The sequence below is a fragment of the Halomonas denitrificans genome, assembly GCA_019800895.1.
GTDB lineage: Bacteria > Pseudomonadota > Gammaproteobacteria > Xanthomonadales > Wenzhouxiangellaceae.
The window spans coordinates 57672-288357 of sequence record JAHVKF010000001.1 but is presented as its reverse complement, the minus strand read 5'-3'; the positions used below and the strand labels follow the sequence as shown (position 1 = coordinate 288357).

Here is a 230686-nt window from a genome sequence, read left to right as displayed (position 1 = left end):
CCAGGAGCTCCAGGCCGATTGCTACGCCGGCGTCTGGGGCCACCGGGCGCAGGAGCGGCACCGGTGGCTCGAGCCGGGCGATATCGAAGAGGCGCTGAACACGGCCTCGGCGATCGGCGACGATCGGCTGCAGCGCCAGGGGCGAGGCACGGTGGTGCCCGATTCCTTCACCCACGGGACCGCCGAGCAGCGGGTGCGCTGGTTCCGGCGCGGGTTCGAGAGCGGGGACCCGGCTCGCTGCGATACCTTTGCGGCCGCGCGGCTCTAGTCAATCGCCGGATCGCTCCGCGGCGTTCATGTCGGAGCGTCGAGGTGAATTCGAACGGGCGCCCGGCGCCCGCCGGGGCAGTCACTCGGCCAGTTCGGGCCGCGGCTCGCGCGTCCCGTGACGGACCAGGCGCAGGAAGTCCGGGCGATCGAGCAGGCGAAGATTGAATTGCTCCAGGTGGGGATTCCACAGCTGGCAGTCGCAGAACAGGAAGCCGGCGTCCTGCAGCCGGTTCATCAGCTCGATCAACGCCACTTTCGACGCGTCGCGCTCGTGGTGGAACTTCGATTCGGCGAAGAACACGCGTCCGACCGCGACGCCGTAGACCCCACCGACCAGCCGACCGTCGAGCCGGACCTCGAGGCTGTAGGCATCGCCGTGCTCGTGCAGGTCGATGTAGGCCGCCTTCATCTCGTCGGTGATCCACGTGCCTTCGGCGAAGCGCCGGGTCTCGGCGCAGGCCTCGATCACCGCGGCGAAGTCTCGGTTCAGAGTCACCTCGAAGCGCTGCTGGCGGAGCGTGCGCCGAAGCCGCCGCGGCACGTGAACGGCCTCGGGAATCAGCACTGCGCGCGGGTCGGGCGACCACCAGAGGATCGGCCCCCCGGGCTCGTACCACGGGAAGATGCCCTGGCGGTAGCCGGCCAGCAGGCGCTCGCGCGACAGGTCCCCGCCGACGGCGATCAGACCGTCGGGATGGCGGCCGGCCCCGGGGTCCGGGAACACCGGTGCATCGCCGAGGACCGGAACCGCAAAGGGGATGCCGCTCATGGCCGGACCTCCCGGAAGGGCACCAGTTCGTCGAGTCGTTCTCGCAGGCCCTCGAGGGCCTCGGCCTCCATGGCCAGCCAGCGGCGGATTCCGTCGCGCAGCCCCGGGTGGGCGATCCAGTGCCAGGACCGCGTCTTCACCGGCACGAAGCCGCGCCGGATCTTGTGCTCGCCCTGTGCACCGGGTTCGAAGGCCTGCAGGCCGTGCTCGATGCAGTAGTCGATGCCCCGGTAGTAGCAGGCCTCGAAATGGACGTCGCGGGTTTCTTCCAGCGCACCCCAGTAGCGACCGTAGAGCGTCGTCGGCGACTTCCAGAACACGCTGCAGGCGCGGTCCTCACCGTCGCGCGCGGCCATGCAGACGAGAAAGTCCTCGCCGAATTCCCGGGCGGCGGCGCGAAAGAACGCCTCGTTGAGGCTGGGCCGGTTGCCGTAGAGCCGATGGGTGGTGCGGTAGCAGTCCGCGACCGTGGACAGTTCCTCGTCGGCGATCGTGGCGCCGTCCAGCCAGCGGTAGGTCCAGCCACGATTCGCGCGGCGCCGTTCCTGGCGAATGTTCTTGCGCGGCTTGGCGCGCAGGGCGGCGAGAAAATCATCGAAGTCGGACCAGTCGCGGTTGTGCCAGTGATACTGCCAGCCGAAGCGCCGCAGCCAGCTCGATCGATCCAGGACCTCGGCATCGGCCGCGTCCCCGAAGTTGATCGATGCCGCGGGCAGGCCGTCGTCTGCGAGCCGGGCTTCGATCCGCTCGAGCGTCTCGAAGCGCGCGTCGGCGTCCGTGCCGAACAGGCGCGGGCCGGTCACCGGCGTGAACGGTGCGGCGACCAGCAGCTTCGGGTACCAGGCCAGCCCGTTGCGCTGGGCAGCATCGGCCCAGGCGAAATCGAATACGAACTCGCCGTGCGAATGCAGCTTGATCCAGGCCGGCAGGTCCATGTCCGCCCAGTGCCACCCGGTTGCACCTTCACTGCAGCCGGCGTCGCGGACGGCATTCAGGAAGCGGGCGTCGGTGAACGGGTTGCGGCCGCGGTTCAGGGCGTTCCAGCGGGCAACGTCGAGCCCGGCGGCGTTGGCCACGGCCGCGTCCCGGTCAGGGCTGGTCGAGAAATTTCTCGGCATCGAGCGCGGCCATGCAGCCGAAGCCCGCCGACGTGATCGCCTGGCGGTAGACATGGTCGGCGACATCGCCGGCGGCGAAGACCCCCGGCACGCTGGTCGACGTGGCCATGCCTTCGAGGCCGCTCTTGATCGTGATGTAGCCGCCCTCCATGTCGAGTTGCCCGGCGAAGATGCCGGTGTTCGGGTCGTGGCCGATCGCCACGAACATCGCGTCGGCCGGGACGTCGGTGGTGTCGCCGGTGTCGACGTGCCGGATGCGCACGCCGGTCACGCCGTCGTCGTCGCCGAGCACTTCGTCGACCACGTGGTCCCAGGCGAACTCGATCCGGCCTTCCTTCTCGCGCTCGAACAGCCGGTCCTGCAGGATCTTCTCCGCACGCAGCGCGTCGCGCCGATGGACGAGCGTGACCTTGCTGCAGATGTTGGACAGGTACAGGGCTTCTTCGGCCGCGGTGTTGCCGCCGCCGATCACTGCGACCGGCTTGTCGCGATAGAAGAAGCCGTCGCAGGTCGCGCAGGCGGAAACGCCTCGGCCCTTGAACTGCTCCTCCGAGTCGAGACCGAGGTACCGCGCCGAGGCACCGGTGGCGATGATGAGCGCGTCGCAGGTGTAGACGCCGGCATCGCCCTCGAGGCGGAACGGGCGCTCCGACAGGTCCGCGGTATGGATGTGGTCGAACACCACTTCGGTGTCGAAGCGTTCGGCGTGGGCGAGCATGTCCTGCATCAGCTGCGGACCCTGCAGATCGGCCACGCCGCCGGGCCAGTTCTCGACCTCGGTGGTCGTCATCAGCTGTCCACCCTGCTGGATTCCGGTGACGATGGCCGGGTTCAGGTTGGCGCGTGCGGCATAGACGGCAGCGGTGTATCCGGCCGGTCCGGAACCGAGGATCAGCAGCCGGAAATGGCGTGAATCGCCCATGTATACTTCTCCGAATGGGTGGTCAGGATGGTTGAAGAGGTCGCGAGGCTCCTTATCTGCGGTCGCCGACGGCCGAGACAAGCGAGACAACCCGAAGAGTAACGCAACCCCCGTCCCACGATGTGCAGCCGTGCCGTGAGGCTGCCGGGCCCGCGCGAAGCGTGGACAATAAAAACATCTTCTGGAATCATGCGTTAGACGCAACTCCTGAGAGGACTTCCCGCTTGCCCCCAGCCGCACGAAAATCCGCTCGCCCGTCCCGAAAGTCCTCGGCCCGGGGCACCAGGGCCGCGACCGCCGACCGCGGGGCGCTCGAACGCAGGCTGTTCGAGGCGCTGTTCCTGCTGGTGCTGGTCGTGGCCTGCTATCTCCTTCTCGCACTGGTGACGCACGACGCCCAGGACCCGGGCTTTTCGCGCAGCGGCGGCGACGTGGTCGCCAATCTCGGCGGCCGCTTCGGCGCCTGGATTTCCGATTTCTTCCTGGTCCTGATGGGCTACATGGCCTGGTTCCTGCCGTTCCTGATGGGCGCGGCCGCGTTCCGTCTGCTGACCGAACGCGCCGAGCCCGTCGGCTGGCCCGAGTGGGGCGTGCGCCTCGGCGGCCTGGTCCTGATCCTGCTGGCCGGCTGCATCCTGTTCGAAATGCAGCCTCGCGGCTCGCTCGCGCATACCGGGGGCATCATCGGCGACCTGCTGTCCGGGCCGATGATCCGGGCCATGGGCTTCACGGGCACGGCGCTGATCAACCTGGCCGTGCTGCTGGCCGGGATCACCCTGTTCACCGGGCTGTCCTGGGTCACGGTGATCGATCGCACGGGTGCCCTGGCGATCGCGAGCTTTGCCTGGACCGTCGAGAAGGTCGGCGAGGCGCGCGACTGGATGGCCGGCCGACGCGCGCGGGCCGAGCGCGAGGAGGTCCGCAAGCGCGACACGGTCAAGCGCAAGAAGCGCCCCGAAGTGAGAATCGAGCCGCGGGTCGAGGCCAAGCCGACGGAGAAGGCCAAGGCCAAGCTGGCCCAGAGATCGCTGTTCAAGAACCTGCCGGCGGGCAGCCTGCCGCCGCTGGACCTGCTCGACGAGCCGCCGAAGCAGGAGGCGGGCTATTCGACCGATACGCTGAAGGCGATGAGCCGCCAGGTCGAACTGAAGCTCTCGGACTTCGGTATCGAGGTCGAGGTGGTCGCGGTCCATCCCGGGCCGGTGATCACCCGCTTCGAGCTCCAGCCCGCCCCGGGGGTCAAGGGGGCGCAGATCGCCAACCTGGCCAAGGACCTGGCCCGCGGCCTGAGCGTGATCTCCGTGCGCGTGGTCGACGTGATCCCGGGCAAGAGCGTGATCGGCCTGGAGATCCCCAACAGCAAGCGAGAGATCGTCTACCTGCGCGAGATCCTTGCCTCGGAAGCCTACGAGAAGTCGTCCTCGGCGCTGACCCTGGGCCTGGGCAAGAGCATCTCGGGCAAGCCGATGGTCGCCGACATCGCGCGCATGCCCCACCTGCTCGTTGCCGGCACCACCGGCTCGGGCAAGTCGGTGGCGGTCAACTCGATGATCCTCAGCCTGATCTACAAGGCCACCCCCGACCAGGTGCGGATGATCATGGTCGACCCGAAGATGCTCGAGCTGTCGGTCTACGAAGGGATTCCGCACCTGCTCGCACCGGTGGTCACGGACATGAAGGAGGCGGCCAACGCCCTGCGCTGGTGCGTTGCGGAAATGGAGCGGCGCTACCGCCTGATGTCGAACCTGGGCGTGCGCAACCTGGCCGGCTACAACCGCAAGATCGCCGACGCCGAGGAGAAGGGCGAGCCGATCCCGGACCCGCTGGTCGATCCCAGCACGCTGGCCGAGGGCGAAGACAAGCCGACGCTGGACAAGCTGCCGTTCATCGTGGTCGTGGTCGACGAGTTCGCCGACATGATGATGATTGTCGGCAAGAAGGTCGAGGAACTGATCGCCCGCCTGGCCCAGAAGGCTCGGGCGTCCGGCATCCACCTCGTACTGGCCACCCAGCGGCCATCGGTCGACGTGATCACCGGCCTGATCAAGGCCAACATCCCGACCCGGATGGCGTTCCAGGTGTCGTCGCGGGTCGATTCGCGCACCATCCTCGATCAGCAGGGCGCCGAGAACCTCCTCGGCCACGGCGACATGCTCTACCTGCCGCCGGGCAGCGGTCTGCCCGAGCGCATCCACGGCGCCTTCGTCGACGATCACGAGGTCCACCAGGTGGTCGAATGGCTCCAGGCCCAGGGCGAGCCCGACTACCTCGAGGACGTGCTGTCGGATACGCAGACCACCGCCGACGGCCAGACCATCGGCGAGACCGGGCTGCCCGAAGCCTCGAGCGGCGACGAGTCGGACGAGCTCTACGACAAGGCCGTGGCCTACGTGCTGGAGAGCCGGCGCGCGTCGATCTCCGGCGTCCAGCGCCAGCTGCGCATCGGCTACAACCGGGCCGCGCGCCTGATCGAGGAAATGGAAGGACAGGGGATCGTGTCGCCGCCGGAGCATAACGGGCAGCGGGAAGTCCTCGCCCCTTCACCTCCACCACGCGACTAGGGAGCTACTGCGCGGGCCGCTGACGGCGCTCGGCGGTGCTCGCGATCCTCACGCACATGCACGTGCGCTCCGGTCGCTGCGCTCCGGCGATCACCGCCAGCGGCCCGCTCGTGACGCTCCGGACAAAGTTGACCGAAGCTGCCTTCGCTCGTCAAGAGCCACACGCCAGCCGCGATCGTCGCTCGGCGGTGCTCGGAATCCTCATGCACCCATCAAGTGCACTGCGGTTCCTGCGCTCCGGCGGTCACCGGTCACGAACCGCTCGCGACGCCCCAGCGCCAATCCCATCCTGCCAGGCATCGCTGCGCGAACGGCGCCCGGCAGTGCTCGCGATCCCCACGCACATGCGCGTGCGCTCCGGTCGCTGCGCGGAGCCTGCCCCGGATCGGATCCGGGGGGGCGGCCACCGGGGGACGCCCGGTCCACTCCGCAATCAGTGGTCCGGTGATGCAGGGCGTCGTGCTGGAAGCCGATGTTCGCTCGCGAGCTCACTCCCACAGTCGAGGGCTCCGAGCTGCCGGATCGATCTCCGCACTGCAATACGCTGGCTGGCCGGCCCTGCCGGGCGAAGGGGAGACTTCAGCCACCGTTCAGGGCGGGGCGGTCATAATCCCACCATGATTTCGAACCGGGGTACCGCCGTGAGACTACCGATGCTGTTTGCCGGATCGTTGCTGCTGGCCGCCGCGCCGGCGCTGGCGCAGGACGACGCGCGCACGCTGCTCGACGCGTTCGCGGCGGACCTGGACAGCCTGACCGCCGAGTTCACCCAGATCACCGTCGACGGCCGCGACGAGGTGGTCGAGCAGAGTTCCGGTCGGATGGCCTTCCAGGCCCCGGACCGCATCCGCTGGGACTACCTCGAGCCGTTCCCGCAGGCCCTGGTCGCCGACGGCGAGCAGCTGTGGCACTACGACGAGGCGCTGGAACAGGTCACGGTCCGGCCGCAGCCGGCGCCGGAGGATTCGCCGATGCTGGTGCTGACCCGCCCGGACCTGCTCGAGACCTTCTATCGCGTGCTGCCGTCGAGCGAACCGAACGTGCTGCGCTTCGAACCGCTGGCCGAGGACGCAGGCATCGAGATGGCGCGCCTGACCTTCGTCGACGCGATGCCCTACGCGCTGGACCTGTTCGACCCCTTCGGCCAGTCGACGCGGCTGACGCTCGAGAACATCGAGCGCAACGCGGCGATCGAACCCGGCACCTTCGAGTTCCAGGTCCCCGAAGGTGCGGACGTGCTGGAGGGGCTGTGAGGCCCGACGCGTGAACGCCCTCTGACCGACGGCGATGGCGGCCTACGGCACCATCCTCCTGCTGATCGCCCTCGGGCGGCTGTTCGCGGCCGCCCGGGTGCTGCCGGTGAACGCCGCCGACACGCTCAACCGGGTCGTGATCGTGCTTTGCCTGCCGGCGCTGATCTTCATCCATGTGCCCACGCTGGAAGCCTCCTGGGCGCTCCTGCCGCTGATCGTCGTGCCCTGGCTGCTGCTGGTCCTGACGATCGGGCTCGTCCTGCTCGGCGCACGCCTGTTCGGGTTCTCCCGGCCGGTGACCGCGGTGCTGCTGGTGCTGATCCCGCTCGGCAACACGTCGTTCCTGGGTTTTCCGCTGGTCGAGGCGCTACTCGGCGCCGAGTTCGTCCGCTATGCGGTGGTCTACGACCAGTTCGGCTCGTTCCTGATCGTCTGCACCCACGTCCTGTTCGTGCTGGCCTGGTTCGGCGAGGGCGACGCGCCCGCGTTCGGCGCCATCGTTCGACGCGTGGTGACCTTTCCACCGTTCGTCGCGCTGGTCGCGGCGCTGCTGCTCGGCAACGCATGGTTTCCGGACTGGCTCTCGGCCCTGGCCGGGACGCTGGCGGACATGCTGCTGCCGCTGGTCACGCTGGCGGTCGGGTTGCAGCTGAAACTTCGCCTCGTGGCCGAGTACCGATGGCCGCTGGTCTTCGGGCTCGCAGGAAAGCTGCTGGTCCTGCCTGCGGCCGCGCTCGGACTTGCGCTGGTGCTGGGCACGGACTCGCCGATTCGCGACGTGGTGGTGCTGGAGTCCGCGATGCCGCCGATGATCACGGCCGCCGCACTCGCCTCCAGCGCCCGGCTGGCGCCGGAGCTGGCCTCGGCGATGGTGGCCTGGGGTGTGCTGTTTTCCGCCGCGACCGTGCCCCTCTGGCAGTGGCTGGTCGGGTCGACCTAGCGCAGCGCCGGGTTCAGGTCAGCAGCCAGGCCGTGTAGGCGACGAAGACCGCGAGAAGGACACCGCCTTCGATCCGGTTGATCCGGCCCGGGCCGCGGACGCCGATCGCCATCACCAGCAGCAGAAGGGTGACCCCGCCCAGCACGGGGAGGTCGCGGGTGAGCAGCTTGTCGCCGACCGGCAGCGGGCGGGTCAGCCCGGCCGCGCCGATCACCATCAGCGTATTGAACAGGTTCGAGCCGACGATGTTGCCGACCGCCAGGTCGTGTTCTCCGCGGCGGGCGGCGACCAGCGACGAGGCCAGCTCTGGAAGCGACGTGCCGACCGCGACGATGGTCAGGCCGATGACCAGGTCGCTCATGCCCAGCGCCTGCGCCACCTCGACCGCGCCCCAGACCAGCAGCCGGGAGCTCGCGATCAGCACGACCAGGCCGACGACCAGCCAGGCCAGGCTGCGCCGGGGCGATGCGTCGGGTCGCACCTCCAGTTCCTGCGCGACGTCCCGTCCGAGTTCGTCGGCCGGTTGCCGCCGGGCCTCGAGAAGGCTCCAGCCGAGCAGGGCGGCGAACACCGCCAGCAACACCCCGGCGTCCAGCCGCGAAACTTCCCCGTCGAGGAGCTGCCACGCGGCCAGCGCGGTGACGCCGAGCAGCGCCGGAAGTTCGCGGCGGATGACGCTGGACTGCACCGCGATCGGACTGATCACCGCCGTCAGGCCGAGGATCAGCGCGATGTTGGTGATATTGGACCCGTAGGCATTGCCGAGCGCGATGCCGGGGTTGCCGCCCGCGGAGGCGAGCACGGACACGGTCAGCTCCGGCGCCGAGGTGCCGAAGCCGACGACGATCATGCCGATCAGCAATGGCGACATGCCGAGCCGGGAGGCGAGTTCCGAGGCCGAAACGACGAAGCGTTCCGCGCTCCACAAGAGCAGGACGAGCCCGCAGACGATCGAGAGAACGGCAAAGGTCATGGGTTCATCCTAACGAATCGGGAAGGTCGGGATCGAGCGGGTCGGTCCCGGTAGAATGCACGAAATCCTGCCCGGAAGTTCGACGTGGCCACCGATCGACTCGTCATGACCCGACCCGACGACTGGCACCTGCACGTGCGTGACGGTGAAGCACTGTCCGACGTGCTCGGCGCCACCGGACGGTGCTTCGCGCGGGCGATCGTGATGCCCAATCTCAAGCCACCGGTGACCACGGTGGCGCGAGCCGCAGCCTACCGCGATCGCATCCTCGCGGCGATGCCCGCCGAGGCTGCCTTCGAGCCGCTGATGACCCTCTACCTGACCGACAACACAACGCCGGACGAGATCCGTCGGGCGGCGGAATGCGAGTTCGTTCATGCGGTCAAGTACTACCCGGCCGGTGCGACCACCAACTCCGACAGCGGCGTGACCGACCTGGCGCGCGCCATGCCGGCGCTCGAGGCGATGCAGGAGGTCGATCTCCCGCTGCTGCTGCACGGTGAAGTCACGGACGGCGAGATCGACGTGTTCGATCGCGAGGCGGTGTTCATCGAACGGCATCTCGATCGGCTGGTGCGCGATCTTCCCGAGCTCCGCATGGTGCTCGAGCACGTGACCACGTCGGATGCGGTCGACTTCGTGTCCGCGGCCCCGGACCGGGTCGCGGCGACCGTGACCGTCCACCACCTGATGCTGAACCGCAACGCCTTGTTCGACGGCGGCCTGCGTCCGCATCACTACTGCCTGCCGCTGATCAAGCGCGAGCGCCATCGCCGGGCGCTGGTCGAGGCCGCCACCTCGGGCAGCCCGAAATTCTTCCTCGGCACCGATTCGGCGCCGCACCCGAAGGGCGCGAAGGAATCCGACTGCGGTTGCGCCGGCGTGTTCAGCGCGCCGAACGCGATCGAACTGTATGCCGAAGTGTTCGAGGCGACCGGCAGGCTGGACCGCCTGGAAGGCTTCGCCAGCCATCACGGTCCGGACTTCTATCGGCTGCCGCGCAATCGCGGCACGATCACGCTGACGCGCTCGCCCTGGTCCGTTCCCGAAGAGCTCCCGTTCGCCGATTCGACCATCGTTCCCCTGCGCGCCGGTGGCCGCGTCGCCTGGCGGTTGGAGGACTGACCGCATGGACCCGATCCTGCTGTTCTTCCTCTTCGGCCTGGCCGCCGGACTGCTGCGCGCCGAGCTGCGCCTGCCCTCGGCGATCTACGACTTCGTTTCCATGCTGCTGCTGCTTTCGATCGGCCTGAAGGGCGGCGTCGAACTCGCCGAGCAGCCGTTCCTCTCGGTGTTGCCCGACGTCGTCGTCGCGATCGTGATGGGCATCGCGCTGCCATTGCTGATCTATCCGGTGCTGCTGCACGTCGGCCGCTTCAAGCGGGCCGACGCCGCGTCGATCGCCGCGCACTACGGCTCGGTCAGCGTCGGGACCTTTGCCGTCGCCGTGGCCTGGCTGGTGACGCGCGAGATCGACTACGAAGCCCACCTGCCGCTGCTGCTCGTGGTGCTGGAAATGCCCGCGATCCTGGTCGGCATCGTGCTGGCGCGCGGACTCCGCGCGAAGATGGACTGGAAGAGCATCGGTCACGAAGTGTTTCTCGGCAAGGGCGTGGTGCTGTTGATCGGCGGTCTCTTGATCGGGTGGATCGCCGGGCCCGAAGGCCTGACGTCGATCGAACCGTTGTTCTTCGACCTGTTCAAGGGCATCCTCGCGGTATTCCTGCTCGAGATGGGGCTGATCGCGGCCGCCCAGGCGGGCAGCCTCAAGCGCTACGGGCTCTTCCTGCTTCCCTTCGGTACCGTGGTCCCGGTCGTGTTCGGCGCCATCGGTACGGGCCTGGCCCTGCTGATGGGCATGAGCCCGGGTGGGACGATGCTGTTCGCGGTACTGGCCGCCAGTTCGTCGTACATCGCCGTACCGGCGGCCATGCGCATCTCGGTGCCCCAGGCCAATCCGACGCTGTCGCTGACCGCGTCGCTGGGCATCACCTTCCCGTTCAACGTGCTGGTCGGCATTCCCCTGTACTGGACCTTTGCCGAATGGGCCCACGCGGCCGGCTGAGGGCGCTGCCGGGTTTCGATGGAGTCGTCGATGGAATCGAATCGCAACAACATACGCAAGCTGCTGACCGTGATCACCGAAGCGGTGCTGGAGTCGGCGCTGACCCGCGACCTCGAGAAGCTCGGAGCGCACGGCTACACGATCGTGAACGCGCGCGGCAAGGGCCATCGCGGCGTTCGCGACGCCGGGTGGGAGGCCAGCGGCAACATCCGGGTCGAAGTGGTCTGCGACGAGCCCACCGCGCGCCGGATCGCCGAGCACCTGCAGAAGGTCTACTACGACGACTACGCCATGATCCTGCTGCTCGGCGAGGTCGAAGTCCTGCGCCCGGAAAAGTTCTGAGACCGGGACGATCGCGCCGATGATTCGACTGGGGATCGATGCCTCCGACCTCGAGCGCGCCGCCGGCTGGCTGCGCGAGGGGCGGCTGGTGGCCATTCCCACCGAGACTGTCTACGGGCTGGCGGCCGACGCCGCCAATCCCGACGCGGTGCGGCGCGTGTTCGCCGCCAAGGGACGCCCGGCCGACCACCCGGTCATCGTGCATCTGCCCGACGCCGGGTCTCTGGACGGCTGGGCGGCCGATGTGCCCGCCGCCGCACGCCGCCTGGCCGCGGCCTTCTGGCCCGGGCCCCTGACGTTGATCCTGAAGCGCGGCCCTCGGGTCGACGACGTGATCACCGGCGGCCAGTCCACCGTCGGCCTGCGGGTCCCCGCCCATCCGATCGCGCAGGCCCTCCTCAAGCGCTTCGGCGGCGCACTGGCCGCGCCGTCCGCCAACCGCTTCGGCCACGTCAGCCCGACCACCGCGGCGCACGTGATCGACGAGTTCGACGACGAGGTGGTGGCGGTGCTGGATGGCGGCGCCTGCGACGTGGGCCTCGAGTCCACCATCGTCGACCTGAGCGGCGATGCGCCGCGCCTGCTTCGTCCGGGCATGATTGCCGCCGCCGACCTCGAGGAGGTGATCGGGATGCCCCTGGCCGAGGCCCCGGAGAACGAAGGCCCTCGCGCTTCGGGGCGACTGCCGTCGCACTACGCGCCGGAAGCGCCGCTGAGACTGGTCGCGCCCGAGGCGCTCGACGCCACCGTCGCCGAGGCTCTGGAAACCGGCAGCGTCGCCGTACTCGCACGACGTGGACCCGATGCGTTGCACGACCAATGCCGCTGGTTCCGTATCGCCGACCGGGCCGAGGACTACGCCCGCGAGCTCTATGCGACCCTGCGCCGCGCCGACGCCCGCGGGCCGGCGGTCATCCTGGTCGAAGCGGTGCCCGAAGGGCCCGATTGGCAGGCCATCCGCGACCGGCTGCGCCGCGCAGCCGCCGACCGCGACGACTGAAACGGGCTGCGGCCGGGCGGCTCAGACCCGGCTGCCCTTGACCAGCCCCATCACTTCGCCCATGTCCAGGGTCTGCGCCTTCTGCTCGATCTGCGGGACGTATTCGCCCTGCATCTGCTTCGCCGAGCCCAGGACCTCCTCGAAGGTCCGCTTGAGCAGGTCGGTGCTCATCCGCCGCCCGCCGGCGTAGTAGCGCTTCGCCACCTGGCCAAGGGCGTAGGTCGTTGCGAAGGAGAAGGCCATGCTCGTTGCGCTGCGGCCGAGGCGTCCGACGCCGCGCCCGGCGGCGGCGCGGAACAGGCCGCCGATCAGCTTTCGGCCGAACTGCTCGACGTACTGGGAGGTCATGCCGACGCCCAGCGTGGCGAGGAATTCCTTGATATGGCCGCGGTCGAGCTCGACGCCATAGTCCTTGCCGATGCCATAGACCATCCGGATCTGCAGCGGAATGATCGCCATCGACGCCCAGGACTGGGGAAGGAGCTCCAGCGCACCGTTGAGGATCGAGTACTTCAGGATGCGCTTGTCCATCGCGGCCTCGTCGACCTGCGGCATGGCCGCCGGCCCCGGGTCCGGCTTGGCCGAGACGGGCAGGGTGGCCGGCGCGGCTGCCTCGGTCATCTCGACCACCTGCTCGGCTTCGCGTTCGATGTCGTCGGTCTCATCGGCCTCCAGACCCAGCTGGGCCTTCAACGTATCCAGGAACGACCGTTCGGCGTCGGTCATCCGGCCGTCCGCGTCGCAGACCCCGACCGCGATCTCGTAGGCCAGGTGCTTCTCGCCGTCTTCCTCGAGGACCGCGGTTGCCTCGGCCAGCGTGGTGCGGTTCAGCAGCACGTCCTGGTACAGCGCGCGCAGGTCAGGCGCGCCGTCGCCCGACAGCGAATCGGCGACGCGGCGGATCTCTTCGCGTTCGTGTTCGTGCTTGGCGCCGTCCGAAAAGGCGGCAAACAGGGCGATGGTGAGAAGGGCGGAATCGCGTGCAGTGGTTTCGGACATGAATGAAGACTCGGTGGGGGGGATTCAGTGATCGGGTCCGGTGCCGCGGAGTTCAATCCGGCTGGCCGTCCCCGGTGGGTGGACCGCCGGCCGCCGATGCCGGTACTGGAACGGCAAGCCGATCGGCCAACCCCATGCCGGCCAGCATCGAGAGTACGAACAGGCCGGCCTGCCAGTCGAGGTACGCCAGCGCTGCGACCGCCGGCCCGGGACAGTAGCCGTAGAGGCCCCACCCGATGCCGAACAGCGCCGCGCCGGAGAGAAGGCGCGGATCGGTTTCGGTCGCCGTCGGCAGGTCGAAGCGCTCGGCCATTCGTGGCGCGGATGCGGAGAGGACCCAGCGAAATCCGATCAGCGTGACCAGCAGGGCACCGCCCATCACGAAGGCCAGGTCCGGATCCCAGGCGCCGAAGACGTCGAGAAAGCCCAGCACCTTGGACGTGTCGGTCATGCCTGAAACGGCGAGGCCACCGCCGAACAGCAGGCCGGCGCCGAGGCTCGCCCAGGCCCTCACGCCAGACCCCCGAAGCCGTGGCGGACCAGCGTGACGGTCAGCACGCCGAGGGCCATGAACACCAGCGTGGCGACGATCGATCGCGGCGAAAGACGAGCGATCCCGCAGACCCCGTGGCCGCTGGTGCAGCCGCTTCCGAGGCGTGTTCCGAACCCGACCAGCAGGCCGGCCACGACGACCCAGGGCCACCCCGCGGGATTCGGGGCCGGGGCGGGCAGGCCGGTGGCGCCGTGCAGCAGGGCAGCACCGGTAACGATGCCGCCGACGAACCACCACCGCCAGGCGGAATCGCGAGGATGGCGCACCGCGTTCCAGATGATGCCGCTGACGCCGAGAATGCGGCCGAGAAGTGCCAGGAGCATCAGTGCCGCCAGGCCGATCAGAAGGCCGCCGATCAGGGGCTGATTCGAGGACAGCGAGATCATCGAAGAAGTGTAGATCACCTTCGAGCGGCAGGTTACGCACGTTCAATGCCGTGATGTTGGCGGTCCGTGTTCGCGGTAAAGCAGAAAGCGTTCGCGCGCAAGCGTCCTCCAACAGACCGTAGCGTCGGTTCGGCGGCGCCAAAGGCGCCAGACTGCGAGGCGTAGCCTCGGATATAAACAAGGCGGGTTCGACTCCCGCCCGAACCGGCCATAAAAAAAGGGACCGGCGCAATGGCTGGTCCCTTCCGGGGATCTGGTGGAGGCGGCGGGGCGTTGCGTGTGGGTGTACACGCAATCGGATCGTCGCGTAGCGACGCATGGGTCGATGCGCCGCCAGGCGCAAGACGCGGGCCGCAGGCCCGGGTACAAACCAAGCGGGTTCGACTTCCGCCGGACTTGGTTCAGGCAGACACGAAAAAGCCGGCGCAATGGCCGGCTCTCTCTCCGGGGATCTGGTGGAGGCGGCGGGAGTCGAACCCGCGTCCGCGAACCATCTGATCCTGGTTCTACATGCTTAGCCCGTTCTATTGTTTCTCGTCATTCCACCGCCCGAAGGGCAGGGCATGTGGAACGACCAGTCGCGGTTTGGTTTAACTCCAGGCCCCGAGACTCGACCTGAAGCGATCCTGCTAAATGATCTCCCGTCGAAAGCGCAGGCTCAAACGGGGGAGAGCAGGCCGGTTTTTAGGCGGCCAGTGCGTAGTTGTCGTCGTTGGCAACTAACAATTTGCAGCCAGGTTTTACGAGGATTGCTGCCTCCTCGGCATGCCCCAGGGTACGTCCGATCCACGTCGAAGCCAGTACGCCCCCGGTGGTACGGGAACTACGACCGCGACTGCGCGGACGAGTTCCGTCTCGACACTATACATGGCTGCGGACGCGGTCGTCTTCAAGCGTGGGCCTCGACCAGGAAATCGACCAGCGCGCGGAGCCGGGACGGCATGTGCCGGTGGGCGGGATAGACCGCGTGGACGCCGAGCTCGCCGGCGCTGTAGCCCGGCAGCAGTTCGGTCAGCTGCCCCCGGTCGAGCTCGCGCGCGACGAGAAAGGTCGGCTGCAGGACGATGCCCCGGCCGGCCACGGCCGCCGCGACGAGGGTGTCCCCGCTGTTGGAGCGGAACACTGGAGATACCTTCACCTCTTCGCTGCCGTTCGGGCCGTCGAATCGCCAGCGGTCGCCGGCGGAGAACAGGCTGTAGGCGAGCACGGCGTGCCTTGCCAGGTCGGCCGGCGATTCCGGCGCGCCGTGACGCTCGATGTAGTCGGGCGCCGCGCACAGGACCAGTCGGGTCGTGGCGAGGCGGCGGGCCACCAGGCTGGAGCTGGGCAGGCGGCCGATCCGGACGGCCAGGTCGTAGCCTTCCTCGACCAGGTCGACGAGGCGGTCGGACAGCGTGACGTCGAGCCGGACGAGGGGAAACCTGGCCATGAATTCGGGCCAGTGGCCGGCCAGACGGAGCAGGCCGTAGGAGACCGGGACATTGATCCGCAGGCGACCCCGTGGCTCGGCGGCGCCGGCCAGCTCGGCCTCGGCCTCGGCCAGTTCGCCGAGCAGTGCCGAGGCCCGGCCGTGGAACCGTTCACCATCGCCGGTCAAGGACAGCGACCGGGTCGTCCGGTTCAGCAGCCGGACCCCGAGCCGCTGCTCCAGCGCCGCGACATGGCGGGAAACGGCGGCTCGCGACAGATCCAGACGATCCGCCGCTGCGGTAAAGCTGCCGGCATCGACGACGGCGACGAAGACCTGCATTTCGGTGAATCGATCCATTGTTGCGGAAATCGAAAAGGCATTTCAATTATATAGCTGTTTATCTTCCTGCGTGGAAAAAATACGCTGTGTTCCGTCGGGATCTCGACCGCGGCAGGACCTGGCCGGCGACCGAACCGAACACCGAACCGAACACCGACCCATCACTGGAGGAGAACCACCGATGAATGCACCGACCCCTGTACAACGCCTGGTTTCGACGACCGATTCGCTCGCGCCGCTGGCGCTCCGCCTGAGTGCCGGCATCATCTTCATCGCCCACGGTGCGCAGAAGCTGTTCGGCAGCTTCGGCGGCTACGGCCTGGAGGGCACCGGCCAGTGGATGGCCTCGATCGGGCTGGAGCCGGGCTGGCTGATGGCCCTCCTCGCCGGCAGCGCCGAGTTCTTCGGAGGCATCGCGCTGCTGATCGGACTCCTGGTCCGGCCCGCCGCGGCCATTCTGGCCATCACCATGCTGGTCGCGATCCTGGCGGTCCACATCGGAAACGGCCTGTTCATGGCGAACAACGGCTACGAGTTCGCCTTGTCGCTGCTCGCGATCTCGATCTCGCTGGCCTTCAGTGGTGCAGGGCGCTGGTCCGTCGATCGCGCGATCACCGGCGCGATCACCGGCGCGATCACCGATCGGAAGGCGCACGGCTGAGATGCTGCCCAGCCTTTTCGTATCGCACGGCGCGCCGACCTTCGCGCTGGACCCCGGCGCGATCGGCCACCGGCTGACGATGCTGGGCCGGCAGTTGGCACGCCCCCGGGCAGTCGTGGTCGTCTCGGCGCATTGGCAGACCGATGACCTGCGCGTCACCGGTCACCCGGCGCCGCCGACGATCCACGACTTCCGGGGTTTCGACCCCGCGCTACGGGAGATCGTCTACCCGGCACCGGGTGATCCGGCGCTGGCCGCCCTGGCCGTGGACCTGGTGAGCGCCGCGGGCCGGACCGCGCGGCTCGACCCGAGTCGCGGGCTCGACCACGGCGCCTGGGTGCCGCTGCTGCATCTCTTCCCCGACGCCGATGTTCCGGTCGTACAGGTGTCGCTGCCGAGAACCCTCGACGGCCTTTCGGCGTGGCAACTGGGTCGCGCCCTTGCGCCGCTGCGGGAACTGGACGTACTGGTCGTCGGCTCCGGCAGCCTGACGCACGGCCTGCAGGACCTGTTCGACGACGGCCAGCGAGGTCGACGGGAGGCGCGGGCTTTCCGGTCGTGGCTGATCGAGGCGATCTCCGACGGGGATGCCGAAAGGCTGTGTTCGGGTTGGAATGACGCTCCGGGGGCGGCGCGCGCGCATCCGACGTCGGAGCATTACCTGCCCCTGGTGGTCGCGGCCGCAGCCGGCGGGCTGGACGAGGTCGAAGTGATCGATGGCGGCTGGCTGGGCGGCGTGATCGCGATGGACGCCATCGTGTTCGGCCGGGCCGACCGCGCTCGGCTCAGCGCTGCTTGAGGATCCGGCCCTTCTCGCGCTCCCAGTCGCGTTCCTTCTGCGCCCGGCGCTTGTCGTGCTGCTTCTTGCCCTTGGCCAGCGCGATCTCGACCTTGACCTTGCCTTTCTTCCAGTACATCGCGGTGGGAATCAGCGCGTAGCCCTTGCGCTCGACCGAGCCGATCAGGGTGTCGAGTTCGTGCTTGTGCAGCAGCAGGCGCCGGGTTCGCATGGGGTCGGTGTCGACGTGGGTCGACGCCGAAGTCATCGGCTGGATCACGCAGCCGAACAGGAACGCCTCGCCGCCGCGAAGCAGCACGTGGCTTTCGCCGAACTGCACGTTGCCGGCGCGCAGCGACTTGACTTCCCAGCCCAGCAGCGAAATGCCGCACTCGGTCCGGTCCTCGAGCTGGTACTCGAAGCGGGCGCGCTTGTTCAGGGCGATGGTGGAGGACGACGAAGAGGGCGACGAGGAGCTCATGGTCGAAAGGCCGTGGTCTGGGTCGGGGTGCGAAAACGGTTCGAGCCGCTTCGCGGCAGTCTACTGGATCGGCGGCAGTGCGGCTGTGCCGCCGCAGGGCCGGGGATCGCTCGCGTCGCCCGCTTCGCGATGGGTTGGGTATCATGCCGGCCATGCCTGAAGTCAACCGATCCGCACTGGTCACCCATTCACCGGAGCAGATGTACGAGCTGGTCTGCGACGTCGAGCACTACCCGAGCTTTCTCGGCTGGGTGCGTTCGGCCGAAGTCCACGAGCAGGACGAGCATCACCAGCTGGCGTCGCTGGAGGTCAGCGTCGCCGGAGTGACCCGCAAGTTCACGACCCGCAACGAACTGGAGCCGGGCGAGCGTCTGACGATGAACCTCGACGAGGGCCCGTTCCGACGCTTCGGCGGAGAATGGCGGTTCGGCGACCTCGGGATCGGCTGCAAGGTCGAATTGATGCTGAGTTTCGATTTCGACAGCCCCGTACTCGCCGCCGCATTCAACCGGGGCTTCGTCTCGGTCGCCAATCGCATGGTCGACGATTTCTGCCGGCGTGCCGACGCGCTATACGGCTGAAATGGCCGTGCCGGACGAGGGCGAACGAGTGCGGGTGGAAGTCGCCGCGGCGTGGCCGGAGCGACAGGCGGTGGTTCCCCTCCAATTGCCCGCCGGCAGCACCGTGGCCGACGCGATCCGGGCCTCCGGGCTCGAGCAGCGGTTCCCGGACCTGGACGTTCGCGACGACCATGTCGGCATCTTCGGTGTGCTGTGTCGGCCGGACCGGGTGCTGGCCGACGGCGATCGGGTCGAGTTGTATCGGCCGCTGAAGCTGGACCCGAAGGAAGTGCGCCGGCTCAATGCCGAGCGCCGAAACGGCTGAGGGCCCGGCGGCTCCCGTTCAGCGCGGCGGTTCGGCCGGCGGAATCACGTCGTCGTCGTCGCGATCGCGCCGGGGCAGGATCGGCTGGTTGCTCTCCGGGTCGATGATTTCCAGCTCCTCCGGGTCGACGCCGGCAATGCCCGCATCGTCGAGGTAGTTGCCGTGGAAATCGACCACCCGGTCGTTCTCGAACAGGACGGTCAAGGTGCGGCGCTCGGCCTTGTCGCCGCTGCGGGCGAAGGAATTCACGTAGTCCCAGCGGTCGGCGTGAAACGGGCTCTGCACGGCGGGCGACCCGAGCAGCACCAGGACCTGGCGCTTGGTCAGCCCCACGCTCAGTTGCTCCATGTCGTCCTCGTCGAGCACGTTGCCCTGCGGGATGTTCTGCTTGTAGATGACGTTGCAGCCGCCGGCGAGGAGGGCGAGCGCGAGCAGGAAGAGTCGGATCATGGGCAGGAAGTACCGCGTCGAAAACGACCCGAATGATACAATACGGCTCCGCTTATCCGGTGGTCCCCGAATGTCCGAAGAAACCCGCGAACTGCGCAAGGCCGGGCTCAAGGTCACGCTGCCGAGGCTGCGCATCCTGCAGTTGCTCGACGGCGCCGACCAGAAGCACGTCACCGCCGACGACGTTCACCGGCTGCTGATCGACCAGGGCGAAGACATCGGCCTGGCCACCGTCTACCGCGTGCTGAACCAGTTCGAAACCGCCGGCCTGGTGCGCAAGCACATGTTCGACGACGGCTCCGGCCGTGCGCCGCAAGCCTGCTACGAGCTGGACGAGGGCGGCCACCACGATCACATGGTCGACCTCGATACGGGCGAAGTGGTGGAGTTCTTCGACGCCGACATCGAGCGCCTGCAGGACGAGATCGCGAGCAAGCACGGCTTCGAGATCGTCGACCACTCGCTGGTGCTCTACGTGCAGAAGAAGGGCAGTCGCAAGCGGGGCTGAGCCCGCGGCGCAGGGGCCCGGACTTCGTGCCGGGCGTCAGGCCTCGCGCCCCTCGAGCAATGCTTCGGCGTGACGCCGGCTCGTTTCCCCGGTGGTCGAGCCCAGCATCCGCGCCAGTTCGGCGACCCTCGCCTCCGAATCCAGCGCGTCCACCCGAACCCGCGTCCGGCCGTCGGCGGATTGCTTGACGACCCGGTACTGCCGGTCCGCACGGGCCGCCACCTGGGCGAGGTGAGTGACGCAGAACGCCTGGCCGTCGGCGCCGGCACGATGCAGGAACTCGCCGACCCGGTGGGCCGTCTCGCCGCCGACGCCGGCGTCGATCTCGTCGAAGATCCGGACCACGCCCCGGGCGGGCTCCGCCGACGCGACGATCATCGCCAGGCTCAGGCGCGACAGTTCCCCGCCGGACGCGACCCGCTTCAGGGCACGCGGCGGCTGGCCGGGGTTGGCGCTGAACAGGAAATCGACCCGGTCGGCACCGTGGTCTGCAACCGCAGCACCCTCGTCGAAGTCGATCTCGAACTCGATGCGGGCCGTGTCCATGCCCAGGGCGCTCAGCGCGTCGGCGACGTCTTCGCCGATCGAGTTCGCGGCGGACTGCCGGGCCTCGTGGAGCGCGCGTGACGCGTCCAGCCACTCCGCTCTCCGCTGCCGCAGCGTCTGCTCGGCCCGTTCGCGCGCCTCGGCCGCATTGTCGATCCGCTCGAGACGATCGCGGAGCTCGCCGCGCAAGGCGGGGAGCGCTTCGGGCTCGCAGCGGTGCTTGCGCGCCAGTTCCATGATCCGGCCCAGCCGGCGATCGACCGCGTCGAGGCGCTCGGGATCGGCTTCCAGCGTTTCGGCCAGGCGGGTCAGGGTCCGGCCCGATTCCTCGAGGTGGACCCGGGCCGTGGCGAGCATTTCCCGTGCCTCCGCGAACGCCGGGTCCCGGTCGGTCACGCCGTCGATCGCGCGGATTCCGCGGACGGTCAGCGCGACCGCTCCGGCATCGCTGCCGTCGGCGTCGCCGTCCAGGGCGGCGATCGCGGCGGCGGCGGCGCGCTGCAGGTCCTCGACCGACGCGAGGCGGCGCTGTTCGGCCTCCAGGTCCGCCAGTTCGGTGTCGCCGAGGTCCAGCGCGTCGAGTTCGTCGAGCTGGAATCGCAGGAGCTCCGGATCGGCGTCCGTGTCTTCGTCCAGTGCGGCGAGTTCGCGACGCGCATCGGCGTGCGAACGGGCGGCGTCGCGAACCGCGCGGCGCAGCTCCACGGGTACCCCCCGGTCCAGCCAGCGTCGCTGATGGACCGGGTCGGCCAGGCGCTGGTGTTCGTGCTGGCCGTGGATCTCGACCAGCAGGGTGCCCAGGTCCTTCATCTGTCCGACCGTGGCCGGATGGCCGTTGATCCAGCCGCGCGAGGCGCCGTCGGCCGGCACCGATCGGCGCAGCAGCAGTTCATCGCCGTCGTCCATCGCCTGTTCGGCGAGCCAGGCCCTGGCCGGGTGATCCGGATCGAGCTGGAACAGGGCGTTGAGCTCGGCGCGATCCGCATCGGTCGCGACCACCGCGGAGTCGGCGCGGTCGCCCAGCAGCAGGCCGAGGGCGTCGATCAGGATCGACTTGCCGGCCCCGGTCTCGCCGGTGATCGCGCCGAAGCCGGCGCCGAACTCGAGCTCGAGCCGGTCGATGATCGTGAAGTCCCGGATGGCAAGCGAACGCAGCATGGAGTCCTGGGTCGGTCCGGCCCGGCCGGTCGGCAGAAGAAGTGTCTCGCTATTGTATCGGTTGGATTCGCTTCGACCGGGCCCCATGTTGCGCCCCGTCGACACATTCAATCGAATGTCGGCGCCGCCGGCCGAGGCGCGCCGACCAGCCCAAGGAGCCGTTGCCCATGAGCGAGCAGGACCGTTCGCAGGACACATCCCCGGAATCCACGACCGCAGCGCAGGACGAACAGCGCCCGGACGCGCGGAACGATGGCGAGCGCAAGGAAGACGCGCGCCGCGCCGGCGCGGATCGCTCCGGCGATGCCGAGTCGTCGGATGCGCGGCCCGAATCTCCCGAAGCGGACGCCGCCGACCAGGAGAGTGCAGACGCCGGATCCGGACGGGCAGAGGCCGCGGACGGAGCGCAAGCCGACCTCGGCGCGCGGGTCGAACGCCTGACCGAGGCGCTGGCCCGCAGCCAGGCCGAGATGGTCAACCAGGAGCGCCGCCTCGAGCGCGAGATGGACAAGGCGCGCAAGTTCGCGCTGGAGCGCGTGATGCGCGACTTCGTCCCGGTGCTCGACTCGCTGGACCAGGCCATGGAGTCGGTCGGCGACGGCGACGGGTCGAGCGCGGTCGAGGGCCTGGCGCTGACTCGCAAGCTGGCCCTGAAGGTGCTCGAAGCGCACGGCCTGGAAACCATCGATCCGGCGGGCAAGCCGTTCGATCCGAGCTGGCACGAGGCTATGACCGCGGTGCCGAGCGAAGACGCCGAACCCGACAGCGTGATCGAGGTCCTGCAGAAGGGGTACGCGCTGAACGGCCGCCTTCTGCGCCCGGCGCGCGTGGTGGTCGCAAAGGCGCCCTGAGGCCCTTGCCCGGTCGGGGCGGTCGGGCGCGTCGGAAGGGTTTGAAAACGGGGCCGGCCAGCCCCATTCACCGAAGTAGCCGGCGAGGTCGAGGCCTCGCGTCATCCATGTCACCCGAAGTGACATCGAGAATCAGATTCGAACCAACGGGATGCTGAAGCCATGAGCAAGATCATCGGAATCGACCTGGGAACCACGAATTCGTGCGTTGCCGTGATGGAAGGCGGCAAGACGCGTGTGATCGAGAACGCCGAAGGCGATCGGACCACGCCGTCGATCGTCGCCTTCACCAAGGACGACGAGGTGCTGGTCGGCCAGCCCGCGAAGCGGCAGGCCGTGACCAACCCCGACCGCACGCTGTACGCGGTCAAGCGCCTGATCGGACGCAAGTACAACGAAAAGGTCGTGCAGAAGGACCGCGACCTGGTCAGCTACAAGATCGTCGAAGCCGACAACGGGGATGCCTGGGTCGAGGTCGACGGCAAGAAGATGGCGCCGCCGGAGATTTCCGCGCGCGTGCTCATGAAGATGAAGAAGACCGCCGAGGACTACCTGGGCGAGAAGGTCGAGGAAGCCGTGATCACCGTGCCGGCCTACTTCAACGACTCCCAGCGCCAGGCCACCAAGGACGCCGGCAAGATCGCCGGTCTCAACGTCCGCCGGATCATCAACGAACCGACCGCTGCCGCGCTGGCCTACGGGCTGGACAAGCAGGGCAAGGATCGCAAGGTCGCGGTCTACGACCTCGGCGGCGGCACCTTCGATGTGTCCATCATCGAAATCGCCGATGTCGACGGCGAGAAGCAGTTCGAGGTGCTGGCGACCAACGGTGACACCTTCCTCGGGGGCGAGGACTTCGACACTCGCCTGCTCGACTACCTGATCGCCGAGTTCAAGAAGGACCAGGGTGTGGACCTGAAGAAGGATCCGCTCGCGCTGCAGCGCCTCAAGGAAGCCGCCGAGCGGGCCAAGATCGAACTCTCGTCCAGCCAGCAGACCGAGGTCAATCTGCCGTACATCACGGCCGACGCATCGGGCCCGAAGCACCTGAACATCAAGGTGACCCGGGCGAAGCTGGAATCGCTGGTCGAAGAACTGGTCAAGCGCTCGATCGAGCCGTGCCGCACGGCGTTGAACGATGCCGGACTGAAGATCGCCGAGATCGACGAAGTCATCCTGGTCGGCGGCCAGACGCGCATGCCGATGGTCCAGAAGGCGGTCCAGGAATTCTTCGGCCGCGAGCCGCGCAAGGACGTCAATCCCGACGAAGCGGTCGCGGTCGGTGCGGCGATCCAGGGCGGCGTGCTGCAGGGCGATGTCAAGGACGTGCTGCTGCTGGACGTGACCCCGCTGTCGCTCGGCATCGAGACCCTGGGCGGCGTGTTCACGAAGCTCATCGAGAAGAACACGACGATCCCGACCAAGGCCTCCCAGGTGTTCTCCACCGCCGAGGACAACCAGAGCGCGGTCACCGTTCACGTGCTCCAGGGCGAGCGCGAGCAGGCCGCTGCCAACAAGTCCCTGGCGCGCTTCGACCTGGCCGGCATCCCGCCGAAGCCGCGCGGCATGCCGCAGATCGAGGTGACCTTCGACATCGACGCCAACGGCATCCTGCACGTGTCGGCCAAGGACAAGGAAACCGGCAAGGAACAGCGGATCGAGATCAAGGCCGGTTCGGGCCTCAGCGAAGAGGAGATCGAGAAGATGGTCTCCGACGCCGAAGCGCACCGCGAAGAAGACAAGCGCTTCCACGAGCTGGTCACGACGCGAAACAACGCCGATGCGATGGTCCACTCCACGCGCTCGATGCTCGACGAACAGGGCGAGCAGCTGCCCGACGATGCGAAGAAGGCCATCGAGGACGGCATCGCCAAGGTCGAGGAGTCGCTGAAGGGTGACGACAAGGAGGCGATCGAGTCGGCCGTCAACGAACTGCAGGAAGCCGCCGCGGCGCTGTACCAGGCCGCCGCGCAGGCCCAGCAGGGCGCCGGGGGCGAGTCGGCCGACGCCGACGGCAGCGACGACGGCGAGGACGTGGTCGACGCGGAGTTCACCGAGGTCGACGACGACAAGAAGTGATCGGACGCGGATCGTCGGTCCGTTCGGGCCGTGATCCGTCGACGGTCGAACGCGCTGCGGTCGGTTCCTGGAAGGATTTCGCGAACGACCGAACAGCGCATGGAAGCGCACGCCGCCGGCCCGATCCGGCGGCGTGTGCCGAATGGAACACTGGGGCCGAACGACGATGAGCCAACGCGATCTCTACGAAGTGCTGGGCGTCAAGCGCGACGCCGGCGACGACGAACTGAAGAAGGCCTATCGCCGTCTTGCGATGAAGTACCACCCGGATCGCAATCCCGATGACGATACGGCGCAGGACAAGTTCAAGGAAGCCAAGCTCGCCTACGAGGTCCTGAAGGATCCGCAGAAGCGCGCGGCCTACGATCGCTACGGCCACGATGCGATCAACGGCCAGGGTCCGGGCGGGTTCGGCGGTGCCGGGGCCGGCGGTGCCGGCTTCGGCGACATCAACGACATCTTCGGCGATATCTTCGGCGACATCTTCGGTGGCGGCCGTCGTCGCGGCGGCGCCGGCCAGGCGCGCTCGCGGCGCGGCCATGACCTGCGCTACACGCTGGAACTGGACCTCGAAGAGGCGGTGAAGGGCGTCGAACGCGAGATCCGGGTGCCCGGCATCGGCAAGTGTTCGGACTGCAGCGGCTCGGGCTCGACCAGCGGCAAGATGAACGTCTGTTCGACCTGCAACGGCGCCGGCCAGGTGCGGATGCAGCAGGGCATCTTCTCGGTCCAGCAGACCTGCCCGAACTGCGGCGGGAGCGGACGCGAAGTGAGCGATCCGTGCACCAGTTGCGACGGGACCGGCCAGGTTCGCGAAACCCGCACGCTGCAGGTCAAGGTGCCGCCTGGCGTTGACGAGGGCGACCGCATCCGCCTGTCGGGCGAGGGTGGGGCCGGCCTGCAGGGCGGAACCGCCGGCGACCTGTACGTGGACATCCACGTGCGCCCCCACAAGCTGTTCACGCGTGACGGCGACCAGCTGTTCGCGGAAATCCCGATTCCCGTGACGACCGCGATGCTCGGCGGCCAGATCAAGGTGCCGACCCTCGATGGCTCGGTCATGCTGAAGATTCCCGCCGAAACCCAGACCGGCAAGACCTTCCGTCTGAAGGGCAAGGGCGTCAAGTCGGTCCGCAGTTCCCGGTCCGGCGACCTGATGGTGCGGGTGCTGGTCGAAACGCCGGTCAATCTTAGCCGCGAGCAGAAGGACCTGCTGAAGAAGTTCGAAGACAGCCTCGGCGCCGATCAGAGCGTCGACCACAGCCCGAAGTCGCGTGGCTGGACCGACAGCGTGCGCGATTTCTTCGATCGAATGGGCTTCTGAACCCGTCCGGATTCCCCGGGCGGCACGGCTATACTGGCCCCGGACGGTTCGACCGGAGACCCGCTTGAACATTCTTCTGAACGGCGCGAGCGGCCGGATCGGCCGACTGATCGAATCGCTGGCGGAAGCGGATTCGACGCTCACGATCGTCGGCCGGGGACGCTCCGGCGACCCGCTGCAGGGCCGTGACGATGCCGAGGTCGTGATCGACTTTTCCAGTCCCGGGTCCGCGCTGCATGCGCTCTCGATCGCCGAGGACTTCGGACTGCCGTTCGTCAGCGGTACCACGGGGCTCGATGAAGCCCAGCGCGCCGCGCTGGACACCGCCGCCGAGCGGATCGCGATCTGCCACGAGGCCAATTTCTCGATCGGGGTCCACGTCCTCGACGCGCTGGTCCGCGAAGCGGCGCGGCGCCTGGGCGACGACTTCGACATCGAAATCCTCGAGACCCACCACCGGCACAAGGTCGATGCTCCGTCGGGCACCGCGCTGGCTCTCGCCGCGTCGGCTGCCGCCGGGCGCGGCCTCGAGGCTGGTTCGTCCTTCGACCACGGCGATCGCGGCGGCCGGCGGCGCCCGGGCCGGATCGGCATCCAGGCGCTGCGCGGCGGCGACGTGGTCGGGGAGCACGAGATCCACTTCCTGGGGGCCGGTGAACGCCTGACCCTTGCCCACCGGGCTGCGGACCGCAGCCTGTTCGCGCGCGGCGCGCTGCGGGCGGCCCGCTGGATGGTGGGCCGGTCGCCGGGCCGCTACGGCCTGTCCGACCTGCTCGCCGACGGGGACGCCGAGCCCGCACGCGACTGACTGCTCCACGGATTCCGGAGCGGCGCCGACGCCGGGCGCTGCGGTCCGGCCGACCGGGTCGCCGATCGATTCCGGCCCACTCCCGGTGGCCCCCTGCGCGGCCACCGGCCCGCCGATGTGGCGTAGAATGCTCTCTCGAACCGGTCGCAACGCGACCCTTCGACGAGCGGCGTTCCCGGGGCCTCGATCTCACCGAGCTTCCCGAACGCCGCTTCGCGAATCGGGAGGCACGATTTGTCCAATCTCAAGGCAGTTCTGGCGCTGGAAGACGGTTCGCTGTTTTCCGGGTTCGGCTTTGGTGCGCCCGGAAAGGCGGTCGGCGAGGTGGTGTTCAACACCGCGATGACCGGCTACCAGGAGATCCTGACCGATCCCAGCTACGCCGGCCAGCTGGTCACCCTGACCATGCCGCACATCGGCAACACCGGCACCAACCCCGAGGACAACGAGTCGGACCGCGCCCGCGCGGCCGGCCTGATCGTCCGCGACTGCCCGCGGCGAGCGAGTTCCTGGCGGTCGACGTTGCCCCTGCCGGAGTGGCTCGTCGAGCAGGGCGTGGTCGCGATCGGCGGCATCGACACGCGTGCGCTGACCGCGCTCTTGCGGGAGAACGGTGCCCAGAACGGTTGCATCCTGGTCGATCACGAGGTCGATCCCGCCGAAGCGCTGGAAGCCGCCCGGGCCTGCCCGCCGATGACCGGCCGGGACCTGGCCCGCGAGAACACCTGCGCGGAGCGCCACGAATGGTCGGAGGGCTCGCCGGCGATCGAGTCCCGCACGCCGACGCCGGTCGAGCCGGCGCCGCACGTGGTCTGCTACGACTACGGGGTCAAGCACAACATCCTGCGGCTGCTGGTCGACGCTGGCTGCCGCGTCACCGTGGTGCCCGCGACGACGCCGGCCGACGAGGTGCTGGCGCTCGCGCCCGATGGCGTCATGCTGTCGAACGGCCCCGGCGACCCGGAACCCTGCGACTACGCGATCCAGGCGATCGGCACGCTGCTGGATCGTGCCGTTCCGACCTTCGGCATCTGCCTGGGCCACCAGTTGCTGGCCCTGGCCGCAGGCGCCCGGACGGTCAAGATGAAGTTCGGCCACCACGGCGCGAACCACCCGGTCCAGGACCTGGCCACCGGTCGGGTCATGATCACGTCCCAGAACCACGGCTTCGCGGTCGACGAAGCCAGCCTGCCCGAGCGCGTCGAGGCCACCCACCGCTCGCTGTTCGACGGCAGCCTGCAGGGCATCCGTATCACCGACGCCCCCGCCATGGGCTTCCAGGGCCACCCCGAAGCCAGCCCCGGCCCCCACGACCTCCGGCCACTGTTCCAGGCGTTCGTTGAAATGATGCGTGAAGAACGCGGGTCGAGGGACTAGGGGTCAGGGACTAGTGATGCAGCTTCGAAGCTATCGAGAACTCAAGGTGTGGCAGCGCTCGATGGACGTTGTCGAGGAAGTATATGCGCTGACCGAATGCTTTCCCGACAGCGAACGATTCGCGTTGACCCAGCAGATCCGAAGAACAGCGGTCTCCGTCCCGTCCAACATCGCAGAAGGAAACGCACGAAGGTCGACGAAGGATTACGCTCGCTTCGTGTCGATCGCGATCGGCTCCCTGGCGGAGCTCGAGACTCAGATCGAGATCGCTTACAGGGTCCGCTACCTGGACGACGAACGAGCGGCTGGTATTCACTCCGAACTCATGGAAATCGGCCGTATGTTGCGAGCGATCGAGTCCAAGTTGCGTGGCTATGTTCGCGATCCGTCCGAAGGTGAAACCGTGGTTTCACTAGCCCCTAGTCCCTGACCCCTGACCACTGACGCCATGCCGAAACGTACAGACATCCAATCCATCCTGATCATCGGCGCCGGGCCGATCGTGATCGGGCAGGCCTGCGAGTTCGATTACTCGGGCGTGCAGGCGGTCAAGGCGCTGCGGAGCGAGGGGTACCGGGTGATCCTGGTCAACTCCAACCCGGCCACGATCATGACCGACCCGGAGATCGCCGACGCGGTCTACATCGAGCCCGTGAAGTGGGAGTACGTACGCGAGGTGATCCGGCGCGAGCGGCCCGATGCGCTGCTGCCCACGATGGGCGGCCAGACCGCGCTGAACTGCGCGCTGGACCTGGTTCGCGAGGGCGTGCTCGAGGAGTTCGGCGTCGAGTTGATCGGTGCGTCGCGCGACGCCATCGACATGGCCGAGGACCGCGACCGGTTCAAGACCGCGATGGCCGAGATCGGCCTGGAATCGTGCACCGCCGAAGTCGCCCATTCGATGGACGAGGCGATGGAGATCCAGAAGCGGATCGGCTTCCCGACGATCATCCGACCGTCCTTCACGCTGGGCGGATCCGGCGGCGGCATCGCCTACAACACCGAGGAGTTCGTCGAGATCGTCGCCCACGGCCTGGAGCTGTCGCCGACCAACGAAGTGCTGCTCGAGGAATCGGTGCTGGGCTGGAAGGAGTTCGAGATGGAAGTGGTCCGCGACAAGGCGGACAACTGCATCATCATCTGCTCGATCGAGAACTTCGATCCGATGGGCATCCACACGGGGGATTCGATCACCGTGGCCCCGGCCCAGACCCTGACCGATCGCGAGTACCAGCGGATGCGCGACGCGTCGATCGCGGTGCTGCGCAAGATCGGCGTCGAGACCGGCGGATCGAACGTGCAGTTCGCGATCAATCCGGAGGACGGCCGCATGGTCGTCATCGAAATGAACCCGCGCGTGTCGCGCTCCTCGGCGCTGGCATCGAAGGCGACCGGCTTCCCGATCGCCAAGGTCGCCGCCAAGCTCGCGGTCGGCTACACGCTCGACGAGCTGGAGAACGAGATCACCGGCGGCGCCACGCCGGCCTCCTTCGAGCCGACGATCGACTACATCGTGACCAAGATCCCGCGCTTCGCGTTCGAGAAGTTCCCGGCCGCGAGCAAGCGCCTGACCACGCAGATGAAGTCCGTCGGCGAGGCGATGGCGATCGGCCGCACGTTCAAGGAGTCGGTGCAGAAGGCGCTGCGCAGTCTCGAGATCGGCCTGGACGGCTTCAACGAGATGCCGCTGGACGAGCACCCCGACCTGGATGCGGACACGCTGCTGCGGCGCGAGCTTCGCGAAGCGGGGCCCGAGCGGATCCTCTACGTGGCCGAGGCGTTCCGCCGCGGGCTCGACTTCGATACGGTCCAGCGCCTGACCCGGATCGACCCCTGGTTCCTCGACCAGTTGCTGGAGCTGGTCGAGATCGAGGCCCAGGTGCGCCGCACGGGCTTCGAATCGCTGGGCGCGGATCGCCTCCACGAGCTCAAGCGCCACGGCTTTTCCGACGCGCGCCTGGCGACCCTGCTCGGGGCCTCCGAGCGCGCCGTGCGCCACCTGCGCCAGACCCTGGACGTGCGCCGGGTCTACAAGCGGGTCGACACCTGCGCGGCGGAGTTCGCGACGACGACCGCGTACATGTACGGCACCTGGGAAGGGGAGAGCGAAGCGCGTCCCACCGATCGCCGCAAGATCATGGTGCTCGGCGGGGGCCCGAACCGGATCGGCCAGGGCATCGAGTTCGATTACTGCTGCGTTCACGCGGCGATGGCCATGCGCGATCTCGGCTTCGAGACCCTGATGGTCAACTGCAACCCCGAGACCGTGTCGACCGACTACGACACCTCGGACCGCCTGTACTTCGAGCCGCTGACCCTCGAGGACGTGCTGGCGATCATCGACGTCGAGAAGCCCGAGGGCGTGATCGTCCAGTTCGGCGGCCAGACGCCGCTGAAGCTGGCGCGCGACCTGGAGGCGGCCGGCGTGCCGATCATCGGCACCACGCCGGACTCGATCGACCTGGCCGAGGACCGCGAGCGCTTCCAGGACCTGCTCAACCGCTTGGGGCTCAAGCAGCCGCCGAACCGCACCGCGCGGACGCCGGACGAGGCCATCGTGCTGGCCGCCGAGGTCGGCTTTCCGCTGGTCGTGCGGCCGTCCTACGTACTCGGCGGCCGGGCCATGGACATCGTCCACGGCGTCGACGAGCTCAAGCGCTACATGCGCGAAGCCGTCAGCGTCTCGAACGACTCGCCGGTGCTGCTCGACCGGTTCCTCGACCACGCGATCGAGGTCGACGTGGACGCGGTGTGTGACGGCGAACGGGTGGTGATCGGCGGCATCATGGAACACATCGAGCAGGCCGGCGTGCACTCAGGTGATTCCTCCTGCAGCCTGCCGCCGTTCTCCCTCGCGCCGGAGATCATCGCCGAGATCGCCGACCAGACCCGCCGGATGGCACTGGCGCTGAAGGTGGTCGGCCTGATGAACGTCCAGTTCGCGGTCCGCGGGGACGACATCTTCGTGCTCGAAGTCAATCCCCGGGCGTCGCGCACGGTGCCGTTCGTCTCGAAGGCCACGGGCGTGCCCCTGGCCAAGATCGCGGCCCACTGCATGGTGGGTGAAACGCTGGAAAAACAGGGGATTACGGAAGATCTCGAAACCCGGTTCTATTCGATCAAGGAGCCGGTCTTCCCGTTCATCAAGTTCCCCGGCGTGGATCCGATCCTCGGACCCGAGATGCGCTCGACGGGCGAGTGCATGGGCGTGGGCCAGACCTTCGGGGCGGCGGTCGCCCGCGGCCAGCAGGGCGTGGGCATCCAGGCCGCCCACTCCGGGCGGGCCTTCCTGTCCGTGCGCGACGCCGACAAGCAGGCCCTGCTGCCGGTCGCGCGCGAACTGGTCGAGCGGGGCTTCGAGCTGGTCGCCACGGAGGGCACCTGGAAGTTCCTGGTTGAAAACGACGTGCCCTGCGACTACATCAACAAGGTGATCCAGGGTCGACCGCACATCGTCGACCTGATCAAGAACCGCGAGATCGACTACATCGTCAACACCACCGAGGGTCGCCAGGCGATCACCGATTCGTTCTCGATCCGGCGCGAAGCGCTGCAGAGAAAGGTCAACTACTCCACCACGATCGCCGGCGCTCGCGCCACGCTGCGCGCCCTCGAGCACTGGCAGGAGCGGGAAGTCGTACCGCTCGCGGAACTCCATTCAACAGACTGAGGCAACCATGTCGCAGCAGACACCGCTGACCAAGCAGGGCGCCGAGCGCCTGCGCGAAGAACTCAAGCGCCTGAAGAAGGAAGAACGACCCAAGATCATCGAGGCGATCGCCGAGGCGCGCGCCCACGGTGACCTGAAGGAGAACGCCGAATACCACGCGGCGCGCGAACAGCAGGGCTTCATCGAGGGCCGGATCCAGGAACTCGAGAGCTCCCTGTCGCACGCGCGGATCATCGACGTCGCCGAGCTCGACGTCCAGGGCAAGGTCGTGTTCGGCGCGCACGTCACGCTGCTGGAAGACGTGGAGGGCGCCGAGGAAGTCCACTGGCAGATCGTCGGCGACCTCGAGTCCAGCGTGGAGGAGCGCCGCCTGGCCGTCTCGGCCCCGCTGGCCCGTGCGCTGATCGGCCGCGAGGAGGGCGAGACGGTGGACGTCAAGACACCGAACGGCAATCGCGTCTACGAGATCGTCGAGGTCCGCTACGACGAGAAGGGCTGAGCCGTGACCGCGCAGCTCCTGGTCGCGCTGCCGGTGCTCGACGACGTCCTCGACGGGCGGCTGGAGGCGCCTCCGGGTCTGGCCAGGCTGCTCGGCTTCGGCCGCATCGAACGCGGCGGAGGCGACGCGGCGCTGGCCGCGGCGCTCGGGCAGGAGCGGATCCCGGCCGCCGGCCCGCGCGCGACGCTGGCGGCGGGTGAGACGGACACCGCGGGCTCGGCCTGGCTGCGCGTCGAACCGGTCCACCTGCAGCCCGACCTGACCGCGGTCTGGCTCCGCCAGGCCGCCGCGCTGGACTGGTCGGCCCCGTCGATGGCGCCGCTCCACGACGCACTCCATGAATTGTTCGACCGGCCCGGACTGGCCTGGTACCCGCCGACGAACGGCGTGCCGGGACGGATCCGCGTCGCCGAAGCGCCGCAGGCCGCCTTCGTGCCGCTGCACGCCGCGGTCGGGCGCCGCCTGGACGAGACCCTTCCGCGCGGCCCCGACGCCGCTCGCTGGCACGCGCTGATCAACGAATCCCAGATGATCTTCCACCAGTTCCGGGCCCTCGATGACCCGCGCTCGGCCGGCCTGGGCCTCTGGTTCTGGGGCGCGGGGTCCGTGCCGGCGCGGCCCGATCCGTCGCCGGTCGCCCGCGTGATCGTGGCCGGCGACCGGACCGAGGGCGAGGGGCTGGCCCGCTGGCTGGACGTGGATGCGGATTTCTTGAGCGAGCAGGAGCCGGACCGCGCGTCCAATAATGATCACGAGTACGGGCCCGAGGGACGGCTCCACCCGACCGGCACCACGCTGGTCGAGGCCACGCTGGGCGCCGATGCGCCGGATCGCCTGGTCGGGCTGGATCGCTGCGTGTTCGAGCCGGCCTGGCGTGCCCTCCGGTCCGGACGGCTCGGCGCGGTGCGCCTGATCGGCTCGGAGCGAACGGTCGGGCTCCGGCGCTGGAGTCCCTTCGCGTTCTGGCGCCGGCCGTTTTCTGCGGAGGCCGTGCGATGATCCGCCGGGTCCGCGTCCACCGGCGCAGCGTACCCGCGCCGATCGCCGGCCTGCACCCGGTGGCCGGTCGCGTGCTCGCCGCACGCGGCTGCACCGAACCGCCGGCGCTGGACCTGGCCACCATGCTGCCGCCGACCCTGGCCGACCTGGACGCTGCCGCGTCGCTGCTGGCCGACGCCATCGAGCAGGGACGGCGAATCCTGGTCGTCGGCGACTTCGATGCCGATGGCGCGACCGGCACCGCAGTCGCGGTTCGCGGCCTGCGGGGGCTTGGCGCCGGCGACGTCCGATGGCGGATGCCGGATCGCATGAAGCACGGCTACGGCTTGAGCACGAAGCTTGCCGAGGAATGCCTGGCCATGAACCCGGACGTGCTGGTGACCGTCGACCACGGGATCAGTTCGATCGCCGGCGTCGACCGGGTCCGCGAGGCGGGGGTAAGGGTCGTGGTCACCGACCACCACCTGCCCGGACCGGAGCTCCCGGCCGCCGACGTGATCGTCAACCCCAATCGGCCGGACTGCGATTTTCCGTCGCCGAACCTGGCCGGGGTGGGGGTGCTGTTCTACGTGTTGATCGGCGTGCGCGCCGAACTGCGCAAGCGCGGACACGGCGCCTCGTTCCGTCTCGACGGTCTCCTCGACCTGGTGGCCCTCGGCACGGTGGCCGACCTGGTCCGGCTCGACGAGAACAACCGGAGACTGGTCCGCCAGGGCCTGGAGCGGATTCGGCGCCGCCATTGCGCCCCCGGCGTCGCCGCGCTGCTCGAGGTCGCGGGCCGCAACCTCACCCACGTGACCGCCGCCGATCTCGGCTTCATTGCCGGCCCGCGCCTGAACGCCGCCGGACGGCTCGACGACATCTCGATCGGCATCCGCTGCCTGCTGACCGACGACGCCGACGAGGCCATGGCGCTGGCCGGCGAGCTCGACCGCTTCAATCGCGACCGGCAGCAGCTGCAGAGCGACATGGTCGAGACAGCCCAGCGCCTCGCCGCCGAACTGACCGCCGACCTGGACGGCGACTGCGGCGGCCTGTGCCTGTACGACCCGGACTGGCATCCCGGCGTCGTCGGCCTCGTGGCCTCGCGCATCTGCGAGCAGCTCCAGCGGCCCGTGATCGCGTTCGCCCCGGCCGAGCCGGGGTCCGGGGAGCTGAAGGGCTCGTGCCGCTCGCCGGCCAGCGTGCACATGCGCGACCTGCTCGCCGATCTCGATGCACGCCATTCGGGCCTGATCGACCGCTTCGGCGGCCACGCCCGGGCGGCGGGCCTGAGCCTGGAGGCCGCGGACCTGGACGCGTTCCGCGCCGCCTTCGACGACCACGTGCGGGCGCTCGACTTCCCGCCCGACGCGGTCCGCACCGACGGCCCGCTCGCCGGCAGCGAACTGACCATCGAGACGGCCGAGGCGCTGGCCGACGCCGGCCCCTGGGGCCAGGGCTGGGAGGAACCGCTGTTCGACGACCGGTTCCGGGTGCTGGAGCGGCGCGTGGTCGGCAGCGATCACCTGAAGATGCTCCTCGAACCGATCTCCGGCGGACCGGCGCTCGACGCGATCGCCTTCCGGGCCGGCGACTGGTGCCATCGCGACCTGCCGGATCCGTTGCACGTCACCTACCGGCTCGAGGTCAACCGCTGGCGGGGCCGGGTCACGCCGCAGCTCAACATCCAGCACTGGGTCGAGGGCGAGGATTGAACCGCCGCGGGTGCGCCGCGGTGATTCCGCTTCGGGCTCGAACCGGTACAATGCCCGGCTTTGATTCCCGAGGCCCTGCTGCTCCATGGAACAGACCGCGCTGAAGAACCTTCTCGACGACCTCTCCCGACGAGCCGAGTCGCTCAGGAGGTACCTTTGACTACGATGGCAAGGTAGAAAAACTCGAAGAAGTCGATCGCGAGCTCGAGGACCCGTCGGTCTGGGACGACGCCGAGCGGGCCCAGAGCCTGAACAAGGACCGGGCCGCACTCGACAAGTCGGTCACGATGCAGCGCGAAGTCTTCGAAGGCATCCGCGATACGGGCGAGCTGCTGGAGATGGCGATCGAGGAAGACGATCCCGACACCCTGGCCAGCGTCGAGGCCGACCTGAAGTCGCTGCGCAGCCGGATCGAGGCGCTGGAGTTCCAGCGCATGTTCTCCGGCGAAATGGACGACCGGCCGTGCTTCATCGACATCCAGGCCGGCTCCGGCGGCACGGAGGCCCAGGACTGGGCGGAGATGCTGCTGCGCATGTACCTGCGCTGGGCCGAGTCGCGCGACTGGAGCGCCGAGCTGGTCGAGGTCTCCGACGGCGACGTGGCCGGCATCAAGAGCGCCACGATCCGGGTCGAGGGCGACTTCGCCTACGGCTGGTGCCGGACCGAGACCGGTGTGCACCGCCTCGTGCGCAAGTCGCCGTACGACTCCGGCAACCGTCGCCATACCTCGTTCGCCTCGGTGTTCGTGTCGCCGGAAGTCGACGACAACATCGAGATCGAGATCGACCCGAGCGACCTGCGGATCGATGTCTACCGCGCCTCCGGTGCCGGCGGTCAGCACGTCAACCGGACCGAATCGGCCGTGCGGATCACCCACGAGCCGAGCGGAATCGTGGTCCAGTGCCAGACCGATCGCTCCCAGCACAAGAACAAGGACCGCGCGATGGGCCAGCTGCGGGCCAAGCTCTACGAGCTGGAAATGCAGAAGCAGCGCGAGAAGGCCCAGGCCGCCGAGGACGAGAAGGCCGACATCGGCTGGGGCAGCCAGATCCGCAACTACGTCCTCGACCAGTCGCGGATCAAGGACCTCCGCACCGGCGTCGAGCGCACGGACACGCAGAAGGTCCTCGACGGCGACCTCGACGAATTCGTCGCCGCATCGCTGAAGGCGGGGTTGGAATAGGGGAAAGGGACTAGGAAAGGGACTAGGGAGTAGGGACTAGGGACTAGAGTTCCGCCCGATTCCGGAGTTTTACTAGTCCCTGACCCCTGACCCCTGGCCCCTGATCTCGGCCCCTGACATCCGAACAGCAACGAACCCGGTAGCACTAGCCATGACCGACCAGAACAGCACCGAAGAGCACGTCGACGAGAATCGCCTGATCGCCGAGCGGCGGGCGAAGCTGGATGCCCTGCGCGAGCAGGGGCAGGCGTTTCCGAACACGTTCCGTCCCGAGCACCGCGCCGATGCGCTCCTTGCCGAATACGGCGATGGTGAGGCGTTTCCGCAGGAGCGGCTGGAGGCCGATCGGATTCCGGCTTCGGTGGCGGGCCGGATGGTTTCGCGCCGGGTCATGGGCAAGGCCGCCTTCGTCCACATCCAGGACGGTTCGGGCCAGCGCATCCAGCTCTATCTGCGTCGCGACGACCTGCCGGAGGGCGTCTACCAGGCCTTCAAGCAGTGGGACATCGGCGACATCGTCGGTGCGTCGGGCGTGCTGATGCGGACCAAGACCGGCGAACTGAGCGTGCACGCGGACCGGCTGGAACTGCTGGTCAAGTCGCTTCGGCCGCTGCCGGAGAAGTGGCACGGCCTGTCCGACCAGGAAACCCGTTATCGCCAGCGCTACGTCGACCTGATCGCCAACCCCGACGTGCGCCGTACCTTCGAGACTCGCGCCAGACTGGTCGCCGGGATCCGGGCCTTCTTCGAGGAACGCGGGTTCCTCGAGGTCGAAACGCCGATGATGCACCACCTGCCGGGCGGCGCCACCGCGCGGCCGTTCAAGACCCATCACAATGCGCTGGACATCGACCTGTACCTGCGCGTCGCGCCCGAGCTGCACCTCAAGCGCCTCGTCGTCGGCGGCTTCGAGCGGGTCTACGAAATCAACCGCAACTTCCGCAACGAGGGGGTGTCGACGCGGCACAACCCCGAGTTCACGATGCTCGAGTTCTACTGGGCCTATGCGGACTACAACGACCTCATGGACCTGACCGAGACCTTGCTGCGGCAGCTGGCCGAGGACCTGGGGCACGACGGGGCCAAGCTCGACTACCAGGGCGAGGACATCGATTTCGGTCCGGCCTTCCGCCGCCTGACCGTAGCCGGCGCGGTGCGCGAGTACTATCCCGATCTCGAGGACGCCGACCTGCGCGATCGCGAGGTCCTGGCGAAGGCCTGCGAAGACCTCGGCATCCACATCGAGACCGACTGGGGCTGGGGCAAGCTGCTGCTGGAGATCTTCGAGAAGACCGCCGAGGAGAACCTGGTCCAGCCGACCTTCATCACCGAGTACCCGACCGAGGTCTCGCCCCTGTCGCGCCGCAATGACCAGGATCCAGAGGTCACCGACCGCTTCGAGCTCTTCATCGCCGGCCGCGAGATCGCCAACGGCTTCTCCGAGCTCAACGACCCCGAAGACCAGGCGGAGCGCTTCCGCGCCCAGGTCGCGGCCAAGGACGCCGGCGACGCCGAGGCGATGCACTTCGACGCCGACTACATCCGCGCCCTGGAATACGGCATGCCGCCGACGGCCGGCGAAGGGATCGGCATCGACCGTCTGGTGATGCTGTTCACCGATTCCGCGTCCATTCGTGACGTGCTCCTGTTCCCGTACCTGCGGCCCGAGGTCTGAGGGCCCGGACGTGATTGCCCCGCGACGGGGCCGGGTGTATCGTCGAGGCTGGCCACGACCGGAGGACGCCCATGAACACTCGGTTTTCGATCGGCATCAGCGCGCTGCTGGTGCTGCTTTCGACGGGTCTTGCCGCCGAGACGCTTGTCTACGAACGCGAGTACACGCTGATCGGTGAAGCCGACAACACGTTGCGGATCGAACTGTCCCCCGACGACCGGATGATCATCCACCGGCCCGCGTTCATGACGTATCCGGGCAACCACCGGATCGACGTGACGTCCGGAACCTATCGGAAATTCCGCGCGGCCTTCGAGGCGGCCCGAACCGACTCCGTCGAGCTCCAGCGCGCCGTGCAGGCGCGCGCCGCCGGGTCGATGGCCGTCGTGACCGACCCGGAATTCTCCCGCTTCGCGCTGGTCGATGCGCAGCGCGGACCGCTGGAGACGGTGACCGTGGTCTCGCTGGAAGCGTGGGCGCAGCGGATCGACGACGTCCGCCTCCAGCGGCTCGACCGCCTGGAACGCGACTGGTTCTCGCTGATGAATTCCGAACTGCAGGAGGCAGCGCGATGATTACCCGGACCGCAACGACGACGATCGGGCTCGCGGGCATGCTCCTGCTGTCTTCGCAGGCGCTGGCCGGAGCGTTTCTATTCTCCCTCGACCAGAACGGCAACGCGTTCCCGGAGCGGATCACGCATCCGAGCGGCTATACCGGTGCGGGCGGCACGCTGCAGGTCTCGGTCTGCATCTCGCCGTCGAGCGAGTCGATCGCCGAAATGGAAACGTCCGTGGAAAACTCGATCTTCACCTGGAACCAGTTGACCGCCGCCAGCCCCAACCTGTTCTTCGGCGGCGCCAACGACATCCCGCCGGGTTCGATCGACTACGAGTCGACGCTGGTCCACGAGATCGGCCACTGCATCGGGCTGGCGCATCCGAATGCGGCCACCGAATCCGGGCTTCCGCAAGGCAGCCGCAATTGGACCAAGGCCGGCAACGGCCTGAATGGCACGCTGGATGTCGATGCAGGCGCCGACGGGCTTCAGGGGTCGGCCGACGACGTGCGCGGCGACGACATCAACGTCCACTGGTTCAATCCGAACAACAACCCGTTCGAACTGTTCGAGCCGGTCGATACGTCCAACTACAGCAACGACCTGTCCGACCTGCCCGGCGGTGACCTGTTCGCGGCCAACGCCGATCGCGATGTCGGCGCAGCACTCGGCTTCGCGAACAGCGAAGCGGTGATGCAGCAGGGCGCGTTCTTCGACGAGGACCAGCGCCAGCTCGGCGTCGATGACGTGGCGATGATCCGGCTCGGCCAATCCGGTCTCGACGAGACCCAGGGCACCGGCGACGATTACCAGCTGGAGCTGGTCTACGGCGGGGTGCAGTCCGGTTGCGACATCACGGTGCAGATCACCGGGTCGTCCTTCGCGTTCTGCAATGTAGGCGGTGCCTTTGTCAGTCCGAATCACTTTCGGGTTAATGGTGCCACCGTGCAGATGGCGTCGACCAGCAACACCAGCTGGTACTTCAACCAGACCCCGCTCGGCGAACAGGTGATCTTCGCGGACGGTTTCGAATCCTGACCGCGGGAACGACCGGAGGAAGGACAAACAAAAAGCCCCGCAGCGAACTGCGGGGCTTTGTCGAATTTGGCTCCCCGGGTCGGATTCGAACCAACGACCTAGTGATTAACAGTCACCCGCTCTAACCAGCTGAGCTACCGGGGAATGGAAGCCGCGTATTTTCCTACGCGCGGCGGCGTTCGTCAACCCGGGCGGCGTTTTTTTTGCCGATTCTCCCTCCGCGTCCGGGTCACGGCAGGCGCGGGCAGGCCAGGTGGCCGGGGAGGTCGCCGACGCGGGGCCGCCCGGGGTTGGAGACGATGACCGCTCGGGCGTTGTCCGGCGCAAGCGGGTTGCAGAGCTTGATCGTCAGGTTGGTGCCGCCGGCGGTGCCATCGGGCTGGTAGCGGACCCGGGTCCGGCCGGCCGAGTCGATGATCAGGCCCTCGACGCCGTTGCCGACGCGCAGCAGGTCGTCGCCGGTATCCACCTGCCGGTTCCGGTCCGGGTCCCGGAACACGATCCAGCCGTCCTCCCAGCGATTCTCGCCGGAGCAGCTGATCCGGTCCCGGGAGGGGCAGACCAGGGTCACTTCGCGCCGGGTGATCGCATGCAGCCGGGCCAGGTTCAGGTGGGCGACCAGCGTATTCGCGGTGCTGCCGACGCGCTGCGCCTGCAGGATTCCGGTCATCGCCGGGAGCGCCAGGCCGGCAAGGATGGCGAACAGCGCCAGGGCGGCCAGCAGTTCGATCAGCGTGAAGCCCTGAAACGAACGTCGGGGGAAACGGGGCATGGGCGATCTCCGTACGAGTGGGAGGCCCATGATCGGGTTCGGGGTCGGCTGCGGTCGTCCGAAAGTCGCCGTGCTGCGGGGTAGGAAATCGGCGCGGAGATGCGTCGGAAATCGACCTGCGAGGAGGCCTGCGCAACGGCGTGTACATCAAGCCCGGTCCGGGTCGGAGTGGATCGGTGTCGCGGGGAGCGGGGCTTGCGCGGACGCCGAACTCCTTCGGCGGCACCGATGGATACGTCGCGCGCAAGCGCGCTCCCACAGGCAAGAGAGTGGATCAGGGGTGTGCGGGTGGCAGGTCAGCCGGCCGGCAGCGCCTCGCCGATACGCGACACCGCGTCCTTCAGCGTATCCAGGCTGCAGGCGAAGGAAATCCGGACGTGGCCCGGGGCGCCGAAGGCCGAGCCCGGTACCAGGGCGACGCCGGCTTTCTCGAGGAGGTGCTCGCAGAATTCGCCGTCGCCGTCGGCACCCATGCGCTCGATCGCCTCCGAGGCGTCGATGAACACGTAGAACGCGCCTTCGCCGGCACTGCAGGTCAGGCCCGGGAGCTCGTTCAGCGCAGGAACGAGCCAGTCGTGGCGTTTCCTGAACTCGGTGCACATCTTCTCGACGCACAGCTGGCTGTCGGACAGCGCGGCGACCGCCGCGGCCTGGCTGATCGAACAGGGGTTGGACGTGCTCTGGCCCTGGATCTTGCGCATCTGCTTGATCAGCTCGGCGTCGCCGGCAGCGTAGCCGATCCGCCAGCCGGTCATCGCGTAGGCCTTGCTGACTCCGTTGATCACGACCGTCCGCGGGGCGAGCGACGGGCAGACCTGGGCCAGGGTGGAGAACGGCTCGTCGGCCCACCAGATGTGCTCGTAGATGTCGTCGGAGACGACGACGACCCGAGGGTGCTCCTCGAGCACTTCGCCGAGCGCCTCGAGCTCGGCCCGCGTGTAGGCCCGCCCGGTCGGATTGCCGGGCGAGTTGAGGATCAGAAGGCGGGTCTGCTCGGTGATCGCCGAGTTCAGCTGGGCCGGGGTGATCTTGAAGTCGCAGTCCATCGTCGTGTGCAGCGTCACCGGCGCGCCGCCGGCCAGGCGGACCATGTCCGGGTACGACACCCAGTAGGGGGCCGGGATCAGGACCTCGTCGCCCGGATCGATCATCGCCTGGAGCAGGTTGTAGATCGACTGCTTTGCGCCGGTCGAGACCAGGATCTGGTCGCGCTCGTAGTCCAGCCCGTTGTCGCGCTGGAACTTGGCGATGACGGCGTCCTTCAGCGCCGGGGTGCCGTCGACGGCCGTGTAGCGGGTCTGGCCGTCGCGGATCGCCTCGATCGCGGCCTGCTGGATGTGGTCGGGGGTCTCGAAATCGGGTTCACCCATGCTCAGCGACAGGATGTCGCGCCCCTGGGCCTTGAGTTCCGCGGCCTTCATCGACATCGCGATGGTGGCCGAGGGTTTGACCTGGGCGACGCGCTGGGCGGTTCGGATGGGCATGGCGATGAGTTCCCCGTGGCGGTGGATGTCCCTAGCCGGTCGACATTGCATTGCCCGGCGCTCGCCCACAATTATAGAAGCTGACCGACGAGCGGGGTTCACGATGGCGAAAGCCGCGAACAAGCGGAAATTCCGGATGGCGTCGAGCTATCGGCCGGCGGGGGACCAGCCGGCGGCGATCGATGCGCTGGTCGCCTCGATCGGCCGCGGCGACCGGCACCAGACGCTGCTCGGCGTGACCGGCTCGGGCAAGACCTTCACGATGGCCAACGTCATCGAGCGGGTCCAGCGGCCGACGTTGATCATGGCGCCGAACAAGACGCTTGCGGCGCAACTCTACGGTGAGTTCAAGGCCTTCTTCCCGGACAACGCGGTCGAGTACTTCGTCAGCTACTACGACTACTACCAGCCCGAGGCCTACGTGCCGGCCTCCGATACGTTCATCGAGAAGGACGCCTCGATCAACGAGCACATCGAGCAGATGCGCCTGTCGGCGACCAAGGCGCTGCTCGAACGGCGCGACTCGCTGATCGTGGGGACCGTGTCGGCGATCTACGGCCTCGGTGATCCGTCGAGCTTCCTGAAGATGACGCTCCGGCTGGAGAAGGGCGCGGAAATGGACCAGCGCCATATCCTCCGCAGGCTGGCCGAAATGCAGTACTCGCGCAACGATTTCGAACTTCGCCGCGGAACCTACCGGGTCCGCGGCGAGTTGATCGACATCTTTCCGGGCGATTCGGACGAGGAAGCCGTGCGCGTCGAGCTCTTCGACGACGAGATCGAGCGGATCAGCCGCTTCGACCCGCTGACCGGGGAACTCCGCGAGAGCCTGGACGAACTCACGATCTTCCCGAAGACCCATTACGTCACGCCCCGCCAGGTGGTGCTGGACGCGGCCGAGGCGATCAAGGCCGAGCTGGCCGAGCGGCTCGAGCAGCTCAAGGGTGCCGGCAAGCTGCTGGAAGTCCAGCGGCTCGAGCAGCGCACCCGCTTCGACCTCGAAATGATGATGGAGCTGGGCTACTGCCAGGGCATCGAGAACTACTCGCGCCACCTGACCGGCCGCCAGCCCGGCGAGCCGCCGCCGACCCTGTTCGACTACCTGCCCGAGGACGCGCTGCTGATCCTCGACGAGTCGCACGTGACCGTGCCGCAGATCGGCGGCATGTACCGCGGCGACCGGGCCCGCAAGGAGACCCTGGTCGAGTACGGCTTCCGCTTGCCGTCGGCGCTGGACAACCGGCCGCTGAAATTCGAGGAGTGGGAAGCGCGCGCGCCGCAGGCGATCCACGTCTCCGCCACGCCCCGGCAGTGGGAGCTGGAGCGGTCGGAGACGGTGGCCGAGCAGGTCGTTCGCCCGACCGGGCTGGTCGACCCCGAGACCGAGATCCGGCCCGTGGACAGCCAGGTCGACGACCTGCTGTCGGAAATCAACGAACGGGTCGCGCTCGGCGACCGGGTGCTCGTGACCACGCTGACCAAGCGCATGGCCGAGAACCTGACCGAGTACCTGGCCGAGCACGACGTCCGCGTGCGCTACCTGCATTCGGACATCGACACGGTCGAGCGGGTCGAGATCATCCGCGACCTGCGGCTCGGTGCGTTCGACGTACTCGTCGGCATCAACCTGCTGCGCGAGGGCCTGGACCTGCCGGAGGTTTCCCTGGTCGCGATCCTCGACGCCGACAAGGAGGGCTTCCTGCGCTCCGAGGGCTCGCTGATCCAGACCATCGGCCGTGCGGCGCGAAACGTGCGCGGCAAGGCGATCCTCTACGCCGACAAGATCACCGACTCGATGAAGCGCGCGCTGGACGAGACCGATCGCCGCCGCAGCCGCCAGCTGGCGTTCAACGCGGAGCACGGCATCACCCCGCGCACGATCGAGAAGAACATCGCCGACATCATGGCCGACGCCCACGACGCGCCGGGCGCGAAGGGCAAGGGGCGGAAGAAGAAGGGCAAGGAGGACCGGCGCCAGCGCGCCGCCGAGGACGCCGCGGCCTACGAGCAGGAGCCCCTGTCGGCTGCCGAGGCCGCCAAGCGCATCGCCGAACTGGAAAAGGCCATGTTCAAGGCGGCCGAGAACCTGGAGTTCGAAGAAGCCGCGTCCATCCGCGACCGCATCCACAGGATCAAGGCCCAGGGGTTCGCGGCTTGACGGACACTCCGAAAAGCAAGAGAAACCGCAGATGGACGCAGATGAACGCGGATGGGATGCGCGCTGAGCCCGACAGCGCCAAGCGTGGAATCTCTCGAAGAAGATGTTCTGGTAACCACGGGGTTCAGGGCCGTAGTCTCCGACCCGTACGAAATCCGCTTTCCATTCTTCCCCGCCTGTGAATCAACACATCTGTCCGGGTTGAACCGTGTTCATCCGTGGACACTCCGCTTTTCGATTCTCTCTGCGTCCATCTGCGTAATCTGCGGTAAAGGTCTTTCGCTTATCGGCACGACTCCTGCCCTCAGGTCACCTCGGGCAGTCGCGAGGACAGCCAGGCGCCGGTGAGGCCCATGATCGCGAGCACGACGATGACCCCGCTGATCGAAATGACGTTGGCCAGGGCGCCGACGCTGCCGGTGATCAGCAGCACCACGCCGATGACCGTGTTGCTGACCGCGACGTAATCGGTGCGCTTGTTGCCGCCGGCCAGGTCGACCACGTAGGTCTTGCGGCCCATCCGGACGCCGGAGTGGGCGATCGCCAGCAGGAAGAAGAACAGCGGGTAGAGCCAGGCGGCGCCGGCCAGGCCGGTGAACTCGACGACCGCCACGAGCAGCAGGCCCACCAGCGCCGAGGCGGCGCCGGCCACGACCATGGCCCAGCGGCTGGACTTGTCGGCGAAGCGGCCCCAGAACGGCGCCGACACCAGGTTGGCGACCCCGTCGGCGATCACGAACAGGCCGAGCACGAGCAGCGCGCCCTCGGTGTTCTCGTGGGCCAGCATGATGAAGAAGGGGGCGCTGAGGGCCGAACAGAGCAGCAGGGAACGGGCGATCACGAAGCGGCGGAACGGCGCGTCGTCGCGCAGCAAGGCCAGGCGCTTGACCGCTTCGGTCAGGGCGTTGCCGCCGCCCTCGGTCGCCCCGGGCTCTTCCTTGATCGCCGCATAGGTGGCGGCGCCGACCAGCCACAGGCCTCCGGCGATCGCCAGCAGGATCACCCAGGTGCCCGCCGAGGTCTCCGAGCGGTCGCCGCTGCCGTCTCCGCTGAGCAGCAGGAACACGCCGATCCCGATCGTGACCAGGCCGGCCAGGGTCTCGGACCAGCCGCTGACGCGGCCGCGCCGGGTCTTGGGCACGGTCTTGCCGAGGACGTCCTTGGAGGCGACCGAGCAAAGCCCGCGCGACAGGCTGAAGGCGATCAACGCGCCGAGCAGGCCGAAGCCCGCCGCGGTGCCGGTCAGCGTGGCCGCGACCAGCGCCATGCCGAACACCGAGACGGCCTGCAGCACCGAGCCCAGCACGAACACCCACTTGCGTACCGGAATTCGACGCACGTAGCTGGCGATGATCAGCTGCGGCAGCAAGGATCCGGATTCGCGCACGGGCACCAGGAACGCGGTGAAGATCGTCGGGGCGGACAGGGCCGCGAGCAGCCAGGCCAGGACCGTCTTGGGATTCGCGATCGCGTCGCCGAGCTTGGTGAAGAACTGTGTCGTGATCTGCAGCAGGAAGTTTCCCGGCACGACCTTGCACGCGCTTTCGGAAATGTCGCGGCACACGCGCGCGTCTTCTTCGTTGACCAGCTGCTGGTAGAGGCGATCCAGGCGCTGGCTCTCGAACGGCGAGGGGATGTCGGGCATCGTGGCGTCTCGGAGTCTCGGGGTCGTGGAATGCTGAAGTGTAGCCACACGGCGATGAACGTCGCTCGATGCCGATTCGGCACGAATATGCATCGATGCATATTGACAAAAATGGAATACGGTGCGATTCTGCGCACATCGGCCCACCGCCACGGCCGCGCGTTCGAGGGAAGACGCGGCACGAAATCAGGGGGAGCGCATCCGGCGATGCACGTTCACGACCCAGGCAATTCCGCAAGCAACGGCGCGACCGAGGCGGCCAGCCCGTCGCGGCGCACGGCGCTGGCCGTCGAGCGGCTGCTCCGACCGCTGGTCCGGCTGCTGGTCGGTCGGGTGGCGTGCATCTACCTCGTCGATCGATTGCGGCGCCTCTACGTTGCCGAGTCGAGAGCGTGGCTCGAACGCACCCACCCGGGGCAGCGCATCACGCGGTCCCGCCTGGCCATGCTGACCGGCCTCGACACGCGGACGATCGCTTCGATCGAGGCGGCACAGGGCGGGCCGGACACCGAGCTGCCGGCGACCGAGCTCTGCGCCGGTTCCATGGTCATCGAACGCTGGCTGACCGATCCGGCCTTCCACGACGAGCGGGGTGCGCCGGCGCGCCTGGCGCTGATGGGGCCCAATCGCTCGTTCCAGGCCCTGACCACCCGTGCGATCGGCCGCAACATCACGCCGCACACCGTGCTCGACGAGCTGGTCGAGTCGGGCAACGCCGCCGTCGACGAGGACGAGCGCATCCGCCTGGTCGACCCGGTGTACCGGCCGGTACGACCGTCGGAGGAAACGGCGCTGGACCTGGGGTCGCATTCGATCGCGCGCCTGGTCGAGACGGTGCGCGGCAACGCGGACGATTCGAGTCACGGGGCCTGCCGACTGCAGCAGGATCGGCTCAGCACCCGGATTCCGGTCGGGCGTCGCGACGAACTCGACGCCCGCGCGCGCGACCTGCTGCGGCGCCAGATCGAGGAGATGGAGTGCCTGCTGCGCGAATACGAGGTCGCCGACCAGGATGCGGAAGGTCGCGGTGCGGAAATGGCCCGCTTCGGGGTGGGCTGGTATGTGTTCGATTGACGACGCGGCGGTCCGGGCATCTGGTGCCGCGACGTCCGGCTCGAGCGGCGGGATTGTTCGGCGGAATCGGTCGCTCGCTGAAGCTTTGTTGGACCCGGCGTGCATGGGAGCCTTGAGGCCGGGTTGATGTGGCGGCCATCGACGTCCACCGGTTCCGACCCCTTGAACCGGTGAAACGTCCTGGCAGTCGGGGACGGCGCTGCCCTCGCGGCAGCGCCTTTTTTTATCGTTCTTCTATCGGCGGGACGTCCTGACCGGAAGTCGGCGACCGTCGGCAAGCCCGGCGCCCGTCAGAACGGCGCGCTGCCCGGCGTGCGGGGGTAGGGGATCACGTCGCGGATGTTGCTCATGCCGGTAATGTAGGCCAGGAGCCGCTCGAAGCCGAGGCCGAAGCCGGCATGCGGCACCGTACCGTAGCGTCGCAGATCGAGGAACCAGTCGTAGGCGCCCGATTCCAGCTGCTCGGGCTCCATCCGGCTCTTCAGGACGTCCAGGCGCTCCTCGCGCTGGCTGCCGCCGATGATCTCGCCGATGCCCGGGGCGAGCACGTCCATCGCCGCCACGGTGCGCTTGTCGTCGTTCAGGCGCATGTAGAACGCCTTGATCTCGGTCGGGTAGTTGACCACGATGACCGGCGCCTGGCAGTGCTTCTCGGTCAGGTAGCGTTCGTGCTCGGTCTGCAGGTCGAGCCCCCACTCGGGCGTGTACTCGAAGCGCTCGCCGCTGGCCTCGAGGATGCGGATCGCCTCGGCGTAGTCCATCCGGACGAAGGGGCTGTCGATCAGGGTCTCCAGCCGCTCGATCGCCGTCGGCTCGATCCGCTCGGCGAAGAACGCCATGTCCTCGCCGCAGCGATCGAGGACGTCGCGGAACACCGATTTCAGGAAGTCTTCGGCCAGGACCGCCAGTTCATCGAGCCCCGCGAAGGCGATTTCCGGCTCGATCATCCAGAATTCGGCCAGGTGCCGCGCGGTATTCGAATTCTCTGCCCGAAACGTCGGCCCGAAGGTGTAGACCTTGCTCAGGGCCAGGCAGTAGGCCTCGACGTTCAGCTGGCCGGAGACGGTCAGGAAGGTCTCCCTCCCGAAGAAGTCCTTGCGGAAGTCCACCCGGCCCTTGTCGTCCGTGGGCAGGTTGGCCAGGTCCAGCGTGCTGACCCGGAACAGCTCGCCGGCGCCCTCGGCGTCGGAGGCGGTGATGATCGGTGTGTTGACCCACTGGAAGCCCTGGGCGTCGAAATAATCGTGAATGGCACGCGCCGCCGCGTGGCGGACCCGGGTGATCGCGCCGAAGGTGTTGGTGCGCGGCCGCAGGTGGGCGACCGAGCGCAGGAACTCGAAGCTGTGCTGCTTGGGCTGCACGGGATAGGTGTCCGGGTCGTCGACCCAGCCCAGGACCTCGATCTCCTCGGCCTGGATCTCGACGCTCTGGCCGCGCCCCTTCGACTCGACCAGCGTGCCGAGGCAGCGAACCGAACAGCCGGTGGTCAGGTGTCGGATCTCGTCGCTGTAATTCGGCAGGTCCTGGTTGGCGACCACCTGCAGATTGCCGAAGCAGCTGCCATCGTTGACGTGCAGGAAGGAAAACCCGGCCTTGGAGTCGCGTCGGGTGCGGATCCAGCCTTCGATGGTCAGCGGCGTGCCGACCTCGTGTTCGCCGGCCAGAACGGCCTTGATGCTCGCGTTTGCCATGTCGATTCGGGGGTCCGGAAGGTAAGGAGGATTTGAAAAATCGGGCTCGGGCGCAAGATAATAGTGCAAGCCGTGACCGAAAACCCGCCCGCGAGGTGCCCCATGTCCGAATCGACCATCACGCTGACCGAATCGGCCGCTCACCGGGTTGCCGAGTTCCTCGCCGCCGAGGGCGGGGTGGGCCTGCGTCTCGGCGTGCGGCGCACCGGCTGCTCCGGCTGGGCCTACGAGGTCGGGCTGGCCGATGAGGTCGGCGCCGACGACACCGTGTTCGAGGACCGCGGCATCCGGATCCTGGTCGATGCCGACGCCCTCCCGCTGGTGTCCGGGACCCGGGTCGATTTCGTCGAGCAGGGGTTGAACCGGCATTTCGAGTTCGACAACCCCAACGTCACCGACGAGTGCGGCTGCGGCGAGAGTTTCACGGTGGCGGCAGCGGCCGACTGACCGCTGGTCGGCCGCGTCGGCCGTTCCTTCCCGATCCACTGAGCGCTCGCCCCCGGGCGGATTTTTGCCGCGTCGGGCTTGACTTGGGCTGCGAGTTGCCCGACAATTGCGGGCTTCGTCCGATGGCGATGGAAATCCGGAGCAGGGAGCGGCTCGCACAGCGCGTTCCCACATCGATCGGAGGGGTACTCAAGCGGTCAACGAGGGCAGACTGTAAATCTGCTGGCTATGCCTTCGCAGGTTCGAATCCTGCCCCCTCCACCACTTCGGAATCCAGCGGAAGCGACACAGGCTAGGCGGGTGTAGTTCAACGGTAGAACCTCAGCCTTCCAAGCTGATGATGTCGGTTCGATTCCGATCACCCGCTCCAGTGTTGCTCGGACGAAGATGAAGGTGCAAGGCGAAAAAACGCCCGCGTAGCTCAGGTGGTAGAGCACTCCCTTGGTAAGGGAGAGGTCACTGGTTCGAGTCCAGTCGTGGGCACCAGAATCGAACTCGGCCGTCGGGAGGGTCCCTACGGTCGCGTTCTGCCGGCAGCGACCGGCACCGAGACCGGCATTCATATCGAAAACGGAGTTTTCCAGGCATGTCCAAGGCTAAATTCGAACGTACGAAGCCGCACGTCAACGTGGGCACGATCGGTCACGTCGACCACGGCAAGACCACGCTGACGGCGGCCCTGACCAAGGTCTGCGCGGAAGCGCGTGGCGGTGAGTTCAAGGCGTACGACCAGATCGACAACGCGCCGGAAGAGCGGGCTCGTGGGATCACGATCGCGACCGCGCACGTCGAGTACGAGTCGGACGCGCGTCACTACGCGCACGTCGACTGCCCGGGGCACGCCGACTACGTGAAGAACATGATCACCGGTGCGGCGCAGATGGACGGCGCGATCCTGGTGGTTTCGGCCGCGGACGGTCCGATGCCGCAGACGCGCGAGCACATCCTGCTGGCGCGCCAGGTGGGCGTTCCGCAGATCCTGGTCTACCTGAACAAGGCGGACATGGTCGATGACGAGGAGCTGCTGGAGCTGGTCGAGATGGAAGTGCGCGAGCTGCTGTCGAGCTACGACTTCCCGGGCGACGACACCCCGATCGTGACCGGTTCGGCGCTGAAGGCGCTGGAAGGCGACGACTCGGACATCGGCGTTCCGTCGATCCTGAAGCTGGTCTCGGCGCTGGACGAGTACATTCCGACGCCGGAGCGCGACACGGACAAGCCGTTCCTGATGCCGATCGAGGACGTGTTCTCGATTTCCGGCCGCGGTACGGTGGTGACGGGCCGCGTCGAGCGCGGGATCGTGACCGTGGGCGACGAGCTGGAAATCGTCGGCATCAAGGACACCACGAAGACCACCTGCACGGGTGTGGAGATGTTCCGCAAGCTGCTGGACCAGGGCGAGGCGGGCGACAACGTGGGCGTTCTGCTGCGCGGCACGAAGCGTGACGACGTCGAGCGCGGCCAGGTTCTGGCCAAGCCGGGCACGATCACGCCGCACACGCACTTCGAAGCCGAGGTGTACGTGCTGAGCAAGGAAGAGGGCGGCCGTCACACGCCGTTCTTCAAGGGCTACCGTCCGCAGTTCTACTTCCGCACGACCGACGTGACGGGTGCGGTGGAGCTGCCGGAAGGAACCGAGATGGTGATGCCGGGCGACAACGTGAAGATCCAGGTCGAGCTGATCGCCCCGATTGCCATGGAAGAAGGTCTGCGTTTCGCCATCCGCGAGGGTGGCCGGACCGTGGGTGCCGGCGTGGTGGCGAAGATCCACAAGTGATCGTGATCGGATAGTCGTTCACGCATCATCGCGTCGTAGCGGGCCGGACCGCCGAAGGCGGGCCGGACCGTGAAGGTCGATACAACAGGCGAGTAGCTCAACTGGCAGAGCAGCGGTCTCCAAAACCGCAGGTTGGGGGTTCGAGTCCCTCCTCGCCTGCCACTAGAACCACCAGGCATCCCTATGGCAGCTGAAAAGAATGCAACGCGCGATATCCCGCTCTGGATCGTCGCTGTACTGATCCTCGCCGGCGGCATCTACGGGTTCGCGTATCTCGAGGGGCAGGTCATGGACCTGGTCCGGATCGTGGGTCTGCTGGCCGTGATCGCGATCGCGGTGGTGGTTGCATCGCGCACCCGGAAGGGCGGCGAGTTCTTCAGCTACGTCCGCGAGGTCGACGTCGAGCGCCGGAAGGTCGTCTGGCCGACCCGCCAGGAAACGCTTCAGACCACGCTGATCGTACTGGTCATCACCGTGATCGTCGGGCTGATCCTGTTCCTGATGGACACGCTGTTCGGCTTCGCGGTGCGTCGCCTGATCGGTCTCGGCGGAGAGCTCTGATGGCCAAGCGCTGGTACGTGGTTCATGCCTACTCGGGGTTCGAGAAGCAGGTCCAGCGTTCGCTGAAGGACCGGATCGAACGCGCCGAGATGGAAGATCAGTTCGGCGAAATCCTGGTTCCGACCGAAGAAGTGGTCGAGATGAAGAAGGGCGTCAAGCGCAAGAGCGAGCGCAAGTTCTTCCCAGGCTACGTGCTGGTCGAGATGGAAATGAACGAAGACACCTGGCATCTGGTCAAGGACGTGCCGAAGGTGATGGGTTTCATCGGTGGCCGCCAGGATCAGCCCGCGCCGATCAGCCAGGCCGAGGCCGATGCGATCCTCAATCGCGTCAAGGAAGGCGTCGACAAGCCGCGGCCGAAGGTGTTGTTCGAGCCGGGCGAAATGGTCCGGGTGATCGACGGGCCGTTCAACGATTTCAACGGCACGGTCGAGGAAATCAACTACGAGAAGAGCCGCCTGCGCGTGGCCGTCTCGATCTTCGGGCGCTCGACACCCGTGGAGCTCGACTTCCAGCAGGTCGAGAAACTGTAATTCGCGCGGCCGGCGAACGCCGGCGGCGAACCCGGTTCGCGCCGTACGCGGGCCGGCAGATGGTAACGACAACGATGGGGAGCCGGATCGCTGAGTCGATCGGCGCTTGTACCCGAAGGAGAAACGACGATGGCTAAGAAGATCTCGGCCTACATCAAGCTGCAGGTTCCTGCAGGTCAGGCCAATCCGAGTCCGCCCGTGGGCCCCGCGCTGGGTCAGCACGGCGTGAACATCATGGAATTCTGCAAGGCGTTCAACGCGGCGACCCAGAGCATCGAGCCGGGTCTGCCCACGCCGGTGGTGATCACGGTCTACAACGACCGCAGCTTCACGTTCATCACCAAGACGCCCCCGGCCGCCGTGCTGCTGCGCAAGGCCGCCAAGATCCAGAAGGGCAGTGGCGAGCCGAACACCAAGAAGGTCGGCACGGTGACCCGTGCCCAGCTCGAGGAAATCGCGAAGATGAAGGAGCCGGATCTGACCGCTGCGGACATGGATGCCGCAGTGCGCACGATCGCCGGCAGCGCCCGCAGCATGGGCCTGAACGTGGAGGGTGTCGAATAATGGCTGCCAATACCAAGCGTCGTCGCGCAATCCGCGACCAGATCGAACCCGGCAAGCTGTACGGCATCGACGAAGCGCTCGGCCTGCTCAAGGACATGAGCAAGGTCAAGTTCACCGAGAGCGTCGACGTGGCCGTTCGCCTGGGCATCGACCCGCGCAAATCCGACCAGGTGGTGCGCGGCGCGACCGTGCTTCCGCACGGCACCGGCAAGAGCGTCCGGGTCGCGGTGTTCGCGCAGGGCGAGAACGCAGAGAAGGCCGAGGCTGCCGGCGCCGACATCGTCGGCATGGACGACCTGGCCGAGACCATCAAGGGCGGCACGATCGATTTCGACGTCTGCATCGCAACCCCGGACGCCATGCGCGTCGTCGGCCGGTTGGGCCAGGTCCTGGGCCCGCGCGGCCTGATGCCGAACCCGAAGGTCGGAACGGTGACGACCGACGTCGAAACCGCCGTCAAGAACGCCAAGGCCGGCCAGGTGCAGTTCCGGACCGACAAGGGCGGAATCGTGCACACCACGATCGGCAAGGCGGACTTCGAGGTCGAGGCGCTGAAGAACAACCTGAAGGCGCTGATCCAGGAACTGGTCAAGGCCAAGCCGGCCGCGTCCAAGGGTCAGTATCTTCGCAAGATCGCGGTGTCGACCACGATGGGCCCCGGCCTGGTCGTCGACAACGCAACGCTGGAACTGTAGTTCCGGCAGAGGATTCGTGCCGGGCTTTCGGGCCCGGCCGATGTGCGGGCGTATCGCGGAGACCGTTTCCGCGCCCGTCCAAGACCGCAGGTCCCCGAACCGCTCGCGCGTGGCAGGGGCTAAAGGAAGCGATTCCGCCTGCGCAGATGGTGTCGCCCGATTACCGACGATTTCCGGATCGAAGGGAAACGGCCACCAACAAGGTGCCGGATTCATGCGAATCCGGTGTGGCTGGAAGGTCGGAGCGATCCGGCCATCCGACTTGACGGAGGTAGCAGATGGCGCTCACTCTCGAGCAGAAGAAGGCGGTCGTGGCGGAAGTGGCCAGTGTGGCCCAGTCCGCGCACTCAGCCGTAGCTGCCGAATATCGTGGCATTACCGTCGAGAAGATGACCGAGATGCGTGCGAAGGCGCGCAACGAAGGTGTCTATCTCAAGGTCGCCAAGAACACGCTGGTCAAGCGTGCCGTCGAGGGTACCGAGTTCGAATGCATGGCCGAGGAACTGACCGGCCCGCTGTTGTTCGCGTTCTCCATCGAGGACCCGGGTGCTGCAGCGCGGCTGATCAAGGACTTCGCGAAGGACGAGGACAAGCTCGTCGTTCGGCTGGTTGCCATGGGCGCGACGCTCTACCAGGCCTCGGAAATCGAGCGCCTGGCCAAGATGCCGACCCGCGACCAGGCGATCGCCATGCTGATGGGTGTCATGAAGGCACCGATCGAGAAATTCGTTCGCACCCTCGCCGAGCCGCACACCAAGCTGGTTCGTACCGTTGCCGCGGTTCGCGACAGCAAGCAGGCTGCCTGATCCTTTTCGTTTTTAACGCTTGAAATCTGGAGTATTGAACAATGGCCGTTTCCAAAGAAGACATTCTTGAAACCATTTCCAACATGACCGTCGTGGAGGTCGTCGACCTCATCGAAGCGATGGAAGAGAAGTTCGGTGTTTCCGCTGCCGCTCCGGTGGCCGCTGCTGCCGCTCCGGCTGCCGGTGGCGACGCAGGTGCTGCGGAAGAGAAGACCGAATTCGACGTCGTCCTGGCAGGCTTCGGCGACAAGAAGGTCCAGGTCATCAAGGCCGTCCGTGGCATCACGGGCCTGGGTCTGAAGGAAGCCAAGGACATGGTCGAGGGCGCTCCGTCCCCGGTCAAGGAAGGCGTCAGCAAGGAAGAAGCAGAAGACATCAAGAAGCAGCTGGAAGAAGCTGGCGCGACCGTCGAGGTCAAGTAATCTCCTCGATTCCGCATTGATGTCAGGCATGGGCTGGGCGTCCGAGGGCGCCCGGCCCGTTCCTGTTTGCAGCGTTCTGCCAGCGCAAGAACGATCGCCAGGGCCCGTTCCGGGTGTCCTGGCGGTTCAGTCTGTTTGAAGTGTCCCGGATCAACTGCACCAGCACGCGGGTGAAATGCCGATGAACTACTCGTTTACCGAAAAGAAGCGAATCCGGAAGGAATTTGGAAAGCACGTGCAGGTTATTGACCCACCGTTCCTGTTGTCAACCCAGGTGGAGTCGTACAAGGAATTCCTGCAGGACCAGATTCCCGAAAGCGATCGCGATCCCAAGGGCCTCCATGGCGCCCTGTCCTCGGTATTCCCGATTTCCAGCTACTCGGGCAACGCCGCGCTGGAGTACGTGAACTACGAGCTCGGCAAGCCCGAGTTCGACGTCGTGGAGTGCAAGCTCCGCGGCATGACCTATGCCGCGCCGCTGCGCGTGACCGTGCGCCTGGTCATCTACGACAAGGACAGCCCGGCACGCAACAAGAAGGTCAAGGAAGTCAAGGAACAGGACGTCTACATGGGCGACCTGCCGCTGATGACCGAGACCGGCACGTTCATCATCAACGGCACCGAGCGCGTCATCGTCAACCAGATGCATCGCTCGCCGGGCGTGTTCTACGATCACGACCGGGGCAAGACCCATTCGTCCGGCAAGCTGCTGTACAACGCCCGCGTCATCCCGTACCGCGGCAGCTGGCTCGACTTCGAGTTCGATCCGAAGGACGCGATGTTCACGCGAATTGACCGCCGCCGGAAACTTCCGGTGACGATCCTGCTTCGCGCGCTGGGCATGGAAGACGAGGAAATCCTCGACACGTTCTTCGAGAAGTCCAAGATCACGCTGCGCAAGAGCGACGCCAAGATCGACCTGGTGCCGAAGCGTCTTCGCGGCGAGACCGCGCTGGCCGACATCGCCGACAAGGACGGCAACGTCATCGTCGCAAAGGACCGTCGAATCACGGCGCGCCACGTCAAGCAGATGGAAGAAGCCGGCGTCAAGACGCTGGACGTCAGCGACGAGTACATGATCGGCCGCATCCTGGCCCACAACATCGTCGACACCGAGTCCGGTGAGCTGATCGCGGCCTGCAACGACGAGATCACCGCCGAGCTGCTCGAAACGATGCGCGAAGCGAAGGTCAAGTCCTTCGAGATCCTGTACGTCAACGATCTCGACCAGGGCCCCTACATTTCCAACACGCTGCGCATCGACCCCACGTCGAGCGAGCTCGAGGCGCTGTGGGAAATCTACAAGATGATGCGTCCGGGTGAGCCGCCGACCAAGGAAGCGGCCCAGAACCTGTTCAAGAACCTGTTCTTTACCGACGAGCGCTACGACCTGTCGCCGGTGGGTCGAATGAAGTTCAATCGCCGCGTCGGTCGCGACGAACTCGAAGGTCCGGGCACGCTGGATCGCGAAGACATTCTCGCCGTCCTGAAGGTGCTGATCGACATCCGTAACGGAAACGGCACCGTCGACGACATCGACCACCTCGGCAACCGCCGGGTCCGCTCGGTCGGCGAAATGGCCGAGAACCAGTTCCGCATCGGCCTGGTGCGCGTCGAGCGTGCCGTGCGAGAGCGCCTGAGCATGGCCGAGAGCGAAGGCCTGGGTCCGCAGGACCTGATCAACGCCAAGCCGGTGGCTGCCGCGATCAAGGAATTCTTCGGTTCGTCGCAGCTGTCGCAGTTCATGGATCAGAACAACCCGCTGTCGGAAGTCACCCACAAGCGCCGCGTTTCCGCACTCGGCCCGGGTGGCCTGACGCGAGAGCGGGCGGGCTTCGAAGTCCGCGACGTGCACCCGACCCACTACGGTCGGTTGTGCCCGATCGAAACGCCGGAAGGTCCGAACATCGGCCTGATCAACTCTCTGGCGGTCTACTCCCGGACCAACAGCTACGGGTTCCTGGAAACGCCGTACTGCAAGGTGGTCGACGGCAAGGTCACCGACGAGGTGTCGTACCTGTCGGCGATCGAGGAGGGGGACTACGTGATCGCCCAGGCCAACGCCGAGCTCGACAGCAATCGCAAGTTCGTCGAAGAGTTGATTCCCTGCCGTCACCAGGGCGAGTTCACGCTGAAGAAGACCAGCGAAGTCGACTTCATCGACGTCTCGCCGCGCCAGATCGTTTCCGTGGCCGCGGCGATGGTGCCGTTCCTGGAGCACGATGACGCCAACCGCGCACTGATGGGCTCGAACATGCAGCGCCAAGCAGTTCCGACGCTGCGCGTCGACAAGCCGCTGGTCGGTACGGGTCTGGAGCGCGTGGTCGCCACGGACTCCGGCGTGACCACCGTGGCCCTGCGCGGCGGCATCGTCGACCAGGTCGACGCCGGCCGTATCGTCGTGCGTGCCAACGAGGACGAAGTGGGCGAGGACGATCCGGGGGTCGACATCTACAACCTGGTCAAGTACCAGCGGTCGAACCAGAACACCTGCATGAACCAGCGTCCGCTGGTCAAGGTGGGCGACACGGTCCGTGCCCGCGACGTGCTTGCCGACGGTCCGTCGACCGACCTGGGCGAGCTCGCTCTGGGTCAGAACATGCGCGTGGCCTTCATGCCGTGGAACGGCTACAACTTCGAGGATTCGATCCTGATCTCGGAGCGCGTGGTGCAGGAGGACCGGTTCACCTCGATCCACATCGAGGAACTGACCTGCGTGGCCCGCGACACAAAGCTGGGCTCGGAAGAGATCACCAGCGACATTCCGAACGTCGGTGAATACACGCTGAGCAAGCTGGACGACGCCGGCATCGTGTACATCGGTGCGGAAGTTCGTGCCGGTGACATCCTGGTCGGCAAGGTCACGCCGAAGGGCGAGACCCAGCTGACTCCGGAAGAGAAGCTGCTGCGCGCGATCTTCGGTGAAAAGGCGTCCGACGTGAAGGACACCTCCCTGCGCGTGCCCTCGGGCATGGACGGCACCGTGATCGACGTCCAGGTCTTCACCCGCGAGGGCGTGGACAAGGACTCGCGCGCCGTGTCGATCGAGAAGGAGCAGATCGCCCAGGTCCGGAAGGATCTCGACGACCAGCTGCGGATCATGGAAGACGCCATCTTCAACCGCCTGGAGTCGCTGCTGCTGAACAAGGTGGTCGACAAGGGTCCGGGCCTGAAGAAGGGCGCCAAGGTCACCTCGGCGTACCTGGAAGAACTCAAGCGCGACCAGTGGTTCAAGCTGCGCATGCGGTCCGACGACGCCCAGGAGGTGCTCGAGCGCGCTCAGCGCCAGATCGAGAAGCAGCGCAAGCTGGCCGACGAGAAGTTCCAGGAGAAGAAGGGCAAGATCACCCGCGGCGACGACCTCGCCCCGGGCGTCCTGAAGATGGTCAAGGTTTACCTGGCCGTCAAGCGCCGGATGCAGCCGGGCGACAAGATGGCCGGCCGCCACGGAAACAAGGGTGTCATCTCGACCATCGTCCCGGTCGAGGACATGCCCTACGACGAGTCCGGCACGCCCGTCGACATCGTTCTCAACCCGCTGGGCGTGCCGTCGCGCATGAACATCGGTCAGGTGCTCGAAACCCACCTGGGCCTCGCCGCCCATGGCCTGGGCAAGAAGATCGAAGCCATGATCGAGGCCCAGGAAAAGCCGGCGAAGGTCAAGAAGTTCCTCGAAGAGGTCTACAACTCGGACCGCAAGGGCCGGGTCTCGCTGAAGGACTTCTCCGACGACGACGTGATGGAGCTGGCGGGGAACCTGACCAAGGGCGTCCCGATGGCCACGCCGGTCTTCGACGGTGCCGACGAGGAAGAGATCAAGAAGCTGCTGAAGATGGCCGACCTGCCCGAGAGCGGCCAGATGACGCTGTACGACGGCCGCACCGGCGATTCGTTCGATCGTCCGGTCACCGTCGGCTACATGTACATGCTGAAGCTGAACCACCTGGTCGATGACAAGATGCACGCGCGTTCGACCGGTCCGTACAGCCTCGTCACCCAGCAGCCGCTGGGCGGCAAGGCCCAGTTCGGTGGCCAGCGATTCGGCGAGATGGAAGTCTGGGCACTGGAAGCCTACGGCGCGGCCTACACGCTGCAGGAAATGCTGACGGTCAAGTCCGATGACGTCCAGGGCCGCAACCAGATGTACAAGTCCATCGTCGACGGCAACCACCGCATGGTGGCCGGGATGCCGGAGTCCTTCAACGTGCTCGTGAAGGAAATCCGGTCCCTGGGCATCAATATTGAACTCGAAGAGTCCTGATCGAGGAGGATCACGATATGCGCGATCTGCTGAATTTCTACAAGCGCCAGCATCAGATTACCGATTTTGATGCGATTCGCATTGGTCTGGCCCAGCCGGACATGATCCGCTCCTGGTCGTTCGGAGAGGTCAAGAAGCCGGAAACCATCAACTATCGGACCTTCAAGCCGGAGCGCGAGGGCCTGTTCTGCGCCGCGATCTTCGGACCGGTCAAGGACTACGAGTGCCTGTGCGGCAAGTACAAGCGCATGAAGCACCGCGGCGTGAAGTGCGAAAAGTGCGGTACCGAGGTCACGCTGACCAAGGTCCGCCGCGAGCGCATGGGCCACATCGACCTGGCCAGCCCCGTGGCGCACATCTGGTTCCTGAAGTCGCTGCCGTCCCGGATCGGCCTGATGCTGGACATGACGCTGCGGGACATCGAGCGCATCCTGTACTTCGAGTCCTACCTGGTTCTCGATCCGGGCATGACGCCGATGGAACGCGGCCAGCTGCTGACCGATGAGCAGTATCTCGACGCCATGGAAACCTACGGCGACGAATTCGATGCCAAGATGGGTGCCGAGGCGATCTACGACATGCTCAAGAACGTCGACCTGGCGTCCGAGCTGTCGCAGCTGCGCGAGGACATCGCGGCGACCAATTCCGAGACCAAGATCAAGCGTCTGACCAAGCGGATCAAGCTGGTCGAGGCGTTCCTCGAATCCGGGAACCGTCCCGAGTTCATGATCCTTACGGTGCTGCCCGTGCTGCCGCCGGACCTGCGTCCGTTGGTGCCGCTCGACGGTGGCCGCTTCGCGACGTCGGACCTCAACGACCTGTATCGCCGGGTCATCAACCGCAACAACCGGCTGAAGCGCCTCCTCGAGCTGAATGCGCCCGACATCATCGTGCGCAACGAGAAGCGCATGCTGCAGGAAGCGGTCGACGCGCTGCTCGACAACGGTCGCCGCGGTCGTGCCATCACCGGCACCAACAAGCGCCCGCTGAAGTCGCTGGCCGACATGATCAAGGGCAAGCAGGGCCGCTTCCGCCAGAACCTGCTCGGCAAGCGCGTCGACTATTCGGGCCGTTCGGTCATCGTGGTCGGCCCGACCCTGAAGCTGCACGAGTGCGGCCTGCCGAAGAAGATGGCGCTTGAGCTGTTCAAGCCGTTCATCTTCTCGAAGCTGCAGCGTCGCGGCATGGCGCCGACGATCAAGGCCGCCAAGAAGCTGGTCGAGAAGGAAGAGGGCGAAGTCTGGGATATTCTCGAAGAGGTGATCCGAGAGCATCCGGTGCTGCTCAACCGCGCACCGACGCTGCATCGCCTGGGCATCCAGGCCTTCGAGCCGGTCCTGATCGAAGGCAAGGCCATCCAGCTGCATCCGCTGGTCTGCACCGCCTTCAACGCCGACTTCGACGGTGACCAGATGGCCGTTCACGTTCCCCTGAGCCTCGAGGCCCAGCTGGAAGCGCGCGCCCTGATGATGTCGTCGAACAACATCCTGTCGCCGGCCAATGGCGAGCCGATCATCGTGCCGACCCAGGACGTGGTCCTCGGCCTGTACTACATGACCCGCGAACTGGCCGGCGCCAAGGGCGAAGGCATGGTGTTCACGGACACGGCCGAAGTCCATCGCGCCTATCTGAACAAGCAGATCGAGCTGCAGGCGCCGATTTCGGTTCGCATCACCGAGTACAGCAAGGACGAGAACGGAGAACTGCAGGCACATTCGTCGCGGCAGGAAACCACCGCCGGCCGAGCTCTGCTGTTCGAGATCGCGCCGAAAGGCATGCCGTTCTCGATGTTCAACCAGACGCTGAAGAAGAAGCAGATCTCGAAGCTCATCGACGAGTGCTACCGCGATCTGGGCCTGAAGCACACGGTGGTCTTCGCCGACCAGCTGATGTACACCGGCTTCGCGAATTCCACCCGCGCCGGGGTCTCGATCGGCCTCGACGACCTGCAGATTCCGCCGGAGAAGAAGGACATTCTCGAGCGCGCCGAGCAGGAAGTGCTGGACATCCAGAACCAGTACTCCTCGGGTGTGGTCACGGCCGGCGAGCGTTACAACAAGGTCGTCGACATCTGGTCGCGCTGCAACGAGGAAGTGGCACGAGCGATGATGCGCCGGATCGGCAAGGAAATCCGCGTCGACAAGGACGGCAACAAGGTCGAGCAGGACTCGATGAACTCGATCTTCATCATGGCCGATTCCGGGGCCCGTGGTTCCGCAGCGCAGATCCGCCAGCTGGCCGGCATGCGTGGCCTGATGGCCAAGCCGGACGGCTCGATCATCGAGACGCCCATTACCGCGAACTTCCGCGAAGGTCTGAACGTACTCCAGTACTTCATCTCGACCCACGGTGCGCGCAAGGGCCTGGCCGATACGGCCCTGAAGACCGCCAACTCCGGGTACCTGACCCGTCGCCTGGTCGACGTGTCCCAGGACCTGGTGGTCATCGAGGAGGACTGCGGTACCGAGGACGGCCTCGAGATGCTGCCGATCGTCGAAGGCGGTGACGTCGTTGAACCGCTCGGCGAGCGAATCCTCGGTCGAGTGCTGGCCGAGGACATCTATCCGGCCGACAGCGACGAAGTCCTGGTCGAGCGCGGAACGCTGCTCGACGAGAAGTGGGTCGCCACGCTGGAAGAGAACGCGATCGACCGGGTGCTGGTCCGTTCGCCGATCACCTGTGCAACGCGCTACGGCATCTGCGCCACCTGCTACGGTCGCGACCTGGCGCGCGGCTCCGAGGTCAACATCGGCGAAGCCGTCGGCGTGATCGCGGCCCAGTCGATCGGCGAGCCGGGCACGCAGCTGACGATGCGGACCTTCCACATCGGGGGTGCCGCGTCGCGGGCCGTGGCCATCGACCAGATCGAGGTCAAGTCGGCCGGTTCGATCCGCCTGCATAACCTCAAATCGGTGGTCAACAAGGACGACCGGCTCGTCGCCGTGTCGCGTTCCGGCGAGCTGTCGCTGATCGACAGCCACGGCCGCGAGCGCGAGCGCTACAAGATCCCCTACGGGGCGGTGCTGAGCGTTCGCGAGGGCGACAAGGTCGAAGCCGGCCAGGTCGTTGCCAACTGGGACCCGCATACGCACCCGGTCGTGGCCGAGGTGGCCGGCAAGACGTCGTTCCAGGACTTCATCGACGGCGTGACCGTCACCGAACAGACCGACGACGTCACCGGCCTGAGCAGCATCGTGGTCACGGACCCGAAGAAGCGTGGCTCGGAAGGCAAGGACCTGCGTCCTACCATCCGTCTCGTCGACAAGAAGGGCAAGCCGTTGATGCTGCCGGGCACCAATCAGCCGGCGCAGAACTATCTGCCCTCCGGCGCGGTGATCAACTGCCGCGACGGCGACGATGTGCAGGTCGGCGACATCCTCGCGCGCATTCCGCAGGAATCGTCCAAGACCCGCGACATCACCGGGGGTCTGCCGCGAGTGGCGGACCTGTTCGAAGCCCGCAAGCCGAAGGAGCCGGCGATCCTCGCCGAAGCCTCGGGCACGGTCAGCTACGGAAAGGAAACCAAGGGCAAGCAGCGCCTGGTGATCACCGACGAAGCCGGCGATACGCACGAGGAGCTGATTCCGAAGTGGCGCCAGATCCTGGTCTTCGAAGGCGAGCACGTGGAGAAGGGCGAAACGGTCGTCGACGGCGAACCGAACCCGCACGACATCCTGCGCCTGCTCGGCGTGGAAGCGCTTGCGAACTACCTGGTGCAGGAAATCCAGGACGTCTACCGCCTCCAGGGCGTGAAGATCAACGACAAGCACATCGAGGTGATCATCCGCCAGATGCTGCGCAAGGTCGAAGTACTGGAGTCCGGCGACAGCAAGTTCCTCCCCGGCGAGCAGCTCGATGCGGTTCGCGTCCGGGAAGAGAACCAGCGCCTCGAGAAGGACGGACTGCGGCCGGCCAAGCTGCAATCGGTGCTGCTCGGGATCACCAAGGCGTCGCTGGCGACCGAGTCGTTCATTTCGGCGGCCTCGTTCCAGGAGACCACACGCGTTCTCACCGATGCGGCCGTTCGCGGCACCGTCGACAACCTGCGCGGTCTCAAGGAAAACGTGATCGTCGGCCGCCTGATTCCGGCCGGCACCGGGCGCGTGGCGCGCGAGCGTCGACGTGAGGATGCCGAGGTCGTGGGCGATACGGAAGCCGAACTGGCCGCGTTGCTCCGAGCCAACGAAGCCGAATCCGCCGAGACGGCGGATGCCGGTGGCGCCGGCGAAGAGGGTGCAGCCGAGTAAGCAGTACGAAGGGCCCGGACGGTCGTCCGTCCGGGCCCGATCAACGTGGAATGCGGGTACAATCCCGCGTCCTTTCGAACACAAGCGAACCGGCCGGGGATGATCGTCCGGTCGATGGAGCAGGAGACAGCATGGTCAAGATCCGACTGGCACGTGGTGGTGCCAAGAAACAGCCGTTCTACCACATCGTGGTGACCGATAGCCGTAACCGCCGCGACGGCCGTTACATCGAGCGCATCGGGTTCTTCAACCCGGTGGCCCGCGGCCAGGCGGAGCGCCTGCGCGTGGACCTCGAGCGTATCGATCACTGGAAGGAGCAGGGTGCGCAGATCTCCGAGCGAGTCAGCCACCTGGTCGACGAATCGCGCAAGGCCGCTTCGGCAGACGCCTGAGCCCGGACACATGACCGCTCCGGGCCCGGACGAGCCCAGTGAAGCCACGCTTCGCATCGGCCGCTTGAACGGTGCCTGGGGCGTGTCCGGTTGGGTGAAGGTGTTTTCCTTCACCGACCCGCCCGAGAACATCTTCGATTACCAGCCCTGGCAGGCCGACGGCTCGCCGGGGCTTCTGCACGTACGCGAGTGGCGTCGCCAGGGTCCCCGCCTGGTCGCTCGCGTGGAGGAAATCGATTCCCGGGAACAGGCCGAGCGGCTGGCCGGAACCGAACTGAGGATTCCGACCGACGCACTGCCCGAATCCGGTCCCGACCGCTACTACTGGAAGGACCTGCTGAACCTGCAGGTGATCAACCTGGATTCGGTCGAACTGGGCCGGGTCCACGGCCTGCTCGACGCCGGCGTCCACGACATTCTGGTGATCCGGCGAAGCGACGGCGGGCGCGACCACCTCGTGCCGTTCGTGCTCGATCGCTATGTCCGAGAGGTCGACCTCGATGCGGGCACCGTGGTGGTCGACTGGCAGCCGGAGTGGACCGATGCTGACTGAAATCCACGTCGTCACCCTGTTCCCGGACTGGTTCGATTCGTTGCACGAGCTCGGCCTGACGGGCAGGGCGCTGGCCGAGGAGCGGGTCCGGCTCCGGACCTTCGATCCGCGCACGCACGCCGAAGGGGTGCACCGGAGCGTCGACGATCGACCCTACGGCGGCGGGCCCGGCATGGTGATGCGCCCCGAGCCGCTGGCGCGGGCCATCGAAGAGGCCCGGCAGGGTTCGGACGCGCCGGTCGCCGCGTTGACGCCGCAGGGCCGGCGTGTGGACCAGGAGGCCGTGGAGCGGCTGGCGGGCCGGGAACGCCTGATCCTGGTGTGCGGTCGCTACGAGGGGATGGACGAACGGGTCCACGAGGAACTGGTGGACGAGGAGTGGTCGCTCGGCGATTTCGTCCTTTCCGGCGGCGAGCTCGCGGCCGCGGCCCTGATCGATGCGGTGCTCCGCCTCCAGCCCGGTGTGCTTGGCCACGAGGAGTCGGCGGCCCAGGATTCCTTCTCCAGCGGACTGCTCGACTGCCCGCACTACACCCGACCCGAGATCTGGCGGGAGCGAGCGGTTCCGGACGTCCTGCGCTCCGGCGATCACGCGGCGATCGCCCGCTGGCGGCGGCGCGAGGCGCTGCAGCGAACGCGCGACCGGCGGCCGGACCTGATCGACGCCCTGAAGAGCGAAGGCCGTCTCGACGAGGACGAACTGGCGTTCCTCGAATCGCCGCGCGACGCCTGATCCGCAGCGGCATTTCCTCTTTCGCTGCGGCGAATCTTGCGCTATACTTGCGCGCTTGACTTGGCGGGTGCAGCCAACGGCTGCGCCCGCACCGAAATCATCGAGCGGACGGAATTCGCACCATGAACATCATCGACCAGATCAACGCCGAGCAGACCCAGAAGGAACTCCCGGACTTCGCCCCGGGGGACACCGTCGTCGTCAACCTGTGGGTTCGCGAGGGCGAGCGCCAGCGTCTGCAGGCTTTCGAAGGCGTCGTCATCGCGCGCCGCAATCGGGGATTGCACTCGGCCTTCACCGTGCGCAAGATTTCGCACGGCACGGGCGTGGAGCGCGTGTTCCAGAGCTACAGCCCGTTGATCGAGTCGATCGAGGTCAAGCGCAAGGGCCGCGTCCGTCGCGCCAAGCTGTTCTACCTGCGCAACCTCGAAGGCAAGGCGGCGCGAATCCGCGAAAAGCTCACGGGTCGGGCACGCGCCTCTTCCTGAGCGCACCCATCGCGCAAGACTCCGGGGTGCGGCTCGATCGCGACCCTGCTTCGACGGCCCGGCGCCCACGCTCCGGGCCGTTTTCGTTCCGAACGTCGTCCGGATTGCAGCCAGGGCCGCCGTCGACGCTTGCGGCAGCCCGTCGACCGGGCAGGGCGTCAACGGCGGGAAACCGCCTGCGTCGGGCAGGCCGCGATCCGGGCGGAGCCCACCCGATCCGTCTGCGGGGTAGCGAATGAAACCCGGACTCTTCCGACGCCTGATGAGCCTCTGGCCGCCGTTTCTCGGGGCGGGGATTCGCGTGCGCGAGATTTCCGAGGATTGGCGCTACGTCCGGGTCGAACTCCTCTCCGGACGGCTCAATCGCAATTACGTCGGAACCCATTTCGGCGGCAGCCTGTTCGCGATGACCGACCCGTTCCTGATGCTGATGTACCTCGAGGCGCTGGGTTCGGAGTGCGTCGTCTGGGATCACTCGGCCGCGATCCGGTTCGTCAAGCCCGGGCGCGGCACGGTCGCAGCGGAATTCCGGCTCGCCGAATCCGACCTCGACGACGTCCGGCGCGCGGTGGCTGGCGGAGATCGCTACCTGAAGGAGCACGAGGTCCAGGTATTCGACGCGGAGGGCGAATGCGTGGCGACGGTTCGGAGAACCCTGTATTTCCGCCTCAAGGAACGGTACCGTCCGCCGGAGGGAAGGGGGGCGCGCCCGCCGTCCGGCTCAGGCCGGTGAGGATTCCCGGTCGGGTTCGCTGTCTTGCCCGATCGTCGAACGGCTGCTCTCGCGTTTCGCCTCGCCGTCCCTGGCGGACGACTCCGACGCCTTTTCGCGTAGCTCGCTGGCCCCGTTGAATCGCCCGCCCGGTTCGATCACGAGGTCGACCACGCTGATGGTGCCTTCGACCGATCCCCCGGCCACGATTTCCAGCCGCTCGGCTTCGATCCGCCCGTTCAGCGAGCCGCTGACCAGCACCCGGCGTGAACGGATCTCGCCGTCGACCCGGCCGGTTTCACCGATCGTGACGTCGGCCTCCGACCGGATGTTGCCGTCGAGCCGTCCGTCGACGTGCAGGCTGTCGTTCAGGGTGAGATCGCCGACCAGCTCGGTGCCGGATCCGAGGATCGTGGATCCAGTACCCGCACCTTGCTGCGGACGGTTTCTGCCAAGGATTCCCATTGCACGCGTTCCTCTTCGTCGAATACCAGGTCGTACCGGTCGAGCGACCAGTCCAGGAACGGCCGCGGATCGAGTCGGCGGCCGAGGTAGCGCACCTCGTAGTGCAGATGCGGGGCTGCCGATAGACCGGTGTTTCCCGAGCGGCCGATCGGCTGGCCTTCACGCACGTATTCGCCGACGCGAACGTCGACCTGGTCCAGGTGTGCGTAGTAGGTGGTGAAGCCGTAATTGTGGACCAGCTTGATCATCGTGCCCATGCCCGACCCCGGGTTGGGACCGGCCCATTCGACCACGCCGTCGGCCGTTGCCAGCACCGTCGTGCCGCGGGAGGCACGCAGATCGACCCCGCCGTGCAGCCTCGTTCCCTCATCGACCGGGTGATCGCGCATGCCGTAGGCCGATGTAACCCGGGTCTCGGCGAGGGGGTAGCCGCTCGGGATGGACGTGAGCAGCAGCCGCCGCTCCAGCGCGGTGTGGCTGGCCACGGAGATTCGTTCGGCCACGGGGAGGCTCTGCGGGGCGTCGACGCCGATCAGAGACTCGAGCTGTTCGAGATCGTCGGTCAGGGCAATCAGCTCGCGAGCCCTGGCGTCGATTCGCCGATTCAGTTCGGCCTGGTGGGCAAGCAGCTCGTCGTTTCGCTGTTCGGCCTCGAGGTTCCGTGCACGGAGATCCTCGATATCGCCGTTGAGGCGGTCGATCCGCCCGGACATCAGCTGGATCACCAGGAGGCTGCCCAGGAACACCGTGGCGATGACGCCGGCCCCGGACAGCGCCACCCGCCACATCAGCTGCGAAAGCGTGTAGTGCTTCGCGGCGCGAAAGTCGGTGATGGTGATCCGATAGTGATGACGCATGCGGCGGCGGATTCCGGGCCCGGGGCCAGAACTGGGGACATGCATTATCCGGGCGGGCCCGGCTCGATGCAACTCGCCTGCCGGACGGACGGACGCGCGCTTGAAATCCGGGCCGGGACGGCCCATCTCTGCCGGCAACGCAAGAATCGAACCTCCCGGACCGAAAGTCATGAACGACGTCACGAACGACCGACCCCAGGACCCGTCGAGCGAGCCGAACGAATCGAGGGAATCGGCCGCCGGCGCGACCGGCGCCGCCAACGAGGCCCCGAACCGGGACGCAGCCCGGGAAGCAGGCGACCGCGCCGACCCGTCGCCCGGCGCGGCGAGCGAGACGCGCCCTTTCGATACGGAAGTCCACCAGCTGCTCAAGCTGATGATCAACGCGCTGTACTCGAACCGGGAGATCTTCCTGCGCGAACTCGTATCCAACGCGTCCGACGCGCTCGACAAGCTTCGCTTCGAGGCCCTGACCGACGAGTCGCTGGCCTCCTCCGCCGGTGAGGCGCGCATCGACGTCCGCTACGACCGCGAGGCCGGCCTGCTCGAAATCGAGGACAACGGCATCGGTATGGACCGGGCAGAGGTGATCGAGAATCTCGGCACCATCGCGCGCTCCGGGACCGCCCGGTTCCTCGAGCGACTCAGCGGTGACCGCAAGGCCGATGCCCAGCTGATCGGGCAGTTCGGGGTCGGATTCTATTCCGCATTCATCGTGGCCGAGCAGGTCTGCGTCGAAACCCGCCGCGCCGGTGCGCCGGCCGCCGAGGGGGTGCGCTGGCGATCGGACGGCCAGGGCGAATACACGGTCGAGACCATCGACCGTGATCGTCCGGGAACCCGCGTGCTGCTCACGCTCGGCAAGGATCACCGGGACCTGCTCGACGGCGACCGGCTGCGCGGCATCCTGAAGCACTACTCCAACCACATCGCGTTCCCGATCCGCCTGGAGGCGACGGACGAGAGCGAAGACGACGCATCGAGCGAGATCGTCAACGATGCCAAGGCCCTGTGGGCACGGCCGAAGAACGAGCTGGAAGAGTCCGATTACCACGAGTTCTACGAGGGGCTGACGGGCGACGACCAGCCGCCGGCGACGCTGGCCCACCACCACGTGGAAGGTACACAGCGCTATTCGCTGCTGCTGTTCGTGCCCGGTCGCGCGCCCTTCGACCTGGCCTGGAACCGCGACGATCTGCACGGCGTGAAGCTCTACATCCAGCGCGTGTTCATCATGGATGCCGCCGAGCATCTGGTTCCGCGTTACCTGAGATTCCTGCGCGGTGTCGTCGATTCGGCCGACCTGCCGCTGAACGTGTCGCGCGAAATCCTTCAGGACAGTCCGCTGCTGAAGAAGATCCGAGCGACGGTCGTCAAGCGTGCGCTGGACATGATCGAACGACTTGCAGAGTCCGGCGGCGAGCCCTGGGAATCGTTCCAGCGCGACTTCGGCGCGATCCTCAAGGAAGGCCTGATCGAGGACCCGGAACAGCGCGAGCGGATTGCCCGCCTGGTGCGCTTTTCCAGCACCGCGTCGCAGACGCCGCATTCGGTCGGTCTGGCCGACTACCTCGAGCGGGCCGGTGAATCGGCCGATACGATCTGGTACCTGACCGCCGATTCCGTGCGCCAGGCGCTCGACAGCCCGCATCTCGAGGCGTTCCGGGCGAAGGGCACCGAGGTCCTGCTGCTGACCGACCCGATCGATGCCTGGGTGGTCAACCACCTGTTCGAATTCGACGGCAAGCCCCTGCGTTCGGCCGCTGACGGCCCGCCGTCGACCGACGGCGAAGAAGGCGACGCGGCGAGCGATGCGTCGGACGAAGCCGCGGGTGGCGCCGTGGGCCGGATCCGCGCGTCCCTGGGCGAGCGCGTCGCCGACGTCCGGGTCAGCCGCCGGTTGACCGACTCGGCCAGCTGCGTGGTCGACCCGGGCGGCCTGGATCCGCGGATGCGTAGGATGCTCGAACAGGCCGGCCAGCCGGTGCCGGAACGTACGCCCCGGCTCGAAGTCAACCCGAACCATCCGCTGGTGCGCGCGGTCGCCGGGCTCGCGGAGGGAGACGAACGGATCGGAGAGCTGTCGGCCCTCCTGCTGGAACAGGCCCTGCTGGTCGAAGGCGGCGATCTCGCCGACCCCGCCGGCTTCGTGCGGCGCGTGAATCGCCTGCTCGGCGACACCCTGGCCGGAAGCGTCCGGGACGAGTGAGCGCAAGCGGGATCGGACGATTCCGCGGCGCGGTCTTGTCCGTTTCGGGTGAATCGGGCTTGCGTTGAATTTCGTCTTCGGATATCATTGTTTGCTCGATTGCGGGGTGGAGCAGTCTGGCAGCTCGTCGGGCTCATAACCCGAAGGTCGCAGGTTCGAATCCTGCCCCCGCTACCAGGTCATCGGTGCAAGAAAGCCCCTGGTCTTCAGGGGCTTTTTTGTTATAGGCCCCGGCAACGCACGGCGGGCCGGGCATCGAACGACGCAGTGCATGCAGCCGGACTGCGTCGGGCACCGGAGCGACTGCGGAAAACGCGCTGCACGAAACTCGAGGAGGACGGTCGATGGCGGTCCAGGACGAACTGAAGGCACTGTTGAAGCCGGCGATCGAATCGCTGGGCTTCGAGTTCGTCGGCCTGGAGTACCTGTCCAACCCGAAGAACCGGTTGATCCGCATCTACATCGACCGCGAGCCGGATGGCGTCACCGTCGATCACTGCGCCGAGGTCAGTCGGGAGGTGTCCGCGCTGCTCGATGTCGAGGATCCGGTGTCGGGCCAGTACAGCCTGGAAGTCTCGTCGCCGGGCGTGGAGCGTCCGCTGTTCGAGCCGGAGCAGTTCGCGGCCTTTGCCGGCGAGCAGGCGGTGTTGCAGTTGTTCGCGCCGATCGGCGGCCGCAGAAAACTGGTCGGCACGCTGAAGGGTGCCGATGCCGATCGCGTCGAGATCGACGTCGACGGACAGATTCATGAAGTGCCGCTGGATGCGATCCGGCGGGCCAACCTGAAGCCGGACTGGGATGCACTGATGGCCGGCGAACGAACCCCGGGTGCGGCGGACTGAACGCCGCGCGTCCATTCAAGGTAACGACTCGGAAGCAATCGAATGAAGAAGGGCAAGGAAATCCTGCAGGTCGCCGAAGCGGTCTCGAACGAGAAGGGCCTGTCGCAGGACATCATCTTCGATGCGATCGAAGCCGCGCTGGCTTCGGCCGCCCGCCGTCGTCACCCCGACGACATCGACACCCGTGTCGCGATCGATCGCGAAACCGGTGATTACGAAGCGTTCCGTCGCTGGGAAGTGATTTCCGACGACGAGGAAGAGGCCGAGCTGGAATCGGAAGACCGGCAGATCCGCCTCACGGAGGCGAAGAAGCTGGATGACGGACTCGAAGTCGGAGACTTCATCGAGGAACCGATGGAAGCGCCCGAGTTCGGCCGGATCGCCGCCCAGGCCGCCAAGCAGGTGATCGTGCAGAAGGTTCGCCAGGCCGAGCGCGCCCAGGTCGTCGAAGCCTACGAAGGACGGGTCGGTGAACTGGTCAGCGGCGTGGTCAAGCGCCTCGAGCGCGGCGGAATCTACCTCGACCTCGGCGACAACGCCGAGGCGTTCGTGCCGTCGCGTCACACGATCCCGGGCGAGAACGTGCGAATCAACGATCGCCTGCGCGGATACCTCTACGAGGTCCGCGCCGAGCAGCGCGGTCCGCAGCTGTTCGTCAGCCGGACCATGCCGGAACTCCTGATCGAACTGTTCAAGATCGAAGTGCCGGAGATCGGACAGAACCTGCTCGAGCTCAAGGGCGCGGCCCGCGACCCCGGCCGCCGCGCCAAGATCGCGGTCCACGCGCTGGATTCGCGGACCGACCCGATCGGCGCCTGCGTCGGCATGCGCGGCTCGCGCGTCCAGGCGGTGTCCAACGAGCTCGGCGGAGAACGGATCGACATCATCCTCTGGGACGAGAACGCGGCCCAGTTCGTCATCAACGCGATGGCGCCGGCGGAAGTCGCCTCGATCGTCGTCGACGAGGACGCCAAGAGCATGGACGTGGCCGTCGAGGAAGACAATCTCTCGCAGGCGATCGGTCGCGGCGGCCAGAACGTCCGCCTGGCGTCCGAACTGTCCGGCTGGGAGCTCAACGTCATGACCATCGAGGACGCGGAGGCCAAGAGCGAGGAAGAGTCGCGCTCGGTGCTGCAGATGTTCGTCGACAAGCTCGACGTCGACGAAGAGCTGGCCGGCATTCTCGTCCAGGAAGGCTTCTCCAATGTGGAGGAGGTCGCCTACGTGCCGGAATCGGAGCTGATGGCGATCGAGGAATTCGACGAGGACATCGTGGCCGAGCTCCGTCGCCGCGCCCGCGACGCGCTGCTGACCCAGATGATCGCCTCGGAGGAGCAGCTGGAGGAGAACCGTCCGGCCGAAGACCTGCTGGCGCTGAAGGGCATGACCGAGACGATCGCTTTCCGCCTGGCCGAGCAGGGCATCCGCACCCGCGACGACCTGGCCGAATGCGCCGTCGACGAGCTCGAGGACGTCAAGGACCTGGACGCCGAAACGGCCGCAGAACTGATCATGGAAGCGCGCGCTCACTGGTTTGCCGAAGAAGGCTGATCCGAGCCGCACGCACGCAGTCCACGAACCCATCGAAGTAGCAAGGAGTCTTAATGTCGCAGGTCACCGTTTCGCAATTGGCAGAGGTGCTCGGTGTCACGCCGGACCGACTGCTGGCCCAGTTCAAGGAGGCCGGTATCGAGGTCGAGGCTGCCGACGCGCCCGTGACCAACGACGACAAGAAGAAGTTGCTGGCCTACCTTCGAACGTCGCACGGCAAGACCGAAACCCGCGACGATGGCGATTCGCCGAAAAAGGTCACGCTGCGCCGCAAGACGGTCAGTGAACTGAAGGTTCCGGCCGGTGGGGCGGGACGTACGCGGACCCGCGGTGCGGCGCCGTCGCGCACGGTGAACGTCGAAGTGCGCAAGAAGCGCACCTACGTCAAGCGTGGATCGATCGCCGAGGCCGAGCAGACCGACGCCGAGCGCGAGGAAGCGTTGAAGGCCCTCGAGGAATCGCGCCGGCAGCGCGAGGAAGCGGAGCGTGCCGAACGCGAACTCGAGGAGAAGCGCCGTGCCGAGGCCGAGGAAAAGGCCAAGGCCGAGGAAGAGGCGCGCGAAGTCGAGCAGGCCGAGAAGGAGCGGCGCCAGGCCGAGGAAGAGAAGATGCGCGAGGCCGAACAGCAGGCTCGCGAACAGGCCGAGGCCCGGGCCCGCGCCGAGGCCGAGGCCGCGCGGCTGGAAAGCGAGCGCGAAGCGCGCCGCAAGCGCGAGGAAGAGAAGGAGGCCAAGCGCAAGGGCGCGAAAGGACCGAAGACGCGCTACGGACGCGAGGAACTGCACGTCGCAGCGAAGAGCAAGCGACGGAAGCCGAAGCGTCGCGGAAAGTCGACCAGCGTCGGCGGCGAGCACGGCTTCCAGATGCCGACCCAGCCGGTCAAGCGCGAGCTCGAGATTCCCGAATCGATCACCGTCGGTGAGCTGGCCAAGCTGATGGCCGTCAAGGCCGGCGACCTGATCAAGGCGCTGATGAACATGGGGTCGATGGTCACCATCAACCAGGCGCTCGATCAGGAAACCGCGATCCTGGTGGCCGAGGAAATGGGCCACGAGGCGAGCCCGGCGCAGGAACAGGACATCGAGAGCGAACTGGCAGTCGACGACGAGGGCGGCGAAGAAACCACGCGTCCGCCGGTGGTCACCGTGATGGGTCACGTCGACCACGGCAAGACCTCGCTGCTCGACTACATCCGCCGCGCCAAGGTCGCTGACGGCGAGAGCGGCGGCATCACCCAGCATATCGGGGCCTATCACGTCACCACGGACAACGGCGTGGTGACCTTCCTCGACACGCCGGGCCACGCCGCGTTCACTTCGATGCGCGCTCGCGGCGCACAGGCCACTGACATCGTCATCCTGGTGGTTGCCGCCGACGACGGTGTGATGCCGCAGACCAAGGAAGCGATCCAGCATGCCCGGGCTGCCGGCGTGCCGCTGATCGTGGCGGTCAACAAGATCGACAAGCCGGAAGCCGACCTGAACCGGGTCAAGAACGAACTGTCGGCCGAGGAAGTGGTGCCCGAGGACTACGGCGGCGAGGAAATCTTCGTTCCGGTCTCGGCGATCACCGGCGAGGGCGTCGATGCGTTGCTCGAAGCGATCCTGCTCCAGGCCGAGGTGCTCGAACTCAAGGCCGTGCGCGATCGCCGCTGCCGCGGCGTGGTCGTCGAGAGTTCCCTGGACAAGGGCCGCGGTCCCGTCGCGACCGTGCTGGTCCAGGACGGAACGCTGAAGAAGGGCGACATGGTGCTGGCCGGCGAGGAGTTCGGCCGCGTTCGCGCCATGTTCAACGAGGCGGGCGATCCGATCGAGGAAGCCGGCCCGTCCATTCCGGCGGAAATTCTCGGCCTTTCCGGAGTGCCCAATGCCGGCGACGAAGTGCTGGTGGTCGCCGACGAGCGCAAGGCGCGCGAAGCGGCCGACCAGCGCAAGTCCTCGGCCCGCGAAGGCCGGCTGGCCGAGCGCCAGGCCGCCAAGCTGCAGAACCTGTTCGACCAGATGGGCGAAGGTGCGGTCGGCGACCAGCAGGCCGTCAACCTGGTCATCAAGGCCGATGTGCAGGGTTCGGCGGAAGCGCTGCGCGATGCCCTGACCAAGCTGTCCAACGACGAGGTCAAGGTCAACGTGGTCTCGTCCGGCGTCGGCGGCATCACCGAATCGGACGCATCGCTGGCCCAGGCCTCGAACGCGATCATCATCGGCTTCAACGTTCGAGCCGATGCCTCGGCGCGCAAGGTCATCAGCGAAGCCGGCCTCGACCTGAACTACTACTCGATCATCTACGAGGCGATCGACGATGTGAAGAAGGCCATTTCGGGTCTCCTGGGCACGGAGACGAAGGAAGAGATCATCGGCCTGGCCGAGGTCAAGGACGTGTTCCGTTCTTCCAAGCTGGGTGCGATCGCCGGCTGCCTCGTGGTCGAGGGCACGGTGAAGCGGACCAACCCGATCCGCGTGCTCCGCGACAATGTCGTGGTCTTCCAGGGCGAGCTCGAGTCCCTGCGCCGCTTCAAGGACGACGTCAAGGAAGTGCAGGCCGGGACCGAATGCGGCATCGGCGTGAAGCAGTACAACGACGTCAAGCCGGGCGACCAGATCGAGTGCTACGAGCGCTACGAAGTCGCGCGCACGCTGGACGATTGAGATGAGCGGTCGCGCCGATCGCGTAGCGGGGCTGTTGCGGCGTGAGCTGGCCGACATTATCCGTCGGGAGTTCGAGCACGACCTTCCGTCGCTGACCAGCGTGACCGATGTCGAGGTCTCGCGCGACCTGGCCCATGCCCGGGTGTTCGTGTCGGTCCTCGAGATCGACAAGGCGGCCGATGCGATTTCGGTGCTGGCCGAGGCCGCACCGCAGATCCGCCACGAACTTGCCGGTCGCGTCCGACTGCGCATCGTGCCGGCGCTGCGCTTCGTTCACGACACCTCGACCGAGTCCGGCCAGCGCATCGAACAGCTGCTGGCCGCTGCGCGCAAGCCGCGCGACGACTGAACCCGCGAGCCGCCTGTCGGGCGGCTCGCACGCCGTTTGTCCTGCCATGCCCCGTTCCGGAATCCTGCTCCTCGACAAGCCGCCCGGGCTGACATCCAACCAGGCGCTGGGCCGGGCAAAGTACCTGCTGGGCCTGCGCAAGGCCGGCCACACGGGCGCGCTGGACCCGATGGCCACGGGCCTCCTGCCGCTGTGCTTCGGCGAGGCGACTAAGGTCTCCGCCTTTCTGCTCGACGCCGACAAGGGCTACCTGGCCGAGGCCCGCCTCGGGATCGCCACGGACTCGGGCGATGCCGATGGTGAGGTGGTGGCCCGCCAGGACGTTCCGGCCCTCGACCGGGGGCGCGTCGAGCAGGCGCTGGACGCGTTCCGCGGCCCGATCGACCAGGTGCCGCCGATGTATTCGGCGCTGAAGCACAAGGGCAAGCGCCTTCATGAGCTCGCGCGGGCGGGCATCGAAGTCGATCGTCCGCCGCGCCGGGTCACGATCTCCCGCCTCGACCTGCTCGATCTCGAAGGCGACCGCCTGGCCCTCCGCGTGCACTGCAGCAAGGGGACCTACATCCGTTCGCTGGCGATGGACCTGGGCGATCGCCTGGGCTGCGGCGCTCACCTGACGGCGCTGCGCCGCGAGCGTTCCGGGCCCTTCGATCTGCGTGACGCGGTCACGATGGAGCAGCTCGAGGCCCTGGATTCCGAGGCGGAACGGCGAGCGCTGTTGCGGGCGCCGGAGACCGCCTTGAGCGACCTTCCGCAGGTCCGCATCGACGCAGAGGGCGAGCGCGCGATCCGCCACGGCCAGTCGGTCGCGCTGGGCGTCGAGCCCGCCGATCCGGTACGCATCCGTCATGGCGAGGTGTTCGTCGGCCTCGGGCGTATCGACGAGGACGGACGCCTGCGGCCCCGCCGCCTGTTCAACCCGGAAGACTGACGCCTGCCGGCGGGCTTCGTCGCGCGGTCCCGTCGGGGAGCCGGCGTCCGGCGCGGCGTCGACCCCGGGCGCGCTAAAATAGGGGATTGACCGTCCGTTACCGAGGTCCCCGAATGAACCAGACCGCCGAATCCCTTTCCGACCAGTCCGCACCGGGCTCCGACACGCCGCTGCGCTTCGTGACCGCGGCCAGCCTGTTCGACGGCCACGATGCCGCGATCAACCTGATGAGACGCCTGATCCAGGCCGAGGGGTGCGAAGTCGTGCACCTGGGCCACAATCGCTCGGTCGCCGAGATCGTCCGGGCGGCGATCTGCGAGGACGCCGACGGCATTGCGATCAGCTCCTACCAGGGCGGCCACAACGAGTTCTTCAAGTACATGGTCGACATGCTCGAAGAGCAGGGTGCCTCGCATATCCAGGTGTTCGGCGGCGGGGGCGGGACGATCACCCCGGGCGAAATCCGCGAGTTGGAGGCGGCCGGCGTCAACCGGATCTACCACCCGGACGACGGCATGAAGATGGGCCTGGCCGACATGATCGGCGACCTGGTCGAGCGGACCGAGAAGGCCCGCCGATCGCGCCAGCGCCCTGCGCCGCGCCTGCCGGGCAGCGACGATCCGCTGGATGCCGGGGCGGTCGCCGCGACCCTGTCGGCGATCGAGACCGGAACCCTGTCCGAACACCAGCAGGCGCAGCTCGCCAAGCCGGCCGATGGCGCGATTCCGGTGATCGGATTGACGGGCACCGGGGGCGCCGGCAAGTCGTCGGTCACCGACGAACTGATCAACCGCTTCCTGCAGCACTTTCCCGAGATGAAGATCGCGGTGCTCGCGGTCGATCCGACCCGCCGGCGTACGGGCGGTGCGCTGCTCGGCGACCGGATCCGCATGAACACGCTTCGCTCGGACCGTGTGTTCATGCGCTCGATGGCGACGCGCCGGGCGCACCTGGCCACCTCCGAGGTCGTTCGCGACAGCCTGGAATTCCTTCGCCGCTGCGATTTCGACCTGGTCCTGCTCGAAACGGCCGGGATCGGCCAGTCCGATTCCGAAGTCGTCGATCTCGTCGACCTGCCGGTCTACGTGATGACGTCCGAATACGGCGCGGCCAGCCAGCTCGAGAAGATCGACATGCTGGACTTCGCCGAGCTCGTGGTGCTGAACAAGTACGACCGGCAGGGCAGCCAGGACGCGCTGCGGGACGTTCGCAAGCAGTGGAAGCGCAATCGTCTGAAGTTCGACCTCGCCGACGATCAGGTTCCGGTGTATCCCACGATCGCCAGCCAGTTCAACGACCCGGGTGTGACCTGGATGTTCGCCAATCTGTGCCGCCTGATCCGCGATCTCGGCCGGCGCGGCCCGCGCTGCGACTTCGAGCCGGGCTCCGAGGCCGAGGCGGCCGAGCCGAAGGGCTCGGTCCTGATCCCGGGCCAACGCGTACGCTACCTCGCCGAGATCGCCGAACAGGGCCGCGGGCTGAACGCGTCCATCGCGCGCTGGGCCGAAGAAGCACGTCGCGCCCAGCACTACTACGAGGTGATGCGCGAACTGGAAACCGACGATCTGCCGGACCCGTTACGCACGTTCGACGCGCTGCCGTCGACCGGCGACCGCAAGCTGCTGGCCGAGCGCTACAACGAGGCCCTGAAGGCGATCCCCGAGGAGGCCCGCGATCGCCTGCGCGACTGGCCGGCGTTGAAGGCGTCGGTCGAGGCCGACGAGTACAGCTACGAGGTCCGCGGCCGCGAGATCTCGGGCTCGAACTACCGTGAGTCGTTGTCGAAGCTGCGGATTCCGAAGATCGCCGCACCGCAGACATCGGACTGGGGCGATCTGCTGGTGTTCCTGCACAAGGAGAACCTGCCGGGGCACTATCCCTACACCGGGGGCGTCTACCCCTACCGACGGACCAACGAGGACCCGATCCGGATGTTCGCCGGCGAGGGCACGCCGGAGCGCACCAACCGCCGCTTCCACTACCTGTCCGAGGGTCAGCCGGCGCGCCGGCTGTCGACCGCGTTCGATTCGGTGACGCTGTACGGCGAAGACCCGGCCGAGCGGCCGGACATCTACGGCAAGGTGGGCAATTCGGGCGTCTCCATCGCGACGCTGGACGACATGAAGAAGCTCTATTCGGGCTTCGACCTGAGCGACCCCGCGACCTCCGTGTCGATGACCATCAACGGTCCGGCACCGATGATCCTGGCCATGTTCATGAACACCGCGATCGACCAGCAGGTCGAAAAGCACCTGAAGGAATCGGGCCAGTGGGAAGCGGCGCAGAAGAAGCGCGCCGAACTGCTGGGCGACGATCTGCCCGAGTATGCGGGCGATCTTCCGAAGACCAACGACGGGCTGGGCCTCGGCCTGCTCGGGGTGACCGGCGACCAGCTCCTCGATGCCGACACCTACGCGAAGATCAAGGCCGACACGCTCAAGGTGGTCCGCGGTACCGTCCAGGCCGACATCCTGAAGGAAGACCAGGCGCAGAACACCTGCATCTTCTCGACCGAGTTCGCCCTGCACATGATGGGCGATATCCAGCAGTACTTCATCGACCACGGCGTGCGCAACTTCTACTCCGTGTCGATTTCCGGCTATCACATCGCCGAGGCCGGGGCGAATCCGATCTCCCAGCTGGCCTTCACCCTGTCCAACGGCTTCACCATCGTCGAGTACTACCTGGCCCGGGGCATGGACATCGACGCCTTCGCCCCGAACCTGTCGTTCTTCTTCTCCAACGGCATGGACCCGGAGTACTCGGTGATCGGCCGGGTCGCGCGCAGGATCTGGGCGCGGGCGATGCGCGAGCGTTACGGTGCCAACAAGCGATCGCAGATGATGAAGTACCACATCCAGACCTCGGGCCGCTCGCTGCACGCCCAGGAGATCCAGTTCAACGACATCCGCACGACGCTCCAGGCCCTGTACGCGATCTTCGACAACTGCAACAGCCTGCATACGAACGCCTACGACGAGGCGATCACGACGCCGACGGAAGAATCGGTCCGGCGCGCGGTGGCGATCCAGATGATCATCAACAAGGAACTGGGGTTGAACTACAACGAGAACCCCTTCCAGGGCAGCTTCGTCATCGATCAGCTCACGGATCTGGTCGAGGATGCGGTCTACGCCGAATTCGATCGCATTTCCGAACGCGGCGGCGTGCTCGGCGCGATGGACACGATGTACCAGCGCGGCAAGATCCAGGAAGAGTCGCTGTACTACGAGCACAAGAAGCACGACGGTTCCCTGCCGCTGGTCGGCGTCAACACCTTCCGTCCGCCCGAGGGGTCGGCGCAGGAAGGCGGCGAGATCGAGCTGATGCGGTCGAGCACGGAAGAAAAGGACCAGCAGGTCGTCAACGTCCGGGCGTTCCAGCGGCGCAACGAGGCCGCGGCGAGCGAGCGCCTGGCTCGGCTCAGGGACGTGGCCCGGGCGCGCGGCAACACCTTCGAGGCGCTGATCGAGGCGGTCAAGCGCTGCTCGCTGGGCCAGATCAGCCACGCGCTGTACGAGGTCGGAGGGGAGTACCGCCGCAACATGTAGGCCGACCCACGGCCGGTGCTGGCGCAGAGGTGGCGCGGATCGCGTATCGAGGGATACGCCCATTCGCGAAGGGAGCCGGGCATGACGGCCTCGCTACGACTGGCCGCCGCGATGCTGGCGATCGCAGGCTGCAGCGCCGAGGCGCCGGACAGCGACGGAGTCGAGCACCTGTCCGGGCCGGATTCGACGCAGGATCCGCGATCGGTAGCGGCCTTCGGACCTCAGCGGCGATTCTCCGTGGCGGACTCGCTGGGCGGGGGGTTCGACAGTGAATCGACGGGCGCGAGGATCGGCTGGGCCTACGCTTCGATGGTCGATCTGCGCGCCGAGGGCGTGCGGATCAGCGTCGACGGCCGCGGGCTGCCGGACGCCGGCGCGGCCTCGACCGTAACGCTGGGTTTCAACAACACCACCTACAGTCGTGTCGTCCGGTTCGACGGCCCGGCTCGATCGGTGATCTGCAAGCCGGGCGACCCCGTCGAAGGCGTGTTCGAACGCACTCGACTCGAGGACGGCCGAATCAGCGGTCGCTTCGAGGTGGTGTTCGAGCGCTGCAGCGACGGCACGACCGGACAGCCCGTCCCATTACCCGGCCTGCCGCTGACGGTGAGCGGTTCGTTCGAGGATCTGCCGCTCAGCGGCTGATCGGAATTCACGAACCCGTCTCACGAGGCCCGTACCCGATCGGATGGTCCGACTCGACCGGTAGGGCGACGACCTCGACCGGACCGCCCGGGCCTACCGGTCAGCCTCTCCGACGCAGCCAGATCCGGGCCGCATCGCGAGTCACGGTGAGGACCTGCAGGTTCGAATCGGAGCCGCCGAAATCGCCGGCAACGCCCTGGCTGTTCTCGTAGCCGGTCCAGGCTCCGTTGTCCCAGTCCGCCGCAGTGGACGGATCCGTGTCGAGAAGCTGGCCGGTCATGTCGCTGGCGCTGATCACCAGGCCGTGCAAGCCCAGTTCCGCGTCCTCCGGGTCCATCGTCGGCGGAAGTTCGAAGGTCACTTCGAAGGTATCGGTGGCATAGCGGTCCGCCTCCGCGATCAACCAGCGACCGGCGTCCGTGTCGATCGCGAACTCGGACGCGGTCGGCGTGCCGAACCAGATCAGCGGATTCAGGGCGAGCGACTGGCCCGGCGTTTCGCGGACGGACCCGTCGCCGTCGATATCCAGCCAGCGCATCGGCTTGTCGAAGGTCACGCGGAGTCGATACTGCAGGCCGACCAGCAGCGGTTCCCAGATGCGCGCGTCGAGCGTACGACTGCCGTCGGCGGCGGGAACCCAGTTTGCCGTCAGCGCCGGGAAGCCGTCGGTGGTGCGGATCTCGACCGATCGGATCGACGGCGGGCCGGCCATCTGGTACGCCAGGACCGCGTGGGTGATCGCCATGTCGTCGCGCAGGCGTGCGACCTCGGATTCGGGAAGGATGAACCCGTCGTGGTTGGCGCCGAAGCCGCCGTAGTCCTCGCCGCCGTTGTCCGGCTCGATCTCCAGCGTCCACGCCGGGATGTCGTAGGTGTAGGCGAAGTATTCGGGCGTAACGCCGATCCCGGTGTCGATCGGGTCGGGCTGGTCGATGTAGAGGCGGCCCGTACCGTGACGTTCCAGCGACAGCGCATCGTGAAAGCGGGAAAAGGTCGACAGGAGCCGGGCCTGGATGGCGTTGCGCCGGGTGTTCGACGTGCGTTTCGAGAAGAACAGCTGGGTGAACGAGTGCGTGTCCTGGTACCAGCGCAGGCGATCGCCGTCGGCGTAGACGCCGGCGGCCACCAGTGCCTGGGTTTCCGGTTCGCTGTGGGCGAACGGTCCGTGCCAGGTCAGGTCGGTTTCGACATCGGTCCAGCCGCCCGGGTCGAAGAAGGGCGGATTGTTGCGGTTCAGGTCGACGCCGTTGAGGTGATCCCCGAAGGTGTCGAGGTTCTCGTCGGCGTCGCGCAGGTTCTTGCGTCGCATGCGGCCGTCGCGCGGCCAGTCGTCGGGAAAGCGCGGGTCCTGGCCGACCAGCACCTCGGTCGGATACCGCTGGGTCTGCAGGAAGCCGTCGATGTTGTTCACCGGCAGCACGACAAAGCGAACGTGATCGAGCAGGTAGTCGTACAGCCAGCCGTCGCCCGCGTTGTCCGCGTAGCCCTCGATCAGGCCGGTGGTCAGTTCGGGCGTGCCCCACTCGCGGGCATGGATGCCGCCGTTGATGAGCACCGACGACTTCGGCCGCCCGTCGGGCATGGCCGGGTCCGGTGAAGTCAGCGCGTAGGCCCAGATGTCGCGGCCGAGCCGTGTCTGCCCGACGATCTCGCCGTCGATGAAGTCGTTCATCATCATCAGGTCCTGGTGACGCGCGTGCAGCGCCTGCCAGGTCCGGAAGCCGTCGAAGGGCAGCGCCGTCGCCTCGGGGATCGGCGGCGGATAGCCGAGGGCGAAGGTGTTGCCACCGGACGGTGCTTCGACGTAGGTGAACCGTTGCTGCGCGTCGGCGCCGGGGACCAGGCCCAGGGTCAGCGTCATCAGCAAGGCGGCCTGCAGTCGGCTCATCGTTCGATCTCCCGTTCGGAACGCTTCGCGCGCGACCCGTCGGTCGCGTCGGAACTCGTCGTCAAGCGGGCCAGCAGCGCCCGGCTGGCCGGGGTGTCGCGAAGCTGCAGCGCGAGCTGCATGCGAAGCCGCTCGCGGGGGGAGGCCGTCGGAAAGCGCTCCTCGATGCTCGTTTCGAGCGCGGGCGCACTCCGGGCCAGCGCCAGGGCGGCGTCGCCGCCGAGGCGGGGGTCATCGAGGACGGACCAGGGTGCCGCGGCCAGTTCGGGCTCGGGACTGGCGGCCGCCCGGGCCAGGGCGAGGCCGGCGAGGGCGGGCCGTGCCAGCGCAGCCTGCACCGCCGAGGCCCGCAGCGTCGGGTCGTCGGTCCGGTCCGTGCGGCGCAGCGCCCTTGCGGCGACGGAGGCGTCCGCATGTCGGACCAGATCCAGCAGCACCCCGTCGTCGGACAGCGCGCCGAGCTCGTGCAGTCGGAGTAGCGCCGAACCTGCGGACGTCGCTCGATCGGCCCCGGCCGCGTTCAGCCGCGACCGCAGCGCATCGACGAGCGGGGTTCTCTGGTCGATGGGGCGTTCGGCCAATGCGGTGACGGCCGCCTCGAAGGCCACCGGAGTCGACGACACGGACAGCTGTGCCGATTTGGACCCGACCAGCAGCGCGTCCAGTTCCTGAGGTCGGCGCAGCAGTTCCTCGGCCCGGTCGCGCACGGCAAGGCGGTGCAGTCGATTGCGCGCCTGGCCCGCGACATTGAACGCGGGAACGGAACGACCGGGGTGCTCGTGGTGGCGGACGTGCACGACCGGCTCGAACCGGGTCAGTGATTCGATCCGGTCCAGTGTCGCGGCATCGGCCGAGGGACCGGTCCGCCGCTCCGGCGCCCAGTCGCGCAGCCAGCGCTCGAGCAGCGCCTCGCGCCGCTGCGGGTCGGGTTCCGCGTCGGCGCGCGCCAGCGTCGCGGCAGCCGCCAGCGCGGCACGGCGCTTCGGCTGCGCGGCGCTGTCGACGCGGGCGGCGACGGCGGCCAGCTCGCGCTCCGCGCCGACCCGCAGCTGGTGAACGTCGGAGGGCGTCAGGGTGGGGCCGGGATCGGTCGAGGAGAGCGCCGCGGTCGACGCCAGGAGGAGGAGCAGCGAAAGCAGGTTTCGAAGTCGGTTCATGGCCCAAGATTAAACCAGATCAATGGTTTGGACAATTTCCCGCCCTGGCGGTTCGCGAGCGGTTCGAGGACGGCTGGTCGAGGCGTTCGCGCTAGACTGTAGGACGGTTCGACCCGAGGATCGTCAAGCCATGGCCGGAGGATGGGCCCGAGACGGGGCCGTGCAGGATCAGATCGACGCCAGCGTCGAGGACGAGGTGCGCAGGGCGCGAAGCCGGATGGGGAAGGGCGAGAGCCTGCGCGAATGCGAGGAGTGCGGGGAAGTGATTCCCGAGGCCCGTCGGCGCGCCGTGCCCGGGGTGCGCCTGTGCATCGAATGCCAGGCCGAAGCCGATTCCGCTGCGGATCGAGGCGGGGTGAATCGTCGCGGCAGCAAGGACAGCCAGCTGCGGTGAACCCCGAAATGGCGCCTCGGTTCGAGGCGCCTTCCGATTCGGGAACGCGGGCGGTCAGCCGCCGCCGTTGCCGTTTCCATTCCCGCTGTTGCTGCCCGGTCCGTTGCCCTGGCCGGGGAACGCGCCGTCGCCTTCGGTGAACACGGGAATGTAGAAGGACTGTGTCGACGAGCCGACGGACGTGCAGTCTCCGTCCTCGTTCCACGCGAAGGTGATGAACGAGAAATCGTTGACGTTCTTGATCTTGTCGAGCAGGAACGGGTCCTCGGTAAAGCAGGTGAACTGTTCCTCGTCGGCGTCCCCGGCCTGACAGAAGCCGAACTGGAACTCGCTTCCCGGTACGGTCGGATCGGAGAAATTGCGGGTGCCGCAACCGATGAACGTGACTTCGTCGTCGGCGAAGCGGGCGGTGACCATGTCGCCCGAAGCCCGGTTGTTGTCGAGGTCCACATCGACCGGCGCGGGCTGGACAAAGCCCGCGTGCGCCGAAGCGCAGGCGAGCAGAAGAGCAAGAGCAAGCGGTGTACGTTTCATGAGTCGACTCCTTCCATTGGGTTGTGGTCTGGCAATCGGCGGGCTCAGAGCCTGCCGTCGAGTTCGCCCGAGTTGATCGCGGCCACAAGGCGGCGCATCGCCTCGATGCGCTGGGACGGGGAAAGTCGTGCAATCTCGCCCTGGAGCACGGCCATCTCCGCGTTCGAGATTTCGCCGTGGTCGAGGTAGAGATCGATTTCCTGGTGGACGAGCTCGAACTGCAGGTCGAGCTCGGCGGTCCGTTCAGGCGATGAAAGGGTCTGCGAGTCGTTCCAGGGCTGAGCAGCGGGCGCCCCGTTCGCTGCGCCACGCGTTCGACTCGAGCGGTCGCCGGCATCGTGCGAAGCGGTCCAACGCGCGTCGAAGTCGCGCAGCTCTTCCCGGATCAGCCTGCGCAGCGCGGGTCCATCGGCGACGCATTCCCCCGAGGCCGCATCGGCGACCTGTCCGCGGCCAGGCAGATCGAAGCGCTCCTCCGGCGTCTCGGCATTCCGGACCGCCGCGCGCAGGTCCCGGAGCTCCCCGCGCAGGTCGATGGCCGCGAGCAGTAGCACGCCCAGCAAGGCCAGGAGCAGAAGCTGATAGCCGATCCGCATGATCCGATCTCCCCGCTCGAACCCGGGCTGCTGCCGCGAGCCTGATGGCCCGGAGCGTGATGCAGCTCACAGAAAGAAACCAAAGGAGCGTAGTGGACCACATGCGGACCGGCAATTCAAGCCGATTCCGTCCCCAGTGCATTCATCGTGGTTTCGATACGAATGCCGGTTGCGATACGACGCGTGGATGCCGAACGCTGGCGCTCGTCCTGCCAACGCCTCGGGTGGTCGATGCGACGCGCAGTACGGGTCGTCGTCGGCTGCACGCGGCTCGCCGATGACGGCCCCGGGGGCGGCGCTGCGGCCGGTCGGCGCCGGACCGCTTCAGCAGGTCATGTCCGGTCGGGCCTCGATCGCCGGGGGCGGTCGCGAACCCGACCGATTCCGGATCTCGTGAAGCGGCGCGGCGCGCGCAACGGGGATCGCGACGCGCCAGGTGTCCGGCACGCTCGCCTGGAGCAGACCGAGGGGGTCGAGGCGATGCGGCGCCGCGGGTCCGGAGGGCGGGCGCTCGTTGGCCATCGCGGGACTCGATCGAGTCGAGGCCAGCCACGGATTTCCGCCCGGTGCGCGGTCGATCGGCTCGGCGGCGGAGACTCGATCGGCAGATCCGGTTCGTGCAGAGGAACGGTCGGAATCATCGAGCGGAACGTGGACGATGGCGATCACCGCAAGCAGGGTCAGGAGTTCGAGTGCGTGTTCTCGGTTCATGCTCATGGCGCGTTCCTTCGTAGGGGCCGGCGGTCGGGTCTCCCTGTGGGGTAGACGCGCGAATCGTCCGAAAGGTTTCATCGGATCGTTCCATCCTTCGGGCTCCCGGGCGCAGCGCTCGCTCGCCTGCCCCACGGTATGACCGGACGGTCGGCACGCGCCATCGCCGCGTCATTCAGTCCGGGTATGCTCGGTCGTCCCGATCGACGAGGAGAATTCACCATGCCGTTTCGAACCGTTCTGCTCTGCTGCGTGCTGTGGCTGGCCGGTGCGCTGGGTCAATCCGCGGCGGCGCAGCAGGTCGTGGCCGGACCGATGCCGGGCCATTCGGCGATGCGCGCCGTACAGGTCTGGCTGCAGACCGACCGGTCGGCGGAGGCGAGGCTGGCATTCCGCCCGGTCGGTAGCGACGACGAATACCGGGTGACCGAGCCGGTCCGGACCGACGCCGGGACCGCATTCACCGCCGAGATCGACGTCACGGGCCTGGAGCCGGGCACCGAGTACGAGTACCGGGTGCTGCTCGACGGCACGGCCCAGGAGAGCGAGTTGGCGCTTCGCTTCCAGACCCAGCCGCTCTGGCAGTGGCGCGAAAGCCCGCCGGACTTCAGCTTCGCGCTCGGCTCCTGTTCCTACGTCAACCAGCCCGAGTACGACCGGCCGGGCCGCCCCTACGGCGGCGACTACCAGATCTACGACGCGATCGCCGAAGCCGAGCCGGACTTCATGCTGTGGATGGGCGACAACTTCTACTACCGCGAGGTCGACTGGGACTCGCGCTGGGGCATGTACCAGCGCGTCAGCCATTCGAGGCAGCTGCCGGAAATGCAGCGATTGCTGACCGGCATGCACCATTTCGGCACCTGGGACGACCACGATTTCGGCCCGAACAACTCGGATCGAAGCTACGCGCTGCGCGACACGGCGAAGGAAGTCTTCGACGCGTTCTTCCCGAATCCACCCTTCAGCGGGGCGGGAGGCGGCGGCGTGATGTCCTATTTCGAGTGGCACGACGCGGGCTTCTTCCTCCTCGACAACCGCTACTTCCGCTCGGCCAACGACCGGGTCACGGGCGAGCGCACGGTGCTCGGCCGGGCGCAGGCCGAATGGTTGATCGACGCACTGCAGAAGAGCAACGCGACGTTCAAGTTCGTGGTCATGGGCGGCCAGTTCATCAACAGCGCGGAGCTGTTCGAGAACTACGCGCACCTGGCCCCCGGAGAACGCCGTGAAATCCTCGACCGGATCGCGGCGGAGGACATTCCCGGCGTGGTGTTCCTGACCGGCGACCGGCATCACTCGGTGCTGCTCAAGATGGACCGGCGCGGTGAGTACCCGCTGTACGACTGGACCGTCTCCCCCCTGACGGCCGGTCCCGGAACGCCGCATGACGGCGAAGGCCAGTACCGCGTCGAGGGAAGTCTGTTCACCGAACGCAACTTCGGCCGGGTCGAGGTCACGGGGCCGCGCGACGACCGCGTCGCGACCCTGATCCTGCACGACAGCAACGGTGTCGAGCGCTTCCGCTACGAGATCCGGGCGAACGATCTCCGGGCCGGATCGTGAGCTGGTCGGACTGTCCCGACGCCCGGGTGCAGGACGATGCGCCGCGGCCGGCGGGTGTCGACCAGGTGATCGTGCCGAGGTCCAGCGACATCGGTGGCTTCGAAGTGGCCAGGGCCCTGCCGAGCCGCCAGCGCCGATCGATCGGGCCCTTCGTGTTCCTCGACCAGATGGGACGCGGGCACTTCGCGGCCGGCTCGGGGCTGGATGTCCGCCCGCATCCCCATATCGGCCTGTCCACCCTGACCTGGCTCTTCGAGGGTGCCCTGGTGCACCGCGACAGCCTGGGCTGCGAGCAGAGGATCGAGCCCGGAGCGGTCAACCTGATGACCGCGGGCCGGGGCGTAGTGCATTCGGAGCGCAGTCCCGACGATCTCCGCGAGGCCGGAACGGTGCTCGCCGGCATGCAGGCGTGGCTGGCCTTGCCGCAAGCGCTGGAGGACTGCGAACCGGAGTTCCGCCACCATTCCGCGGCAGAGGTCCCGGAGGCCGAAGATGCCGGCTGGACGGCGTCCGTGGTGGTCGGCGAGGCGTTCGGCGTGCGCTCGCCGGTCGTGACGCCGACCCAGACGGTCTACGTGGACCTGCGCCTGGAGACCGGCGGCCGGATCCTGATCGAGCCCGTGACCGAGGAACGCGCGCTCTACGTCTATCAGGGAGCGCTGCGCGTCGACGGCCGGCCGGGGCCCGCGGGCCGTCTGCTGGTGCTGGCGCCCGGCGCCCGGGTCGAGCTCGAGGCCGATCGGGCCGCACGGGTCCTCTTGCTCGGCGGCGAGCCCCTGGACGGTCCACGGTACCTCTGGTGGAACTTCGTTTCCTCGTCCAGGGACCGGATCCGCGCCGCCCAGGCCGACTGGACGGAAGGCCGGTTCCCGCCGGTGCCCGGCGACCCGGAGCGGATTCCGCTGCCGGACCTGCCGGGGCCGTGAGCGATCAGGCCGCCAGCGCGAGGCCGAGGAGGCCGTAGACGACCAGGAGCGCGAGGACGCGTCGTGCGTTGAAGCGGGGATCGGGGTCTCGGCCGGGTTCTCTGTCGGGAATGAGCATCGCAAGTCTCCGTGGCGGTATCGCGCCGGTGGTTCGAAGCCGTCCGGACGCCGCGTGGCGTGGCCGGAAAAGTGAGTTGCAAAGGGCAACCTAGATGCAGTCTAGCAGAAAAGTTGCAAATTGCAACTCAATTCGGCAGACTATGTCCATGAGCAGAAAACCGGCTTCCATCGAACACTGTCCGATCGCCCGGGTGACCGAGCTTCTCGGCGACCACTGGGCGTTGATGATCCTGCGCGAGGCCTTCCTCGGAACGGTGCATTTCGGGCAGTTCGAGACGCACCTGGGCATCGCCCGGAACATCCTGTCCGGACGCCTGAAGCGCCTGGTCGATGCGGGCCTGCTCGATCGGGTGCCGTGCCCGGACGATCGCCGGGTGCACGAATACCGCCTGTCGCCGTCCGGCCGGGCGCTGCATCCGGTGCTGATCGCCCTGGCCCAATGGTCGCAGCGCTGGCTGGGCGATGCCTGCGAGGCGCTGCAGATCGTCGAGCGCTCGAGCGGCGAGGCGGTCCGCCCGGTCGTGGTCCAGGCCGCCGACGGACGCACGCTGGACCTGCGGGAGATCGCGATGGTCCCGGGACCCGATGCAGCGCCGGAAATGGCCGAGCGCTATCGCATGGCGATGCGCGCATCGAAGCGTGCTTCATCGAAAGGCGCCGGGGGCGACGGCTGAACGCCATTCGGGCGTTTCGGTGATTCCGGTTCCGAAACGCCGGCGTCAGCGGAGGTATCGGTGGGGGATCGCGAACCAGGCGACCAGAAGAACGACCAGCGAAAGCAGGCCGAGGCGGAAACGCGTTCTCCAGCCGTTGTGCATCGAAGCGAGAATCTGCGCGTGTTCGACATGAACCGTCTCGCAGGCGCCGTTGCCGCGATCGCTTCGCGTGGTGCTGGTCCCGCGCATCGGTCCGCCCGGCTGGCCGTATTCCGCCAGATGGCCGCTCAGGTAGACGATGTCGCCGACTCGCAGTTCGTCGATGACGGCCTGGACGGCCGGGTCGGTGGTCAGCAGGTGATTGTTGGCCAGCGCGTCCTGGTCGAAGCGGTTCCAGGTGGCCAGGTCGTCGGTCTGGACCATGCAGGTGAACTCCAGGTTCCAGAAGTCGAACTCGTTGAGATCGAGCTGGCTGGCGTTGTCGCCCCAGACCACGCACAGGTCGGCCACGTTGATGTAGTCGTTCCAGCGCTCGTGGATGCCAATCCCCGGCTTGAAGCGCTTGAAGGAGACCACGAGGCCGGTGAGTTCGTAGCGGTACAGGGGCTGGACGAGGTAATCCACCCCGTTCGCGCGGGTGACGAAGGCATCTCGCTGGACGGCGACCTGGCGCGGCGGCTCGTCCAGCGCCGGATCCCAGGGCAGGGGATCGCTGAAGGCATCCCGGTTCGACCACGACACGACCGTCAGGCCCAGCGCGCCGAGCATCAGGCCGGCCATCAGGTGTTTGAGTTTCAGCATCGCAGCGCCATTCCATGCCGGCGCGGCGAGCTCGCTCGCGCCATCGGTCCACCTTACCCCACTTGACCCGCAGCGGAAATTCCGTGACGCTTGGTGCGGGAGCCCATCGGGAGAGTCGTCATGGTGCAGCACATCCTGTTCGAAGACATCAACTGGCTCGGCGCGCTGGTCGCCGCGGTCGTCGCGTTCGTGCTCGGCGCGATCTGGTATTCGCCGCTACTGTTCGCCCGCCCGTGGCAGCGCGCCCTGGGCCTCACGGACGAGGAAATCCGCTCGGGACACGTCGGGAAAATCTTCGTGTCGGCGTTCATCGCGATGGTTGTGGCCGCCGCCGGGTTCTCGCTGGTCCTCGGCCAGGGTGCCGGGATCGCGGCGGGTGTCCACTGGGGGCTCGGGATCGGTCTGCTGTTCGTCGCCACCTCGCTGGCCATCCACAACGCCTTCGAGCGCCGGCCGCTGTACTACTGGGCCATCAATTCCGGATTCAACCTGGTCCAGTTCCTGGTCTACGGGCTGATTCTCGGCGCCTGGCCGGACTGAGCAGCGGGCGCTGCCTGCGCCGCACGGACGGCGCTTTGCTATAGTCCGGCGCCCCGTGCCGGCTGAACCGCCGGCCCGCGATTCAGGGGTCGTCGCGGCCCCGTCGTTGCGGAATCCGTTGCAAACCAGGAGTCTTGCCCATGTGGAACCCGATTCGTTTCGCCGCCGCGGCGATGACATTGTTCGCGCTCTGTGCTTCCGCGGCCCGAGCCGATGGAATGACGCTGGAACAGATCGCCGACCTCGATCAGGTCGGCCAGGTCGTGCTCAGCCCCGATGGACGCTACGCGGCCTACACGGTCAACGTGCAGCGGCGCCCCGGCGTGGACGAGGACGGTCCGGCGTGGAACGAGCTGCACGTGCTGGACGCGGACGGTCGAAGCCGTTCGTTCATCGGAGGCGAGGCGGACGTCGGCGCGATCGGCTGGACGCCGGACGGCCAGCGCATCACGTTTCTCGCCCAGCGCGACGATGACGAGACCCGCAGGCTCTACGCGCTTCCGGTGGACGGCGGCGAGGCAGAAGTCCTGGTCGCGCTGGAGACGGACATTTCGGCCTACAGCTTCGCTCCCGACGGAGAGCGGGTCGCCGTGCTGGCCTTCGAGCCGGTCGACGACGAGATCGAGCGGCTCGAGGAATTGGGCTTCGACGCCGTGGTGGTCGAGGAGGGCGAGCGCCCGCGCCGGATCTGGATCGTCCGTCCCGGCGACGAATCCGAGCCGGCACCGCTGGCGGTCGAAGGGTCGGTCCAGGACGTGGCCTGGTCGCCGGCCGGGGACCGGTTGGCGATCAAGGTCGCACCCCACGAGCGGGTCGACGACACGCTGATCTTCACGCGCATCCGCATCGTTTCGCCGGACGGCGAGGTGATCGGCCGCGTCGACAACCCCGGCAAGCTCGGCGATATGGCCTGGTCGCCCGACGGGCGTCATCTCGCGTTCATCGGCACCAACATCGTCAACGACCCGCGGGAGGGTCGGTTGCTGATCGTCCGGGCCGGAGGCGGGTCGTTCACCGACCTCCTGCCGGGGCTTGCCGGACACGTGCTGCGACTGGCCTGGTTGGGCCCGGAACGGCTGGCCTACGTCGCGGCCGAAGGCGTGCGCACCCGGCTCGGATCGCTGGCGCCCGACGGCAGCAACCCGGTGGACCTGGCCGAACCGGGTCCGATCCTCACCGGCCTGTCGATCGCCGACGAGCGTGTGGTGGTCACTGCCAACTCGCCGGCCCACCCGGACGAGCTGTTCGAACTGTCCGATGACGGATGGCAGCGGCGGACCGAAACCAACCCGTGGCTGGCCGACGTGGACCTGGCCCGCCAGGAAGTCGTGACCTACGAGGCCCGCGACGGCCTGTCCATCGAGGGCATCCTGGTCTACCCGCTCGACTACCGCAGCGGCCAGCGCTACCCCTTGATCCTTCACGTTCACGGAGGCCCAGAGGCGCATTACTCGAACGGATGGCTGACCGGCTACAGCTCCCCTGCGCAGCATGCCTCGGCCGAGGGCTTCTTCACGTTCTTCCCCAACTACCGGGGCTCGACCGGGCGCGGCGTGGACTTCTCGTTGACCAGCCAGGGGCGGCCGGCCATGGAGGAGTTCGACGACCTGGTCGACGGCGTCGATCACCTGATCGACCGGGGGCTGGTCGATGCCGACCGGGTCGGCATCACCGGCGGATCCTACGGCGGCTATGCCACGGCATGGGGCGCCACGGTGCAGTCGGAGCGCTTCGCCGCGGCGGTCATGAACGTGGGCCTGAGCAACCAGATCGCCGCGTTCGGAACGTCCGACATTCCCTGGGAGTTCAATCTGGTCCACCTTCGCAAGTGGCCCTGGGAAGACTGGGACCTGTTCCAGCAGGCCTCGCCGCTCTATCACGTGACCGAGGCGGCCACGCCGATCCTGATCCTCCACGGTGATGCCGACCCCAGGGTCGATCCGACCCAGTCGCGGATGTTCTACCGGTTCCTGACGCTGCAGGACGATCCGCCGCCGGTCCGGCTGGTGCTGTATCCGGGCGAAGGGCACGGCAACCGCCGAGCGGCCAGCCGCTGGGACTACTCGCTGCGCTTGATGCGATGGATGAAGCACTATCTGATCGACGACGGCGGCGATCCGCCCCCGTATCGCGTCGACTACCGCCTTCCCGAGCCGGAATCGCCCGAGAGCGACCGATAGCAGACTGTGGTGGAATCGTTGACAATTCAGTTGCTTGAGCGTAACTTCTGCAAACGAGTATCAGGCACGTCGCGCGCCTGCGGTGTATTCTTCGCATTCACCGTGGGGTCGATGGGCTCCGCAGGGACTTCGACCGGGACAGCAATCGCATGGCATCGACCGTTGAAACCGTAAGCGCATCACGCCTTCCGACCACCGGCCGTCGGCTGATCGACGAAGGGTTGATCGACGAGGAACAGGCGCTTTCCGCGCTGGCCGACGCGGCCGAGAAGGGGCGCACGTTCACCAGCCACCTCGTTCGCGAGAACCTGGTCGACCCGGCCGGCTTCGCGCACGTCGCGGCCGAGGAGTTCGGGCTGCCGCTGATCGACCTGAACGCGCTGGACATCCGCCACGCGCCGTCGGACAAGATCAAGGAAGACCTGATGCGCAAGCACCTGGTCTGCCCGATCATGCTTCGCGGCAAGCGTCTGTTCGTCGCCATTGCCGATCCCACCAACCAGTCCGCGCTCGACGAGGTCGCGTTCACGACCGGCATGAACGTCGAGGCCGTGCTCGCGCCGTCCGATGCGATCACTCAGGCGATGGACCGGATCATCTCCGGATCATCGCAGGCCTTCGAGGAGCTGACCGAGGGCGACGAGGATCTCGAGTCGCTGACCTTCGACCAGACGCAGGAGCAGGAGCAGCAGGACGACGGCTCCGACGACGCGCCGATCGTACGGTTCGTCAACAAGGTGCTGGTCGACGCCATCCGCAAGGACGCGTCCGACATCCATTTCGAGCCCTATGAGGACACGTACCGAATCCGGTTCCGGATGGACGGCGTGCTGAAGACCCAGATGCGGCCGCCGACCAAGATGGCCAGCCGCCTGGCTGCGCGCCTGAAGGTCATGTCGAACCTCGACATCGCCGAACGCCGCGTCCCCCAGGACGGCCGCATCAAGCTCAACATCTCCAAGGGCCGCGCCTTCGACTTCCGTGTTTCCACCTGTCCGACGCTGTGGGGCGAGAAGGTCGTGCTGCGTATCCTGGATTCCTCGGGCGCCTACCTCGGCCCCGAGAAGCTCGGCTTCGAGCCCGAGCAGAAGGATGTCTACATGGATGCGATCAGCAAGCCTTACGGCATGGTGCTGGTCACCGGCCCGACCGGTTCCGGTAAGACGGTGTCGCTGTACACCGCGCTGGGGCTGCTGAACCAGGAAGGCGTCAACATCTCGACCGTCGAGGATCCGGTCGAAATCCGCATGGCCGGCGTCAACCAGGTCCAGCAGAACCAGAAGCAGGGCCTGACCTTCGCCGCTGCGCTGCGTTCGTTCCTGCGCCAGGATCCGGACATCATCATGGTCGGGGAAATCCGCGACCTCGAAACCGCGGAAATCGCGATCAAGGCGGCCCAGACCGGTCACCTCGTGCTCTCGACGCTGCATACCAACGATGCCCCCCAGTCGATCACCCGACTGGCCAACATGGGCGTGCCGCCCTACAACATCGTCTCCGCCGTCCACATGGTCATGGCCCAGCGCCTGGCCCGGACCCTGCACAAGTGCAAGGTGCCCGAAGAGGACCTCCCGCCCGAGGCCCTGCGCAAGATCGGGTTCACCGAGCAGGAGATCGAGGAAGGCCTCGAGATCTACACCAACAAGGGCTGCAACCTCTGCAACGATGGCTACAAGGGCCGTTCCGGCGTCTTCCAGGTCATGCCGATCACCGAGGAGATCGAGCAGGTCATCCTGTCCGGCGGCACCGCGCTGGAAATCGAGCGGCAGAGCAAGAAGGAAGGCGTCAACGACCTCCGCCGCTCGGCGCTGAACAAGGTGAAGGACGGGTTGATCAGTCTGGTGGAAATGAACCGAGTCACCAAAGACTAGAAAATCGCCGCCAGGCTTCCCGAGGCAGCGCACAGCGGCGTCCGGCGGTGCTCCCACTCCTCATGTACTCGCACGTACACTGCGGGTGGTCCGCTCCGGCGGCCGCCGCTGTGCGCTGCCTCGGAAACCCTGACGACGATTTTCTCGTAGTGACCGAGTGCTTCGGCGGTGCTCGGATTCCTCATGTATCGGCATGTACAGTGCGGAGCCTCCGCGGAGCCTGCCCCGGACTCCGATCCGGGGACGGTCACCGCCAGGCAGGCGCTCAGCAGCAATCTGATCGATTTTCATCGCTGAGTGAGGATCGGCGCTGCTCGAGATCCTCATGTACCCCTATGTACACTGCGGATTCTGCGCTCCGGCGGCCACCCGAGAAGCGCCCCACAGCGACACCCTGAACGATTTTTGACCGTAGAAACGGGGGCTTACGGCGGTGCTCGGAATCCTCAAGTACCGGCATGTACGCTGCGGTTCCTGCGCTCCGGCGGTCACCGCCAGGCAGGCGCTCAGCAGCGATCTGATCGATTTTCATTGCTGAGTGAGGATCGGCGGTGCTCGGATTCCTCGTGTACCCGTATGTACACTGCGGAGCCTGCCCCGGACCCCGATCCGGTGGCGGCAACGCTCACGCGCTGGCTCGACAGTACTCTCAGCGATTTTTCCCGCAGACGCGGGGCGTCCGGCGGTGGGCATTTTGGCGGATGTTGGGCAAAGTTTGCCCAGTTCCCCAATTTCGACCCGCCCGGGGTTTTCACCGGGCCCGGAATTCGCTTAAAATACCCGGCTTGCCGCAATGGCAGCCCGCAACACCGTGCCGGTGTAGCTCAGGTGGTAGAGCAACGCATTCGTAATGCGTGGGTCGGCGGTTCGAATCCGTCCACCGGCACCATTTCCCAGTTTCAGCAATTTCGCTTCCGATCCGCCAGGGTCGCTACGACGTTTTCGAACCGCCGACCAATCAACAATCGGTTCGAACCGAGCGGGCGCAGCCCGCGAGCTCGCTGGCGCGCAGCGCCAGCCATCCGTCCACCGGCACCATTTTCCAGGACCGAACGATTTCCTCTCCGATCCACCGTGGTCGCTTTCGCCACGATTCGAACCGCCGACCATAACAATCGGTTCGAACCGAGCGGCGCAGCCGCGAGCTCGCTGGCGCGCAGCGCCAGCCATCCGTCCACCGGCACCATATTTCCCGGAATCACTCCGCTGCGTCCCCGGTCCGCCGTCGGCGCTAATTGAACGATTCGAACCGCCGACCAATCGACAATCGGTTCGAACCGAGCGGCGCAGCCGCGAGCTCGCTGGCGCGCAGCGACAGCCATCCGTCCACCAGCACCATAAAATTCAAGGGCTTACGCAATTCGCGGGCCCTTTTTTCTTGCCCTAATCGCCCCTGCGTAACAATTGCGTAACAAATTTCGTACGTTTTGAAGCCGAGTTAGTCGAAAGGTAGGTAAAGTTTAGGCTCGGTTGGCAGGTAGATCGGGTAGCAAAATGCTTGATTGGGCAAGTGGTCAGGGTTTGAAGGGGGTCTCCGAGTCAGCGTTCTTGGACGGCATCGACTCCGCTTTGGTTGCAGCATTCGTCGCGCTCTTATTGGGGATCGGAAATTGGCTGTACGATTCTTGGAGAAGAGGAAGAGAAGTCAAGCGGCAACGGGAATCGTGCGAGATCTATCTGCTTTCCAGAATGATCCCCATTGAGGCTCGGTACATGATTGCGACTGAGAAGTTCGATGAGGAATTTGGCAGCGACCGCATGAGCCGTCAGCTGGCTAGCCACTCAACCAACCTCTTTCACGATGAACAGTTCAATTTCATTTTTGACAGTATATTTCCGGCTGAGAAGGCGTTTCAGTTGGCTCCATTGATGAAGCCTGAAACCGTCCGACTGATCAGTAGCTTAGAGACCGTCATCATCGCTTGGAATAGAGCGATCCAACTCTACGGGCAATCGCGCCCCGCATATCTGTCCCCCGAGCGGCAACTACATTTGTTCACCACTCTTCAAACTCTGAAGGATGTGCTCGACTCGGCTGTCGGAGAGCTTGAGAGAAATACTGGGAGCACCCTTGCTGATGTCTCGACGATTGATGAAAGCTCCATGGAGAGAAGCCCGGTAACAGCGTTCCCGCAGACTTCAGGGACCAGCAGCAAAACTCCCCAACCTTAACCTCCAGGGATTTCCTACGGATATATGAGCAACTTTCCGTCTGACGGGATGGGTGGTGACTTTCAAAATTTCTAGGTCGCGAAGTCAGGGTGCAGCCGTTGGCTTAGTGAACCCTATGCAGCGACTGGGGCCGCCTTCGGGCGGCCTATTTCGTTTTTTTTTGTCTTTGTTAATCTCGTTCTCAAACATTGAAGCGATTCCGCTGAGGCTGCCATGCTTGCTGCTCGTACACTTATCGTTGTTGCCTTTCTGTCGCTCAGCTTTGCGTCACCAGCGGCAGCCAGAACTTCGCAGTACGTGCTAAATGAGTGCACCATTGATGAGAGTGATGAACTCTACTTTCAAACAATGGGGTTTTGCTACGGCTTCATCGCTGGAGCATGGGACTCTCTTAACGTCCTTGAAGCGGTATTCGGTAGATATGCGCCGGACGCACCAGAAGACATGGCATTAAGGAGCGCCGACTGCATCCCAAGTGGCGCGAATTTGGAACAGTTGAGAGCCGTGTTGGTAAAGTACCTAGAGGACAACCCTCAGGTTCTACACCTTCCGGCCGTCAACGGCTTTATTAGAGCTATGCATGAGGCTTTCTGCTAGATGGCGGCCACGGGCTGGCAAGACCCTGTGATTCGCCCCGCTTTTTCCTGACAGGTCCAAGCCATTCTTTTGCGGCCCCCGGCGCCCGATCCCGAGCTGGCCTTTCTCAGTCAGATTCTAGGTTTTTGGTCTCGTCCTTCCTCCGCTGCTCGCCTGCCGCGGCGAGCGCGCGTCCGACGTCGCGCACGTCGTGACCCGTCGGCGATTGGTGCAGGCGGAGGCCGAAGGCCGGCAGGACGGAGTAGACGTGGTCGAAGATGTCGGCCTGCACGGTCTCGTAGGGGATCCAGCTGGTCTCGGTGCAGAAGCCGTAGAGTTCGAGCGGGATGCCGTCGTCGCCGGCCTGCAGCTGGCGCACCATGTAGGTGAGATCGGACCGGATGCTGTCGTGGGCGCCGAGGTACTGGGTGAGGTAGGCGCGCAGCAGTCCGATGTTGGTCAGGCGGCGCGCGTCCGTGATGGACTCGGGGTCCACGCCGCGCTCTTCGTTGTCGCGGTCGAGTTCCTCGATCTTCTCCTCGATATAGTCGGCCAGCAGTTCGGCCTTGCGCAGGCGTTGCAGGTCCTCATCGGTCGCGAAGCCGACGCAGCTGGCGTCGAGCCGGATCGAGCGCTTGATCCGCCGGCCGCCGACGATGTCGATGTTGCGCCAGTTCTTGAACGAGTCGGAGATCAATGCGTAGTTCGGGATCGAGGTGATGGTCTGGTCCCAGTTGCGCACCTTGACGGTGGTCAGGCTGATGTCGATCACGTCGCCGTCGGCGCCGTAGTCGTCCATCTGCAGCCAGTCGCCGACCGACAGCATGTCGTTGGCCGAAAGCTGGATGCCGGCGACCAGGCCGAGGATCGGGTCGCGGAAGACCAGCAGGACCACCGCGGTCATCGCGCCGAGGCCGCTGAACAGGATCAGCGGCGATTTTCCGATCAGGAACGCGATCGCGATGATCACGCCGAGGATCGCCGCGACCAGCTTGACCCCCTGGAACAGGCCACGAAGCGGAACACGGCGGCTGGCTTCGGTGCGCTGGCCGAGCCGCTCGAAGCCGTCGAGCAGGGAGAACAGGGCGAGCACGCCGAACAGCACGATCCACAGGTTGGTCAGCGTCTCGACAAGTTCCAGGACCCAGCTGTCCGCGTCGAGGAACGCGCGTGCCAACACGTAGACGATGACGCCCTGGGCGGCCAGCGCGAGGCGGGCGGCCAGGCGGCGATCGAACAGCGTGGCGGCGCCCCGGGGGCGGGACGGCGAGAAGCGGGCCAGGAAGCGCAGCAGGCCGCGGTGCAGGACCAGGTGGATCACCAGGCTGACCAGGGCGATCAAGCCGATCACCGACAGGGTGTAGACCAGCTCGACGTTCTCGACGCCGAGTTCGCTCAGCAGCTCGTTCAGACGCTCCTTCATGGACGCCTCGTCATCAAGGACAGCCGACCACCGTACCAAACGCGGGCCGCGACTTCAGCAAGGTCTTGTCGTGCAGCCGGGTGACCGCGTTCGCGGACGCGGTCAGGACCGGAACTCGGTCCAGATCGTTCGCAGGTCGTCGAGGGCGGCTCGATAGAAGCGCTCGCCGTGTTCCGGGGTGGCGAGGGTCGGGTCGGAGCCGCAGCGGCCGTCGGGAAAGCGCCGTCGGAAGTCCGCGGCGTCGCGGATCGGTCCGTCGGGTGCCAGGCGGGGGTTGAGCGTCGCGTCGCGACGGGCGTCCGGGTAGGCGAACCAGGTCAGCGCGACTTCCGACGGGGTGGCATGACTGCCCTCGGCGTCGCCGTAGAGCTCCCGCGAGAGCCGGCGCACCGAGGGCAGCATGAACCAGTTGACCAGCTTCAACGACAGCGGCGAGGAGGTGGCTTCGAGGCTGGCTCGGGACCAGATCTCGGAAAACGCCGCCTGCATCGTGGCGATGTTGCCCCCGTGGCCGTTGAGGAACATCACCCGGCGGAAACCGGTGGCCTGCAGCGATCGGACCACGTCCTCGACCACGGCCATCAGCGTGGACGGGCGCAGCGCGATGCTGCCCGGGAAGCCGAGATGGTGCTGGGCCATCCCGATGCTGATCGTCGGCGCGACCAGCGCGCCTTCCTCGGCCAGTCCGGCGGCGATCCGCTCGGGGCAGATCGCGTCGGTGCCGATCAATCCGGTCGGGCCGTGCTGCTCGGTGGAGCCGATCGGGACGAGGATCGCATCGCAGGACTCGAGATAGGTCTCGATATCGGGCCAGGTCGCGAGTTGAAGGCGCATTTCGGTAAACCTCGGTTCGGTGATGGCGGTGCAAGCGTTCCGTGCGGCGTCAGTCGATGGTGCGGGCGCGGCGGAACACGGGTTCGCCGGCGGCCAGGCGAGCACGGGTCGCCTCCGGTTCGTCCAGCGCCTCGGCCAGCGCCGAGGCCAGCTCGTACTGGCGCGCGTCCAGGCCGTGGCTGGCCAGGGCGTCGATCAACCCGGCCTGCGCTCCGCCGTGGACGCGGGCCAGCGGCGCCAGCTGGGGATGGCCTCGATGCAGGTCCTCGGGGTGGTCGAAGGACTCGCGGCAGGCCTCGACCGATAGCGAGTGATAGGCGCGGCAGTTCAGTGGACGGCCCGCGTAGCCGCTGCAGCGTCCGTCGACGAGCGCCGGGCAGGGCAGGTTCACGGCCAGCAGCCGCTCTGCCGGCAGCGCCGACAAGCGGGCCGCCGTGCTCCGCGCGCGTTCCCCGAGCGCCCCGAACTCGGCAGCCGAGAGCGTGTCGCGCAGGTAGTCGAGGAAGGCGAAGACTTCGACCGCCGTGGCCATGACCCGGAGGTGGCAGCAGAAGGCGCAGCCCGGCGCACAGGCGACGGGACCGCGGTCGTCGCGCGGAAGCTCGCGGATTCGAAGTTCGAGTGCGCGCTGGACCTGGCGCAGGGCCTGGTCGGGTCGGGCCGGCAGCCGGTCGGCGGCCTGCTGGCGGGTCGAGGCGGAGGCGCGAGCGCGCAGGGCATCCAGGCGGTTCATGCGAATTGGCTCATCGAGACGGGGGTCATCGGGACGGGGGGTCATCGAGACGGGCCGGTGATGGACCGGGCCAGCGTACCCGAAAAGAGAGAGCCCCGGCGGGGCCGGGGCTCTCGGTGCTACCTGGACTTCCGCGATCCCTTACGGGCGATCGAGGTAGAAGTCGTAGCTGCCGCTACCGGAGTAGGACCGGATCCGCCAGTAGTAGTACCCGGCCGAGCCGTTGTAGCTGATGTCCTCGTTGGAATCGGCGCTCGCGCTGTTGGCGACGCGCGACCAGCGACGGCCGCTCCAGCGATACAGCTCCAGGTCGAAGTCGGCGTTGCTCGGGCCACGGAGGTAGCCGTTGTGCGTGCCGGAACCGGAGTAGTAGTAGGTGCCGTTGGGCTGGACGTCGGAGTCGCCGGAGCCGCTCAGCGAGCCCGTGTAGAGATCGCAGTTGCTGCACGGGGCGCCGCCGCCACCGCCGCCACCGCCCGGCTCGGTGAAGCTGCCAGTCAGCGAAACGCCGGAGTAGGACGAATAGCCGCGGATCATAACGTGCCACGTCCCTGCCGCCGGGCTGGCGAAATCGCAGCTCTCGGTGTTGCCGCCGATGTACGGACGGCAGTCGTAGGACGAGGTCGTCGGAGCCGCGCCGAAGCGCACGTAGAGGTCCGCGTCACCCGAACCGCCGGCCATGTCGAAGGCCAGGTCGCTGGCGCCCGCCGGCACGTCGAGGGTGAAGAAGATCTCCGAACCCTGGCCGCCGGACAGGTTGGACTCGGGCACGCCGTTGGTCAGCTCGGTGGGGCCACCGCCGCCGCCACCGCCGCCGCCACCACCGCCACCGCCGTCGAACAGCGAGTAGGCCATGAGGTTGGGCGAGCCGCTACCGACGCCGGTCAGCGTGTTCGAGATGCCGGCGGAATAGATCGCGTTCTCGACGGTCGCCGGGCTGGCCGACGGGTTGGCGGCGAGGTACAGGGCGGCGATGCCGGCCACGTGCGGCGAGGCCATCGACGTGCCGCTGATCGTGTTGGTCGACGAGTTGCTGGTGTACCAGGCCGAGGTGATCGACGAACCCGGTGCGAAGATGTCGACGCAGGAGCCGTAGTTCGAGAAGCTCGAACGCGAGTCGCTGCTGGTCGTCGAACCGACCGTGATGGCCGCCGCGGAGCGTGCCGGCGACACGTTGCACGCGTTCTGGTTCTCGTTGCCCGCGGCCACGACCACGGTCACGCCGGCGTTGCGCATGTTGGCCACGGCGTTGTCGGTCGAGGTCGAGGCGCCACCGCCCAGGCTCATGTTGGCCACGGCCGGCAGCTGCGCATTGGCGGCGACCCAGTCCATGCCGGCAATGACGCCGGAGTTGGTGCCCGAGCCGTTGCAGCCCAGCACGCGGACCGGAACGATGAGTGCCTGCTTGGCCACGCCCCAGGTCGAACCGGCAACCGTGCCGGCGACGTGCGTGCCGTGGCCGTTGCAGTCGTTCGAGCCGCGGCCGTCGTTGATGGCCGTGTAGCCGCTGAGCACCCGCCCGCCGAAGTCGTTGTGCGACGACAGCACGCCGGTGTCGACGATGTAGGTCCGCACGTTCGACGCGGTGGTGTTGTAGGTGTAGCTGCCGTCGAGGGGCAGGTCGGTCTGGTCGATCCGGTCGAGACCCCAGGTCGCGCCGTTTTGCGTGGCGTTGATCGAGACCACGCCGTCTTCCTCGACGTAGGCCACGCGCGGATCGGCCAGCAGGTCGGCCAGGCCCTTCTCGTCGACCTTGTTTGCGACGAAGCCCTTCAGCACGTGCGAGTAGGAGCGCGCGACGCTGAGGTTGTGGCGCGCGGCCAGGTCGCTTGCAACCCGCGCGACCTCGGGGGCCGAAGAGCGCTCGCCGGCCAGCCGGGCCGCATCGTCCTTCAGGACGACGATGTACTGCCCTTCGATCGGCTGCTTGGCGATGCGGTACGCGGCGTTGTGATCGGAGCCCGAGACCAGCTCGGACGCGAACACCGGCGCGCCGACCGAGGCGGCCAGCAGGCCGACGGTGGCGGTGCATACGGATAGTTTCTTCCAGATCATCTAGTTGTCTCCCATGTGTACTGCTTGAGTCCCCTTGGAACGAACTCCCCTTGTGCACGAAGAGGCCGAATTCGGGAATTCGGTGGGATTTCCGGATTCGACACGCTCTTTCCTGCCCGCAGTTCCCACGCTGCGGCGGTTTCGAGCTGGAATTGTTGCCGGTTGTGTCGTTTACCGGATCCCTACATGCACCGCTTGGTTATACGGGAAGCCGGAGGTGAAAATCCAGTGAATTTCCGATCCGATTCTCGGAAATGTGACGGCCATCACGCAAAAAGTGACAAAAATTGTCACATTGGCTCGGCGGGAAGGATCGGAATCGCCGGAATCGATGGGTCCCTGCGGGGTGTTTCGGTACCCGACGCGCGTCGCGAAGCGGAAAACCGGTCCGGTGGGACGCGAAGAACGACGGCGCCGTGCGTCGTCGACCGGATGAGGACAGTGCAGGGTGCGAGCGGGCAGAAGGCCGTGCCCCACGGAATTCAAACTCGACCACCCGTCCCTGCGCGGTACGAACCGGTGCAAGGACGGGGCTCTGCCGGCAGCGCGCGACGCGGTCCGGTGCCGGAGTGGGTCGGGCGCCTGCGGCGGCGTCAATCGTCGAGGATCGGGCGGAGGTAGCGTTCGGCCTGCTCGATCGGGATGCCCTTGCGCTCCGCGTAGTCCTCGAGCTGGTCGCGGCCGATCTTGCCGACGACGAAATACTTCGATTCGGGGTGGCCGAAGTAGTAGCCGCTGACCGCGGCCGCCGGACGCATCGCGAAGGAGTCGGTGAGCTCCAGTCCGATGTTGCCGGGCGCGTCGAGCAGGTCGAACAGCTTGATCTTCTCGCTGTGGTCCGGGCAGGCCGGATAGCCGGGCGCCGGCCGGATCCCGCGGTACTTCTCCTTGATGAGTTCTTCGTTCGACAGCTCCTCGTCGGCGGCGTAGCCCCAGAGTTCGCGGCGAACCCGCGCGTGCAGGGCCTCGGCCAGCGCCTCGGCGAGGCGATCGGCCAGCGCCTGGAGAAGGATGCCCGCGTAGTCGTCGTTGTCCGGCAGCCGTTTCTTCGCCTCCTCGAGCCCGTGGCCGGTGGTTACGGCGAACAGACCGGTCCAGTCCTCGACGCCGGAATCCTTCGGCGCGACGAAGTCGGCCAGGCACAGGTTGGCAGAGGGTTTGTCGGCTTGCTGGCGCAGGCAGACCATGCGTTCGAGCACTTCGTCGCGCGCCTCGTCCTTGTAGAGCAGGATGTCGTCGCCGTCGCGCGCCGCGGGCAGCAGCGCGCAGACCGCCTTCGGCTGCAGCCACTTCTCCTCGACGATCCGCTGCAGCATCTCCTGGGCGTCGTTGAACAGACTCGTGGCCGCTTCGCCGACGGTCTCGTCTTCGAGAATGTCCGGGTAGCGGCCGGCCAGCTCCCAGGTCTGGAAGAACGGCGTCCAGTCGATGACCTCGACGAGGTCCTCGAGCGGCCAGTCGTCGATGACGTGGATGCCGGGCTTCAGGGGCCTGTCCGGTCCACAGTCGCTCCAGTCGATTTCAAGAGCCCGCTTGCGTGCGTCCTCGATCGGGATCAGCGGCTTGCGCTGCTTGCGGTTGGCGTGGCGGTCGCGGAAAGCGTCGTAGTCCTCGGCAACGTCGGCCGCGTAGGCGTCCCGGTGGGTGGAGCTGGCCAGCTTGCGAACGACGTCGACGGAGCGCGACGCGTCCTTGACCCAGACCACGGGGCCCTCGTAGGCCGGATCGATCTTCAGGGCGCTATGGGCCCGCGAGGTTGTCGCGCCGCCGATCAGGAGCGGGAGCTCCATGCCGCGCTTCTGCATCGCCTCGGCGACGGTGACCATTTCGTCCAGCGAAGGCGTGATCAGGCCCGACAGGCCGATCATGTCGACGTCGTGCTTCTCGGCTTCGTCGAGGATCCTGTCGGCCGGAACCATCACGCCCAGGTCGTGGACCTCGAAGCCGTTGCAGGCGAGCACGACGCCGACGATGTTCTTGCCGATGTCGTGGACGTCGCCCTTGACCGTCGCAAGCAGCACGCTGCCTTTCTTCTCGCCGGTCTTCTTTTCCTTCTCGAGGTAGGGCACGAGGTGGGCGACGGCCTTCTTCATCACCCGTGCCGACTTGACGACCTGGGGCAGGAACATCCTGCCGTCGCCGAACAGGTCCCCGACGTGGTTCATGCCGTCCATCAAGGGGCCTTCGATGACCTCGAGTGCGGTGTCGTGCTGTTGCCGCGCTTCTTCCGTGTCGTCGATGACGTGCTTGTCGATTCCCTTGACGAGGGCGTACTTCAGGCGTTCGGCGACCGGCTTCTCGCGCCAGGCCTCGTCCTTCTCCTGCTTCTGGCCTTCGCCCTTGTACCTGTCGGCGGCGTCGAGCAGCCGCTCGGTGGCGTCGTCGCGTCGATTCAGGACGACGTCCTCGACCAGTTCGCGCAGCTCGGGGTCGATGTCGTCGTAGACGGCCAGCTGCCCGGCATTGACGATGCCCATGTCCATGCCGGCGCGGGTGGCGTGGTACAGGAACACCGAATGCATGGCTTCCCGGACCGGGTTGTTGCCGCGGAACGAGAACGACATGTTCGACACGCCGCCGGAGACGTGGCAGGCGGGAAAGCGTTTCTTCAGCTCCTTCGTCGCCTCGATGAACTCCATGGAATAGTTGTTGTGCTCGTCCATGCCGGTCGCGACCGGAAAGATGTTCGGGTCGAAGATGATGTCCTCGGGCGGAAAGCCGACCTCCTCGACCAGCAGGTCGTGGGCCCGGGACAGGCACTCGACCATCCGATCGGCCGAGTCCGCCTGGCCGGTTTCGTCGAACGCCATCACGATGACGGCAGCGCCGTAGCGGCGAATCCTGCGGGCCTGCTCGAGGAACTGTTCTTCGCCTTCCTTCAGGCTGATGGAATTGACGATTCCCTTGCCCTGCAGGCACTTCAGGCCCGCTTCGATCACGGTCCATTTCGAGGAGTCGACCATGATCGGAACGCGTGCGATGTCCGGTTCGGCCATGATCAGGTTGAGGAAATCGGTCATCGCCCGTTCGGAGTCGAGCAGGCCCTCGTCCATGTTGACGTCGATGACCTGGGCGCCGTTCTCGACCTGCTGCAGCGCGACCTCGACGGCTTCGTCGTACTTCTCTTCGGCGATCAGGCGCTTGAAACGCGCCGAGCCGGTGACGTTGGTCCGCTCACCGACGTTGACGAAGCCGAGATCGGGGGTGATGACGAGCGGTTCGAGCCCGCTCAGACGAGTATGCGGTCTGTTCGATCGGGTGGAAGTCATGCCGCCTGCTTGGTTCGAAGGGTCCGCGGCCGGAAGGCCTCGATCGCGCCGGCGATGGCCGCCAGGTGCGCCGGGGTGGTTCCGCAGCAGCCGCCGATGATGTTGACCAGCCCGTCTTCGGCGTAGGACCGGACGATCGACGCCATTTCCTCCGGGGACTGGTCGTATTCGCCGAATTCGTTCGGCAGGCCGGCGTTGGGGTGCGCGGTCACGAGGCACTCGGCGACGCGGGCCAGGTCCTCGACGTGCTTCCTGAGCTGGTCCGCGCCGAGGGCGCAGTTGAAGCCGACGCCCGTGGGGGAGGCATGGCGCACCGAATAATAGAACGCCTCGGCGGTCTGCCCCGACAGCGTGCGGCCGCTGGCATCGGTGATCGTGCCGGAAATCAGCACCGGCCAGCGCTCGCCCCGACGGTCGAACTCCTCCTCGATGGCGAAGATCGCCGCCTTGGCGTTCAGGGTGTCGAAGATGGTCTCGATCATCAGCAGGTCGGCGCCGCCGTCGAGGAGGCCCTTCACCGCCTCGGCGTAGGCCGCCACCAGGTCGTCGAAGGTGATGTTGCGGTAGCCCGGACTGGATACGTCCGGCGAGATCGACGCGGTCCGGTTGGTCGGACCCAACGTGCCGACCACGAAGCAGCTTCGGCCGGTTTCGCGCTCGACCTCGTCGCAGGCTTCCCGGGCCAGCTCCGCCGATACCCGGTTGAGTTCGGCGGACAGGTCTCCGAGTGCATAGTCGGCCTGGCTGATCCGGTTGGCGTTGAAGGTATTGGTCTCGACCAGGTCGCAACCGACTTCGAGAAAGGCCTTGTGGATGCGTTTGACCACGTCGGGTCGGGTCAGGGACAGCAGGTCGTTGTTGCCCTTCAGGTCCTCGGGGTGATCGACGAAGCGTTCGCCGCGGAAATCGTCCTCGTCGAGCTTCTCGGACTGGATCATCGTGCCCATCGCGCCGTCGAGCAGCAGGATGCGCTGGTCGAGGGCGTCGAACAGGGCGCCGACGCGTTGTTCGTCGTGCCAGGCCCGCTCGCGCCGGTCGGCGGTCGGTTCGGTTCGACTCATGGTTTCGTGGCCAGTAGCGTGATGATTTCGAAGTTGGGCGGCTTCTTTTCCACCGACGTGACGTCGCAGAAGGTCACGTCGAGTCCGCAGGCATCGAACAGCGCGGACAGTTCGTCGGCTTCGAAGCCGTCGTTGACGTGACCGAAGGCTTCGACCTGCGTGGTGTGGCGGTGGGCCTTGAGCGTCGCCGCGACCAGGCTGCCGCCCGGGCAGAGCACGCGAGCGGCTTCCCGCGCGGCGTCGGCGGGCCGCTCGCTGTAGGTCAGCGCGTGAAGCAGGAGCACGGTGTCGAAGGCGCTGTCGTCGAACGGCAGCGCGTGCATGTCGCCCTGGTGGAAACGAACGTTGGCGAGCGATTCGAGCCGGGCCTGGCCGGCCTCGACCACGCGCGGCGACACGTCGACACAATCGATGGAGTCGGCGCGGCGGCCGAGCAGTTCGCCCATGACGCCGTCGCCGGAGGCGATGTCGAGCACTCGGCCGGGCTGGATGAGCTGGACCACGGCCCGCGCGGTGGCTTCCCAGCTGCGTCCCGGCGAGTAGTGACGCTCCATGTCGCCGGCCACGCTGTCGGGCCAGTTGCGGCCGCGGGCGCGCTGGGCCAGGACCTCCGGCAGCCGCTCGGCGTCGGCGGCGACCTGCGGATCGTCGAGGCGCTCGCGCAGGAGATTCCAGAGTTGGCAGAGGGCGCAGTCCTCGTTCGAGGTCATCGACCGGTAATAGACCGAGACGCCTTCGCGCCGGTCCGCGACCAGCCCGGCGGAACGCAGCTTGGCCAGGTGCGTGGACACGCGGGGCTGGGCCAGGCGCATGGTCTGCGCCAGCTCGGCGACGGTCAACTCTTCGAGATCGAGCAGCGCCAGCAGCCTCAGGCGGGTGGGATCGCCCAGCAGGGAGCAGTGACGCCCGACGCGTTCCAGTTCGATGACCTTATCCTTGTATCGGGATCAAAAGATACACCAAAGGATACGGGGTCTGGCGTGCCTTCGCAACCGCCCGGATGCGACGCCGGGACGGGCCGGGCCGGCCTCGGGCTCAGCCGGCGTCCTTCCATGCGCGCAGCACGCCGAACACCGATGCGGGCTGGCCGGAGCAATCCGGATCGCGCCGGCGCGCGGCGTCGATGACGGCCGGCTTGCGCGTCCGCAGGAACGGGTTGCACTGTTTCTCGGTGCCGAGCGTCGACGGCAGGGTGATGCGATCGGCGTCCCGTAGGCGGTCGACGTGCTCGGCCAGGCGGCGAAGCTCCGCGTTTCCGGGCTCGACCGACAGCGCGAACTCGCAGTTCGCGCGGGTGTACTCGTGACCGCAGTGGACCGCCGTGTCCTCGGGTAACCCGGCGAGCTTGTCGAAGGAGGCCTGCATCTGCTCCGGCGTGCCTTCGAACAGCTTGCCGCAGCCGATCGAGAACAGCGTGTCGCCGCTGAACAGCCTGCGGTGACCGTAGAAGGCGATGTGCGTGCGGGTATGGCCCGGGGTCTCCAGCACCCGGAATTTCAGGTCCGGCGCATCGATGGAGATCCGGTCGCCGTCCCGGCACGGCGTGGAGACCTGGGGGATGCGCGGGTCGGGCGGGCCGAACACGGGAACCTCCGCGGTCTCCAGGAGTCGATCGACGCCGCCGACGTGATCGTGGTGGTGGTGGGTGAGCAGGATCGCGCCCAGGCTCAGCCCGTGCCGGTCCAGATGGCGAAGCGCGGGCTCGGCCTGGCCGGGGTCGACCAGGGCGGCATGGCGGCCGTCGTGCAGGACCCAGATGTAGTTGTCGTCGAAGGCGGGAACGGCGTCGACCTGGAGCGTCATGGACTGTCCCTTCTGCTATGCTTCGAGCCTTTCTGGATTCTAACGACCCGTCGTCATGTCCGCCGGATTCGCGTCGCTTCAGCAGGCCGAGAACGCCCTGGTTCCCCGCGTGCTGCACGGCGCCGGGGTCGACTGGGTGCTCGAGCTGTCGCCGGCCAGCAGCCCCTCGCCGGCCATCGACGTGCCCCGCCATCGGATGCTGCTCGACGCGACCGGTTGGATCTGGCCGGTGCGGTCGACTGCCGCGTTGCTGCCGTTCGCCGACGAGAGCGTGCCGGCGATGCTGGTCCGTCACCTGTTCTGGGACTTCGACGCGCGCGCTCGCTTCGACGAAGTGCTGCGGGTCCTCGCTCCGGGCGGCCTGGTGGTCTCCGTGTCGGCCAACCCGTGGCACCGGGCGAGCTGGCGGGAGCTCGGACGCGACGCCCTGAAGCTACCGGTCTGGCCGCGCTTCGTGTACCAGCATGCCAGCCACGATCTCGAACTCCAGATTCCGCGCCGCCGCCACTGGGCCAGCGTCCTGCCGGGCGTTTCTCCGCTGCTGCTCGTGGTCGGTCGCAAGCCGCCGCGGGCAGCGACGGTCCGCCGCCTGGAGTTGCGTCGCGGCTTCGTCGGCGCCGGTGGAGCGTACGGTGCGGCCCAGGGCACGAGTTGCCGCGCCGCATGAGGAAGCCTGCAGCATGAGCGATCACGTGGAAATCTGGACCGACGGCGCCTGCAGCGGCAATCCCGGGCCCGGCGGGTGGGGCGCACTGCTTCGCTATCGCGACTCGGAGAAGGAACTGTCCGGTGGGGAGCGCGACACCACGAACAACCGGATGGAGCTCATGGCCGCGATCCGCGCGCTGGAGTCGCTGAAGCGTTCCTGTCGCGTGCACCTGACGACCGACTCCAACTACGTGCGCCAGGGCATCACCGAATGGCTGCCGCGTTGGCAGCGCAACGGCTGGAAGACCGCTTCGAAGAAGCCGGTGAAGAACGCCGATCTTTGGCAGCGCCTGCAGGAAGCCGCGTCGCGCCACGAGGTGGAGTGGTCCTGGGTTAAGGGACACTCGGGTCATCCCGAGAACGAGCGCGCCGACCGCCTGGCCACCGAGGCGATCGGCCGCAGGGGCTGATCCGCCGCCTCCTGCCCGCACCGGATTTCGAACGAGGAACCACCATGCGCCAGATCGTGCTGGATACGGAAACCACCGGCCTGGAACCCCAGGAGGGCCATCGGATCATCGAGATCGGCGCGCTGGAACTGATCGATCGGTCGCTCACCGGCCGTCAGTTCCACAAGTACATCAATCCCGAGCGCTCGGTCGAGGACGGCGCGCTGGAGGTCCACGGCCTCAGCGATGATTTCCTCGAGGACAAGCCGGTGTTCGCCGAGATCGCCGACGAGTTCATTGGTTTCATCCGCGACGCCGAGCTGATCATCCATAACGCGGCCTTCGACGTCGGCTTCCTCGATGCCGAACTGGCCCGGCTGCCTGACGCACCGCGCATTGCCGACCTGGCCCAGGTGCTGGACACGCTCGAACTCGCCCGGGAATTGCATCCCGGGCAGCGGAACAGTCTCGACGCCCTGTGCCGGCGCTACGAGGTCGACAACTCGAATCGAACGTTGCACGGAGCGCTGCTCGATTCGGAGCTGCTCGCCGACGTCTACCTGCTGATGACCGGCGGCCAGGTCGACCTCGGGCTCGACCTGTCGACCGCCTCGTCCGTCGAGCACGCGCAGACGCCCCTGGACATCGATTCGAGCCGGCTGAAGGTCCGCCGCGCCGAGCCGTGCGAGCGTGCCGCCCACGAGCAGCGCCTGGACGCGATCGAGGCGGCGGCCGGCGACGCGGGTTGCCTGTGGCGGACGCTCGAGCGCTGACGCAGGACGCCGACCGGCTCTCGCCCTGCGTGGTCCTGGCCGGCCCGACCGCGGCCGGCAAGACCGCGCTGGCCATGGCGCTGGCCGAGGCCTTCCCCTGTCGCTTGATCAGCGTCGATTCGGCCCAGGTCTACCGCGGCATGGACATCGGCACGGCCAAGCCGACCGCGGACGAGCTGGCCCGGTTTCCGCACGACCTGATCGACATTCGTGATCCGGAGCACCCCTATTCGGCCGCGGACTTCGTGTGCGATGCACGGCGGTGCATGGAGGCGGCGCACGCGGCCGGCCGGCTGCCGGTGCTGGTCGGGGGAACGACCATGTATCTCAAAGCGCTGCGCTACGGCCTGGACGCGCTTCCCGCCGCCGATGCCGCGGTGCGAGCGAGGCTGGAGAGCGAGGCCGGAGAGGCTGGCTGGGCCGCGCTTCACGCCCGGCTCCTCTCGATCGATCCGATCGCCGGCCGCCGGATCCGGCCCACCGATCCACAGCGGATCGTCCGGGCGCTGGAGATCCATGAGCTCACGGGGCGAGCGCCGTCGTCGCTGTGGACCGGCCGGGGCGCCGACCGGATGCGCGAGAGCCTGATGATCGTCCTCACGCCGGCCGATCGATCGCGACTGCACGAACGCATCGACCGTCGGTGGTCGAGCATTCTCGCGGCCGGCTTACTGCGCGAAGTCGAAGCGCTGCTGCGTCGGCCGGGCCTGGACCCGGACGGGCCGGTCCTGCGCGCGGTGGGCTACCGCCAGGCGGTGCAGCGGCTGAGGGGCGAGTTCGACGACGAAGGGCTGGTGCGGCGGGGTGCCGGAGCGACCCGTCGGCTGGCCAAGCGACAGCTCACCGCGTTGCGCCAGTGGACCGGCGCCCGATGGTACGACCCGTTGAACCCTGCAACGATCGACCGCATAATCCGAAGAACAGGACGTTTCGCAGCCTCGCTCGGTATGCAATGAGGCAGCGCCGGACGTCGCAGACAGTCGGGGGTGAGGCTGCGGCGGCGAGCGCGGAGGGACGAACGAGCCGCGACGCGTCCATCACGGGTTCGAAGCAGACTTTCCGTGACCGGAAATCGATCCGAAATCACGATAAAACAATAAGGAGACTTCCAATGTCCGGCAAGGGTCAATCGCTCCAGGATCCATTCCTGAATGCGCTCCGCAAGGAGCGGGTTCCGGTCTCGATCTTCCTCGTCAACGGAATCAAGCTCCAGGGCCAGATCGAGTCCTTCGACAATTTCGTGGTGCTGTTGAAGAACTCCGTCAGCCAGATGATCTACAAGCACGCGATTTCGACCGTCGTGCCGGCGCGCAACGTGCGCCTGGCGCCGAGCGGGGAGACGGACGACGATTGATCGGCTCCGAACCCGTTGATCGTCCCGCTGCGCACCGGCAGCGAGCGGTCCTGCTCCACCCGACCTTCGGTGCGCCGCTGTCCGAGCGAGCCATGGAAGAATTCCGCCTGCTGGCCGAATCGGCAGGCTGCAAGGTCGTGGCTGCGCTCGGCGCCCGGCGCGACCAACCCGATGCGCGGACCCTCGTCGGCTCCGGGAAGGTCGAGGAGATCAAGGCGGCGGTCGCCGCGCACGAGGCCGGCCTGGTCCTGGTCGATCACCGTCTCAGTCCGATCCAGGAGCGGAACCTGTCGCGCGACGTCGGCGTCGCCGTCCTCGATCGGACGACGCTGATTCTCGACATCTTCGCCCAGCGTGCACGCTCCCACGAAGGCAAGCTGCAGGTCGAACTGGCCCAGCTCGAGCACCTGGCCACCCGCCTGGTGCGCGGGTGGACGCACCTCGAGCGACAGCGCGGCGGGATCGGCATGCGGGGTCCGGGGGAAACCCAGCTGGAAACCGACCGGCGCTTGCTGGCCGGGCGAATCCGCCAGCTGCGGCGCCGCCTGGAGCGGGTCGCCCAGCGACGGGCGCAGGGCCGGCGGGCCCGGGAGCGCAGCGCGCTGCCGCTGGCGGCCCTGGTGGGCTACACCAACGCCGGCAAGTCGACGCTGTTCAATCGGCTCACGCAGTCCGAGGTGGTCGAGCGCGACCAGCTGTTTGCGACGCTGGATCCCACGGTCCGTCGGATCGACTCGATCGACGGCGGTGCGATCCTCGCCAGCGACACGGTGGGGTTCATCCAGGATCTCCCGCACGAGCTCGTTGCCGCGTTCCACGGCACGCTGGAAGAAACGCTTTCGGCATCGTTGCTGGTCCACGTGATCGATGCCTCGGATCCGGAGCGCGATGCGCAGATCGCCACGGTCGACGAGGTCCTCGACGAGATCGGCGCCGGTGAGCTTCCGCGCCTGCGCGTCTACAACAAGATCGACCGCAGCGACGAAGCGGCCGGGGTCGAGCACGGGCCGGATGGTCGGCCGGTCCAGGTGCGGGTTTCGGCGATGACCGGCGAGGGCCTGGACCTGCTGCGCACGGCCCTGGTCGACGCGGTGGGCGGGGGCAGGATCCACGCCGACGTGACGCTGCCGGCCGGTCTGCAGCGGCTGCGGTCGCGCCTGTTCGCGCTCGGCGCGATCGAGGACGAAAAAGTCAACGACGACGGGTCCAGCCGCCTGACCGTGGACCTGGCCCGGCGTGATGCGCGCGAACTCCAGCGACTCGGCGGTCGGGATGGATCGTGGGTCGACGAACACCTGTTAAAATCCTGACCTGGATTCCGGCGTTGGTTCGCGCGGCCCGAACGGGGTTGCGCGTACCAGTGCCCGGTCGCACGATCGGTCGATCCGATCGCGAAACGAACCCACGAACCGCTGCCTCGGAGCGGTTCATCAATCGGAGAACGGAATGCCCTGGAACGAACCGGGCCGCGGCGGCGGCAACGGACAGGATCCCTGGAAGGGTGGCGACGGGCAACGCCCGCCGGACCTCGACGAAGTCTTCGCGAATGTGCAGAAGCGGCTGAAGAAGATTCTCGGCGGCGACGGCGGCGGCGAGCCCTCGTCCAGTGGCTCCGAGGGCGGCCCCGGATTCGGCGGCATCCTCATGCTGCTGGTCGTGCTCGCAGGCATCTGGGTCGTCTGGAACTCGATCCACATCATCGACGAATCGGAGCGGGGCGTCGTGCTGCGCTTCGGTGACTACACCCGCACGCTGATGCCGGGCTTCAACCTGACTCTGCCCGCGCCGGTCGAAACGGTGCGCAAGGTCAATGTCGAGCAGGTCCGCTCGATCGAGAATCGATCCCGGATGTTGACCGGCGACGAGAACCTGATCGATCTGGGCTACGCGGTCCAGTACCGGGTCGTCGAGCCGGAGAAATTCCTGTTCCAGGTCCAGGAACCGGAACGCTCGCTGCGCGAGGCGACGGACAGCGCGATCCGCGAAGTCGTCGGCACCAACAACATGGACTTCATTCTCGAGGTCGGGCGTGGCCTGATCGCGACCTCGGCCGGCGAACTGCTGCAGCAGATCGTCGATCGCTACGATTCGGGGATCGAGATCACCCAGTTCAACCTCCAGGAAGTGCAGCCGCCGAACCAGGTCCAGGATTCCTTCGACGACGTGGTTCGTGCCCGCGAGGACCAGATCCGCTTCGCCAACCAGGCCCAGGCGTACGCCAACCAGGTCGTGCCCGAGGCCCGAGGGCGGGCTGCGCGGATTCGCGAGGAGGCGCAGGGCTACCGGGAGTCGCTGATCGCCCAGGCCGAGGGTGAAGCCGATCGCTTCATCGCGCTCTACGAAGAGTACGCCCAGGCACCCGAAGTCACCCGGCAGCGCCTGTACCTCCAGTCGCTCCAGAACCTCTACTCGACCGTGCCCAAGGTGCTGCTGGACGTCGAGGACGGCAACAACATGCTGTACCTGCCGCTCGACGGGCTGATCGGAGGCGAGCGCGCCTCGTCGGCCCGTTCGGTTCCGCCGCCGCCGCTGATGTCCAGCGAAGAACAGAGCCGTTCGAATTCACCCACTCCTACGCGCGGCCGCACGGGCCGCGAGGGGCGCTGATCCATGAGAATCCTGATTCCCATCCTGGTCGTCATCGCCCTCGTGGTCGGCCTGCAGAGCGTGTTCATCGTCGATGAAACCGAGTCGGCGCTGAAATTCCGCCTTGGGGAGATCATCCGCGACGACTATTCGCCCGGGCTGCATTTCAAGACGCCGTTCATCAACAACGTGGTCAAGTTCGACCGCCGCCTGATCACCCTCGACATGCCGCCGGAGCGAATGAACACCGCCGAGCAGAAGTTCGTCGAGGTCGATTACTACGTCAAGTGGCGGATCGTCGATCCGTCGCGTTTCTACACGTCGACGTCCGGCGGCGATCTGGCGATCGCCCGCTCGCGTCTGGCGCAGCTGTTCCGCAACGACCTCCGCGACGAGTTTGCACAGCGGACGCTGTCGGAGGTCGTGTCGGAGCAGCGTCGCGACATGATGAGCACGATCCAGGCGCGCGCCAACGAGCGGGTCGGCGACTTCGGCATCGAAGTCAACGATGTCCGGATCAAGAAGATCGAGCTGACCGAGGAAGTGCTCGACTCGGTGTTCGATCGGATGGAAACGCAGCGGACCGAGTTCGCCAACGAGCTGCGGTCGCTGGGTCGCGAACGGGCCGAAGAAATCCAGGCCGAGGCCGATCGCCAGGTGCGGGTCCTGCTCGCCGAAGCCGAGCGTGATGCGGCGCGAATTCGTGGTGAGGGCGATGCACGGGCGACCGAAATCTACGCCAATGCCTACCAGCGCGACCCGGAGTTCTATGCGTTCCTGCGCAGTCTCGAGGCCTACGAGGCCAGCTTCGGCGGCCAGCGTGACGTCATGCTGCTCGATACGGGCTCGGACTTCTTCCGGTATCTCGACCAGCAGCGATAGCGCGCGATGTGGAATGACCTGCTGCTGGCGCTGGGCCTGGCGATGATCATCGAAGGGCTGATGCCGGCGCTGAACCCGCGCGGATGGCGCGGCCTCGTCGAGCAGCTCGGCGAGCTGCCCGACAGCTCCTTGCGCAGTTTCGGTATCGGCCTGATCGTGGTCGGTGCCGTGATCTTCCACCTCGCACGCTGAACCGAACCACCGCGACGGCGGCCGGATAGGGCCGCGAACAGCGCTAACGAAACAGATTCATGGAGTCGATCAGATGAGTCGATCCGTAGTGATCCTCGGAACCCAGTGGGGCGACGAGGGCAAGGGCAAGATCGTGGACCTGCTGGCGCATGACGCCGATGCAGTGGTCCGCTTCCAGGGCGGCCACAACGCCGGTCACACGCTGGTGGTTGACGGCAAGAAGACCGTCCTGCACCTGATTCCCTCGGGCATTCTTACCGACCGCGCTCGCTGCCTCGTCGGCAACGGCGTCGTCGTCGCACCGCATGCCCTGATGAAGGAAATCGAAGGCTTGGAGGCGGCCGGCATCGAGGTCCGCGGCCGCCTGGGCCTGTCGAGCGCCTGTCCCGCCATCCTGGCCTGCCACGAGGCGCTGGACCGTGCGCGGGAGAAGGCGCGCGGCAAGAAGGCCATCGGCACGACCGGTCGCGGCATCGGCCCGGTCTACGAAGACAAGGCGTCGCGCCACGGCATCCGCCTTGCCGACCTGGCCGATCCGGCCCGCCTGGAGGACAAGCTTGGTGGCGTGCTCGACTACCACAACTTCCTGCTCGAGCATTACTACAAGGCCGAACCGCTGGACGTGGCCCAGGTCGCCGACGACGCGGCGCGCTACGGCGAACTGCTCAAGCCGATGCTGTGCGACGTCACCGATGAACTGCACACGCTTCGACGCGAAGGCAAGGCGTTGCTGTTCGAGGGTGCCCAGGGTGCGCTGCTGGATATCGATCACGGCACCTACCCGTTCGTCACGTCCTCGAACACCACGATCGGCGGCGTGATGACCGGTGCAGGCGTCGGTCCGGGCGACATCGACTACGTGCTCGGCATCACCAAGGCCTATACGACCCGGGTCGGTTCGGGGCCGTTCCCGACCGAGCTCGACGAAGAGTACGGACGAAGGATGGCCGAGCGCGGCGTCGAGTTCGGCGCGACCACCGGTCGGCCGAGGCGCTGCGGCTGGCTGGACGCGGTGGCGCTGCGCCGGATGGTCCGCGTCAACGGCGTCAGCGGCCTGTGCCTGACCAAGCTGGACGTCCTCGACGGATTCGATGAAGTGAAGGTCTGCGTCGCCTACGAAGGCGTCGATGCGTTCCCGCTCGGTGCGGAGGAGTGGGCCAGGGCGCGGCCGGTGTACGAAACGATCCCGGGCTGGGAGGGCGACACGCGGGGGATTACCGACGAGGGTCGACTGCCGTCCGGTGCTCGAGCCTACCTCGACCGCATCGAGGCTCTCGTCGAGGCGCCGATCCACATGCTCTCGACGGGGCCCGAGCGCGAAGCCAACGTGATCTTCCGCCACCCGTACCAATGACGCGCGGTCCCGAGGCCCGGGCCAGGGACCGCCATTCGACGATCCAGAAGGACATCGACCATGCTTGATCCTCAACTGTTGCGCAACGACCTCGAAGGCGTTGCGGCCGGCCTGGCCCGTCGGGGCTACCCGCTGGACCGCGAGCACTTCGCCGCCCTGGAAACGCGACGCAAGTCGCTGCAGACCCGCCAGCAGGAGCTGCAGAACCAGCGCAACTCGCGATCGAAGTCGATCGGCCAGGCGAAGCAACGCGGAGAGGACATCGAGCCGTTGAAGGCCGAGGTCGCGCGGATCGGCGAGGAACTGAAGGACGTCGCCGCCGAACTCGACAAGGTCCGCGCCGCGCTGGATCACCTGTTGCTCGACATGCCGAACCTGCCGGCCGACGATGTGCCGGACGGTCGCGACGAGTCCGACAACGTCGAACTGCGGCGGAGCGGCGAGCCTCCGGAGCTGGGCTTCGAGGCGCGCGACCACGTCGAGATCGGCGAGGCCCTGGGCGGACTCGATTTCGAACGCGCCGCGAAGATGGCCGGGAGCCGTTTCGCCGTGCTGTCCGGCCCGCTCGCCCGTCTGCACCGCGCGCTCGCGCAGTTCATGGTCGATCTGCACGTCGGCCGCCACGGCTATCGCGAAGTCTACGTGCCGTACCTGGTGGGTGCCGAGGCGATGCAGGGCACCGGCCAGCTGCCGAAGTTCGAGGACGACGCGTTCCGGATCGACGACGATCCACCGCGCTACCTGATTCCGACCGCGGAAGTGCCCGTGACCAACCTGGTCGCCGACGAAATCCTGGATGCCGGCGAGCTGCCGCTGAAGTTCGTCGCGCACACCCCCTGTTTCCGGCGCGAAGCCGGCTCCTACGGTAAGGACACGCGGGGCATGATCCGGCAGCATCAGTTCGACAAGGTCGAGCTGGTGCGCATATCGACGCCCGCGGAGGCCGAGCAGGCCCTCGACGAGCTGACCGCCGACGCCGAAGCGGTGCTCGAGGCCCTCGGCCTGCCGTTCCGTACCATGCTGCTGTGCGCTGGCGACATGGGGTTCGCGGCGCGCAGGACCCACGATCTCGAAGTCTGGATGCCCGGGCAGCAGGCGTGGCGCGAGATTTCCTCGTGCAGTCACTTCGGCGAATTCCAGGCGCGCAGGATGCAGGCGCGCTGGCGCAACCCGGAAACCGGCAAACCCGAGCTCGTGCACACGCTCAACGGATCGGGCCTTGCGGTCGGCCGGACCCTGGTCGCCGTGCTGGAGAACTACCAGCAGCGGGACGGTTCGGTGATCGTGCCCGAAGCGCTGCGGCGCTACCTGGGCGACGAGGAACGGCTGGTCCCGGTCGCCTGAGTCCGACTCAGGTCGTGAACCGCGCCGATTCGAGGACCAGCCGGGCGACGGTCACGACGCGGTTCCGTCCGGCGTCCTTGGCGTCGTAGAGCGCCTGATCGGCGCGCGCGTACAGTGCATCGAGATCGCGCTCGCGGCCTCGCTCCGCAACCCCGAAGCTCAGGGTGATCGACGGTTCGTTCTCGGCGCGCGATTCGTTGATCACGGCACGCAGGTGCTCGATGCGCGCGACCGCCGCGTCGGTGTCCTCACCCGGCAGCGCGATACCGAACTCTTCGCCCCCGAGCCGGCCGATCAACGCATCGTCGCCGAAGGCCTCGCGCAGGCAGGTGCCGGTCCGCTGCAGGATCGCGTCGCCGAGCAGGTGACCGTGCTCATCGTTGATCTGCTTGAACAGGTCGATATCGGCCACGACGATGACGAAGGGCCGCTCCTGCTGCCGGCAGCGCTGGTAGGCCTGGTGGGCCAGCTGGAAGAATCGTGTGTGGTTGAGCAGGCCGGTCAGCCCGTCGCGCTGGGACATCCGCTGGAAGCGCTTGCGGTCGCTGCCGGTCTTGAACAGCAGGACGATCACCAGAATGGCAGCCACCAGCGCTCCGCTGCCGCCGTAGATCAGGCCGAGGTCGGCCTGCTGCCGTCGCTCGTGCTCGAGCTCCAGCGCCCGGTTCCGGTCGCGCAGCATCGTCAGTTCCTGGGAGCGCGCCGCGGTGTCCTGTTCATTGATCAGCAGCGCGATCCGCATCGTGCGCTGTCGCTCCGAGCGTTCCTGCCGTAGCGTCATCGCGCGGCGAAACGCGTCCAGAGCGGCATAGCGATCGCCGAGGCGTTCGGCCAGCTCCGCACGCAGGTGCCATGCCCGGGCGCGGACGTCCAGTTCGCCGGGGCGGTCGAGCTGCGGTTCGATCTCCGCAAGCAATTCTTCCAGCCGCTCCAGGTCGCCGTCCGCCAGCGCCCACTCGGCGCGCGTCACGCGCAGTTCCAGGAGGCCCTCGGGGAACTCGGCCCGGGCGAAGGTGGTCGCGGCCTGCTCGATCAGCGCCGACGCCTGCTCCGGCTCGCCCAGTTCGTGACGCGCAATCGCCAGGCCGAGTTCGGCCTGGCCCTTGAACACGCTTTCGCCGGCTCGCTCGCAGGTGGTGATGGCCGAGTTCATCCGTGCAGCGGCCTCCACCAGGCCCCGGCTGTGCAGCAGGGCCCGGGCCCCTCGCTCCAGCGCGATGCAGGCCTGGCGGTCCAGCCCGTGCTGACGGGCCAGGGCCAGCGCCTGATCGGCATACGACACCGCGGTCGCGGTTTCGCCGATCCGGTCGTAGAACTCGGCCGCAACGCTGTAGGTGTCAGCACGCATCTGCGGGTCGGCGACCGCGGGCGCGTGATCGAGCGCCCGCCGGAAGTAGCGGAAGCCCTCGTCGAAGCGGCCGTCGACGACCAGGACGTTGGTGGCGAGGTTCAGCGCGCGCTGGGCCAGGTCCGGATCCATGGCCCCGAGCGATTCGACCAGGCGGCTTGAGCGCTCGGCCGCCTCGTCGAGCCGCCCGCTTCGGGCCAGGATGCGGATCCGCAGCAGTTCGAAGCGGTGCTGTTGACGGGGCGTGGCGTCGTCGATCCGGGTCTCGAGTGCTTCGAGTTGTCGCTCGACGTCGACCGAGGACGAGCGATAGGTCGCCCGTTCGATGTCGTCGAGCAGGCGATCCAGGGACCCTTCGTTGGTGGTGTCGTGCGCGTTCGGCTGGGCCGTGGCCAGCGAGAGCGTCGCAAGCAGGATCAGCGACGATAGAAGGCGGAGGCGCGGCATGAGGGGCGGGGTCCGGACGGCGTGGCGAGGCTGGTCGGCCAGCATAGCCGCTGGCGCCGGCCTTGAAAAGCCGCCTCGGCGGCCGGTCGACGTCCCGCCTCGCCGTTCGATTCGTCCGGAACGCGCCGATGCCGTGAGCGGGGCCGGGCCTGCGCGTGGCGCGCTTGCGCTATCATTTCGGCCATGTCGATGCCCTCCTCGATGCGCGCATTCCTGCGTCGCCGCTCGTGCCGCGTCTCGCGCCGATGATCGATTCCAGTGACAAGCCGCTGGTGGTCGCGATTTCCTCGCGCGCCTTGTTCGACCTGGATTCCACCCACCAGATCTACGAGGAGCGAGGCCTCCAGGCCTACATGGATTACCAGCGCGAGCGAGAGGATGAAGTGCTGCAGCCGGGCGTGGCGTTCCCCCTGGTCACCAAGCTGCTCGCGCTGAACGACGACGAGATGGATCACCCCGGGGTGGAGGTACTGCTGCTCTCCCGCAACAGCGCGGACACGGGGCTGCGAATCTTCAACTCGATCGAGCACCACGGGCTGAAGATCGAGCGTGCGGTGTTCACGAACGGGGCCAGCCCGGCCAATTACATCGAGCCGGTCGGCGCCGACCTGTTCCTCTCGGCCAATGCCGAAGACGTTCGAAAGGTGCTCATGGCCGGCTACGCAGCGGCGACCATTCTTCCCCAGGCGACCCGCGAGAATCGTTCCGGGCAGCTGCGGATCGCCTTCGACGGGGACGCGGTGATCTTCAGCGACGAGGCCGAGCGGGTCTACAAGACCCAGGGCCTGGAAGCGTTCTCGTCCAGCGAACGCGAGGCGGCAATGACGCCGCTGCGTGCCGGACCGTTCAAGGCGGTGCTGGAAGCGATCCACCGCATCCAGTCGGCGTACCCTGCCGACGAGACGCCGGTCCGCACCGCCCTGGTCACGGCGCGCTCGGCGCCGGCGCACAAGCGGGTGATCATGACCCTGCGCGCGTGGGGCATCCGCATCGACGAATCGATGTTCCTCGGCGGTCGCGACAAGGCCACGTTCCTGCGGGCATTCGGAGCGGACATCTTCTTCGACGACCAGGCGCTGCATTGCGAGAGCGCCAGCCAGGTCATCGCCACCGGTCACGTCCCGCACGGCGTGGCCAACGAACCGGCGTCCTCCGGCCCGGACGAAGCGTCGGCCGACGAGGCCGGTGACGACGGACGGGACGACGGCAACGACGACGGAGCCGGCACGCCATCCTGACCGACCCACGGCATTCGCCCAGCGCTCGGCCTTACTTCAAGTCATGGAATAGATATGTTTCACAAGATTCTGATTGCATTGTTTTTTATCGCGTTTTTCGTTCCGCCGGCGCTGGCCCAGGAGCCGCCCGTCGAGGTCGAGACGCCGGGCGGTTGCGAAACGCCGGCCGACAGCGACGGTTGCATCGACGCCGAGGGCAGCGAGACCTGGGACGTGCAGGACCCGCCCGACGAATGGGTGGAGGTCGACATCGACACCGACGAAGTGACCTGGTCGACGGTGACCGTCAGCCCGGACGGCCGGACCGTGGTGTTCGATCTCCTCGGCGACCTCTACCGGGTCGACGTCGGCGGCGGTGATGCCCGACCGCTGACTTCGGGCATCGCCTGGGACTTCCAGCCGACCTTCAGCCCCGACGGTCGCCGGATCGCGTTCATCAGCGACCGGGGCGGTGCCGAGAACATCTGGACCATGTCGGCCGATGGCGAGGACCTGGAGCAGGTGACCGACGAGCAGGCCCAGCTGCTGCACAATCCGGCCTGGACGCCCGACGGAGAGTTCATCGCGGCGCGCAAGGGCTACGTCTCGGCGCGCTCGATCCCGGCCGGCTCGATCTGGATGTACCACCGCTCGGGCGGCGGGGGCGTGGAACTGGTCGAACGGCTGCACGGCGAGCAGTCGCAGAAGAACATCGCCGAGCCTGCATTCTCGCCCGACGGCCGCTACCTGTATTTCAGCCAGGATGTGACCTCCGGTACGGTCTGGCAGTACAACAAGGATGCCAACGCCGGCGTGTTCGCGATCCGGCGCCTCGATCGCGAGACCGGCGAGACCGAAACCGTGGTTTCGGGGCCCGGCGGCGCGGTGCGCCCGGTGCCTTCCCCGGACGGCGGCTACCTCGCGTTCGTCCGGCGCAACCCGACCGAACTCTCCAGCCGCCTGATGATCAAGGACCTGGAGTCGGGCGTCGAGACGACCCTGTTCGACGGCCTGTCGCGCGACATGCAGGAGACCAGCGGAGATCGCGGCAACTATCCGGGCTTCGCCTGGCTGCCCGACGGCGAGGGCCTGGTCCTCTGGAGCAACGGAGGGCTGCATCGCGTGAACCTGGACGGCGAGCGCTCCGCGATCTCCTTCCGGGTCCGCGATACGCGCCGCGTCCAGCCGGCGCTGCGCCTCGAAACGCCGGTCGCGCCGGAGACCGTCGACCTGCGCATGCTGCGCTGGAACCAGCATTCGCCGGACGGCGAACGGGCGCTGTACCAGGCGCTGGGTCATGTCTGGGTCCACGATCTCGATTCGGATCGCCGGCGCCGGCTGACCGACCAGGACGAGCACTGGGAATTCCACCCGCGGTTCTCGCCCGACGGCGAATCGGTGGTCTACACCACCTTCGACGACGAAGCGTTGGGCAGCGTCCGGGTCCGTCGCATCGGGCGTGGTGGCGAGCGGGTGCTCACGGACGAGCCCGGGCACTACGTCGAACCGGCATTCTCGCCGGACGGTCGGCAGGTGGTGTTCCGCAAGACCACGGGCGGCTACCTGACCTCGCCGACCTGGTCCGAGCGACCGGGCATCTACCGTGTCCCGGTCGACGGCGGCGAGCCCGTCCGGGTCGTCGAAGGCGGCAGCAATCCGCAGTTCTCGGCCGACGGCGAACGCATCCTGTACACGGAGCGGACGGATACGACCACGCTCGCGCTCAAGAGCGTGGATCTCGACGGCAACGACGAACGTACGCACCTCAACGGCGACTGGGTGACCGAGTACAGCGTTTCACCCGACGGCCGCTGGGTTGCCTTCACCCAGGACTACAACGCCTACGTCGCCCCGTTCTTCGCCGCGGGCAAGCCGGTCTCGATCAGTTCATCGACGTCGGCGTATCCGGTGCGCCAGGTCTCGGCGCGAGCCGGGGAGGTGCTGCACTGGCTGGACGACGGCTCGACCCTGGGCTGGTCCTACGGCTCGACGCTGTACCGGCGACCGCTGAACGATGCGTTCGCGTTTCTCGAAGGCGCGCCCGACGAACTCCCGGAGCCGGTCACGGAAGGCCGGGACCTCGCCTTCGAGGTCGATGCCGATGTACCGGACGGCCGGATCGCGCTGACCGGCGGCCGCGTGGTCACGATGCGCGACGCCTACGAACGGGAGGAAATCATCGAGAACGGCGTCGTGCTGGTCCGCGGGAACACCATCGAAGCGGTGGGCGCGGCCGACGACGTCGAGATCCCGGACGGATACCGCGTCGTCGATGTGTCCGGCCACACGGTGATTCCGGGCCTGGTCGATGCCCATGCCCACGGCGCGATGAGCAACGAGCAACTGCAGCCGAAACAGAACTGGATGCAGTACGCCAACCTCGCATTCGGCGTGACCACCGTTCACGATCCGTCGAACGACAACTGGGGCATCTTCTCGATGGCCGAGCTGCAGCGCACCGGCCGCTCGCTGGCCCCGCGCATCTTCTCGACCGGCCGGATTCTCTATGCGGGCCTGTTCCCCGGAGCGACCGCCCGGATCGACGACTACGAGGACGCCCTGTTCCACGTGCGGCGACAGCAGCAGCAGGGAGCGATCTCGGTCAAGAGCTACAACTATCTCCGTCGGGATCAGCGTCAGCAGGTGCTCCGCGCCGGTCGCGAGCTCGGCATGCTCGTCGTTCCCGAGGGTGGCATGCGCCTGGAACAGAACCTGACCCAGATCGTCGACGGCCACACAGGCATCGAGCACAGCCTGTCGGTGCAGCGCATCCGGTCCGACATCGACCAGCTCTGGAGCCAGACCGAGGTCGTGTATTCGCCGACCTTCGTGGTGGCCTACGGCGGCCTCATGGGCGAGGAGTACTGGTACGACCGGACCGAGGTCTGGAAGAACGACCGGCTGATGGCCTTCACGCCCAGGTCGATCGTCTATCCGCGCTCGATCCGTCGCCCGACCGCGCCGGACGAGCACTACAACCACATCGCCGTGGCCGAAGAGGCCTTGGAGCTCAACGAGCTCGGGGTGCCGGTGGTCATCGGGGCGCACGGTCAGCTCGCCGGTCTCGGAGCGCACTGGGAATTCTGGATGATGGAGCAGGGCGGCTTCACGCCGTTCCAGGCCCTCCGCGGTGCGACCATCGATGGGGCGGCCTACTTCGGCATGGACGGCGAAATCGGTTCGATCGAGGAAGGCAAGCTGGCCGACCTCGTGGTCATCGACGGCAACCCGCTCGAGAACATCCGCGAAAGCCAGAACGTCGCCTACACGATGCTCAACGGCCGACTCTACGACGCCGCCACGATGGACCAGGTGGCCCCGGTCTCCGAGCCGCGCGAACCGTTCTTCTTCGAGCGCCCGGGTGGCGATGCCTGGCAGGAAGCCACCCACCAGCGCTTCGAGGCGATGGCGCGGGCGCTGGGCTGGACGCACGACGACCACTGATCGCACGATCACGCGCACTATCCTGTTGCAGGACGCCGGGGTCGCCCCGGCGTCTTCGTTTCCGCCGACCGGGCCGTTCCGCCGCCGAGGTCGGCTATCCTCGATGCTGACGTGAACCCGGAACGCGGATGAACTGGATCGTCCACAAGTTCGGCGGCAGCAGCCTCGCGGATGCCCGAGCGTTCGAGCACGTGGTCGGCCTGATGACGGCCGAGAGCGGCGCTCGGCGCCAGGCCGTTGTGGTCTCGGCGATGCAGGGAACCACCGATGCCCTGATCGACCTGGCCGAGCGCGCCGCAGGTGACGCCGCCGACTGGCCGGAGGCCTTCGAAGCCCTCCGGTCGCGCCACCTCGAATGCGCCACGATGCTCGGTCTGGAGCCCGAGGCGATCGAGCCGATGGCCGTGTCCTTCCGCCGCCTTCGACACCTGCTCGAAAGCTTCGGCCTGCTGGGCTCGGTGCCGGAGGAGGCCCTGGAACTCGTTTCGGCCCTGGGCGAACAGTGGTCGGCGCGCCTGCTCGACGGTGCGTTCCGGGCTCGCGGCCAGGCCAGTCGCTTCGTCGATGCGCGCGAGGTGATCCGGATCCGCCGCGGCGAGCTCGGCCCGATCGCGCTGCTCGACGACAGCCGGAAACGGTTGGCGGCGATCACGAACGACGCGCCCGATCGCCTGGTCGTGACCGGCTTCTGCTGTCGCGACGAGCAGGGCAGGATCGCGACGCTGGGGCGCGACGGCAGCGACTTCACTGCGACGATCCTGGCGGCCCTGCTGGACGCCGGTGAAGTGCAGATCTGGACGGACGTCGACGGCGTCCTGAATGCCGATCCGGGCCGGGTTCCGAATGCGCAGGTCATCGAGCGCCTTTCCTATCGAGAAGCGTTCGAGCTGGCCTATTTCGGTGCGCGCGTGCTCCATCCCCAGACGCTGTCGCCGCTTCTGCAGCGCGACGTGCCGGTCCGCATTCGGTCGACGCGCCATCCCGATCGGCCGGGCACGCTCATCGACCGGGCGGGCTCGGGCACACCGCCGGTCAAGGGAATGACGGCGATCCGCGATCTCGCGCTGGTCAACATCGAGGGCGCCGGCATGCTCGGCGTGCCGGGGACCGCCGAGCGGGTGTTCGCCACCCTGCACCGCGGCGCGATCTCGGTGACGATGATTTCCCAGGGCAGCTCCGAGCATTCGATCTGCTGCGTGGTCCCGGCCGTCGATGCGGACCGGGCCCGACAATTGCTGTCCGAGGCCTTTGCCCGTGAAATCGACGCCGGCCAGCTCCAGGCCGTGCGCCAGGAAGACCGGATCGAGGTCCTGGCGGCGGTCGGCGACGGCATGGCCGGTGCGCCGGGCGTGGCCGGCCGGCTGTTCGGTGCGCTCGGGCGGGCGGGGGTGAATGTCCGCGCGATCGCACAGGGGAGTTCCGAGCGCAACATCTCGATCGCGGTGACCCGCGACCAGTCCGAGCGTGCGCTCCGCGCACTGCACGCCGCGTTCTACCTGTCGCGCCACAGCCTGTCGATCGGAGTGATCGGCCCCGGCCAGGTCGGGCGGGCGCTTCTCGGTCAACTCCGGGATGCCGCGCCGCGCCTGGCCGAAACCGCCGGGCTGGACCTGCAGATTCGCGCGGTCGCCAATTCCCGCGCAATGGTCCTGGACGATGCGCAGGTCTCCGACGTTGCCATGGCCGGCGACCTGTCGGCTGGTGAACCCCTCGACTACGAGCGCCTGGCGGCCCACGTCCGCGCCGAGCGGCTGCCGCACGCGGTATTGATCGACTGCACCGCGAGCGACGTCCCGCCGACCCGCTACGTCGAGTGGCTCGAAGCGGGCATTCACGTGATCACTCCGAACAAGCAGGCCGGGGCGGGCGACCTGGAACGCTACCGCAAGCTGCGCCGGCTGGACGCGGACGGTCCGGCGCGGTGGCGCTACGAGGCAACGGTCGGGGCCGGGCTGCCGGTGGTCCAGACGCTCCGCGACCTGGTCGACAGCGGCGACCGGGTGGATTCGATCGAAGGCATCTTCTCGGGCACGCTGGCGTGGCTGTTCAACCGGTTCGAGCCCGGCATGACCTTCTCGGGCCTGGTGCGCGAAGCCCACGACGCCGGTTACACGGAGCCCGATCCGGCCGACGACCTTTCCGGCATGGACGTGGCGCGAAAGCTCGTGATCCTCGGGCGCGAGCTCGGTCTTCCGCTGACCCTGGACGCCATCGAAATCGATCCACTGCTGCCCACCGCCGACCTGTCGGGTGCCGAGGCGGTATTCGACGCGCTGCCGGAGATGGACGAGGCGATGAGCCGACGGCTCGAGGCCGCGCGTGCTGCGGGTGGGTGCCTGCGATACACCGCGCGCCTGGCATCCGACGGCAGCGCCCGGGTCGGCCTGGAGCAGCTGCCCGGCGACCATCCCTTCGCCCACCTGGCCCTGACCGACAACGTGGTCGCGTTCCGGACCCGCCGCTACTGCGACAACCCGCTGATCGTGCAGGGCCCGGGGGCGGGGCCCGACGTCACCGCCGCCGGGGTGTTCTCCGACCTGCTCCGGATCGCCCAGTCGCTGGGCTGAGGTCGTCGCGCTTCAGCCGCAATGCCAGCAGGCTTCGCCGCGCATCGGCGCGGTGCCGACACCGCCGTTCCAACCGCCGCTTGCGCTTCCGATCGGACTGCCCGGCGGCACGGCCGGGCCGGGCGGTGCCGGGTCCATGGGTGGCGCCGGTCGGTCGAGGTGGCCGCGGACCTGGCCTTGGAGCCACGCCGCGAAGGCGGGATCCGTACGCCGCGGTAGGGCCTCGAGCAGCGATTCCAGGGCGGCCCGGCTCGACGCGCGCACCTCGGGCGACGCGCTCGGCGCATCGAGGTGGATCAGGGCCGCGGCGAAGCGGCCCGCGACCCGCTGGGCGATCAGCCCGCCGCGAGCGCCATCGCGGTCGGCCAGCGCGCCGACGACACGGCGTTCGATCGCGTCCAGCACGTGTTCCAGGCCCGGTAATTCGTTGTCCAGCGCATGCTGGCGGACCAGGCGCTCGGCACGCCTCGGTGCCAGCAGTGCGGCGAGCGTGAGGTCGGCGGCCGTCTCGGCGGCGGTGAACGGATCGAAGGCGGGCTCGGTTCGAGCGGCCAGCGTCTCGGCGGGCGCATCCTCGAAGCCGAACCCGCGGGTACCCGGCGGCAGCCGGGCCAGCAAGTCGTCGGGCAGGTCGAGGAGGTCCGGCGCCAGCGTCTCGAGGAGCGCGTCGAGCGCGCGCTGCTGGGCGGCTCCGTCGACCGGTTCCACGACGTCGTTCCGGCGTTCACGGACCGGGTCGCGCTCGGCGTAGCGGAACGCAACGCCGCCGATCAGCTTGGCCGCCGCGTCGACCTGGTAGCGGTGGTAGAGATAGATCGGCACGAGGACCTCGCGGAGTTCCGCCAGCGGTCGACCGGGCGCGATCCGGTCGGGACCGAATCGCTGGAGTGCATGGTGGCGCACCGCGATCGTGCGCCGCAGTTCCTCGACCGGGTCGCTGCCGTTGTCCCAGACCGACGCGTGGGGGTGCGCCTCCGCGACATCGCGCCCGTGTTCGTCGGCGACGTAGCGCAGTCCGCGCGCAAACGCGTCTTCCAGGACGGCGTCGAGCGCTTCCGCTTCGTCGACCCCGGCCGGAAACTCGCCGTACAGCCACCGGGCCGTGACCCGGTCCCAGTCGCCGATTCCCCGACCGTAGGCCCGGCTGAAGTCCAGCTCGCCGTCGCGGAGGTCGACCCAGGGCGCGGGGTAGTCCATGACCGAAGCCCGGTCGTTGCTCGAGGCGGCGAAATTGTGGCCGAAGCCCAGCGCATGGCCGACCTCGTGGGCGGCCAGCTGGCGGATCCGGTCCAGCGAGAGCTCGACCGGGTCGTCCTCGCGGCCCGTCCCCGTGGCCTCGACGCCGGCCAGGCCTTCGAAGATCATGCGGTCCTGCCGGACCCGCTGGGAACCGAGGATGACGTGGCCCTTGATCATCTCGCCGGTCCGCGGATCGATCACCCCGCCGCCGTAGGACCAACCGCGGGTCTGGCGATGCACCCACTGGACCACGTTGTAGCGGATGTCGAGTGGATGGGCATCCTCGGGCAGCAGTTCGACCCGGTAGCCGTCCGGGAATCCCGCGGCTTCGAAGGCGTCCGCCCACCAGGAGGCGCCGTCGACCAGGGCATCGCGGATCCGCTTCGGTGCGCCGGGGTCGATATGGAACACGATTGGTTCGACGATGCCGGAAGCGGGGTCGCCGGGTTCCGCGTACTGCAGGCGATGACGCACCGCGTAGCGGCGCACGATCGGGGCATCGAGCGGCGCGGCGTAGTCGCGAAACGCCAGCTCGAAGCTGCCGCTGCGGGGATCGGCCGCGCGGACGCGGTAGCCGTCATCGGGCAGGCGCACGAAGCTGTGGTGCTGGACCAGCGTGACGCTGTGCGGGTCTGCAGCCGTGGCGCGCACCTGCGGGCCGGGGTCGTCGCCGGCGAACGTGATCCAAGCATCGATCTCGACGTTGTCCGGAAATACCAGCAGCGATCCGGGGTCGGGCATCGAGCGATCGTCCGCGAGCTTGAAGCTGCCGCCGTCCGCGCCGAGGCGTCGGGCCAGCCCGAGTCCGTCACGGACGAGCCAACCGGAGAGATCGACCAGCACCCGGCCGGAATCGTCTTCGGCCAGGACCTCGGTGCTCCAGAGGAACGAGCGGGCGAAGGATTCGGCCACCGCGGACCGTTCCCGTTCGGCAGCGCCCTCGGCCCGGTAGTCAAGGTTCTCGGCTTCGACCAGGACCCGTTCGCCCACCCTGCGGAAGCGCAGGATGCGGCCGGCGTCGCCCCAGCCGCGATCCAGGCCGAGGGGGTTCGAGCCGAGTCCGCGCGTGAGCCGCAGCGCGTGCAGGAATCGCAGCAGCGTACCGTCGGCCGACGGCGCGGGCAGGGCGGCCAGGACACGGCCGCGGTCGCGGTCCAGATAGACCTCGAACAGCCCTTCGAGCCGGTCGAGTTCCGCCGTGGCCTGCTCGAAGCCGACCGGCTCCGGAGCGGGAGGGGTGCCGCCGGACGGGGCGGCCATGCCCGGGCCGGCCAGGAGCAACACGATTGCGGCCGCGATGCACGACGCGCGAAAAAAGAGAACGGGGTCGGGAGTTATCGGATTCATCGATGCTCGGACGGGACAGCAGCGTCCGAGTATGCACGAGCCGGCGATGGGTCACGATGCCGGTCGGGCCGCGTCGTGATGGAGCGCGTCGACCCGTGTGGCGTGGATCGATGACGAATTGCGTTCATTGACGGGACGGGGTACTTTTCCTGTCGTTATCCAGTCCAATACGATGCCGGAGCCTTGCCATGATTCGCATGTCGACCCCCCTCGTTCTTGCCGGCGCACTCGCGGCCGTTCTTCTTTTCGCGCTACCCGCTGCCCGGCTGGACGCGGGCCCGGGAATCTGGACGTCGAACGGGCCGGACGGCGGATGGGTGCTCGGACTGGCGGCCTCGCCCTTCGTCGCCAACGAGGTCTACGCCGTGTCGCGGGGCGGAGTCTTCAAGTCGGTCGACGGCGGCGTGACCTGGACCGACCGCAGTGCCGGAATCAACCGTCAGGTCTTCGATATCGCTCATAGCCAGACGGGAATCGGCCGCCTGATGGTCAGCGGCTCGACCAAGCTGTTCTTCAGCGACGACGGAGCGACGACCTGGCAGGACCGGACGCCGCCGGCGGCACTGCTTTCCGGCGCGTTTCTCGGGCGCCTCGAGGTGTCGCCGACGCTCGCGGGCACCTACTATGTCGTGCTGGACGACGGCCGTGTGCTGTGGACCTCGGACTCGGGCCTGAGCTGGAGCGCCTCGCCCGTCGTACCCCAACCGGGCGACTTCTTCATTACCGCGATCGCGGCCGACCCGGCCGCGCCCGGCGAAGTGCTCATCGCGACCGAAGGCGACTTCGCGAGCAACGATCATCGCGTGTTCCGCGGCGACCTGACGCTTCCGGCACCGCCCACGGTCTGGACCGAAGTGGCCTGCGCACCCGGCTGTCCGTGGGATTCCCAATCGTTCCGCGCGATGGAGTTCGGCTCGGCGGGCCGGGTTTGGGCCGTCGGCGGCCAGGGCGTGGCACGAAGCGATGACGGAGGGGCCACCTGGACGGCGACGCCGGCCAGTCCGAGCACGTTCAACGACTCCATCGCGATCAAGCCCGGCGACAACACCGAGATCTACCTGGCCGGGGGGGAAGGAATCCAGTACACGACCGACGACGGGGCGACCTGGACCCACGTCGTGGCCGGATTCGCCGGCAACGACCTGCTCCAGGCCGCAACCAGCACGGTGGTCGTCTACAAGCCCTTCGATACCGCCCGGCAGCTGGTCGGCACGATCAGCAACGGCGTCTATCGGCGGAATGCCCTGCCGCCGACCGACAGTTTCGTACCCGGGGTGACCGGCTTCAACGCCCAGAATATCCGCGCCGTGGCCTCGAACGTGGGCAACAAGGTGCATGCCGGCGTCGGTGATGCCTTCGGCGCTACCTTCGTCAGTTTCCGTTCGACGAACAACGGCTTGACCTGGCCGACCGCAAACAGCGGATTGGCCGCAGACCAGTTCCGGGCCCTGGTGGTCGATCCCAACGACAGCGACACGATCTACGCCGGCGGTCTGTTCCGGCCCAAATCGGACGGCATGGGCGGGACCGACCCGGGCAACGGTGGCATCTACAAGAGCGTCGACGGCGGATTGACTTGGTCGACGATCGACAACGGCATCCCCCAGACGCCCCCGCCGTTCCAGTTTTCCCTGTTCGGCACGGTCCGCGATATCGCGGTCGACCCCTTCAGCGCCGGACCGATGGGGGATTCCCAGGTGCTCTATGCGGTCGGCTCGGGACGGTATACGGACGACGGCATGGGCGGCTTCACCCAGGAGGCCGCGCGGGTCTACAAGAGCGTCGACGCAGGTGCCACGTGGGTGGCGTCCGACACCGGGATCGGCGGAGGGGAGACCGGTGCCTCGGGGCGAGTCATGTACGCGTCCGGCGTGCAGATCGTGGTCGATACGGCCGACCTGACCGGAAACACGCTGTACATGGCCACCTTCATCGGCCGTGGCGACGGCGATGTGCCGATGGCGATCGACAACGGGGTGTTCAAGTCGACCGATGGTGGCGCGACCTGGTCGAACGTGACCAACGGGTTGCCGCGGGCGAACGGGATGCCCGGCGCAGCGGCTGCGGACGTGCTGTCGCTGGCCTACGACCCGACCGACCCGACCGGGCAGACCCTCTATGCGTCGACCAACGACCTGTCCAATTCGGTGCTCGGGACCGTGTACAAGACCGTCGACGGGGGCTTGAACTGGACCTTCTCCGGGGCCGGACTGGCCAATCGCGACGTCCGGGACCTGATCGTCGATCCCCTGACCGGCGACGTCTATGCGGGCATCGCGGACCCCCTCGGCAACGGGGACGGAGGCGTGTTCGTGAGCGACGACGGCGGTGCGACGTGGTCGTCGATCAGCACCGGGTTTCCGGGCGCGGCGGTTGCGCTCAAGCTCGAACTCGACAATACGGGTTCGAACCTGTTGATCCATGCGGGAACGACGCGCAGCGTCCAGAGCTTCGAGGTCATTCCCGACGGCGACACCGACGGTGCGACCAATCCGGTCGAGGAAGGGGCGCCCAACGCCGGGGACGGCAACGGGGACGGGGTGCCCGACCGGGACCAGGCCGTGGTCGCATCGCCCCAGGTGCTCGACCCGTTCCGCGGCACCAGCAGCTACATCACCGCCGAACTGGTCGGTCTCGTCGGGACCTGTCCTGGCCTGGAGAACAGCTTCGGGCTCGACCTGCTCGACGACGTTCCGATCGAGTCGGCCATGGAAGCCACCTACAGCGGCCTCCACCTGCGAATTCCGGACTGCGAAGAAGCGCAGATCGCGCTGACCTATCACGACCCGGACGCCGAGTTCTCCGACCCGTCCTATCGCGTGCGAGCCTACGGGCTGGCCTTCCCGGACGAAGACACGACGAGCTGGTTCGACCTGGCGGGCAGCAGCGTGGTCGGGACGACCTGGACGTTCACGCTGGTCGACGGGGCCCTTGGCGACGCCACGCCCGACGACGGCGTGATCGTCTTCCAGGGCGCGGCGAAGCGCCTGCGTGAAGCCTTCTTCGCCGATTCGATGGAAGCCGAGTAGGGCGCCGGCCCGGATCGCCGACCCGGGCGGTCCGCTTCATCGAGGTTCAGGCCGGTTGGGCAGCGGGATCGATCTCGACCCGGTCCCGGCCGGCCGTCTTGGCCCGGTACAGCGCGGCGTCCGCGCGGCGAGCCGCGTCGTCCAGCGCTTCGTCCCGGCCAAGGAGCGCCACGCCGATGCTGACCGACGGACGAATCACTTCCGACCCGGTGTGAACTTCCAGCCTCGAGCAGGCGTCGCGAAGCGACTCGGCGCAGCGGTTCGCGCGGCCGATGTCGGTGTCCGGCAGCAGCACCTGGAACTCCTCGCCGCCGACGCGTGCGACCACGGCCTCCGGCCCGGCGCGCCGGGTCAGTTCCCAGGCGATCATGCGGAGCACGCGATCACCCGCCGCGTGGCCGTGGCGATCGTTGACCGCCTTGAACCGGTCGATGTCGAGCGCGAGCACCGCCGAGGTGCTCGTGGCCGCCCGCCGGGCGCGCATCTCGTCGGCCGCCTGGGCGAGGCCGCGGCGGTTCAGCAGTCCGGTGAGCCAGTCGGTGCGGGCCTGGTCGGCGTGGCCGCAGGCCAGCTGCGCGTACTGGAGGGCCAGGGCGCCGACGGCCAGTGCCAGCAGGAACAGCATCGAACCGACGCTGAACAGCACGCCGTGGTACCCGGGCGGGACCCGTGCGGCGTTCGGCAGAAGCTCCACGAGGCTGCCGTAGGCCCAGAACAGCAGCAGGGCATAGGCGACCGTGCAGGCGCGCAGCACGCGGTAGATACCGGCCATTTCCCGGCGCGGCGCGGACGCCAGCACGGCCTGCAGGACCGCCAGGAAGATCAGCTGGCTCGACGCGGTGAGCAGAATTCGCCAGCGCGCGATCGGCATCCACCATTCCCACACCAGCAGGCTGACGGCCGGGATCGCGACGATCAGGGCAACGAGGCCATACCGCACGGGCCGGTGACCGAAGCGCCAGAAGCCCACCAGGAAGCAGGCCGAGCTCACGCCGAGCGTGAGGTGATTGGCCGCGGTGATCAGACTGTCCAGGGGCGCGTAGCGGACCAGGTAGAACAGCAGGCTGATGCCGTGCAGTGCGAGACCGGCGGCCCACCAGTGCGTGCCCGCCCGCTGCTCCTGGCGGCTGCCGGTCCAGATGATCAGGCCGGCGAGCGTCAACTGGATGATTGCCCGGGCCAGCGCCAGGGTGGACGTGTCGATGGCCGGAAACACCGCCCCGTTCATCGCCGGGCCGCCCGGGGCTGCGGTTCGACGAGCGCCGGCGACCCGCCGACCAGGCGGGGTTCGGGCTCGAGTCGGATTCCGAAGCGCTCTTCGACCGCGCCGACGATCCGGTCGATGAGTCGAAGGAGATCCTCGGCGTGCGCGTTGCCGTGGTTGACCAGAACCAGCGCGTGATTGGCGTAGACGCCGGCGTCGTTGATCCGCTCGCCGCGGAACCCGAGCCGGTCGATCATCCAGCCGGCGGCCAGTTTGACCGCGCCGCCGGACAGGGTCCAGTGCGGCAGCTCGGGCTCGTCGTCGAGCAGGTCGCGGGCCACGGCCGGGTCGACGATCGGGTTCTTGAAGAAGCTTCCGGCGTTGGCCAGGCGCGCCGGATCGGGCAGGCGGTGGCGACGCAGCCGCAGAATGGTCGCGACCAGCTGGCGGGCATCGGGTCGCGCGATACCGCCGCGGTCCAGGGCGCCGCGCAGGCTTGCGTAGGAGAGGTCCGGATCGAAACTGCGCGAAAGCCGGAGCACGACCTCGGTGATCAGGTACCGGTCGGGTTCGCCGGACTTGAAGCGACTGTCGCGGTAGCGAAAGCCGCAGTCGTCGCGGCCGAAGCGCAGCCAGCGACACCGCTCGCGATCCCAGGCCGTGAGCCCCTCGAAGACCCGGTCCAGCTCGATCCCGTAGGCGCCGATGTTCTGGATCGGCGCGGCGCCGACACTGCCGGGGATGAGGGCGAGATTCTCGATGCCGTGCAGCCCTTCGTCCAGGCAGCGCCGGACCAGTCCGTGCCAGGACTCCCCGGCCGCGGCGAAGACGCGCACCGCATCGCCGCCGGCGGATTCGAAGCGGAGGCCGCGGATCCGGTTCAACAGCACGCGCCCGGGCCAGTCGGCGAGGAACACGGTGTTCGAGCCGCCGCCGAGGATCAGGTCGGAGCCGGACGTCGGATCCGGAAGGGCGGGAATCTGCTCCGGGTGCTCGAGAACGACCAGTTCGTGGGCGGCCGCCGGGAGGCGGAAGGTCGACAGCGCGCCGAGGCGCTCCGGGCCGGGCGCTTCAGGCACCGGTCGAGGCCTGCGTCCACGCGTCGATGCATTCGCGGATCAGTGCCGGGCCGCGATAGATGAAGCCGGTGTAGACCTGCACCAGGTCGGCACCCGCCGCGCGCTTCGCGGCGGCGTGCGCGCCTCGCGTGATGCCGCCGAGGCCGATGATCGGGCGATCGCCGCCGAGGACGTCGCGCGCGGTCTCCAGCACGCGGTTCGCGGGTTCGAGCAGCGGTGCGCCGCTCAGTCCGCCCGCCTCATCCGCATGGCGATCGCCAGCCACCGCGTCGCGGGACAGGGTGGTGTTGGTCGCGATCAGCCCGTCGACGGTCGACCCGGCGATGACCTCCAGCGACGGGACCAGGGCGTCGGCGGCCCAGTCCGGAGCGATCTTGACCAGGATCGGCCGCGACGAACCGTGCTCGGCATCGAGCGCGTCGCGGGCGGCGGTCAGTTCATCGAGCAGCTCGCGCAGCGGGCCGGTGTCCTGCAGCGCACGGAGGTTCGCGGTATTCGGCGACGAGATGTTGATCGTGACGTAGTCGCAGTGCGGGTAGACCCGTTCGAGGCAGAAGCGGTAGTCGCCCGCCGCTTCGTCGACGGGCGTGTCCTTCTGCTTGCCGATGTTCGCACCGACCGGGCCGCGAAAACGGCGCGCCCGGAGCCGTTCGACCAGGTGGTCGACCCCCTTGTTGTTGAACCCGAGCCGATTGATCAGGGCCTCGTGGTCGGTCAGGCGGAACATCCGCGGCTTCGGGTTGCCGGGCTGCGGCTTCGGCGTGACCGTGCCGACCTCGATGAATCCGAAACCGAGCTGACCCAGGGCGTCGATGTAGTCGCCGTTCTTGTCCAGGCCTGCGGCGAGTCCGACCGGGTTCGGAAAGCGCAGGCCGAGCAGATCCACCGGGGCGTCGACGGGACAGCCGGCCACGAGACGAGGCAGGCCGACCGCTCGGCCGATCCGGAGCGCATTCAGGGCAACGTCGTGCGCGGTTTCCGGAGGAAGCGCGAACAGGCCGTTTCGAAGCCAGGCGTACACGGAATCAGAGACCGACGCCGCCGACGAAGAACATCGCCAGCAGGCCGAGCAGGCCCGCGGCCAGCGCCACGCCGAGCACGACCAGCACCACGATCGCCAGTCCGCCGAGCGCGCCCGCCAGCAGGGCCAGGCCGATCCAGAACGCCGCCACGATCACGATCAGGCCGATCTGCAGCCAGCCGAGGATCAGGCCGGCTCGAGCCAGGTTGGTGCCCGACGGCTGCGCGGCAGATCTGCGGATCTGGCCCAGCGCGGCATGGCCGGCCACGATCGCGACCAGGGAACCGAGAATCGGAAAGGCGACCCAGGCCAGGACGCCGCAAATCAGGCTGAGCAGCGCCAGCGGGTGCGTGTCGTTCGAGGATGGCGTCGAGTGGTCGGTCACGATCGGCCTCGCGGGAGGGAATCGACCCGGCCGCGCGGCGCGGCCGGGTGCTCCGGATTGTAACGTCCCCGATCCGGATTCCGATCCGGATTCCGATCCCGGTCCCGGCGATGCCGGTCCCGGGTCGGGGGACCGACATTACAGGTCGAACTTGATGCCCTGGGCCAGCGGCAGCTCGGTCGAGTGGTTGATGGTGTTGGTCTGGCGGCGCATGTAGGCCTGCCAGGCATCGGAGCCCGATTCGCGCCCGCCGCCGGTTTCCTTCTCGCCACCGAAGGCTCCACCGATCTCGGCGCCCGAGGTGCCGATGTTGACGTTGGCAATCCCGCAGTCCGAGCCGAGGTGTCCGAGGAAGTACTCGGCGTTGCGGAGGTCGGTGGTGAAGATCGCCGACGAGAGGCCCTGGCGCACGTCGTTGTGCATGGCCATGGCGTCCTCGAGCTTGCTGTAGGTCATGACGTAGAGGATCGGTGCGAAGGTTTCTTCCTGCACGATGTCCCAGTGGTTCTCGGCGCGCACGATGGCCGGTTCGACGAAGAAGCCGTCCCGGTCGAGCTGCTTGCCGCCGGTCAGGACTTCGCCGCCGGCCGCCTTCGCGGCCTCCAGCGCGTCCAGGTACCGATCGACGGCGGCCTGGTCCGTCAGGGGCCCCATCAGCGTGCCTTCGTCGAGCGGATCGCCGATCGGCACCTGCTTGTAGGCGTCGACCAGCGTTGCGATGACGTCGTCGGCGATCGACTCGTGCAGGAACAGGCGTCGCGTCGACGTGCACCGCTGGCCGGCCGTGCCGACGGCGCCGAACACGATGGCCGGCACGGCCAGCTTCAGATCGGCGGTCTCGTCGACGATCATCGCGTTGTTGCCGCCGAGTTCGAGCAGGCTCTTGCCCATGCGCGCGGCCACGCGTTCGCCGACCATCCGTCCGACCTGGCTGGAGCCGGTGAACGACATCAGGTCGACCCGCTTGTCGTCGATGAACTTCTGCGACAGCTCGTGGCCGTTCTCCATGAAGCTGGTGAAGATCGGCGGGAAGTCCGTGCCCTCCAGCGCTTCGTTGGCGATGTTCTGGACCGCCGCGCAGCAGAGCACGCCCTTCGGCGACGGCTTCCATACGGTGGCGTTGCCGCAGACCGCCGAGAGCAGCGCGTTCCAGGCCCAGACCGCGACCGGGAAGTTGAACGCCGTGGCAACGCCGACGACGCCCAGCGGATGCCACTGCTCGTACATCCGGTGGCCGGGACGTTCCGAGTGCATGGTCTTGCCGTACAGCATCCGCGACTGGCCGACCGCGAAGTCGCCGATATCGATCATTTCCTGCACTTCACCATCGCCCTCGGGCTTGATCTTGCCCATCTCCATCGAGACGAGGCTGCCCAGCGGGTCCTTGTACTTGCGCAGGGCTTCGGTCACCAGGCGCACGGCTTCGCCGCGCTGGGGGGCCGGAACCTGGCGCCAGGCCTTCGCGGTTTCCACGGCCTGGTCCATGACGCGCTCGTAGTCGGCCTCCGACGCGGCGTGAACGCGCGCGATCACCTCACCGGTCGACGGGTTGATCGATTCGATCGTGCCGGCATCGGTAGTGGTCGACCACTGGCCGGGTCCGAAACAGGCTCCCGGGTTTTCGGCCTTCAGGCCAAGAGCTTCGAGGATCGTGCTGGCGCGCTGGTTCATGCGGGCTCCTTTGCAAGTCGTGAATGAGTCGGTTGAATTCGGTTCGTGGTCCGGCTCGCCGGCGCTCGACGTTGCGAGTCCTGCGTGCGCTCCGCCTTCCAGCCGCGGCGACCGGCGAGAATCGGCGGTCGGACACGCGGCGTGCCGTCCGGACCCGGAATTGCGGGCGCGCGTCGGCGGCCGCGTCAGCCGGCCATTATCGCATCAACGGGACGCGCCTGCTCCGGCGCCGGCGGTCAGTGTTCCGCGAGCCAGTCGCCGGTGCGCCGGGCCAGCAGCTCGAGAACCGCCTGGGTCCCACGGACCACCTCGGCCACCGACGCCGAGTCGATCGCTTCGGCGTGGTCGAAGGACAGCCGGCCCACCCGGTCGGCGGAGGCACTCTCGTACAGGCGTGCATCGGCCTGGGCTGCGACGGCGAGCGATCCGGAGGCGTCGCGGGCGATCTCGAAGCGGCGCAGATCGATGACCAGCGTCCGGTCGGAGCCGCTGGCGCTGGCGCCGACCTGGGCCAGCACCTCGGCGTCGCGGAGATAGCGGACCAGTGCGGTCCGGACCAGCTCCGGGGCCGGCGCGACCCAGCGTGCGGTGGGGTGGACCTGGAGTTGTCCGTCGGGGGTGCGAACGAGAACGCGTGCGGAATCTCGGACCGGGTCCGTCTCCGGTCGGGCGATGTTCAGCGTCCAGGGGCGGGACGCCCCGTGCCGGCCGGGTTCGACCTCCAGCCGCGGGTCGACCAGGTGGACCGGCTCGTTTTCGGGCAGGATCGAGCAGCCGCCCAGGCCGAGGATCGCGCCGAGAAGCAGGGCCAGGGACAGGGACGGTATCGCTCGCGCCCCGCCTATCGGGAACCGTCCGGCGAAGCGGGCCGCGTCGCGAACATGCATCGAAGGGGTCATTGGATCGGGAACTCCTCGGGTTGCTCGCCGCCGAGCAGGAAGCGGGCGGGGTCCTGTTCGATCTGCCGGACGAGGTCCGACAAGCGTCGGACCAGCTGGCGGATATCTTCCAGTCCGCCGCCGAGCTGGCGCATGCCGACACCCCCGATGCGACTGAGCTCGTCCTGGTTGCTGGCCACGATCCGGTCGAGGCGGCCGGTCAAGGACTCGAGATTGGCGAGGGTGCGTTCGAGCTGGCCCCGAAGCTCCGGAAGCCCTTCGACCAGCCCGCGATCGATCTGCGCCACCGCGCCATCGACGCGCGCGATGGTCGCGTCGAGCCGATCGATCAGCTCGGGCAGGACCTGTCCGGCTTCGGCGGCGCCGGCCAGCAGCCGGTTCAGGTCGCTTTGCGGATCGTTCAGCGTCGCGCTGAAGCGTTCGACCTGGACCAGGGTCTCGCGGACCCGGTCCAGGTTGGACTCGTCGAACAGTTCGCCAAGCTGGTTCATGATGCGGTTGGCGGTGACCACGATGCCTTCGGAGGATTCGACCAGCCGGTTCAGCGGTGAGACCCGCGATTCGATCCGCGGCAGACCCCGTCGCTGCGCCTCGAGCAAGGGCGCATCGGGCGAGCCCCCGGTGAGCTGGATGACGGCGGTCCCCGTCAGGCCCGTCAGGCGCAGGGTGGCGACCGTGTCGCGGTGGATGGGTACCGCGCCCTCGATCTCGACCACGACCCGGACCTGGCGCACGTCGCCGGGGTAGAGCTCGATATCGGCGACCCGGCCGACGTTGACTCCGTTGTAGACCACCGAGCTGCCCTCGGACAGCCCCATCACCGAGTCCTCGAACAGGATCTCGTAGCGGTCCCAGGCCTTGTCGGTCGCGAAGCGCGCCGTGAACAGGCCGAACACCACCGCGGCCAACGCGACCACGACGGTGAATGCTCCGATGATGACGAAATTGGCTCGCGTTTCCATCCGGGACCTTCTAGTGACGGCCGTGCTGTGCGGCGCGCGCACGCGCACCGTGGAAGTATGCCTCGATCCACGGGTGGTCAAGACCTTCGATCTCCTCCAGTGGTGCGGCGGCCAGGACGCGGTGATCGGCCAGGACCGCCACCCGGTCGGTGATCGCGTACAGCGTATCGAGATCGTGGGTGATCAGGAAGACGGTGAGCTCCAGCGCCTGCTGGAGCGTGCGCAGCAGGCGGTCGAACTCGGCCGCGCCGATCGGGTCCAGGCCGGCGGTCGGTTCGTCGAGGAACAGGAGCTCCGGCTCCAGGGCCAGCGCACGGGCGAGGGCGACCCGTTTCCGCATGCCGCCGGACAGTTCGGACGGCATCTTGGCGCAGGTCGATTCCGGCAGTCCGGCGAGCTGGATCTTCGACCGGGCCAGGTCGCGTCGAAGCTGGAGGGGTAGATCGGGCTGGTGCGTCTGCAGCGGAAGCTCGACGTTTTCCTGCACGGTCAGGGACGAAAACAGCGCGCCGTCCTGGAACAGTACGCCGGCCCGCCGGGCAAGCTGCTGCTGCGCCGCATCGGAACCGTCCATGGGCGCGCCGAAGACCTCGATGCGACCGGCGGTCGGCTTGCGAAGCCCGAGGATGCACCGCATGAGGACCGACTTCCCGGTCCCCGAGCCGCCAACGACGCCGAGGATCTCGCCGGGGCGGACGTCGAGGTCGAGCCCGCGATGCACGACATCGTCGCCGAAGCGATTGTCCAGGCCGCGAACGCGGACGAGCGGGTCGGGCGCGTCGCTCACCACCCCATCTCCATGAACCAGACCGCGGCGAACGCATCGAGCACGATCACCATGGTCAGGCTGCGGACGACGGCCGTCGTGGTGTGCTCGCCGACCGATTGCGCGGTACCGCTCACCCGCAGGCCTTCGAGGCAGCCAATGAGGGCGATGACGAAGGCGAACAGCGGCGCCTTGATCATCCCGACCAGGTAGTGCTGCAGCGTTAGCGTCTGCTGGACGCGCTCGATGTAGAGGGCGAGATTGATGTCCAGCGAAACCACCGACACCACGAGTCCGCCGAACAGGCCGGCCAGCGTGGCGAGAAAGGTCAGCAAGGGCAGCGCGATCAGCAGCGCGACCAGGCGCGGCAGGACCAGCACGTCGACCGTATCGAGGCCGAGGGTGCGGATCGCATCGATCTCCTCGCGCGACTTCATCATGCCGATCTGGGCGCAGAACGCGCTCGCGGTGCGTCCCGCGAGCAGGATCGCGGTCAGCAGAACGCCGAACTCGCGGGCGAACGCGAAGGCGACCAGGTCGACGACGAACAGTTCGGCACCGAAGTCGCGCAGGACCGTGGCACCGAGGAAGGCGATCACCGCGCCGATCAGCGAGGCCAGCAGGACCAGCAGCGGGGCGGCGTCGAGGCCGGTCTGTTCGACGTGGTAGACCACCGAGGTCAGTCGCAGGCGGGCCGGACGCAGCGCGGTCCTGGCCAACCGGTGCATGACCAGGCCGAGGAACCCGAGCAGCTCGCGGGTGGCCTGCAGGATGCCCGCCACCGCGCGGCCGATGCGCTCGAGGACCTGGCGCCACTGGGCGTCCACGTCCGGGGCGGCCGCCGGCCGGTCGTCGCAGGCCGAGTCCACGGATTCGAACACCCGCTGCCAGCGCTCGGGCAGGCCGGCGCGGGCACCTCCGTGCTCGCAGCGCAGCGTCAGCCGTTCCAGCAGCAGCGCACCGGATGCATCGAGACGAGTGATCCCGCTGAAGTCCAGGCGCGCCGCCCGGCGAGCGGCCCGTTCGACCGGTTCGACCAGGTCGGTCGCATGGGGCAGGGTCCAGTCCCCGATCGCGCGCAGCACGGTCGAGCCGTCGTCGTCCTCGATCCGCAGTTCCGGTGCGCCGGACGAGCGAGCCTCATCCACCATCGGCGACCTCCAGCAGGTCCTCGTCCTGGTAGTGGGGGTTGTTGACGCGGGTCGTGACCGGGTGGGCGCGCAGCGAACCGTCCGGCGGTGGCCGCACGACCGCCTGTGCGTCGTCCTCGCTTCCCTCGAGCCAGGCCCCGATCGACGGGCCGTCGAGCAGCACCGGCGCGCGATGGTGGCCGATGTCGCGAAGCAGGGCGTTCGGACTCGTGGTGACAATGGTGCAGCTTTCCATCGTCTCGTCGTTGCCGGTCGGACTACGGTCCCACAGGCCGGCCAGGGCAAGGATCGGCGCGTCGGTCGGCAGCACCCGCCAGGGCTGCCGCGGCCGCGTTCGCTGGTCCCATTCGTAGAACCAGCTGAGCAGGATCACGCATCGCTGGCCGCGCTTCCAGGCCGTGCGGAAGGTCGGCTTGCCGGTCACGGTCTCGGCAAACGGCGTATCGGGCTCGCTCCGGCAATTGGCGGTCGAGAACTTGGGCAGGTCGCCCTTGAGCCAGTAGGGCACGAGGGGCCAGACCAGCGAATCGACCCGGCGTTCTCCCTCGGCGCTGCGAACGGCCGGCAGCGTCCGCCAGTCGACGCCGTCGCGGCTCCGCGTGCTCGGTGCGATGTTGAGGCGGCGCTCGCCGCCGTCCGGGGGGGCACCGGCAAGCGACAGGTAGCGCCACACGGTGCGCCAGTCGAAGTCCAGTCCTCCCCGGCCGCACATGGTCGGTCTCCCGCGCTCGATCCTGGCCGTGATTGTAGCGAAGGCGCCGCGCCGGGCCTCGCCGTTGAATCGTGCTGTGGGCATCGACACGCGGCGGTTTCAGGGGGTATAATTGAGGGCTTGCTGTACCAAACAAGCCGGACTGCAGCTCGTGGGCACGGAAAGCGTGGCCCGGGTTCGAGGGTCGCCAGACCCGTCGACCGAGCCGCCGCTGCAGCGAAGGCATCGATGAAAACTGCGACCTGATTCACGAGGAGTTGCACATGCCCAAGATGAAATCCAACCGGGGCGCTGCGAAGCGGTTCCGCAAGACCGGCAGCGGGCGCATCAAGCGCAAGCACGCCTTCCACAGCCACATCCTGACCAAGAAGGACACCAAGCGCAAGCGTCGCCTGCGCTCGACGTCGTTGGTCGCGAAGGCCGATGAAAAGGCCATTCGCAAGATGCTTCCCAAGCTCTAAGGAGAACGAGACATGGCACGAGTAAAACGTGGAGTGGTTGCACGCCGTCGTCACCGCAAGGTCCTGAGTCGCGCCAAGGGCTATTACGGCGCACGCCGCAAGGTCTTTCGCGTCGCCAAGCAGGCGGTCATCAAGGCCGGTCAGTACGCCTACCGCGATCGCCGTCAGCGCAAGCGCGATTTCCGTTCGCTGTGGATCCAGCGCATCAACGCTGCGGCCCGCGAGCACGGCCTGTCCTACAGCCGGTTCATCAACGGGCTGAAGCGGGCCGAGATCGAGATCGATCGCAAGATGCTGGCCGAGCTGGCTGTCAACGACAAGGTCGCGTTCAAGACCCTGGCCGAGAAAGCACAGGCTCAGCTGTCCTGATCGGGCGGCCTTGCAGCCGTGGCCGCACCCGATCTTGATTCCATGCGCAGCTCCGCCCTGGCCGACGTGGCCGGGGCGGAGTCTTCGCGTGCGCTCGACGACGTCCGGGTCGCCTGGCTCGGAAAGAAGGGGCGGCTGACCGCCGAGCTCAAGGCGCTGGGCGGCCTGCCGGCCGACCAGCGGCGCGAGGTCGGCCAGGCCGTCAACGCGCTGAAGCAGGACCTCGCCCAGGCCATCGAGGCGCGCAAGGCCGACCTCGATCGCGCCGCCCTGGACGCTCGCCTTGCCGAGGAAACGCTGGACGTGACGCTGCCCGGACGGGCGGTCGATCCCGGCGGGCCGCATCCGGTCTCGCGGGCGATGTCCCGAATCCTCGAGATCTTCCGCGGACTGGGCTTCGCGGTCGCCGATGGGCCGGAAGTCGAGGACGACTACCACAATTTCGAGGCCCTGAACTTTCCGGAGCATCACCCGGCCCGGGCGATGCACGACACGTTCTACCTGCCCGATGGGCGTCTGCTTCGCACGCACACGTCGCCGGTCCAGGTCCGGGTGATGAAGGAGCAGGCGCCGCCGGTCCGGATCGTCGCGCCGGGGCGCGTGTTCCGGAGCGATTCGGACCAGACCCACACCCCGCAGTTCCACCAGGTCGAAGGCCTGCTGGTCGACGAGGACGTCACCTTCGCCGACCTGAAGGGCCTGCTGGCCGCGTTCGTCAACGAGTTCTTCGAAGACGACCTCGAGATGCGGCTCCGTCCGTCGTATTTCCCGTTCACCGAGCCGTCGGCCGAGGTCGACATCCGTTGGCGCAACGCCGACGGAAGCGCTGGGCGCTGGCTCGAGGTCCTGGGCTGCGGCATGGTCCACCCGAACGTCCTGACCCACTGTGGCGTCGATGCCGAGCGCTACACCGGCTACGCGTTCGGGCTGGGGGTGGAACGGTTCGCCATGCTTCGCTACCGGGTCGACGACCTTCGCCTGTTCTTCGACAACGACGTGCGATTCCTGGCCCAGTTCCGCTGAGCGGGCCGGGCACGCACTCCGAATCCTGGAGACGTTTCCATGCGTTTCAGCTATGAATGGCTCAGCGACTGGGTCCGGAGCGGCCGGACGGCCGAGCAGGCCGCCGAGCGGCTGACCGCGGCCGGCCTCGAGGTCGACGACCTGGTCCGGCTCGGTGATGGGCTCGACGGAGTCGTCGTCGGCCGGATCGCGGCCTGCGAGCCGCACCCGGACGCCGATCGCCTGCGGGTCTGCACCGTCGATGTCGGTGCCGACGAGCCGTTGGGCATCGTCTGCGGAGCGCCGAATGCGCGCGAGGGCCTGGTCGCGCCGGTCGCCACGATCGGGAGCCGGCTGCCCAACGGCATGAAGATCAAGGCTGCCAAGCTGCGCGGCGTGGCCTCGGCGGGCATGTTGTGCTCGGCGCCCGAGCTGGGTCTCGGCGAGGGTGCCTCGGGCCTGCTCGAGCTCGCCGGCGACCTGCAGCCCGGGCGACCGCTCGCCGACGCCCTGGGCTTGCCGGACCACGTCATCGAACTGGATCTAACGCCGAACCGGGCCGACTGCCTGTCGATTCGCGGCATCGCGCACGAGCTGGCGGCCCTCGAAGGGGCCGAGCTCACGCCGCCCGCGCTGGGAGCAGTCGATGCGGTCGGTGACCGCGAACTGCCGATCGAGCTGGGCGACCCTGCGGGCTGCCCGCGCTACGTCGGACGGGTCATCGAGGGGGTCGATCCGACCGCGCAGACGCCGCCGTGGATGGTCCAGCGCCTGGAGCGCTGCGGAATCCGCAGCCTCGGTCCGATCGTCGATGTGACCAACTACGTCCTGCTCGAACTCGGCCAGCCGATGCACGCGTTCGATCTGGATTGCCTCGAGGGCGGAATCCGTGTGCGCCGCGCCGAAGCTGGCGAGACGCTGGAGCTGCTCAACGAACAGCGCATCGAGCTCGACGACGAATTGCTGGTCATCGCCGACCACACCGGTCCGGTCGCCCTGGCCGGCATCATGGGTGGTCAGCCCAGCGCCGTGACCGATTCGACCCGCGATATCCTGCTCGAATCGGCCTGGTTCGCGCCGGCGGTGATCACCGGCAAGGCGCGCCGCTTCGGCCTCGCCACCGACTCCTCGCACCGCTTCGAGCGCGGCGTGGACCCGGAGCTGCAGGCTGTCGCGCTCGAGCGCGCGACCGCGCTGATCCTCGACATTGCAGGTGGAACGCCCGGTCCGACGATCGATGTCCGATCGGACGCCCATCGGCCTGTGCAGCCGGCCATCGAGCTTCGCCCCGATCGCGTGAATCGCCTGCTCGGGACGGACCTGGTGCGTGAGGACATGCTCGACGTCCTGCGCCGTCTCGGCATGCAGATCGACGAGGGTTCCGACGATGAGCGTGTCACGGTTCGCCCGCCGTCGCGGCGGCGAGACCTGGAAATCGAGGTCGACCTGATCGAAGAGATCGCCCGCGTGGTGGGCTACGACCGGCTGCCGACCCGGGCGCCCGGCGGCCGGCTCCGTGCCGCGGCGCCCAGCGAGCGCTCGACCCCGCTGTCCGTGATCGACCATTCTCTCCAGGCGCGCGGATTCCGGGAAATCATCAGCTGGAGCTTCGTTCCGCGCGAGTCGCTGGAGCGACTGGGCCTGGACGAGCGCGCCCAACCGCTGGCCAATCCCTTGAGTCGCGACATGGCGGTGCTGCGCACCAGCCTGCTTCCCGGGCTCATCGCGACCGCGTCGTCCAACCTGCGCCACCAGCTCCGCCGCCTGCGCCTGTACGAGACCGGTCACGTGTTCGAAGCGGGCCGGGACGGCGACTCCTTCGTGGAGACCCGCCGCCTGGGCCTGGCGATGGCCGGGGACGCGGTCCCCGAGGCGTGGCACGTCGAGCGCCGCGCGGTGGATTTCTTCGACCTCAAGGGCGAAGTCGAACAGTTGTTCGCGCTGGCCGGTCAGGCACCGGAATCGCTCGAAGTCGGTCCGGACCATCGCCCGTGGCTCCACCCGGGCCAGGGCGCGTCGATCGCGATCGATGGACGGTCGGCGGGCTGGATGGGGCAGCTCCATCCCGCGCTGGCCGATGCGTTCGAACTGGACCTTCCGCTGTTCGTTGCCGAGATCGATCTCGAACCCCTCCAGCGCCGCGAGCTGCCGGAATACGCCGGACTGGCGCGCTTTCCGTCGGTCCGGCGCGATCTGGCGCTGGCCGTTCCGGACGAGCTGTCGGCTGCCGATCTCGTCGCTGCGGTCCGTTCGGCCGCCGGTCCGCTGCTGGCCGAATGCAGGATATTCGACACGTACCGCGGAAAGGGGATAGAATCGGGCTTCAAAGGGATCGCTATAGGCTTGATTCTTCGCGATGTTTCGCGCACCCTTACCGATGGCGACGCCGATGGGGTCGTCGACGGGGTGATCAAGACCCTGAAGGAAGCGCACGGAGTGATGCTGAGAGGGTAAGCAATGGCATTGACCAAGGCCGACCTGGCCAACAGTCTGTTCGAGGAAGTGGGGCTGAACAAGCGCGAGGCAAAGGAGTTCGTCGATGCCTGGTTCGAAGCCATCCGTGACGCACTCGAGGCCGGCGACAACGTCAAGTTGTCGGGCTTCGGCAATTTCCAGTTGCGCGACAAGCGCCAGCGACCCGGGCGAAATCCGAAGACCGGCGAGGAGATTCCGATCTCCGCACGACGCGTCGTGACGTTCAAGCCGGGACAGAAACTGCGCGGAAGGGTGGAGGCCTATGCTGGATCCGGGGAGTAATCAGGAACTGCCGCCGATTCCGGCGAAGCGGTACTTCACCATCGGCGAGGTCAGCGAGCTCTGCGCGGTCAAGCCGCACGTTCTGCGTTACTGGGAGCAGGAGTTTCCGCAGCTCAAGCCGGTCAAGCGGCGTGGAAACCGTCGCTACTACCAGCGTCATGACGTGATCATGATCCGCCAGATCCGCAGCCTGCTCCACGAGCAGGGGTTCACCATTCTCGGCGCGCGCCAGCGCCTGGAAGGCGAGGCGGCCCAGTCCGACGTCTCGCGCAGCCAGCAGCTGGTGCGGCAGGTTCGAAGCGAACTGGAAGACATTCTCCAGGTGCTTCGCCGCTGACGCGGTGCCTGTCCAGCCGGTATAATCCACGCCCGGTACGACGATACGGATCGTCGCAGAAGTTCGACCCCGCAGTTTCCGGTCGGAGCGTAGCGCAGCCTGGTAGCGCACCACAATGGGGTTGTGGGGGTCGCGAGTTCGAATCTCGCCGCTCCGACCACTTTTCACTCGCGCCGGCCGCCCCCGGGCCGCGCGCCGGGACGGGTTGAAATTCCCTGTCCGAAGGCTCACCTGACGTTGATCGGGCGTCGCCATACTCGCAGCTCAACGGCGACCGGCCGTGCCCTTGGATCACCCAGGATCGCAGACATGAAGAGCAAGTCACAGGTCGTATCGATGCCCGACATCGCTTCGCAGCCGAACACGCAGGCTGCGGGCGCACTGGACTGGGTCGGGATGAACGAGATCGAGATCCCGATCCGTCTGGCGGCCGGGGGCGCAGGCGACATTCGTTGTCCGGCCCGGGTCAGTGCCTTCGTGAACCTGGCCCGTCCCGAAGTGCGAGGCATCCACATGTCGCGCCTCTACCTGCATCTCGACCGGACACTGGCCGAGCACAGCGTCACCCCGATGTCGCTGCATCATCTCCTGCGGGACTTTCTCGAATCCCATGCGGATTTGAGCACGCGTGCCATGGTCCGGATCGACTTCGAGTACCAGGTCCGCCGTCCCGCACTGGCCAGCGACAACGCCGGCTGGCGTTCGTACCCGTTCAGCATCATCGCGACGCTGGATGGGCGCCAGTTCGATGTCGAAGTGGCCTTCGAGGTGACCTATTCCAGTACCTGCCCCTGCTCGGCGGCGCTTGCCCGCCAGCTGATCCAGCAGCAGTTCGAGAAGGATTTCGATGCCGACCGCCCGCTGGACCGCGCCGACGTGCTGGAATGGCTGGGCAGCGAGAACGGCATCATGGCCACGCCGCACAGCCAGCGCTCGATCGCCGATGTCCGGGTCCGCTTCGCACCGGGCTTCCAGGCGTTCCCGTTCGACGAGTTGATCGACACGCTGGAGAACGCGTTGAAGACGCCGGTGCAGACCGCGGTCAAGCGCGAGGACGAGCAGGAGTTCGCCCGCTTGAATGGCCAGAACCTGATGTTCTGCGAAGACGCCGGGCGTCGTGTACAGGGCGCCCTCGACGCTCACGACCGGATCGTCGATTTCTGGGCCCGTTGCCGTCACTTCGAGAGCCTGCATCCGCACAACGCCGTCGCGATCGTCACCAAGGGCGTCGACGGCGGCTACAAGCCGATCGACGGTTACCCCGAAGGCTGGGATTGATGCGATGACGGTGCCGCGGCGTCAGTGCCGCGGCATTTCGACCAGTTCGATCGATCCATTCGTCACCTCGATCACGCTCCCGTGGTCGAACCAGTCGCCGAGCACCATTCGCTGGACGTGCCGTCCACCGATCCGGGCGTCGTGCACGCCGGGCCGATGCGTGTGACCGTGGATGATCCTATCGACCCCGGAGCGTTCGAACAGGTCGATGACGGCCCGGTCGTTCACGTCCATGATCGCGGGGTCCGCGCGCCGGGTCTTCAGCCCGCTCACCCATCGATAAGTCCTTGCCAGCCCGCGCCGTAGCCAGGCCGGCCGCGCCAGCTGTCTTCGCTGCCATTCCGGATCGCGGACCCGGGCCCGGAACCGCTGGTAGGCGGTGTCGTCGGTACACAGTACGTCGCCGTGGAGGAGCAGGCAGGACGCCCCGGCGAGTTCGATGCGGACCGGCTCGACGAGTCGAGCCATGCCCGCCGATCGACAGTAGTCGTCGCCAAGCAGGAAGTCCCGATTTCCGGCCAGGAAGCCGATGTCCACGCCGGCGGCTGCGGTGTCTGCAAGGGCGGAAGCGATCCGTTGCTCGAAGGGGCCCGCCGCATCGTCGCCCACCCAGACCTCGAACAGGTCGCCGAGGATCAGCAGGCGCTGCGCGAAGCGCGCCCGCCGACGCAGGAAGTCGAGGAACTGCTCGGTGATGTCGGGTCGACCGACCTGCAGGTGCAGGTCGGAAATGATCAGGGTGTGCGGCGACGTGGCGCTCAACGCGTCGTTCCGCGGTTCCCGGTCACTCGATCTCGACGCGTTCGATGACCACGGGCTCGACCGGCACGTCGGAGTAGGGCGGACGGCTGGTCGTCTCGACCGCGCGGATGGCGTCGACCACGTCCATGCCGTCGGTGACCTGGCCGAACACCGCGTAGCCCCAGGTGCGCCCCGACTGGGTGCCGCGATGGTCCAGGGAGGGGTTGTCGACCGTGTTGATGAAGAACTGCGCGGTGGCCGAGTGCGGCATGCCGGTGCGCGCCATCGCGACCGAGCCCCGCTTGTTGGTCAGGCCGTTGTCCGCTTCGTTGGTGATCGGGTCGCGGGTGGACTTCTGATTGAACTCGGGATCGAAGCCGCCGCCCTGGATCATGAAATTGCGGATGACCCGGTGAAAGATCGTCCCGTCGTAATGGCCCGACCTGGCGTACTCGAGGAAGTTCTCGACGGATATCGGCGCCTCCTCTTCGTAGAGTTCGATGGTGATCGGGCCCATGGACGTGTGCAGGACCACGGTGGGGCGCTGTTTCATGAACGGATTTTCCGACGCATCGTCCTGCGCCGCGACGAACGGAGCAAAGGCGGCAAGGGCAAGAAAGACGGCGGCAAGGGGTTTCTGGATTGCATTCATCCGGTGGTAGTCCTCGATCGAAGTCGACCGCGGAATGATACCCGATCCGTACCCCTTCGCCGCCGGCGCGGTCCGCCCGGCGAGCCCCCGGCGCCGGCGCGCGGCGATACACTGCCGCCATGAGTGCTGCACGCGTCGAATCCATTCGCTTCGCCGACGACCGTCTCGACCTGCTGGACCAGAGACGCCTGCCCGCGGAAGAGCGGTGGCTGCCGATCGAGTCGGCGGCCGACGCGACCGCGGCCATCCGCGACCTGGTGGTACGGGGGGCACCGGCGATCGGCATCACCGCCGCCTATGCCTGCGTCCTGGCGGCCCGGCACCGGGGCGACGACCGAGCGGCGTGGGATGCGGACCTCGATGCGCTGGTCGCTGCACGTCCGACCGCGGTGAACCTTCGCTGGGCGGTCGAACGGATGCGTCGCGCGGTCGAAGGCTCGCCCGGTGCCGCGCTGGAAGCGCTTCGCGCGGAGGCGCGCCGACTGCACCGGGAGGACCGATCGGCCAACGAAGCGATGGCGCAGCACGGTGCAGGGCGGATCGAAGCGGGGTCGACGGTACTGACCCACTGCAACACCGGTTCGCTGGCCACGGGCGGAACCGGCACGGCGCTGGGCGTGATCGTGCGCGCCTGGCGCGAACAGCGGCTGAAGCGCGTGCTGGCCTGCGAGACCCGGCCCTGGTTGCAGGGCCTGCGGCTGACGGCCTGGGAGCTGGCACGCGAAGGCGTTCCCGCCGAAGTCCTCGTCGAAGGCGCCGCCGCCGGCCTGATGCAGCGCGAGCGTGTCGACTGGGTGATCACCGGCGCGGACCGGATCACCGCCAACGGCGATGTCGCCAACAAGGTCGGCACGCTGATGCTGGCGGTGCTGGCAAGGCGGTTCGGTGCGCGGATGATGGTCGTGGCACCGCTGTCGACGCTGGATCCGCAGACGCCGGACGGCGCCGGGATCGAGATCGAGCAGCGCGAGGCGAGCGAGATCTGGCGTGCGGCGGGGGTCGAGGCGCCGCCGCCGGGAGTCGACGCCTGGAACCCGGTCTTCGACGTGACGCCGGCCGAACTGATCGATTGCATCGTGACCGAAAAGGGGGTGATCGAGCCACCCTTCGACGGCCGGATCCGGGGGCTGTTCGACGGCGCATGAGCAGGGTGCGTCGGGACCCCTCGGCGTGGTAGAATTCAAGGGTTGTTGCAGGTCGGATTCCTGGCCGGTTCCCGGCTCGGGAGGCATGCTGGTTTGACCTGATAAAAACGAACAAGAACAACGAATTGAACGCAGTTTCTCCGGCCCATTCCAGATTGCGATCGCATGGCTGAACTCGCCCAGGAAATCCTCCCGGTCAATCTCGAAGACGAAATGCGTCAGTCCTACCTGGACTACGCGATGAGCGTCATCGTCGGACGCGCGCTTCCCGACGTGCGCGACGGGCTCAAACCGGTCCATCGCCGCGTGCTCTACGCCATGCACGTGCTGGGCAACGACTACAACAAGCCGTACAAGAAATCCGCTCGCGTCGTCGGTGACGTCATCGGTAAGTACCACCCGCACGGCGACACCGCGGTCTACGACACCATCGTGCGCATGGCGCAGCCGTTCTCGCTGCGCTACATGCTGGTCGACGGCCAGGGAAACTTCGGCTCCGTCGACGGCGATTCGCCGGCCGCGATGCGGTACACGGAAGTCCGGATGGCCCGGCTCGCGCACGAAATGCTCGCCGACATCGACAAGGACACGGTCAACTGGCTGCCGAACTACGACGAGTCGGAATATGAGCCGGCCGTGTTGCCGACGCGCGTGCCGAACCTTCTGGTCAACGGCGCATCGGGCATCGCGGTGGGCATGGCGACGAACATCCCGCCGCACAACCTCAACGAGGTGACCGCGGCACTGCTCGCTTTGATCGACGACCCGATGCTCGACATCGACGGCATCATGGAGCACCTGCCGGGGCCGGACTTCCCGACCGCGGGCATCATCAACGGTGCGGCCGGAATCGGCGAAGCCTATCGCACCGGCCGCGGCCGGATCTACATGCGCGCGCGCTGCCACTTCGAGGACGAGGAGACCGGGAAGACCAAGATCGTGGTCACCGAGCTTCCTTACCAGGTCAACAAGGCGCGCCTGCTCGAGAAGATCGCCGAACTGGTCAAGGCGAAGAAGCTCGAGGGCATCTCGGAGCTGCGCGACGAGTCCGACAAGGACGGGATGCGGATGGTCGTCGAGCTCAAGCGCGGCGAGGTCGGCGAAGTCGTGCTCAACAACCTGTACCAGAACACGCAGATGCAGTGCGTGTTCGGCATCAACATGGTGGCGCTGGTCGACAACCAGCCCAAGCTGCTCAACATTCGCGAGGTGCTGCAGGCGTTCCTGATGCACCGGCGCGACGTGGTGACCCGCCGGACCCTGTTCGAACTGCGCAAGTCGCGCGATCGCGCCCACATCCTCGAAGGGCTCACCGTCGCGCTCGCCAACCTCGACCCGATCATCGAGCTGATCAAGGCGTCGCCCACGCCTGCCGAAGCGCGTGAGGGCCTCCAGGCCCGGCGCTGGGAGCCGGGACCGGTCGCGGCGCTGCTCGGCGAAGCCGGCGCCGATCTCTCGCGGCCGGAAGACCTGCTGCCCGAGTTCGGCCTCGGGGACGGCGGCTACCAGCTGTCGCCGGCCCAGGCGCAGGCCATTCTCGACTTGCGCTTGCAGAAGCTGACCGGCCTCGAGCAGGAGAAGCTCTCCGACGAATACAAGGAAATCCTGGGCACGATCCGCGAGCTGATCCGGATCCTGTCCGACCCCGATGCGCTGATGCAGGTCATCCGGGACGAGCTGACCGAGATCCGCGACCTCTACGGCGACGAGCGCCGCACGGAGATCGTGGCCGACCAGCTGGACCTGACCATGGAGGACCTGATCACGCCCGAGGACGTGGTCGTCACCCTGTCCCACGCCGGCTACGCCAAGTACCAGCCGCTGGATCGCTACCGCAGCCAGAAACGCGGGGGGCGCGGTCGCAGTGCGGCGAAGACCAAGGACGAGGATTTCGTCGAGCGCTTCTGGGTCACCAACACGCACGACACGCTGCTGGTGTTCACCAGCGCCGGGAAGGTCTACAAGACCAAGGTCTACGAATTGCCGCAGGCGGGTCACAGCTCGCGCGGACGACCGATGGTCAATCTGTTGCCGCTGGATCCCGACGAGCGGATCAACGCCGTGTTGCCGACCCGCGAGTTCCCGGACGACTGGTTCGTGTTCTTCGCAACGCGGTCCGGCCGGGTCAAGAAGACGCCGCTGTCGGATTTCGCCAACATCCGGTCCAACGGCATCTGGGCGATCGAGCTCGAGGGCGGGGACGAACTGGTCGACGTGGCCTTCACGGAAGGCTCGCGGGACATCCTCCTGCTGTCTTCCGCGGGCAAGGCGATCCGCTTCCACGAAGACAAGGTCCGACCGATGGGCCGCCAGACCCGCGGCGTGATCGGTATCCGCCTGCAGGACGACCAGGAGGTCGTGTCGATGCTGGTCGTCGGCGACGGAGCGGACGGCGGCGAGGACGTGCTGGTCGCCACCGCGAACGGCTACGGGAAGCGGACCTCGCTCGACGAATTCCCGGTCTACAACCGGGGCGGACAGGGCGTGATCGGTATCCAGACCACGGGCCGGAACGGTCCCCTGGTCGCCGCGCTGGGCGTGACCGACGAGGACGACGTGATGCTGACGTCCAACAGCGGCACGCTCGTCCGCACCTCGGTCGCCGAGATCTCCAGGCTCGGTCGCAACACCCAGGGCGTGACGCTCATGCGCCTGGGCAAGGACGAGCAGCTGATCGGATTGGCCCGGGTCGCCGTGACCGAGGACGAGGCGCTGGACGAGGACGCGGACGTTGCCGTCGACACGGCCGCCGCCGACGCAGCCGAATCCGGTGTCGATTCCGGAGCCGACGGCGAGGCGTAGGCCATACCGCCTCCGAGCGCTTGCCGTTCGGCGGGCCTTCGGGTACTTTCAACGGGCCGCGTAGCGCGGCCCGATTTCGTACTGGGAGTTCCCCGATGAGTTCAAGCCGTCCGGCGCGGTCGCCGCGTCTTTCCATCCCCCCGTCCATCGCACTGTCGATTCTCCTGCTCGCCGCGGCCGTGACCGGTCCGCTGTCGGCGGCCGAAACCGCCTGGCGCATCGATGCGGAGCAGACCGTGTCCCGGTCGGCCCTGGAGCAGGCCACCTGGACGCGCGACTACGGTGCCTATCGCTGGCTGGTGTTCGACAACGAAACCGGTCGTTTGCCGGACGACGTGAACGGCGAACGCGTCGATTCGCCGTACCGCGTCGGACTGCACGGGGCGCGCTTCGACCCCACCGACCTCGCTCCGGGTTCCGGGTCGAGAACGGCGGCCGGGCAGGGGCTGACGATCGTGCAGCTGCGGGGTCCGGCGCTGCCTTCGGATCTCGAGGAACTCGATCGTGCAGGCCTGGACATCTTCCAGCCGCTACCGGGCCTGGCCTATCTCGCCTGGGCAACGCCGGCCGGCCGCCAGGCTGCCGACCAGCTGCCGTTCGTGCGTGCGGCGGTCGACCTGCCGACCACGCTGAAGACCCAGCCTTCGCTGAAAGCGCGCGGAGAATGGGTCCGCAACGTCAATGTGCATTTCTACAATTCCGGCGCGATTTCGCGTGTGCTCGACGAACTCGGCCGGCAGGCCGGGGTGCGCGTGCTCGACGCGTGGCCGGCGCAGCCGGATCGACGGCTCTACAACGCCGTGATCGAAGCGCCCGCCGCCACCCTCGCGGCCCTGGCCGCCATCCCCGAGGTCGTCGCCCTGAGCTACCTGAGCCCCGAGCCCGAGCTCGAAGACGAGAGCGCGGCCCAGGTGCTCGCCGACAACCTCGATGCCAGCAACATCCCGTTTCCCGGCTACCCGGCCTGGCTCGGGTCGGTCGGCCTCGACGGCAGCGGCGTGACCTGGGCGACCACCGATACGGGGGTCTGGTACGCCCACGGCGACTACAACAGCCGAATCGTCGGCGGCATCAACTACCCGGGCTGCAGCGAGGCCAATCCGGGCGACGACCCGACTTCGGGCGGCCACGGCACGCACGTGACCGGCATCTGGGCGGGTGACGGCACGGCGGGCTTCGTCGACGGCGACGGATTCCTGTATGGCCACGGCATGGCGCCGGGCGCGAGCATCTTCGCCCAGAACCCGATCTGCGGTTCGCAGAACAGCTGGCCGCCGGCCGGCGGTTGGCAGGTCATGAGCCGTGATGCGCTGCTCGGTGGCGCGGTCGGTTCGAACAATTCCTGGACCTCCGGCGAGGGCACCCAGCACGGCTACCAGGCGACCGAGCGCACCTATGACCTGATGGTGCTGGACGGCAACTTCGACACGCCCTCGGTGCTGGAACCGTTCATGGTGGTGTTCTCGGCCGGCAACTCCGGCGGCTCCGGCGTCACCGCGCCGAAGGAAGCCAAGAACGTGGTGGTGACCGGGGGCACCCAGACCTTCCGCGTGTCCGGCGACGTGGACGCCATCTACGGCTCCTCGAGCCGGGGGCCGGCCGTCGACAATCGCTGGCTGCCGACGATCGCGGCGCCGGGCCAGTCGGTGAGTTCGACGCGCCGGGCCAATGCTTCCCAGTGCGCCACGGCGATCGCCAACACCAATGGTGAGTACTCCTTCTGCACCGGAACGTCGATGGCAGCCCCGCACGCCTCCGGCGCCCTCGTGCTGCTGACCGAGTGGTGGCGCAACCAGTTCGCCGTGGACCCGAGTCCGGCCATGGGCAAGGCGCTGCTGATCAATTCCGCGGTGCCGGTCGGACCGACGCCGCCGCCGAACAACGACTCCGGCTGGGGTCGTATCGACCTGTCGACGCTGGTCGATGACGGCCTGAGCTTCGAGTTCTGGGACCAGACCCAGGTGTTCTCCGCCTCGGGTGAGTCGTTCGTCCGGACCGTGGGCGTGGTCGATCCGGGCCGACCGGTGAAGATCACGCTGGTCTGGTCCGATGCGCCGGGCGCGGTCGGGGCCAATCCGGCGATGGTCAACGACCTCGACCTGACCGTGGTCAGCGGCGGTCAGACCTACCTCGGCAACAATTTCTCGGGCGGCTTCTCCCAGCCCGGCGGCTCGGCCGATCGGCTCAACAACATCGAGCAGGTCACGTTGGCCGCGCCGGGCGGCTCGGCAACGATCACGGTGGATGCATTCAATATCGCCGGCAGCGTGCTTCTCGATCAGCCCGGCGTGACCACCGCACAGCACTTCGCGCTGGTCTGCCAGAACTGTCTCGAGCAGCCGGACTTCACCATGGCGCTGGATCCCGCGGAACTCACCGCCTGCGTGCCGGACAGCCAGGACGTGGTCGTGACCATCGACGGCCTGCTGGGCTTCGACGATCCGGTGACCTTGAATACAAGCGGTCTGCCCGGCGGCGTGACCGGAAGTTTCGATACCAATCCGGTGGTTCCGTCCGGTGTTTCGACACTGACGGTCGCCTTCGGTGGGGGCTCCGCCCCCGGCACCACGACCGCTGCCGTCGAAGGGACGTCGACGACCGGGACCAAGTCGCTGCCGCTCGTGCTCAACACCTTCGATGCGGTGCCGGCAGCACCGGGCCTCGTCTCGCCCGGCGATGGCGCGGTGAACACGCTTCCGGTCCAGACCTTCGAATGGACGGCGGTCGCGCAGGGGCTCGACTACCGACTGGAGGTGGCAACCGATCCCGGCTTCTCGAACGTGGTCCACGACGTGACCACGCGCGACACTTCGGTCGAACTGGCGCTGGATTCATCGACCTTCTATTACTGGCGAGTGACCGTCGACAACGCCTGCGGAAGCGCCGTGTCGACGACCTACAGCTTCAACACGCAGCCGGAGCCGGGTGACTGCCCGATCGGCTCGGCCACGCTGGAGGTCTGGTCCGACGACATGGAGTCGGGCGCCAACGGCTGGACGATGGGGTCGGGGTCGATCCAGAACACCTGGCAGCAGTCGGGCGCGAACGTTCACGGCGGTGCCTTCGCCTGGAACGCCGAGAACCTGGCCACGATCAGCGACCAGCGTCTGGTCTCGCCGCCGATCGCGCTGCCCGGCTCCGATCGCTTGCCGCTCACGCTGCGCTTCTGGAACCACCAGGAGCTCGAGGACGCGAGCGGCGCCTGCTGGGATGCGGCGGTTCTCGAGATCTCGACCGACGGCGGCGCGAGCTGGACGGACCTGAACGGCTCGGCGATCCTGCACCGCGCGCACGACGGAACGGTCAACGACTTCTCCGGCGGACCCAATCCGCTGGCCGGCATGGACGCCTGGTGCGGGGATCCGCGCGCCTGGGACGATTACGTGATCGACCTGTCGGCCTACGCCGACGAGACGATCCAGCTTCGTTTCCGGGTCGGAACCGACGGCACCGTCGGCGGTCGTGCCGGCTGGACCATCGATGATCTTCGCGTGGAGGCCTGCGAGGTCGTGACCGAGGAAATCTTCATCGACGGCTTCGAGACCCCGTAGCGCTCCGGTCGAACGGTCCTCGACCGGGCCACGGGCCCAGGACGAACGAATCGCCGGGGGCGGACAGCCGCCCCCGGTCGGCCCTCGGGCGACCCACATCCACCAGGTCGAGCTCGCAAGGGGCTCAGTCGTCGTTCAACTCGAGTTCGCCGAGGTCGACGTTGCCTTCGGCGACCTGTCGCATCAGGCGCGTCTCGTACTCGACGATGGTGTCGAAGTTCCACTTGTCGGGATCGTAGAACTCGTCGGCATCGCGCGGGAAGCCGGTGCGGTCGATGATCGTGAGCATGCCCGTGAACGCCCGCGATCCGGTCCGCGTCCCGGTCGCATCGCGCATCCGGAACCGCATCTCACGGGCGGTTCGCTCGCGGGTCTGCGCATCGCCGTAGACCGGCAGCAGTTCGCGGTCGAGAATCTGCCGGGCCCGCCGCCGTTCGGACGGATTGAACAGCGCCCAGAGCGAATCGGCGGCGTCCTCGAACTGGGGGTAGCCGCGCTCGGCCGACAGCTCCAGCCACGCCCATCCGCGCAGCGGATCGTACTCGGTGCCTTCGCCGCGCAGGTGCAGGATGCCCACGTTGTATTGGGCGAACTTGTCGGCCCAGTAGGCGGCCGCCTTGTAGTGGGTGAGCGCACCCTCGTGCATGCCGGCCTTATAGGCGCGCTGCGCCAGGATCATGTAGCGCTGACTGGGCGTGTGCTCGTCGTAGGCGTAGAAGCGCTCGCCCGGACGTTCGAGCGCCAGCGTGTCTTCGGCGCAGGCGACCGTCGGCAGCTGGAGGGCGAGGGCGAACAGAATCGGCGTGAATCGGGTCATGGCGGTGCTCCGTCGTTGCGACCATTTCATCTTGCCATGGTCGGGCGCAGGCGGCGTCTACGGGACTTCCGGCACCCGGCGCCGCGATCGGGGAGCGCTACACTGGAGGGCGATCTTCGAATCCGGTCCGCGCGCGGCCCCCAGAAGGAGTCCTTCCAGTGAAACGAACCCTCTTCCTGCTCCTGCCGTTCCTGGCCTCGCTGGCCGCGCCCGCTGCGCTGCCTGCCCAGGACGAGACCCTCCTGCTTCGCTATCCCGATATCCACGGCGACCGCGTGGTGTTCACCCACGGCGGCGACCTGTGGCTGGCGTCCGATCGCGGCGGCACGGCACGGCGGCTGACCAGTCACCCGGGTCTCGAACTGTTCGCCCATTTCTCCCCCGACGGCGACTGGATCTCGTTCACCGGGCAATACGGCGGCGACGAACAGGTCTACGTGATGCCGGCTGCAGGCGGTGAACCGCGCCAGCTGACCTGGTACCCGGCGTCCGGCCCGCTACCTCCGCGCTGGGGCTACGACCACCAGGTCCATGGCTGGACGCCGGATGGCACGGGCGTGGTGTTCCGCTCACTGCGTGACGCGCGCGACTCGTCGGAAGGTCGGCTGTACGTTGTCCCGGTGGAAGGCGGGCTGCCCGAAGTCCTGCCGATGCCGCAGGCCGGGTCGGGCGTGTACGCCGGTGACTCCTCGATGCTCTACACGCCGCTGGCCCGTGATTTCAGGACCTGGAAGCGCTACGAGGGCGGCTGGGCCCAGGACCTGTGGTGGTTCGATCTCGAGCGGGGGGAGGCGCGAGCGCTGACCGACCACCCGGGGACCGATCGCGACCCGATGTGGATCGGCGGGGCAGGGTATTTCGTTTCCGACCGCGGGGACCGGGGCGTGCTGAATCTCTACCGCGTCGATCCGGACAGCGGCGAGGTCGACGCACTGACCGACCATGCCGACTGGGACGTGCGGTGGCCGGGCGATGACGGCCAGGGCCGGATCGTCTACACGCTGGGTGGTGCGCTGCACGTGCTCGACGTGGCCAACGGCGAGGACCGCCGGCTGCGGATCCGGGTGCCGGACGACGGCGTCAACCGTCGCACCCGAGCCGAATCCGTGGCCGACCAGGTGGGCGACGCGGTCCTCAGCCCGACCGGCGAGCGGGTCCTGTTCTATGCCCGCGGCGACCTGTTCAACGCTCCGGTGGATGGCGGCGTGACCCGGGCCGTGACCCGATCGTCCGACGCCCATGACCGCGAACCGGCGTGGTCGCCGGACGGATCCACCATTGCATGGGTGTCCGATGCCGGCGGCGAGGAGGCGATCTGGATCGGGGCCGCGGACGGTGGCGAAGGGCGACGAAGGCTCGATGGCCCGGAGCGGGCCCGGCTCTACGCGCCGAGCTTCTCGCCGCGCGGAGAACACCTGGCCTACTCCGATCACCTGGGCCGAATCTGGGTCCAGCCGGTCGACGGTGGGCGCGCGGTCGAGGTCGGGCGCGACCCCGCCTGGCGCAACCGCGATTACGAGTGGTCGCCCTCCGGGCGCTATCTCGCGTTCAGCCTGACCCGGTCCAACCAGCTGCGCGCGGTCCACGTCCACGATGTCGAGAGTGGGCGAACCCGCCAGGTGACCGAGGGGCTCTTCTCGGAGTACCACCCGGTGTTTTCCAGCGACGGACAGCACCTCTTCGTGCTCGCCGACCGCGAGTTCGCGCCGCAGATCTCCGGCCGGGAATGGAACTTCGCGACCAACAGGGTGACCGGAGTACTGGCCTACGGGCTGACCGACGAGGCCCCGAATCCCTTCGCGCCGGAGGATGCGTCCGACGACGGCATCCTCGACGGCGACGAGGAAGACACGGACGGTGACGACAGGGGGCAGGACAAGAACGAGGCAACGAACGGCGACGTGGAGATCGACTTCGATGGGCTGGCCGAGCGGGTGGTTCGCGTTCCGGTCGAGGCGTCGAACTACGCCGATCTCTGGGCCGTCGACGGTGCGCTGCTGCTGGCCGAAACCGACCCGTTCTACTACGGGCGGGGCTGGTCCACGGCGCCTCGCCTGAAGCGCTACGACCTGGAGGAGGAAAAGACCACGACCTTCATCGAGGACCTCGCCGGCGCCGACCTCAGCGCGGATCGCCGGACGATCATGACCCGCCACGGCAGCGACTGGAAGGTGCGGCCGGTGAAGAACGGCCGCGACGCGACCACGGTCGATCGCTCCGGCCTGGTCGCCGAGATCGATCCGGTCGCCGAATGGCGCACCGCCTTCGACGAGACCTGGCGCCGGTTCCGCGATTTCTTCTACGTCGAGAACATGCACGGCTACGATTGGGAAGCGCTGGGCCGCCGCTACCGTATGCTGCTGCCGCATGTCGCGCACCGGGTGGACCTCAACGACCTGCTCGGCGAGATGATCGCCGAGCTCAACGTGTCGCACGCCTACGTCGCCGGCGGCGATCTCGGATTGCCGGACCGTCCCACGGTCGCGCTGCTGGGCGCTCGCCTCGAACTCGACGAACGCTCGCGCCGCTACCGGGTCTCCGAAATCCTGGCCGGTCAGAACGACGAGGCGCGCTACCGCTCGCCGTTGACGGAGCCGGGCAGCGTCGTCGATCCGGGAGCGTATCTGCTTGCGATCAACGGTCGTCCGTTGACCGAAGGCGAGAACCCCTATCGCCTGCTGACCGGCCTCGGCAACGGCCCGCTGGCCCTGACGGTGGCCGACCGTCCCGATGGCGACGACGCCCGCGAGGTGGTGATCCGGCCGATCGACGACGAACAGCCGCTGCACTACCTGGCCTGGGTCCGGGCCAACAAGGCCGCGGTGGAAGCCGCCAGTGATGGCCGCCTGGGCTACCTGCACCTTCCCGACATGGGCGCCGACGGCATCCGCGAGTTCATCAAGTGGTACTACGGGCAGATCGATCGAGAGGGTCTGGTCGTCGACGTCCGCGGCAACGGCGGCGGCAACGTGTCGCAGATGGTCATCGAGCGGCTGGCGCGCAAGCCCCTTTCGCTGGGCTACTCGCGCACCATGCCGGAGCCGACGAACTATCCCTACCAGGCCTTCCGCGGCCACCTCGTGGCTCTGCTCAACGAGAACTCGGCCTCCGATGGCGACATCTTCCCGTACCAGTTCAGGAATGCCGGCCTGGGGCCGCTGATCGGCAAGCGTTCCTGGGGCGGCGTGGTCGGCATCACCAACCACGGGCCGCTGATCGACGGGGGCTCGGTGAACGTCCCGGAATTCGGGTTCCTGAATACCGACGGCGAGTACGTGATCGAGGGCGAGGGCGTGTCCCCGGACATCGAGGTCGACAACGATCCGGCCAGCGTGATCGCCGGAAGGGACCGTCAGCTCGAGACGGCGATCGAGTACCTGCTCGAGCGCGTGGCCATGGATCCGCCGGGCGCGCCGGAGCGGCCGGCGCCGCCGGTCAAGACGCCGTAAGGTTCCTGCGCAACCGCCCGGTCGGCCGGGCGGCTGCTATGCTTCGCGCCGGATCCTCCCGGAACCTGTCCGATGCGAGCTGCACGCCTCCCGACGCTCTTGCTGGTCCTGCTGGCCCCGTTGACGACGACGCTGCCGGCTGCCGCAGCCGACGCCTGGTTGATGACCTACGGCACCGCGGACCGCATCGAGGAACGCTTCGGCCACAACGCGCTGTGGATCCGCGATCCCGAACGCGGGATCGACACGGTCTACAACTTCGGCTTCTTCGATTTCGATACGCCCGGGTTCGTGTTCGACTACCTCCAGGGCGATCTCGTGTACTACGCGGTCGCTCGCGACCCGGTGGAGGAGCTGGCCTACTACCAGTGGCGGGACCGCTCGGTCCGCGCCCAGCTGCTGGATCTCGACGACGCTACGATTCGCAGGCTGAGCGACTGGCTCGAGCAGCGGGTCCAGCCCGACACCCGCGATTTCGCCTACGATTACTACTTCAACAACTGCTCGACACGCATCCGCGACGCGCTGGATTTCGCGCTGGACGGGGCCCTGCGCGAGGCGACCGGGTCGAGGCCGGCGGTGCTGGACCTCCGCCAGCACACGCGACGGCTCGTACGACCGGATCCGGCCCTGTACCTGGGCATCCAGGCTGCGTTGGGCCGTCGCGTCGACCGGCCCCGGACCGCCTGGGAAGAGATGTTCCTGCCCGAGGTGGTGGCGCGCGAGATCGGCGACCTGCGGGTCGATGACGGCCAGGGTGGGACCCGCCCCCTGGTCATCGACGACCGCATGCTCCACGAATCGGCGCGGCCGGATCCGGCGCCGACACCCTCGTTTCCGTGGGGGGCGACCCTGGGCCTGCTCTGCTGTGCGCTGGGCCTGCTGGCGCTTCCGCTCGCGGTATTCCGGCGCCGGGCCGTGCGGCTTGCCGGCTGGCGCGCCTGGCTGGCGTTCAATGCGCTCGGCGGCAGCCTCTTGCTGTACCTGTGGCTGGCGACATCGCATGCGGTGACCGCGGCCAACGAAAACCTCCTGCTGCTCAATCCGCTACTCGGACTGCTCTGGCGCGCCCGCGGCGGCCGCACCGAGCGCGTCGCTGCCGGCCTCATCGCTGCCGGCCTGCTGCTCGCTGTGCTGCTGAAGCTCGTGCCCGGCAACCAGTGGAACCTGGACCTGCTCCTCGCCCTGGTGCCGGCGCAGCTTCTGGCCCTGTGGATCTGGCGGCGCGCGGGCAGCGCTCCGGGCCGCACGGGCGCCTCCTGAAACGAAACCGGCCCCGCGTGGCGGGGCCGGTCGGGTCGAGCGCGCGGGCGGGTCAGGTCCTGCCCGTGGGCACGTCCTGCTCGAACGCGCCGGGTTCGTCTTCGCGCGTGTGCGACTCGACCTTGTCGAGCGCCGCCATCTTCTTCAGGAACGGTGTGGCGACGAGGAAGGCGAGGAAAACCACACCGCAGAAGATCACGATCTGGCGATAGAGCGCCGGGAACTCGGACACCGAGTCGCCGTTGAACTCTCCGGCCAGCAGGCCCGCGATCAGGTTGCCGAGGGCGGCGCCGAAGAACCACATGCCCATCAGCTGGCTGTAGTACTTGCGGGGCGCGAGCTTCGAGGTGGCCGACAGGCCGATCGGGCTGAGGCAGAGCTCCCCGGTGGTGTGGAACAGGTAGGTCAGCAGCAGCCAGGTCGGCAGGACCTGGTCGCCGTCCTGGATCAGCGATGCCGCGATCCACATGAAGGCGAAGCCGAGACCCAGCTGGAGGAAGCCCAGGGCGAACTTCAACGGGATCGACGGATCGAGATTGCGACGTCCGAGGTTGATCCACAGGGCCGAGAAGAACGGCGCGAAGATCAGGATGTAGAGCGGATTCAGCGACTGGAAGACCTCGGCCGGGATCACCAGGCCGAGCATCTCGCGTGCCGTGTAGCGTTCCGCGAACAGGTTCAGCGACGAGCCGGCCTGCTCGAAGCCGGACCAGAACAGGGCCGCGCCGATGAACAGGGCGACCAGCACGATGGTGCGGTTGCGTTCCAGCGTGGTCAGCGAGGGGTCGAAGAGGACCCGGCCGAAGAACAGGGCGGCGACGCCGACGATGGCGTAGACGGTGTACTGCGACAGCGAGACCGCGTCGATCGTGAACACGCCCTCGAGCGCGAGCACGGCGATCAGGAACAGCAGGGCCGTACCCCCGTAGGTGGCCCATTTCATTGCCGCCGTCTGGCCTTCCTTGCCGGGCGGAGTGGGGTGGGGATCCCGGCCGAAGTCACCGAGGTGCCGTTCGGTCCACTTGTAGACGACCAGGCCGGCGATCATGCCCACCGCAGCGGCCGCGAAGCCCCAGTGCCAGCCCATGTTCACGCGCAGGAAGCCGCAGACCAGCGGGCCGAGGAACGCGCCGAGGTTGATGCCCATGTAATAGAGCACGTAGCCGGAATCGCGACGGGATCCACCCTCCGGATAGAGCTCGCCGACGCAGCTCGAGATGTTCGGCTTGAGCAGGCCGGTGCCGATCACGATGAGGATCAGGCCGATGAAGAAGCCGTAGTGCTCGCCGACGAGGCCGAAGCCGGGCAGCGACAGCACCAGGTGGCCGGCGGCAATGATGATGCCGCCGTACCAGATCGCGTCACGCTGGCCGAACACGCGGTCGGCGAGCCAGCCACCGGGCAACGCGGCGAGGTAGACGCCGGCCGTGTACAGGCCGTAGATCGCCGTGGCCGTTGCGTCGTCGAAGCCCAGGCCGCCTTCAGCCAGGGTGGCGACCATGAAGAGCACGAGGAGTGCGCGCATCCCGTAGTAGCTGAAACGCTCCCAGAGCTCCGTGAAGAACAGCGTGCCGAGTCCGGCGGGATGACCGAAGAAGGTCTTGCCCGGCGTGCCGGCAGCGGGTGTCGGTTGATTCATGAAGGTTCCCCGATGAAAGGTTCGTTATGTAGTGTTCGGCCGCCCGTAGTGCGACGACCCCGAGGTCGGCAGGGGTCGGACGGGGCGCCGATCAAGTCCGACAACTTGCCCGAAAAGCCGGGTCCAAGTCAACCGGCGACCGTGATCGACAGGGTCCGTGCGTGCGGACGCGTTCGGTGCTCCCAGAGGAAGATTCCCTGCCAGGTGCCGAGCTCGAGCCGACCGTCTCGAACCGGCACGGTCAACGACGTGCCGGTCAGCGCCGATCGGACGTGCGCCGACATGTCGTCAGGCCCCTCGGCCGTATGGCGATAGCGAGGGTCGCCGTCCGGCGCGAGGCCGGCAAACACGGTCTCGAGGTCATGGAGGACGTCGGGATCGGCGTTCTCGGTGATCAGGAGCGAGGCCGAGGTGTGCAGGATGAACACGTGACACAGGCCGAGCCGAATGCCGCTTTCCCGCACCACCGAGGCCACCTGCCGCGTGACGTCGACCAGCCCCCGGCCCGGCGTATCGATCGAGACCCTCGTCCCGTGCATCAGCCGACCTCGCAGCGCTCGGTCCGCGCCATCGCGTCGCAGGCGATGGCGGCGGCGATTCGCGCAAGCCGATGGGACAGGTCCGGTCGGATCGGGGTCGGCTGCATCGCGGCGTCCGGTGTGGTCGTTTCCAGCCTGCACCCGGGCGGATTCACCCGGGCGTACGGCGTGCGGGCGGGCGGAGCTCGCCCGGGCCGTTCAGGCCAGCTCGACGGCGATCGCGGTGGCTTCGCCGCCGCCGATGCACAGGGAGGCGACCCCGCGCTTGCCGCCGCGCGCCTTCAGTGCGTGGATCAGGGTCACGAGAATCCGTGCACCGCTGGCGCCGATCGGGTGTCCGAGGGCGCAGGCGCCGCCGTGGACGTTGACCTTCTCGTGCGGCAGGTCCAGTTCCTTCATGGCGGCCATGGTCACGGTGGCGAAGGCTTCGTTGATCTCGAACAGGTCGACGTCCGCGGCGTTCCAGCCGGCCTTGTCGAGCACCTTCTTCAGCGCGCCGACGGGGGCGGTGGTGAACCATTCGGGCTCCTGCGAGTGCGTCGCATGGACGACGATCCGGGCAAGCGGCTTCGCGCCGCGCGCACCCGCATCGACTTCGCGCATCAACACCAGGGCGGCGGCACCGTCGGAAATCTTGGACGAACTCGCCGCGGTGATCGTGCCGTCCTTGGCGAAGGCCGGGCGCAGTTTCTCGATCTTGTCGAGGTCGATCCGCCCCGGTTCCTCGTCGACGCCGATCTCGAGCTCGCCCTTGCGGGTGCGGACCGTGACCGGCGCGATTTCGGCGGCGAAGTCACCGGACTCGATGGCGGCCTGCGCGCGTTCGGCCGAGGCGCGCGAGAACGCGTCCTGCTGCTCGCGGGTGAAGTCGTACTTCGACGCGCACTGCTCGCCGAACTGGCCCATCATCTGGCCGTCATAGGGGTTCTGGAGGCCGTCGAAGAACATGTGATCGAGCAGCTGGTCGTGGCCCATCCGCAGCCCTCGCTTGACCAGGTACGGCGCGTTCGTCATCGATTCCATACCGCCGGCAACGACGACATCCGACGAACCGGCGACCAGGGCGTCGTGGCCCTGCATCACGGCCTTCATGCCGGATCCGCAGACCTTGTTCAGGGTCGTGCAGGCGACCGAGATCGGCAGGTCGGCGCCGAGCGCCGCCTGGCGGGCCGGTGCCTGGCCGACCCCGGCCGGAAGGACGCAACCCATCAGCACTTCGGACACCTCCGGGCCTTCGATACCGGCGTCGGCGACGGCGGCTCGGATCGCGGCGCTACCGAGCTGGGGCGCGGAGACGGGAGAGAACTGGCCCTGGAACGAGCCGATGGCGGTGCGGCGCGCGGCCACGATGACGATGGAGTCGGTCATGGATGCTGAATCCGTTGCGAAAAGCCAGTCGGGCATTATCGCAGGTTCGACTCCGCGTCGGGTCGGGCCGGGGCGCGGTCAGGTCAGCTGCAGCGGCCAGAACCAGGTCACCGCGTAGCTGGTCACGATCATCAGGATCACGTTCAGCGGGGCGCCGACCTTGGGAAAGTCGGAAAAGCGCAGCACGCCGGTACCGAAGATCATCGTGTTGGTCTGGTAGCCGACCGGGGTCAGGAAGCTGTTCGAGGCCGCGAACATCACGGCGATGGTCAGCGGAATCGGGTTGAGCTCGAGCATCTCTCCCAGGGCGATCGCGACCGGCACCAGGATGACGACCGAGGCATTGTTGCTGAGAATGCTGGTCAGCAGCGTCGTGACCGCGTAGAGGGCCATGACCACGAAGATCGGGTCCCAGCCGGCGGCGTAGCCGGCCAGCAGCGAACTGACCCAGTCCGCGGCGCCGGACTTGGTCATCGCGATGCCGAGCGGGATGATGCCTGCCAGCAGGAAGATCACGTCCCAGGACACGTCGTCGTACATGTCCTGCTTGGCGATCGTGCCGGTCGCCACCATCGCGATCACGCCGCCGATCGCGGTGAGAACGATCGGCAGCGGCGTCAGCGCGGCGAGCAGGATGACGGCGGCGACGATGCCGCCGGCGATCAGCATCTTGCGGGTGTCGAAGTCGTCCTCGTACTCGTCGAGGACGACCACGTCGGAATTCCTCACCAGCCGGGCCAGCGCGGTCTTGGAAATCTCGAGCAGCGCGATCTCGCCGACGTGCAGTTTTTCCTGGGCCATCCGGCGGGATCGGATCGATCTCGTGTCCAGGCCGATCAGTCGTCCCTGGTAGCGCTTCCAGAAATCCACTGCGCGCGCGGTACGGCCGTTGAACAGTCCGCGATTGCGCAGCAGGATCGGGACCAGCTGCCCGTCCGGTCGCGCCTTGCGCGTGTCTCCGAAGTCCGACAGGACGTCGACCATGTCCTCCTTGATCAGGTCCATGATCTGGCGCACGGTGGCCCGGGCCAGGACGATGTCGCCCGCGCTCACGGCGGTGGAGCGGGCGCGCTTGATCCAGGTCTTTTCCTCGCGGGTGAGTTTCATCACCTCGACGCCGGTCGCGGTCTCGAATTTCGCCTCTTCGAGCGTCTTGTCGATCAGCGGGCTGCCGCTCGGCACCCCCAGTTCGATGACGAAGGTTTCTTCGTCCTGTTCGTTGACCGGTCGCGCATCGCGATTCGGCAGCAGCCAGCGGCCGAGGGTCAGGAAATAGATCAGCCCGGTGACGAGGACGATCAGGCCGACGTGGGTGAACTCGAACATGCCCAGCTGACGTTCCACGCCCGGTTCCTCGGCGAGGATCGCCGAGGCCAGGATGTTGGTCGAAGTGCCGATCAGGGTCAGGGTGCCGCCGAGCATGCCGAAGAAGCTGACCGGGATCAGCACCCGCGAGGCCCGCAGGTTGGAGCGCTTGGCCATGTCGAGCACCAGCGGGATCGCGATCGCGACGGCGGCCGTGTTGTTGATGAAGCCGGAGACCACGCCGACCAGCACGCCGATCACGATCATCTGCCGGATCTCCGAGGTGCCGACCATGGGGAACAGCTTGCGGCCGAGCAGGTGGACCAGGCCGGAGCGCTGGATGCCGCCGGACAGGATGAACATGCAGAGCACGGTGACCGTGGCCGTGCTGGACAGGCCGGACAGGCTCTCGGAAACGGTCGGGAACGCCGCCTCGAGGTCGACGCCGCGCGCCACCAGCCATTCGGAATGGAACAGCACCGGGATCGCCATGACCGTGACCAGGATCGCCAGCGCCGTGACGTCCACCGGAAGCTTCTCGGTGGCGAACAGGTACAGCGCGCAGCCGATGATCACGAACACCAATGCGATTTCGAAGGTCATGCAGGAACCCCGGATTGAGGAGGGCGTAGCGTACCCCAGAACACGAAAGGTTCCGAGGGGTGGGCCGACCGCGCGTGGGCGGCCCCGCGATGCGGCGTCAGCCGCGCTCCTCGACCAGTTCGCGTCCGATCAGCATCCGTCGGATCTCGTTGGTGCCGGCGCCGATGTCGTAGAGCTTGGCGTCGCGCAGCAGGCGGCCGGTGGGATACTCGTTGATGTAGCCGTTCCCGCCGAGGGCCTGGATCGCTTCCAGCGCCACCTCGACGGCACTGCGCGAGGCATGGAGCAGACAGCTTGCCGCGTCGATGCGCGAACGCTCGCCGGCGTCGTAGGCCGCGCCGAGCTGGTAGGCGAAGCCGCGCGAGGACTGCAGCGCGGTGTACATGTCGCCGATCTTGGCCTGCATCAGGCCGAAATCGCCGAGCCGACGTTCGAACTGCTTCCGTTCCCGCACGTAGGGCAGGACATTGTCCATGCAGGCCTGCATGATGCCGATCGGGCCGCCGGAAAGCACGAGCCGCTCCGAATTCAGTCCGGACATCAGGATCTTCACGCCCTCGTGGACGTCCCCGAGGACGTTCGCGGCCGGGATCTCGCAGTTCTCGAAGACCAGCTCGCAGGTGTTCGATCCGCGCATGCCGAGCTTGTCGAGTTTCTGAGCCTTGCGGAATCCCGGCATGTCCTTCTCGACCAGGAAGGCCGTCATGCAGCGCGAGCCGGCGTCCTTGCCGGCGGTGCGCATGTAGACGAGAACCACGTCCGCCTCCGGCCCGTTGGTGATCCACATCTTGGAGCCGTTGGCGATCCAGACGTCGCCGCGCTGCTCGGCTCGACAGGCCATCGAGCCGACCACGTCGGAGCCTGCACCGGGTTCGGACATCGCCAGCGCACCCTTGAACTCACCGCTGACCAGCTTCGGAACGAACTTCCGGCGCTGCTCCTCGTTGCCGTTGCGGTACAGGTTGTCAAGGCACAGGTTGGAGTGCGCGCCGTAGGACAGCCCGACCGAGGCCGAAGCGCGGGAAATCTCTTCCATGGCGACCAGGTGCGCGAGGTAGCCCATGTCCGAGCCGCCCAGCGATTCCGGCACCGTGATCCCGAGCAGGCCCATTTTCCCGAGCGCGGTCCACAGGTCCTGCGGGAACTCGTTGGATTCGTCGATCTCGGCGGCGCGCGGCGCGATCGTGTCCTCGGCGAAGCGCCGGACGGATTCACGCAGGAGTTCGAGGTCTTCGGACAGCTTCATGGCTGGAGTCTCCGGAGTCTGGCGGACCGCAAGCTCTCACGCGGTCGGATAGAAAGAGGGTCGACCGGCCTCCGGGGCGCTTGCACCGGGGCTGGCGGGGAGAGCGCCGCGGAGGGCCGCGGCGCCGTCGCCCCGATCAGTGATTGCCGCGCTCGCGGCCCGGGAAGCGATGCGCCCGGCCCATGAACGGCAGCTTCAGCTTGCCGATGGTCGCGACCCGCTCCTCGGCCATGCGGTCGGCCGCCTTCCAGGTCGGGATTCCGTCGCGGTCGGCGATCTGGAAGATCTTCGAGACGTTGTAGTAGATGGTGCGCATCATGCGCTTGGCGCGCTCGCGGTTGTAGCCCTCGAACTCGATCGAGACGTTCATCAGGCCGCCTGCGTTGACGGCATAGTCCGGTGCGTACAGGATGCCGCGGCTGGCCAGTTCGTTTCCGCATTCGTCGGTGGCCAGCTGGTTGTTGGCTGCGCCGCAGACGATCTTGAACTTGAAGCGCGGGATGGTCTGCTCGTTGACGATCGCGCCCAGCGCGGTCGGGCAGAACACGTCGGCGTCGACATCGTAGATTTCGTCGAGTCCCACGGCTTCGCAGCCGAGATCGACGCAGGCCTGGACGGCTTCGTCGTTGATGTCGGTCACGAAGACCTTGGCGCCTTCGTTGCGCAGCAGCTTGACCAGTTCGAAGCCGACGTGGCCGACACCCTGCACGGCGTAGGAGTAATTGCCGACCTCTTCGTTGCCGAACTTGTGCTGCAGGCTGGCACGGATACCCTGCAGCGTGCCGAACGCGGTGAACGGGGACGGATCGCCGGATCCGCCGTGGACCTGGTGGACGCCGACGCAGTTGTCGGTTTCCTGGAACACGTACTCCATGTCGTTGACATCGATGCCGACGTCCTCGGCCGTGATGTAGCGGCCGTTCAGCGAATCGATGAAGCGGCCGAAGGCGCGGAACAACGCTTCGGACTTGTCCGTGCGCGGGTCGCCGATCAGCACGGACTTGCCGCCGCCGAGGTTCAGGCCGGCCACTGCGGCCTTGTAGGTCATGCCGCGAGAAAGGCGCAACACGTCGTCGAGCGCTTCCTGCTCGGTGGCATAGGGCCACATCCGCAGACCGCCGAGGGCGGGGCCGAGCGTGGTGTTGTGGATCGCGATGATGCCCTTCAGGCCGGCATCCTTGTTGTGGCAGAACACGACCTGTTCGTGCTGGGTCGTATGGATGGTTTCGAAAAGATTCATTCAATCCTCCAGGCTTCGCGCTTCTTTCGGCGCGAATCGACGGCGACAACACCGGCCCCCGAGACCGGTGGAGATGAGCGAGCCGAACTCGGTCCGGACGGGTCCGCACCGGGCTCGATTCAGCCGACTATTTTAGCCGATCCGGGAAGCCCGCGGTTCCGTCCGCCGGTCCGCGTGGAACCTGCCGTTCCTTGTCCTCGCGATGACGCCGGAATGCTACTGTTGGCAGGTGCTCGGGGGGGGGCGGCAGCGCTTCGAAGCCCACGATCGCAGCCGCTTCCGCGACCGCGCTGCACCGTAACCAAAGTTACAATGTAACAGCTCGTTGTCGGAGAACATCGATGGAGCTCGACCCGGTCTTCCTTTCGCGAATCCAGTTCGCGTTCGTCGTTTCCTTTCACGCCATCTTTCCGGTCTTCACGATCGGACTGGCCGCGTGGATCGCGCTCCTCGAGGCGCTGAACTACCGGCGTCCGGATCCGGTGAGGGAAAAGCTTTCCCGCTTCTGGATCAAGATCTTCGCGGTGGTGTTCGGCATGGGTGTCGTGTCGGGAATCGTGATGGCGTTCCAGTTCGGTACCAATTGGTCGCAGTTCTCGCTGTCCGCGTCGAATTTCCTCGGCCCCGCGCTCAGCTACGAAGTGGTCACCGCGTTCTTCCTCGAGGCAACCTTCCTCGGCGTCCTGCTGTTCGGCCGCGATCGGGTACCGCCGGGACTGCACCTGCTGGCCGCCTGCATGGTCGCGCTGGGGACGTTCATTTCCTCGTTCTGGATCCTGTCGACCAACAGCTGGTTCCATACCCCGGCCGGTGTCGAGCTGATCGATGGCCGTTTCCAGGTCACCTCGTGGATCGAGGCGATCTTCAATCCTTCGCTGCCGTATCGCTTCGCGCACATGGCGCTGGCCTCGTTCATCACGGGCGGCCTGGTCGTGGCTGCGGTCAGTGCCTGGTACCTCGTGCGCGGCCGCAACCCGAGATCGGGTCGAATGGCGCTGAGGATGACCGTGGTCATGCTCGCCGTGGCCACGCCGCTGCAGATGTTCATCGGCGATCTGCACGGGCTGAACACGTTCGAATACCAGCCGATGAAGGTGGCGGCCATGGAGGGGCACTGGGAAACGCAGCGAGGGGCCCCGCTGATCCTGTTCGCGATCCCGGACGCCGACGCCGAGGAGAACCTTTTCGAGGTCGCGATCCCGAAGCTCGGCAGCCTGATCCTGACCCACTCGTTGGACGGGGAGGTGCGGGGTCTGAAGTCGGTACCGGCCGAGGATCGTCCGCCGGTCGGGCCGGTGTTCTGGAGTTTCCGCGTCATGGTCGGGCTCGGCGTACTGTTCATCCTCCTGTCCTGGGTTGCCGCGGTCCAGCTGATGCGGGGGTGCCTGTTCGACTCGCCGCGCCTGCTCAAGGTACTGTCCTGGGTCGGTCCTCTACCGTTCGTGGCCGTTCTCGCGGGTTGGTTCACCACCGAGATCGGCCGTCAGCCCTGGGTGGTCTACGGAATGATGCGGGTGGACGAGGCGATCACGCCGTCGCTGACCGGCGGGATGGCCCTGGCCACGCTGATCGGCTACATCGCGGTCTACGCGGTGGTCTTCGGCGCCGGGCTCTACTACCTGCGGCGCGTGGTCATGGCCGGACCCGATCCGATCGAACACCTCGAGGATGACGAATCCGCGCGCCCCAAGCGCCCGCTGTCGGCGAATCCGCTGACGATGACCGGCGCCGTGCCGAAGGAGGCCTGAGCGTGGAAACCATCGACCTGACCCTGATCTGGGTCGTGATCATCGGCATCGGCATCTTCATGTACGTATTGATGGACGGTTTCGATCTCGGCGTCGGCATCCTGTTCCCGTTCGCACCCGACGACCTGTCCCGCGACCGCATGATGAATTCGGTCGCGCCGATCTGGGACGGCAACGAGACCTGGCTGATCCTCGGCGGCGCCGGACTGCTCGCCGCGTTTCCGCTGGTCTATGCGGTGTTTCTGCCGGCGCTGTACATCGGCATCTTCCTGCTGGTCGCCGGCCTGATCTTCCGCGGCATCGCCTTCGAGTTCCGGTTCAAATCCAGCGATCGGTCGCGTCGCTGGTGGGATCGTTCCTTCAGCATCGGCTCGACGGTGGCCTCCTTCGCCCAGGGCGCGGTCGTGGGCGCGTATCTCCAGGGGTTCGAAGTCGTCGACTTCCAGTACGCGGGCGGGCCCTTCGACTGGCTGACGCCGTTCACGGTCATGACCGGCCTGGGCGTCGTCACCGGCTATGCGCTGCTCGGAGCCACCTGGACGGTGCTTAAAACCGAGGGCCATACGCAGGAGTGGGCGTTCAAGGCGAGCGAGCGGCTGCTGATCGCCGTTTTCGCGTTCTTCCTGCTGGTCAGCCTGTGGACGCCGCTGAGCAAGGATTTCGTCCAGCAGCGCTGGCTGGACGGCATGGCCTGGCTCTGGATCTTTCCGGTCGCGACGCTTGCCGCGTTGCTGTGGGTCTGGCGGGCGATCCGCGAGCGTCGCGACGTCGTTCCCTTCGTCGGGTCCATGGTGCTGTTCGGCCTGTTCTATCTCGGGCTGCTGATCTCCATGTGGCCCTACGCCGTGCCGCCGGACTACACGTTCTGGGACGCGGCATCGGCGCCGGGCAGTCAACTGTTCCTGCTCCTGGGCATGCTGTTCCTGATTCCGATCATCCTGCTCTACACCGTCTTCAACTACTGGGTGTTCCGAGGCAAGGTCAAGGACGGTGCCGGCGGTCACTGATCGTTCGACCGGCGCCTGGCTGGGCCGGCAGGCGCCCGGCTGGCTTCGTCCCGCGATGGCCGGCCTGGCCGTGATCGAAGCCGGGCTGATCCTCGCCCAGGCCGGCGCGATCGCTGCGCTGGTCCGCCAGGTGGTCGTCGAGTCCCGAACGCCGGCCATGGCGCTTGCTGCCGGTCTGCTGGCCGCGCTGCTGCTGCGGGCCGTCGTGCTCGGTGCGCGGTCGGCGCTGGCCTCGGGCGCGTCCGCCGGCATCCGGGTCGATCTTCGTCGACGCATGCTCGACGCCCTTCGGAACGCCGGACCGGCGGTCGCGCCGCCGACCGGGCGGGTCCTGGCCGCCTTCGACGACCAGATCGAGAAGCTCGATGCCTACTACGCGCGGTTCCTGCCGCAGCAGTTCGCGGCCGCGATCGTGCCGGCCATGGTGCTCGCGGTGGTTTTCGTCGTCGACTGGGTGGCCGGTGCCTTCCTGCTGTTGAGCGCACCGCTGATTCCCCTGTTCATGGTCCTCGTGGGCTGGGGCGCCGAGGCGCGCGCGCGGGCCCAGGTCGACGCGCTGGGGCGCCTCGGTGGCTGGTTTCTCGATCGCCTGCGCGGCGCCGCGACGTTGAAGCGATTCGGCGCCGAAGGAGAGACCGACGGCCAGGTGCTCGAGCGGACCGACGCGCTGCGCCGGGCGTCGATGAGGGTCCTGCAGCTCGCGTTCCTGTCGTCCGCCGTGCTGGAGTTCTTCGCGTCGGTCGCGATCGCGGCGGTCGCGATCTACGTCGGCATGGGCCTGCTCGGTTTCCTCTCGTTTGGTCCGGCCGCCGACCTGACGCTGGCCGGCGGGCTGTTCGTGCTGCTGCTCGCGCCGGAGTTCTTCGCGCCGCTGCGTGCGATGGCGCAGGGCTGGCACGACCGGGCCGATGCGCGTGCCGCGGTCGCGGAAGTCGCGACCGTTCTCGGGCCCGCGGACCCGGGGGCCGAACCCGCCAGCAGGGCAGGGCGTCAAGCGGCATCCGGCTCGTCGGACGGGCCGGGCGTCTCCCGAACCGGGTCGGCAGCGAGCGCGCCGGCCGGCGCTTGCTCGGTCGTGACGGCCGCGCCGGTTCGAATCCGTGGCCTGTGCTTCGCCTACCCGGATCGTCCCGTGCTGTTCGACGGACTGGACCTGGCCTTCGAACGCGGGGAGCGGGTGGTGCTCAGCGGGCCGAGCGGCGGCGGCAAGAGCACGCTGATCGACCTGCTGGCCGGGTTCCTCCACCCGGCGGCCGGCCGTATCGAGATCGGCGGCGAAGACGCCGCGCCATGGTCCGAGACCGAGCGGGCCGCCCGCGTCGCCTGGTTGGGCCAGAGGCCGACGCTGTTTCCGGGCACGCTCTACGAGAACATCGCGCTCGGATGGGCCGAGGCAACGACCGAGGAGGTCGAGGCGATCGCCGAGTCCGCCGGAGTGATGGACTTCGCGCATCGTCTGGACCGGGGCCTCGACAGCGCGGTGGGCGAGCGTGGGGAACGCCTGTCGGGCGGGCAGATCCAGCGGGTGGCGTTGGCCCGTGCACTCCTCAGGCCGAGGCCGGTGCTGCTGCTCGATGAACCCACCGCGCATCTCGATCGACGGGGCGAGCGGCGGGTGCTGGACGCGCTGTCATCGCTGCTCGAGAGCCGCGACGTCACGGTCGTCGCAGCCAGTCACCGGCCGGAAATGATCGAGCGTGCCGACCGCGTCGTGCGCATCGATGCGGGGCGCGTGGCAGAGCTGAGCGTGCGATGAGCGCGCTGCGCCGCATCGCACGGAGCGCTGGCCGGGTCCGCGGCCGGATCGTCCTGGCGGCCGCGCTGGCGGTGCTGGGAACCGGGTTCGCGGCGGCCCTCCTGGCGATTTCCGGCTGGCTGATCACGGCGGCGGGACTGGTCGGGCTATCGATGATCCCCATGATCGACATCTTCGCGCCCGGCGCGGCGATCCGGGCCGCGGCGGTGGGCCGCACCGTGACTCGCTACGGCGAGCGACTGGCCGGTCACGACGCCATGCTCCGACATCTCTCGGCGCTTCGGCGACGCGCCTTCCGGCGGCTGATGACGCGGCCCGTACGCTGGCTCGGCGCGGTGGCCGAGGGCGACCTGCTGACGCGCCTGACCCGCGATATCGACACGCTGGAGCTGCTGGTCCCGCGCTGGCTGCTGCCCGGCGTGGCCGCGCTCGGCGGGTTCGCGATCGCGATCTGTGCAACGCTGCTGCTGGCACCCGAGCTCCTGCCGATCGTGATCGTTCTTCCGCTGGCCACGGTGCCGGTGCTGTCGCTCCTGCAGAGAGCCGGCGCCGCGCCGGGGCGCCGTATCGTGCGCGACAACGCGCGGATGCGCGCGGACCTGACCAGCTGGGTCGACGGACTGGCCGAGCTCGTCAGCGTGGGTCGCGCCGCCGAGCGGGCCGAGTGCGTCGTCAACCGCGCCGTTCTACAGGTCCGTGCGCAGCACCGGCAGCGCCGGCTCGAGGCGCTGGGCCAGGCCAGCACCAGCGCGTTGGGCTACGTCGCGTTCTGGGCCGTGCTGATCGGCGGCCTGCTGATGGTCGACGCGGGGCGGCTCACGGGGCCCGCTGCTGCGGGTCTGTCGCTGCTGATGCTCGGGTTGGTCGAGGCGCTGCAGGCCTTGCCGGGCGGCTGGATACTGCGGGCGAACTGCGAAGCGGCCGCGCGCAGGATCGAACAGCTCGGAGGGGCACCCCCGGCAGATGCGCGCCGACGATCGACGCACGGCGCGCCAGGATCTTCGGGTGCCGGTCGGTCGCCCGCACCGCGGCTGGAGCTCGACGACGTCGGGTTTCGCTGGAGCCGGGTCCAGGCGCCGGTACTCGACGGGCTCGACCTGTCGTTGGCGCCGCGGGAACGGGTCGTCATCGGTGGCGACAGCGGTTGCGGCAAGTCCACCCTGGGCCGGATCATCGCCGGCGAGCTGGATCCTGGTCGGGGCTCGGTGCGGATCGACGGCGCGGACGCGTTCGCGATCGACGAAGCCGTGCGCCTGGCGCGGTCCGGGATTCTCGAACAGGCCCCGACGCTGTTCAGCGATACGCTGGAGGCCAACCTGCGTCTCGGCGATCCCGAGGCATCGACCGCGCGCCTCGACGCCGTGCTCGATGCGGTGGACCTCGCCGGTTGGGCCCGCGATCTGCCCCGCGGTCTCTCGACCTGGCTGGGTGAGCGGGGGGCCGGACTGTCGGGTGGCCAGGCGCGGCGCCTGGCGCTGGCTCGCCTGCTGCTGACGCGACGCGGCCTGCTGGTTCTCGATGAACCGTTCGCCGGCCTCGACGAGGCGACCGCATCGCGGGTCGCGGAGGGCATCGAGCCCTGGCTGGCCGATCGCACCGTGGTCGTTCTGTCGCACGACGCGGCCGGGAGCCTGCGTCCCGACCGTGAACTCGTGCTCGAGCGCGGCCGGCTGGTGGCCGGGGGCGCCGCCTGACGCTGCGAAAGCCCTATGCGGGAAGGACGCTCGACCGCTCGATCAGGCCGGGGCGTCGGACGAATCCGCGCCGCGCGTGCGGGCGATCAGCGACTCGGTCAGGTGCGGTTCGATCGCCTTGCGCAGGGGCGTGATCAACTTGAACGGCGCCGCCAGGACATGGCCCGACTGGAGCCAGCGATCGCCGCCGGCGATGTCCATGACGACCCCGCCGGCTTCCTGGACCAACAGTGCGCCGGCGGCGATGTCCCAGGGCTTGAGCGCGAGTTCCCAATAGCCGTCGAGGCGGCCGCAGGCGACGTAGGCCAGGTCCAGCGATGCGGCACCGGCGCGCCGGACATCCTCGGCTTCCTCGAACAGCGCTTCGAACATGCCCATGTAGGCCGGCATGAGGCGGCGCGAGCGGAACGGGAAGGCGGCACCGAGCACCGCCCCGGACAGGGCGTTGCGACCGGATACGCGAATCCGGCGGTTGTTCAGGGTCGCGCCCTGGCCGCGGCTGGCGGCGAACAGCTCGTCGCGGGCGGGATCGTAGACCACGCCGTGCTCGACGCGCCCCTTGACGACCTGGGCGATCGAGATCGCGTAGTGCGGAATGCCCCGCAGGTAGTTGCTGGTGCCGTCGATCGGGTCGACCAGCCAGACATGCTCGCTGTCGCCGGACTTGCCGTCTTCCTCGCCGACGACCGCGTGGTCCGGGTAGCGGCGCTTGAGTTCGGTCCGGATCAGCGCTTCGCAGGCGCGATCGATCTCGCTGGCATAGTCGCCGCGCGCCTTGCGCTCGACCGGGATGGAATCGACCCGGTCGCGGTACTTCATCAACAGGTCGCCGCCCTTGTGGGCAGCTTCGATGGCGGTGTTCAGGAACGGGTTCGTCACCGGGTCTCGTTCTCGATCCAGGGCAAGCCGGCAAGGATAGCAGACCGAAGCCGGCCGACGAACCATCGGGCAGTCTCCGTACGCCCTGCGCATCGCCCCGGCCGCGAACGGCTAGACTGCGCGGATGGACCGCCTCGCACCCATCCGCTTCGTTCTCGAGCGCACCTCGCACCCGGGCAACATCGGCTCGGCGGCGCGGGCGATGAAGGTCATGGGGCTGTCCGACCTGCGCCTGGTGTCGCCCGCGACCTTCCCCAGCGCCGAGGCCACCGCGCTCGCGGCCGGCGCCGACGATCTCCTCGCCCGGGCCGGCGTCCACGGCTCGCTGGGCGAGGCGCTCGAGGATTGTGTCTGGGTCGTCGGGACGAGCCACCGCGCCCGCGACGTGGCCCAGCCCCTGCTCGAGCCACGGGAATCGGCTCACCAGGCGCTGCAGCAGCCCGGGCCGGTCGCGGTGCTGTTCGGCTGCGAGCGTTCGGGCCTCGACAATTCGGCGATGGACCGGTGCAACGCGCTGGTCCAGATTCCCACGGGTCCCGACTACACCTCGTTGAACCTTGCGCAGGCCGTCCAGGTCCTGGCCTACGAGTTCCACCTGGCCGGGCGCGAGGCGCCGACCCGCCCGGCTCGGCCCGCGGCCCCGCCGGCGTCCGCCGAGCGCCTCGAGGTGTTCTTCCAGCGTCTGGAGGAAACGCTTCGGGTCATCCGATTCAGCACGCCCGGCCAGGACGAGACGCTGCATCGCCGGCTGCGCAGGGTGTTCCTGCGGGCGCGCCCCGATGACGACGAGCTGAACATGCTCAATGGTATGCTCTCGCGCACCCTCAGCGCAGCACGTGCACGTGGCTTCGACCCCGACCCGCACGACGACGACCGACGCACCGGATGACCGCTTCCAGCGAATCTGGGCGGTGGTTGCCGGCATTCCTTCCGGCTCGGTATTGAACTACGGCGAAGTCGCGCGGCTGGCCGGGCTCGCCGGTCGCGCGCGAATGGTCGGCCGCGCGTTGGGCCGTGCACCGAAGCGCCTGGAGCTGCCCTGGCACCGGGTCGTCAACGCCCAGGGGGCGATCAGCTTCAAGCCGGGATCGGCGCCCTATCGACTCCAGCGCCAGCGGCTGGAGGACGAGGGGGTGGTGTTCGTCGACGGAAAGATCGATCTCGACGCCTACAGCCCCGAACGGGCTTTGGACCGGATGCTCTGGGGGCCGCAGGGCGACCCCTCCTGAGCGCTCCGGATCGCCGGGCGACCCGCAGGACGGCCGACGTCAGTCGGCTTCCACCTGGTGCAGGTGAACGTCGCGCTGCGGAAACGGGATCTCGCAGCCGGCGTCTTCGAGCTCGACCTTCAGGGATTCGAGCAGCTCGCTTCGAACGCCCCAGTAGTCGGCGGCCTTGACCCACGGACGCACGGCGAAATTGACGCTGGAATCGCCGAGCTCCATTACCCAGATGACCGGCGCGGGGTCGTCCAGTACCTTCTCGTGGGCCTCGAGGACCTTCTCGATCGTGCTGCGCGCGACCTTCAAGTCGTCGCCGTAACCGACGCCGATGATCAGGTCGATGCGGCGGGTGTCGTAGGCCGAATAATTCGTGATGGTGTCGCTGGTGATCTGGCCGTTAGGCACGATGACCTTCCGGTTGTCCGGAGTGTTCAACACCGACTGGAACAGGCCGACGTCGGTGACCGTGCCCGACGTCCCCCCGGCCTCGACGTAATCGCCTTTCGTGAACGGCCTGAACAGCACCAGCATCACGCCCGCGGCGAGGTTACCCAGCGAATTCTGCAGCGCGAGACCGACGGCGAGGCCGGCCGCACCCAGTACGGCGATCAGCGGCGTGGTCTGGATGCCGAGCTGCGAGATCGCGGCGATGATCACGGCGACGAGCAGGATGGCGTAGAGCACCACGCTGAGGAAGTTGGCCAGCATGTCGTCGATGCCGCGCTTGCGCATCAGCTTGGCGAGGAAGCCGCTGATCAGCTTGGCGACGATGCGCCCGATGAAGAAGATCAGCAGCGCGGCGACGAGCTTCCAGGCCCAGCCGAGGAGCGTCGCGGTGTCCAGGTTGCTGAGGTAGTCGATTACGGCGTCCATGGGTTACTCCCTTCCATGCCTTCGCATCGGCACGATGGTTCGTGGGTTTCGGGTTCGATGGCGATGAAGCCTAGCGCAGGCCGGTCGTTCAGAAGTAATCGTGACCGTGGGTCAGCGTTTCCTCCATCTCGTCACCGAGCTTGGCCAGGCGCTTGATGCGATCGCTCAGCGCGGCCGCGGAGAGGTGACGGACCTGCAGGTTGTCGCACAGCTTCAGGAAGGGCACGCCCTCCATGTCGCCGATCGCCAGGTAGCCGCCGCGAAGCAGCAGGTTGACGCGCAGCACCTTGACCGGATCCTGTTCGCCGAGCGGGCAGACGGTGGTTTCGAGGCGCAGGATCCGCCGATCGTCGTCGTCCTTGAGCTCGGCCAGGAACACGCTCTGCCGGCGGGATTCCGACACGGGAACCTCGAGGCCCAGCACGAACTTCTCCTTGTGCACCACGTTGAAGTGGGTTTCCACGTGCTCCGCGATTTCGGAAAACGTATCCATTACTTCGGCTCCAGGCGGATCGCGCCGTCGAGGCGGATCGCCGAGCCGTTGAAGTAGGCGTTCTCGACGATCGTCCGGCACAGCGAGGCGAATTCCTCGGTCTTGCCGAGCCGCTTCGGGAACGGCACCGAGTCGGCCAGCGCCTGCTGGACCTCCTCGGGCATGGTGTCGACCATCGGGGTATGGAACACGCCCGGCGCGATCGTCATCACGCGGATGCCGAAGCGGGTGAATTCCCTGGCCATCGGCAGGGTCATGCCGACCACGCCACCCTTGGAGGCCGAGTAGGCCGCCTGGCCGATCTGGCCTTCCCAGGCCGCCACGGAAGCCGTATTGATGATCACGCCGCGCTCGCCGTCCTCGTTCGGGTCGTTCTTCTGCATCCGATCGGCGCTGGCCTTGGCGACGTTGAAGCTGCCGACCAGGTTGACCATGACCGTGGACCGGAACCGTTCCAGCGGCATCGGGGCTTCGCGTCCCAGTACGCGGCCGGCGCCGAGGATGCCGGCGCAGTTGACCGTGACGTTCAGGCCGCCCATCTCGTCGGCTGCTCCGGTCACGGCCGAGGCGACCGCGTCTTCGTCCGTGACGTCGACCTTGCGGAAGCTCGCGCGGTCCGCGCCGAGCGTCCGGAGCGCGTCGCCGGCAGCGTCTTCGTTGACGTCGAACAGGGCGACCTTCGCGCCGTGGGCCACGAAGTGTTCGGCAACGCCGAAGCCCAGCCCGGACACGCCGCCGGTGATGATCGCGCGGATGCCTTCAAACTTCATCAGGAACTCTCCTCAACTGTATGAATTGTATGGGTCAATCGGAATTGTTCTTGTTGTAGATCGCGGTGCCCGCTCGGCTGCCCTGGCGACCCAGCGTGCCGGCGATCCAGCGACCGACACCGGCCAGCGCATCCAGGTCGACACCCGTTTCCAGGCCGAGGCCCTCGATCAGGTAGACCACGTCCTCGGTGGCCACGTTGCCGGTGGCGCCTCGAGCGTAGGGGCAGCCGCCGATGCCGGCCACCGAGGAATCCACGGTGCGCAGGCCGAGCTCCAGCGAGACCAGGATGTTGGCGATCGCCTGCCCGTAGGTGTCGTGGTAGTGCACCGCGAGCTTCTCTGCCGGCACCGATCCGAGCACGGCCTTCAGCATCGTACGCGCCTTTCCCGCCGTGCCCACGCCGATCGTGTCGCCGAGCGAGATTTCGACGCAGCCGGCTTCGATCAGTGCCTCGGCGACTCGAACGACATCGGAGATGGGAACCTCGCCCTGGTAGGGGCAGCCCAGCACGCAGGAGATGTAGCCGCGAACGCGCACGCCATCGGCGCGGGCCCGCTCGAGCACCGGTCGAAAGCGCTCGAACGATTCGTCGATGCTGCAGTTGATGTTGCGCTGATTGAAGGCTTCCGAGGCGGCCGAGAACACCGCGACCTCGTCGGCGCCGGCTGCACGGGCGCGGTCGTAGCCTTTTTCGTTCGGAACGAGGACGGGGTAGCGAGCGCCTTCCCGACGCTGGAGGCCGGCCATCAGTTCGTCCGCGTCGGCCAGCTGCGGCACCCAGCGCGGATGCACGAAGCTGGTTGCCTCGACCACGGGGATCCCGCAGTCGGCCAGTCTGTGAATCAGTTTCAGCTTGGTCTCGACCGGCACGTAGCGGGATTCGTCCTGCAGCCCGTCTCGCGGCCCGACTTCAACGATCTTGACCGAATCTGCAGCCATCTGGAGGACGTCCCGGTTGCGCGTTCAACAGCCCGCCATTCTACAGGTTCGCTCCCGGCCGCCGGTCCGCTCCGCAGGCCGCCCGAGCCGCCGCTCAGTCGGCCTCGATCTCGAGCAGGACGGCGTCGGCTTCGACGAGGTCGCCTTCGCCGACCGAGATCGCGGTCACGCTCCCGCCGACCTCGGCCTTGATCGACAGCTCCATCTTCATGGCCTCCATCAGCGCCACGGTCTGGCCTACCTCGACGGAATCACCCTCGGCGACCCGGATCGCGAGTACCTTGCCGGGCATCGGGGCAACGATGCGGCCGGAACCCGGACCCGCGCCGCCGACGGCTTCGAAGCGGTCGTGACGCCGCACGGTCCAGCGGCGCGAGCGGGTGGCGATTTCCCGGACCGCGCGATCGCCATGGACCCGCAGCCGGCTGGAGCCGCCATCGACGGTGATCGATTGCGCACCGTTCTCGACGCGCCCCGCGCGCACCCGGAGTTCGCGATCGTCGAAAGCGATGACCACCGCGCCGTCGTCGTGGCAGGTGCAGTGGACGTTCGCCCGGGTGTCGGCGATCTCCAGGTCGAAGGACAGCGGTGCCGGCGCACCGAGCCGCCATCCGTCCGCCGCCTCCCAGGGCGACGACCGGGTCTCTTTACTGTTCGGCGATGCTGCGTCGAGGAACGACAGGGCGGCTGCGGCGAGCACCGTCCCCGGCGGTCGGGCCTCGCGATCGAGCAGTGCGTCCAGGTCGCGATCGAGAAGTCCCGTGTCGATGGCCGAGTCGCGGAAGGCATCGCTGGCTGCCAGCTGCTGCAGGAAGCCGAGGTTGGTCGTCAGGCCGGCGATGTGGGTCGCCGACAGCGCTTCCAGCAGGCGCGCCCGGCACTCGGTGCGATTGTCGCCGGTGACGATCAGCTTGGCGATCATCGGGTCGTAATGGACGCCGACCGCGTCGCCGGCGTCGATCCCGCGGTCGACCCGGACCCAGTCCTCGCGCGGCCACTCGAGCGCACGGACGGTGCCCGAGTCCGGCAGGAAGCCGTGATCGGCATCTTCGGCGTAGATCCTCGCCTCGATGCTGTGGCCACGGCACTCGATCTCGTCCTGCGACAGGGGCAGTGGCTGACCGGCGGCGACGCGCAGTTGCCATTCGACGAGGTCCTGGCCGGTCACGGCTTCGGTCACCGGGTGCTCGACCTGGAGCCGCGTGTTCATCTCCAGGAAGTAGAAGCCCTTGTCATCGACCAGGAATTCGACCGTCCCGGCGCCGACGTAGTCGACCGCTTCCGCGGCGCGGACCGCCGCGGCCAGGAGTTCTTCGCGAAGCTCCGGATCGAGGCCGGGTGCGGGGGCTTCCTCGATGACCTTCTGGTGCCGGCGCTGGCTCGAGCAATCGCGCTCGAACAGGTGGACCACGTTGCCGTGCGTGTCGCCGAACACCTGCGCCTCGATGTGCCGCGGGCGCTCGACGTAGCGTTCGAGAATCATCCGTTCGTCGCCGAAGGCCGAGGCCGCTTCGCGCCGGGCCGCGCCGAGCGCGTCGCCGAATTCCCCGCGCGAGCGCACCACGCGCATGCCCTTGCCGCCGCCGCCGGCCGCGGCCTTGAGCATCAGCGGAAAGCCGACCCGTTCGGCTTCTCCGGCCAGCGTGCCGTCGGACTGATCGTCGCCGTGGTAGCCGGGGACCAGCGGGACGCCGGCCTCGTCCATCAGCGTCTTGGCGCGGGCCTTGGAGCCCATCGTTTCGATGGTCTCGGGACTCGGTCCGACCAGCGCGATCCCGGCGTCGGCCAGTGCGCGGGCGAAGTCGGCGTTTTCCGACAGGAAGCCGTAGCCCGGATGCACCGCCTCGGCGCCGCTGGCCTTCGCCGCCTCGATCACGCGCTCGGCGCGAAGGTAGGAGGCGGAGGCCTCGGCCGGCCCGATTTCGACCGCGTGATCGGCCATCCGGACATGGCGGCTGCCGCGATCGGCTTCGGAATGGACGGCCACGGTCTCGATGCCGAGGCGTCGGCAGGTGTCGATGATGCGGCAGGCGATCTCGCCTCGGTTCGCGATCAGGATGCGCGAGAACAGGGGGGACTCGGTCATGTCAGGGCTCGGGGGTCCGGTCGCGCCGGCTCCAGTCCGGCCGCTGCTTGTCGAGAAAGGCTCGGAGGCCGGTCTGGCCTTCCTCCGAGACGCGAATTCGTGCGATCCACTCGGCGGTGATCGCATCGAGCTCCTGCAGGCCGCCCTCGAAGTCGGCCACGCGCTGGATCAGCGCCTTGCACTCGGCAATGGCCCTGGGGCCGGAGGCCAGGAGCGCATCGATGCGTTCCGCGAGTGCGTCGTCGAGCCGGTCGGCGTCGACCACTTCGTCGATCAGGCCGATGCGAAGCGCTTCGGTCGCGTCGAAGCGTTCCCCGGTGAGGAAGTAGCGGCGGGCCGCCGTCGTTCCGATCCGGGCCAGCACGAAGGGCGCGATGGTCGCCGGGATCAGCCCCAGGCGCACCTCGGTCAGACCGAAGCGGGCGTCGGCGGCCGCAATGGCCATGTCGCAGCAGGCCACGAGGCCCACGCCGCCGCCGAAGGCCGGTCCGTGGACGCGGGCGATTACCGGGCAGGGCAGGGCGTCGAGCGCCCGGAACATGGCGGCCAGGCGCTCGGCGTCGGCGCGGTTCTCTTCTTCGCCGGCTTCGGCCATGCCGCGCATCCAGGTGAGGTCCGCCCCGGCGGAAAAGGACCGTCCGGCGCCGGCCAGGACCAGCACCCGGGGTGGCGTTTCGGCCAGGCGTTCGAAGTGTTGCGTCAGCGCGGCGATCAGTTCGGCATTGAAGGCGTTGTGGACGTCGGGTCGATCGAGCGTCAGCGTGGCGACCCCATGGTCTTCGATGGCGAAGTTCAGCATGGTATCCCCTACATCCGGAAGACGCCGAAGCGTCCCTTCTCGATCGGCGCGTTGAGCGATGCGGCGATCGCCAGGCCGAGGACTCGCCGGGTATCGGCCGGGTCGATCACCCCGTCGTCCCAGAGGCGCGCCGTGGCGTAGTAGGGGTGGCCCTGGTGCTCGTACTGGTCCCGGATCGGCGCCTTGAACTCCTCCTCTTCGGCGTCGCTCCAGTCCTTTCCGGCGCGCTCGAGACCGTCGCGCTTCACCGTGGCCAGGACGCTGGCGGCCTGTTCGCCGCCCATGACCGAGATCCGGGCGTTCGGCCAGGTCCAGAGGAAGCGTGCGCCGTAGGCCCGTCCGCACATTGCGTAGTTGCCGGCGCCGAAGGAGCCGCCGATGATCACCGTGAACTTCGGTACATGCGAGCACGCCACAGCCGTGACCATCTTGGCCCCGTCGCGAGCGATACCGGACTGCTCGTACTTCTTTCCGACCATGAAACCGGTGATGTTCTGGAGGAAGACCAGCGGGATGTCGCGCTGGTTGCAGAGTTCGATGAAGTGCGCGCCCTTCAGGGCCGACTCGGAAAACAGGATGCCGTTGTTGGCCACGATGCCGACCGGCATGCCGTGGATGTGCGCGAAGCCGCAGACCAGGGTGGTGCCGTAGCGCGCCTTGAACTCGCCGAACTCGGAGCCGTCGACCAGTCGGGCGATGATCTCCCGGACCTCGAAGGGATAGCGGGTATCGGTGGGCAGGATGCCGTACAGGTCGTCGGCCGGGTAGGCGGGCGCCTCGATTTCGCGCCGGGCCGGAGCGGCAGGCGGCTTCCGATTCAGGTGGCCGACGATGTCCCGGGCCATGGCCAGCGCGTGGGTGTCGTTCTCGGCGAAATGATCGGCGACGCCCGACAGGCGGGTGTGGACGTCGGCGCCGCCGAGCGTCTCGGCGTCGACCTCTTCGCCCGTGGCCGCCTTGACCAGCGGCGGCCCGCCGAGAAAGATCGTGCCCTGTTCCCGGACGATGATCGCCTCGTCGCACATCGCGGGCACATAGGCACCACCGGCCGTGCAGGAGCCCATCACGACCGCGATCTGGGGGATGTTGGCCGCCGAGAGCCGGGCCTGGTTGTAGAAGATCCGGCCGAAGTGCTCCTTGTCGGGAAACACTTCGTCCTGCAGGGGCAGGAAGGCGCCGCCGGAATCGACGAGGTAGATGCAGGGCAGGTCATTCTCCAGCGCGATTTCCTGCGCGCGCAGGTGCTTCTTGACCGTCATCGGGTAGTAGGTGCCGCCCTTGACCGTCGCGTCGTTGGCCACGACCATGCATTCCGTTCCACGGATGCGGCCGATGCCCGCGACCACGCCCGCGGCCGGTGCCGCATCGTCGTACAGACCGTTGGCCGCCATCGGTGAAACCTCGAGAAAGGGGCTGCCCGGGTCGAGCAGGGTCCGGACGCGTTCCCGTGGCAGCAGCTTGCCGCGTGCGACGTGCTTTTCACGGGAGCGTTCGGGGCCGCCGAGGGCGGTGCGTTCCAACCGCTCGCGCAGGTCGGCGGCCAGTGCCCGATGATGCTCGGCCCGGCTGACGAACTCCGGGTCCTTGCGATTGACCTGCGATTCGATACGGGGCATGTTTTCCTTGCCTTGGAGTGGACACGCGAACAACGCGCTAGTTTACCCGCTCGATCGCCTTCGATTCCGGGCGGCTTGGACGGCAGGACGTCGACAGCCGCTATCATTGGCAATTCCGCAGTGGATTCCCGCATGTCCGATTCCGACGCAGCCGATCCGGGCTTCGACGACCTGGGGCTTCCCGCGCCCTTGCTGACCACCCTGGCCGAGCTGGGCTACGAAGCGCCATCGCCGATCCAGGCGGCAACGATCCCCGCCCTGCTGGCCGGCCGCGACGTGCTGGGTCAGGCCCAGACGGGGACCGGCAAGACCGCCGCGTTCGCCCTGCCGATCCTGGCCCGGCTGGACGCCGCGTCGTCCCGTCCGTCGGCGCTGGTCCTGGCGCCGACCCGGGAACTGGCGATCCAGGTGGCCGAGGCCTTCCAGAGCTATGCGCGCGGCCTGGCGGGCTTCCACGTCCTGCCGATCTACGGCGGCCAGGCCTATGCGCCGCAGCTCAAGGGCCTGCGCCGGGGCGCCGATGTCGTGGTCGGTACCCCCGGGCGGATCATGGATCACCTGGGCAAGGGCACGCTGCAGATCGATCAGCTGCAGACCCTGGTCCTCGACGAAGCCGACGAGATGCTGCGGATGGGGTTCATCGACGACGTCCGCGACGTCATGGAACGGATCCCGGCCAGCTGCCAGAAGGCACTGTTCTCGGCAACCATGCCCGACGCGATCCGCCGGATCGCCGAGCGCCACATGAGCGATGCCGAGCACATCACGATCCGCGCGAGCACGACCACGGCGGCCAATATCCGGCAGCGCTACTGGGTCGTCAGCGGCGTGCACAAGCTCGACGCGCTGACCCGCATCCTCGAGGTCGAGACCTTCGATGCGATGATCGTGTTCGCGCGGACCCGGGTCGCGACCGAGCAGCTCGCCCAGCGCCTCGAGGCGCGCGGCTTCGCCGCGGCGGCGCTGAACGGCGACGTGCCCCAGCAGCAGCGCGAACGGATCGTCGAACGGCTGAAGCGGGGCGAGATCGACATCCTCGCGGCCACCGACGTGGCGGCCCGCGGGCTCGACGTGGAGCGGATCAGCCACGTGGTCAACTACGACATCCCCTACGACACGGAAGCCTACGTGCACCGGATCGGCCGGACCGGCCGGGCCGGGCGGTCCGGCGAGGCCATCCTGTTCGCCGCGCCGCGCGAACGCGGCATGCTGCGCGCGATCGAGCGGGCCACGCGGCAGCCGATCGAGGCGATGGACCTGCCGACCGTGGGCGATGTCGAAGCCCGCCGGGCCGAGCGCTTCCAGGCGCGCATCCGGGCTGCGCTCGAGGGCGATGACCTCGAAGCCGGACGCGAGATCGTCTCGCGGGCCCGCGAGGCCCTCGGCGTGACGCCCGAGGACCTGGCCGCGGCGCTCGCGGTGATCGCACGCGGCGATGCGCCGCGACTCGGCGTCGACCGTCCATCGGTCCGCTTCGAAGAACCGCCGGCGGACGGTGGCCCGGAACGCACCGGCGCGCGACGAGGACGGCCCGCTCCGGCGGCACAGCCGGCGCGTGACGAGGGCCTCGTGGGCTACCGGATCGAGGTCGGGGCGCGGCACGGGGTCAAGCCGGGCAACATCGTCGGTGCGATCGCGAACGAGGCCGGGCTCGACGCGAGCCGGATCGGCCGGATCGACATCCAACCGACGTTCAGCATCGTCGATCTTCCCGCCGATCTCGATCCGCAAGTGGTCGAGCATCTCGGTACCGTCCGCGTGGCGGGCCAGGCTCTCCGCATCGCGCTGGACCGAAGGGGAGGCGATCGACGCCGGGACGGGTCGTCGAGGTCCGGGAGACCCGCTGCAGAGACCTCGCCGGGAACCTCGCAGGCGCGCCGCGCCGCACCGTCCTCGGGCACGGCATCCGGGCCGGAAGACGGGCGCAGCGAAGGTTCGAAGGGGCGGTCCCGGACCGAGGACGGCGGCAAGCCGCCGCGGCGGCCGGCGCGGACCCGCGCCGAGCGGAAGGCGCTGCTCGAATCCCGCAAGAAGCGGCCGAGCCGCGGGTCGAAGAAGAAGCATCGGACCAAGTGAACGCCGCTATCGGGGTCCGGGCGTCCGGACCGGTAGCGGTCGTCGAACCGGAGAAGCAGGGATGAAACTCTACGGAAGCTACACCTCGCCCTATGTCCGCCATTGCCGGGTCGCGCTGATCCAGCAGGGTCTCGAGTTCGACTTCGTCGAGACCGACTACGCCGCCAGCGCGCGCCAGTCGCCGACCCGCCGCGTCCCGTTCCTCGAGGTCGACGGCCTTCGGCTCACCGACTCGTCGAGCATCCTGCGGTGGACCCGGGAGCGGCAGGGCGGCGCGTTCCTTTCCGATCCCGCCGCCTTCGATCGCTACCTGTTGGCAACCACGGCCCTGGACAGCACGGTCAACCTGTTCCTGCTCGAACGCGACGGCCTGCGGCCCGACGACGTGCCCTATCTCGGGCGGCAGCGCGACCGGGTCGAGAGCAGTCTCGTCGAACTCGACCGCCGCTTCGACGGCATCGATCCCGGCGACGACGACGGCCTGCGGCTCGCCTGCTACCTGAGCTGGGCGGCCTTCCGCGAGCGGATCGACGCGCAACCCTTCCGGACGTTGGGACGGGTGCTGGCGTACTGGGAGGAAATCGGCGAATTCTCGACCACGCACCCCGGCCGAGCCGGCTGAGGCACCGGCGTCCGACCCCGGCTTCAGTCGAGCACGACGTGCACGCGCCGATTACGGCGTCCCTTCTTCTCGACCTTGACCACCGTGGCCGAACCGATCTCGTCGGTGCGGCGGACGTGCGTGCCGCCGCAGGGCTGCAGGTCCACGCCGGGTATCTCAAGCAGCCGGATGCGACCGACGCCCGACGGCGGCTTCACCGACATCGTTCGGATCAGCGCCGGATCGAGGTCCTCCTCGTCGATCCAGCGCGAGCCGACCGGATGGCCGGCCCGGATCAACGCGTTGAGTTCGGCGGTGATCGCGTCCTTGTCGGGCGCGTCGGGCAGGTCGAAATCAAGGCGGCTCCGGTCGGCGGAGATGTTTCCCCCCGTGACCGGGTACTTGAGCACGGCACCGAGCAGGTGCAGGCAAGTATGCATCCGCATGTGCCGATAGCGCAGGTCCCAGTCGATGCGGGCGGTGACCTCCGTATCGGCCGGGGGCAGGGGCACCTGCTCGTCCGGCAGGTGGAGGATCGCGCCGTCGGGACGCCGTCTTCGCGTATCGACGATCCGAAGCTGCGTGTCTCCCCACTCCAGCACCCCGCGGTCACCGGGTTGGCCGCCCCCGAGTGGATAGAACACCGTCCGATCCAGCACCACGCCCTCGGGTCCGGCCTCGGTGACCACGGCGGTGCACTGGGTGAGGTAGGCGTCATCGGCGAACAGGGCGTCGGTCATCGGCGGGTCCGTGGCGGGTTGATGCACGGATTCTACGGCTGGAAAACAAGGAAGGGGGCTGTACCGAAAACTCCAGATCGGATATACTGGCGAGCTTGATCGGTAACGCACCAATTCGCCGGTCTCGCGGTCCAACGGACCGCCGATCAGAGCGATCTGATCACTACGTCAAGTTTCGGAGAGGTGGCAGAGTGGTCGAACCGAGCGCAGCGAGCTCGATGCGAAGACCGCGAAGCGGTTGAAGCCACCCGGAGGGCAAGCAGCGGAGCTGCGCAGTCCATGCGGCGGTCTCGCGGTCCAACGGACCGCCGATCAGAGCGATCTGATCACTACAATTCAAGTTTCGGAGAGGTGGCAGAGTGGTCGAATGCGGCGGTCTCGAAAACCGTTAACCGGTAACCCCGGTTCGAGGGTTCGAATCCCTCCCTCTCCGCCATCAACAGAAAACCCCGTCTCGAGCGGGGTTTTTTGTTGATCGGGGAGCGGGGACCACGGATTGGAACCCGGGTTCGAACCGAGCCGCGCAGCGGCGAGCTCACGAGCGCGCAGCGCGAGTCATCCCTCCCTCTCCGCCATCAACAGAAAACCCCGTCTCGAGCGGGGTTTTTTGTTGATCGGGGAGCGGGGACCACGGATTGGAACCCGGGTTCGAACCGAGCCGCGCAGCGGCGAGCTCACGAGCGCGCAGCGCGAGTCATCCCTCCCTCTCCGCCATCAACAGAAAACCCCGTCTCGAGCGGGGTTTTTTGTTGATCGGGGAGCGGGGACCACGGATTGGAACCCGGGTTCGAACCGAGCCGCGCAGCGGCGAGCTCACGAGCGCCGCAGGCGCGAGTCATCCCTCCCTCTCCGCCATCCATGAAAAAGCCCCGCCTTGCGCGGGGTTTTTTCATGGATGACGAAGCGGGCTGGAGGTTCGAATCCTGCAGGGACGAACGAAGGCCGACGTCCCAGGACGCACGCCCTCCGGGTCGCAACGCGGTCGAGCAGCGCCAAGGGTACGAACCGAGCCGCGCAGCGGCGAGCTCACGAGCGCCGCAGGCGCGAGTCATCCCTCCCTCTCCGCCATCAAGCGGCGAGCCCGCAATCACGCAGCCGATCGCAATGGATGCCGACTTACCGCGGCGTCGCCTCGACGGGAATCATCGCTTCGAGGCGCAGCCGAGCTTCGTCCAGCCGCGCGTCGAGCCTCGGCGTCGGCACGTCTCCGTAGGCTTCGTCGAACGCAGCGATCGACGCCTCGACCGCTCGCAGCAGATCCCGAGCCGAGGCCGTGCGGGCGCGCGGATCGATCGAACCCACCCGGCCGATCCAGATCGGCGACGAGTGGGCGAAGGGCCGGGCGTGCATGGTGGGCCACGCATCGTCCTGCATTTCGGACGAGTAGGCCCGGATGGCGACCCAGCCGCCCTCGGGCAGGTCGACCTCGCCGCGCAGTTCGCGCGTCTCTCCGGCGCCGACACCCTTCGCGGTTCCCACGATATCGCCATTGACGACGAGCTCGACGACGTCGACCGGCGTTGCGCTGGCCAGGGTGGCCGTCCAGCCGTGCCGTCCGCTGGAGGTCACGTCCCCCGGCCTTGAACCGTCGTCGAGCTCGAAGACAAGCGCCGGGCCGGTGGTGACGAAGCCCCGTCCGGCCGCCGCGGCTTCGATCACGGCCTCCAGGGTTGCGTGGTCCGGCGCCACGCGGAGGTAGTTCCGGCCGGTGCCGACGGCGGGCGTGCGATGAAAATCGATCCAGCCATCGGTGCCGGACATCGCCGCGATCGGGCGACCGATGTTCAGCAGGCGATACCAGACTTCGGCGTTGCCCAGCGGGCTGGTCCAGGCGCAGACGAGTTCGAGCCCCATCCGTTCGGCGAGTACGCCGTCGGAGACCAGCTCCAGCGGAATCGGCAGGTCCTCGAGGTGCGTGAAGGGATCACGGTCATCGGCGATCGGATGCACGTAGGTCGGGAACGCGGCGGACCGCTCGGCGAACGCGATCACGTCGCCGTTGGTCCGATCGGGATCGCCGAGGGTGGGGTTGTGAGGCCCGAAGAACCAGGGTGCATAGGGCGTATCGACGCCGACCAGGCCGATGTGGCCGTGGAAGTGGGACCGGACCTCCTGGCCCTGGTGGACGACGCGGCCGTCGCGGACCGTGGTCCGACCGAGGATCGGGGCATCGATCCGCCGCTCCCAGCGGTTCCAGGACTGCGGCGCCAGGTGGTCCAGGTCCTCGCCCGCCATCGCGCGAAGCGCGTCGCCGTGGTCGGCGCGAAAGTGGCCGTCGCCGTTGAGATGGACATGGTGATCGGCCGCCACGTAGCCTTCGGCTCGCGCGTCCCAGATCGGAGTCGGCACGAGCCGGACGCGGGCCGCGCCGTCGCCGGAGACCTCGACTTCGGTTTCGATGAGCGGCGTCATCGGACCCCGTGCGGCGGTCACCCGGTACCGGCCGGCCGGAACGCGAAGTCGCGCCGTGTCGTCCACGTAGAAGTAGTGCCGGCCGGACTGAGGGTCGACGAAGGTGGCGTCGTCGGGAACGGCGACCGGATGGCCATCATCGCCTTCGATGGCTACGCGCGCCGCGGTCGGTCGGCCGTCGCTGTCGCGCACTTCGACCGCCAGATCGCCGGTCGGCCTGCCGTAGTCCCAGTCGCGGATCTCGACCTGCGACGGCGGGCCGCCGTAGGTCGCGATGCGCATCAAGCGGAGTCGGCGGTCCTGGTCGGGTTCGACGAAGTAGACGTGATCGCCGTCGGCGCTGAAGGCCGGGGAGGTCGCGTAGGGCGAGCCCCCGGTCAGGCGGTGGCGGACGCGGGGATCGTCGAGGTCCAGGGTCCACAGGTGATAGTCGTTGTCGATCGGCGCGCTGTAGACGATCAGTCGTCGGGTCGGATGCACGTCGGCGGTCAGGTGGTAGGCCAGCGTTTCCGCATGCGCGATCCGATCGGAGCCGGTGGCGAGGCTCCGTTCGCGCAGTACGCGGTGCGCACCGTCGCCGTGCAGGTAGAGCAGTCCGCTGCCGTCGGGCAAGCGACGCGCGTTGCGGACGACCTGCGGAAGTTCGGTCAGCACGTCGACGGTACCGGCATCGAGGCGATTCGCGAGCAGCTGCAGGCTGCCGTCGACCGCCGCGGTGTAGAACAGGGTCGCGCCGTCGGTCGAGAACTCCGGGTCCAGGTGAATCGCATCGGGCGAGCCGATGCGGGTCTCCGTTCCGGATGCCATCTCGCGGACCACGATCCAGGTCGCGTCTCCGCTATCGCGCACGAAGGCCAGTCGCCGGCCGTCGGGGGACCACCGGGGCCGCGCGTCGAGGTGGGGGCCATCGGTCAATCGCGTCGCCACACCGCTGTCGAGATCGAGGATCCACAGCCACCCCTGTGCCGCGAACGCGAGGCGCCGTCCGTCGGGCGCGGGAGCGGGGTCGCTGGGACCGTGCGCCAGGATCGGCAGCTCGTGCTGTTCGAGGTAGACATGGTGGCCGAAGTCATCCAGCTTGGGATAGTGGTTCGTCCACTGTGCGACGCCGACCGCGGGGAGCAGCAGCAGCACGAGCAGTTCCCGCCAGCGCCGTAGGGGAAGAAATACCGGTGCGCTCATCGAGTGCTCCTTCCGATGGTCCGTTCGAGTCATTCGTCCGAGTCGTTCAGTCGACCCGCGATGCGAGCGCGTCGAGAAACGCTTCGATCCGCTGCGCGTTCTTGCCGAGGTCGCTGCCGCCGACCCGGGACTTCGAGCGAACGTCGACTCGGGTGCGGCCATCCTCGCGTCCGATCCGGATGACGACGTCGTCCTTGAACCCGTACCAGAACGTCGTGTCGGTGGCCTCGATCCGTCCTTCGCTGCGCTCCGCCGCGACGCGCTCCCAGCCCATGGCGTCGACGGTCTCAAGCGCGGCATTGAACACGTCGGCCATCGAGGCGGCGAATCGTGCCGGGCCGAGATCCGGATAGCCTTCGCGCTGCTGCCGGGCGACCTCGTCCCCGCCGTAGCTGGCCGGGTTCGGGGCGTCGGCGCGCAAGGGCGCGACGGCGACGAATTCCGGTGGGTCGTCGAGGTCGGTGGTGATGTCGTGGATGAAGGGCTTGCTTTCAGCGGCCTGGCGAACGCCGATCGGGACCAGGGCCACCGAGACCCCGAGGACCAGCGCGACGATCAACACGCCGGCGCCCTGTCTGCGGATTTTCGGGACCAGCAAGCCGATCACGGCGAGCAGCGCACCGGCCGCCCCAAGGTACAGCGCATAACGCAGGACACCGAGCAGGCCGAAGCCGAGTTCCCAGAGCCCGAGCCGGTAGCCGGGGCCTCCAGCGAGCAGTAGCACGAGGGCGAGAAGCGAAGCTGCGAACGCGAGACGGCGAAGAATCATTGGGAAGGCTCCCGGAGACGTGCCGACATTCTGGCACGGTGCCATCGGTCGCGTGTACGCTTGCCCCATGGACGCTCTGAAGACGGTGGTCATCCAGCCCGACACGCGCTGGGCCGACCGCGATGCGAATCGAAAGCACCTTTCCAAGCTGATGGACCGCGTTGATGCGGCGGACCTGTTCGTGCTGCCGGAGACCTGCACCACCGGATTTCTCGGTGACCTGCCCGACGAGGGCGAGCGCGAGCAAGGAGCGGCCGACCTGGCGTGGGTCGTCTCCGAATCGGAGCGGCGCGGGGCGGCCGTGGTCGCCGGGGTCGCGGTGGTCGAGAACGGGCAGCGATTCAATCGGCTGGTGTTCGCCACGCCGGACGGTGGGAGCACGCACTACGACAAGCGCCACCTGTTCGGCTACGGGGGCGAAGGCGACCGCTATTCGGCCGGCGATCACCGCGTGCGCGTGGCCTGGCGCGGGTGGCGCTTCGATCTGCAGATCTGCTACGACCTGCGATTCCCGGTCTGGTGCCGCAATGACGACGCCTTCGACGTCCAGCTCTTTCCAGCCAATTGGCCGTCACCGCGTGTGGAGGCGTGGCGCACGCTGCTGAAGGCCCGGGCGATCGAGAACCAGGCCGTCGTGATCGGGGTCAACCGCTGCGGAACGGACGGCAAGGGCGTCGAGTATCCCGGCAGTTCGCGGGCCTACGATGCGCTCGGCGAACCACTGCTGGAACTGGACGGCGCGGAGGACGTGGCCGAGTTCGTCCTCGACCCGGCGGCGGTACGCGGTGTACGTGAGAAATTCCCGTTCCTGGCCGACCGGGATCGTTACCGCGTCGAGTAGTCTCGGCCGAACAGCTCCGTCCGGGTCGGTCGAATCACAGCCGGCGCACGACGCCGACCGCCAGGCCTTCGATCACGAACTCCCGTTGCCCCTCGTCGGCGACCACGATGTCGTCGTAGTCGGCGTTCTCTGCCTTCAGGCGGATCCGTTCGCCGTCGCGCTGGAACCGCTTCACGGTCACTTCGTCATCGATCCGGGCGACCACGATCTGGCCGTCGCGCGCCGTCTGCGTGCGATGCACGGCGAGCAGGTCGCCGTCGAGAATGCCGATCTCCTTCATGCTGTCGCCGTGGACGCGAAGCAGGTAATGCGGGGCCGGCCGGAACAGCGAGACATCGACCGGGACGCGCCGCTCCTGATGCGCCAGCGCCAGCAGGGGGGCGCCGGCGGCAACGCGACCGATCAACGGCAGCTCCACCAGGCTTCCCGGGTTCGGCGGCGCGGGCTCGTCGTCGACCGTGGGCACGATGCCGCGCGCAGTCCGCGCATCCAGCCGGATCGCACCCTTGGCGGCCAGCGCCTTGAGGTGGGACTGCGCCGCGTTCGGCGACTTGAACCCGAAATGGGCGTTGATCTCGCTGCGCGTGGGCGGCAGGCCGTCCTGGTCGATGGAATCGCGGATGAACGCGAGAATCTCGGCTTGGCGGGGCGATAGTTTCATGACACGCACTATATCAAAATACAGTGGTTCTTGCAGGCCACGCGCACCGTTGCCCACACACCGGTCCGCCGTTCCGACCGGAAGCCCTTCGGCTACAGGGGGCGAGCGTTACCCTTCGGCCTTCGGGGCCGAAGTGGCGGGCGAGGCCGAGCGGAGGTGGTCACGCGCCGGATAGGGCATGAAGTAGCGATGCCGACCGATCCAGTACGGGCCGCCGTACGGCCAGTAGGGCCAGGCGTGGTAGCGCCACATCGGCCCGTGGAAGAGCGGGTCGTATCGTTCGTCCAGTTCGACGCGCTCGGGCCAGAGGTAGACCGACCGCGTTTCCAGCCGCGGAAACCGGTACGGATAATCGCCGACGCTGTCGGTCTCGAACCCCTGAAGCCGACCGATGACGGTGACCTCGCGACCGGGCGCGAAGATCTCGGGGTCGAGGAAACCATCGTGGCAGGCGCGGAACCGTCCCAGCCCGCGATCGCTTTCTCGGGGCCGATGGCTTCGATCGAGTTCGCGCGCGAGCAGCTCCAGGCAGGTCGCGGCTTCTCCCGGTCGGGTCGCCACCACCGTGCCGCCCCAGCGGAAGGTCTCGCCGACCTGCGTCGGCGTGGTTGCGGACGGGGCGGGCCGCTCGGCGTACTCGCCCTCGAGCGGCGCAGGAATGCTCGCGCAGCCGGTCAGGCCGAGCAATGCGGCACCGGCGACGAGTGCGGAAACGGGTCCGGATCCATTCATCTCGAAGGCTCCTCGCGTTGCGGTTCGATCAACCCTATTTGAACAGAAATCCCATGGAGGGTTCACCGAAAACGGGGTCGCCATCGGCGGCAGCGCTCGACGAAGGTCCGGATCGCGGCGTCGGCCGGGTCAGGTCCGTAGCGAAGCCGTTGGTAGCGATCGGCCAGGGCAAGCAGCTCGTCCCGGTTCTGCAGCGTCGCCGCGGCACGCGGCATCCATTCGCGCACGGTCTCGTGGGCCCGGCGCGACGGCCCGGCCCGGCCCAGCCGCTGCTCGACGCGCCGCCAGGCACGGACCAGCGGGTCCGGCGTTCGGCGCGCGCCGGCCAGCAGCCCGCGCAGCCACCATGCCAGCGGCGCCAGCAGCAATATGGCCGCGACCATCAGCGCCGCCTGTCCGGCCAGGCCCAGGGTCTGCAAACCGAGGCGGCGAAGCATCGATTCCTGACGGTCCGCATCGAAGCCGAGCACCCAGCGATTCCACAGGTGCTGCAGCCGGTCGTACTGGTTCCTCAGCTGGAAGGCCCAGTCGGCGCTCAGCCATCCGCCCGCACCGGGAAGCGCGCTGCGGGCGCCGTCGAGAATGCGCGTCGGCGACACCGCGGACGTCGGGTCGACCCGCGTCCAGCCGCGACCCTCGAGCCACACTTCATTCCACGCGTGCGCGTCGGAGTTGCGGACCAGGAGGTATTCGTCGGCGGCCTGCCAGTAGCCGCCCTGGTAACCCGTCACGACCCGGGTCGGAATGCCGGCGTGACGCATCAGTACCGCGAAGGCCGACGCGTAGTACTCGCAGTAACCGGTGCGCAGGTCGAACAGGAACTCGTCGGCGCCGTGCCGGCCCAGGGGCGCCGTATCGAGGCTGTAGTAGAACGGGCCCTCGTTGAACCAGCGGAGGACTTCGCCGATGAGGGCAGCGTCGTCGTCGGGAAACCGCTCGCGGAGTTCCCGCGCGTACCGGCGGGTGCGCGGGTTGCTGTCCTCGGGCAGGTCCAGCGCCAGGTTCCGGTAGAGCGGGAGCAGCGTCGGCGTATCGACGAAGTCGGGCTGGCTGATGACGTCGTAGGGCGTGAGGGCGGTCAGCGGTTCGTCGCGCAGCAGCTCGAAGGCCATCGAGACGCGGGTCCGGTCGGGCCAGCGGGCCGGGTGGTCCAGCGCGAACAGCCAGCGCCGCTCGGTGGGCTCGATCTGGACCGTATAGCGCAGGGCACCGGGGCCGACGTCGGGGACGCGCTCCGGCGCCTGGTTGACGTAGAACACGCGCGTCCAGGTGCGGCCGTCGAAGCGCCACAGGACCGGTCCGCGCCAGTAGAGCTCCGAACGCGGAGGCGGCTCGCCCTGGAAGGTGACGCGGAACGCCGGGCTGTCGTCCTCGAAGAGGCTGGCGATTTCGCCGACGGACATCTCGTCGGACAGTCCCGTTCGGCCGTCCAGCGCCTCTTCGGGAAGGCCCCAGAGCGGCGAGGCGAGGCGCGGAAAGAGCACGAACAGGACCAGCGCGAAGGGCAGCGCAAGCAGCATCATCGCGGCGGCACCCCGGATCGTGCTGCGGACAGGAGCCGTAGCGCTCCCGGTACCGGCACGAGGCGCATCCTCGTCGCGCTGGATCCGCAGCAGCGCAATCGTGGCCAGCCAGCACGCCGCCAGCAGCCAGACCACGAGCTCGAGACGCTGGCTGAACAGGAACTGGGTGGCGACCAGGAAGAACGAAAGGGCGGCGACCATCCGGCCGTCACGCAGCCGGTACATCTCCAGCAGCTTCGACGCCAGCATGACGCACAGCAGCGCCGTGGCCGCCCTGCGACCCCACAGGGTGCCGTAGGCGGCGATGACCAGGCCCAGACCCAGGAAGGTCACGCCGATCCGGACCAGGCGTCCCGGCGGACGCCAGCCGCGGAACTCGGCCGCGCCGCGCCATGCGACCCCAGCGAGCACGAACACGCCGAGCCAGGCCGGGATGGCCAGCAGGTGAGGTCCCGCGGCGACGAGGAATGCGGCCAGCACGAAGACAACGGTCGAGGCGCCGAGACGGACTCTCATGGATGGTCGGCCAGCGCGTCGAGACATCGACGGAGATGGGGCTCGCCATGGTCCGGCGCGGTTTGCCAGGCGCCGAGTTCGAGGCCGTAGCGAAGGCCGTCGCGCTCGGCGTCGAGGATCCATCGGCAGAGGATCGACAGCCGGTCCTCGAGGTCGGTCGCCGGGACCTGGTCGAGGCGGAAGACGATCCGGCCGCGCTCCGGTCGCGTGAACTGCCGCGCCAGCAGCTGGTCATGGCGTTGACTGGCTTTCCATGCGATGCGGTGGACGGGATCGCCCTCGCGCCAGGGGCGTAGCCCGTGAAACTCGTCGCTTTCGTCGCCGGGGCGCGACGAAGGACGTGACGCGGCGGTCCACGGGGGCGGAGGAGGGCGGTCGGCCGGCCGGGGCCAGACCCGGACCGTCGCCCGGCTGTCGACCCAGGACCAGGCCTCGAACAGGCCGAGCGGCTGCCGGGTCCGGATCCGCAGCCGACCCACGGGCAGACGACCGCGCCGTTCGGTCGCGAGCGCCAGTCGGGCCACCGCCGTAGCGTTCGCCTCGAGGTCGACGCCCTCGCCGTCTGCGCTGCCGGGCCGGCGGCAGACGATACCGAGCCTCGGTCGGCCGGCCGCTTCGGCGAGCTCGATGTGCACGTCCACCGCCTGGCCTGCAAAGACCGGCCGGACATGAACCGCTTCGACCCGAATGCCCTCGAGGTTGCGGAACGCCAGGTGCATGGACAACAGGCCGAGGCAGGCCAGGAGGAAGGTCGTCAGCAGGCCCATGCTGTTGTTGAAGTTGAGGCTACCGAGCAGCATGCCGTGCAGGAGCAGGGCGATCATCCAGCCGAAGGCGGTCGGCAGGATGAAGACCTGGCGATAACGCAGGGTCAGCGGCGGATCGATCGGCCCGCGGCGGCGCAGGGCGCCATCCAGCCAGCGCGCGAAGCGCTGCCGGACAGCTTCAGGAAATCGGCGTACGCTCGAGGATGCGTGCGATGACATCGGCCGGTGCCTCGGACTCGGCGCGGACCTGAACGCGGTGCGTCGCCAGCGCCGGAAAGACGCGCTTGACGTCATCGGGGAGGACGTGATCGCGGCCGTCGAGGAGCGCGTGGGCGCGGGCCGTGGCGGCCAGCGCAAGCGTCGCGCGCGGCGACAGGCCGGCGCGCAGCGATGGGTGTTCGCGGGTGGCCTGGATCAGGGCCTGCAGGTAGTCGACCACCGGTTCCGACAGGTGGACGTCGCGGGCGCGGTCCATCAAGCACCTCACGTCGCTGTCGTCGAGGCAGGTGGGAAGGGCCTCGAGCAGGTCGCGCCGGTCGGGTTCTCTCAGCAAGCGTCGCTCTTCGGCACGATCCGGGTAGCCGAGGCCGATCCGGAGGAGGAACCGATCGAGCTGGGAATCCGGCAGCGGATAGGTGCCGACCAGGTCCAGTGGGTTCTGGGTCGCGATCACGAAGAAGGGTCGCGGCAGCGGGTGCGTGCTGCCGTCGACACTGACCTGGCGCTCGGCCATCGCCTCGAGCAGCGCGCTCTGGGTGCGCGGCGTCGCCCGGTTGATCTCGTCGGCGAGAACGACGTTGGCGAAGACCGGACCGGGTCGGAACTCGAAGGTCTCGTCGGCACGGCGCCAGATCGAGACGCCGAGGATGTCGGCCGGCAGCAGGTCGCTGGTGAACTGGATGCGCTGCCACGATCCGCCGGTCACGATCGCCATGGCCTGGGCCAGCGTGGTCTTGCCCACCCCGGGCAGGTCTTCGATCAGCAGGTGACCGCCGGCGAGAAGTGCCGAGAAGGCCAGGTGGACGGCCTCGGGCTTGCCGAGAACAACGCCGTTCACCGCATCGACCGCACGCTGCAGGCGCTCGGCCGCCGAGCCATCGGCGGCCGCCGGGTCGATGCGAGCGGCCGGATCAGTCATCCAGCAAGGCGTTGAGCTTGGCCGCGCAGATGAAGTCGTTCTCGCTCAGGCCGTCGATGGCGTGGGTCTGGAAGGTCACACGACAGAAGTTGTAGCCTGCTTCGAAGTCCGGGTGATGCGCTTCGCGGTTTGCCACCCACGCCATCGCGTTGATGAACGCCATGGTCTTGTAGAAACCCTTGAACTCGAAACGCCGAACGATCCGCTTGCCGTCGTCGTCGACCTGCCATCCCGGAACCTGTGGCAGCAGCTTGTCGATCCGTTCCTTGTCGAGCGGCTGGGTGCCGCCTTCGCACGGCGTGCATTTCTTTTCCTGGAGTTCGTCACTCATGGTCAGGCAGCGTCCTTCTGTTTGGGCGGGAAAGTCGGGGCGAACTGGCCAAGCGCGCGGGCCTTGCGAATGAGCTTGAGCAGGTCCATCTCGGCCAGTTCGAACAGATCGTCCATCGAGTCGAGCACGTAGTAGACGGTCTGGAAGATGTCGATCCGGTACGGTGTGCGCAACGCGTCGATCGGATCGAAGGGTCGGCGGATCGGCTCGTCGCTTTCGAGCGAATAGACCGTTTCCCCGGGCGAAGAGGCGATCCCGCCGCCGTAGATGCGGGTGCCGGCGTCGGTTCGCAGCAGCCCGAATTCCACCGTGAACCAGTAGAGGCGTGCGAGGAAAACGCGCTCCTCCTTGCTGGCCTGCACGCCGGCCCTGCCGTAGGCGTGCGTGAAATTGGCGAAGGCCTCGTCGGTCAGCATGGCCGTATGGCCGAAGATCTCGTGGAAGATGTCCGGCTCCTGCAGGTACTCCATCTCCTCGCGCGTACGGATGAACGACGCGGCCGGGAACTTCTTCTCGGACAGCAGCTTGAAGAAGCGATCGAAGTTGATCAGGGCGGGGACCGGCGCGACTTCCCAGCCGGTCCGCTCGCGCAGCACATCGGACACGTCCCGGGGCTGGGGAATCCGGTCCGCAGGAAGATCGAGGGTCTTCAGGCCGTTGAAGAACTGGTCGCAGACCCGGTCCTGGATGATCTCGATCTGCCGGGCGTAGAGCTCGCCCCAGATCGCGTGCTCCTCGTCCGTGTAGTGGATGATCCCGTTCTCGTCCGGGACCTTCGCTTCGTACTTGCTTGATTTGCCCATGTTGCGTCTCCGTTTCGAGGCTGCCCGCGTCGCCGACGGCCGCCCCGATTCGTGCGATGCGCGCGGGGGTTCCCGCTGCGATCGGTGGGTCCGGGGCTCGTTCGGTCGCGTATTCTGGCGGGCAAGTCTATCAGCCCCGACCGAGGATCTTGCCATGCCCACGGGATGGCCCCGATTCCATTCCCCCACCTGGTACGAGGACCGCATCGCGGCGCGTCGGTTCCCTCGCATCGAATCGGACCGCTCCGTCCGGGTCGCGGTGATCGGCGCCGGTCTGGCGGGTCTCAGCACTGCCTTCAGTCTGCTCGAGCGCGGTCATCGCGATGTCGTCGTGCTCGAAGCCGGACAGCCCGGTGAAGGTGCCTCGGGGCGAAACGGGGGCTTCGTCTTCGGCGGCTTCTCGCTGGGCCCAGAGCCGCTGGTGCGCCGGGTCGGACTCGACCGTGCCCGGGTCATGCAGCGATGGACCCACGAGGCCGTCGACCGGGTTCGCGGCCGCTGCGCCGCCCTTGGCGTCTCGCTCGACGGGGAGGGCGTTCTGCTGGCCGACTGGTTTCGCAACCGCAAGGGGCTGGACGCGCTTCGAGACGCGATCCATCGGGCGACCGGCCTCGAGCTCCTCGCGCTCGATCGAGCGCAGCGATCGGCCTGGGTGTGCTCCGATCGCTACGGCGGCGGACTGCTCGAGCCGGGAGCCTTCCACTTCAATCCGCTGGCCTATGTGCGGGCGCTTGCCGACGAACTCGACGCATCCGGGCTTTCCGTCCACGGTGATTCGGCCGTCGAGCGCATCGAGCGGGCCGGTGGCGGATGGCGGCTTCGGACCCGTGACGCGACGGTGCGCGCGGACCGGGTGGTCGTGTCGACCGGCGGATACGATCGTCGACTGGTGCCACGGCTGGTGCGCAGCATCCATCCGATCGGGACCTACGTGGCCGTGACCGAGCCTCTGCCCGGCCGACTCGAGGCGCTGATCCCGGGAACCGCCGCCGTCTACGACACGCGTTTCGCCTTCGACTATTACCGGCGAATCGGCGACCGCCTCCTGTGGGGCGGGCGGATCTCGATCGCTGATCGCGATCCGGATGCGATCGAAGCCCTGATGCGGCGTGACGTCGCACGGGTCTTCCCGTCCCTGGCGGACGTTCGCTTCACCCATTCCTGGGGTGGCTGGATGAGTTACGCGCGCCACCAGATGCCGATTCTCGGCGAGCTGGAGCCCGGCCTCTGGGCCGCCAGTGCTTTCGGCGGACACGGCATGGCGCCGACCACGATGGCCGGCGAAGTGATCGCCGAAGCCCTGGACGGCGAGGGGGACCGACTCGAAGCGTTTCGCTCCTGGGGGCCGAGTTGGGCCGGAGGGCCGCTGGGGCGGTGGACGGCCCAGGCGTCGTACTGGGCGTATCAGGCGCGCGACGCGATTCGGGCCTGGCGCAGTAGCGGCTGATCGGCGTCCGCGGCGCTTGTAGGAAATCTTCCGATGACCGGTCGCGGTCGCTGCGGGTAGGATGCGCTGCGTGGGGTGACCCCGGGGGACGCAGCTTCCGGGGTTCGGGGCACCCGGGACTCTCTGCCCGGGTGCCTTTTTTTCATCCGCCGCGCGCCATCAGTCCCAGGGCTGGAACCCGGCCAGCAGTTCCGCCATCCGGTTGGTCACCGACTGGATCTCGAACGGATCGATGCCGCCGGCCGGGTTGTTGGCCAGGGCGACGATCACGAAGGGCGGAAAGTCCCCCTCGTTCTCCAGCAGCCACGCGTGCGTCAGCACGTGATTTCCGGAAACCCCCGACGTCAGGCTGCCGCCCTTGTACCAGGTGCGATCCCAGGCGGCCCGGATATTCGGTTGCGCCGCCTGCGAGCCCATCGCCCGGTCGACGAATTCGAAGGCGCCGAAGTCCTCGGGCGTCGATCGGAGTCCGGCCAGGGTTCGGCAGATGTCCGACGCCGTCGCCCGCCAGGTTCCGGACGTGAGCAAGGACTCGTGGAAGAACGGGAACGAGACCGGGAACGACGGTCCCTCGGGCTCGATCATCGTGCTCAGGAAATTGTCCTGGAAGGCCTCCGTGCCGTCGACGTAGGATTCCGCCGTCGGCAGGTCGAAGCGCGTGAACACGTGGAACTGCTCGCTGATGTTCAGGAAGGGAAGCAGTTCGTCGGGATCGGCGATTCCGTACTGCTGGACGATCTCGCCGGCCCGGATCCGGCCGGTCAGCTCGTGCAGGTGATCGGTCGCCGTGTTGTCGCTGATGCCCATCATCAACGTGCCCATGTCCTGGACGTCGAATACGGTGCCGAGCGGCTCGCTGTTGATCGTGCCGCCCGCGGCCCGTTCGTCGGCCACCAGCGGGATCGGATCGGATCGATCGACGATGCCATCGGCGATGTCGGCGGCCACGGCGCCGAGGACCCAGGTCTTGAAGATCGAGCCCAGGCCGCGCGCGACGTCCGGATCGCGGACTTCGATCGGCTGGCAGCGGCCGGCCAGGTCGACGTAGCCGACGAACAACCCGTTCTCGGGATGGAAGGTCATGAACTTGTCGGCCGCCTGCGCGAGGGTCAGGGTCTGGTCGGCGGGGAACTGCACGGTGCCGCCGAAGTTGCTGACCTGGAGCAGCGTGATCAGGTTCGAGCCCGCGTACTCGACGCCGAACTGCAGGAATCCCGATGTGGCCGGGCCGCTGTCGCCGTCGATCACAACGGTAGCCCGGACGGGAGTCAGGGAAATCAGGTCGATGATCCGGCCGTTCGGGAACTCGACCCGGAGCACGTCGTTGATGAAATCGCGGATCGAGGCGGGATCGAAGGCGGGGGAGAATCTCGCCTGCACCTCGGCCAGGGTCGTCGTTTCACCGACCGCGAGCTCGTCGATCAACCACTGGAGCCGGTCGCCGATCGGTTCCGGCGGAAGAACGTAGTCGCCGCCCACGACCGGGAAGGCCGGGGCGATCGAATCGCCCTCGAAACCGGCCCGGTACATCACGTCGGCGGGGACGGGAAACTGTCCCCAGGCCGGTCCGGTCAGCAAGCCGAGCAGGAACAGCGCGGCCATGGGGCGACGCATTCCGTTGGAAATCACGGTGGCGATCGATCGGGTCATGGCGGGTTCTCCATCGAGAGGAACGAAGTCGGGCCTTGTCTTCCCTAGCGCGAACCGCGACCCGATCGTATCGCCGGATTCGCGCCCGCTTGTGGCCGGGAAGGGCTACGGATAGACTCGACGGAGCGGTCCGACGAATGTGCCGGAGTCGATGCCTCGCATGACCAAGGGGTCCAGCCACGAACTCACTCTGATCCTCCGCCAGTGGGCGGACGGCGAGCCCGGCGCTGAAGCCGCGCTGCTCGAGGAGGTCTATGGAACGCTGCGTGGGATGGCGCGTTCGCGGCTGTCCAAGGAACGCGCCGGCCATACGTTGCAGCCCACGGCGCTCGTCCACGAGGCCTACCTCAAGATCGCGCAGGGCTCCAGCGTCGAGTGGCGCAATCGGGTCCATTTCCTGGCGGTGGCCGCCCGGGTCATGCGCCAGGTGCTGGTCGATGCCGGCCGCAAGCGAAGCGCCGACAAGCGAACCCCGGATCCACCGCTGACCACGACCCTGCACGGCGAGGAGGCCGAGCGGGTCGATGTGCTCGACCTCGAGCGTGCTCTGGAGCGTCTCGAGCGGCTGAATCCGAATCAGGCGAAGGTCGTCGAGCTGCGCTGTTTCGGGGGCCTCACGGTCCCGGAGGTTGCCGAGGTTCTCGACGTTTCCGTCGCGACCGTGAACCGGGCCTGGCGGGCGGCGCGTACATGGCTTCGGGACGAGCTGGAGCCGGGGGGCGGCCGATGATTACGCGCTGCACACTCGCTCGGGGACCGATGAGCGATCCATAAGCGAGCGATGAGCAAGCGATGAGCAAGCGATGAACAACCGGCTCGACGACGCGGGGGAAGCGCAGGCGCTCGCGCTGCTCGAAGAAGCGCTGGACCAACCGGCGGACCGGCGGACCGAGTTCGTGATCGCGCGGACCGACGTGCCGGCTCCGGTCCGTGAACGGGTGCTGGACCTGTTGGCCAGAGAGCCGGCCACCACGTCGTTCCTGGAGCCGGGCTCCGTGCCGTCGGCAAGCTCCGCGCCGCGGCTCACCGACCGCAGCGGTGAGCGCGTGGGCGCGTTCGAGCTGACCGAAATGATCGGCGTCGGCGGCATGAGCGTGGTCTATCGGGCGCGACGTGCCGACGGCGCGTTCGAACAGGACGTGGCGGTGAAACTGTTCGCGGCTGCGCATCTCGACGACACGGCAATGCAGCGCTTCGACGCCGAACGGCGAATCGCCGCGACCCTGGAACATCCGGGGATCGCGCGGGTCATCGACGGAGGCACGACGGCCGACGGCACGCCGTACCTGGCCATGGAACTGGTCCGGGGCGAACCGATCGATCGATGGTGCGAATCGCATTCCGCCGATCTCCGGACCCGGCTCCGGTTGATCCGGTCGACCTGCGACGCGCTGGCGCACGCCCACGAAGCGGGCATCGTCCACCGCGACCTCAAGACCTCCAACATCCTGGTCGACGACCACGGGCAGGCCCGGCTGATCGACTTCGGTATCGCCAAGGTGCTGGATCGGGGTTCGATCGATCTCGATCAGCCCGAGACGCGGTACGAGGCGCGACTGATGACCCCTGCCTATGCGAGCCCCGAGCAGCTGCTCGGCAAGCGGGTCACGCGGGCCAGCGACGTCTATTCCCTGGCGGTCGTGCTGTACGAGCTGTTGACCGGGGCCCGGCCCCACCGCCTGGCCGGTCTGTCGGCGACCGAAGCCGAACGCAAGGTCTGCGAAACGGTTCCACCGGATCCCAGTGCGGCCATCGGGCGCGACGGCGGAACGCCGCCGCGCGGCCTCGGGGGCATCAAGGGACTCCGCCGTCACCTGCGCGGCGACCTGGACCGGATCGTGATGACCGGCCTGCGCCAGGACCCCGCCGACCGCTACGCCGACGCGCTCGAACTGGGCGAAGACCTCGACCGCTATCTGCGTGGCGAGCCGGTGCGGGCGCGCGGGGCGTCGCGGCGCTATCGAGCCTGGCACTTCGTCAAGCGCTACCGGGGTGCCGTGGCCGCGACGGCGATCGTGTTCGCGGTGCTGCTTGGCGGCCTGCTCGCGGTTCGGCACCAGGCCGAGGAAGCGCAACGCCAGCGGGACCTCGCCCGTCAGCAGGCAGAGCGTGCCGAGGCGGCCAAGGTGTTCCTGGTCGAGATGATTCAACGTGCGGATCCCTTCGAGAATGCCGATGAGCCGACGCTTGCCGGTGCGCTGAAGATGGCGATTCCGGACATCGCGGAACGTTTCGCCGGGCAGCCGGAACTGGAAGCCGATCTCCGTCATGCCATCGGCTATGCACTGCAGAACCTCGGCGAGATCGGGCCGGCCCGCTTCCAGCTCGAGCAGGCGCTGGAAACGCGGATCGAGACGGGGAATCGAGTCGGCCAGGCCGAAACGCTCGATGGCCTCGCCATCGTGGACTGGTGGGAAAGTGATTTCGAACGCGCAGAACGACGCTTCGCCGAGGCGCGCGACCTGCTCGCGCGAACGGAGGCACGGACCCCGATCTCCCGGAGGATCGAGATCGGACTGCTGGCCAACTGGGCCGCGATGCGGATCGATTCCGGTGATTACGAGGGAAGCGAGGCGCTCGCGCTCGAAGCTCTGGCGCTGGCCGACGAGCCCCCGGCGATCGACGCGGCGGACGAGTCGGCGATCGATCTCGAGACCCGGGCCTCGATCTGGTCGTCGCTGGCCACCGCGCGAGAAGGCCAGCAACGCTATCAGGAAGCGCTGGATGCGTTCGAGCGCACGGTCGAATTGCAGCGGCAGGCGACCGGGGAGATGCATCCGAGCTACGCCATCGTGCTGAACAACCAGGCCTTGCTGTTCTTCGCACTCGATCGCCTCGGAGATGCGGTCGAGGCGATGACCGAGTCGGTGCGAATCCGTCGCGCAACGCTCGGCAGCGACCATCCGCAGACGGCCACCGCGCTGTTCAACCTCGCCCGGCTGCAGACCCTGGCGGGAAACCTCGTCGAAGCGGAAGGACTGGCGCGGGAAGCGTTGGAGGTCGCGCGGAACGGCTACGATGCCGGGCATCCGCGAATCGGCAAGGCGCATGAAGCGCTGGGGATCGTCCTGCGAGCCCAGGGTCGCCATGAAGCGGCGCTGCGCGAGATCACGACCGCCATCGAGATCTATCGAAGCGCGCAAGGGGTCGACCCGGCATGGCTGGACGCGGCCCAGCAGCTGGGTGACGAACTGGTGATCGAGTTGCGGGCTGCAGACTAGGGGCGATCGAACGGGACCGGCGCCGCAGGGCGCCGGTCCCGGCTCCTCACAGCGCTTCGATGATGCCGGCCGCTCCCATTCCCGTGCCGATGCACATCGTGACCATGCCGTACTTCTGCTTCCTGCGGCGCATGCCGTGGATCAGTTTGGCCGACAGGATCGACCCGGTCGCGCCGAGCGGGTGACCGAGCGCGATGGCGCCGCCGAGCGGGTTGACCTTTTCGGGGTCGAGGCCGACGTCCCGGATGACAGCCAGCGCCTGGGCAGCGAACGCCTCGTTGAGTTCGATCCAGTCGAGTTGATCCAGCTTGATCCCGGTCTGCTTCAGGACCTTCGGAATCGCGGCGATCGGGCCGATGCCCATGATTTCCGGCGGCACGCCAGCGACGGAAAAGCCGCGGAAGACCGCCAACGGTTCCAGGTCGTACTTTTTCAGGGCCTTTTCCGAGACCATGACGAGTGCGCCGGCGCCATCGGACATCTGCGAACTGGTGCCGGCCGTGACCACGCCGTCGGCACGGAATACGGGGCGGAGCTTGCCGAGCGCCTCGGGCGTCGTGTCGCGGCGCGGGCCTTCGTCCGTGTCGATGACCTGTTCGACCGTGCGGATGGCGCCGGACGACGGGTCCGGGTAGCGGTGGTGGACGGTGTACGGCCGGATCTCGGTGAATTCCCCGCCGTCGATCGCCGCAATGGCCTTCTGGTGGCTGCGATAGCCGAATTCGTCCTGGTCCTGTCGCGAAACACCGTACTTCTCCGCGACCTTCTCGGCCGTGATGCCCATGCCGTAGGCGATGGCGATGTTGTCATCCTCGAAGACCTTCGGATTCATCGCGACCTTGTGACCCATCATCGGGACCATGGTCATGGTTTCCGTGCCGCCGGCGATCATGACGTCGGCCTCGCCGAGGCGGATCCGGTCTGCAGCCATCGCCACGGTCTGAAGGCCGGAAGAACAGAACCGGTTGACGGTCACGCCGGGGACGTTGTCGGGCAGTCCGGCCAGCAGGGCGCCGATCCGCGCCACGTTCATGCCCTGTTCGGCCTCCGGCATCGCGCAGCCGACGATCACGTCCTCGATCGCGGCCGGATCGACGCCCGGCACGTCGTCCAGCGCCGTGCGGATCACGTGGGCCAGCAGGTCGTCGGGCCGCGTGGTGCGAAACCCGCCCTTGAAGGCCTTGGCCACCGGCGTGCGCACCGCGGAGACGATATATGCGTTGCTCATTTGCTATTCCTCAGACTGTTCGAATTCGTAAGGTTCGGGCGGGTGTCGGGCAGAGGGGAGGGGTCAGGGGCGAGTGGCTTCGACCTGCCTCCTTTCCCTCTGGCCCCTTGCTCCCCGGCTCCGCGTTCCTAGTTCCGCAGCGGTTTCCCCGTCTTCAGCATATGCAGGATGCGCTCCTGCGTCGCCTTCGTCCGGGCGAGTTCGACGAAGTGCTTGCGTTCCAGTGCGTAGAGCCATCGCTCGTCGACCGGGGTCGCCCGATCGATCGCGCCGCCGCAGATCGTGTCGGCGATGCGCTCGCCGATCTCCCGGTCGTGATCGCTGATGAAATGGCCCTCGTGCATGTTGGCCAACAGCATCTTCAGCGTCGCGATGCCGACGTCGCCCGCGGCAGGAATCGTCCGGCCCGGCAGCGGCGCGCGATAGCCGGCTGCGTCCAGGCCGCGGATCACGCCGTGCGCCGCATGGAGCAGCTCGTGCTCGTGCATCACGATCGAATCCGAAGCGGTCAGATAGCCCATCTCGCGCGCTTCCATCGCGCTACCCGAAACCTGGCCCATCGCGACCTGCTTGTAGCGCTTCTCGAGGAGCGCGTAGCTGTCGCCGGCCTGCGTCTGATCGTGGACGCGGAAGGCCAGCGTGCCCAGTCCGCCGCCGGCCGGCAGCAGGCCGACACCGGCCTCGACCAGGCCCATGTAGGACTCGAGGTGGGCGACGATCCGGCTGGCGTGCATGGCGAGCTCCAGGCCACCGCCCAGCGCCAGGCCTCGCACGGCGGCGACGCTCGGGACCGCCGCGTAACGCAGTCGAAGGTTGGCGGCCTGGAAGTCGGCGACCAGGCCCTCGACCTTGTCGAATGCATCGTCGGCCACCCAGTCCATCGCGGCCTTCAGGTTGGCGCCGGCGGAGAAGGGCCCCTTCGGCTGCCAGATCACCAGCCCGGCGAAGTCCTTCTCCGCGCGTTCGATGGCCTCGTTGAGACCGTCGATCACGCCGGTGTCGATCACGTTCATCTTCGACTTGTGAGACACGATCAGGACATCGTCCTCCAGCGTCCACAGGCGTGCACCGGCCAGGTCGGCGACCGTGGTCCCGGAGCGGGCCGACTCGCCGATCAGGCGGGGCGGCTGCATCTGGCGCCGGTAGACGGGCAGGTCGGGACGGGCGATCGTTGCGCCGTCCCCGGCGATCGAGCCCGCGTCGCCGTGGGCGGCATCGGCGTCGTCCACCCAGCCGGGCAGGGGCGCATCGGCCAGCGCGGTGCCGGCCTCGATGTCGCGCCGGATCCAGCGCGTCACGTCGTTCCAGCCGGCGGCCTGCCAGATCTCGAACGGGCCCAGATCCCAGCCGTAGCCCCAGCGCATCGCGAGATCGATCTCGCGGGCCGAATCGGCGATTTCGGCCAGGTGCACCGCGCAGTAGTGGAACAGGTCGCGGTGGATGGCCCACAGGAACTGGAGTTCGGGTCGATCGGACTCGGCGAACGCCTTCATCTTCTCGGCCGGATCGCGGATCGCCAGGGCCTGCTTGACGTCGTCGTCGAGCGAATAGTCGGTGTCGCGGTATTCGCCCGAGACGGGATCGAGGACGCGGATCGCCTTGCCTTCCTTGCGGAACACGCCGGCGCCGGCCTTCTGGCCGAGCGCGCCGGCCTCGATCAGCCCGGTCATCCACGCCGGTTTCTCGTAGACGGCGTGCCAGGGGTCATCCTCGAGCTTGTCCTGCATCGTCGAGATCACGTTGGCCATCGTGTCGAGCCCGACCACGTCGGCGAGCCGGAAAGTCGCCGATTTCGGCCGGCCGATCGCCGGCCCGGTCAACGCATCGACCGTGTCGAAGCCGAGGCCGAGCCGCCTGGCGTGGTGCACGGTCGAGATCATCGAGAACACCCCGACCCGGTTGGCGATGAAGTTGACCGTGTCGCGGGCCCGGACCACGCCCTTGCCCAGCGTTTCCGTCATGAACGCCTCGAGCCGGTCCAGGACCTCGGTCTTCGTGCCGGCGTGGGGGATCAGTTCGACCAGGTGCATGTAGCGCGGCGGATTGAAGAAGTGCACCCCGCAGAATCGGTCGCGGTGACTCTCGGGAACCACCTGCGCCAGCTCGGTGATCGACAGGCCCGAGGTATTGCTGGCGAAGATCGCATCGGCCGGCAGGTGGGGCACCAGGCGCTCGTACAGCGACTTCTTGATGTCCATCCGTTCGGCCACCGCCTCGATGACGAAATCGCAATCCGCGAGCGTCTCGAGATCGTCCTCGAAGTTCGCCGGTTCCAGCGCCGAGGCCAGGTCCTTGCGAGCCAGCGGGGGCGGCTTCAGCTTGGCCAGGCGCTGGATCGCGCCCTTGACCCGGTCGTTTCGGCCCCCTTCGTCGGCGGGCAGGTCGAACAGGCGCACGGGAATACCGGCCGCGGTCAGGTGGGCGGCGATCTGCGCGCCCATCACGCCCGCGCCGAGGACGGCGGCCTTGCGAACAATGAAGCGATTCTCGGACATCAGGTCAGGTTCCTGTCGTTCGTTGAAAAGGAAGATGCAGGTGTACAGCGCGCGATGCCGGCACCCCGGCCGGCATCGACGGCAGCTCCAGCGTCGGTCAGCTGGCTTTCTTGAGCGGCGCTTCGGGTTCCCCGGTCCGGGCCCGATCCAGCGCGTCGGGTTCGAACTCGTCGACCGCGATGACCTCGGCGGCCAGGCGCTGGGCCTCGATCAAACGTTCGGCCTGCGCGTCGTCGATCAGGCCCGCCTCGACCGCCTGGCGGGCCAGGCGATCCACGTTGACCGGCGTCGGCATGCGCTTGAGGCCGTTGAAGACCGCACGCTCGGCCTCGGCCGCTTCGAGCATGGCGTCGAAGGCCTTCAGCACCATTGCAGCGCCGACACCGTCCCGGGCGCGGAACGTGTCGTGGGTCAGTCGATCACGCGAGGGGTTGTTCGACAGCAGCAGCTCGGCGATCGCCTGACCGGTCCTGTCGTCGGCCGGGTGGTGACTGCGCCCGAACGGAAACGCCCAGACCCGAAGAACCCGGCCCAACGCGGGAACCGGGAAGTTGGCCAGGATGCCGAACAGCGCGGATTCGACGCGATTCAGGCTGTCGGCCATCGCCCAGCGGGCCATCGGCAGGTCGGCGTCGGGACGGCCGTCGTCCTCGAAGCGCTTGACCACGGCGGAGGCCAGGTAGAGATGGCTCAGTGCGTCGGCAAAGCGACCCGACAGTTTCTCGGCGAACTTGAACTTGCCGCCGAGGATGAGCAGCGTGAAGTCGGCGATCAGCGTGAACGCGGCGGCCAGGCGGTTGATCCGCTGCACGTCGCGCTTCAGTACGCCGCCGAACGGCGCCGGACTCAGCCGGCCGCCGGTCAGTCCCAGCACGAGCGACCGGACGGCATTACCGATCGTGTAGCCGATGTGACCGAAGAACGCCTTGTCGAAGTCCCGGCGGGCGTTCGGCGCCTGGCTGGTCGCCGCCATCATTTCCTTGAGCAGCCAGGGATGGCAGCGGATCGCGCCCTGGCCGAAGATGATCATCGACCGGGTCAGGATGTTGGCGCCTTCGACGGTGATCGAGATCGGCAGGGCCTGGTAGCCCTGCGCCAGATAGTTGCGCGGTCCGAGGACGACGGCCTTGCCGCCGTGGATATCCATCGCGTCGGCAACGACGCGCCGGTTCGCCTCGGTCAGGTTGGCCTTGAGGATGGCCGAGATCACCGCCGGCTTCTCGCCCTGGTCGAGCGCGACGAGCGTCATCTGGTGAGCGGCGTCCATGCGATAGGTCTCACCGCCGATCCGGGCCAGCGGCTCCTGGATGCCTTCGAACTGACCGATCGGTTGCTTGAACTGGTAGCGGACCCGGGCATAGGCGCCGGTCAGCAGGCTGCAGATCTTGCCGCCGGCGACCGCCTGGGCGGGCAGCGAGATGGCGCGCCCTGCGGACAGGCAGTGCATCAGCATGCTCCAGCCCTGGCCGACGCGCTCCTGGCCGCCGATCACCCAGTCCATCGGAATGAACACGTCCTTGCCGCGGGTCGTGCCGTTCATGAACGGCGAGCCGCCCGGCAGGTGGCGATTGCCGGTCTCGACGCCGGGGGTGTCGGCCGGGATCAGCGCGCAGGTGATCCCGAGGCTCTTCTCGCCACCCAGCAGGCCGTCGGGGTCGAAGCACTTGAAGGCCAGGCCGACCACGGTCGCGACCGGCGCCAGCGTGATGTAGCGCTTGTCCCAGGTGACCCGGATGCCGAGCACTTCCTCGCCGTTGAATTCGCCCTTGCACACGATGCCCTTGTCCGGCATCGACGCCGCGTCCGAACCCGCGTACGGCGAGGTCAGCGCGAAACAGGGAACGTCCTGCCCGGTCGCCAGCCGCGGCAGGTAGTGGTTCTTCTGGTCCTCGGTTCCGAAGTAGTGCAGGAGTTCGCCCGGGCCGAGCGAATTGGGCACCATGACGGTCACCGCGGCGGTCTGGTTGCAGGTCGAGATCTTGGTCACGACCGCCGCGTTGCCCTGCGAAGAGAAGCCGAGTCCGCCGTACTCCTTCGGAATGATCATCGAGAAGAACCGGTGCTCGCGCAGGAAGTCCCAGACCTCCGGCGGCAGGTCCCGATCCTGCTCGATCTGCCATTCGTCGAGCATGGTGCACAGTTCCTCCACCGGGCCGTCGAGAAACGCCTGCTCCTCGGCGGTCAGGGACGGCGCAGGATGGTTCTGGAGCTTCGTCCAGTCCGGACGGCCCGAGAACAGCTCTGCATCCCACCAGGTCGTGCCCGATTCGAGGGCTTCGCGCTCGGTCGCCGACATCGCCGGCAGGACCTTCCGGAACCAGCCGTAGAGGCGATTGGTCAGAAGGGCTCGCCGCAGCGGGGGCAGGGCGGCGACGATCAGCGGAACGGCGATCAGCACCGCGACGATGGCTACGGCGAGCGACGCGCCCGTCGCGATGGACAGGGCCGCCGCCGCGGACGTGAGCAGGGCGGCAAGCCAGGCCGGAGCCGCGAAATAGGCCATTATCAGCGGCAACAGGACAACGGCAAGCAGGGCAAGGATGGTCATGCGGAAGTCTCCTCGAACAGGTTGGGTTGGCGCTGCGCGGCCGGGTCGCGGGTCGTTGCGGACACCGAATCGCGCAGGCCGGCGCAGCCGAAGCGGATCAACGCCCGCGCCGTGGGTTCGACGTCGTCGTCGTTGGTCTCGGCCATGGTGTAGGTCAGCGCGCCGATCAGGAAATCGAGCTGCTGGCGGAGGTTCTCGGGCGCCGTGCCCAGCGAGCGGCTGACCGCATCGGCGAAGGCGCGCATCACGTGGGAATACTGACGCCGGATCACGCCGTGGAGCTGGGTGGCGTTCTCCGACCAGGCTCTCATCAGCAAGCGCATGAAGCGACCACCGTCGCCCGAGGACTGGGTGCTCATCCGGAGCGCGGGGTGGATGAAGGCTTCGAGCACGTCTTCGAGCCGGGGTGGGTCGGCGGCGTCGAGCGCTTCGCTCAGGCGGGCAAGGCGCTCGCTGTTGAGTTCGTCGAGCCGGCGCTGGAAGACCGCGAGGATCAGCGCGTCCTTGGAGCCGTGGTGATAATTCACGGCGGCCAGGTTGACGCCGGCAGCCTGGGTGATCTGGCGCAGCGTCGTCGCGTGGAATCCTCGATCGGCAAACAGCTGCTCCGCGGTGTCGAGAATCCGGTTGGCGGTCGAGTCGGTCAAGCGTGTTCCTCCAGCGGGCGTTGCGCGGCCTGCGCAGGAGCGGTGGCTGCCAGCGGCGGGCCGGGGACCGAGGCGCAGGGCCTGCGCTTCGATCGCTCCTTGAAACGCGTGCTTGAAACAAGCGCTTCAAACGTGTGTTTGAATCCTACCACCGTCGGCACGGGCAGGCAAGTTCCGGACGACGCCCGGCCGCGCGTCGTCCCGGCGGATCCCGCTTACCGATGCGGAACCGGTGGCGCATCGACTTTCGATCGGGGCGAAGATCGCGCTAGAATTGCGGGTTGGATCGTCGGTTGCGCCGATGGCGCTCGAGCCAGCCCGAAGCGATCCAGGCGGAGGCCGGGCCGCATCCGGCGCGCATCACGAACGACGCGCGCTACCTGCGGTCCGCAGCAGGCCGGCGACGTCGGGTCGCCGTCCGCGCCAGCCACCATTCCACATTCGATCACCAGAACCCAGGAGTTTCCGACCCATGCAGCGCACCCTGTCCATCATCAAGCCCGACGCCGTGGCCAAGAACGTCATCGGCGAGATCTACACCCGGTTCGAGCGGGCCGGCCTGAAGGTCGTCGCGGCTCGCATGAAGCACCTCTCGCGGGCCGACGCCGAAGGCTTCTACGCCGTGCACAAGGAGCGTCCGTTCTTCAACGACCTGGTCGAGTTCATGACCTCCGGCCCGGTGATGATCCAGGTGCTCGAGGGCGACGACGCCATCGCTCGCAACCGCGAACTGATGGGCGCGACCGACCCCCGCGAAGCGGCGCCCGGCACCATCCGCGCCGATTTCGCCAGCAGCATCGACGCGAACGCCGTCCACGGCTCGGATGCCGAGGAAACCGCGGCCGAGGAAATCCGCTTCTTCTTCGGAGACGATGAGATATACTCGCGCTGATTGAAGAGCAGGGCGCAACGCGTTGAAATCAATGGCTGAACTCCATGGCTGACCCTCGCCCGAAAACGAATCTCCTGGGCCTTTCGCGTGCCCAGCTCGAGCGCTTCTTCGCCGAGTGGGGCGAGAAGCCGTTCCGGGCGCGGCAGATCCTGCAATGGGTCTACCAGCGCGGGGTGACCGATTTCGACGCCATGACCGACCTCAGTCGTGCGCTCCGCGAGCGGCTGCAGGCCGAAACCGAGATCATCGCGCCCGGCGTGATGAGCGAGCATCGCTCGACCGACGGCACGGTCAAGTGGATCATGGCGTTGCCCGGCGGCAGCGCCGTGGAAACGGTGTTCATCCCCGAGCCCGACCGTGGAACGCTGTGCATCTCCTCCCAGGTCGGGTGCATGCTCAACTGCACCTTCTGCTCGACCGCCACGCAGGGCTTCAACCGCAATCTGGGCGCCGCCGAAATCATCGGCCAGGTCTGGCGCGCGGCCGAAGCACTGGGCCCGGACCGGCGCATCACCAACATCGTGCTGATGGGCATGGGCGAGCCGCTCCTGAATCTCGATCAGGTCCGGCCGGCCCTCGAGCTGATGCGGGACGACCTCGCCTACGGGCTGGCCGCGCGGCGGGTGACCGTGTCGACCTCCGGGGTCGTCCCCGGCATCGACGCGCTGCGCGACGGACCGGGCGTCGCCCTGGCCGTGTCGCTCCATGCGCCCGACGACGACCTGCGGACGCGTCTCGTCCCGTTGAATCGCAAGTACCCGATCGAGGAGCTGCTGGCTGCCTGCAAGCGTTATCTTGCCGACAAGCGGCCCAAGCAATCGATCACCTTCGAATACACCATGATCGACGGCGTCAACGATCGGCCGGAGCAGGCGCGTGAACTGCTGCGCGTGCTGGCGCACGTGCCCAGCAAGATCAACCTGATTCCGTTCAACCCGTTTCCCGGCACGCCGTTCAAGTGTTCGTCCAACAACGCGATCCATCGCTTCCAGGACGTGCTCCGCTCCGGCGGCATGATCGCCACGATCCGCAAGACTCGGGGCGATGACATCGACGCCGCCTGCGGTCAGCTGGTGGGCAAGGTCCTCAGCGCCAGTCGGCGACGCGCGGTGGTCCAGGAGCAACTCGCCCGGCAGGCCCTGGCGTGACCGGCCGCGTCGTCACGCTGGCCTTCGTCCTGATCGTCGCCGGCTGTGCATCGACGGGCGACGAACTCAATCCGCAGCGAACGGGCTCTGCCGTCGAACGGGTCAGCCCCGTCCGAGCGGCCGACATCAATACACGCCTGGGCGTCGGCTACCTCGAACGGGGCCAGGTCCAGCTGGCGCTGGAGAAGCTGGAGCTCGCGGTCTCGCAGGACCCGCACCACGTGCCTGCGCATCTCGCCCTGGGCATCGTCTACGAGCGGATCGGCCGCGACCGGCGAGCACTCGGACATCTCGAGCGTGCGGCGCGTCTGGCGCCCGAAGACGGCGCGGTTCACAACAGTTACGCCGCGTTGCTGTGCCGCGTCGAGCGCTTCGACGACGCGGATCGACACTTCCGGGAAGCGCTGGAGGACCCGTTCTACCCGACTCCGGAGGTCGTCCTGGCCAATGCGGGCTCCTGCGCCCGGCGCGCCGGACGCGACGGGGAGGCCGAGAACTACCTCCGCCAGGCGCTGGAAATCGACCCGCGCAACCGGTTGGCCCTGTTCAATCTCGCCAGCCTGTCCTTCGAGTCCGGCCGCGCCTTTCCCGCCCGGGCCTTCCTGCAGCGCCTCGAGGCGACGGGCCCGCTGGGCCCGGATGCCTTGCTGCTCGGCGTGCGGGTCGAGCGGGCGCTGAACAGCCCCGAAGAAGCAGAGCGATATGCAATGCAGCTGCGATCGCGTTATCCTGAATCGCTGCAAGCCGAACAACTGCGAGCAGGCGATTCCTGAGCCATGAACGATCAATTCACGCCCCCGAGCTCCACGCCCTCGAGCGCGGGCGATTCGAAGACGGATCCGGACATCGAGGAATCCTCGGAAATTCCGTCGACCGGTGCATCGAACCCTTCCTCCGCGCCCGAGCCCTCGGTGGGCAGACGCCTCGCTTCCCTGCGCGAGGAGCAGGGTCGCAGCGTGGCCGACGTGGCCGCGGCCATGAAGCTCTCGCGGTCGACCATCGAGTCCATCGAAGCCGACCGTTTCGAACGCATCGCGCCGATCTACCGCCGGGGATACATCGCGAACTACGCCCGCGAACTCGGAGTTCCGGCCGATCGGTTCGTCGATCCGAATGCGACCGACGAGCCGCCGCCCCTGAAGGGGGTCCTGCCGCCGCCGGCGCCGACGGATCGGGTCGATCGTTTCGTGCGATTCGCGACCTATTTTCTCGTCACCACCTTGATCGTCCCTCCACTGGTCTATTTCTTCGTCACCGGTGGAACCCGGCTGTTCGACTTCGGTGACGATCCGGGTGATTCGGGCCCGCCTTCGCTGGTCGCGGGAGAAGGCCTCGGCTCCGAAGGTTCCGCCGGCGCCGGTGACCGCCCCGAGGGCGCCCGCGAGGGCGTCACGCGCCGCATCGCGCGTGCGCTGAGCCTCGACAACGGCGACCCGGACGCCGACGGCCCGCTGTCGGCATCCACGCTGCCGCTCTCCCCGTTGCGAGCGGGTGATGCTTCGATCGATTCCGGCGTGCTGTCGGACGCCGAACAGAGCGCAGGCACACCGAGCGATGGGGCCCGGATCACCGGTTCATCGTCGAGCCCCCGATCGAGTGAATCGAATCTCCATCCCATCGTCCTCGAGCTGCTCGAAGACAGCTGGGTCGAGATCAACGATGCTCGCGGGGAACGGCTGGAGTTCGACCTGCTTCGCGCCGGGACTCGCCGCAGCTACGAGGCCCAGCCCCCGGTCCGCGTCCTGGTGGGACGCGGCAGTGCGGTCGAACTGAGCTTCGACGGCGAAGCGGTCCGCTTCGAGGGCGCCGACCGGGGCAGCGTCGCCGAATTCACGCTCGAAGCCCCGGCGGGCGGCGCGCGCGGCCCGGTGGACGACGGACCGGCCGGCTGACCATCCCGCCGCTCGCGGGCGGCGACCATGGAGATTTCCCGATGAATACCCTGCAAGCCGTTCGGGGCATGCACGATATCCTTCCGGCCGACATTGCCGGCTGGCAATGGCTGGAAGCGCGGCTGGCCGATCGACTGAATGCCTACGGGTACACCGAAATCCGGATCCCGCTGGTCGAGAAGACCGAATTGTTCACTCGCGCGATCGGGCAGGGCACCGACGTGGTCGAGAAGGAGATGTACGCCTTCGACGACCGCAACGGCGAGAGCCTCTGCCTGCGTCCCGAAGGCACCGCGGGGGTGGTCCGGGCCGCGCTGCAGCACGGTCTGCTCAACCCGCCGGGGCTGAAGGTCTGGTACACCGGTCCGATGTTCCGGCACGAGCGGCCGCAGAAGGGCCGGCAACGCCAGTTCCATCAGACCGGTGTCGAAGTGTTCGGTGTGGCGACCCCGGAGGTGGACGCCGAACTGATCGCCATGGCGACCCGGCTGTGGACCGATCTCGGCGTCGACGACCAGCTGACGCTCGAAATCAACAGCCTGGGGGATCGCGACGACCGCCAGCGGTACCGGAACGCCCTGGTCGATTTCCTGCGCCCGCTGGCCGATCGTCTCGACCCCGACAGCCAGCGCCGTCTCGAAAGCAATCCACTGCGCATTCTCGACAGCAAGAACCCGGACACCCAGGCGCTGCTTGCCGACGCACCGCGCCTGCACGATCATCTCGGCGACGAGGCGGCGGCGCATTTCGAAGCCGTGACCGGCATGCTCGGCGCGCTCGGAATCGCGTGGACGCACAACCCGGGCCTGGTCCGCGGCCTCGATTACTACGGCCGCACCGTGTTCGAGTGGACCACCGATGCACTGGGCGCCCAGGGCACCGTGTGCGCCGGCGGCCGCTACGACGACCTGATCGAGATCCAGGGGGGACGTCCGACGCCCGGGATCGGCTTCGCGCTGGGCATGGAACGGCTCCTCGCCCTGGTCGAAGCCTCCGGTCGACGCTTCGGCCGCGCGCCGCATGCGTATCTCGTCAGCAGCGAAGCGGCCGAACATCGTCTGGGCCTTGCCGAATCGCTGCGCGATGCCTGGCCGGACATCCGCTTGCTGACCGACCTCCAGGGCGGCAGTTTCAAGGCCCAGTTCAAGCGGGCCGATCGCTCGGGAGCGGCCGTTGCGCTGGTTCTCGGCGAAGGGGAGCTCGCCGCCGGCGAGGTCACGGTCAAGGACCTTCGCGGCGACGCGCCCCAGCAGAGCGTTCCCAGGGACCGACTCGCCGCGGCACTGCGCGAGCGGTTCGAGGCGGCCTGACCCGGCGCCGTCGGCGCGGGGTCGTCACGGCGGCTTGCCGCGAAGCCCTGGCCGGATTCGCGGGTTGCTGCGGCGCAGACTGATTTATCATTGCCGGTCATCAGACCGGGCCGGGCGACGGCACCGATGCCCGACTCCTCAAACGACTACGCTGGAAATCCATCATGGCGGTTGAACTCTACGACGAACACGAACAAAGCGAACGCGTACGCGGCTGGCTGCGAGAGAACGGGGCGTCCCTGATGATCGGGGTCGGCCTTGCGCTCGCCGGGATCTTCGGCTGGCGCCAGTGGATCGCTTACCAGGACTCGCGCGACCTGCTGGCCAGCGAGTACTACACCGCGATCCAGCTGGAACTCGAAGAGGATCGCCTCGCTGCGGCGCAGGACCAGTTCGCCGAGATGCAGAACGCGGTCGAGGGACATACCTACGCCGACCTCGCGGCGATGCTGCTGGCGGCCGCGGAGGTGGAGGCCGGTGAGGTCGCTGCTGCGCAGCAGCGCTACCAGGCACTTCTGGATCGCAATGCCGAGAGCGCGCTCGAGCCGCTGATCCGGCTGCGACTGGCGCGACTGCATGCGGCGCAGGGCCAGGGCGAACAGGGCCTGGCGCTGCTCGACGGCGATGCCCCGACCGGCTTCGAGTCGCTGTGGCTCGAAGTCCGTGGCGACCTCCTTGCCGGGCTGGGTCGAGCCGACGAGGCGATCGAAGCCTATGCCGGCGCGGCCGATCAGCTCCGGGGAGAGGGCAACAGCGCGCGCCTGGTCGAGGTCAAGCTCGACGCGCTCCGGTCACGCACCGGCACCCCGGAGGCGTCGTGATCCAGCTGCTGCGAATCGCGGGACTCGTCTCGCTCGTACTGCTGACCGCCGGCTGCAGCGGGTTCGGAAAGAAGGACGAGGCGCGCGAACCGATGGAGCTGGTCGAGTTCGACCAGCGCCTGGCGGTCGAGCGCCTCTGGGAAACCGACACGGGGGCCGGGCTCGACCGATCGGCGCCGAACATCAAGCCGTTCTTCATCGACGGCGAACTGTGGGTCGCCGACCACGAAGGGCGAATCACCGTGGTCGATGCCGATCGCGGCGACGTGCTTCGCCGTTTCGATACGGGGCTCGAGATCGCCGCCGGACCGTCGGTCTTCGGTCAGCGGGTGCTGATCGGCACCGTCGGCGGCCAGGTCGCGCTGCTCGACCGGGCGACCGGAGCCATCCAGTGGCGTGCGCAGCTGTCGTCCGAGGTCCTGGCCATGCCGGTGCTGCGCGACGAGACCGTCGTCGCCCGGTGCATCGACGGTCGCGTGTTCGGGCTGGCCGTGGACTCCGGTCGCCGTGACTGGATCTACGACCGAAGCGTGCCGCTGTTGACCCTGCGCGGAAACTCCGACCCGCTGCTGCGCGCCGGCCAGGTGTTCGTCGGCTACGACGACGGCACGGTGGCCGCCCTGCGCATCGCCGACGGGGCGCTGCTGTGGGAACAGCGGGTCAGCATCCCGGAAGGCCGTTCCGAGCTGGAGCGCCTGTCCGACATCGACGGGCCGATGGCCGTCGTGGGCGGCGACCTGTATGCGGTCACCCAGCACGGCCGGATGGCATCCCTGGCGCTGGAGTCCGGTCGGATCCAGTGGGTCAAGGACATCGCGTCGCACTCGGGACTGGCCGTGTCGCGCACCCGCCTTGCCACGACCGCGTCGGACGACACGGTGTGGATGGTCGACCGACTCAGTGGCGCGACCGTCTGGCAGAACGAGCAGTTGCTGCGGCGCCACCTGACCCGGCCGACCTTCCAGGGCGGGTTCGTGGTGGTGGCCGACCGTTCCGGCCATCTCCACTGGCTCGACGCCGAGACCGGAGAATTCGCGGCACGGGTGCGCGCGTCCAAGGACCGCCCGGCCAGCGCTCCGCTGGTCATCGGTACCACGCTGTACCTGCTGGACCGCGACGGCCGGCTGTCGGCCTGGCGCGCCGGCGGAACGGGCTGATCCACCGCCCCCGAGGGCGACCCATGACCGAGTCGCGACTTCCCGTCGTCGTCATTGCCGGCCGGCCGAACGTCGGCAAGTCGACGTTGTTCAATGCCTTGACCCGGACGCGCGACGCGCTGGTCGCCGATCAACCCGGCGTGACACGCGATCGCATCTACGGACGCGCCCGCCTCGACGGACGCGAGGTGCTGCTGGTCGACACGGGCGGACTGGACCCGGATGGGGACGGCCTGAACCAGCGCGCCCAGGCCCAGACTCGCGCCGCCCTCGACGAAGCCGACGTCGTGGTCTTCGTGGTCGACGGCCGGGCACCGGTCGGCGGCGAGGACTTCGAGATCGCTTCGGCGCTCCGGCGCCTGGACAAGCCGGTCCGCGTGGCCGTGAACAAGACCGACGGAATCGACCTCGATGGGGCGCTGGCCGAGGTGGCCGCCCTCGGGCTGCCGGGCCTGGTTCCGATCGCTGCCGCTCACCGGCGAGGCCTGGACGCCCTGGCCGGCGACATCGTCGAAGCGCTTCCGCCCGTACCCGCCGACGATGCGGTCGACCGTGCCGACGGCGATCGAATCCGCCTGGCCCTGATCGGCCGGCCCAACGTCGGCAAGTCGACGCTGCTCAACCGGCTGCTCGGTGAGGAACGTGCGGTCACCGCGAACCGGCCCGGCACGACCCGCGATCCGGTTCGCGCGGGCCTGGAGCGGGACGGCTGGTCCTACGACCTGGTCGACACGGCCGGAATCCGCCGCCGACGTTCCCAGCACGAAGCGGTCGAATCGCTGAGTACGCTGAAGGCGCTTCAGGCCATGGAACAGGCGGACGTGGTCTGCCTGCTGGTCGATGCGACCGAGGGGATCACCGACCAGGACGCACGCCTGGCCGGGCACGTGGTCGAGGCGGGGCGCGGGCTGGTGGTGGTATTCAACAAGTGGGACGGCCTCGACGAGAAGGCCCGCAACGAGATCCTGAAGGACGCCGCGGACGACCTGAAATTCGTTTCATGGGCGCCCGTGGTGATTCTTTCCGCGCTCCACGGCAGCGGCATCGGCGAGCTGCTCGACGCGGTCCAGACCGTCTATCGTGCTGCGTGCCAGAGCCCGGGATCCGGGGCGCTTTCGCGAACGCTGGAACAGGCGGTCGAGGCGCACGCCCCGCCGGTAGTCCAGCGATTCGCGCCGAAGCTCCGATTCGCCCACGCGGGCGGCAATTTCCCGACCCGCATCGTCATCCACGGCAACCGGACCGAACACGTGCAGCCGGCCTACCGTCGCTACCTGGTCAACCGGTTCCGCGACCGTTTCGAGCTGGTCGGCGTACCGATCCAGCTGATCTTCAGGGATTCCGTGAACCCGTACGCGGGACGCAAGAACACGCTGACCCCGAGGCAGGTCAAGCGCAGGCAACGGATCCGCAAGCGCAAACGCTGATGGCCGGACCGGAGCGCAAGGACCGCCTGACGCCGAGCGAGGCGCGCCGGGCCTTCGTCGATGGCGCGATCCGGCTCGTCGACATCCGTCGCCGCGATGAATGGCTGCTCGGTACCCCGAGCGGCGCGGAGCATCGAACGGTCGAGGAACTGCTCGCTGGAGCCGCCCCAGGCGCGCAGCGGGCCGTGCTGATCTGCGGTAGCGGACGGCGTTCGCGCGCCGGCGCCGATGCGCTTCGAGCCGCCGGGATCGATGCCGCCGATGTCGAAGGCGGGTTCGAGGCGTGGCGACGACACGCGTTGCCGGTCGACGTGCCCGACTCCGAACTCTCGCTGCGCGAACGCGAGCGCTACCAGCGGCACCTGGCGCTGCCGAGCTTCGGCGAAGCCGGGCAGCTCGCGCTGAAGCGCTCGCGCGTGCTGCTGGTGGGCTGCGGGGGCCTGGGGTCGCCGGCGGCCATGTACCTGGCCGCCGCCGGCGTTGGACGACTGACCCTGGTCGATGACGACCGGGTCGAGCGCAGCAACCTCCAGCGCCAGGTCATCCACGACGAGGCCGGCCTGGGCCGGGCCAAAGCCGCGTCGGCGCGCGAGCGCCTGGCGGCCCTCAATCCAGACGTGGAGCTAGCGGCAATCGACCAACGGCTCGACGAGAATCTGGCCGAACGGCTGGTCCCGGCCCACGACCTGGTGGTCGACGGCAGCGACAATTTTCCGACCCGCTGCGTGGTCAACCGGGCCTGCGTCCGGGCGCGCACGCCGCTGGTCTACGGCGCCGTGGAGCGCTTTGAAGGGCAGGTCGGCCTGTTCCACCCCGGCTCTCCCGATGGGGCGTGCTACCGGTGCCTGTTTCCGGACCTCGACGCCGAGTCCGCGGCCATGTCCTGTGCGGAAGCGGGCGTGCTCGGGGTGCTGCCCGGGATCATCGGCGCAATGCAGGCGCTCGAAGCGATCAAGTGGCTGACGGCCGATCGGGCGGGCGCGCCGGCCGCCTCGCTGCCGGTCGGTTGGGTCGCGACCTTCGAGGGGCTGGCAGGGCGCTGGCGCCGCTTCGACGTACCCCGGGATCCCGGCTGTCCCGAATGCGGTGTCGATCGCTCCGGCACGCAGCCGGGGCCCTGAACCCGGACTGGATCCGGGGATTCATCCCGGACTTGAACCTGGGCGAACTGCCCCTATCTTTCTCTCGAGGCCGCCGACAGGGGCCTCCGGAATCGGCCGATTCACGGCGATTTCCGACGGAACAACCAACCTATTGCTCATTGGAGGATAGACCCATGAACACGTTCGATCTGACCCCCCTGTACCGCACCGCGATCGGCTTCGACCGCCTGGCCGACATGCTCAGCAACGCTGCGCGCGTCGACGGCAACGGCTATCCGCCGTACAACATCGAGTCGCGCGGAGAAGACCAGTATCGGATCACCATGGCCGTGGCCGGCTTCTCGCAGGACGACATCGAAATCGTCAGCGAACAGAACACGCTCACGATCTCGGGCAAGAAGAGCGACGAGAACGAGCAGGACGGTGAATTCCTGTATCGGGGCATCGCCAATCGTTCCTTCGAGCGGCGCTTCCAGCTCGCCGATCACGTCCGCGTGGAAACCGCAACGATGGAGAACGGCCTGCTCCACATCGAGCTCCGGCGCGAACTGCCCGAGCGCATGAAGCCGCGCCGGATCGAGATCGGCGGTGGCGACCGGGTCCTCGAGGACGCGTCGGACCGCTCCGAAGCGGCCTGATCCATCCGGACCGGTGAACGACGCGGCGTTGCGCCGCTCGCTCTCCGCACGGTGAATGACCGACAGGGGCGCCGGCCCGTCCGGCGCCTTTTTCGTGTCCGCCCCGATCCCGGCGCGACCAGACATCCATGGTTGTCGAGCCTTGCCTGGCCTCCGACCACGGCGATCCGAGGAGGGCGCTGGCGGCTCGCCGCCGGCGCTCGATCAGTCGCCGGCCCGGGTTTCCCGTCGCATCAGGACGAATTCCTGCATGCCGTTGTTCAGCAGCATGGTTCGATCGACCTGCCAGTCGGGCATCGCCTTCTCCAGCGCTTTCGGGCTGTAGCGCGGCGCCGGTCGGGGACCGGGATCGGTCCGCTCGAAGAGAACGTCGCCGTCAGCGGTCAAGCGATAGTCGACCGGTGCCGCCGGCATCGCCTTGCTCGCGTAATGGATCAGGGCGTGCAGGCGTGCACCGCTGCGGGCGTGTCGAGCCAGTCGTGCGCCCAGGCGCTGGAGGTCGGCTGCGTCGAAATGATTCAGCCAGTCCCAGGCCAGCAGCACATCGAAGGTCTCGGGTGCCGGCGATCGCTCGAGCAGGTGGAAGGACACGGGCAGGGCGTCGTCGCGCGACTTCAGGGACAGGCGGGCCACCACCAGGCGATTCGGCCCGGCGGCCAGGCGATCGACCAGGGCCGGCTGGACTCCCCCGAAGTCCAGCCAGTGCTCCCGGTCGGCGCCGATTCGATCGAGGCGCTCCCTGAGCAGGGGCAGCCGCAGTCGCTCCTCGGTGGAGCCGTTTTCCGGATCCACCGGAATGGCGTCTCGCACTGCCGTCACGGCCGCTGCGCGCCGGCCCGGTCAGGCCGCGGAACTGGTCGAGTTGGCGGCGGCCGGCTTGGTCGACCCTGCGCTGCTCGACGACCGGTCCGAGGAGCCGTTGCCGGAAGGCTCGCCGGCAGACTTCGACGAGCTGGCGGCGGACTTCGACGAGCTGGCGGCGCCCTGGGCATTGCCGAAGGCTTTTCGGAAACTCTCGGTCTCGGTGTCCATATCGATTGCGCCGCGGAAACGCGCACCGTCATCGAGGCTGATCCGGGGCGCGTAGATGTTGCCCTCGATCCGGGCCGATTCGCGGATGCTGATCCGCTCCGAGGCATACAGGTCGCCGTTGACCTTGCCCTCGACCAGGATGGTATGGGCATAGACCCGGGCCTTGACCTCGCCCTGGGAGCCGATGGTCAGGGTGTTGCTGCGAAGTTGGACCGTTCCCGTGACGCGGCCCTCGACGACGAGATCCTCGTCGCCCTGCAGGTCGCCGTCGATCCGGATCGACGGTCCGATGGTCGCGACCTGGCCGCCGGTCCGGGCCGGTGCGGCCGTGCGCGGCGGTGGTTCGCTTCGATTCGTGGCGCTGGCTTCCGGCGCGCCGTCCTGGGCTTCCTTCTTGTTGAACATGGTCGTGTCCGTTGGGGGAGGGGGGAACGATCGAAACTACTCGCCGATCCGGAACCCGTCAAGCAGCAGAGGGGCGTTGAACGAGCGGCACGGCCCCCGTCCGAGACGTTCGGCACAGGAGCGCGTGCGGAACGTGCTGTGCCTCAAGTCAGCGTAGGGCGGACTCGATGACGTCGAGCGCGCGATCGATCTGGTCCGTGGGGGTGTACCAGTGCGGGGACAAGCGCAGTCCTCCCGAGCGCGGCGCAGCGACCACGGACCCGGCGCGCAGTGCTGCAAGCACCCGGCGAGGGTCCCGACCGGTGCAGCGGAAGGTCACGATCCCGGCGCGCCGTCGGTCGTCGCCCGGGGTCAGGACGTCGATGCCGGGCAGTGCGGCCAGGCCGTCGATCAGGCGGCGGGTGGCGGCCAGCAGTCGAGCGCCACGCTCGGCCGCCGGAGTGGACAGCAGAAGACCGAGCGCTGCATCCAGGCCGTGGATTCCGGCCGTGTTCAGGGTGCCCGGTTCGAAGCGTCGCGCGTGCCGGGGAATGGAGGTGTCGTCCCGGTCGAAATCGAACATGTCGGGCCACATCCGCCAGCCGGTCTGGACCGGGCGCAGTCGGTCGCGCGCATCCGGCGCGGACCAGAACAGCGCCAGTCCCTCCGGCGCAAGCAGCCACTTGTGGCTTCCGGCCACGACGAAGTCCACGGGCAGGTCGCGAACCGCCAGCGGCAGCGCCCCGAGCTGCTGGATCGCGTCGACCGCCAGCAGCGCCCCGGCTCGGCGGCAGGCCCGGCCGAGGCGATCGAGATCGAGCCGGATGCCGCTGTCGTAGCGGACCGACGAGACCGCAACGAGCCGCGTGCGCTCGTCCAGCGCATCGAGCAGCGCCGCCTCGGGGTCCGACGACGCGAACGGAACCTCCACGACGTCCACGTGATCGGGAAGCAGCTGCACCCAGGGCAGGCGGTTGCTGGGAAACTCGCCGGCCAGGAAGAGCATGCGATCGCCGGGTCGCCAGTCCAGCCCGGCGGCGATCAGCGAAAGGCCTTCCGAGGTATTCTTGACCAGCGCGACGTCGTCGGCACTTTCCGCCTCGAGCAGCCGGGCCGCGCGCTCGCGCAAGCGCCGTTCGGTCGCCAGCCAGCGGTCGTAGTGCATGGGGCCGTGGGCGGCGTTGTCGTCGACGAAGGCCCGCATGGCCCGGATCACCGCCGCCGGCCACGGCGAAATCGCCGCGTGATTGAGCCAGACCTCGCGCTCGAGCACCGGGAAATCGTTCGGATCGATCATGTCGCAAGCTCCAGATCAGCGGAATCGAGACGGTCGCGCAGGGAAGGCATCGGAGGACCGGGCGAGACGCGCGCCGACACCGGGTCGGCCCAGCCCACCGTCCGATTCCCCGCGCCTGATCGCGCACGTCGACATGGATGCATTCTTCGCCAGCGTCGAACAGCGGGACCGACCCGAGCTGCGCGGTCGCCCCGTCATTGTAGGAGGCGACGGCGGGCGCGGGGTCGTCGCGGCGGCCAGCTACGAGGCGCGTCGCTATGGCGTCCACTCCGCGATGCCCTCGGCGCGCGCCCGGCGACTGTGTCCTCATGCAGTCTTCGTTCGCTCGCGACACGCGCACTACCGTGAGGTCTCGGGCCGGATCTTCGAGGTCTTCGAACGCCACGCGGATCGGGTCGAGGGCCTGAGCCTGGACGAGGCCTATCTCGATCTGGGAAACCGCCTGCCTGCCGGTGCGGACGACGCGGACGTGCTGTCGCTGGGACGGACCCTGAAACGCGACGTGTTCGAAGCCACCGGCCTGACCACGTCGGTCGGCCTGGCCCGGACCAAGCTGGTCGCCAAGCTGGCGTCCGACTACGACAAGCCCGACGGGCTGACCTGGATTCCCGACGCCTCGGTGCAGCGGTTTCTCGATCCTCTGCCGATCCGCCGACTGCCCGGTGTGGGACCGGCCACCGCAGCGAAGCTGCACGATGCCGGGATCTTCACCATCGGCCAGCTCCGCAAGGCGCCCGGGACCTGGCTGTCGGCCGTGCTGGGTCGGCAGGGCGAGCTGTTCCGTCAGCGAGCGGCCGGGATCGATCCGAGGGGCGTGGAGGGTGGGCGCCTACGCCGCTCGATCAGCCAGGAGTCGACCTTTCGCCGCGATCTGCACGATCTGGAGCAGATCGTCGAGGTGATCGACGAACAAGCCGCTGCCTGCGCCGATCGCCTGAAATCGCGCGGGCTGTACGCTCGAACGGTTCACCTGAAATTGCGTTCCGGCGGGTTCTCGACCCTGACCCGCAGCCGTGGTCTGGGCGGCTACACGCGGGACGCGGATACGCTCGCCGCAGCCGCCCGCGAACTCGCACGGGCGTGGGCCGGCTACCAGAGCCGGATCGGCGTGCGCCTGATCGGGGTCGGCGTGTCCGGCCTGGACGAACGGCCCGATCCGGGCCAGCTGCTCAAGGGCGAGCCCGCGTAAGCGCTCGGTTCAAGCGGTTTTCCATTCGTGGAAGCGGGATGCGAGCCGACCTTTCTCACAGTGCCGATGGACCGGGGCCCCTGCAGCGCCTCGGCGCTCAGCTGCTCCGCGCTTCGCCGAACTTGTCGCGGAGTTCGCGCCGCAGGATCTTGCCGACGTTGGTCTTCGGCAATTCGTCGACGAACTCGACGTAGCGGGGCACCTTGTAGCCGGTCAGCTCCTTCTTGCAATGGGCGCGCAGTTCGTCGACCGTGAGACTGTCGTCCTTGCGCACGACCACGACCTTGACCAGTTCGCCGGACTTGGCGTCCTCGACCCCGATCGCGCCGACCTCGAGCACCTTCGGATGGTCCGCGACGACGTCCTCGATCTCGTTCGGGTAGACGTTGAACCCCGACACGAGAATCATGTCCTTCTTGCGGTCGACGATGAAGAAGAACCCGTTCTCGTCTCGGCAGGCCATGTCGCCGGTCTTCAGCCACCCCTCGTCGTCGAGCACCTTGGCGGTCTCTTCGGGTCGCTGCCAGTACCCCTTCATCACCTGGGGGCCGCGAATGCAGAGCTCGCCGGGCTCGCCGACGGCGACCTCGTTGCCCTCGGCGTCGATTACCCGCGCCTCGGTCGACGAGATCGGCAGGCCGATCGCCCCGTTGTAGTCCTTGAGGTTCATCGGGTTGATGCAGGCGGCGGGCGAGGTCTCGGTCAGGCCGTAGGCCTCGATCAGTGGAACGCCCGTGACCGATTTCCACCGTTCCGCCACCGCGCGCTGGACCGCCATGCCTCCGCCGAGGGTGAAGCGCAGGTTGCTGAAGTCGACGTCGTCGAAGCCGGGCGTGTTCAGCAGGCCGTTGAACAGGGTATTGACCCCGGTGATGGCGGTGAACGGCTCCTTCTTCAGCGCCTTGACGAAGCCGCCCATGTCGCGCGGATTGGTGATCAGCAGGTTGCGGCCGCCGAACTTGATGAACACCAGGCAATTCGCCGTGAGCGCGAAGATATGGTAGAGCGGCAGCGCGGTCACGATGATCTCCCGTCCCGCGTCGATCTTGCCGCCGAGCCACGCTGCGGACTGCTGGACGTTGGCGACGATGTTGCCGTGGGTCAACATCGCGCCCTTGGACACGCCCGTGGTGCCGCCGGTGTACTGGAGAAAGGCGAGGTCCTCGTGGTTCAGGGACGGACGATCGAGCTGCATCGACTCGCCGGCCTTGAGCACAGCGGTGAAACGCTTCGCGTCGGGCAGGTTGTAGTCGGGGACCTCCTTCTTGACCCGTCGCAGCACGAAATTGATCAGCGGACCCTTCGGAAAACCGAGCAGGTCGCCGACCGCGGTGACGAACACGTGGCGGCATTCGGGACAATCGGCGATCACGCTATCGAGCGTGTGGGCGAAATTCTCGAGCACCACGATGCCCTTCGCGCCGGAATCGTTGAGCTGGTGGCGGAGTTCGCGCGCGGTGTACAGCGGATTGGTATTGACCACGACGAGGCCGGCCCGGAGGATGCCGAACAGCGCGATCGGATACTGGAGGAGGTTCGGCATCATGACCGCGATGCGGTCGCCGGCCTCGAGACCCAGTGATTGCAGGTAGGCACCGAACGCGGCGCTCTTGCGGTCGAGGTCGCCGTAGGTCAGCTCCTTGCCGAAATTGACGTAGGCCACCTGGTCGCGGTACTGCGAGCAGCTGCTGTCGAAAATGTCCACCACGGACTTGAATTCGTCCATGTCGATTTCCGCAGGAACGCCGTCCGGATACTGGTCCAGCCAGGCTTTTTCGGTCATTGATCGGCCCTTCTTGTCGTTTTCGGTCTACCCGCCGCTAGAGTCGCATAGTCGAAGTCCGCAGACAAGGTCGAGCGGCCGGTGCAAGGGGTTCCGGCGGCGGCCGCCGGCCGCGTGGCAACGGGCGGGTTTGCCGCCGGCCATGCGGACGTTTATCATCCGAGGCGTTCGGCGTGGGCAGCGTCCCGTTCGAGCGCACTGGCGGAATCCGGAGTCGGCAGCATGGGCGAACAGAACGTGGAGCGCACGAACGACGAGGCCACCCGTCGTGCCTTCATGAAAGCATTGCTGAACGAAGTCCGCGCGATGGAGGACATGCTCGCGGCCGGCGTGTTCGAGAGCGATATCCGGCGGATCGGCGCGGAGCAGGAAATGTTCCTCGTCGACGGCGCCTACCGGCCGGCGATGACGGCCATGCGAGTGCTGGACGAAATCGACGATCCACGTTTCACTCACGAGCTCGGCCTGTTCAACCTGGAAGCGAACCTCTCGCCGCTCGAGCTCGGCGGCAACTGCCTTCGCAAGCTCGAGGAGGAGACCGACGAAGTCGTCGCGATCGCTCGCGAACATGCCGCCATGGTCGACTCCCAGGTGGCCCTGGTCGGCATCCTCCCGACGCTCACGCGCGATCACCTGACCCTCAACGCGATGGTGCCGACGGCGCGATACTTCGCCCTGAACGAAGCCCTTCTCCGGCTGCGAGGGTCCGACTT

Annotated in this window: 187 protein-coding genes, 10 tRNA genes, 1 other RNA gene and 2 pseudogenes (2 of these 200 only partly in view); 120 read left to right on the top strand and 80 right to left on the bottom strand. The window is 67.8% G+C overall.

Annotation, left to right across the window (positions count from 1 at the left end):
• Positions 1-268, top strand: partial view of a zinc metallopeptidase gene (locus tag KUV67_01245; protein ID MBY6203492.1) — the 3' portion only. 590 nt of this gene lie to the left of the window's left edge; the window shows 268 of its 858 coding nt (coding positions 591-858); the start codon falls outside the window, past its left edge; its stop codon occupies positions 266-268.
• Positions 269-349: 81 nt separating this feature from the next.
• Here KUV67_01245 and aat read toward each other — a convergent pair whose 3' ends face one another.
• The 3 genes from aat to trxB are packed head-to-tail and all read right to left on the bottom strand — an operon-like array spanning position 350 to position 3079.
• The gene (gene aat, locus KUV67_01240) at positions 350-1039 is read right to left on the bottom strand and encodes a leucyl/phenylalanyl-tRNA--protein transferase (protein ID MBY6203491.1); all 690 of its coding nucleotides are present in this window, start codon (positions 1037-1039) and stop codon (positions 350-352) included.
• On the bottom strand, positions 1036-2115 hold the full coding sequence (locus tag KUV67_01235; protein ID MBY6203490.1) for a GNAT family N-acetyltransferase: 1080 nt from the start codon (positions 2113-2115) through the stop codon (positions 1036-1038). The genes aat and KUV67_01235 overlap by 4 nt, the downstream gene beginning before the upstream one ends.
• A 13-nt stretch (positions 2116-2128) precedes the next feature.
• The gene (gene trxB, locus KUV67_01230) at positions 2129-3079 is read right to left on the bottom strand and encodes a thioredoxin-disulfide reductase (protein ID MBY6203489.1); all 951 of its coding nucleotides are present in this window, start codon (positions 3077-3079) and stop codon (positions 2129-2131) included.
• Between the two features lie 244 nt (positions 3080-3323).
• Between trxB and KUV67_01225 the strand changes: the two are divergent.
• From KUV67_01225 to KUV67_01215, 3 genes and pseudogenes are all read left to right on the top strand, one after another.
• Positions 3324-5640 (top strand): annotated as a pseudogene (locus KUV67_01225) (cell division protein FtsK).
• Between the two features lie 653 nt (positions 5641-6293).
• Complete coding sequence (lolA, locus tag KUV67_01220; GenBank protein MBY6203488.1) at positions 6294-6893, top strand: outer membrane lipoprotein chaperone LolA; 600 nt, start codon at positions 6294-6296, stop codon at positions 6891-6893.
• Between the two features lie 34 nt (positions 6894-6927).
• On the top strand, positions 6928-7833 hold the full coding sequence (locus KUV67_01215) for an AEC family transporter (GenBank protein ID MBY6203487.1): 906 nt from the start codon (positions 6928-6930) through the stop codon (positions 7831-7833).
• Positions 7834-7846: 13 nt separating this feature from the next.
• Here KUV67_01215 and KUV67_01210 read toward each other — a convergent pair whose 3' ends face one another.
• Entirely contained in the window at positions 7847-8806 is a 960-nt protein-coding gene (locus tag KUV67_01210) for a calcium/sodium antiporter (GenBank protein ID MBY6203486.1), read from the bottom strand.
• Between the two features lie 105 nt (positions 8807-8911).
• On the opposite strand from KUV67_01210, the gene pyrC reads away from it, so the two are divergent.
• From pyrC to KUV67_01190, 4 genes are read left to right on the top strand one after another with little or no spacing between them, the layout of a single operon-like run.
• Positions 8912-9931 (top strand): dihydroorotase, encoded by a 1020-nt coding sequence (gene pyrC, locus KUV67_01205; GenBank protein ID MBY6203485.1) that lies wholly within the window; start codon positions 8912-8914, stop codon positions 9929-9931.
• A 4-nt stretch (positions 9932-9935) separates the two neighbouring features.
• Positions 9936-10871, top strand: coding sequence for a sodium-dependent bicarbonate transport family permease (locus tag KUV67_01200; GenBank protein ID MBY6203484.1), 936 nt, complete (start codon positions 9936-9938; stop codon positions 10869-10871).
• 30 nt (positions 10872-10901) lie between these two features.
• Entirely contained in the window at positions 10902-11213 is a 312-nt protein-coding gene (locus KUV67_01195; GenBank protein ID MBY6203483.1) for a hypothetical protein, read from the top strand.
• A gap of 19 nt (positions 11214-11232) precedes the next feature.
• Positions 11233-12213 (top strand): threonylcarbamoyl-AMP synthase, encoded by a 981-nt coding sequence (locus KUV67_01190; protein ID MBY6203482.1) that lies wholly within the window; start codon positions 11233-11235, stop codon positions 12211-12213.
• 21 nt (positions 12214-12234) lie between these two features.
• Here the strand turns inward: KUV67_01190 and KUV67_01185 are convergent, their stop codons facing one another.
• From KUV67_01185 to KUV67_01175, 3 genes are read right to left on the bottom strand one after another with little or no spacing between them, the layout of a single operon-like run.
• Positions 12235-13212, bottom strand: a complete 978-nt coding sequence (locus KUV67_01185; protein ID MBY6203481.1) for a DUF533 domain-containing protein — start codon at positions 13210-13212, stop codon at positions 12235-12237.
• A gap of 52 nt (positions 13213-13264) precedes the next feature.
• Positions 13265-13726 (bottom strand): YeeE/YedE family protein, encoded by a 462-nt coding sequence (locus KUV67_01180; protein ID MBY6203480.1) that lies wholly within the window; start codon positions 13724-13726, stop codon positions 13265-13267.
• Positions 13723-14151 (bottom strand): YeeE/YedE family protein, encoded by a 429-nt coding sequence (locus tag KUV67_01175; GenBank protein ID MBY6203479.1) that lies wholly within the window; start codon positions 14149-14151, stop codon positions 13723-13725. Before KUV67_01175 ends, KUV67_01180 begins: the two co-directional genes overlap by 4 nt.
• A gap of 126 nt (positions 14152-14277) precedes the next feature.
• Here KUV67_01175 and KUV67_01170 point away from each other — a divergent pair.
• Positions 14278-14358 (top strand) — tRNA-OTHER (locus KUV67_01170).
• A 246-nt stretch (positions 14359-14604) separates the two neighbouring features.
• Here the strand turns inward: KUV67_01170 and ssrA are convergent.
• Positions 14605-14961, bottom strand: a transfer-messenger RNA (tmRNA) gene (ssrA, locus tag KUV67_01165).
• Between the two features lie 79 nt (positions 14962-15040).
• Positions 15041-15919: a LysR family transcriptional regulator gene (locus KUV67_01160; protein ID MBY6203478.1), complete on the bottom strand. Its 879-nt coding sequence runs from the start codon at positions 15917-15919 to the stop codon at positions 15041-15043.
• Positions 15920-16082: 163 nt separating this feature from the next.
• On the opposite strand from KUV67_01160, the gene KUV67_01155 reads away from it, so the two are divergent.
• Both KUV67_01155 and KUV67_01150 read left to right on the top strand, forming a co-directional pair.
• Positions 16083-16562, top strand: coding sequence for a DoxX family protein (locus KUV67_01155; protein ID MBY6203477.1), 480 nt, complete (start codon positions 16083-16085; stop codon positions 16560-16562).
• A 1-nt stretch (position 16563) separates the two neighbouring features.
• Positions 16564-17361: a dioxygenase gene (locus tag KUV67_01150; protein MBY6203476.1), complete on the top strand. Its 798-nt coding sequence runs from the start codon at positions 16564-16566 to the stop codon at positions 17359-17361.
• Here KUV67_01150 and smpB read toward each other — a convergent pair.
• Positions 17348-17821, bottom strand: coding sequence for an SsrA-binding protein SmpB (gene smpB, locus KUV67_01145; protein MBY6203475.1), 474 nt, complete (start codon positions 17819-17821; stop codon positions 17348-17350). The genes KUV67_01150 and smpB overlap by 14 nt on opposite strands.
• Before the next feature lie 152 nt (positions 17822-17973).
• Here smpB and KUV67_01140 point away from each other — a divergent pair, with 152 nt between their 5' ends.
• Both KUV67_01140 and KUV67_01135 read left to right on the top strand, forming a co-directional pair.
• On the top strand, positions 17974-18402 hold the full coding sequence (locus KUV67_01140) for a type II toxin-antitoxin system RatA family toxin (protein MBY6203474.1): 429 nt from the start codon (positions 17974-17976) through the stop codon (positions 18400-18402).
• 1 nt (position 18403) lies between these two features.
• Positions 18404-18706, top strand: a complete 303-nt coding sequence (locus KUV67_01135; protein MBY6203473.1) for an RnfH family protein — start codon at positions 18404-18406, stop codon at positions 18704-18706.
• An 18-nt stretch (positions 18707-18724) separates the two neighbouring features.
• Here the strand turns inward: KUV67_01135 and KUV67_01130 are convergent, their stop codons facing one another.
• Positions 18725-19156 (bottom strand): outer membrane protein assembly factor BamE, encoded by a 432-nt coding sequence (locus KUV67_01130; protein ID MBY6203472.1) that lies wholly within the window; start codon positions 19154-19156, stop codon positions 18725-18727.
• Between the two features lie 70 nt (positions 19157-19226).
• Here KUV67_01130 and fur point away from each other — a divergent pair, with 70 nt between their 5' ends.
• Positions 19227-19664, top strand: coding sequence for a ferric iron uptake transcriptional regulator (gene fur, locus KUV67_01125; GenBank protein ID MBY6203471.1), 438 nt, complete (start codon positions 19227-19229; stop codon positions 19662-19664).
• Positions 19665-19700: 36 nt separating this feature from the next.
• Here fur and recN read toward each other — a convergent pair whose 3' ends face one another.
• Complete coding sequence (gene recN / locus KUV67_01120) at positions 19701-21368, bottom strand: DNA repair protein RecN (GenBank protein ID MBY6203470.1); 1668 nt, start codon at positions 21366-21368, stop codon at positions 19701-19703.
• Positions 21369-21535: 167 nt separating this feature from the next.
• On the opposite strand from recN, the gene KUV67_01115 reads away from it, so the two are divergent.
• From KUV67_01115 to KUV67_01050, 14 genes are all read left to right on the top strand, one after another.
• A complete protein-coding gene (locus KUV67_01115) occupies positions 21536-22219 on the top strand; it encodes a nucleotide exchange factor GrpE (protein MBY6203469.1) in 684 nt (227 codons plus the stop codon).
• Between the two features lie 162 nt (positions 22220-22381).
• Entirely contained in the window at positions 22382-24298 is a 1917-nt protein-coding gene (gene dnaK, locus KUV67_01110) for a molecular chaperone DnaK (protein MBY6203468.1), read from the top strand.
• A 166-nt stretch (positions 24299-24464) separates the two neighbouring features.
• On the top strand, positions 24465-25622 hold the full coding sequence (gene dnaJ / locus KUV67_01105; GenBank protein MBY6203467.1) for a molecular chaperone DnaJ: 1158 nt from the start codon (positions 24465-24467) through the stop codon (positions 25620-25622).
• 64 nt (positions 25623-25686) lie between these two features.
• On the top strand, positions 25687-26430 hold the full coding sequence (gene dapB, locus KUV67_01100; GenBank protein MBY6203466.1) for a 4-hydroxy-tetrahydrodipicolinate reductase: 744 nt from the start codon (positions 25687-25689) through the stop codon (positions 26428-26430).
• A 219-nt stretch (positions 26431-26649) separates the two neighbouring features.
• Entirely contained in the window at positions 26650-27807 is a 1158-nt protein-coding gene (gene carA / locus KUV67_01095; GenBank protein ID MBY6203465.1) for a glutamine-hydrolyzing carbamoyl-phosphate synthase small subunit, read from the top strand.
• Between the two features lie 16 nt (positions 27808-27823).
• Positions 27824-28237 carry a four helix bundle protein gene (locus KUV67_01090; GenBank protein ID MBY6203464.1) on the top strand — a complete coding sequence of 138 codons (414 nt, stop codon included), beginning with the start codon at positions 27824-27826 and terminating at the stop codon, positions 28235-28237.
• An 18-nt stretch (positions 28238-28255) separates the two neighbouring features.
• Positions 28256-31477, top strand: a complete 3222-nt coding sequence (gene carB, locus KUV67_01085) for a carbamoyl-phosphate synthase large subunit (protein ID MBY6203463.1) — start codon at positions 28256-28258, stop codon at positions 31475-31477.
• 7 nt (positions 31478-31484) lie between these two features.
• Positions 31485-31976: a transcription elongation factor GreA gene (gene greA, locus KUV67_01080; protein MBY6203462.1), complete on the top strand. Its 492-nt coding sequence runs from the start codon at positions 31485-31487 to the stop codon at positions 31974-31976.
• A gap of 3 nt (positions 31977-31979) precedes the next feature.
• A complete protein-coding gene (locus tag KUV67_01075; GenBank protein MBY6203461.1) occupies positions 31980-32975 on the top strand; it encodes a hypothetical protein in 996 nt (331 codons plus the stop codon).
• A complete protein-coding gene (gene recJ, locus KUV67_01070; GenBank protein MBY6203460.1) occupies positions 32972-34672 on the top strand; it encodes a single-stranded-DNA-specific exonuclease RecJ in 1701 nt (566 codons plus the stop codon). Before KUV67_01075 ends, recJ begins: the two co-directional genes overlap by 4 nt.
• A gap of 85 nt (positions 34673-34757) precedes the next feature.
• Positions 34758-35856, top strand: a protein-coding gene (gene prfB / locus KUV67_01065; GenBank protein MBY6203459.1) for a peptide chain release factor 2 whose coding sequence is annotated in 2 segments (ribosomal slippage) — positions 34758-34829 and positions 34831-35856 — 1098 coding nt in all. Because the reading frame shifts where the segments join, the coding sequence is not laid out codon by codon here.
• Between the two features lie 151 nt (positions 35857-36007).
• Positions 36008-37531: a lysine--tRNA ligase gene (lysS, locus tag KUV67_01060; protein ID MBY6203458.1), complete on the top strand. Its 1524-nt coding sequence runs from the start codon at positions 36008-36010 to the stop codon at positions 37529-37531.
• A 71-nt stretch (positions 37532-37602) separates the two neighbouring features.
• Positions 37603-38106 (top strand): hypothetical protein, encoded by a 504-nt coding sequence (locus KUV67_01055; protein ID MBY6203457.1) that lies wholly within the window; start codon positions 37603-37605, stop codon positions 38104-38106.
• Positions 38103-39128, top strand: coding sequence for a hypothetical protein (locus KUV67_01050; protein ID MBY6203456.1), 1026 nt, complete (start codon positions 38103-38105; stop codon positions 39126-39128). The genes KUV67_01055 and KUV67_01050 overlap by 4 nt, the downstream gene beginning before the upstream one ends.
• 67 nt (positions 39129-39195) lie before the next feature.
• Here the strand turns inward: KUV67_01050 and KUV67_01045 are convergent.
• The 3 genes from KUV67_01045 to KUV67_01035 all read right to left on the bottom strand — a co-directional run bounded on the left by KUV67_01045 (position 39196) and on the right by KUV67_01035 (position 41384).
• Positions 39196-39272, bottom strand: a tRNA-Asn gene (locus tag KUV67_01045).
• An 85-nt stretch (positions 39273-39357) separates the two neighbouring features.
• Complete coding sequence (locus KUV67_01040; protein MBY6203455.1) at positions 39358-39900, bottom strand: GspH/FimT family protein; 543 nt, start codon at positions 39898-39900, stop codon at positions 39358-39360.
• 296 nt (positions 39901-40196) lie between these two features.
• Complete coding sequence (locus tag KUV67_01035) at positions 40197-41384, bottom strand: pyridoxal phosphate-dependent aminotransferase (GenBank protein ID MBY6203454.1); 1188 nt, start codon at positions 41382-41384, stop codon at positions 40197-40199.
• A gap of 103 nt (positions 41385-41487) precedes the next feature.
• Here KUV67_01035 and uvrB point away from each other — a divergent pair, with 103 nt between their 5' ends.
• On the top strand, positions 41488-43542 hold the full coding sequence (gene uvrB, locus KUV67_01030; GenBank protein ID MBY6203453.1) for an excinuclease ABC subunit UvrB: 2055 nt from the start codon (positions 41488-41490) through the stop codon (positions 43540-43542).
• A gap of 304 nt (positions 43543-43846) precedes the next feature.
• Here uvrB and KUV67_01025 read toward each other — a convergent pair whose 3' ends face one another.
• Positions 43847-45187, bottom strand: a complete 1341-nt coding sequence (locus KUV67_01025) for an MFS transporter (GenBank protein MBY6203452.1) — start codon at positions 45185-45187, stop codon at positions 43847-43849.
• Positions 45188-45394: 207 nt separating this feature from the next.
• Between KUV67_01025 and KUV67_01020 the strand changes: the two genes are divergently transcribed.
• The gene (locus KUV67_01020; GenBank protein MBY6203451.1) at positions 45395-46261 is read left to right on the top strand and encodes a hypothetical protein; all 867 of its coding nucleotides are present in this window, start codon (positions 45395-45397) and stop codon (positions 46259-46261) included.
• 290 nt (positions 46262-46551) lie between these two features.
• On the opposite strand, the gene asnS is transcribed toward KUV67_01020, so the two are convergent.
• Positions 46552-47952 carry an asparagine--tRNA ligase gene (gene asnS, locus KUV67_01015; protein ID MBY6203450.1) on the bottom strand — a complete coding sequence of 467 codons (1401 nt, stop codon included), beginning with the start codon at positions 47950-47952 and terminating at the stop codon, positions 46552-46554.
• A 102-nt stretch (positions 47953-48054) separates the two neighbouring features.
• Here asnS and KUV67_01010 point away from each other — a divergent pair, with 102 nt between their 5' ends.
• From KUV67_01010 to KUV67_00920, 19 genes are all read left to right on the top strand, one after another.
• Complete coding sequence (locus KUV67_01010) at positions 48055-48399, top strand: iron-sulfur cluster assembly accessory protein (protein ID MBY6203449.1); 345 nt, start codon at positions 48055-48057, stop codon at positions 48397-48399.
• Between the two features lie 179 nt (positions 48400-48578).
• A tRNA-Tyr gene (locus KUV67_01005) sits at positions 48579-48663 on the top strand.
• Positions 48664-48695: 32 nt separating this feature from the next.
• Positions 48696-48769 (top strand) — tRNA-Gly (locus KUV67_01000).
• A 40-nt stretch (positions 48770-48809) separates the two neighbouring features.
• Positions 48810-48885: transfer RNA gene (locus KUV67_00995), tRNA-Thr, on the top strand.
• A gap of 100 nt (positions 48886-48985) precedes the next feature.
• Complete coding sequence (tuf, locus tag KUV67_00990; protein ID MBY6203448.1) at positions 48986-50176, top strand: elongation factor Tu; 1191 nt, start codon at positions 48986-48988, stop codon at positions 50174-50176.
• An 86-nt stretch (positions 50177-50262) separates the two neighbouring features.
• Positions 50263-50338: transfer RNA gene (locus KUV67_00985), tRNA-Trp, on the top strand.
• A gap of 21 nt (positions 50339-50359) precedes the next feature.
• Positions 50360-50737 (top strand): preprotein translocase subunit SecE, encoded by a 378-nt coding sequence (gene secE / locus KUV67_00980; GenBank protein MBY6203447.1) that lies wholly within the window; start codon positions 50360-50362, stop codon positions 50735-50737.
• Positions 50737-51270: a transcription termination/antitermination protein NusG gene (nusG, locus tag KUV67_00975; protein ID MBY6203446.1), complete on the top strand. Its 534-nt coding sequence runs from the start codon at positions 50737-50739 to the stop codon at positions 51268-51270. Before secE ends, nusG begins: the two co-directional genes overlap by 1 nt.
• A 129-nt stretch (positions 51271-51399) precedes the next feature.
• Positions 51400-51834 (top strand): 50S ribosomal protein L11, encoded by a 435-nt coding sequence (gene rplK / locus KUV67_00970; protein MBY6203445.1) that lies wholly within the window; start codon positions 51400-51402, stop codon positions 51832-51834.
• Entirely contained in the window at positions 51834-52529 is a 696-nt protein-coding gene (rplA, locus tag KUV67_00965) for a 50S ribosomal protein L1 (protein MBY6203444.1), read from the top strand. The genes rplK and rplA overlap by 1 nt, the downstream gene beginning before the upstream one ends.
• Before the next feature lie 278 nt (positions 52530-52807).
• The gene (rplJ, locus tag KUV67_00960) at positions 52808-53335 is read left to right on the top strand and encodes a 50S ribosomal protein L10 (GenBank protein MBY6203443.1); all 528 of its coding nucleotides are present in this window, start codon (positions 52808-52810) and stop codon (positions 53333-53335) included.
• Between the two features lie 41 nt (positions 53336-53376).
• The gene (gene rplL / locus KUV67_00955; GenBank protein ID MBY6203442.1) at positions 53377-53757 is read left to right on the top strand and encodes a 50S ribosomal protein L7/L12; all 381 of its coding nucleotides are present in this window, start codon (positions 53377-53379) and stop codon (positions 53755-53757) included.
• 181 nt (positions 53758-53938) lie between these two features.
• Positions 53939-58018 carry a DNA-directed RNA polymerase subunit beta gene (gene rpoB, locus KUV67_00950; protein MBY6203441.1) on the top strand — a complete coding sequence of 1360 codons (4080 nt, stop codon included), beginning with the start codon at positions 53939-53941 and terminating at the stop codon, positions 58016-58018.
• Positions 58019-58035: 17 nt separating this feature from the next.
• Positions 58036-62265 carry a DNA-directed RNA polymerase subunit beta' gene (rpoC, locus tag KUV67_00945; protein MBY6203440.1) on the top strand — a complete coding sequence of 1410 codons (4230 nt, stop codon included), beginning with the start codon at positions 58036-58038 and terminating at the stop codon, positions 62263-62265.
• 131 nt (positions 62266-62396) lie between these two features.
• Positions 62397-62657, top strand: coding sequence for a 30S ribosomal protein S16 (rpsP, locus tag KUV67_00940; GenBank protein MBY6203439.1), 261 nt, complete (start codon positions 62397-62399; stop codon positions 62655-62657).
• Between the two features lie 10 nt (positions 62658-62667).
• Entirely contained in the window at positions 62668-63210 is a 543-nt protein-coding gene (gene rimM / locus KUV67_00935) for a ribosome maturation factor RimM (GenBank protein MBY6203438.1), read from the top strand.
• Complete coding sequence (gene trmD / locus KUV67_00930) at positions 63200-63943, top strand: tRNA (guanosine(37)-N1)-methyltransferase TrmD (GenBank protein ID MBY6203437.1); 744 nt, start codon at positions 63200-63202, stop codon at positions 63941-63943. The genes rimM and trmD overlap by 11 nt, the downstream gene beginning before the upstream one ends.
• A 122-nt stretch (positions 63944-64065) precedes the next feature.
• Positions 64066-64431: a 50S ribosomal protein L19 gene (gene rplS / locus KUV67_00925; protein MBY6203436.1), complete on the top strand. Its 366-nt coding sequence runs from the start codon at positions 64066-64068 to the stop codon at positions 64429-64431.
• 235 nt (positions 64432-64666) lie between these two features.
• Entirely contained in the window at positions 64667-65164 is a 498-nt protein-coding gene (locus tag KUV67_00920) for a DUF4442 domain-containing protein (protein MBY6203435.1), read from the top strand.
• On the opposite strand, the gene KUV67_00915 is transcribed toward KUV67_00920, so the two are convergent.
• Together KUV67_00915 and KUV67_00910 are read right to left on the bottom strand one after the other, a co-directional pair.
• Positions 65153-65608, bottom strand: coding sequence for a polymer-forming cytoskeletal protein (locus tag KUV67_00915; protein ID MBY6203434.1), 456 nt, complete (start codon positions 65606-65608; stop codon positions 65153-65155). The two genes, KUV67_00920 and KUV67_00915, sit on opposite strands and share 12 nt — an antisense overlap.
• Positions 65512-66465: a M23 family metallopeptidase gene (locus KUV67_00910; protein MBY6203433.1), complete on the bottom strand. Its 954-nt coding sequence runs from the start codon at positions 66463-66465 to the stop codon at positions 65512-65514. Before KUV67_00910 ends, KUV67_00915 begins: the two co-directional genes overlap by 97 nt.
• Positions 66466-66634: 169 nt before the next feature.
• Between KUV67_00910 and htpG the strand changes: the two genes are divergently transcribed.
• From htpG to KUV67_00865, 9 genes are all read left to right on the top strand, one after another.
• Positions 66635-68674, top strand: a complete 2040-nt coding sequence (gene htpG / locus KUV67_00905; protein ID MBY6203432.1) for a molecular chaperone HtpG — start codon at positions 66635-66637, stop codon at positions 68672-68674.
• A gap of 100 nt (positions 68675-68774) precedes the next feature.
• Positions 68775-68851, top strand: a tRNA-Met gene (locus KUV67_00900).
• A 167-nt stretch (positions 68852-69018) separates the two neighbouring features.
• Complete coding sequence (rimP, locus tag KUV67_00895; protein MBY6203431.1) at positions 69019-69516, top strand: ribosome maturation factor RimP; 498 nt, start codon at positions 69019-69021, stop codon at positions 69514-69516.
• A 42-nt stretch (positions 69517-69558) separates the two neighbouring features.
• Entirely contained in the window at positions 69559-71067 is a 1509-nt protein-coding gene (gene nusA, locus KUV67_00890) for a transcription termination factor NusA (protein MBY6203430.1), read from the top strand.
• A 53-nt stretch (positions 71068-71120) separates the two neighbouring features.
• Positions 71121-73712: a translation initiation factor IF-2 gene (gene infB, locus KUV67_00885; protein ID MBY6203429.1), complete on the top strand. Its 2592-nt coding sequence runs from the start codon at positions 71121-71123 to the stop codon at positions 73710-73712.
• Position 73713: 1 nt separating this feature from the next.
• Positions 73714-74061, top strand: a complete 348-nt coding sequence (gene rbfA / locus KUV67_00880; GenBank protein MBY6203428.1) for a 30S ribosome-binding factor RbfA — start codon at positions 73714-73716, stop codon at positions 74059-74061.
• A 46-nt stretch (positions 74062-74107) separates the two neighbouring features.
• Positions 74108-74992 carry a tRNA pseudouridine(55) synthase TruB gene (gene truB / locus KUV67_00875; protein MBY6203427.1) on the top strand — a complete coding sequence of 295 codons (885 nt, stop codon included), beginning with the start codon at positions 74108-74110 and terminating at the stop codon, positions 74990-74992.
• Positions 74993-75105: 113 nt separating this feature from the next.
• Entirely contained in the window at positions 75106-78543 is a 3438-nt protein-coding gene (locus KUV67_00870; protein ID MBY6203426.1) for a cobalamin-dependent protein, read from the top strand.
• A gap of 81 nt (positions 78544-78624) precedes the next feature.
• Entirely contained in the window at positions 78625-79188 is a 564-nt protein-coding gene (locus KUV67_00865; GenBank protein MBY6203425.1) for a hypothetical protein, read from the top strand.
• A gap of 100 nt (positions 79189-79288) precedes the next feature.
• Here the strand turns inward: KUV67_00865 and KUV67_00860 are convergent, their stop codons facing one another.
• Both KUV67_00860 and KUV67_00855 read right to left on the bottom strand, forming a co-directional pair.
• Positions 79289-81076: a hypothetical protein gene (locus tag KUV67_00860; protein ID MBY6203424.1), complete on the bottom strand. Its 1788-nt coding sequence runs from the start codon at positions 81074-81076 to the stop codon at positions 79289-79291.
• A complete protein-coding gene (locus KUV67_00855) occupies positions 81073-82233 on the bottom strand; it encodes a hypothetical protein (GenBank protein MBY6203423.1) in 1161 nt (386 codons plus the stop codon). Before KUV67_00855 ends, KUV67_00860 begins: the two co-directional genes overlap by 4 nt.
• Positions 82234-82363: 130 nt before the next feature.
• Here KUV67_00855 and KUV67_00850 point away from each other — a divergent pair, with 130 nt between their 5' ends.
• Entirely contained in the window at positions 82364-82627 is a 264-nt protein-coding gene (locus KUV67_00850; protein ID MBY6203422.1) for a DksA/TraR family C4-type zinc finger protein, read from the top strand.
• A gap of 54 nt (positions 82628-82681) precedes the next feature.
• Here the strand turns inward: KUV67_00850 and KUV67_00845 are convergent, their stop codons facing one another.
• The 3 genes from KUV67_00845 to KUV67_00835 all read right to left on the bottom strand — a co-directional run bounded on the left by KUV67_00845 (position 82682) and on the right by KUV67_00835 (position 84474).
• Positions 82682-83161: a hypothetical protein gene (locus KUV67_00845; GenBank protein ID MBY6203421.1), complete on the bottom strand. Its 480-nt coding sequence runs from the start codon at positions 83159-83161 to the stop codon at positions 82682-82684.
• A gap of 44 nt (positions 83162-83205) precedes the next feature.
• Positions 83206-83757 carry a hypothetical protein gene (locus KUV67_00840; GenBank protein ID MBY6203420.1) on the bottom strand — a complete coding sequence of 184 codons (552 nt, stop codon included), beginning with the start codon at positions 83755-83757 and terminating at the stop codon, positions 83206-83208.
• A 324-nt stretch (positions 83758-84081) separates the two neighbouring features.
• Entirely contained in the window at positions 84082-84474 is a 393-nt protein-coding gene (locus KUV67_00835) for a hypothetical protein (GenBank protein MBY6203419.1), read from the bottom strand.
• Between the two features lie 216 nt (positions 84475-84690).
• Between KUV67_00835 and KUV67_00830 the strand changes: the two genes are divergently transcribed.
• The 3 genes from KUV67_00830 (at position 84691) to KUV67_00820 (ending at position 87754) form a co-directional block, all read left to right on the top strand.
• Positions 84691-86034 carry an alkaline phosphatase D family protein gene (locus KUV67_00830; GenBank protein ID MBY6203418.1) on the top strand — a complete coding sequence of 448 codons (1344 nt, stop codon included), beginning with the start codon at positions 84691-84693 and terminating at the stop codon, positions 86032-86034.
• 26 nt (positions 86035-86060) lie between these two features.
• On the top strand, positions 86061-86960 hold the full coding sequence (locus KUV67_00825) for a pirin family protein (GenBank protein MBY6203417.1): 900 nt from the start codon (positions 86061-86063) through the stop codon (positions 86958-86960).
• A 266-nt stretch (positions 86961-87226) separates the two neighbouring features.
• Positions 87227-87754, top strand: coding sequence for a helix-turn-helix transcriptional regulator (locus KUV67_00820; protein MBY6203416.1), 528 nt, complete (start codon positions 87227-87229; stop codon positions 87752-87754).
• Positions 87755-87799: 45 nt separating this feature from the next.
• Here the strand turns inward: KUV67_00820 and KUV67_00815 are convergent, their stop codons facing one another.
• The gene (locus KUV67_00815; GenBank protein ID MBY6203415.1) at positions 87800-88537 is read right to left on the bottom strand and encodes a hypothetical protein; all 738 of its coding nucleotides are present in this window, start codon (positions 88535-88537) and stop codon (positions 87800-87802) included.
• A gap of 120 nt (positions 88538-88657) precedes the next feature.
• Between KUV67_00815 and KUV67_00810 the strand changes: the two genes are divergently transcribed.
• The 5 genes from KUV67_00810 to KUV67_00790 all read left to right on the top strand — a co-directional run bounded on the left by KUV67_00810 (position 88658) and on the right by KUV67_00790 (position 95300).
• Positions 88658-89077, top strand: coding sequence for a DUF1761 domain-containing protein (locus KUV67_00810; GenBank protein ID MBY6203414.1), 420 nt, complete (start codon positions 88658-88660; stop codon positions 89075-89077).
• A gap of 218 nt (positions 89078-89295) precedes the next feature.
• Positions 89296-91257 (top strand): S9 family peptidase, encoded by a 1962-nt coding sequence (locus KUV67_00805; GenBank protein ID MBY6203413.1) that lies wholly within the window; start codon positions 89296-89298, stop codon positions 91255-91257.
• A 149-nt stretch (positions 91258-91406) separates the two neighbouring features.
• Positions 91407-93128 carry a type IV-A pilus assembly ATPase PilB gene (pilB, locus tag KUV67_00800; GenBank protein ID MBY6203412.1) on the top strand — a complete coding sequence of 574 codons (1722 nt, stop codon included), beginning with the start codon at positions 91407-91409 and terminating at the stop codon, positions 93126-93128.
• 813 nt (positions 93129-93941) lie between these two features.
• Positions 93942-94017, top strand: a tRNA-Thr gene (locus tag KUV67_00795).
• Positions 94018-94676: 659 nt separating this feature from the next.
• Positions 94677-95300, top strand: coding sequence for a hypothetical protein (locus tag KUV67_00790; protein ID MBY6203411.1), 624 nt, complete (start codon positions 94677-94679; stop codon positions 95298-95300).
• A 703-nt stretch (positions 95301-96003) separates the two neighbouring features.
• Here the strand turns inward: KUV67_00790 and KUV67_00785 are convergent.
• The 7 genes and pseudogenes from KUV67_00785 to gloB all read right to left on the bottom strand — a co-directional run bounded on the left by KUV67_00785 (position 96004) and on the right by gloB (position 107054).
• Positions 96004-97287: a mechanosensitive ion channel family protein gene (locus KUV67_00785; GenBank protein ID MBY6203410.1), complete on the bottom strand. Its 1284-nt coding sequence runs from the start codon at positions 97285-97287 to the stop codon at positions 96004-96006.
• A 114-nt stretch (positions 97288-97401) separates the two neighbouring features.
• Positions 97402-98133, bottom strand: a complete 732-nt coding sequence (locus tag KUV67_00780) for a creatininase family protein (GenBank protein ID MBY6203409.1) — start codon at positions 98131-98133, stop codon at positions 97402-97404.
• 49 nt (positions 98134-98182) lie between these two features.
• The gene (locus KUV67_00775; protein MBY6203408.1) at positions 98183-98866 is read right to left on the bottom strand and encodes a hypothetical protein; all 684 of its coding nucleotides are present in this window, start codon (positions 98864-98866) and stop codon (positions 98183-98185) included.
• A gap of 141 nt (positions 98867-99007) precedes the next feature.
• Complete coding sequence (locus KUV67_00770) at positions 99008-100921, bottom strand: S8 family peptidase (GenBank protein MBY6203407.1); 1914 nt, start codon at positions 100919-100921, stop codon at positions 99008-99010.
• 593 nt (positions 100922-101514) lie between these two features.
• Positions 101515-105251, bottom strand: a pseudogene (gene metH / locus KUV67_00765) (methionine synthase).
• The gene (locus KUV67_00760) at positions 105248-106090 is read right to left on the bottom strand and encodes a methyltransferase domain-containing protein (protein MBY6203406.1); all 843 of its coding nucleotides are present in this window, start codon (positions 106088-106090) and stop codon (positions 105248-105250) included. The pseudogene metH and the gene KUV67_00760 overlap by 4 nt, the downstream one beginning before the upstream one ends.
• A gap of 196 nt (positions 106091-106286) precedes the next feature.
• Complete coding sequence (gene gloB, locus KUV67_00755) at positions 106287-107054, bottom strand: hydroxyacylglutathione hydrolase (protein ID MBY6203405.1); 768 nt, start codon at positions 107052-107054, stop codon at positions 106287-106289.
• A gap of 55 nt (positions 107055-107109) precedes the next feature.
• Here gloB and KUV67_00750 point away from each other — a divergent pair, with 55 nt between their 5' ends.
• The 11 genes from KUV67_00750 to serS all read left to right on the top strand — a co-directional run bounded on the left by KUV67_00750 (position 107110) and on the right by serS (position 116636).
• Positions 107110-107721, top strand: coding sequence for a class I SAM-dependent methyltransferase (locus KUV67_00750; GenBank protein MBY6203404.1), 612 nt, complete (start codon positions 107110-107112; stop codon positions 107719-107721).
• A gap of 13 nt (positions 107722-107734) precedes the next feature.
• Positions 107735-108172 carry a ribonuclease HI gene (gene rnhA / locus KUV67_00745; GenBank protein ID MBY6203403.1) on the top strand — a complete coding sequence of 146 codons (438 nt, stop codon included), beginning with the start codon at positions 107735-107737 and terminating at the stop codon, positions 108170-108172.
• A 44-nt stretch (positions 108173-108216) separates the two neighbouring features.
• Positions 108217-108924 (top strand): DNA polymerase III subunit epsilon, encoded by a 708-nt coding sequence (gene dnaQ, locus KUV67_00740; protein ID MBY6203402.1) that lies wholly within the window; start codon positions 108217-108219, stop codon positions 108922-108924.
• 74 nt (positions 108925-108998) lie between these two features.
• On the top strand, positions 108999-109880 hold the full coding sequence (gene miaA, locus KUV67_00735; protein ID MBY6203401.1) for a tRNA (adenosine(37)-N6)-dimethylallyltransferase MiaA: 882 nt from the start codon (positions 108999-109001) through the stop codon (positions 109878-109880).
• Between the two features lie 155 nt (positions 109881-110035).
• Positions 110036-110278 (top strand): RNA chaperone Hfq, encoded by a 243-nt coding sequence (gene hfq, locus KUV67_00730; GenBank protein ID MBY6203400.1) that lies wholly within the window; start codon positions 110036-110038, stop codon positions 110276-110278.
• A complete protein-coding gene (hflX, locus tag KUV67_00725; GenBank protein ID MBY6203399.1) occupies positions 110278-111588 on the top strand; it encodes a GTPase HflX in 1311 nt (436 codons plus the stop codon). The genes hfq and hflX overlap by 1 nt, the downstream gene beginning before the upstream one ends.
• Before the next feature lie 136 nt (positions 111589-111724).
• Complete coding sequence (gene hflK, locus KUV67_00720) at positions 111725-112885, top strand: FtsH protease activity modulator HflK (protein ID MBY6203398.1); 1161 nt, start codon at positions 111725-111727, stop codon at positions 112883-112885.
• Between the two features lie 9 nt (positions 112886-112894).
• The gene (gene hflC, locus KUV67_00715; GenBank protein ID MBY6203397.1) at positions 112895-113746 is read left to right on the top strand and encodes a protease modulator HflC; all 852 of its coding nucleotides are present in this window, start codon (positions 112895-112897) and stop codon (positions 113744-113746) included.
• Between the two features lie 6 nt (positions 113747-113752).
• Positions 113753-113938: a DUF2065 domain-containing protein gene (locus tag KUV67_00710; GenBank protein MBY6203396.1), complete on the top strand. Its 186-nt coding sequence runs from the start codon at positions 113753-113755 to the stop codon at positions 113936-113938.
• A 73-nt stretch (positions 113939-114011) separates the two neighbouring features.
• Complete coding sequence (locus KUV67_00705) at positions 114012-115292, top strand: adenylosuccinate synthase (protein MBY6203395.1); 1281 nt, start codon at positions 114012-114014, stop codon at positions 115290-115292.
• 60 nt (positions 115293-115352) lie between these two features.
• Positions 115353-116636 carry a serine--tRNA ligase gene (gene serS, locus KUV67_00700; protein MBY6203394.1) on the top strand — a complete coding sequence of 428 codons (1284 nt, stop codon included), beginning with the start codon at positions 115353-115355 and terminating at the stop codon, positions 116634-116636.
• 7 nt (positions 116637-116643) lie between these two features.
• Here serS and KUV67_00695 read toward each other — a convergent pair whose 3' ends face one another.
• Positions 116644-118431: a GGDEF domain-containing protein gene (locus KUV67_00695; GenBank protein MBY6203393.1), complete on the bottom strand. Its 1788-nt coding sequence runs from the start codon at positions 118429-118431 to the stop codon at positions 116644-116646.
• A 245-nt stretch (positions 118432-118676) separates the two neighbouring features.
• Between KUV67_00695 and KUV67_00690 the strand changes: the two genes are divergently transcribed.
• From KUV67_00690 to thrA, 3 genes are all read left to right on the top strand, one after another.
• Positions 118677-119669 carry a 5'-nucleotidase gene (locus KUV67_00690; GenBank protein MBY6203392.1) on the top strand — a complete coding sequence of 331 codons (993 nt, stop codon included), beginning with the start codon at positions 118677-118679 and terminating at the stop codon, positions 119667-119669.
• 54 nt (positions 119670-119723) lie between these two features.
• Positions 119724-123092: an amidohydrolase family protein gene (locus tag KUV67_00685; protein MBY6203391.1), complete on the top strand. Its 3369-nt coding sequence runs from the start codon at positions 119724-119726 to the stop codon at positions 123090-123092.
• A gap of 128 nt (positions 123093-123220) precedes the next feature.
• Complete coding sequence (thrA, locus tag KUV67_00680; GenBank protein ID MBY6203390.1) at positions 123221-125659, top strand: bifunctional aspartate kinase/homoserine dehydrogenase I; 2439 nt, start codon at positions 123221-123223, stop codon at positions 125657-125659.
• Positions 125660-125671: 12 nt separating this feature from the next.
• Here the strand turns inward: thrA and KUV67_00675 are convergent, their stop codons facing one another.
• Positions 125672-128245, bottom strand: a complete 2574-nt coding sequence (locus tag KUV67_00675) for a zinc-dependent metalloprotease (protein ID MBY6203389.1) — start codon at positions 128243-128245, stop codon at positions 125672-125674.
• Positions 128246-128433: 188 nt separating this feature from the next.
• Between KUV67_00675 and KUV67_00670 the strand changes: the two genes are divergently transcribed.
• Positions 128434-131274 carry a hypothetical protein gene (locus KUV67_00670; protein MBY6203388.1) on the top strand — a complete coding sequence of 947 codons (2841 nt, stop codon included), beginning with the start codon at positions 128434-128436 and terminating at the stop codon, positions 131272-131274.
• A gap of 46 nt (positions 131275-131320) precedes the next feature.
• Here the strand turns inward: KUV67_00670 and KUV67_00665 are convergent, their stop codons facing one another.
• The 10 genes from KUV67_00665 to KUV67_00620 all read right to left on the bottom strand — a co-directional run bounded on the left by KUV67_00665 (position 131321) and on the right by KUV67_00620 (position 141208).
• On the bottom strand, positions 131321-132502 hold the full coding sequence (locus tag KUV67_00665) for a GGDEF domain-containing protein (GenBank protein MBY6203387.1): 1182 nt from the start codon (positions 132500-132502) through the stop codon (positions 131321-131323).
• Positions 132499-133557, bottom strand: a complete 1059-nt coding sequence (gene murB / locus KUV67_00660) for a UDP-N-acetylmuramate dehydrogenase (GenBank protein MBY6203386.1) — start codon at positions 133555-133557, stop codon at positions 132499-132501. Before murB ends, KUV67_00665 begins: the two co-directional genes overlap by 4 nt.
• A complete protein-coding gene (locus KUV67_00655; protein ID MBY6203385.1) occupies positions 133550-134578 on the bottom strand; it encodes a quinone-dependent dihydroorotate dehydrogenase in 1029 nt (342 codons plus the stop codon). The genes murB and KUV67_00655 overlap by 8 nt, the downstream gene beginning before the upstream one ends.
• Before the next feature lie 4 nt (positions 134579-134582).
• A complete protein-coding gene (locus KUV67_00650) occupies positions 134583-134963 on the bottom strand; it encodes a DUF4190 domain-containing protein (GenBank protein MBY6203384.1) in 381 nt (126 codons plus the stop codon).
• A 138-nt stretch (positions 134964-135101) separates the two neighbouring features.
• On the bottom strand, positions 135102-136634 hold the full coding sequence (locus KUV67_00645) for an aldehyde dehydrogenase family protein (GenBank protein MBY6203383.1): 1533 nt from the start codon (positions 136632-136634) through the stop codon (positions 135102-135104).
• Between the two features lie 236 nt (positions 136635-136870).
• Entirely contained in the window at positions 136871-137521 is a 651-nt protein-coding gene (locus KUV67_00640) for a membrane integrity-associated transporter subunit PqiC (protein MBY6203382.1), read from the bottom strand.
• Between the two features lie 8 nt (positions 137522-137529).
• A complete protein-coding gene (locus KUV67_00635) occupies positions 137530-138495 on the bottom strand; it encodes an MCE family protein (GenBank protein ID MBY6203381.1) in 966 nt (321 codons plus the stop codon).
• Between the two features lie 10 nt (positions 138496-138505).
• Entirely contained in the window at positions 138506-139285 is a 780-nt protein-coding gene (locus KUV67_00630) for an ATP-binding cassette domain-containing protein (protein ID MBY6203380.1), read from the bottom strand.
• Positions 139279-140412 (bottom strand): ABC transporter permease, encoded by a 1134-nt coding sequence (locus KUV67_00625; protein ID MBY6203379.1) that lies wholly within the window; start codon positions 140410-140412, stop codon positions 139279-139281. Before KUV67_00625 ends, KUV67_00630 begins: the two co-directional genes overlap by 7 nt.
• Complete coding sequence (locus KUV67_00620) at positions 140402-141208, bottom strand: SOS response-associated peptidase (protein ID MBY6203378.1); 807 nt, start codon at positions 141206-141208, stop codon at positions 140402-140404. Before KUV67_00620 ends, KUV67_00625 begins: the two co-directional genes overlap by 11 nt.
• A gap of 179 nt (positions 141209-141387) precedes the next feature.
• Here KUV67_00620 and rpmI point away from each other — a divergent pair, with 179 nt between their 5' ends.
• From rpmI to folE2, 8 genes are all read left to right on the top strand, one after another.
• Positions 141388-141585, top strand: a complete 198-nt coding sequence (rpmI, locus tag KUV67_00615; protein MBY6203377.1) for a 50S ribosomal protein L35 — start codon at positions 141388-141390, stop codon at positions 141583-141585.
• Between the two features lie 12 nt (positions 141586-141597).
• Positions 141598-141954 carry a 50S ribosomal protein L20 gene (rplT, locus tag KUV67_00610; protein MBY6203376.1) on the top strand — a complete coding sequence of 119 codons (357 nt, stop codon included), beginning with the start codon at positions 141598-141600 and terminating at the stop codon, positions 141952-141954.
• A 42-nt stretch (positions 141955-141996) separates the two neighbouring features.
• The gene (pheS, locus tag KUV67_00605; GenBank protein ID MBY6203375.1) at positions 141997-142977 is read left to right on the top strand and encodes a phenylalanine--tRNA ligase subunit alpha; all 981 of its coding nucleotides are present in this window, start codon (positions 141997-141999) and stop codon (positions 142975-142977) included.
• A gap of 39 nt (positions 142978-143016) precedes the next feature.
• The gene (gene pheT, locus KUV67_00600) at positions 143017-145410 is read left to right on the top strand and encodes a phenylalanine--tRNA ligase subunit beta (protein ID MBY6203374.1); all 2394 of its coding nucleotides are present in this window, start codon (positions 143017-143019) and stop codon (positions 145408-145410) included.
• 3 nt (positions 145411-145413) lie between these two features.
• The gene (locus KUV67_00595) at positions 145414-145713 is read left to right on the top strand and encodes an integration host factor subunit alpha (protein MBY6203373.1); all 300 of its coding nucleotides are present in this window, start codon (positions 145414-145416) and stop codon (positions 145711-145713) included.
• Positions 145694-146050, top strand: a complete 357-nt coding sequence (locus KUV67_00590) for a MerR family transcriptional regulator (protein MBY6203372.1) — start codon at positions 145694-145696, stop codon at positions 146048-146050. The genes KUV67_00595 and KUV67_00590 overlap by 20 nt, the downstream gene beginning before the upstream one ends.
• Before the next feature lie 83 nt (positions 146051-146133).
• A tRNA-Pro gene (locus KUV67_00585) sits at positions 146134-146210 on the top strand.
• Positions 146211-146359: 149 nt separating this feature from the next.
• Entirely contained in the window at positions 146360-147328 is a 969-nt protein-coding gene (folE2, locus tag KUV67_00580) for a GTP cyclohydrolase FolE2 (protein ID MBY6203371.1), read from the top strand.
• 21 nt (positions 147329-147349) lie between these two features.
• Here folE2 and KUV67_00575 read toward each other — a convergent pair whose 3' ends face one another.
• Positions 147350-148090 (bottom strand): UDP-2,3-diacylglucosamine diphosphatase, encoded by a 741-nt coding sequence (locus KUV67_00575; protein MBY6203370.1) that lies wholly within the window; start codon positions 148088-148090, stop codon positions 147350-147352.
• Between the two features lie 22 nt (positions 148091-148112).
• Positions 148113-148622 carry a peptidyl-prolyl cis-trans isomerase gene (locus KUV67_00570; protein ID MBY6203369.1) on the bottom strand — a complete coding sequence of 170 codons (510 nt, stop codon included), beginning with the start codon at positions 148620-148622 and terminating at the stop codon, positions 148113-148115.
• Between the two features lie 218 nt (positions 148623-148840).
• Between KUV67_00570 and mtnA the strand changes: the two genes are divergently transcribed.
• The 3 genes from mtnA to KUV67_00555 all read left to right on the top strand — a co-directional run bounded on the left by mtnA (position 148841) and on the right by KUV67_00555 (position 156219).
• Positions 148841-149866, top strand: a complete 1026-nt coding sequence (mtnA, locus tag KUV67_00565; protein ID MBY6203368.1) for an S-methyl-5-thioribose-1-phosphate isomerase — start codon at positions 148841-148843, stop codon at positions 149864-149866.
• A 165-nt stretch (positions 149867-150031) separates the two neighbouring features.
• Positions 150032-152668, top strand: coding sequence for a DNA gyrase subunit A (gene gyrA, locus KUV67_00560; protein ID MBY6203367.1), 2637 nt, complete (start codon positions 150032-150034; stop codon positions 152666-152668).
• 95 nt (positions 152669-152763) lie between these two features.
• The gene (locus KUV67_00555) at positions 152764-156219 is read left to right on the top strand and encodes a S8 family serine peptidase (protein MBY6203366.1); all 3456 of its coding nucleotides are present in this window, start codon (positions 152764-152766) and stop codon (positions 156217-156219) included.
• Between the two features lie 124 nt (positions 156220-156343).
• Here KUV67_00555 and KUV67_00550 read toward each other — a convergent pair whose 3' ends face one another.
• Entirely contained in the window at positions 156344-157036 is a 693-nt protein-coding gene (locus KUV67_00550; GenBank protein ID MBY6203365.1) for a hypothetical protein, read from the bottom strand.
• A gap of 158 nt (positions 157037-157194) precedes the next feature.
• Here KUV67_00550 and KUV67_00545 point away from each other — a divergent pair, with 158 nt between their 5' ends.
• Positions 157195-160485 carry a PDZ domain-containing protein gene (locus tag KUV67_00545; protein ID MBY6203364.1) on the top strand — a complete coding sequence of 1097 codons (3291 nt, stop codon included), beginning with the start codon at positions 157195-157197 and terminating at the stop codon, positions 160483-160485.
• Between the two features lie 72 nt (positions 160486-160557).
• A complete protein-coding gene (locus KUV67_00540) occupies positions 160558-161748 on the top strand; it encodes a DUF4105 domain-containing protein (GenBank protein ID MBY6203363.1) in 1191 nt (396 codons plus the stop codon).
• Positions 161749-161800: 52 nt separating this feature from the next.
• Here KUV67_00540 and KUV67_00535 read toward each other — a convergent pair whose 3' ends face one another.
• The 6 genes from KUV67_00535 to KUV67_00510 form a co-directional block, all read right to left on the bottom strand.
• Complete coding sequence (locus tag KUV67_00535) at positions 161801-163387, bottom strand: peptide MFS transporter (protein MBY6203362.1); 1587 nt, start codon at positions 163385-163387, stop codon at positions 161801-161803.
• A gap of 128 nt (positions 163388-163515) precedes the next feature.
• Positions 163516-163926, bottom strand: a complete 411-nt coding sequence (locus tag KUV67_00530; protein MBY6203361.1) for a secondary thiamine-phosphate synthase enzyme YjbQ — start codon at positions 163924-163926, stop codon at positions 163516-163518.
• Positions 163927-164124: 198 nt separating this feature from the next.
• Positions 164125-165294: an acetyl-CoA C-acyltransferase gene (locus KUV67_00525; GenBank protein ID MBY6203360.1), complete on the bottom strand. Its 1170-nt coding sequence runs from the start codon at positions 165292-165294 to the stop codon at positions 164125-164127.
• A gap of 78 nt (positions 165295-165372) precedes the next feature.
• Entirely contained in the window at positions 165373-167202 is a 1830-nt protein-coding gene (locus KUV67_00520; protein ID MBY6203359.1) for an SLC13 family permease, read from the bottom strand.
• Between the two features lie 97 nt (positions 167203-167299).
• Positions 167300-168448 (bottom strand): acyl-CoA dehydrogenase family protein, encoded by a 1149-nt coding sequence (locus KUV67_00515; protein MBY6203358.1) that lies wholly within the window; start codon positions 168446-168448, stop codon positions 167300-167302.
• Between the two features lie 136 nt (positions 168449-168584).
• Complete coding sequence (locus tag KUV67_00510) at positions 168585-169688, bottom strand: leucine dehydrogenase (GenBank protein ID MBY6203357.1); 1104 nt, start codon at positions 169686-169688, stop codon at positions 168585-168587.
• A 341-nt stretch (positions 169689-170029) separates the two neighbouring features.
• Here KUV67_00510 and KUV67_00505 point away from each other — a divergent pair, with 341 nt between their 5' ends.
• From KUV67_00505 to cydC, 4 genes are read left to right on the top strand one after another with little or no spacing between them, the layout of a single operon-like run.
• A complete protein-coding gene (locus KUV67_00505) occupies positions 170030-171436 on the top strand; it encodes a cytochrome ubiquinol oxidase subunit I (GenBank protein ID MBY6203356.1) in 1407 nt (468 codons plus the stop codon).
• A 2-nt stretch (positions 171437-171438) separates the two neighbouring features.
• Positions 171439-172443, top strand: a complete 1005-nt coding sequence (gene cydB / locus KUV67_00500) for a cytochrome d ubiquinol oxidase subunit II (protein MBY6203355.1) — start codon at positions 171439-171441, stop codon at positions 172441-172443.
• On the top strand, positions 172427-174199 hold the full coding sequence (cydD, locus tag KUV67_00495; GenBank protein MBY6203354.1) for a thiol reductant ABC exporter subunit CydD: 1773 nt from the start codon (positions 172427-172429) through the stop codon (positions 174197-174199). Before cydB ends, cydD begins: the two co-directional genes overlap by 17 nt.
• Positions 174196-175893 carry a thiol reductant ABC exporter subunit CydC gene (gene cydC / locus KUV67_00490; protein ID MBY6203353.1) on the top strand — a complete coding sequence of 566 codons (1698 nt, stop codon included), beginning with the start codon at positions 174196-174198 and terminating at the stop codon, positions 175891-175893. The genes cydD and cydC overlap by 4 nt, the downstream gene beginning before the upstream one ends.
• A gap of 42 nt (positions 175894-175935) precedes the next feature.
• Here the strand turns inward: cydC and KUV67_00485 are convergent, their stop codons facing one another.
• The gene (locus tag KUV67_00485) at positions 175936-176772 is read right to left on the bottom strand and encodes an inositol monophosphatase (protein MBY6203352.1); all 837 of its coding nucleotides are present in this window, start codon (positions 176770-176772) and stop codon (positions 175936-175938) included.
• 124 nt (positions 176773-176896) lie between these two features.
• Here KUV67_00485 and KUV67_00480 point away from each other — a divergent pair, with 124 nt between their 5' ends.
• On the top strand, positions 176897-177661 hold the full coding sequence (locus KUV67_00480) for an RNA methyltransferase (GenBank protein ID MBY6203351.1): 765 nt from the start codon (positions 176897-176899) through the stop codon (positions 177659-177661).
• Complete coding sequence (locus KUV67_00475; GenBank protein MBY6203350.1) at positions 177576-178001, top strand: MGMT family protein; 426 nt, start codon at positions 177576-177578, stop codon at positions 177999-178001. Before KUV67_00480 ends, KUV67_00475 begins: the two co-directional genes overlap by 86 nt.
• A 39-nt stretch (positions 178002-178040) precedes the next feature.
• Here the strand turns inward: KUV67_00475 and KUV67_00470 are convergent, their stop codons facing one another.
• The 7 genes from KUV67_00470 to KUV67_00440 all read right to left on the bottom strand — a co-directional run bounded on the left by KUV67_00470 (position 178041) and on the right by KUV67_00440 (position 185572).
• A complete protein-coding gene (locus tag KUV67_00470) occupies positions 178041-178868 on the bottom strand; it encodes a mechanosensitive ion channel (protein MBY6203349.1) in 828 nt (275 codons plus the stop codon).
• Positions 178869-178956: 88 nt separating this feature from the next.
• Positions 178957-179361: a hypothetical protein gene (locus tag KUV67_00465; protein MBY6203348.1), complete on the bottom strand. Its 405-nt coding sequence runs from the start codon at positions 179359-179361 to the stop codon at positions 178957-178959.
• Positions 179361-180131: an SDR family NAD(P)-dependent oxidoreductase gene (locus KUV67_00460; protein ID MBY6203347.1), complete on the bottom strand. Its 771-nt coding sequence runs from the start codon at positions 180129-180131 to the stop codon at positions 179361-179363. Before KUV67_00460 ends, KUV67_00465 begins: the two co-directional genes overlap by 1 nt.
• A 34-nt stretch (positions 180132-180165) precedes the next feature.
• Positions 180166-181071 (bottom strand): hydroxymethylglutaryl-CoA lyase, encoded by a 906-nt coding sequence (locus KUV67_00455; GenBank protein ID MBY6203346.1) that lies wholly within the window; start codon positions 181069-181071, stop codon positions 180166-180168.
• 94 nt (positions 181072-181165) lie between these two features.
• Complete coding sequence (locus KUV67_00450; GenBank protein ID MBY6203345.1) at positions 181166-183157, bottom strand: ATP-grasp domain-containing protein; 1992 nt, start codon at positions 183155-183157, stop codon at positions 181166-181168.
• A 1-nt stretch (position 183158) separates the two neighbouring features.
• On the bottom strand, positions 183159-183956 hold the full coding sequence (locus KUV67_00445) for an enoyl-CoA hydratase/isomerase family protein (protein ID MBY6203344.1): 798 nt from the start codon (positions 183954-183956) through the stop codon (positions 183159-183161).
• A gap of 8 nt (positions 183957-183964) precedes the next feature.
• Complete coding sequence (locus KUV67_00440; protein MBY6203343.1) at positions 183965-185572, bottom strand: methylcrotonoyl-CoA carboxylase; 1608 nt, start codon at positions 185570-185572, stop codon at positions 183965-183967.
• A gap of 132 nt (positions 185573-185704) precedes the next feature.
• Between KUV67_00440 and KUV67_00435 the strand changes: the two genes are divergently transcribed.
• Complete coding sequence (locus KUV67_00435; protein ID MBY6203342.1) at positions 185705-187648, top strand: DEAD/DEAH box helicase; 1944 nt, start codon at positions 185705-185707, stop codon at positions 187646-187648.
• Between the two features lie 61 nt (positions 187649-187709).
• Positions 187710-188270: a glutathione S-transferase family protein gene (locus KUV67_00430; protein ID MBY6203341.1), complete on the top strand. Its 561-nt coding sequence runs from the start codon at positions 187710-187712 to the stop codon at positions 188268-188270.
• A 23-nt stretch (positions 188271-188293) separates the two neighbouring features.
• Here KUV67_00430 and KUV67_00425 read toward each other — a convergent pair whose 3' ends face one another.
• Positions 188294-188989, bottom strand: coding sequence for an alanyl-tRNA editing protein (locus KUV67_00425; GenBank protein ID MBY6203340.1), 696 nt, complete (start codon positions 188987-188989; stop codon positions 188294-188296).
• Between the two features lie 345 nt (positions 188990-189334).
• Between KUV67_00425 and KUV67_00420 the strand changes: the two genes are divergently transcribed.
• Positions 189335-189425 (top strand) — tRNA-Ser (locus KUV67_00420).
• A gap of 680 nt (positions 189426-190105) precedes the next feature.
• On the opposite strand, the gene KUV67_00415 is transcribed toward KUV67_00420, so the two are convergent.
• Together KUV67_00415 and KUV67_00410 are read right to left on the bottom strand one after the other, a co-directional pair.
• A complete protein-coding gene (locus tag KUV67_00415) occupies positions 190106-192583 on the bottom strand; it encodes a CehA/McbA family metallohydrolase (GenBank protein ID MBY6203339.1) in 2478 nt (825 codons plus the stop codon).
• 46 nt (positions 192584-192629) lie between these two features.
• Positions 192630-193352 (bottom strand): DUF1499 domain-containing protein, encoded by a 723-nt coding sequence (locus KUV67_00410; protein MBY6203338.1) that lies wholly within the window; start codon positions 193350-193352, stop codon positions 192630-192632.
• Positions 193353-193419: 67 nt separating this feature from the next.
• On the opposite strand from KUV67_00410, the gene KUV67_00405 reads away from it, so the two are divergent.
• Positions 193420-194193 carry a hypothetical protein gene (locus tag KUV67_00405; GenBank protein ID MBY6203337.1) on the top strand — a complete coding sequence of 258 codons (774 nt, stop codon included), beginning with the start codon at positions 193420-193422 and terminating at the stop codon, positions 194191-194193.
• 34 nt (positions 194194-194227) lie between these two features.
• Here KUV67_00405 and lexA read toward each other — a convergent pair whose 3' ends face one another.
• The 7 genes from lexA to phhA form a co-directional block, all read right to left on the bottom strand.
• On the bottom strand, positions 194228-194854 hold the full coding sequence (gene lexA / locus KUV67_00400) for a transcriptional repressor LexA (GenBank protein ID MBY6203336.1): 627 nt from the start codon (positions 194852-194854) through the stop codon (positions 194228-194230).
• A 108-nt stretch (positions 194855-194962) separates the two neighbouring features.
• On the bottom strand, positions 194963-195586 hold the full coding sequence (locus tag KUV67_00395; GenBank protein MBY6203335.1) for a Slp family lipoprotein: 624 nt from the start codon (positions 195584-195586) through the stop codon (positions 194963-194965).
• A 62-nt stretch (positions 195587-195648) separates the two neighbouring features.
• A complete protein-coding gene (locus tag KUV67_00390; protein MBY6203334.1) occupies positions 195649-197625 on the bottom strand; it encodes a DUF3488 and transglutaminase-like domain-containing protein in 1977 nt (658 codons plus the stop codon).
• Positions 197622-198611: a DUF58 domain-containing protein gene (locus KUV67_00385; protein MBY6203333.1), complete on the bottom strand. Its 990-nt coding sequence runs from the start codon at positions 198609-198611 to the stop codon at positions 197622-197624. The genes KUV67_00390 and KUV67_00385 overlap by 4 nt, the downstream gene beginning before the upstream one ends.
• Positions 198571-199530 (bottom strand): AAA family ATPase, encoded by a 960-nt coding sequence (locus KUV67_00380; GenBank protein ID MBY6203332.1) that lies wholly within the window; start codon positions 199528-199530, stop codon positions 198571-198573. The genes KUV67_00385 and KUV67_00380 overlap by 41 nt, the downstream gene beginning before the upstream one ends.
• Complete coding sequence (locus tag KUV67_00375; protein MBY6203331.1) at positions 199523-199861, bottom strand: 4a-hydroxytetrahydrobiopterin dehydratase; 339 nt, start codon at positions 199859-199861, stop codon at positions 199523-199525. Before KUV67_00375 ends, KUV67_00380 begins: the two co-directional genes overlap by 8 nt.
• A gap of 2 nt (positions 199862-199863) precedes the next feature.
• Positions 199864-200820: a phenylalanine 4-monooxygenase gene (gene phhA / locus KUV67_00370; GenBank protein ID MBY6203330.1), complete on the bottom strand. Its 957-nt coding sequence runs from the start codon at positions 200818-200820 to the stop codon at positions 199864-199866.
• On the opposite strand from phhA, the gene KUV67_00365 reads away from it, so the two are divergent.
• On the top strand, positions 200819-202111 hold the full coding sequence (locus KUV67_00365) for an FAD-binding oxidoreductase (protein ID MBY6203329.1): 1293 nt from the start codon (positions 200819-200821) through the stop codon (positions 202109-202111). The two genes, phhA and KUV67_00365, sit on opposite strands and share 2 nt — an antisense overlap.
• Positions 202112-202270: 159 nt before the next feature.
• Here the strand turns inward: KUV67_00365 and KUV67_00360 are convergent, their stop codons facing one another.
• Entirely contained in the window at positions 202271-203761 is a 1491-nt protein-coding gene (locus KUV67_00360) for a serine hydrolase (GenBank protein MBY6203328.1), read from the bottom strand.
• 160 nt (positions 203762-203921) lie between these two features.
• Between KUV67_00360 and KUV67_00355 the strand changes: the two genes are divergently transcribed.
• Complete coding sequence (locus tag KUV67_00355) at positions 203922-204491, top strand: sigma-70 family RNA polymerase sigma factor (protein ID MBY6203327.1); 570 nt, start codon at positions 203922-203924, stop codon at positions 204489-204491.
• A gap of 73 nt (positions 204492-204564) precedes the next feature.
• Positions 204565-206982: a serine/threonine-protein kinase gene (locus tag KUV67_00350; protein MBY6203326.1), complete on the top strand. Its 2418-nt coding sequence runs from the start codon at positions 204565-204567 to the stop codon at positions 206980-206982.
• Positions 206983-207028: 46 nt separating this feature from the next.
• On the opposite strand, the gene KUV67_00345 is transcribed toward KUV67_00350, so the two are convergent.
• The 4 genes from KUV67_00345 to KUV67_00330 all read right to left on the bottom strand — a co-directional run bounded on the left by KUV67_00345 (position 207029) and on the right by KUV67_00330 (position 213900).
• Complete coding sequence (locus KUV67_00345; GenBank protein MBY6203325.1) at positions 207029-208210, bottom strand: acetyl-CoA C-acyltransferase; 1182 nt, start codon at positions 208208-208210, stop codon at positions 207029-207031.
• Positions 208211-208338: 128 nt separating this feature from the next.
• On the bottom strand, positions 208339-210705 hold the full coding sequence (locus tag KUV67_00340; protein MBY6203324.1) for an enoyl-CoA hydratase/isomerase family protein: 2367 nt from the start codon (positions 210703-210705) through the stop codon (positions 208339-208341).
• Between the two features lie 97 nt (positions 210706-210802).
• A complete protein-coding gene (locus tag KUV67_00335; protein ID MBY6203323.1) occupies positions 210803-213253 on the bottom strand; it encodes an acyl-CoA dehydrogenase in 2451 nt (816 codons plus the stop codon).
• Positions 213250-213900: a TetR family transcriptional regulator gene (locus KUV67_00330; GenBank protein ID MBY6203322.1), complete on the bottom strand. Its 651-nt coding sequence runs from the start codon at positions 213898-213900 to the stop codon at positions 213250-213252. The genes KUV67_00335 and KUV67_00330 overlap by 4 nt, the downstream gene beginning before the upstream one ends.
• A gap of 472 nt (positions 213901-214372) precedes the next feature.
• On the opposite strand from KUV67_00330, the gene ndk reads away from it, so the two are divergent.
• The 10 genes from ndk to KUV67_00280 all read left to right on the top strand — a co-directional run bounded on the left by ndk (position 214373) and on the right by KUV67_00280 (position 224288).
• Entirely contained in the window at positions 214373-214792 is a 420-nt protein-coding gene (gene ndk, locus KUV67_00325) for a nucleoside-diphosphate kinase (protein ID MBY6203321.1), read from the top strand.
• A 44-nt stretch (positions 214793-214836) separates the two neighbouring features.
• Positions 214837-215940, top strand: a complete 1104-nt coding sequence (gene rlmN / locus KUV67_00320; protein ID MBY6203320.1) for a 23S rRNA (adenine(2503)-C(2))-methyltransferase RlmN — start codon at positions 214837-214839, stop codon at positions 215938-215940.
• Positions 215937-216713 carry a type IV pilus biogenesis/stability protein PilW gene (gene pilW / locus KUV67_00315; protein ID MBY6203319.1) on the top strand — a complete coding sequence of 259 codons (777 nt, stop codon included), beginning with the start codon at positions 215937-215939 and terminating at the stop codon, positions 216711-216713. Before rlmN ends, pilW begins: the two co-directional genes overlap by 4 nt.
• 138 nt (positions 216714-216851) lie before the next feature.
• Entirely contained in the window at positions 216852-217832 is a 981-nt protein-coding gene (locus KUV67_00310) for a DUF4115 domain-containing protein (protein ID MBY6203318.1), read from the top strand.
• A gap of 41 nt (positions 217833-217873) precedes the next feature.
• Positions 217874-219142 carry a histidine--tRNA ligase gene (hisS, locus tag KUV67_00305; protein ID MBY6203317.1) on the top strand — a complete coding sequence of 423 codons (1269 nt, stop codon included), beginning with the start codon at positions 217874-217876 and terminating at the stop codon, positions 219140-219142.
• 164 nt (positions 219143-219306) lie between these two features.
• The gene (locus KUV67_00300) at positions 219307-219963 is read left to right on the top strand and encodes a tetratricopeptide repeat protein (protein ID MBY6203316.1); all 657 of its coding nucleotides are present in this window, start codon (positions 219307-219309) and stop codon (positions 219961-219963) included.
• Entirely contained in the window at positions 219960-221120 is a 1161-nt protein-coding gene (bamB, locus tag KUV67_00295; protein MBY6203315.1) for an outer membrane protein assembly factor BamB, read from the top strand. The genes KUV67_00300 and bamB overlap by 4 nt, the downstream gene beginning before the upstream one ends.
• A 23-nt stretch (positions 221121-221143) precedes the next feature.
• Positions 221144-222547 carry a ribosome biogenesis GTPase Der gene (der, locus tag KUV67_00290; GenBank protein ID MBY6203314.1) on the top strand — a complete coding sequence of 468 codons (1404 nt, stop codon included), beginning with the start codon at positions 221144-221146 and terminating at the stop codon, positions 222545-222547.
• Positions 222547-223668 carry a molybdopterin-synthase adenylyltransferase MoeB gene (moeB, locus tag KUV67_00285; GenBank protein ID MBY6203313.1) on the top strand — a complete coding sequence of 374 codons (1122 nt, stop codon included), beginning with the start codon at positions 222547-222549 and terminating at the stop codon, positions 223666-223668. The genes der and moeB overlap by 1 nt, the downstream gene beginning before the upstream one ends.
• A gap of 155 nt (positions 223669-223823) precedes the next feature.
• Positions 223824-224288, top strand: coding sequence for an Hsp20 family protein (locus KUV67_00280; GenBank protein ID MBY6203312.1), 465 nt, complete (start codon positions 223824-223826; stop codon positions 224286-224288).
• 204 nt (positions 224289-224492) lie between these two features.
• On the opposite strand, the gene KUV67_00275 is transcribed toward KUV67_00280, so the two are convergent.
• The 3 genes from KUV67_00275 to KUV67_00265 form a co-directional block, all read right to left on the bottom strand.
• Entirely contained in the window at positions 224493-225107 is a 615-nt protein-coding gene (locus tag KUV67_00275) for a hypothetical protein (protein MBY6203311.1), read from the bottom strand.
• A 21-nt stretch (positions 225108-225128) separates the two neighbouring features.
• Positions 225129-225725 carry a polymer-forming cytoskeletal protein gene (locus KUV67_00270; GenBank protein MBY6203310.1) on the bottom strand — a complete coding sequence of 199 codons (597 nt, stop codon included), beginning with the start codon at positions 225723-225725 and terminating at the stop codon, positions 225129-225131.
• A 148-nt stretch (positions 225726-225873) separates the two neighbouring features.
• Positions 225874-227001: an aminotransferase class V-fold PLP-dependent enzyme gene (locus tag KUV67_00265; protein MBY6203309.1), complete on the bottom strand. Its 1128-nt coding sequence runs from the start codon at positions 226999-227001 to the stop codon at positions 225874-225876.
• 133 nt (positions 227002-227134) lie between these two features.
• Here KUV67_00265 and KUV67_00260 point away from each other — a divergent pair, with 133 nt between their 5' ends.
• Complete coding sequence (locus KUV67_00260; protein MBY6203308.1) at positions 227135-228190, top strand: DNA polymerase IV; 1056 nt, start codon at positions 227135-227137, stop codon at positions 228188-228190.
• Between the two features lie 97 nt (positions 228191-228287).
• On the opposite strand, the gene KUV67_00255 is transcribed toward KUV67_00260, so the two are convergent.
• Complete coding sequence (locus KUV67_00255) at positions 228288-229973, bottom strand: AMP-binding protein (protein MBY6203307.1); 1686 nt, start codon at positions 229971-229973, stop codon at positions 228288-228290.
• Between the two features lie 222 nt (positions 229974-230195).
• Here KUV67_00255 and KUV67_00250 point away from each other — a divergent pair, with 222 nt between their 5' ends.
• On the top strand, positions 230196-230686 hold the start of the coding sequence (locus KUV67_00250) for a CBS domain-containing protein (GenBank protein MBY6203306.1). It continues 1435 nt past the right edge of the window; 491 of the gene's 1926 nt are visible here — the first part of the coding sequence; the start codon lies at positions 230196-230198; its stop codon lies beyond the right edge, outside the window.

Bases quoted from the DNA above. Each gene is read 5' to 3' on its own strand.
- KUV67_00780 (MBY6203409.1), bottom strand. From the start codon at position 98,133: ATGCGCCTTCAACTCGCGACCTGGCCCGATATCGAGACCTATCTCGAG.
- asnS (MBY6203450.1), bottom strand. From the start codon at position 47,952: ATGGCAAACGCGAGCATCAAGGCCGTTCTGGCCGGCGAACACGAGGTC.
- pilB (MBY6203412.1), top strand. From the start codon at position 91,407: ATGGCATCGACCGTTGAAACCGTAAGCGCATCACGCCTTCCGACCACC.
- fur (MBY6203471.1), top strand. From the start codon at position 19,227: ATGTCCGAAGAAACCCGCGAACTGCGCAAGGCCGGGCTCAAGGTCACG.
- lolA (MBY6203488.1), top strand. From the start codon at position 6,294: ATGCTGTTTGCCGGATCGTTGCTGCTGGCCGCCGCGCCGGCGCTGGCG.
- KUV67_00640 (MBY6203382.1), bottom strand. From the start codon at position 137,521: ATGCATGTTCGCGACGCGGCCCGCTTCGCCGGACGGTTCCCGATAGGC.
- KUV67_01210 (MBY6203486.1), bottom strand. From the start codon at position 8,806: ATGACCTTTGCCGTTCTCTCGATCGTCTGCGGGCTCGTCCTGCTCTTG.
- moeB (MBY6203313.1), top strand. From the start codon at position 222,547: ATGGCCGGACCGGAGCGCAAGGACCGCCTGACGCCGAGCGAGGCGCGC.
- recN (MBY6203470.1), bottom strand. From the start codon at position 21,368: ATGCTGCGTTCGCTTGCCATCCGGGACTTCACGATCATCGACCGGCTC.
- KUV67_01055 (MBY6203457.1), top strand. From the start codon at position 37,603: ATGAACACTCGGTTTTCGATCGGCATCAGCGCGCTGCTGGTGCTGCTT.
- KUV67_00375 (MBY6203331.1), bottom strand. From the start codon at position 199,861: ATGAGTGACGAACTCCAGGAAAAGAAATGCACGCCGTGCGAAGGCGGC.
- KUV67_00830 (MBY6203418.1), top strand. From the start codon at position 84,691: ATGCCGTTTCGAACCGTTCTGCTCTGCTGCGTGCTGTGGCTGGCCGGT.
- KUV67_00695 (MBY6203393.1), bottom strand. From the start codon at position 118,431: ATGCCGCGCCTCCGCCTTCTATCGTCGCTGATCCTGCTTGCGACGCTC.
- KUV67_00920 (MBY6203435.1), top strand. From the start codon at position 64,667: ATGAAACCCGGACTCTTCCGACGCCTGATGAGCCTCTGGCCGCCGTTT.
- rimP (MBY6203431.1), top strand. From the start codon at position 69,019: ATGGCGGTCCAGGACGAACTGAAGGCACTGTTGAAGCCGGCGATCGAA.
- KUV67_00450 (MBY6203345.1), bottom strand. From the start codon at position 183,157: ATGACCGAGTCCCCCCTGTTCTCGCGCATCCTGATCGCGAACCGAGGC.
- KUV67_00645 (MBY6203383.1), bottom strand. From the start codon at position 136,634: ATGAACCAGCGCGCCAGCACGATCCTCGAAGCTCTTGGCCTGAAGGCC.
- KUV67_01195 (MBY6203483.1), top strand. From the start codon at position 10,902: ATGGAATCGAATCGCAACAACATACGCAAGCTGCTGACCGTGATCACC.
- KUV67_00550 (MBY6203365.1), bottom strand. From the start codon at position 157,036: ATGACCCGATTCACGCCGATTCTGTTCGCCCTCGCCCTCCAGCTGCCG.
- dnaQ (MBY6203402.1), top strand. From the start codon at position 108,217: ATGCGCCAGATCGTGCTGGATACGGAAACCACCGGCCTGGAACCCCAG.
- hfq (MBY6203400.1), top strand. From the start codon at position 110,036: ATGTCCGGCAAGGGTCAATCGCTCCAGGATCCATTCCTGAATGCGCTC.
- KUV67_01010 (MBY6203449.1), top strand. From the start codon at position 48,055: ATGTCCGAATCGACCATCACGCTGACCGAATCGGCCGCTCACCGGGTT.
- KUV67_00365 (MBY6203329.1), top strand. From the start codon at position 200,819: ATGCCCACGGGATGGCCCCGATTCCATTCCCCCACCTGGTACGAGGAC.
- rplT (MBY6203376.1), top strand. From the start codon at position 141,598: ATGGCACGAGTAAAACGTGGAGTGGTTGCACGCCGTCGTCACCGCAAG.
- KUV67_01175 (MBY6203479.1), bottom strand. From the start codon at position 14,151: ATGATCTCGCTGTCCTCGAATCAGCCCCTGATCGGCGGCCTTCTGATC.
- KUV67_00470 (MBY6203349.1), bottom strand. From the start codon at position 178,868: ATGGACGCCGTAATCGACTACCTCAGCAACCTGGACACCGCGACGCTC.
- KUV67_01050 (MBY6203456.1), top strand. From the start codon at position 38,103: ATGATTACCCGGACCGCAACGACGACGATCGGGCTCGCGGGCATGCTC.
- rpsP (MBY6203439.1), top strand. From the start codon at position 62,397: ATGGTCAAGATCCGACTGGCACGTGGTGGTGCCAAGAAACAGCCGTTC.
- KUV67_00850 (MBY6203422.1), top strand. From the start codon at position 82,364: ATGGCCGGAGGATGGGCCCGAGACGGGGCCGTGCAGGATCAGATCGAC.
- KUV67_00410 (MBY6203338.1), bottom strand. From the start codon at position 193,352: ATGATTCTTCGCCGTCTCGCGTTCGCAGCTTCGCTTCTCGCCCTCGTG.
- rlmN (MBY6203320.1), top strand. From the start codon at position 214,837: ATGGCTGACCCTCGCCCGAAAACGAATCTCCTGGGCCTTTCGCGTGCC.
- KUV67_00750 (MBY6203404.1), top strand. From the start codon at position 107,110: ATGTCCGCCGGATTCGCGTCGCTTCAGCAGGCCGAGAACGCCCTGGTT.
- KUV67_00460 (MBY6203347.1), bottom strand. From the start codon at position 180,131: ATGAAGTTTGAAGGCATCCGCGCGATCATCACCGGCGGCGTGTCCGGG.
- KUV67_01215 (MBY6203487.1), top strand. From the start codon at position 6,928: ATGGCGGCCTACGGCACCATCCTCCTGCTGATCGCCCTCGGGCGGCTG.
- tuf (MBY6203448.1), top strand. From the start codon at position 48,986: ATGTCCAAGGCTAAATTCGAACGTACGAAGCCGCACGTCAACGTGGGC.
- KUV67_01155 (MBY6203477.1), top strand. From the start codon at position 16,083: ATGAATGCACCGACCCCTGTACAACGCCTGGTTTCGACGACCGATTCG.
- KUV67_00675 (MBY6203389.1), bottom strand. From the start codon at position 128,245: ATGAATCCGATAACTCCCGACCCCGTTCTCTTTTTTCGCGCGTCGTGC.
- KUV67_00705 (MBY6203395.1), top strand. From the start codon at position 114,012: ATGAGTCGATCCGTAGTGATCCTCGGAACCCAGTGGGGCGACGAGGGC.
- rpoC (MBY6203440.1), top strand. From the start codon at position 58,036: ATGCGCGATCTGCTGAATTTCTACAAGCGCCAGCATCAGATTACCGAT.
- der (MBY6203314.1), top strand. From the start codon at position 221,144: ATGACCGAGTCGCGACTTCCCGTCGTCGTCATTGCCGGCCGGCCGAAC.
- rbfA (MBY6203428.1), top strand. From the start codon at position 73,714: ATGAGCGGTCGCGCCGATCGCGTAGCGGGGCTGTTGCGGCGTGAGCTG.
- KUV67_00595 (MBY6203373.1), top strand. From the start codon at position 145,414: ATGGCATTGACCAAGGCCGACCTGGCCAACAGTCTGTTCGAGGAAGTG.
- hisS (MBY6203317.1), top strand. From the start codon at position 217,874: ATGAATACCCTGCAAGCCGTTCGGGGCATGCACGATATCCTTCCGGCC.
- KUV67_00300 (MBY6203316.1), top strand. From the start codon at position 219,307: ATGGCGGTTGAACTCTACGACGAACACGAACAAAGCGAACGCGTACGC.
- KUV67_01035 (MBY6203454.1), bottom strand. From the start codon at position 41,384: ATGCCCATCCGAACCGCCCAGCGCGTCGCCCAGGTCAAACCCTCGGCC.
- KUV67_00430 (MBY6203341.1), top strand. From the start codon at position 187,710: ATGAAACTCTACGGAAGCTACACCTCGCCCTATGTCCGCCATTGCCGG.
- KUV67_00525 (MBY6203360.1), bottom strand. From the start codon at position 165,294: ATGACCGACTCCATCGTCATCGTGGCCGCGCGCCGCACCGCCATCGGC.
- KUV67_00625 (MBY6203379.1), bottom strand. From the start codon at position 140,412: ATGGTGGATGAGGCTCGCTCGTCCGGCGCACCGGAACTGCGGATCGAG.
- KUV67_00505 (MBY6203356.1), top strand. From the start codon at position 170,030: ATGGAGCTCGACCCGGTCTTCCTTTCGCGAATCCAGTTCGCGTTCGTC.
- rplS (MBY6203436.1), top strand. From the start codon at position 64,066: ATGAACATCATCGACCAGATCAACGCCGAGCAGACCCAGAAGGAACTC.
- KUV67_01130 (MBY6203472.1), bottom strand. From the start codon at position 19,156: ATGATCCGACTCTTCCTGCTCGCGCTCGCCCTCCTCGCCGGCGGCTGC.
- KUV67_00775 (MBY6203408.1), bottom strand. From the start codon at position 98,866: ATGAACCGCCTGGATGCCCTGCGCGCTCGCGCCTCCGCCTCGACCCGC.
- KUV67_01190 (MBY6203482.1), top strand. From the start codon at position 11,233: ATGATTCGACTGGGGATCGATGCCTCCGACCTCGAGCGCGCCGCCGGC.
- pyrC (MBY6203485.1), top strand. From the start codon at position 8,912: ATGACCCGACCCGACGACTGGCACCTGCACGTGCGTGACGGTGAAGCA.
- KUV67_00280 (MBY6203312.1), top strand. From the start codon at position 223,824: ATGAACACGTTCGATCTGACCCCCCTGTACCGCACCGCGATCGGCTTC.
- KUV67_00535 (MBY6203362.1), bottom strand. From the start codon at position 163,387: ATGAATCAACCGACACCCGCTGCCGGCACGCCGGGCAAGACCTTCTTC.
- KUV67_00820 (MBY6203416.1), top strand. From the start codon at position 87,227: ATGAGCAGAAAACCGGCTTCCATCGAACACTGTCCGATCGCCCGGGTG.
- KUV67_00480 (MBY6203351.1), top strand. From the start codon at position 176,897: ATGGACCGCCTCGCACCCATCCGCTTCGTTCTCGAGCGCACCTCGCAC.
- mtnA (MBY6203368.1), top strand. From the start codon at position 148,841: ATGAGTGCTGCACGCGTCGAATCCATTCGCTTCGCCGACGACCGTCTC.
- miaA (MBY6203401.1), top strand. From the start codon at position 108,999: ATGGCGCTGGCCGAGGCCTTCCCCTGTCGCTTGATCAGCGTCGATTCG.
- folE2 (MBY6203371.1), top strand. From the start codon at position 146,360: ATGAAGAGCAAGTCACAGGTCGTATCGATGCCCGACATCGCTTCGCAG.
- cydC (MBY6203353.1), top strand. From the start codon at position 174,196: ATGAGCGCGCTGCGCCGCATCGCACGGAGCGCTGGCCGGGTCCGCGGC.
- KUV67_00665 (MBY6203387.1), bottom strand. From the start codon at position 132,502: ATGAACGGGGCGGTGTTTCCGGCCATCGACACGTCCACCCTGGCGCTG.
- KUV67_00815 (MBY6203415.1), bottom strand. From the start codon at position 88,537: ATGCTGAAACTCAAACACCTGATGGCCGGCCTGATGCTCGGCGCGCTG.
- KUV67_00835 (MBY6203419.1), bottom strand. From the start codon at position 84,474: ATGAGCATGAACCGAGAACACGCACTCGAACTCCTGACCCTGCTTGCG.
- dnaK (MBY6203468.1), top strand. From the start codon at position 22,382: ATGAGCAAGATCATCGGAATCGACCTGGGAACCACGAATTCGTGCGTT.
- trxB (MBY6203489.1), bottom strand. From the start codon at position 3,079: ATGGGCGATTCACGCCATTTCCGGCTGCTGATCCTCGGTTCCGGACCG.
- carB (MBY6203463.1), top strand. From the start codon at position 28,256: ATGCCGAAACGTACAGACATCCAATCCATCCTGATCATCGGCGCCGGG.
- KUV67_01160 (MBY6203478.1), bottom strand. From the start codon at position 15,919: ATGGATCGATTCACCGAAATGCAGGTCTTCGTCGCCGTCGTCGATGCC.
- pheT (MBY6203374.1), top strand. From the start codon at position 143,017: ATGCGTTTCAGCTATGAATGGCTCAGCGACTGGGTCCGGAGCGGCCGG.
- rnhA (MBY6203403.1), top strand. From the start codon at position 107,735: ATGAGCGATCACGTGGAAATCTGGACCGACGGCGCCTGCAGCGGCAAT.
- uvrB (MBY6203453.1), top strand. From the start codon at position 41,488: ATGGCGAAAGCCGCGAACAAGCGGAAATTCCGGATGGCGTCGAGCTAT.
- htpG (MBY6203432.1), top strand. From the start codon at position 66,635: ATGAACGACGTCACGAACGACCGACCCCAGGACCCGTCGAGCGAGCCG.
- KUV67_00390 (MBY6203334.1), bottom strand. From the start codon at position 197,625: ATGAGAGTCCGTCTCGGCGCCTCGACCGTTGTCTTCGTGCTGGCCGCA.
- serS (MBY6203394.1), top strand. From the start codon at position 115,353: ATGCTTGATCCTCAACTGTTGCGCAACGACCTCGAAGGCGTTGCGGCC.
- KUV67_01200 (MBY6203484.1), top strand. From the start codon at position 9,936: ATGGACCCGATCCTGCTGTTCTTCCTCTTCGGCCTGGCCGCCGGACTG.
- KUV67_00350 (MBY6203326.1), top strand. From the start codon at position 204,565: ATGAACAACCGGCTCGACGACGCGGGGGAAGCGCAGGCGCTCGCGCTG.
- rplA (MBY6203444.1), top strand. From the start codon at position 51,834: ATGGCTGCCAATACCAAGCGTCGTCGCGCAATCCGCGACCAGATCGAA.
- KUV67_00455 (MBY6203346.1), bottom strand. From the start codon at position 181,071: ATGGCTGCAGATTCGGTCAAGATCGTTGAAGTCGGGCCGCGAGACGGG.
- KUV67_00255 (MBY6203307.1), bottom strand. From the start codon at position 229,973: ATGACCGAAAAAGCCTGGCTGGACCAGTATCCGGACGGCGTTCCTGCG.
- KUV67_01090 (MBY6203464.1), top strand. From the start codon at position 27,824: ATGCAGCTTCGAAGCTATCGAGAACTCAAGGTGTGGCAGCGCTCGATG.
- secE (MBY6203447.1), top strand. From the start codon at position 50,360: ATGGCAGCTGAAAAGAATGCAACGCGCGATATCCCGCTCTGGATCGTC.
- KUV67_01040 (MBY6203455.1), bottom strand. From the start codon at position 39,900: ATGCCCCGTTTCCCCCGACGTTCGTTTCAGGGCTTCACGCTGATCGAA.
- KUV67_00380 (MBY6203332.1), bottom strand. From the start codon at position 199,530: ATGACTGATCCGGCCGCTCGCATCGACCCGGCGGCCGCCGATGGCTCG.
- KUV67_00510 (MBY6203357.1), bottom strand. From the start codon at position 169,688: ATGAATCTTTTCGAAACCATCCATACGACCCAGCACGAACAGGTCGTG.
- dnaJ (MBY6203467.1), top strand. From the start codon at position 24,465: ATGAGCCAACGCGATCTCTACGAAGTGCTGGGCGTCAAGCGCGACGCC.
- KUV67_00440 (MBY6203343.1), bottom strand. From the start codon at position 185,572: ATGCCCCGTATCGAATCGCAGGTCAATCGCAAGGACCCGGAGTTCGTC.
- recJ (MBY6203460.1), top strand. From the start codon at position 32,972: ATGATCCGCCGGGTCCGCGTCCACCGGCGCAGCGTACCCGCGCCGATC.
- KUV67_00435 (MBY6203342.1), top strand. From the start codon at position 185,705: ATGTCCGATTCCGACGCAGCCGATCCGGGCTTCGACGACCTGGGGCTT.
- pheS (MBY6203375.1), top strand. From the start codon at position 141,997: ATGCGCAGCTCCGCCCTGGCCGACGTGGCCGGGGCGGAGTCTTCGCGT.
- nusG (MBY6203446.1), top strand. From the start codon at position 50,737: ATGGCCAAGCGCTGGTACGTGGTTCATGCCTACTCGGGGTTCGAGAAG.
- hflK (MBY6203398.1), top strand. From the start codon at position 111,725: ATGCCCTGGAACGAACCGGGCCGCGGCGGCGGCAACGGACAGGATCCC.
- KUV67_01115 (MBY6203469.1), top strand. From the start codon at position 21,536: ATGAGCGAGCAGGACCGTTCGCAGGACACATCCCCGGAATCCACGACC.
- rplL (MBY6203442.1), top strand. From the start codon at position 53,377: ATGGCCGTTTCCAAAGAAGACATTCTTGAAACCATTTCCAACATGACC.
- KUV67_00840 (MBY6203420.1), bottom strand. From the start codon at position 83,757: ATGCGGATCGGCTATCAGCTTCTGCTCCTGGCCTTGCTGGGCGTGCTA.
- phhA (MBY6203330.1), bottom strand. From the start codon at position 200,820: ATGGCAAGATCCTCGGTCGGGGCTGATAGACTTGCCCGCCAGAATACG.
- KUV67_00465 (MBY6203348.1), bottom strand. From the start codon at position 179,361: ATGGATACGTTTTCCGAAATCGCGGAGCACGTGGAAACCCACTTCAAC.
- KUV67_00690 (MBY6203392.1), top strand. From the start codon at position 118,677: ATGATCGATTCCAGTGACAAGCCGCTGGTGGTCGCGATTTCCTCGCGC.
- KUV67_00265 (MBY6203309.1), bottom strand. From the start codon at position 227,001: ATGATCGATCCGAACGATTTCCCGGTGCTCGAGCGCGAGGTCTGGCTC.
- thrA (MBY6203390.1), top strand. From the start codon at position 123,221: ATGAACTGGATCGTCCACAAGTTCGGCGGCAGCAGCCTCGCGGATGCC.
- KUV67_00590 (MBY6203372.1), top strand. From the start codon at position 145,694: ATGCTGGATCCGGGGAGTAATCAGGAACTGCCGCCGATTCCGGCGAAG.
- KUV67_00415 (MBY6203339.1), bottom strand. From the start codon at position 192,583: ATGAGCGCACCGGTATTTCTTCCCCTACGGCGCTGGCGGGAACTGCTC.
- lexA (MBY6203336.1), bottom strand. From the start codon at position 194,854: ATGAAACTATCGCCCCGCCAAGCCGAGATTCTCGCGTTCATCCGCGAT.
- KUV67_00860 (MBY6203424.1), bottom strand. From the start codon at position 81,076: ATGAGCCGACTGCAGGCCGCCTTGCTGATGACGCTGACCCTGGGCCTG.
- KUV67_00520 (MBY6203359.1), bottom strand. From the start codon at position 167,202: ATGACCTTCGAAATCGCATTGGTGTTCGTGATCATCGGCTGCGCGCTG.
- nusA (MBY6203430.1), top strand. From the start codon at position 69,559: ATGAAGAAGGGCAAGGAAATCCTGCAGGTCGCCGAAGCGGTCTCGAAC.
- aat (MBY6203491.1), bottom strand. From the start codon at position 1,039: ATGAGCGGCATCCCCTTTGCGGTTCCGGTCCTCGGCGATGCACCGGTG.
- KUV67_00530 (MBY6203361.1), bottom strand. From the start codon at position 163,926: ATGCACGGGACGAGGGTCTCGATCGATACGCCGGGCCGGGGGCTGGTC.
- KUV67_00810 (MBY6203414.1), top strand. From the start codon at position 88,658: ATGGTGCAGCACATCCTGTTCGAAGACATCAACTGGCTCGGCGCGCTG.
- KUV67_00515 (MBY6203358.1), bottom strand. From the start codon at position 168,448: ATGAAGCTGTCCGAAGACCTCGAACTCCTGCGTGAATCCGTCCGGCGC.
- KUV67_00360 (MBY6203328.1), bottom strand. From the start codon at position 203,761: ATGACCCGATCGATCGCCACCGTGATTTCCAACGGAATGCGTCGCCCC.
- KUV67_01135 (MBY6203473.1), top strand. From the start codon at position 18,404: ATGGCCGTGCCGGACGAGGGCGAACGAGTGCGGGTGGAAGTCGCCGCG.
- KUV67_00355 (MBY6203327.1), top strand. From the start codon at position 203,922: ATGACCAAGGGGTCCAGCCACGAACTCACTCTGATCCTCCGCCAGTGG.
- rplJ (MBY6203443.1), top strand. From the start codon at position 52,808: ATGGCGCTCACTCTCGAGCAGAAGAAGGCGGTCGTGGCGGAAGTGGCC.
- KUV67_00710 (MBY6203396.1), top strand. From the start codon at position 113,753: ATGTGGAATGACCTGCTGCTGGCGCTGGGCCTGGCGATGATCATCGAA.
- KUV67_00635 (MBY6203381.1), bottom strand. From the start codon at position 138,495: ATGGAAACGCGAGCCAATTTCGTCATCATCGGAGCATTCACCGTCGTG.
- KUV67_00670 (MBY6203388.1), top strand. From the start codon at position 128,434: ATGATTCGCATGTCGACCCCCCTCGTTCTTGCCGGCGCACTCGCGGCC.
- KUV67_00845 (MBY6203421.1), bottom strand. From the start codon at position 83,161: ATGAAACGTACACCGCTTGCTCTTGCTCTTCTGCTCGCCTGCGCTTCG.
- KUV67_00385 (MBY6203333.1), bottom strand. From the start codon at position 198,611: ATGTCATCGCACGCATCCTCGAGCGTACGCCGATTTCCTGAAGCTGTC.
- KUV67_00395 (MBY6203335.1), bottom strand. From the start codon at position 195,586: ATGAATGGATCCGGACCCGTTTCCGCACTCGTCGCCGGTGCCGCATTG.
- trmD (MBY6203437.1), top strand. From the start codon at position 63,200: ATGCTGACTGAAATCCACGTCGTCACCCTGTTCCCGGACTGGTTCGAT.
- KUV67_00345 (MBY6203325.1), bottom strand. From the start codon at position 208,210: ATGAGCAACGCATATATCGTCTCCGCGGTGCGCACGCCGGTGGCCAAG.
- greA (MBY6203462.1), top strand. From the start codon at position 31,485: ATGTCGCAGCAGACACCGCTGACCAAGCAGGGCGCCGAGCGCCTGCGC.
- gloB (MBY6203405.1), bottom strand. From the start codon at position 107,054: ATGACGCTCCAGGTCGACGCCGTTCCCGCCTTCGACGACAACTACATC.
- KUV67_01025 (MBY6203452.1), bottom strand. From the start codon at position 45,187: ATGCCCGACATCCCCTCGCCGTTCGAGAGCCAGCGCCTGGATCGCCTC.
- KUV67_01140 (MBY6203474.1), top strand. From the start codon at position 17,974: ATGCCTGAAGTCAACCGATCCGCACTGGTCACCCATTCACCGGAGCAG.
- KUV67_00555 (MBY6203366.1), top strand. From the start codon at position 152,764: ATGAGTTCAAGCCGTCCGGCGCGGTCGCCGCGTCTTTCCATCCCCCCG.
- KUV67_00685 (MBY6203391.1), top strand. From the start codon at position 119,724: ATGTTTCACAAGATTCTGATTGCATTGTTTTTTATCGCGTTTTTCGTT.
- KUV67_01150 (MBY6203476.1), top strand. From the start codon at position 16,564: ATGCTGCCCAGCCTTTTCGTATCGCACGGCGCGCCGACCTTCGCGCTG.
- truB (MBY6203427.1), top strand. From the start codon at position 74,108: ATGCCCCGTTCCGGAATCCTGCTCCTCGACAAGCCGCCCGGGCTGACA.
- KUV67_00910 (MBY6203433.1), bottom strand. From the start codon at position 66,465: ATGCGTCATCACTATCGGATCACCATCACCGACTTTCGCGCCGCGAAG.
- KUV67_00445 (MBY6203344.1), bottom strand. From the start codon at position 183,956: ATGCTGAACTTCGCCATCGAAGACCATGGGGTCGCCACGCTGACGCTC.
- rplK (MBY6203445.1), top strand. From the start codon at position 51,400: ATGGCTAAGAAGATCTCGGCCTACATCAAGCTGCAGGTTCCTGCAGGT.
- KUV67_00340 (MBY6203324.1), bottom strand. From the start codon at position 210,705: ATGTCCGAGAATCGCTTCATTGTTCGCAAGGCCGCCGTCCTCGGCGCG.
- KUV67_00870 (MBY6203426.1), top strand. From the start codon at position 75,106: ATGAACCAGACCGCCGAATCCCTTTCCGACCAGTCCGCACCGGGCTCC.
- KUV67_00405 (MBY6203337.1), top strand. From the start codon at position 193,420: ATGGACGCTCTGAAGACGGTGGTCATCCAGCCCGACACGCGCTGGGCC.
- KUV67_00570 (MBY6203369.1), bottom strand. From the start codon at position 148,622: ATGAAACAGCGCCCCACCGTGGTCCTGCACACGTCCATGGGCCCGATC.
- gyrA (MBY6203367.1), top strand. From the start codon at position 150,032: ATGGCTGAACTCGCCCAGGAAATCCTCCCGGTCAATCTCGAAGACGAA.
- KUV67_00620 (MBY6203378.1), bottom strand. From the start codon at position 141,208: ATGCCCACAGCACGATTCAACGGCGAGGCCCGGCGCGGCGCCTTCGCT.
- smpB (MBY6203475.1), bottom strand. From the start codon at position 17,821: ATGAGCTCCTCGTCGCCCTCTTCGTCGTCCTCCACCATCGCCCTGAAC.
- KUV67_00270 (MBY6203310.1), bottom strand. From the start codon at position 225,725: ATGTTCAACAAGAAGGAAGCCCAGGACGGCGCGCCGGAAGCCAGCGCC.
- KUV67_00540 (MBY6203363.1), top strand. From the start codon at position 160,558: ATGCGAGCTGCACGCCTCCCGACGCTCTTGCTGGTCCTGCTGGCCCCG.
- KUV67_01020 (MBY6203451.1), top strand. From the start codon at position 45,395: ATGCACGTTCACGACCCAGGCAATTCCGCAAGCAACGGCGCGACCGAG.
- infB (MBY6203429.1), top strand. From the start codon at position 71,121: ATGTCGCAGGTCACCGTTTCGCAATTGGCAGAGGTGCTCGGTGTCACG.
- KUV67_00770 (MBY6203407.1), bottom strand. From the start codon at position 100,921: ATGATCTGGAAGAAACTATCCGTATGCACCGCCACCGTCGGCCTGCTG.
- KUV67_00335 (MBY6203323.1), bottom strand. From the start codon at position 213,253: ATGACCATCCTTGCCCTGCTTGCCGTTGTCCTGTTGCCGCTGATAATG.
- rimM (MBY6203438.1), top strand. From the start codon at position 62,668: ATGACCGCTCCGGGCCCGGACGAGCCCAGTGAAGCCACGCTTCGCATC.
- KUV67_00260 (MBY6203308.1), top strand. From the start codon at position 227,135: ATGGATGCATTCTTCGCCAGCGTCGAACAGCGGGACCGACCCGAGCTG.
- KUV67_00915 (MBY6203434.1), bottom strand. From the start codon at position 65,608: ATGGGAATCCTTGGCAGAAACCGTCCGCAGCAAGGTGCGGGTACTGGA.
- KUV67_01185 (MBY6203481.1), bottom strand. From the start codon at position 13,212: ATGTCCGAAACCACTGCACGCGATTCCGCCCTTCTCACCATCGCCCTG.
- lysS (MBY6203458.1), top strand. From the start codon at position 36,008: ATGACCGACCAGAACAGCACCGAAGAGCACGTCGACGAGAATCGCCTG.
- KUV67_00805 (MBY6203413.1), top strand. From the start codon at position 89,296: ATGACGCTGGAACAGATCGCCGACCTCGATCAGGTCGGCCAGGTCGTG.
- ndk (MBY6203321.1), top strand. From the start codon at position 214,373: ATGCAGCGCACCCTGTCCATCATCAAGCCCGACGCCGTGGCCAAGAAC.
- KUV67_00855 (MBY6203423.1), bottom strand. From the start codon at position 82,233: ATGAACCGACTTCGAAACCTGCTTTCGCTGCTCCTCCTCCTGGCGTCG.
- KUV67_00425 (MBY6203340.1), bottom strand. From the start codon at position 188,989: ATGACCGACGCCCTGTTCGCCGATGACGCCTACCTCACCCAGTGCACC.
- KUV67_00475 (MBY6203350.1), top strand. From the start codon at position 177,576: ATGGTATGCTCTCGCGCACCCTCAGCGCAGCACGTGCACGTGGCTTCG.
- rpoB (MBY6203441.1), top strand. From the start codon at position 53,939: ATGAACTACTCGTTTACCGAAAAGAAGCGAATCCGGAAGGAATTTGGA.
- KUV67_00865 (MBY6203425.1), top strand. From the start codon at position 78,625: ATGACGGCCTCGCTACGACTGGCCGCCGCGATGCTGGCGATCGCAGGC.
- rpmI (MBY6203377.1), top strand. From the start codon at position 141,388: ATGCCCAAGATGAAATCCAACCGGGGCGCTGCGAAGCGGTTCCGCAAG.